General features: G+C 59.4%; 200 protein-coding genes and 14 pseudogenes (1 of these 214 cut by a window edge). 107 read left to right on the forward strand and 107 right to left on the reverse strand.

Annotation, left to right across the window (positions count from 1 at the left end):
• A protein-coding gene (locus CKW32_RS10120; RefSeq protein ID WP_095184797.1) for a VRR-NUC domain-containing protein crosses the window boundary here: on the reverse strand, positions 1–1125 show its 5' portion. It extends 525 nt beyond the left edge of the window; 1125 of the gene's 1650 nt are visible here — the first part of the coding sequence; its start codon is at positions 1123–1125; its stop codon lies off the left edge, out of view.
• A gap of 187 nt (positions 1126–1312) precedes the next feature.
• On the opposite strand from CKW32_RS10120, the gene CKW32_RS10125 reads away from it, so the two are divergent.
• On the forward strand, positions 1313–1537 hold the full coding sequence (locus CKW32_RS10125; protein ID WP_032888446.1) for a YgdI/YgdR family lipoprotein: 225 nt from the start codon (positions 1313–1315) through the stop codon (positions 1535–1537).
• 426 nt (positions 1538–1963) lie between these two features.
• Here CKW32_RS10125 and CKW32_RS10130 read toward each other — a convergent pair whose 3' ends face one another.
• From CKW32_RS10130 to CKW32_RS10165, 8 genes are all read right to left on the reverse strand, one after another.
• Complete coding sequence (locus CKW32_RS10130) at positions 1964–3388, reverse strand: lipase (protein WP_095184798.1); 1425 nt, start codon at positions 3386–3388, stop codon at positions 1964–1966.
• Positions 3389–3428: 40 nt separating this feature from the next.
• A complete protein-coding gene (locus CKW32_RS10135) occupies positions 3429–4766 on the reverse strand; it encodes a TolC family outer membrane protein (RefSeq protein WP_095184799.1) in 1338 nt (445 codons plus the stop codon).
• 2 nt (positions 4767–4768) lie between these two features.
• Positions 4769–6070 (reverse strand): HlyD family type I secretion periplasmic adaptor subunit, encoded by a 1302-nt coding sequence (locus CKW32_RS10140; protein ID WP_095184800.1) that lies wholly within the window; start codon positions 6068–6070, stop codon positions 4769–4771.
• Positions 6067–7818, reverse strand: coding sequence for a type I secretion system permease/ATPase (locus CKW32_RS10145; protein WP_095184801.1), 1752 nt, complete (start codon positions 7816–7818; stop codon positions 6067–6069). The genes CKW32_RS10140 and CKW32_RS10145 overlap by 4 nt, the downstream gene beginning before the upstream one ends.
• Before the next feature lie 101 nt (positions 7819–7919).
• The gene (locus CKW32_RS10150) at positions 7920–8288 is read right to left on the reverse strand and encodes an AprI/Inh family metalloprotease inhibitor (RefSeq protein WP_095184802.1); all 369 of its coding nucleotides are present in this window, start codon (positions 8286–8288) and stop codon (positions 7920–7922) included.
• A 49-nt stretch (positions 8289–8337) separates the two neighbouring features.
• Positions 8338–9771: a serralysin family metalloprotease gene (locus CKW32_RS10155; protein WP_032891484.1), complete on the reverse strand. Its 1434-nt coding sequence runs from the start codon at positions 9769–9771 to the stop codon at positions 8338–8340.
• Between the two features lie 367 nt (positions 9772–10138).
• A complete protein-coding gene (locus CKW32_RS10160; RefSeq protein ID WP_095184803.1) occupies positions 10139–11242 on the reverse strand; it encodes a P1 family peptidase in 1104 nt (367 codons plus the stop codon).
• A 9-nt stretch (positions 11243–11251) separates the two neighbouring features.
• The gene (locus CKW32_RS10165; protein ID WP_095184804.1) at positions 11252–12616 is read right to left on the reverse strand and encodes an APC family permease; all 1365 of its coding nucleotides are present in this window, start codon (positions 12614–12616) and stop codon (positions 11252–11254) included.
• 198 nt (positions 12617–12814) lie between these two features.
• On the opposite strand from CKW32_RS10165, the gene CKW32_RS10170 reads away from it, so the two are divergent.
• Positions 12815–13600 carry a LuxR C-terminal-related transcriptional regulator gene (locus CKW32_RS10170; RefSeq protein ID WP_032891481.1) on the forward strand — a complete coding sequence of 262 codons (786 nt, stop codon included), beginning with the start codon at positions 12815–12817 and terminating at the stop codon, positions 13598–13600.
• Between the two features lie 63 nt (positions 13601–13663).
• Here the strand turns inward: CKW32_RS10170 and CKW32_RS10175 are convergent, their stop codons facing one another.
• From CKW32_RS10175 to CKW32_RS10195, 5 genes are all read right to left on the reverse strand, one after another.
• The gene (locus CKW32_RS10175) at positions 13664–14128 is read right to left on the reverse strand and encodes a M10 family metallopeptidase C-terminal domain-containing protein (protein ID WP_095184805.1); all 465 of its coding nucleotides are present in this window, start codon (positions 14126–14128) and stop codon (positions 13664–13666) included.
• A 222-nt stretch (positions 14129–14350) separates the two neighbouring features.
• On the reverse strand, positions 14351–15430 hold the full coding sequence (locus tag CKW32_RS10180; RefSeq protein ID WP_095184806.1) for a polyamine ABC transporter substrate-binding protein: 1080 nt from the start codon (positions 15428–15430) through the stop codon (positions 14351–14353).
• A gap of 60 nt (positions 15431–15490) precedes the next feature.
• The gene (locus CKW32_RS10185; protein WP_032891477.1) at positions 15491–15832 is read right to left on the reverse strand and encodes a cupin domain-containing protein; all 342 of its coding nucleotides are present in this window, start codon (positions 15830–15832) and stop codon (positions 15491–15493) included.
• A gap of 27 nt (positions 15833–15859) precedes the next feature.
• Positions 15860–17266, reverse strand: a complete 1407-nt coding sequence (locus CKW32_RS10190; RefSeq protein ID WP_095184807.1) for an FAD-binding oxidoreductase — start codon at positions 17264–17266, stop codon at positions 15860–15862.
• Between the two features lie 49 nt (positions 17267–17315).
• Entirely contained in the window at positions 17316–18125 is an 810-nt protein-coding gene (locus CKW32_RS10195; protein ID WP_095184808.1) for an AraC family transcriptional regulator, read from the reverse strand.
• 256 nt (positions 18126–18381) lie between these two features.
• Here CKW32_RS10195 and CKW32_RS10200 point away from each other — a divergent pair, with 256 nt between their 5' ends.
• Positions 18382–18654 carry a DUF1652 domain-containing protein gene (locus CKW32_RS10200; protein ID WP_032891472.1) on the forward strand — a complete coding sequence of 91 codons (273 nt, stop codon included), beginning with the start codon at positions 18382–18384 and terminating at the stop codon, positions 18652–18654.
• Positions 18655–18672: 18 nt separating this feature from the next.
• On the opposite strand, the gene CKW32_RS10205 is transcribed toward CKW32_RS10200, so the two are convergent.
• Complete coding sequence (locus tag CKW32_RS10205) at positions 18673–21120, reverse strand: UvrD-helicase domain-containing protein (RefSeq protein WP_095184809.1); 2448 nt, start codon at positions 21118–21120, stop codon at positions 18673–18675.
• Between the two features lie 219 nt (positions 21121–21339).
• On the opposite strand from CKW32_RS10205, the gene CKW32_RS10210 reads away from it, so the two are divergent.
• Positions 21340–22035, forward strand: a complete 696-nt coding sequence (locus tag CKW32_RS10210) for a pirin family protein (RefSeq protein ID WP_095184810.1) — start codon at positions 21340–21342, stop codon at positions 22033–22035.
• A gap of 63 nt (positions 22036–22098) precedes the next feature.
• On the opposite strand, the gene pgm is transcribed toward CKW32_RS10210, so the two are convergent.
• From pgm to CKW32_RS10230, 4 genes are all read right to left on the reverse strand, one after another.
• Entirely contained in the window at positions 22099–23742 is a 1644-nt protein-coding gene (gene pgm / locus CKW32_RS10215; RefSeq protein ID WP_032891469.1) for a phosphoglucomutase (alpha-D-glucose-1,6-bisphosphate-dependent), read from the reverse strand.
• Between the two features lie 96 nt (positions 23743–23838).
• Entirely contained in the window at positions 23839–25245 is a 1407-nt protein-coding gene (locus CKW32_RS10220; protein ID WP_095184811.1) for a PLP-dependent aminotransferase family protein, read from the reverse strand.
• On the reverse strand, positions 25242–26660 hold the full coding sequence (locus CKW32_RS10225) for a hypothetical protein (RefSeq protein ID WP_095184812.1): 1419 nt from the start codon (positions 26658–26660) through the stop codon (positions 25242–25244). The genes CKW32_RS10220 and CKW32_RS10225 overlap by 4 nt, the downstream gene beginning before the upstream one ends.
• Positions 26661–27367: 707 nt before the next feature.
• Entirely contained in the window at positions 27368–28390 is a 1023-nt protein-coding gene (locus tag CKW32_RS10230; protein WP_032891466.1) for a zinc-dependent alcohol dehydrogenase family protein, read from the reverse strand.
• Positions 28391–28637: 247 nt separating this feature from the next.
• On the opposite strand from CKW32_RS10230, the gene CKW32_RS10235 reads away from it, so the two are divergent.
• Positions 28638–29552: a LysR substrate-binding domain-containing protein gene (locus CKW32_RS10235; RefSeq protein ID WP_028616088.1), complete on the forward strand. Its 915-nt coding sequence runs from the start codon at positions 28638–28640 to the stop codon at positions 29550–29552.
• 138 nt (positions 29553–29690) lie between these two features.
• Here CKW32_RS10235 and CKW32_RS10240 read toward each other — a convergent pair whose 3' ends face one another.
• The 7 genes from CKW32_RS10240 to CKW32_RS10270 all read right to left on the reverse strand — a co-directional run bounded on the left by CKW32_RS10240 (position 29691) and on the right by CKW32_RS10270 (position 37818).
• On the reverse strand, positions 29691–31025 hold the full coding sequence (locus CKW32_RS10240) for an aromatic acid/H+ symport family MFS transporter (RefSeq protein ID WP_095184813.1): 1335 nt from the start codon (positions 31023–31025) through the stop codon (positions 29691–29693).
• A 54-nt stretch (positions 31026–31079) separates the two neighbouring features.
• On the reverse strand, positions 31080–31841 hold the full coding sequence (locus tag CKW32_RS10245) for a 1,6-dihydroxycyclohexa-2,4-diene-1-carboxylate dehydrogenase (protein WP_095184814.1): 762 nt from the start codon (positions 31839–31841) through the stop codon (positions 31080–31082).
• A gap of 10 nt (positions 31842–31851) precedes the next feature.
• The gene (gene benC / locus CKW32_RS10250; RefSeq protein WP_032891463.1) at positions 31852–32874 is read right to left on the reverse strand and encodes a benzoate 1,2-dioxygenase electron transfer component BenC; all 1023 of its coding nucleotides are present in this window, start codon (positions 32872–32874) and stop codon (positions 31852–31854) included.
• Positions 32875–32884: 10 nt separating this feature from the next.
• On the reverse strand, positions 32885–33373 hold the full coding sequence (gene benB / locus CKW32_RS10255) for a benzoate 1,2-dioxygenase small subunit (protein WP_095184815.1): 489 nt from the start codon (positions 33371–33373) through the stop codon (positions 32885–32887).
• Positions 33370–34746, reverse strand: a complete 1377-nt coding sequence (locus CKW32_RS10260; RefSeq protein ID WP_095184816.1) for a Rieske 2Fe-2S domain-containing protein — start codon at positions 34744–34746, stop codon at positions 33370–33372. The genes benB and CKW32_RS10260 overlap by 4 nt, the downstream gene beginning before the upstream one ends.
• A 107-nt stretch (positions 34747–34853) precedes the next feature.
• Positions 34854–35801: an AraC family transcriptional regulator gene (locus CKW32_RS10265; protein ID WP_095184817.1), complete on the reverse strand. Its 948-nt coding sequence runs from the start codon at positions 35799–35801 to the stop codon at positions 34854–34856.
• A 208-nt stretch (positions 35802–36009) separates the two neighbouring features.
• The gene (locus tag CKW32_RS10270; RefSeq protein WP_032891526.1) at positions 36010–37818 is read right to left on the reverse strand and encodes an ABC transporter ATP-binding protein; all 1809 of its coding nucleotides are present in this window, start codon (positions 37816–37818) and stop codon (positions 36010–36012) included.
• An 84-nt stretch (positions 37819–37902) separates the two neighbouring features.
• On the opposite strand from CKW32_RS10270, the pseudogene CKW32_RS10275 reads away from it, so the two are divergent.
• Positions 37903–38277, forward strand: a pseudogene (locus CKW32_RS10275) (ATP-binding cassette domain-containing protein); the annotation flags it as partial.
• Positions 38278–38317: 40 nt separating this feature from the next.
• Here CKW32_RS10275 and CKW32_RS10280 read toward each other — a convergent pair.
• Positions 38318–39253 (reverse strand): helix-turn-helix domain-containing protein, encoded by a 936-nt coding sequence (locus CKW32_RS10280; protein WP_095184818.1) that lies wholly within the window; start codon positions 39251–39253, stop codon positions 38318–38320.
• A gap of 568 nt (positions 39254–39821) precedes the next feature.
• Here CKW32_RS10280 and CKW32_RS10285 point away from each other — a divergent pair.
• The 10 genes and pseudogenes from CKW32_RS10285 to CKW32_RS10325 all read left to right on the forward strand — a co-directional run bounded on the left by CKW32_RS10285 (position 39822) and on the right by CKW32_RS10325 (position 49784).
• Positions 39822–40880 carry a phenylacetaldoxime dehydratase family protein gene (locus CKW32_RS10285; protein WP_032891457.1) on the forward strand — a complete coding sequence of 353 codons (1059 nt, stop codon included), beginning with the start codon at positions 39822–39824 and terminating at the stop codon, positions 40878–40880.
• 83 nt (positions 40881–40963) lie between these two features.
• Positions 40964–41830, forward strand: coding sequence for a transporter (locus CKW32_RS10290; RefSeq protein WP_032891456.1), 867 nt, complete (start codon positions 40964–40966; stop codon positions 41828–41830).
• A 180-nt stretch (positions 41831–42010) separates the two neighbouring features.
• Positions 42011–43525 carry an amidase gene (locus CKW32_RS10295; protein ID WP_095184819.1) on the forward strand — a complete coding sequence of 505 codons (1515 nt, stop codon included), beginning with the start codon at positions 42011–42013 and terminating at the stop codon, positions 43523–43525.
• A 78-nt stretch (positions 43526–43603) separates the two neighbouring features.
• Positions 43604–44197 (forward strand): nitrile hydratase subunit alpha, encoded by a 594-nt coding sequence (gene nthA / locus CKW32_RS10300; RefSeq protein WP_032891454.1) that lies wholly within the window; start codon positions 43604–43606, stop codon positions 44195–44197.
• Positions 44198–44260: 63 nt separating this feature from the next.
• Positions 44261–44923: a nitrile hydratase subunit beta gene (nthB, locus tag CKW32_RS10305; protein ID WP_095184820.1), complete on the forward strand. Its 663-nt coding sequence runs from the start codon at positions 44261–44263 to the stop codon at positions 44921–44923.
• A complete protein-coding gene (locus CKW32_RS10310) occupies positions 44920–46176 on the forward strand; it encodes a GTP-binding protein (RefSeq protein WP_095184821.1) in 1257 nt (418 codons plus the stop codon). The genes nthB and CKW32_RS10310 overlap by 4 nt, the downstream gene beginning before the upstream one ends.
• A gap of 393 nt (positions 46177–46569) precedes the next feature.
• A pseudogene (locus tag CKW32_RS28825) lies at positions 46570–47193 on the forward strand (PAS domain-containing protein); the annotation flags it as partial.
• Between the two features lie 30 nt (positions 47194–47223).
• A pseudogene (locus tag CKW32_RS28830) lies at positions 47224–47478 on the forward strand (methyl-accepting chemotaxis protein); the annotation flags it as partial.
• Positions 47479–47556: 78 nt separating this feature from the next.
• Positions 47557–49197 (forward strand): AMP-binding protein, encoded by a 1641-nt coding sequence (locus CKW32_RS10320; RefSeq protein ID WP_032891447.1) that lies wholly within the window; start codon positions 47557–47559, stop codon positions 49195–49197.
• A gap of 11 nt (positions 49198–49208) precedes the next feature.
• Positions 49209–49784, forward strand: a complete 576-nt coding sequence (locus tag CKW32_RS10325) for a TetR/AcrR family transcriptional regulator (protein ID WP_095185026.1) — start codon at positions 49209–49211, stop codon at positions 49782–49784.
• 57 nt (positions 49785–49841) lie between these two features.
• Here CKW32_RS10325 and CKW32_RS10330 read toward each other — a convergent pair.
• A pseudogene (locus tag CKW32_RS10330) lies at positions 49842–49988 on the reverse strand (IS3 family transposase); the annotation flags it as partial.
• Between the two features lie 44 nt (positions 49989–50032).
• Here CKW32_RS10330 and CKW32_RS10335 point away from each other — a divergent pair.
• Positions 50033–50422 (forward strand): annotated as a pseudogene (locus CKW32_RS10335) (LLM class flavin-dependent oxidoreductase); the annotation flags it as partial.
• A 112-nt stretch (positions 50423–50534) separates the two neighbouring features.
• Here the strand turns inward: CKW32_RS10335 and CKW32_RS10340 are convergent.
• Both CKW32_RS10340 and CKW32_RS10345 read right to left on the reverse strand, forming a co-directional pair.
• On the reverse strand, positions 50535–52775 hold the full coding sequence (locus CKW32_RS10340; RefSeq protein ID WP_095184823.1) for a bifunctional diguanylate cyclase/phosphodiesterase: 2241 nt from the start codon (positions 52773–52775) through the stop codon (positions 50535–50537).
• A 292-nt stretch (positions 52776–53067) separates the two neighbouring features.
• Positions 53068–53961, reverse strand: a pseudogene (locus tag CKW32_RS10345) (LysR family transcriptional regulator).
• Between the two features lie 275 nt (positions 53962–54236).
• Here CKW32_RS10345 and CKW32_RS10350 point away from each other — a divergent pair.
• The 5 genes and pseudogenes from CKW32_RS10350 (at position 54237) to CKW32_RS10370 (ending at position 57908) form a co-directional block, all read left to right on the forward strand.
• Positions 54237–55672: pseudogene (locus CKW32_RS10350) on the forward strand (cytosine permease).
• Between the two features lie 39 nt (positions 55673–55711).
• Positions 55712–56689, forward strand: a complete 978-nt coding sequence (locus CKW32_RS10355; RefSeq protein WP_095184824.1) for a carbon-nitrogen hydrolase family protein — start codon at positions 55712–55714, stop codon at positions 56687–56689.
• Positions 56690–56757: 68 nt separating this feature from the next.
• A complete protein-coding gene (locus tag CKW32_RS28300; RefSeq protein ID WP_177326467.1) occupies positions 56758–56910 on the forward strand; it encodes a hypothetical protein in 153 nt (50 codons plus the stop codon).
• A gap of 6 nt (positions 56911–56916) precedes the next feature.
• Positions 56917–57219: a hypothetical protein gene (locus CKW32_RS28515; protein WP_256227044.1), complete on the forward strand. Its 303-nt coding sequence runs from the start codon at positions 56917–56919 to the stop codon at positions 57217–57219.
• A gap of 305 nt (positions 57220–57524) precedes the next feature.
• Entirely contained in the window at positions 57525–57908 is a 384-nt protein-coding gene (locus CKW32_RS10370; protein WP_095184825.1) for a VOC family protein, read from the forward strand.
• Between the two features lie 43 nt (positions 57909–57951).
• On the opposite strand, the gene CKW32_RS10375 is transcribed toward CKW32_RS10370, so the two are convergent.
• Positions 57952–59175: a LysR family transcriptional regulator gene (locus CKW32_RS10375; protein WP_095184826.1), complete on the reverse strand. Its 1224-nt coding sequence runs from the start codon at positions 59173–59175 to the stop codon at positions 57952–57954.
• Between the two features lie 155 nt (positions 59176–59330).
• Here CKW32_RS10375 and galB point away from each other — a divergent pair, with 155 nt between their 5' ends.
• The 8 genes from galB to CKW32_RS10415 all read left to right on the forward strand — a co-directional run bounded on the left by galB (position 59331) and on the right by CKW32_RS10415 (position 67372).
• Positions 59331–60065 carry a 4-oxalmesaconate hydratase gene (galB, locus tag CKW32_RS10380; protein WP_032891429.1) on the forward strand — a complete coding sequence of 245 codons (735 nt, stop codon included), beginning with the start codon at positions 59331–59333 and terminating at the stop codon, positions 60063–60065.
• Positions 60062–60778 carry a 4-carboxy-4-hydroxy-2-oxoadipate aldolase/oxaloacetate decarboxylase gene (locus tag CKW32_RS10385; protein ID WP_032891427.1) on the forward strand — a complete coding sequence of 239 codons (717 nt, stop codon included), beginning with the start codon at positions 60062–60064 and terminating at the stop codon, positions 60776–60778. The genes galB and CKW32_RS10385 overlap by 4 nt, the downstream gene beginning before the upstream one ends.
• A gap of 5 nt (positions 60779–60783) precedes the next feature.
• Positions 60784–61872, forward strand: coding sequence for a 4-oxalomesaconate tautomerase (locus tag CKW32_RS10390; RefSeq protein WP_095184827.1), 1089 nt, complete (start codon positions 60784–60786; stop codon positions 61870–61872).
• Positions 61872–62795 carry an NAD(P)-dependent oxidoreductase gene (locus CKW32_RS10395; protein WP_095184828.1) on the forward strand — a complete coding sequence of 308 codons (924 nt, stop codon included), beginning with the start codon at positions 61872–61874 and terminating at the stop codon, positions 62793–62795. The genes CKW32_RS10390 and CKW32_RS10395 overlap by 1 nt, the downstream gene beginning before the upstream one ends.
• A gap of 27 nt (positions 62796–62822) precedes the next feature.
• Positions 62823–63707 (forward strand): LysR family transcriptional regulator, encoded by an 885-nt coding sequence (locus CKW32_RS10400; RefSeq protein ID WP_032891421.1) that lies wholly within the window; start codon positions 62823–62825, stop codon positions 63705–63707.
• Positions 63708–63819: 112 nt separating this feature from the next.
• Complete coding sequence (locus CKW32_RS10405; protein WP_095184829.1) at positions 63820–64683, forward strand: amidohydrolase; 864 nt, start codon at positions 63820–63822, stop codon at positions 64681–64683.
• Between the two features lie 54 nt (positions 64684–64737).
• Positions 64738–66051 carry a dicarboxylate/amino acid:cation symporter gene (locus tag CKW32_RS10410; protein ID WP_095184830.1) on the forward strand — a complete coding sequence of 438 codons (1314 nt, stop codon included), beginning with the start codon at positions 64738–64740 and terminating at the stop codon, positions 66049–66051.
• Positions 66052–66142: 91 nt separating this feature from the next.
• Positions 66143–67372: an OprD family porin gene (locus CKW32_RS10415; protein ID WP_032891418.1), complete on the forward strand. Its 1230-nt coding sequence runs from the start codon at positions 66143–66145 to the stop codon at positions 67370–67372.
• A gap of 386 nt (positions 67373–67758) precedes the next feature.
• Here the strand turns inward: CKW32_RS10415 and CKW32_RS10420 are convergent, their stop codons facing one another.
• The 3 genes from CKW32_RS10420 to CKW32_RS10430 all read right to left on the reverse strand — a co-directional run bounded on the left by CKW32_RS10420 (position 67759) and on the right by CKW32_RS10430 (position 71010).
• Positions 67759–69303 (reverse strand): amino acid ABC transporter permease/ATP-binding protein, encoded by a 1545-nt coding sequence (locus CKW32_RS10420; protein WP_095184831.1) that lies wholly within the window; start codon positions 69301–69303, stop codon positions 67759–67761.
• A 50-nt stretch (positions 69304–69353) separates the two neighbouring features.
• On the reverse strand, positions 69354–70145 hold the full coding sequence (locus CKW32_RS10425) for a transporter substrate-binding domain-containing protein (protein WP_095184832.1): 792 nt from the start codon (positions 70143–70145) through the stop codon (positions 69354–69356).
• A gap of 109 nt (positions 70146–70254) precedes the next feature.
• A complete protein-coding gene (locus CKW32_RS10430) occupies positions 70255–71010 on the reverse strand; it encodes a class II aldolase/adducin family protein (protein WP_032891414.1) in 756 nt (251 codons plus the stop codon).
• A 176-nt stretch (positions 71011–71186) separates the two neighbouring features.
• Here CKW32_RS10430 and CKW32_RS10435 point away from each other — a divergent pair, with 176 nt between their 5' ends.
• Positions 71187–72083, forward strand: a complete 897-nt coding sequence (locus tag CKW32_RS10435) for a LysR family transcriptional regulator (protein WP_095185027.1) — start codon at positions 71187–71189, stop codon at positions 72081–72083.
• A 130-nt stretch (positions 72084–72213) separates the two neighbouring features.
• Here CKW32_RS10435 and CKW32_RS28395 read toward each other — a convergent pair.
• The 3 genes and pseudogenes from CKW32_RS28395 to CKW32_RS10450 all read right to left on the reverse strand — a co-directional run.
• Positions 72214–72381 (reverse strand): annotated as a pseudogene (locus tag CKW32_RS28395) (DDE-type integrase/transposase/recombinase); the annotation flags it as partial.
• A 72-nt stretch (positions 72382–72453) separates the two neighbouring features.
• Entirely contained in the window at positions 72454–73647 is a 1194-nt protein-coding gene (locus tag CKW32_RS10445; RefSeq protein WP_095184833.1) for a GGDEF domain-containing protein, read from the reverse strand.
• A 108-nt stretch (positions 73648–73755) separates the two neighbouring features.
• Positions 73756–74238, reverse strand: coding sequence for an Lrp/AsnC family transcriptional regulator (locus CKW32_RS10450; protein WP_032891412.1), 483 nt, complete (start codon positions 74236–74238; stop codon positions 73756–73758).
• A 164-nt stretch (positions 74239–74402) separates the two neighbouring features.
• Between CKW32_RS10450 and CKW32_RS10455 the strand changes: the two genes are divergently transcribed.
• On the forward strand, positions 74403–75443 hold the full coding sequence (locus tag CKW32_RS10455) for a zinc-dependent alcohol dehydrogenase family protein (RefSeq protein WP_032891411.1): 1041 nt from the start codon (positions 74403–74405) through the stop codon (positions 75441–75443).
• A 103-nt stretch (positions 75444–75546) separates the two neighbouring features.
• Here CKW32_RS10455 and glyA read toward each other — a convergent pair whose 3' ends face one another.
• Both glyA and CKW32_RS10470 read right to left on the reverse strand, forming a co-directional pair.
• Entirely contained in the window at positions 75547–76812 is a 1266-nt protein-coding gene (gene glyA, locus CKW32_RS10460) for a serine hydroxymethyltransferase (RefSeq protein ID WP_095184834.1), read from the reverse strand.
• Positions 76813–76895: 83 nt separating this feature from the next.
• Positions 76896–78191: a benzoate/H(+) symporter BenE family transporter gene (locus tag CKW32_RS10470; RefSeq protein ID WP_256585289.1), complete on the reverse strand. Its 1296-nt coding sequence runs from the start codon at positions 78189–78191 to the stop codon at positions 76896–76898.
• Positions 78192–78473: 282 nt separating this feature from the next.
• On the opposite strand from CKW32_RS10470, the gene CKW32_RS10475 reads away from it, so the two are divergent.
• On the forward strand, positions 78474–79970 hold the full coding sequence (locus tag CKW32_RS10475) for a PLP-dependent aminotransferase family protein (RefSeq protein ID WP_095184835.1): 1497 nt from the start codon (positions 78474–78476) through the stop codon (positions 79968–79970).
• Here CKW32_RS10475 and CKW32_RS28520 read toward each other — a convergent pair.
• Positions 79967–80158 (reverse strand): hypothetical protein, encoded by a 192-nt coding sequence (locus CKW32_RS28520; RefSeq protein WP_256585290.1) that lies wholly within the window; start codon positions 80156–80158, stop codon positions 79967–79969. The two genes, CKW32_RS10475 and CKW32_RS28520, sit on opposite strands and share 4 nt — an antisense overlap.
• A 215-nt stretch (positions 80159–80373) precedes the next feature.
• Here CKW32_RS28520 and CKW32_RS10485 point away from each other — a divergent pair, with 215 nt between their 5' ends.
• From CKW32_RS10485 to CKW32_RS10515, 7 genes are all read left to right on the forward strand, one after another.
• Complete coding sequence (locus tag CKW32_RS10485) at positions 80374–81630, forward strand: cystathionine gamma-synthase family protein (RefSeq protein ID WP_095184836.1); 1257 nt, start codon at positions 80374–80376, stop codon at positions 81628–81630.
• Positions 81631–81741: 111 nt separating this feature from the next.
• Positions 81742–83166: an amino acid permease gene (locus tag CKW32_RS10490; RefSeq protein ID WP_095184837.1), complete on the forward strand. Its 1425-nt coding sequence runs from the start codon at positions 81742–81744 to the stop codon at positions 83164–83166.
• Between the two features lie 47 nt (positions 83167–83213).
• Positions 83214–84104, forward strand: a complete 891-nt coding sequence (locus tag CKW32_RS10495) for a LysR substrate-binding domain-containing protein (protein ID WP_032891405.1) — start codon at positions 83214–83216, stop codon at positions 84102–84104.
• 17 nt (positions 84105–84121) lie between these two features.
• On the forward strand, positions 84122–85501 hold the full coding sequence (thrC, locus tag CKW32_RS10500; RefSeq protein ID WP_095184838.1) for a threonine synthase: 1380 nt from the start codon (positions 84122–84124) through the stop codon (positions 85499–85501).
• 22 nt (positions 85502–85523) lie between these two features.
• On the forward strand, positions 85524–85961 hold the full coding sequence (locus tag CKW32_RS10505; protein WP_032891403.1) for an Lrp/AsnC family transcriptional regulator: 438 nt from the start codon (positions 85524–85526) through the stop codon (positions 85959–85961).
• 176 nt (positions 85962–86137) lie between these two features.
• Positions 86138–87187, forward strand: coding sequence for a homoserine dehydrogenase (locus CKW32_RS10510; RefSeq protein ID WP_095184839.1), 1050 nt, complete (start codon positions 86138–86140; stop codon positions 87185–87187).
• 3 nt (positions 87188–87190) lie between these two features.
• Positions 87191–88603: an aldehyde dehydrogenase family protein gene (locus CKW32_RS10515; protein WP_095184840.1), complete on the forward strand. Its 1413-nt coding sequence runs from the start codon at positions 87191–87193 to the stop codon at positions 88601–88603.
• A 60-nt stretch (positions 88604–88663) separates the two neighbouring features.
• Here the strand turns inward: CKW32_RS10515 and CKW32_RS10520 are convergent, their stop codons facing one another.
• The 6 genes from CKW32_RS10520 to hpaA all read right to left on the reverse strand — a co-directional run bounded on the left by CKW32_RS10520 (position 88664) and on the right by hpaA (position 95029).
• Complete coding sequence (locus tag CKW32_RS10520; protein ID WP_095184841.1) at positions 88664–90112, reverse strand: amidase; 1449 nt, start codon at positions 90110–90112, stop codon at positions 88664–88666.
• A 16-nt stretch (positions 90113–90128) separates the two neighbouring features.
• Entirely contained in the window at positions 90129–91361 is a 1233-nt protein-coding gene (locus CKW32_RS10525) for an MFS transporter (protein WP_095184842.1), read from the reverse strand.
• Between the two features lie 10 nt (positions 91362–91371).
• Entirely contained in the window at positions 91372–92304 is a 933-nt protein-coding gene (locus CKW32_RS10530; protein WP_032891396.1) for a transporter, read from the reverse strand.
• A 68-nt stretch (positions 92305–92372) separates the two neighbouring features.
• On the reverse strand, positions 92373–93365 hold the full coding sequence (locus tag CKW32_RS10535; protein ID WP_095184843.1) for a helix-turn-helix domain-containing protein: 993 nt from the start codon (positions 93363–93365) through the stop codon (positions 92373–92375).
• A 153-nt stretch (positions 93366–93518) separates the two neighbouring features.
• Positions 93519–93941, reverse strand: coding sequence for a homoprotocatechuate degradation operon regulator HpaR (gene hpaR / locus CKW32_RS10540; RefSeq protein ID WP_032891392.1), 423 nt, complete (start codon positions 93939–93941; stop codon positions 93519–93521).
• Between the two features lie 182 nt (positions 93942–94123).
• Positions 94124–95029, reverse strand: a complete 906-nt coding sequence (gene hpaA, locus CKW32_RS10545; protein WP_032891391.1) for a 4-hydroxyphenylacetate catabolism regulatory protein HpaA — start codon at positions 95027–95029, stop codon at positions 94124–94126.
• 181 nt (positions 95030–95210) lie between these two features.
• Between hpaA and CKW32_RS10550 the strand changes: the two genes are divergently transcribed.
• Genes CKW32_RS10550 through hpaI form a run of 8 tightly spaced genes read left to right on the forward strand, consistent with a single transcriptional unit; the run spans position 95211 to position 102453 of the window.
• Positions 95211–95870 (forward strand): fumarylacetoacetate hydrolase family protein, encoded by a 660-nt coding sequence (locus tag CKW32_RS10550; protein ID WP_095184844.1) that lies wholly within the window; start codon positions 95211–95213, stop codon positions 95868–95870.
• Between the two features lie 11 nt (positions 95871–95881).
• On the forward strand, positions 95882–96652 hold the full coding sequence (locus tag CKW32_RS10555; protein WP_095184845.1) for a fumarylacetoacetate hydrolase family protein: 771 nt from the start codon (positions 95882–95884) through the stop codon (positions 96650–96652).
• Between the two features lie 5 nt (positions 96653–96657).
• Entirely contained in the window at positions 96658–98118 is a 1461-nt protein-coding gene (gene hpaE / locus CKW32_RS10560; RefSeq protein WP_032891388.1) for a 5-carboxymethyl-2-hydroxymuconate semialdehyde dehydrogenase, read from the forward strand.
• A gap of 48 nt (positions 98119–98166) precedes the next feature.
• Positions 98167–99024 (forward strand): 3,4-dihydroxyphenylacetate 2,3-dioxygenase, encoded by an 858-nt coding sequence (gene hpaD / locus CKW32_RS10565; protein ID WP_032891387.1) that lies wholly within the window; start codon positions 98167–98169, stop codon positions 99022–99024.
• Between the two features lie 45 nt (positions 99025–99069).
• A complete protein-coding gene (locus tag CKW32_RS10570) occupies positions 99070–99462 on the forward strand; it encodes a 5-carboxymethyl-2-hydroxymuconate Delta-isomerase (RefSeq protein ID WP_095184846.1) in 393 nt (130 codons plus the stop codon).
• A 52-nt stretch (positions 99463–99514) separates the two neighbouring features.
• A complete protein-coding gene (locus tag CKW32_RS10575; protein WP_095184847.1) occupies positions 99515–100819 on the forward strand; it encodes an MFS transporter in 1305 nt (434 codons plus the stop codon).
• 12 nt (positions 100820–100831) lie between these two features.
• Positions 100832–101635, forward strand: coding sequence for a 2-oxo-hept-4-ene-1,7-dioate hydratase (gene hpaH, locus CKW32_RS10580; RefSeq protein ID WP_032891384.1), 804 nt, complete (start codon positions 100832–100834; stop codon positions 101633–101635).
• 14 nt (positions 101636–101649) lie between these two features.
• Positions 101650–102453 carry a 4-hydroxy-2-oxoheptanedioate aldolase gene (gene hpaI, locus CKW32_RS10585; RefSeq protein WP_095184848.1) on the forward strand — a complete coding sequence of 268 codons (804 nt, stop codon included), beginning with the start codon at positions 101650–101652 and terminating at the stop codon, positions 102451–102453.
• Between the two features lie 101 nt (positions 102454–102554).
• Here hpaI and hpaR (CKW32_RS10590) read toward each other — a convergent pair whose 3' ends face one another.
• Entirely contained in the window at positions 102555–102977 is a 423-nt protein-coding gene (gene hpaR / locus CKW32_RS10590; RefSeq protein WP_032891381.1) for a homoprotocatechuate degradation operon regulator HpaR, read from the reverse strand.
• A gap of 238 nt (positions 102978–103215) precedes the next feature.
• Between hpaR (CKW32_RS10590) and CKW32_RS10595 the strand changes: the two genes are divergently transcribed.
• The 6 genes from CKW32_RS10595 to CKW32_RS10620 all read left to right on the forward strand — a co-directional run bounded on the left by CKW32_RS10595 (position 103216) and on the right by CKW32_RS10620 (position 108089).
• Positions 103216–104514 carry an FAD-binding oxidoreductase gene (locus CKW32_RS10595; protein WP_032891380.1) on the forward strand — a complete coding sequence of 433 codons (1299 nt, stop codon included), beginning with the start codon at positions 103216–103218 and terminating at the stop codon, positions 104512–104514.
• A 31-nt stretch (positions 104515–104545) separates the two neighbouring features.
• The gene (locus CKW32_RS10600) at positions 104546–104911 is read left to right on the forward strand and encodes a cupin domain-containing protein (RefSeq protein WP_032891378.1); all 366 of its coding nucleotides are present in this window, start codon (positions 104546–104548) and stop codon (positions 104909–104911) included.
• 56 nt (positions 104912–104967) lie between these two features.
• Positions 104968–105627 (forward strand): LuxR C-terminal-related transcriptional regulator, encoded by a 660-nt coding sequence (locus tag CKW32_RS10605; protein ID WP_032891377.1) that lies wholly within the window; start codon positions 104968–104970, stop codon positions 105625–105627.
• An 84-nt stretch (positions 105628–105711) separates the two neighbouring features.
• The gene (locus CKW32_RS10610) at positions 105712–106533 is read left to right on the forward strand and encodes a molybdenum cofactor biosynthesis F family protein (protein WP_032891374.1); all 822 of its coding nucleotides are present in this window, start codon (positions 105712–105714) and stop codon (positions 106531–106533) included.
• The gene (locus CKW32_RS10615) at positions 106526–107326 is read left to right on the forward strand and encodes an SDR family NAD(P)-dependent oxidoreductase (RefSeq protein WP_032891372.1); all 801 of its coding nucleotides are present in this window, start codon (positions 106526–106528) and stop codon (positions 107324–107326) included. The genes CKW32_RS10610 and CKW32_RS10615 overlap by 8 nt, the downstream gene beginning before the upstream one ends.
• On the forward strand, positions 107319–108089 hold the full coding sequence (locus CKW32_RS10620) for an SDR family oxidoreductase (protein WP_032891370.1): 771 nt from the start codon (positions 107319–107321) through the stop codon (positions 108087–108089). The genes CKW32_RS10615 and CKW32_RS10620 overlap by 8 nt, the downstream gene beginning before the upstream one ends.
• A 62-nt stretch (positions 108090–108151) precedes the next feature.
• On the opposite strand, the gene CKW32_RS10625 is transcribed toward CKW32_RS10620, so the two are convergent.
• From CKW32_RS10625 to CKW32_RS10650, 6 genes are all read right to left on the reverse strand, one after another.
• On the reverse strand, positions 108152–108751 hold the full coding sequence (locus CKW32_RS10625; RefSeq protein ID WP_032891369.1) for a TetR/AcrR family transcriptional regulator: 600 nt from the start codon (positions 108749–108751) through the stop codon (positions 108152–108154).
• A gap of 15 nt (positions 108752–108766) precedes the next feature.
• Entirely contained in the window at positions 108767–109729 is a 963-nt protein-coding gene (feaR, locus tag CKW32_RS10630) for a transcriptional regulator FeaR (RefSeq protein ID WP_095184849.1), read from the reverse strand.
• 118 nt (positions 109730–109847) lie between these two features.
• On the reverse strand, positions 109848–110432 hold the full coding sequence (locus CKW32_RS10635; protein WP_032891510.1) for a DUF3156 family protein: 585 nt from the start codon (positions 110430–110432) through the stop codon (positions 109848–109850).
• Complete coding sequence (locus CKW32_RS10640) at positions 110413–111912, reverse strand: APC family permease (protein ID WP_095184850.1); 1500 nt, start codon at positions 111910–111912, stop codon at positions 110413–110415. Before CKW32_RS10640 ends, CKW32_RS10635 begins: the two co-directional genes overlap by 20 nt.
• A 410-nt stretch (positions 111913–112322) precedes the next feature.
• Positions 112323–113255 carry a p-hydroxyphenylacetate 3-hydroxylase reductase component gene (locus CKW32_RS10645; protein ID WP_095184851.1) on the reverse strand — a complete coding sequence of 311 codons (933 nt, stop codon included), beginning with the start codon at positions 113253–113255 and terminating at the stop codon, positions 112323–112325.
• A gap of 56 nt (positions 113256–113311) precedes the next feature.
• Entirely contained in the window at positions 113312–114481 is a 1170-nt protein-coding gene (locus CKW32_RS10650) for a p-hydroxyphenylacetate 3-hydroxylase oxygenase component (protein ID WP_032891364.1), read from the reverse strand.
• A gap of 263 nt (positions 114482–114744) precedes the next feature.
• Here CKW32_RS10650 and CKW32_RS10655 point away from each other — a divergent pair, with 263 nt between their 5' ends.
• From CKW32_RS10655 to CKW32_RS10665, 3 genes are all read left to right on the forward strand, one after another.
• Positions 114745–116232 carry an aldehyde dehydrogenase family protein gene (locus tag CKW32_RS10655; RefSeq protein ID WP_095184852.1) on the forward strand — a complete coding sequence of 496 codons (1488 nt, stop codon included), beginning with the start codon at positions 114745–114747 and terminating at the stop codon, positions 116230–116232.
• Between the two features lie 137 nt (positions 116233–116369).
• Entirely contained in the window at positions 116370–117431 is a 1062-nt protein-coding gene (locus tag CKW32_RS10660; RefSeq protein ID WP_095184853.1) for an aromatic ring-hydroxylating dioxygenase subunit alpha, read from the forward strand.
• Between the two features lie 29 nt (positions 117432–117460).
• Entirely contained in the window at positions 117461–118411 is a 951-nt protein-coding gene (locus tag CKW32_RS10665; RefSeq protein ID WP_095184854.1) for a PDR/VanB family oxidoreductase, read from the forward strand.
• A gap of 5 nt (positions 118412–118416) precedes the next feature.
• Here CKW32_RS10665 and CKW32_RS10670 read toward each other — a convergent pair whose 3' ends face one another.
• From CKW32_RS10670 to CKW32_RS10695, 6 genes are all read right to left on the reverse strand, one after another.
• Complete coding sequence (locus CKW32_RS10670; RefSeq protein ID WP_095184855.1) at positions 118417–119130, reverse strand: GntR family transcriptional regulator; 714 nt, start codon at positions 119128–119130, stop codon at positions 118417–118419.
• A 55-nt stretch (positions 119131–119185) separates the two neighbouring features.
• Entirely contained in the window at positions 119186–120886 is a 1701-nt protein-coding gene (locus tag CKW32_RS10675; protein ID WP_095184856.1) for an acyl-CoA dehydrogenase family protein, read from the reverse strand.
• 34 nt (positions 120887–120920) lie between these two features.
• Positions 120921–122162 carry a thiolase family protein gene (locus CKW32_RS10680; RefSeq protein WP_095184857.1) on the reverse strand — a complete coding sequence of 414 codons (1242 nt, stop codon included), beginning with the start codon at positions 122160–122162 and terminating at the stop codon, positions 120921–120923.
• Positions 122159–124033: a feruloyl-CoA synthase gene (locus CKW32_RS10685; RefSeq protein WP_095184858.1), complete on the reverse strand. Its 1875-nt coding sequence runs from the start codon at positions 124031–124033 to the stop codon at positions 122159–122161. Before CKW32_RS10685 ends, CKW32_RS10680 begins: the two co-directional genes overlap by 4 nt.
• Positions 124034–124095: 62 nt before the next feature.
• Positions 124096–125544, reverse strand: coding sequence for an aldehyde dehydrogenase (locus CKW32_RS10690; protein WP_032891356.1), 1449 nt, complete (start codon positions 125542–125544; stop codon positions 124096–124098).
• Between the two features lie 76 nt (positions 125545–125620).
• Complete coding sequence (locus CKW32_RS10695; RefSeq protein WP_032891354.1) at positions 125621–126451, reverse strand: p-hydroxycinnamoyl CoA hydratase/lyase; 831 nt, start codon at positions 126449–126451, stop codon at positions 125621–125623.
• A gap of 188 nt (positions 126452–126639) precedes the next feature.
• On the opposite strand from CKW32_RS10695, the gene CKW32_RS10700 reads away from it, so the two are divergent.
• On the forward strand, positions 126640–127125 hold the full coding sequence (locus CKW32_RS10700; protein ID WP_032891352.1) for a MarR family winged helix-turn-helix transcriptional regulator: 486 nt from the start codon (positions 126640–126642) through the stop codon (positions 127123–127125).
• Positions 127126–127134: 9 nt separating this feature from the next.
• Here the strand turns inward: CKW32_RS10700 and CKW32_RS10705 are convergent, their stop codons facing one another.
• Entirely contained in the window at positions 127135–128451 is a 1317-nt protein-coding gene (locus CKW32_RS10705; RefSeq protein WP_095184859.1) for an OprD family porin, read from the reverse strand.
• Between the two features lie 309 nt (positions 128452–128760).
• Between CKW32_RS10705 and mhpT the strand changes: the two genes are divergently transcribed.
• The gene (gene mhpT, locus CKW32_RS10710) at positions 128761–129993 is read left to right on the forward strand and encodes a 3-(3-hydroxy-phenyl)propionate transporter MhpT (RefSeq protein ID WP_032891349.1); all 1233 of its coding nucleotides are present in this window, start codon (positions 128761–128763) and stop codon (positions 129991–129993) included.
• Here mhpT and CKW32_RS10715 read toward each other — a convergent pair.
• The 3 genes from CKW32_RS10715 to CKW32_RS10725 all read right to left on the reverse strand — a co-directional run bounded on the left by CKW32_RS10715 (position 129971) and on the right by CKW32_RS10725 (position 133287).
• Positions 129971–130918, reverse strand: a complete 948-nt coding sequence (locus CKW32_RS10715; protein ID WP_095184860.1) for a transporter — start codon at positions 130916–130918, stop codon at positions 129971–129973. The two genes, mhpT and CKW32_RS10715, sit on opposite strands and share 23 nt — an antisense overlap.
• Positions 130919–130999: 81 nt before the next feature.
• On the reverse strand, positions 131000–131767 hold the full coding sequence (locus CKW32_RS10720; protein WP_095184861.1) for a coniferyl-alcohol dehydrogenase: 768 nt from the start codon (positions 131765–131767) through the stop codon (positions 131000–131002).
• 44 nt (positions 131768–131811) lie between these two features.
• Entirely contained in the window at positions 131812–133287 is a 1476-nt protein-coding gene (locus CKW32_RS10725) for a benzaldehyde dehydrogenase (RefSeq protein WP_095184862.1), read from the reverse strand.
• A 269-nt stretch (positions 133288–133556) separates the two neighbouring features.
• Between CKW32_RS10725 and CKW32_RS10730 the strand changes: the two genes are divergently transcribed.
• Complete coding sequence (locus tag CKW32_RS10730; protein WP_032891343.1) at positions 133557–135299, forward strand: sigma-54-dependent Fis family transcriptional regulator; 1743 nt, start codon at positions 133557–133559, stop codon at positions 135297–135299.
• A gap of 95 nt (positions 135300–135394) precedes the next feature.
• Positions 135395–136006 (forward strand): TetR/AcrR family transcriptional regulator, encoded by a 612-nt coding sequence (locus tag CKW32_RS10735; RefSeq protein WP_032891341.1) that lies wholly within the window; start codon positions 135395–135397, stop codon positions 136004–136006.
• A gap of 726 nt (positions 136007–136732) precedes the next feature.
• Here CKW32_RS10735 and CKW32_RS10745 read toward each other — a convergent pair.
• The 7 genes from CKW32_RS10745 to feaR (CKW32_RS10775) form a co-directional block, all read right to left on the reverse strand.
• Complete coding sequence (locus CKW32_RS10745; protein WP_032891339.1) at positions 136733–137221, reverse strand: DUF3237 domain-containing protein; 489 nt, start codon at positions 137219–137221, stop codon at positions 136733–136735.
• A 44-nt stretch (positions 137222–137265) separates the two neighbouring features.
• A complete protein-coding gene (locus tag CKW32_RS10750) occupies positions 137266–138369 on the reverse strand; it encodes a polyamine ABC transporter substrate-binding protein (protein ID WP_095184863.1) in 1104 nt (367 codons plus the stop codon).
• A gap of 39 nt (positions 138370–138408) precedes the next feature.
• The gene (locus CKW32_RS10755) at positions 138409–139746 is read right to left on the reverse strand and encodes a hypothetical protein (protein ID WP_032891335.1); all 1338 of its coding nucleotides are present in this window, start codon (positions 139744–139746) and stop codon (positions 138409–138411) included.
• 117 nt (positions 139747–139863) lie between these two features.
• Positions 139864–141126 (reverse strand): serine hydrolase, encoded by a 1263-nt coding sequence (locus tag CKW32_RS10760; protein WP_095184864.1) that lies wholly within the window; start codon positions 141124–141126, stop codon positions 139864–139866.
• Between the two features lie 133 nt (positions 141127–141259).
• Positions 141260–142114: a transporter gene (locus tag CKW32_RS10765; RefSeq protein WP_095184865.1), complete on the reverse strand. Its 855-nt coding sequence runs from the start codon at positions 142112–142114 to the stop codon at positions 141260–141262.
• A gap of 87 nt (positions 142115–142201) precedes the next feature.
• On the reverse strand, positions 142202–144316 hold the full coding sequence (locus CKW32_RS10770) for a PQQ-dependent dehydrogenase, methanol/ethanol family (RefSeq protein WP_095184866.1): 2115 nt from the start codon (positions 144314–144316) through the stop codon (positions 142202–142204).
• Between the two features lie 130 nt (positions 144317–144446).
• Positions 144447–145388: a transcriptional regulator FeaR gene (feaR, locus tag CKW32_RS10775; RefSeq protein WP_095184867.1), complete on the reverse strand. Its 942-nt coding sequence runs from the start codon at positions 145386–145388 to the stop codon at positions 144447–144449.
• A gap of 196 nt (positions 145389–145584) precedes the next feature.
• On the opposite strand from feaR (CKW32_RS10775), the gene CKW32_RS10780 reads away from it, so the two are divergent.
• The 6 genes from CKW32_RS10780 to CKW32_RS10805 all read left to right on the forward strand — a co-directional run bounded on the left by CKW32_RS10780 (position 145585) and on the right by CKW32_RS10805 (position 153772).
• Positions 145585–146001: a VOC family protein gene (locus tag CKW32_RS10780; protein WP_032891323.1), complete on the forward strand. Its 417-nt coding sequence runs from the start codon at positions 145585–145587 to the stop codon at positions 145999–146001.
• A gap of 223 nt (positions 146002–146224) precedes the next feature.
• A complete protein-coding gene (locus tag CKW32_RS10785) occupies positions 146225–148657 on the forward strand; it encodes a TonB-dependent siderophore receptor (RefSeq protein WP_095184868.1) in 2433 nt (810 codons plus the stop codon).
• A 44-nt stretch (positions 148658–148701) separates the two neighbouring features.
• A complete protein-coding gene (locus CKW32_RS10790; RefSeq protein WP_095185028.1) occupies positions 148702–150315 on the forward strand; it encodes an ABC transporter substrate-binding protein in 1614 nt (537 codons plus the stop codon).
• Positions 150312–151262, forward strand: coding sequence for an ABC transporter permease (locus CKW32_RS10795; protein ID WP_032891316.1), 951 nt, complete (start codon positions 150312–150314; stop codon positions 151260–151262). Before CKW32_RS10790 ends, CKW32_RS10795 begins: the two co-directional genes overlap by 4 nt.
• Positions 151263–151265: 3 nt before the next feature.
• On the forward strand, positions 151266–152150 hold the full coding sequence (locus tag CKW32_RS10800) for an ABC transporter permease (RefSeq protein ID WP_032891314.1): 885 nt from the start codon (positions 151266–151268) through the stop codon (positions 152148–152150).
• A complete protein-coding gene (locus tag CKW32_RS10805; RefSeq protein WP_095184869.1) occupies positions 152147–153772 on the forward strand; it encodes an ABC transporter ATP-binding protein in 1626 nt (541 codons plus the stop codon). Before CKW32_RS10800 ends, CKW32_RS10805 begins: the two co-directional genes overlap by 4 nt.
• A 3-nt stretch (positions 153773–153775) precedes the next feature.
• Here the strand turns inward: CKW32_RS10805 and CKW32_RS10810 are convergent, their stop codons facing one another.
• On the reverse strand, positions 153776–155116 hold the full coding sequence (locus tag CKW32_RS10810) for an ABC transporter substrate-binding protein (protein ID WP_095184870.1): 1341 nt from the start codon (positions 155114–155116) through the stop codon (positions 153776–153778).
• 275 nt (positions 155117–155391) lie between these two features.
• Here CKW32_RS10810 and CKW32_RS10815 point away from each other — a divergent pair, with 275 nt between their 5' ends.
• Both CKW32_RS10815 and CKW32_RS10820 read left to right on the forward strand, forming a co-directional pair.
• The gene (locus CKW32_RS10815) at positions 155392–155781 is read left to right on the forward strand and encodes a DUF2946 family protein (protein WP_095184871.1); all 390 of its coding nucleotides are present in this window, start codon (positions 155392–155394) and stop codon (positions 155779–155781) included.
• Between the two features lie 84 nt (positions 155782–155865).
• The gene (locus CKW32_RS10820; RefSeq protein ID WP_095184872.1) at positions 155866–157929 is read left to right on the forward strand and encodes a TonB-dependent receptor; all 2064 of its coding nucleotides are present in this window, start codon (positions 155866–155868) and stop codon (positions 157927–157929) included.
• A gap of 223 nt (positions 157930–158152) precedes the next feature.
• On the opposite strand, the gene CKW32_RS10825 is transcribed toward CKW32_RS10820, so the two are convergent.
• Positions 158153–158671 carry an SgcJ/EcaC family oxidoreductase gene (locus CKW32_RS10825; RefSeq protein ID WP_095184873.1) on the reverse strand — a complete coding sequence of 173 codons (519 nt, stop codon included), beginning with the start codon at positions 158669–158671 and terminating at the stop codon, positions 158153–158155.
• Positions 158672–158835: 164 nt separating this feature from the next.
• On the opposite strand from CKW32_RS10825, the gene CKW32_RS10830 reads away from it, so the two are divergent.
• The 11 genes and pseudogenes from CKW32_RS10830 to CKW32_RS10880 all read left to right on the forward strand — a co-directional run bounded on the left by CKW32_RS10830 (position 158836) and on the right by CKW32_RS10880 (position 174396).
• The gene (locus CKW32_RS10830; RefSeq protein ID WP_095184874.1) at positions 158836–160002 is read left to right on the forward strand and encodes a sensor histidine kinase; all 1167 of its coding nucleotides are present in this window, start codon (positions 158836–158838) and stop codon (positions 160000–160002) included.
• Entirely contained in the window at positions 159999–160652 is a 654-nt protein-coding gene (locus CKW32_RS10835) for a response regulator transcription factor (protein ID WP_095184875.1), read from the forward strand. Before CKW32_RS10830 ends, CKW32_RS10835 begins: the two co-directional genes overlap by 4 nt.
• On the forward strand, positions 160649–162964 hold the full coding sequence (locus CKW32_RS10840) for an ATP-binding protein (RefSeq protein WP_095184876.1): 2316 nt from the start codon (positions 160649–160651) through the stop codon (positions 162962–162964). The genes CKW32_RS10835 and CKW32_RS10840 overlap by 4 nt, the downstream gene beginning before the upstream one ends.
• Positions 162961–163449, forward strand: a complete 489-nt coding sequence (locus tag CKW32_RS10845; protein ID WP_095184877.1) for a response regulator — start codon at positions 162961–162963, stop codon at positions 163447–163449. Before CKW32_RS10840 ends, CKW32_RS10845 begins: the two co-directional genes overlap by 4 nt.
• Positions 163450–163488: 39 nt before the next feature.
• Complete coding sequence (locus tag CKW32_RS10850) at positions 163489–164004, forward strand: sterol desaturase family protein (protein ID WP_095184878.1); 516 nt, start codon at positions 163489–163491, stop codon at positions 164002–164004.
• A 156-nt stretch (positions 164005–164160) separates the two neighbouring features.
• Complete coding sequence (locus CKW32_RS10855) at positions 164161–165528, forward strand: cytochrome C (protein WP_095184879.1); 1368 nt, start codon at positions 164161–164163, stop codon at positions 165526–165528.
• Positions 165525–166037 (forward strand): sorbitol dehydrogenase, encoded by a 513-nt coding sequence (locus CKW32_RS10860; RefSeq protein WP_032891299.1) that lies wholly within the window; start codon positions 165525–165527, stop codon positions 166035–166037. Before CKW32_RS10855 ends, CKW32_RS10860 begins: the two co-directional genes overlap by 4 nt.
• Positions 166034–168247: pseudogene (locus CKW32_RS10865) on the forward strand (GMC family oxidoreductase). Before CKW32_RS10860 ends, CKW32_RS10865 begins: the two are co-directional and overlap by 4 nt.
• 300 nt (positions 168248–168547) lie before the next feature.
• The gene (gene mexE / locus CKW32_RS10870; protein WP_032891296.1) at positions 168548–169789 is read left to right on the forward strand and encodes a multidrug efflux RND transporter periplasmic adaptor subunit MexE; all 1242 of its coding nucleotides are present in this window, start codon (positions 168548–168550) and stop codon (positions 169787–169789) included.
• Between the two features lie 15 nt (positions 169790–169804).
• The gene (locus CKW32_RS10875) at positions 169805–172984 is read left to right on the forward strand and encodes an efflux RND transporter permease subunit (protein ID WP_032891294.1); all 3180 of its coding nucleotides are present in this window, start codon (positions 169805–169807) and stop codon (positions 172982–172984) included.
• Complete coding sequence (locus CKW32_RS10880) at positions 172981–174396, forward strand: efflux transporter outer membrane subunit (RefSeq protein ID WP_095184880.1); 1416 nt, start codon at positions 172981–172983, stop codon at positions 174394–174396. The genes CKW32_RS10875 and CKW32_RS10880 overlap by 4 nt, the downstream gene beginning before the upstream one ends.
• 816 nt (positions 174397–175212) lie before the next feature.
• Here CKW32_RS10880 and CKW32_RS28525 read toward each other — a convergent pair.
• Positions 175213–175403, reverse strand: a pseudogene (locus CKW32_RS28525) (hypothetical protein); the annotation flags it as partial.
• 183 nt (positions 175404–175586) lie between these two features.
• On the opposite strand from CKW32_RS28525, the gene CKW32_RS10890 reads away from it, so the two are divergent.
• On the forward strand, positions 175587–176111 hold the full coding sequence (locus CKW32_RS10890; protein WP_095184881.1) for a hypothetical protein: 525 nt from the start codon (positions 175587–175589) through the stop codon (positions 176109–176111).
• Positions 176112–176260: 149 nt separating this feature from the next.
• Here CKW32_RS10890 and CKW32_RS10895 read toward each other — a convergent pair whose 3' ends face one another.
• On the reverse strand, positions 176261–177283 hold the full coding sequence (locus CKW32_RS10895; protein ID WP_095184882.1) for an AraC family transcriptional regulator: 1023 nt from the start codon (positions 177281–177283) through the stop codon (positions 176261–176263).
• Positions 177284–177412: 129 nt separating this feature from the next.
• Between CKW32_RS10895 and CKW32_RS10900 the strand changes: the two genes are divergently transcribed.
• The 6 genes from CKW32_RS10900 (at position 177413) to efeO (CKW32_RS10925) (ending at position 184344) form a co-directional block, all read left to right on the forward strand.
• Complete coding sequence (locus tag CKW32_RS10900) at positions 177413–179011, forward strand: J domain-containing protein (protein WP_095184883.1); 1599 nt, start codon at positions 177413–177415, stop codon at positions 179009–179011.
• Positions 179008–180000 carry a hypothetical protein gene (locus tag CKW32_RS10905; protein ID WP_095184884.1) on the forward strand — a complete coding sequence of 331 codons (993 nt, stop codon included), beginning with the start codon at positions 179008–179010 and terminating at the stop codon, positions 179998–180000. Before CKW32_RS10900 ends, CKW32_RS10905 begins: the two co-directional genes overlap by 4 nt.
• A 115-nt stretch (positions 180001–180115) precedes the next feature.
• Positions 180116–180961: an iron uptake transporter permease EfeU gene (efeU, locus tag CKW32_RS10910; RefSeq protein ID WP_095184885.1), complete on the forward strand. Its 846-nt coding sequence runs from the start codon at positions 180116–180118 to the stop codon at positions 180959–180961.
• Positions 180962–180971: 10 nt separating this feature from the next.
• Positions 180972–182174: an iron uptake system protein EfeO gene (efeO, locus tag CKW32_RS10915; RefSeq protein WP_095184886.1), complete on the forward strand. Its 1203-nt coding sequence runs from the start codon at positions 180972–180974 to the stop codon at positions 182172–182174.
• Between the two features lie 15 nt (positions 182175–182189).
• Positions 182190–183494 carry an iron uptake transporter deferrochelatase/peroxidase subunit gene (gene efeB, locus CKW32_RS10920; RefSeq protein WP_095184887.1) on the forward strand — a complete coding sequence of 435 codons (1305 nt, stop codon included), beginning with the start codon at positions 182190–182192 and terminating at the stop codon, positions 183492–183494.
• A 28-nt stretch (positions 183495–183522) separates the two neighbouring features.
• Positions 183523–184344: an iron uptake system protein EfeO gene (efeO, locus tag CKW32_RS10925; RefSeq protein WP_095184888.1), complete on the forward strand. Its 822-nt coding sequence runs from the start codon at positions 183523–183525 to the stop codon at positions 184342–184344.
• On the opposite strand, the gene CKW32_RS28075 is transcribed toward efeO (CKW32_RS10925), so the two are convergent.
• Both CKW32_RS28075 and pssA read right to left on the reverse strand, forming a co-directional pair.
• Positions 184242–187136 carry a hypothetical protein gene (locus tag CKW32_RS28075; protein ID WP_143499362.1) on the reverse strand — a complete coding sequence of 965 codons (2895 nt, stop codon included), beginning with the start codon at positions 187134–187136 and terminating at the stop codon, positions 184242–184244. The genes efeO (CKW32_RS10925) and CKW32_RS28075 overlap by 103 nt on opposite strands.
• A gap of 122 nt (positions 187137–187258) precedes the next feature.
• Positions 187259–188602 (reverse strand): CDP-diacylglycerol--serine O-phosphatidyltransferase, encoded by a 1344-nt coding sequence (gene pssA / locus CKW32_RS10940; protein ID WP_032891275.1) that lies wholly within the window; start codon positions 188600–188602, stop codon positions 187259–187261.
• A 123-nt stretch (positions 188603–188725) separates the two neighbouring features.
• On the opposite strand from pssA, the gene CKW32_RS10945 reads away from it, so the two are divergent.
• Together CKW32_RS10945 and CKW32_RS10950 are read left to right on the forward strand one after the other, a co-directional pair.
• Positions 188726–189289 (forward strand): TetR/AcrR family transcriptional regulator, encoded by a 564-nt coding sequence (locus tag CKW32_RS10945; RefSeq protein WP_095185029.1) that lies wholly within the window; start codon positions 188726–188728, stop codon positions 189287–189289.
• Positions 189290–189330: 41 nt separating this feature from the next.
• A complete protein-coding gene (locus CKW32_RS10950; protein ID WP_095184891.1) occupies positions 189331–189810 on the forward strand; it encodes a nuclear transport factor 2 family protein in 480 nt (159 codons plus the stop codon).
• 56 nt (positions 189811–189866) lie between these two features.
• Here CKW32_RS10950 and CKW32_RS10955 read toward each other — a convergent pair whose 3' ends face one another.
• Complete coding sequence (locus CKW32_RS10955) at positions 189867–191015, reverse strand: PQQ-dependent sugar dehydrogenase (protein WP_032891272.1); 1149 nt, start codon at positions 191013–191015, stop codon at positions 189867–189869.
• 11 nt (positions 191016–191026) lie between these two features.
• Entirely contained in the window at positions 191027–191341 is a 315-nt protein-coding gene (locus tag CKW32_RS10960) for a hypothetical protein (protein ID WP_032891269.1), read from the reverse strand.
• 184 nt (positions 191342–191525) lie between these two features.
• Here CKW32_RS10960 and CKW32_RS10965 point away from each other — a divergent pair, with 184 nt between their 5' ends.
• Together CKW32_RS10965 and ligD are read left to right on the forward strand one after the other, a co-directional pair.
• Positions 191526–192353: a Ku protein gene (locus CKW32_RS10965; RefSeq protein WP_032891268.1), complete on the forward strand. Its 828-nt coding sequence runs from the start codon at positions 191526–191528 to the stop codon at positions 192351–192353.
• Positions 192354–192377: 24 nt separating this feature from the next.
• A complete protein-coding gene (gene ligD, locus CKW32_RS10970) occupies positions 192378–194840 on the forward strand; it encodes a DNA ligase D (protein WP_095184892.1) in 2463 nt (820 codons plus the stop codon).
• 18 nt (positions 194841–194858) lie between these two features.
• Here ligD and lpxO read toward each other — a convergent pair whose 3' ends face one another.
• Positions 194859–195758 (reverse strand): lipid A hydroxylase LpxO, encoded by a 900-nt coding sequence (lpxO, locus tag CKW32_RS10975; RefSeq protein ID WP_032891264.1) that lies wholly within the window; start codon positions 195756–195758, stop codon positions 194859–194861.
• A 240-nt stretch (positions 195759–195998) separates the two neighbouring features.
• Here lpxO and CKW32_RS10980 point away from each other — a divergent pair, with 240 nt between their 5' ends.
• A complete protein-coding gene (locus CKW32_RS10980) occupies positions 195999–196385 on the forward strand; it encodes a TIGR03067 domain-containing protein (RefSeq protein WP_095184893.1) in 387 nt (128 codons plus the stop codon).
• 136 nt (positions 196386–196521) lie between these two features.
• Here CKW32_RS10980 and CKW32_RS10985 read toward each other — a convergent pair whose 3' ends face one another.
• Entirely contained in the window at positions 196522–197334 is an 813-nt protein-coding gene (locus CKW32_RS10985) for a bifunctional 2-polyprenyl-6-hydroxyphenol methylase/3-demethylubiquinol 3-O-methyltransferase UbiG (protein WP_032891262.1), read from the reverse strand.
• 157 nt (positions 197335–197491) lie between these two features.
• Between CKW32_RS10985 and CKW32_RS10990 the strand changes: the two genes are divergently transcribed.
• A complete protein-coding gene (locus tag CKW32_RS10990) occupies positions 197492–198730 on the forward strand; it encodes an MFS transporter (protein WP_095184894.1) in 1239 nt (412 codons plus the stop codon).
• A 54-nt stretch (positions 198731–198784) separates the two neighbouring features.
• Here CKW32_RS10990 and CKW32_RS10995 read toward each other — a convergent pair whose 3' ends face one another.
• From CKW32_RS10995 to CKW32_RS11010, 4 genes are all read right to left on the reverse strand, one after another.
• A complete protein-coding gene (locus CKW32_RS10995) occupies positions 198785–198982 on the reverse strand; it encodes a hypothetical protein (protein ID WP_095184895.1) in 198 nt (65 codons plus the stop codon).
• Positions 198983–199127: 145 nt separating this feature from the next.
• On the reverse strand, positions 199128–199481 hold the full coding sequence (locus CKW32_RS11000; RefSeq protein WP_032891258.1) for a hypothetical protein: 354 nt from the start codon (positions 199479–199481) through the stop codon (positions 199128–199130).
• Positions 199482–199541: 60 nt separating this feature from the next.
• Complete coding sequence (locus CKW32_RS11005; protein WP_177434267.1) at positions 199542–200174, reverse strand: hypothetical protein; 633 nt, start codon at positions 200172–200174, stop codon at positions 199542–199544.
• 92 nt (positions 200175–200266) lie between these two features.
• Entirely contained in the window at positions 200267–200869 is a 603-nt protein-coding gene (locus tag CKW32_RS11010) for a hypothetical protein (protein ID WP_143499365.1), read from the reverse strand.
• A gap of 214 nt (positions 200870–201083) precedes the next feature.
• Here CKW32_RS11010 and CKW32_RS11015 point away from each other — a divergent pair, with 214 nt between their 5' ends.
• Positions 201084–201650 carry an isochorismatase family protein gene (locus CKW32_RS11015; protein ID WP_095184898.1) on the forward strand — a complete coding sequence of 189 codons (567 nt, stop codon included), beginning with the start codon at positions 201084–201086 and terminating at the stop codon, positions 201648–201650.
• A gap of 430 nt (positions 201651–202080) precedes the next feature.
• Positions 202081–202641, forward strand: coding sequence for a fasciclin domain-containing protein (locus tag CKW32_RS11020; RefSeq protein ID WP_095184899.1), 561 nt, complete (start codon positions 202081–202083; stop codon positions 202639–202641).
• 90 nt (positions 202642–202731) lie between these two features.
• On the opposite strand, the pseudogene CKW32_RS28530 reads toward CKW32_RS11020, so the two are convergent.
• Positions 202732–202932 (reverse strand): annotated as a pseudogene (locus CKW32_RS28530) (phage tail protein); the annotation flags it as partial.
• A 68-nt stretch (positions 202933–203000) separates the two neighbouring features.
• Between CKW32_RS28530 and CKW32_RS28535 the strand changes: the two are divergent.
• A complete protein-coding gene (locus CKW32_RS28535) occupies positions 203001–203255 on the forward strand; it encodes a Pathogenicity locus (protein ID WP_032891253.1) in 255 nt (84 codons plus the stop codon).
• Between the two features lie 36 nt (positions 203256–203291).
• Here CKW32_RS28535 and CKW32_RS28540 read toward each other — a convergent pair whose 3' ends face one another.
• Both CKW32_RS28540 and CKW32_RS11035 read right to left on the reverse strand, forming a co-directional pair.
• Positions 203292–203423: a hypothetical protein gene (locus tag CKW32_RS28540; protein WP_256583473.1), complete on the reverse strand. Its 132-nt coding sequence runs from the start codon at positions 203421–203423 to the stop codon at positions 203292–203294.
• A gap of 118 nt (positions 203424–203541) precedes the next feature.
• Positions 203542–204189 (reverse strand): hypothetical protein, encoded by a 648-nt coding sequence (locus CKW32_RS11035; protein ID WP_095184900.1) that lies wholly within the window; start codon positions 204187–204189, stop codon positions 203542–203544.
• A 480-nt stretch (positions 204190–204669) separates the two neighbouring features.
• On the opposite strand from CKW32_RS11035, the gene CKW32_RS28835 reads away from it, so the two are divergent.
• Together CKW32_RS28835 and CKW32_RS28545 are read left to right on the forward strand one after the other, a co-directional pair.
• Entirely contained in the window at positions 204670–204873 is a 204-nt protein-coding gene (locus CKW32_RS28835) for a hypothetical protein (protein WP_371854000.1), read from the forward strand.
• A gap of 892 nt (positions 204874–205765) precedes the next feature.
• Positions 205766–205951 (forward strand): annotated as a pseudogene (locus tag CKW32_RS28545) (site-specific integrase); the annotation flags it as partial.
• Here CKW32_RS28545 and CKW32_RS28550 read toward each other — a convergent pair.
• The 4 genes and pseudogenes from CKW32_RS28550 to CKW32_RS11060 form a co-directional block, all read right to left on the reverse strand.
• A pseudogene (locus CKW32_RS28550) lies at positions 205935–206128 on the reverse strand (hypothetical protein). The pseudogenes CKW32_RS28545 and CKW32_RS28550 overlap by 17 nt on opposite strands.
• 53 nt (positions 206129–206181) lie before the next feature.
• The gene (locus CKW32_RS11050) at positions 206182–206427 is read right to left on the reverse strand and encodes a hypothetical protein (protein ID WP_095184902.1); all 246 of its coding nucleotides are present in this window, start codon (positions 206425–206427) and stop codon (positions 206182–206184) included.
• Positions 206424–206702, reverse strand: coding sequence for a hypothetical protein (locus tag CKW32_RS11055; protein ID WP_095184903.1), 279 nt, complete (start codon positions 206700–206702; stop codon positions 206424–206426). The genes CKW32_RS11050 and CKW32_RS11055 overlap by 4 nt, the downstream gene beginning before the upstream one ends.
• 873 nt (positions 206703–207575) lie before the next feature.
• Positions 207576–208538 carry an alpha/beta fold hydrolase gene (locus CKW32_RS11060; protein WP_017530053.1) on the reverse strand — a complete coding sequence of 321 codons (963 nt, stop codon included), beginning with the start codon at positions 208536–208538 and terminating at the stop codon, positions 207576–207578.
• A 169-nt stretch (positions 208539–208707) separates the two neighbouring features.
• Here CKW32_RS11060 and CKW32_RS11065 point away from each other — a divergent pair, with 169 nt between their 5' ends.
• Together CKW32_RS11065 and CKW32_RS11070 are read left to right on the forward strand one after the other, a co-directional pair.
• On the forward strand, positions 208708–209598 hold the full coding sequence (locus CKW32_RS11065) for a LysR family transcriptional regulator (RefSeq protein ID WP_095184904.1): 891 nt from the start codon (positions 208708–208710) through the stop codon (positions 209596–209598).
• A gap of 653 nt (positions 209599–210251) precedes the next feature.
• The gene (locus tag CKW32_RS11070) at positions 210252–210611 is read left to right on the forward strand and encodes a hypothetical protein (protein WP_017530051.1); all 360 of its coding nucleotides are present in this window, start codon (positions 210252–210254) and stop codon (positions 210609–210611) included.
• A 20-nt stretch (positions 210612–210631) separates the two neighbouring features.
• On the opposite strand, the gene CKW32_RS11075 is transcribed toward CKW32_RS11070, so the two are convergent.
• Both CKW32_RS11075 and CKW32_RS11080 read right to left on the reverse strand, forming a co-directional pair.
• Positions 210632–210904 carry a hypothetical protein gene (locus tag CKW32_RS11075; protein ID WP_017530050.1) on the reverse strand — a complete coding sequence of 91 codons (273 nt, stop codon included), beginning with the start codon at positions 210902–210904 and terminating at the stop codon, positions 210632–210634.
• Positions 210905–211014: 110 nt separating this feature from the next.
• Positions 211015–211620, reverse strand: a complete 606-nt coding sequence (locus tag CKW32_RS11080) for a VOC family protein (protein ID WP_236373601.1) — start codon at positions 211618–211620, stop codon at positions 211015–211017.
• A gap of 87 nt (positions 211621–211707) precedes the next feature.
• Here CKW32_RS11080 and CKW32_RS11085 point away from each other — a divergent pair, with 87 nt between their 5' ends.
• Entirely contained in the window at positions 211708–212487 is a 780-nt protein-coding gene (locus CKW32_RS11085) for a helix-turn-helix domain-containing protein (protein ID WP_026067431.1), read from the forward strand.
• Between the two features lie 467 nt (positions 212488–212954).
• Here the strand turns inward: CKW32_RS11085 and CKW32_RS11090 are convergent, their stop codons facing one another.
• A complete protein-coding gene (locus CKW32_RS11090; RefSeq protein ID WP_065910937.1) occupies positions 212955–213737 on the reverse strand; it encodes an ABC transporter substrate-binding protein in 783 nt (260 codons plus the stop codon).
• 703 nt (positions 213738–214440) lie between these two features.
• Here CKW32_RS11090 and CKW32_RS28085 point away from each other — a divergent pair.
• From CKW32_RS28085 to CKW32_RS11105, 3 genes and pseudogenes are all read left to right on the forward strand, one after another.
• Positions 214441–214569, forward strand: a pseudogene (locus CKW32_RS28085) (transposase); the annotation flags it as partial.
• 280 nt (positions 214570–214849) lie between these two features.
• Positions 214850–215452, forward strand: a complete 603-nt coding sequence (locus tag CKW32_RS11100) for a hypothetical protein (protein ID WP_015371108.1) — start codon at positions 214850–214852, stop codon at positions 215450–215452.
• Between the two features lie 180 nt (positions 215453–215632).
• Positions 215633–215842, forward strand: coding sequence for a hypothetical protein (locus tag CKW32_RS11105; RefSeq protein WP_095184905.1), 210 nt, complete (start codon positions 215633–215635; stop codon positions 215840–215842).
• A gap of 3 nt (positions 215843–215845) precedes the next feature.
• On the opposite strand, the gene umuC is transcribed toward CKW32_RS11105, so the two are convergent.
• Both umuC and CKW32_RS11115 read right to left on the reverse strand, forming a co-directional pair.
• A complete protein-coding gene (umuC, locus tag CKW32_RS11110) occupies positions 215846–217120 on the reverse strand; it encodes a translesion error-prone DNA polymerase V subunit UmuC (protein ID WP_095184906.1) in 1275 nt (424 codons plus the stop codon).
• On the reverse strand, positions 217113–217538 hold the full coding sequence (locus CKW32_RS11115) for a LexA family transcriptional regulator (protein ID WP_032891241.1): 426 nt from the start codon (positions 217536–217538) through the stop codon (positions 217113–217115). The genes umuC and CKW32_RS11115 overlap by 8 nt, the downstream gene beginning before the upstream one ends.
• A 101-nt stretch (positions 217539–217639) precedes the next feature.
• Between CKW32_RS11115 and CKW32_RS11120 the strand changes: the two genes are divergently transcribed.
• The 3 genes from CKW32_RS11120 to CKW32_RS11130 all read left to right on the forward strand — a co-directional run bounded on the left by CKW32_RS11120 (position 217640) and on the right by CKW32_RS11130 (position 220959).
• Positions 217640–218362 carry an SOS response-associated peptidase family protein gene (locus tag CKW32_RS11120; RefSeq protein ID WP_095184907.1) on the forward strand — a complete coding sequence of 241 codons (723 nt, stop codon included), beginning with the start codon at positions 217640–217642 and terminating at the stop codon, positions 218360–218362.
• A gap of 375 nt (positions 218363–218737) precedes the next feature.
• The gene (locus tag CKW32_RS11125) at positions 218738–220363 is read left to right on the forward strand and encodes a methyl-accepting chemotaxis protein (protein WP_095185030.1); all 1626 of its coding nucleotides are present in this window, start codon (positions 218738–218740) and stop codon (positions 220361–220363) included.
• A gap of 86 nt (positions 220364–220449) precedes the next feature.
• Complete coding sequence (locus CKW32_RS11130) at positions 220450–220959, forward strand: GAF domain-containing protein (protein ID WP_095184908.1); 510 nt, start codon at positions 220450–220452, stop codon at positions 220957–220959.
• A 30-nt stretch (positions 220960–220989) separates the two neighbouring features.
• Here the strand turns inward: CKW32_RS11130 and CKW32_RS11135 are convergent, their stop codons facing one another.
• The 11 genes from CKW32_RS11135 to CKW32_RS11190 all read right to left on the reverse strand — a co-directional run bounded on the left by CKW32_RS11135 (position 220990) and on the right by CKW32_RS11190 (position 230575).
• A complete protein-coding gene (locus CKW32_RS11135) occupies positions 220990–221508 on the reverse strand; it encodes a lysis system i-spanin subunit Rz (RefSeq protein ID WP_095184909.1) in 519 nt (172 codons plus the stop codon).
• Complete coding sequence (locus CKW32_RS11140) at positions 221508–221933, reverse strand: cell wall hydrolase (RefSeq protein WP_095184910.1); 426 nt, start codon at positions 221931–221933, stop codon at positions 221508–221510. Before CKW32_RS11140 ends, CKW32_RS11135 begins: the two co-directional genes overlap by 1 nt.
• A gap of 58 nt (positions 221934–221991) precedes the next feature.
• Positions 221992–222204, reverse strand: coding sequence for a hypothetical protein (locus CKW32_RS11145; protein ID WP_095184911.1), 213 nt, complete (start codon positions 222202–222204; stop codon positions 221992–221994).
• The gene (locus CKW32_RS11150) at positions 222182–222565 is read right to left on the reverse strand and encodes a hypothetical protein (protein ID WP_095184912.1); all 384 of its coding nucleotides are present in this window, start codon (positions 222563–222565) and stop codon (positions 222182–222184) included. The genes CKW32_RS11145 and CKW32_RS11150 overlap by 23 nt, the downstream gene beginning before the upstream one ends.
• Positions 222562–223713, reverse strand: coding sequence for a hypothetical protein (locus tag CKW32_RS28555; RefSeq protein WP_256585303.1), 1152 nt, complete (start codon positions 223711–223713; stop codon positions 222562–222564). The genes CKW32_RS11150 and CKW32_RS28555 overlap by 4 nt, the downstream gene beginning before the upstream one ends.
• 65 nt (positions 223714–223778) lie before the next feature.
• The gene (locus tag CKW32_RS11160; protein WP_095184913.1) at positions 223779–224435 is read right to left on the reverse strand and encodes a hypothetical protein; all 657 of its coding nucleotides are present in this window, start codon (positions 224433–224435) and stop codon (positions 223779–223781) included.
• A gap of 334 nt (positions 224436–224769) precedes the next feature.
• Positions 224770–228342 carry a host specificity protein J gene (locus tag CKW32_RS11170; RefSeq protein WP_095184915.1) on the reverse strand — a complete coding sequence of 1191 codons (3573 nt, stop codon included), beginning with the start codon at positions 228340–228342 and terminating at the stop codon, positions 224770–224772.
• 58 nt (positions 228343–228400) lie between these two features.
• Positions 228401–229012 (reverse strand): tail assembly protein, encoded by a 612-nt coding sequence (locus CKW32_RS11175; protein ID WP_095184916.1) that lies wholly within the window; start codon positions 229010–229012, stop codon positions 228401–228403.
• Between the two features lie 61 nt (positions 229013–229073).
• Complete coding sequence (locus tag CKW32_RS11180) at positions 229074–229364, reverse strand: hypothetical protein (protein ID WP_256585304.1); 291 nt, start codon at positions 229362–229364, stop codon at positions 229074–229076.
• A gap of 105 nt (positions 229365–229469) precedes the next feature.
• Positions 229470–229832 (reverse strand): hypothetical protein, encoded by a 363-nt coding sequence (locus CKW32_RS11185; protein ID WP_095184918.1) that lies wholly within the window; start codon positions 229830–229832, stop codon positions 229470–229472.
• Positions 229833–230011: 179 nt separating this feature from the next.
• Complete coding sequence (locus CKW32_RS11190) at positions 230012–230575, reverse strand: hypothetical protein (RefSeq protein WP_095184919.1); 564 nt, start codon at positions 230573–230575, stop codon at positions 230012–230014.
• Positions 230576–230686: the final 111 nt, after the last annotated feature.

The raw sequence follows: 230686 nt of genomic DNA on the forward strand, positions 1-230686 counted from the left end.
TTCCACGTAATGCACCGGTGCATCGGGCGCGCTCAAATGAGCCTGGACGCAGTACTCCACCGACATCAAGGGTTCCGGCAGTGCCAGTTCCAGGTCCAGGCGCATGACTTCCCGTGGTCTGAGCCTGGGCAGTTTGGGCTCACCCAGCTTGCGACGCAGGCGCGGCATGACGCGCAGCAGGTGTTGCTGTTCGGCGGCACTTTCCGGTGCCTGTTGCGCGGCACTCGCCAGAACCAAGGCCTGGGCGTAGTCCTCCTGGCGCTCCAGCACGCGGATCAATCGCGCACGGGCGCCGGGGTAGGCGCAGGTACGGTAGATTTGCTCGGCCAAGGCCAACTCGCCGCTGCGCTCACAATACTGCCCCATCTGGAACAGCAGCTTGGCCCGGCGTTTTTCCAGCCAGGGGTTGTCGGTCGTCAGCGTGGCCACCTGCGCCAGCACGTCGTGCAGCGCGGTGCCGGTTTCAAACGCGTGCTGGCATTGGTGCAGGAACAGCACGCCGTGCACGTCGTCACGGCTGCGCAAACCCCGGGATTCAGCGCAGAACGCCACTTTTTCGTAGGTGTAGATGCCGAGGTCCGCCAGCACGAATTCCGACCAGTCCTGGTGCAGATTGCCGAAGAACATCAAGCGCAGCCGATCACACAGGCCCATCACGGTGAGGCTGTACAGCGGTTCGGCAAGCTGCGGGCACCACTGGGCAAAGCTGCGGGTTTCGCTGAACTGCGCTGCCAGCCCCTCAAGCCAGTCGGCCTTCTTGCCTTTGGGTTGGTCGATCCACGGCTTGAACGTGCTGAGGATTTCGCCTTTTTGCAGCAAGGCGAACACCTCTTCAAAGGCCAACAGGCATTGATCGTCAACCCAACCCAATTGCCGCAAAGGCGTTGCAGCCGCGTGGGTACAACCGACCTCCTGATAGCTGAGTTTCCCCGCGCGAAAGTGCACGCCCTTGCGCATTACCATGCGCACCAACAACGCCTGGGACGGCTGCGGCAAGCTGTCGAATTGCTGAATGAAATGCTGTTCGTCAGGGTCCAGCAGATCGGCATAGCGCTGCCCCAGCCATTGCAGGACCTGGCGGAAGTTGTGCAGGTAATAGAGCGGGTCGTCGAGGGGGTTGGTCATGGCGCAAGCGAGTCAGATACTGGTTATGCATACAGAGTGCCGATCCCGATGCTCTGTTGCAATCGGTAATAGATAAATGGCTCACGCAACTTTTTGTATAAAAGTGATCAGATGGTGGAGTCGATGGCGTAACATTTGCGGCCCGCAGCCGCACGCTGCGGGACTTTTCAGGGTTAAGGTAAGGGTTATGAACATGAAGAATTTGGGTCTTCCACTGGTTGCACTCACATTTCTGGTATTGGCCGGTTGCGCGACGCAAACCGTAGTGACACTGCAAAATGGCACGCAGTATTTGACCAAAGACACCCCAAACGCCAAGACCGCCGATGGCTTTTATGAGTTCACCGACATCGCTGGCAAACGCGTTCGTGTGAAAGCCGCCGATGTGGCGACGGTGCGCAAGGAAAAGTGAAGTGGTTCTTCAGTCGATATCTTTATTGACTGAGCCACCGCCATCGGGGGCAAGCCCCCTCCCACAGGGTTGACCGCGTTCCAATTTGACCAATAGCGTCCGCTGCCCACTGATGCGCAAGGAAGACTGATTCTCCGCTGCCAACATTGATCAATTGTGGGAGGGGGCTTGCCCCCGATGGCGATCTTCCAGTCAACATCTCCATTGACTGAGCCAACGCCATCGGGGCAAGCCCCCTCCCACAGGGTTGACCGCGTTCCAATTTGGCCAATAGCGTCCGCTGCCCACTCATGCGCAAGGAAGACTGATTCTCCGCTGCCAACACTGCCCAAATGTGGGAGGGGGCTTGCTCCCGATGGCGATCTTCCAGTCAACATCTCCATTGACTGAACCACCGCTATCGGGAGCAAACCCCCTCCCACCGTTTTAACTGATGACAATCCCCTCCCCCGACAACCCAACCACTCCCACCAGCGTCACTGAATCCCCGCCAAAACTGATCACGGTATCTCCGCCCACCACCTTGGCGTGATCACGATAATCGCCACTGCTCTGCACGTCCGTAAACACCAATTTGTCCGTTGGCTGATAACCAATAATCCGGTCCTGGCCAAACTGCCCGCTGAATAAAAACGTGTTGTGCCCGCTGCTGTCACGGATCGTGTCGTTACCCTTGCCGGCCTCGATAAAGTCCGCGCCCTTGCCGCCCTGGATCAAGTCATTGCCAGCGCTGCCAATGATGAAGGTGTCGCCTTTGTGGGGCTCGGCGTTGCGATTGAGGTCCTGCACCCACGTGTTGGCCCGCGCAGGGTCCGACAGGTTGGCGACAATAATCGTCGAGTCGCGAGTCATCACCTCATAGAACCCGGACTCCAGAACACGCGTCATGCCGTCGCCATATCCGGTGGGCAAATGGGAGATCCAGGTCGGCAGGTTGGTGATGGAAAACGGCAGCACATTCCACAGCGTCGAGGCGTAATGGTCGTTGAAGCTGACGATATTGTCGGTGGTCGATTCATGGGGCTTGTCATGCACGCCCAACGACGACCAGTTGACGGATGAGCCGTCCAGCGCACGGAAAACCGGATCGTTTTCATAGCCGACATTGAGCACCTTGTCGCCGCTGCTCTGGGTCGGCGAGGCGTAGGCCACATAGTTGGCGTCCTTGAAGAAGCCCGCCCATTTGCCGTTGCTCAAGTCAGCCATGCTGTTCACCGCCAGGCCGCCCAGGCTGTGGCCGCTGACTACCACGTCGTGGCCGCTGAGGCCGTGGGCACTGGCGTAGTCGGCGATGTTCTTGAGCAAACCGCCGAAGGCTTCGCCGGCGTAGTTTTTCGCGTAATCCTTGGGCCCCAGGGCCGCGAGCAGATCGCTGACCAGATCGCCGATGGAGTCGCTGATCAGGCTTTCCCGTGGGCCTGAAGTACCACGAAAACCGATGCCGATTTCCAGCAGTTTGCCGGCGTCATCGTACTTGCCGAGCACTTCGACCTGGGCCGTGGTGTAGCCCGGTTTTTCGCCAAAGAAGGTGCCCCTGGCGTCGACCTTGCCGGTATAGCCCAGGGCGCTGGCGCTGATAGGTGTCCAGCCGGCTTGTTGCACGGCCTCCAGGGCGGCTTTTTCCGAGTCGGGGTTCCAGGGAATGCCGGGGATCACGCCCTGGGAATCACTGCTGCCCAACAGCGCGCCGACCAGGGTAGCCGGCAAGCCAAAGCCCAGACCGTTGTGCTGATAACCCACGGCAAAGCCGTTATCCAGGTTGTGGTAGGTGTACAGCGTGATCGCCATGGCATCGGCGAACAACGCTTTGGAGCCTTCGGCGCCCAGGTTTTTATAGTCGAATACACCCATGGTACTGCCTCTCTTTTGTTGGAGTTGTCGAGAAAGCTGGTTAACGCTGTGCGGGCCCGAACGCTTCGTCCACCTTGGCCAGATCGGTGTCGCGCAAGTTGCCGGCGTAGTAATGCAATTTGGTCCAGGCCATCAAATAGTCGTAGCGAGCCTGGGCGAGGTCGCGTCGGGTGCTGTACAGCTGCTGTTCGGCATTCAATGCATCGAGATTGACCCGTTCACCACCGAGGATGCTCTGCTTGGTCGACACCACCAGCGCCTCGGCCGACGCCAGCGCCTTATGGTACGCACGCAGCTTGCTCACGCCCGACAAACAGGCACTGAACTGCCGACGCAGTTCGATCAGGGTTTCCCGGGTCTTGCCCTCCAGCTCGTACTCTGCCTGCTCCATGGCGCGACTGGCCTGGCGAGTAGAGGCCGATATGCCGCCACCCGCGTACAGCGGCAGGCTGACTTCCACGCCTATGGTGTTGGTGTCATAGCGCTGGTTGTAGGTGTTGCCGCTGTCGGACTCCTGCTGGCGTGAACTCGCGTACGCCGTGACCTTGGGCAGATGCCCGGCGCGATTGCGCTCCACTTCGTAGCGCGCAACCTCCAGGGCCTGGCGTTGAGACGCGAGGGTAGGGTTATTACTGATTGCCAGTTCATGCCAAGTGTCGTAATTGGCCGGGCTCAGGGCGAATGCGGCGAAATCCTGGTTCAGCGGCGCCAAGTCGTGGATGTTGACGCTCTGCACGCCGATCAAGGCGCCCAATTCCCTTAACGACGCGTCTTGTTCGTCCAGCGCTTCGATCTCTTCGGCGGTGGCCAGCTCGTAGCGCGACTCGGCTTCGAGAATGTCGGTACGGGTGCCCTCACCCTGCTGGAATAGATGCTGGTTCTGCTGAAACTGCTGCTCGAAGGCCTTTTTCTTGGCTCGGGCGATGTCGATCTGGTCCTGGGCGAACAGCGCTTGGGTGTAGTAGGTCAACACCCGCACCAGCAGCGCCTGGCTCTTGTCACGAAAACTTTCGTCGGCAAACAACGCCTGGGCCACGCCTTTGCGGTAGTTGGCATAAGCCTCGTAGTCAAACAGCGGTTGTTGCAGGCTGAAGGTGGAACCGTAGCTGTTGTAGTTGCGGTCGTCGTGATAATTGCCGCCGCGCCCGTCGGGCAAGGTGGCCTGAGAGTTGTTGCGGCCCTTGTTGTAGTTGTACGACAGCTTGGGCAGCAAGCCAGCACGGCCGATGGTGCGGTTTTCCAGGCCGGCGTCGCGCTCCTTGATCGCGCCAAGAAACACTGGGTCGTTGCGCAAGGCTTGCTCGTAGACATCAAACGGACCCATGGCAGCCTGGGCACTGGCGCAGCAGACCAACAAGGCAATAAACACAGGTTTCATGTTCATTCCTCGGTCAACGCTGAGCCGGCGCGATCCAGCAGCGGTTTGAACAGGTAATTGAGCAGCGAGCGCTCGCCCGTACGCACGAACATCTCGGCGGGCATCCCCGGCTTGATCACCAGACCCTGGAGTTTTTCCAACGCTGCCTCGCTCACCGTGGTACGCAGCACGTAATAGGGCGCACCGGTTTTCTCATCAAGCATTTGGTCGGCAGAAATCAGGCTGACCTCCCCCGGCACGCGCGGCGTACGGCTCTGGTTGAACGCGGTGAAGAGAATATCCACCGGCAAGTGCGTGCCGACTTTGTCCACCAGATGCACCGGTAGATGCCCTTCCACCTCCAGACGTGTGCCTTGGGGCACGATCTCCAGCAGGGTTTCACCGGCACGCACCACAGCGCCTTCGGTGTGTACGCTGAGGTTGACCGCGATGCCGTCGGCCGGCGCGTTGATTTCGCTGTGTTGCAGGTCGAACCCGGCAGAGGTCAGTTGTTGCTCCAGGGTCAGGCTGCGCAGTTGCGCGTCGGCCAATTGGCTGCGCACTTCCTTCTGATACTCCTCGCTGTGCTGCTGCAACTTGAGACGCGACTCGACGATGCCCTGCTCTACCCGGCCGCTTTCCCCGGTGTTTTGCGCCAGGTCTTGTTGCACTTGGGACAATTGGCGCTGGTACTCCATCAGCCGATTGCGCGGGATGTAGCCGTTGTCGGCCAAGGGTTGCAGGTTGCTCAGTTGATCACGCAGGGATTGGGCCTGGGCGGTCAAGTCGCTGCGGGCACGACGCATGCCGCCGAGTTGCGCGGTGGCGCCGTCGATATTCGCGCGAATGCCGGCTTGCTCGCGGGCGAAGGCCTCGCGGCGGCTGCTGAACAGCTGACGCTGGCCTTCGAGCACCAAGGCCAAGGCCGGCTCGGGATTGCTGCTCAGCTCGGCGGGAAAGGTGATGGAGGATTGATTGTCGCGCTCGCTCTGCCAACGCGCCACACTGGCCCAGGCCATGCGGTACTGGGCTTGCAGCGATTGCACGTCGGCCTGGTTCTGGGTCTGGTCGAGACGGAACAACGGCTGGCCTTGTTTCACCAGCTCGCCTTCACGCACCAGAATACGGCTGACCACGCCGGGGCTGAGGGTTTGCACAGCCTTGCGCTTGCCGGACACCACCACCGTGCCTTGCACGGGAATCCCTTGATCCAGCGGCGCGAGGCTGGCCCACAGGAAGAAACCACCGGCACCGACCACTGTCAGCAGCCAGCCCATGCGGGCGAAAAAACCCGCGTCGCGTTGTTCGAAAGTGATGCTGCTCATGCGCCTGGATTCCTTCCGGCTTGATACTGACGACTGAAACTCACACCCGGTTTGTCCTTCGGCGCTTCCTGCTGGCCGGACAACGCCCTAAGCACGTCCTGGCTTGGCCCGAACGCCTGCAAACGGCCTTCGTTGAGCACCAGCAACTTGTCGGCCTGGGCCAACGCAGAAGACCTGTGAGTGACCAGCACCACGCTGCTGCCCTGGGCTTTCATCTGCACGATGGCACTGGCCAAGGCCGCTTCGCCCACGGTGTCGAGATTGGAGTTGGGTTCATCCAGCACAATCAACCGTGGCCCGCCATACAGCGCACGGGCCAGGGCCACGCGCTGCTTCTGGCCGCCGGACAGGCCGCCGCCGTTATCCCCCAGCACCGTGTCGTAGCCTTGGGGCAGGCGCAGGATCAGTTCATGCACGCCGGCTTGTTGTGCGGCCTTGACCACAAGCTCAGGGTCCGCCTCGCGAAAGCGCGCAATGTTGTCGGCGATGCTGCCGCTGAACAGTTCGATGTCCTGGGGCAGATAGCCAATGTGCGGGCCGAGGTCGTCGCGGTCCCAGCGGTGTATGTCCGCGCCATCCAGGCGCACGGTGCCGGCCAGGGTCGGCCACACGCCCACCAGCACACGGGCCAGGGTGGATTTTCCGGAGCCCGAGGCACCGAGCACGCCAAGCACTTCGCCCGCTCCCAAGGCGAAGCTGACTTGATGCAACGTCGCCACGCGCTTACCCGGCGGGCCGGCACTGACCTGCTCGAAGCTGACTTGGCCCTTGGGTGCGGGCAGTTTCATCTGCTCCACTTCCGGAGGGAACTCGCGCAGTAATTCGTCCAGCCGCTGGTAGGCCAGCTTGGCCGAACTCCATTGCTTCCACACCGCAATCAACTGGTCGATGGGGCTGAGCACACGGCCCATCAGGATCGAACCGGCGATCATCATGCCTGCCGTCATATCGCCCCGGATCACCAGCAATGCGCCCAGGCCGAGTACCAGTGACTGCAGGCATAGCCGCAAGGATTTGCTCAACGAGGTGATCACCGAACCCGTGTCACTGGCCTTGTTCTGCAGGCCGAGGAACTGCGCATGCACCGCAAACCAGCGCTTGCGCAGCGCGCCGAGCATGCCCATGGCCTGGATGGTTTCGGCGTTGTGCAAATGGCTGGTCGCCAGTTGCGTCGACTGTTGGGAGAAACCACTGGCCTCACCCAATGGCTTCTTCGTCAGGTATTCGTTGAGGCACGCGAGGCCGATCAACAGCACAGCACCGGCGGTGGCCAGCACCCCAAGCCAGACGTTGAACAGGAAAATCACAAACAGGTAGATCGGAAACCACGGCGCATCAAAAAACGCGAACAGCGCCGGCCCCGTGATGAATTGGCGGATATGGGTCAGGTCGCCCAGGGATTGCCCGGCGTGCCCCTGGCCGCGTTGCAGATTGCGTTCGAATGCGGCCTTGTACACGCGTAAGTTGAAACGCCGTTCCAACTGACTGCCGATACGGATCACGATGAAACTACGGATCACTTCCAGGGTGCCAATAAACGCAAAGAAGCCCACGACCATCAGCGTCAACATCACCAGGGTAGTTTCGTTCTGGGAGGACAGCACGCGGTCGTACACTTGCAACATGTAAATCGACGGCACCAGCATCAGCAGGTTAATTAATGCCGTGAAGCAGCCAACGCTGATCAAGATGCTCTTGTATTCACCCAGCGCCTTGAATAAGGGCGCTACCGCAAAGGGCTTGGCCATATGTTCTGATCTTCCTTGAGCCAAATTTCGCGCATAAGTTGCCCGAACCCTGATAAAGGCCGGCCAACTAATAAAATCGAGTTATAAAGTTATAGCGATAACTAAGGCATTCGTTTTAATTCAACCACGACGCCCGCCTGGGTCCGGGCTTGATACTCCCCTTCTTTCTGGCGATTCAAATGAGTGATGCCGCTGCCTTCGGCATTGAATAGCCAGATACCGTCCGGAGTGGGCGACCAGGTCAGAGGGGTGTCGCCCAGCCATTGGGCGGCACAGGCCACATCACCGCTCAACGCGTTGGCCTGTTCGAGCAGGTCGAGGGCGCACACCTGATCCTGCTGGTGCAGTTGCCAATGCCCGGCCAATTGAGCGCTGGAAGGTAAAACAAGACTGCTCGCCATTGCGTGGGCTCCTGCCGACACGAACATCACCTGCAATACGCAGGCGATAAAGTTGAAAAAACGCTGCATCTTCACGCTCCATCCTGGAGGCGCGACGCCGAAACGCCGCGCCTTTGTATCACGCCACGATGTCGCTGACGGCTGCCTGGCCTACGGTGGTGACGAGGAAATCCGCCACGCCGTGCCCGGAGAAGTCGACGGCCAACGTACCCAGATTGGTACCGGCTGCGTAGGTCAATACCGCGTCGCCGGCATGCCCGGTGAACGCGTTGACGAAGGTCAGGCCAGCACCTTTGGTGATGCCGCTGAGGTCGATCTTGTCCGAACCCGAGGTGAAGTCAAAGATCTTGTCCGCCGCCCCAGGCTTGGAGTCGGAACTGGCACCGAACACAAAGGTGTCATTGCCGGCGCCGCCCCACAGTTGGTCCGCACCGCCAGCACCGTAGATCAGGTCGTTGCCGGCCCCACCCTTGATAATGTTGGCGGCGTTGTTGCCGATGATCAGGTCATTACCCGCACCACCGAAGGCGTTTTCGACCGTCACGCCCTTGGCGATGGACACGTTGCCCACCAGGCCGCCTACGTCGGAGAACGAGGCTTCATTGAGGTTGATCTTCTGGTTCTGAGTGAAACCGGAGAAGTCCAGGGTGTCGTTTCCGCCACCGTCCCACACCGAGAACACCAGCTTGTCGGCGTTGGAGGTAGCGCTGAGGAAATCACGCCCGGTGTTGGAATTGAAGCCGTAGGTGGTGTCGCCGGCGCGTGTGTTGTAGTTGGCGCCGTATAGCTTCTGGATTGCTGCGATGTCGTCGATCAGCGGGCCGGAAGCGTAGGCCTCGACGCCGCCTTTGCTGAAGTTCTGGTTGGTGTTGCTCTCGCTCCAGTAACTCATGAGGCTGTAGCCGCGCGTGTCCTGTCCATAGGTCGCGTCTTTGTAAGTCGGCGCGCCTTCGCCTGCGTTGTAGTCGCCAGGGTGAGCCAGGCCGAGGGTGTGGCCGATTTCGTGGGTCAGGGTCTGCCGGCCGTAGTTGTTCAGGTCCGGAGTCTTGTTAGGCGTGTAGCTGTTGTTGGTCAGGTACCACGAGGTGCCGTCGTAGCCTGCACCGGTGCCGGGCAGGTAGGCGAAGGCCGCTGCGCCATCCTGGCCGCTGCTGTAGTTGCCGAATGTCATGTGGCCGTCACCGCCGGTGGCTTTCTCGGTGAAGGTGACGTTGGCCACGTCAGACCAGGATTGCATGGCCAGTGCGGCCTGTGCTTTCTGCTGGGCGTTGAACTGGCTGAAGCCCGAGATGCCATGTTTGTTCATGGTGCTCGACGACGCCGAGGTCAGGAAGGTGTAGGTCAGGTCGATCTTGCCGTTGCCGTCAAAGTCCCGGTACGCGGCGCCGTCGCGCAGCAGCTGGGTGGCGGCCTGGTCGACGGTGTAGGACGGTTTGCCGTTGATCGTGAGGTTGCCGCCACGGTCATACAGATGGCTGAAGCTATCGATTTGCGAGTAAGCGGTGCTGGCTTGCGCCGCCGACACGATAGCCTTGTCTTTTACTTTGGACATAAACGTACTTCCTTGTTTGCAAGTGCATCAGTCTTTGATCGATAGGAACCCCGCGGGCGAGATCGTCCTATCACTCGCCTCTTTTGAAGGCGTAAGAAAACTGACACAACTTGAAATCTTTCGTCTACATCTATTTCCGCCGCAAAAAAGTAGCAAACTGCCAACTAGTGAAACTTTTGTGCCGGGTTTATTGGGGCAACTTGGTTTTGTCCGACAAAAAGCAGCGGGCACGTATTTAAATATTAAATAGCACCAATGCCGCCCAAGTTGAGCGGCACAGTTAATAATTGGATTCACTATATTGCCACGGTGTCATTGGCAACATTAAACAGCCATTACTTCAACTAATAATAGGCGTTGTCCCCCATTACCGGGACACACTCCACCCCGTATCGTGTAACGCCTGTAACAGCGTCTCGCCCATCAAACCCGGAACTTGCACGCCATCGTCGGTGTTCATGGTTTCACCCGCCAGAATGGCGTTGATGATTGCCTCTTCCACCGCCTCTGCTGCGGCGCTGAACAGCGGCGAAATGTGGTCGTTATTGACCATCTGCAACGCACTGCTGAACGGCAGGCCCTTGCGGCCGTAATCCGCGGCAGGCAGGTCCTGGTTCCCGGTGGCGAAAGCCAGGAACAGATCGCCACTGGAATCTTCGGTGCCGCCGCCGGTACGGGCGATGCCGATGGAGGCGCGTTGCGCCAGACGCTGGCATTGATGCGGCAGCAACGGCGCGTCGGTGGCCAGGATCACCACAATGGAGCCCATGCCCGGCGTACCGCGCTCGGCGAAGGGCGATGGGATGTCCATCAACCGGCGTCCCACCGGATAGCCATCCACCCGCAGCTCCTGGCGCTTGCCATGGTTGGCCTGGACCAGCACGCCGACGGTCCAACCGCCCTGCTCCGCCGGCAAACGCCGCGACGCCGTGCCGATACCGCCCTTGAACTCATGGCAGATCATTCCGGTGCCGCCACCTACCGCGCCCTCTTGTACCGGACCGGCTTCGGCGTTGACGACGGCTTCGCGCACATGTTCGGGTTGCACATGTTGGCCCCAGATATCGTTGAGCAGGCCGTCATAGGTCTCCATCACCACCGGCATGCACCAGTACACCGCCGGGTCCGCGAGGCGCTCGCGCTCCAGGGCGATCAAGGTGTCGCGCACAATGCCGATGCTGTGGGTGTTGGTGATGGCCAGCGGTGTGGTCAGCAGCCCTGCTTCACTGATCCACTCCAGGCCCGTGGCATCGCCATTGCCATTGAGCACGTGGTAGCCGGCGAAGCAGGGTTGCTGGCGCGCTTCCCCGGCGCGCGGCTGGATCACCGTCACACCGGTGCGCACTTGCTTGCCGTCGATACGGGTGTTGAGGGTACTGTGGCCCACCCGCACGCCCGGTACATCGGTGATGGCATTCAACTCACCGGGTGTGCCCAGCCCCAAAGTGATGCCCAATTGACGTGCGCGCATAACCGCTCCTTACAATTTCTGGAAGACCGGACTCGACCGGCCGCTGATGCAATAGAAAATCACCGACAAGGCCAGCAAGCCGAGGATGATCATGATGTCGCGCACAGACGCCGCATAGATCAAGGTCCCCAGCAAGTAACCTGCACCGATGACAGCCAACAGAGCCGGCAACGGCCACAGCGGCATGCGATACGGGTGTTCGCGGTCGCGCAGCAACACGCGGCTCATCAACGCGCTCAACGCCACTACCAGGTACACCAGCATGATCAGCAACACGCTGAATGAGGTGAGGTCCGCCAGGTTGGAACTGAAGCTGAGCAGCGCCGACGGGATCGCCAGGAAAAGCGTCGCCAACCAGGGCGAATCCCAGCGCGGGTGAATGCGGGTGAATAGCGTGTTGATGGTCGGCGTCCACAGCGCATCGCGCCCGCTGCTGAATACCACGCGGCCGATCTGAATCACGATGGCGACAATCGCGTTGAATACAGAGAGGAAGATCCCGGCACTGACCAAGCGCGACAAGGTTTCATTGCCGTGGCTGGTGAGCAAGTAGCCGATGGGGTCTGGGCTGCTGATCATTGCGCTCAGGGACGGCGCGCCGATCAGCAGTGCGGTGATCGGTACCAGTTCGATCACCACCACCAAGCCCAGGGACCACAACACGGCCTTGTGCACGCCTTTGCCGCCGCACTTCATGTCTTCGGCCAGCAGCACTGCGGGGCCGTAGCCATTGTAGGAAAACAAACCTATGCCCACTGCACCGATCACCAAGGCCCACGGCGCGAGATGCAGCACGCCGTTTTCGACGATCTGGGGCTGGAACAACACACTCGCCGGCTGCACCGGGTTACCAAACCCGATAAATACGATCACCAGTAGCGCCGCCACTTCCAGCAGCAAACAGGTGCCGGTAATCCAGGCATTGAGCTTGATATTGAGAATGCCCAGGGCGTAGCTGCACACCACAATCACCAGGGCGACGGTTTGCGAGTCGAACGTCGTACCCAAAGCGTTGTTGAGATAGGTCGCGGCCCCGGTGGCCAATACCGGCGGGATGAATAGCAACATCACCAGCACTGTGAGAAAGGTCGCATAGCCAGCCATGCCACCGAACACACGCTTGGCGTACACATATTCACCACCAGCACTGTTGTGGGCGCGACCCAGTTCGGCATAACAAAACGCGAACATCAGCGCGAGCAGGCCGGCCATCACAAACGCCAGGAACACACCACTGCCCGCCTGCTGGATGGCAAAGGGCGCGATCACAAACACGGAACTGGCCGGCGTCACTGCGGAAACGGTGATGGCCACTACATCGAAAACGCTAAGGGTAGGTTTCAACACGCCGTCGGGCGTGGGGGAAGTGCTCATATCGTTATCCTCTGTCGTTGTTCTTGGTGTGAGGCAGAAACGAAAAATGATGTTTTTCGGGATATGTTTCCCGTTGGATGATGAAGACGTTATCGCCCAGGAGCTTGTCAGCCAATTCCCCTATTGGCGTACTCCCCTTGACGGTTCCCGGCAAAAGCCGAACCCTTGAGCGATCTTTTGCTGGCGGGAGCCTGTGATATGAGCCTGTTCCGTGAGGTCGGCATGCACGCTGGCTTGGGCCGTACCGTCGCGCACATCGGTACCCAGGGTTTCTGGAAACAGTTGGTGCTGTTGTTGCACCAATGCCTGCCCTTCGATAACGCGTTGGCGATTTTCTACCCGTTGGAGGGCGCGCCCCAAGCCCTTGAGGAATACGACGCTCAGCCCAGCAGCAAACCGGCGTCGATGCTGACGTACCTCAATGGCCTGTATTTGCTCGATCCGTTTTTCCAGGCGTGTCGCGAAGGGTACTCCAGCGGTGTATACCGCCTGGAAGAAGTGGCGCCGGACCATTTCCGACAGAGTGAATACTTCCTCAATTACTTCCATGACAACGTGCTGGAAGACGAGGTGCAATTGATCCTGCAACTGCCGGGGATGGGGACATTGTCACTGTCGTTGGGGATGCAGCGGCGGTTCAGTGCAGAAGACACTGGGCTGATGACGATGATGGCGGCCTGGGTACTGCCGCTGATGCAGCAGCATTGGCAGCAAAGCACCCAGCGCGCCCCGGCCATGGACAGCCAGATCAGGGATGCCTTAAGCCAGTTCGGCTGTGGCGTGCTGTCGGACCGAGAGCTGGAAATCGCCCGCCTGGTGCTGCGCGGGTTTTCCTCCAAGGCCATGGCTGAGCGCCTGAATATCTCGCCGGACACGGTGAAAGTGCACCGTCGGCATTTGTACGCAAAGCTGGATATCTCATCGCAGCCGGAGCTGTTTTCGTTATTTATCCAGTCGCTGGGGCATGATCTGGAAAATCCGTAGAGCGATATCGACGTAAAACGGCCGGGCAGCACACGCTGCCTGACCATTTTGCGGTGAGTGGATTTAACTAAAGAATTTAACGTGATCGGCCAACAACTTTACATTATCAATACGGATGGAGAAGTTAGGCCCCTGCGCATTGACTTTCATATCCAGCGTACTCCAACCAAAAGGGCTGTGCTTTAACTGTACATCGCCTACTTCAGTGGGTGCGCGAGGCCGAATATGAATTATCTTTATCTTGTTATTCTTTACCATGTCAGACAAATCAACTTTATCTTCCCTTGGATTGAAGTTGAAAATAGTATCCGGATCATTGCTCGTAGAGTCTGTGAAGTGTTCGTACTTGAAGGTATTCGCACCTCGCGCGCCCACCAACTGGTCACTGCCACCGCCACCGACAAGCACCGAAGCCTCGTCGGGCCTGGCGTTCAGGCGTTCACGGGCGTCTGTGCCACGCAATACAGGAAGGCTGTTTTCGGGACGAGTCCACGTTCCGCCATTTGGCAAACTTTGTACTGAAGACATATGAGGTACCTTTTCATGTAATGATCAATAAAGAAGCTTCGTGAATTGCGGACGATAACTTCTCACACTGATACCTCCCTTCCAACTCGAACTGTTTTTCCTGTCGTTTCCGGAAAACAGCAAAACATCCCTTAGTCTAAGAATTCAACTGAACGTTGCTGGCCACGCTTCGTAGACCAGCAACACTTTCAAATATATTTTGCAGTACTCGACAGCGTTTGATCAGCGGCCCATACGAATCGTATTCCACACCCGCGTGCGAATCCGGTCGATATTCAGCGGCATTGATTCCAGCGCGAATAACTTGCCCATCATGGCTTCGCTTGGGTAGATCTTGGTGTCTGCCTTGATCTCAGGATCGACCAGGTTGTCCGCCGCGCTGTTGCCATTGGCGTAATGCACGGAGTTAGTAATGTCCGCCATCACTTGGGGCTCAAGCAGGTAGTTCATGAACGCGTAGCCGGCCTTTTCATCGGGGGCATCCGCAGGCATGGCCACCATGTCGAACCAGATAGCGGCGCCTTCCTTGGGGATCTGGTAACCGATTTTCACGCCGTTCTTGGCTTCCTTGGCGCGACTCTCGGCTTGCAGCACATCGCCGGAGAAGCCGACGGCCACGCAGATGTCGCCGTTGGCCAGGTCGCCGGTGTATTTCGAGGAATGGAAATACGCCACGTAAGGCCGCACTTTCATCAGCAAGGCCTCAGCCTTTTTGTAGTCTTCGGGCTTCTTGCTGTGGTGCGGCAAACCCAGGTAATTGAGGGCGATAGGCAACAGCTCCGGGCCATTGTCGAGGATGGCTACGCCGCACTTGCTGAGTTTTTCCATGTATTCGGGCTTGAAGATCAAGTCCCAGGAGTCCACCGGGGCGTTATCCCCCAGCACGGCCTTGACCTTGTCGATGTTGTAGCCGATGCCGGTGCTGCCCCACAGGTACGGGAAGCCATGGGCATTACCCGGATCGTTGTTTTCCAGAGTTTTGAGCAGCACCGGGTTGAGGTTTTTCCAGTTGGGCAACTGGCTCTTGTCGAGCTTTTTGAGGGCGCCGCCCTGGATCTGCCGGGCCATGAAATGGTTGGACGGAAACACCACGTCGTAACCCGAGTTGCCGGTCATGAGCTTGCCGTCGAGGGTTTCGTTGCTGTCGTACACGTCGTAGCTGAAACCGATCCCGGTCTGCTTCTGGAAGTTCTTCGTGGTGTCTGGCGCGATGTAGCTGGACCAGTTGTATATTTTCACCGTCTCGGCGGCCTGGCTGATAGAGGCCACCAACATCAAGGGCAACAGGGCAATGGCTTTCATGGTTCGATTTCCTGGCGGTTTTAGGGCTGTTTTTATGGCAGGCGATCAAGGATCAAAGCGTTACAGAATCAGTACGTAGGTCTTGCGAACGGTTTCCTGGATATCCCAGATCCCGGTGCTGTTGGCCGGCAACATCAGTGCGTCGCCGGCTTGTATGTGGACGATTTCACCGTTGTCGGGGGTGAAGGTGCAGCGGCCCTGGATAAAGTGACAAAACTCCTGGGATTTGATCTGGCGACGCCAACGACCCGGCGTGCATGCCCAGATGCCGGTTTCGACGCCGTCGCTGCGCTCTACGCTCAAGGTCGAGGCCACCGCAATCGGCTCGCCCAGGGGCACGGCCACGGGTGACGAGTCCGGCAGGTGGGCATTCAGCGTGTCTTTGAAGTGCGTGATGCTCATGGGTTTTTCCCGTGTAAGTGAAACGACTCAGTGCATGAACCCTTCCATGAATCCGGCCAAGCCGGTCGCCAGCTTGCGGCGCCAAGGGGCGGTGTTGGGGTTCGCCAGGACTTGGTCTTCATGGACAAAACTGCGAATGATCGCGTTGTAACCCAGCCAACGGCAGGGTTCCGGTTCCCAGGCCTTGAGCGCATCAAGGCCGCGCTCGCGGATCACCCAAGGTTGATAGGTCAGTGGCGTGTCGCGACGGAGGATCAAATCCGCCAGAGTGCGGCCACCCAGGTTGGTGGCTCCAACGCCCTCCCCGCCATAACCGCCGGACAGCGCGATGCCGGTGGTGTGATCACAGAGCATGTGCGGTCGAAAATTGCGCGACATACCAAGGTTGCCGCCCCACGAATGGGTAATCCGCACGTTCTTGAGCTGTGGGAAGAGTTCGCCGAACAGATAGCGACGTAGCTCCACTTCGCTATCGGTCAAATCGAAGTTGTGGCGAAGTTTGCCGGCGAACTGGTAACCGCCGCGGGCCCCGAACACCAGGCGGTTGTCCGCCGTGCGCTGACCATAAGTGACCTGACGGCTACTTTCGCCAAATGCCTGGCCGTGGCGCAGGCCAATCTCGTCCCAGGTGCTGGCGGGCAGCGGCTCGGTGGCGACGATCAGGCTTTGCACCGGCAACTGGTAGCGGCCCAACGGCGGCAAAGTGTTCGCGTAACCCTCGACGGCGGGCACTACCCAAGCGGCGCGGACACTGGCCTTATCAGTGCACAGGCTGCCGGACTGCCACTGGGTGACCGGACTTTTTTCGTAAATCGTAACGCCCATGCGCTCCACTGCCCGCGCCAGGCCGCGCACTAGCTTGGCCGGGTGGATCGTGGCGACGTGAGGTGCATAGATACCGCCATAGGGTTTGGCAATGCGGATCTGTTCGGCCAACTGCTGTGGGCTCAGCCAGCGATAATCCGCTTCGGTGAGGCCTTGGGCGTAGAGCTTGTCCAGGTAGGCACGCAGGCTGCCCTCCTGCTCGGGGTAACGGGCCGCGCAGTACAGCGCGCCGCCCTTGCGGTAGTCGCAGTCGATGCCTTCGCGGGCCAATACCTGGGCGACTTCATCCGGAATGCTGTGCAGCAGGTCGAATGAGGCCCGGCGTTGTTCAGGTGCCAGGCCGGCCAGCAGGCGATCTTCGCCCAGCAGGTTGCCCATCAGCCAGCCGCCGTTGCGGCCCGATGCACCGAAGCCGGCAGTTTGAGCCTCGATAATCGCAATTTTCAGCTCGGGCGCCTGGCGTTTGAGGTAGTAGGCGGTCCAAAGCCCGGTGTAGCCAGCGCCGATAATCGCCACATCGACGTCCAAGTCGTGTTCCAGGGTCGGCCGCGCCACCAGCGGGTCGTCCAGTTGGTCCATCCATAAACTGATGTTGCGCCATGCCGGCATGCCAAGCTCCCCAACCACGTTTCGATGGGGCTGATCCTAGGGCCGGCGGTTATTCGTTGTCTTGCGCGCGTGCACGCAGGGAAATTTGTTTGACGTAGGCCTTGGGCGACTGGCCGGTGTGCTGGCGGAAGGCACTGTAGAACGCCGACAACGAATTGAAACCGGCGGCAAAGGCCAGGTCGTCTACCTTGATCGGCGGGCGCGCGTTATCCAGCGCGGCGAGCAAATGCTGCAGGCGCGCCTGGTTGACGTAGCGATAGAAGCTTTGACCCAACACTTGGTTGAGCAGGTAGGAAATCTGATTGCGGCTGTAACCGCACTCCTTGGCGACTCGCTGCAGGTCCAGTTCCGGGTCCAGATAAGGCTGCTTGTGCTCGAAATACTGCTGCAGGTCATTGGCCATATGCCCCAATTGCTGGGGCGACAGGCCCAGGCGGCTGACGCTGGGGCGTTGGGCCTGGGACGGTTGTTCGTGCACCAGTGACGCGTATTCATTGACGCGCCAGATCAACCCATCGCGCACGGTGATGGCCTCGCTGGTACGGAATGACACCAGCCCATGGCCACCACGCAGGGTGATGCGGTACTGGATAAAGGCGGTATCGCCGTCAGCGCGGATGCGGTCGGTGTGTTCAATCGCTTCGTCAGCTTCGCGTGGCATGCTGGCTTGCAGGTAATCGCGCAGTTCGGCGTAACCGACTACGCGGTTCTGGAAAAAGTCGTGGTACTGGATGTCCGGGTGGTAGTAGGACATCACCCCGTCCAGATCGCGATGGCGCCAGCACAGGTGATGGCGTAATACCAGGTCGCCCGTGGCTTGGGTATGCAGGCAATCATCGTCGGGAGCGATGTCAGGCATGGTGAGCTCTGCAGCGGGAAAACCGTGGAGATTGCCGAAATTCGGTGGTGCGTTCAATGGCCAGGTGCAACTTCGGACTAATGGCCACTTGCCCATTTCTGAGCAGGACATGACCCACATCAACCGTTAGGAAAACAACCGCCGAACGGGATGAAAAAAGTCACCTCCGGTTAAGAGCGAATGCTATTTTTAAGCTCTACAACGCCAAGACCAGTGACGGTCATGGCCCCCTGCCGCGAGCTAAAGGAAGCGCTCAATGAACAAGGTGGGCAACATGAATAAAGTGACGTTCCCCAACGCCTGCCAGCTGATGCGCTGGCATTTTCATCCAATGGGCTTCGAGGGCAGCATGGACGCGCCCGGCAGCATGATCGCCCGCCTGTTTGACCGCGTCAGCGGCGAAACCCTGATTGCCATCGCCGGCATCCCTTGTGCCACGGTCATGAATGCCGCTGACGTAGAGCGGATTATCGAGGCGGTGGAGGATGAACTGGCGTCGTTTGTGCCACCGCTGTCACTGCGGGCCTGAGCGATCAGCCATCAGCCATCAGCCGCGATGATCGTCAAAAAACGCTTTCTTTCCATCTACATGCTCCGAGGCCTTCGGCATATTCACGGCCTGGCCTTCGGGCTTCTCCACATACCAATAGCAATGGCTGACCGCCCGGGTAATGCCGACGTAAGCCAGGCGCAGCGCTTCGTCTTTTTGTGCCGTGTCATAGGGTTCGCTGTCGCCAGACTTGCCCAGACCGGCCATGCGATAGACCTGGTTTTTGTAGGGGGAACGGGTGAGGTGTTGGCAATCCCCAAGCAGGAACACGGCGTCCGCCTGTAAGCCTTTGGCACTGTGATAGGTCAACTGTTTCAGCCTGCGTGCTTGAATCGGTAAGCTAGAATCCACATTAACTACAGACTGAATATGCTCTTGAATCAGTAACTTATCGCTACTTTTTCGATACAGAATTAATACCGACTCGCCCTTCTGATAATGCTCCAGCAACTGACGGCCCAGCGCCGCGTCGTCACGCTCCAGCACCTTGACCGGCTGCAACGCCTTGGGCGCGCCGCTGGCTTTGGCCTTCTTGCCGGGAATCGCCGGCGCGGTGCGCACGATGTGCTCGGCCGCATCGATAATGTGTTGGTGGCTGCGGTAATTCTCGCCCAGCATCACCCGCGTGGTGCTCGGCGACGGGAATTCCTGATTGAACTCCATGAAATACTTGGGTGAACTGCCCCGCCAGCCATAGATCGATTGCCAGTCATCGCCCACACACAACAGCGAAGAATGCTGGGCGCCACGGCCCACGTGCATCGCGGGGCCACGGCTACGGATTTCTCGCAGGCTGGCGCGGATCCACGAGACAATCTGCGGCGACACGTCCTGGAACTCATCGATCATCAGATGCGACAGCGGCCGTAACAGCGGGTCGCTAAGCAGCTTGAGGTTTTCGGGAGTGTTTTCACCGAACAGCGAGAACATGCGGTTGTAGGTCATGATCGGCGGTGACTGGTCAAGCAGATGGTCTTCCAGGGCCTTCCAGAAAATGCTCAGCGCCTCGAAGAAGAAGCGGTCCGGATCGTCCTTGGCGAAAGTCATCTGACCCACGGCGGTCGGAACGTCCAACCCAAGGTTTTCGATAAAGCCGGCCGCCATGACAAAACTGTCGAGCAACGGGGCACCAGCCAGTTCACCTTTAACCTTGTAATCAAACCCGGGGCCGGAGGACGCATCCCCAGCCAAGCTGCTTAAAAGGCGCTTGGATGATTCATAATTATCCAACCAAATTAGAGGCTTACGACAGAAAGCTTGAAACAAGGTTCGCTTCACTGCCCACTCCGCACGCAGTGACAGCTTGGCGTTGGGCCGACTGAGCTGGGCGTTTTCCCGCGAATCGAAACCCAGTACTACCCACGCGTCCAGCTCAGGGATATAGCCATGGCAATGGAACTGCGCGCCATTGATCTCAATGGTCTGGCGACTAGGCTCAATGCCTTTGATCGGCCAGGCACCTGCGCGAAACCATAGATCTTCGATTGCATCGCACAGTTCTTCATCTCGTTTAGCTGCCAGTTCGGTCACCGCCACGCGCTTTTGCACATCCGGGTGGTCACGTTCCAGCTCCTTGAGCTGCAAGCCATGCCGAGCCAGGGGCGCGATCAACGCTTGAAAGCGCGGGTGCAGCCCGTAAAGTCGGTGATAGCAGGCATTCATTTGTTGGCGCTGGGCGTCGTTGATGCGCAGGTCGAACGGATTACTGTCGGCATCCTCGAAACCTGAGCTCAGGTTCTCAAATGCTTGCAGGCGCTCAAAACCCGGCAGGCTGCGGACCATCGGCAGGATGCGCGAGTGAAAGGTGCGCACCACCGCCTGGGCTTCTTTCATGCCAAGCGGTCGACCCCACAAGCTGAGAATGTCCATAAGCTTGTTGATGAAATCCTTGCGCGACTCGCGGGTGAAGGTCACCACGGTCATCGAACTCAATTCAAAGCCCAGGTAATGGGTAAGCAACAATATGCGCAGGACCAGCGAGGTGGACTTACCTGCACCGGCCCCGGCGATCACTGAGGTGGACGGCGTATCACTGAAGATCATCTTCCATTGCGCCGCACTGGGCTGGGCATGGGCCGGCAGCAAGCGAGCCACGTCGGCCTTGATGCGTTTCTTCACGTCCGCCGTCAAGGGCAATCGCCAATCATCGAACAAACTGTCATCGACACCGGGCGCACGATGCTCTTCGGGACGAAAGTCGCGTATCAACAGGACTTGTCGACCTTCCTCGATACCATCGGCCTTGCCCTCACGATAGCCATACTCCACACCCGCTTCGTGACCGCTGCGAAAACCATCGGCCTGACCGTGCAACCAGGAAAACCGGTGCTGTGCGCGCAAACGGGTCAAGCCATGGCCAAACAGGCGTGCAGCCAGGCGTTTCAACAGAGGCATTTGCGCCAATGGGAGCAGTTCGGGGGGCAGATCAGGCTTTTGTTGCGGCACGCGGACTCCTGCGGTGAGCTGGTTTGTGACAAGTGCGCCATGGTCGCCGGAATCGGCGCTCAGTTCCAGGCAATTGCTTTGCTGTCATGCAGTTAGCCAATGAAGTGAAAGTCAAAACACCGCTAATCAATCGCTTTACCTGATAGGAATCAGGCATTTTTTACGCTTTTTATCGATCATGGCCTACGGGATCATAAGCGCCATCAACAGGAGACGATCATGCTTGAACTTCGACCTTTCAACTCGCTGGGCGGCGCCCACCATGGCTGGCTTGATGCCCATCACCACTTCTCGTTCGCCGAGTACCACGACCCCAAGCGCATGCACTGGGGCAACCTTCGCGTGTGGAACGACGACATTATCGCGCCAGGTACGGGCTTTCCACAGCATCCGCACCGTGACATGGAAATCATCACCTATGTGCGCGAAGGCGCCATCAGTCACGCCGACAACCTGGGCAATAAGGGCCGGACTGAAGCCGGCGACGTGCAGGTTATGAGCGCAGGCACTGGGATCGCCCATAGCGAATACAACCTGGAAGCGACGCCGACAAAGATTTTTCAAATCTGGATCATCCCGAACGAGGCCGGTTTGCCGCCCTCCTGGGGCGCAAAGCCATTTCCGAAAGGTGACCGCGAAGGGTTTGTCACCCTGGCCAGTGGCAAAGCCGGTGACAGCGAAAGCCTGCGCATTCGGGCTGATGCACGCTTGGTGGCAGCCAACCTGAAAGCTGGGGAAACGGCAGAGTATCGCTTGGACAGTGGCCGCCGTGCCTATCTGGTGCCAGCCACGGGAGTGATTGAAGTCAATGGCTTGCGTGCGCAAGCGCGGGACGGTGTTGCGATTGAAGATGAGCGGGTGTTGCGGGTCACGGCGATTGAAGACAGCGAGATCGTACTGGTCGATCTGGCCTGAGCTGAGTCTTCATCCCGATAAATGTGGGAGGTGGAATGTCCCCTCCCACATGGTTTTTCGGTGTTACTGGGAAATGGCGCCGTCTACCAGTACCTGGGCCTCTTCTACCAGCTGTTTGAGGTGATCTTCGCCGATAAAGCTCTCTGCGTAGATCTTGTAGATGTCTTCGGTACCCGATGGCCGTGCGGCGAACCAGCCGTTTTCGGTCATTACTTTCAGACCGCCAATGGCTTGATCGTTGCCCGGCGCGTGGCTGAGGATCTGCTGGATGCTTTCCCCAGCCAGTTCGGTGGAGGTCACCTGCTGTGGGGACAGCTTGCCCAGCAAGGCCTTCTGCGCCGGGGTGGCCTTGGCGTCGACGCGAATGGCGAACGGCTCGCCAAGGGCGTCAGTCAAGCCACGGTAGATCTGGCTCGGGTCCTGGCCTTTGCGCGAGGTCATTTCCGCAGCCAGTAGCGCTGGGATCAGACCGTCTTTGTCGGTGCTCCACACCGTACCGTCTTTGCGCAGGAACGACGCACCGGCGCTTTCTTCGCCGCCAAAACCCAGCGACCCTTCGAACAAGCCATCGGCAAACCACTTGAAGCCTACCGGAACTTCATACAGCCGACGACCAATGCGCGCGGCCACACGATCAATCAGGCCGCTGCTGACCACGGTCTTGCCCACGGCTGCATCCGCGCGCCAGTCGGGACGGTTCTGGAACAGATAATCGATGGACACGGCCAGGTAGTTATTCGGCGCCAACAGGCCGCCGGACGGGGTAACAATACCGTGGCGGTCGTGGTCCGGGTCGCAGGCGAAAGCGACGTCGAAACGCTCCTTTAGCCCGATCAAGCCCTGCATGGCGTAGCTGGAGGACGGATCCATGCGGATCTGGCCGTCCCAGTCGACGCTCATGAAGCGGAAGGTGGAATCGACTTCAGTGTTCACCACGTCCAGGTTCAGGCGGTAGTGCTCGGCAATCGCCGACCAATAGCGCACTCCTGCTCCGCCCAATGGATCCACGCCCAGGCGCAGATCAGCGCTGCGGATAGCGTCCATGTCGATCACATTGACCAAGTCGGCCACGTAGCTGTTGAGGTAGTCGTGACGATGGGTGGTGTCAGCCTTGAGTGCCTGGGCGTGGGTGATGCGTTTGACCCCGGCCAGCTTATTGGCCAGCAACTCGTTGGCTTTGGCTTCGATCCACTTGGTGACGTGGGTATCAGCCGGGCCACCATTGGGCGGGTTGTACTTGTAACCACCACTTTGCGGCGGGTTGTGGGACGGCGTAATGACGATGCCGTCCGCCAGCCCGCTGGTACGGCCACGGTTGTAGCAGATGATGGCGTGGGAAATCGCCGGGGTCGGCGTGTATTCATCACCCTCCGCCAGCATTACATGGACGCCGTTGGCCGCCAGGACTTCCAAAGCGCTCGCGCCGGCAGGCGTCGACAGCGCATGGGTGTCTAGCCCGACAAACAGTGGACCGTTGATGCCTTGGGCTTCGCGGTACAGGCAGATGGCCTGGCTGATGGCGAGTACGTGCCATTCGTTAAAGCTCAGCTCGAAGGAGCTACCACGGTGCCCCGAAGTACCGAAGGCCACACGTTGGGTGGAGATCGCTGCATCAGGCTGGCCGGTGTAATAGGCCGTAACCAGTCGCGGGATATCCACCAGCAACTGGGCCGGCGCCGGTTTGCCCGCAAAAGGACTGATTGTCATGCATAAACCTCGGATAGAAGGATCTGGAAAAATGGCAGTTTACTGAGAGTTCGACTACGGCGCGACGGTATCGATCCTACAACCGTAAGAGAAATTTCACCCAGTCTGCGCCTGCCGCAGTGCGTCACTCAACGCTACCAGTGCAATATCCAGATTAGGCTGCCCGTGAAAGGTGTGACTCAAGCGCAGGTTTTGTTGATGCAGCCCGCTGACACTGAACAACTCGCCGGGCGAGATCACTACCTGCCGTCCCAGCAACCGCTGGAATGCCTGACGCATGTCCACCGCACGGCTGGAGGCCAGCCAAAAGGCGGCACCGGCGGCAGGCATTCGATAGGTCACCTGGTCGCCCAAGTGCTGCTCCAGGCGCTGACTCATTTGCACGGCCTGCTCGCTCAGCTGCTGGCGCAGTACGCGCAGGTGCTGGTCCAGTCGCCCGCTTTGGTACAGGCGGGCAATCGCTCGCTGACGGATCGACGATAAGCGGAATGAGCGCAACAAGAATTGACGCTGTAGCTCGTTGCTAATGCGTCGGGACAGCAGATACCCATAAGGAGCTTCAGAACCAAGCACCTTCTCGAACGAAGAAAATACAATCAGCCGCTCAGGGTTCACTAATTCGCGCAATGCCGTGTGCGGCGCTTCGAAACCCAGCTCACCGAAGGTGTCGTTTTCCAGCAACCAGCAACCGTGTTGTTCCAGCAGTTGTGCAACGTAAAGACGCTCGTCAATGGACATAGCCACCCCTGACGGCAGGCTTACCGAAGACGAGAGCAACACCAACTGCACCGACTCATCGCGTAGCAGTCTGGCCAACGTGTTCCGGTCAATACCGCCCTCCTTCGTCCAGGGCAACTCGATAATGCGCACCCCAGCACCCTGCAACAACCGCAGGATCACCCAATCACAGGGTGACTCCACGATGACGGTAGTGCCCCGCAGGCCCAGCACTTCGATCAGAATATCCAGCACACCGCGAAGGTCGGCACCGATATACACATCGTCGGCATGCCAGCAGCGCGTAGCTGAAGAGGTATAACGTGCCGCCAGCGCCGCACGTAACTCCCACACACCACATGGCTGGGACCATGGCTGCAACTGCGGCGGATACTGGCGCACCAACTCCCGCTCCAGTCGCAGCAGCGTTTCATCCAGCGCCCCCAGCAAGGCCGGCTCGTCACCACTGAAGACCGCCATACCAGGGCGCCGAGCGGCAGCGTACAAGCGGTCGAGCAAATCCCCTCCCGCCCACGGCATCGGGTTTGCGGACATTGGCCAGGCGTAATAACCGGACTTGGCCACCGAATAGACCCTGCCCTCCTTCTCCAGCAGCGCATAGGCATACTGAATCGTCGAAATCGACACATTCAGGCGCCCGGCCAACTGCCGCAGGGACGGCAGTTTTACCCGGGTGTCGGTGCTGACTTCGTTGATCAGACTGATCATGTAGCGATAGACCGCCTGATACGCGAAATCCGCCTGACGCTCGCCACGCAGCGTCATCGACCGAACAATGGCACGGCCTGAGCCGCAATTTGGACGGCACCGTCTTGGCGTACGTCTTTCGCACTGACCACCTGCCGTTTGCGGTACAGATGCTGCAACAAGGGCAAGGGCAAGCCGCTGGTGTCCATTACCCACTGCTGCAGCATCTCGGCGCAGGGCTTGCCTTGCAGGACTTTGTGCAATTCGGGCAGTGCCACCAGCATGCCCGGATGGCATTGGCGCAAGTAACCCTCCAAGCGCTGGCCGTGATCAAGAAAGGGAGAGAACAGCATGCAGATCAGCTGAGTTTCATCCAGGCCAAAAAATTGCTGGGCGTAGGTGCTCGACAGCATCCGCCCTTCAGGGGTCCCAGCCTGAGCCAGCACGTCTTCAGGCATACGCAGGCGACGCATGTAGGCATCGGCCTGCTGGATAAAACCGTCGACACCGTCTTCATAATCCAGTTCATGCAGAAACTCGGCCTGCAGCCCGCGCAGATGAGCCATCAGCAACGGATTGGAATAGGCCGGATGGCTGAAGTGAAAGCCCAGCGGGTCTGGAACGTAAGCCATGAACTCAGTCAACAAGGGGGCCGACGCCATATCGACATCTTCCAGCAGATCGGCGATGCCGATGTAGGCCAAGTGACGGTGCCCGGCCTTGCTGGGATTATCGTTGGCGGTGTATTCCTCACCGAATACATCACGGTAGTAACCGGTGCTGCACTCGTCCATGCGCGCAAACAGCGCGTTGAGCGACAGCGAGCTGCTCTTGGGAACAGCGATACCCGCACGTTGAGCAGTTTGCTTGAACCAGGCTAAAAACTGACTCTGCTTACGGGGTGAATCACCGCTGACCAGCGCATGGACGCCTCCGTTGTAAGTGGTGACGCGCTGGTAAAAATCACCGACCGCCAAGTAGGTGTCGTTGCACAACGTAGCGCGACAGTCCCCGGCACTCACGTGGCCCACCATCAACATATTGCGCTGGCTGACCTCCCGCCCGATCGCTGACGCGGGGCGCAGATGGTTGAAGGGCTGCACTTCCCGATTTTCCACCATCAATAACTCCACGCGCGGGTCGTCGTGGAGAAACAGCCGGCCGTAGCCGCGATTGAGGGTATCGAGTTGGCCCTCGGTCATGCCTGCGTGCCGTAACGTCGCGACCCTGAGGTGAAAGGTACGGGGTGCCCGACCGGCAATGGTCAACTGGGCGGCGCGCAGCAATGCCAGGGAGTAACTGCTGACTTCACCGCCACCATGGGCCACCAGCACTTTGAAATCCCCAACCTGCTCCATGCCCCCTGCTGCGACAACGATTCGCTGCACCAATAACTGCAGGGCGGTACGGCCTGCGCGAGTAAAGTGCCCAATCAAACGTTGCAGAACTTGCTGGTAGACATGATTCATAGCCTGTTCGTGAATAGTGCTCATAGTTCTACTACCTGAGTTGAAATATCAGTTTCAAGCAACTGCTGACAGTGTTTGCTCGACCTATTTTGCGTGTAGGAAAATCGCGCACCGCATTGTGCGCCGATGATTAAACACTAGCACCGCGCAACAAAACGACAGGGATCGCCAGGGGTTTATCCCTCACCCTTAAAAACCCATAACCAAATGAATTTAAAGGGAAATCCAGAAAAACTAACTAGACTTAGGACTCTTCCGACAAGTTCCTACACATTTTTAATCAGCCTTTTAAAGAGGCGTCCGACAAATAGACTCAAACAACTTTCCCTTTTGCAGGGCAGGTACGACTTATGAAGGCTCCTTCCGTCACGAGCCCGTGTGCGCGCCACACTCATAGTTCGAATAAGTATCTGCAGAGTTTTCATAGATTCAATCATTGCTCAATCCTTGAGATGAAAGTGAAGACGCAATTATCAAGGCTGGAATAATGATTAATAGATACAGAAGCCCGCCTAAAACCAGTTCAGATGAGCGCGGGATGTCGCGTAAGGGACGCACAAACAACAACGCCGCACTGGGATTCAGCGCGGCGTCAGGGAGGAAGAGCAGGATTTGGGGGCTAAAGTGCCGAATCGGCACCTTCTGGGGCGAGCGGGTTAAGCCCTGTCAAATGGCGTATTTGCCCCATTCACTCAGGCACCGGAACACTCATTTACGAATACTCCTACAGCTCAAACAGCCGCAACCTGCAAAGCAACTCGCTCGCGGCACGGGCATTCGTCCATATAACGGTGCGCTTCCACGAACTGGTTGAACGGAAACACCGTGGTTTTCAGTGGAAGCAGCACGCGGTCGGCGGTGAGTTGGTTGATATCACGCAACGCACGTTGCAATGCCACCTGGTCCTGAATGATGCCCAGCTCCGGTTTACCGGTGAAATTACCGATGCAGTGCACGAAGAACTGAATGTTCTTCTGGAACGCCGCACACGCGGGGAATGGCGTCTGGTTGCCGCCCTGCAAGCCATACAGCACCAAACTGCCACGGGGCGCCAGCACATCGCCGAGCAATGACATCTGCGGGCCACCCAAGCCATCGAACACCACGTCAACGCCACGGTTGTCGGTGAACTTGTTGATTTGCATCAGCAGGTCCTGCTCTTCGGTGACGATCACCTTCTCGGCCCCGAGGGACAGCAGGTACTCACGCTCAGCGCTGTCCTTGGTTGCGGCAATTACCCGCACACCCAGGGCCTTACCCAGCTGGACAAAGGAAGGGCCGGCGCAATGGCTCGCATCGGTGACCAGGGCAAATTGCCCCGGTTTGACCCGAGCCAGATCCATATAAGCAAAGTAAGCAATCAACAGCGGCGTGTAATGCACGCTCGCTTCAATAGGGCTCAGCACGTCCGGGTAGCGAGTCAGGGCTGAACGGGGCATGACGATTTGTTCGCCATACACCGGGTAATCATTGGGGCTCTCGGCCGGAAAACTGGCCACCTTATCGCCCACAACCAAGTCGTCCACGCCCTCGCCAAGGGCGACGACCACCCCAGCCATCTCGTGGCCAAGGCCAGATGGAAGACGGGCGTGGGAAGACGCCAGGTTCTGGCGCCACAAAATGTCATACCAACTGATGCCAATCGCCTCGACACGCACCTGCACTTCGCCCGGTGCAGGCTGCGCGGCTGCATGCTCTTCGCATTTGAGCACCTCGGCCGGACCAAACTTGTGAAAACGGATCGTGCGGGACATCGCAAACCTCGTCAAAGTAACCTCTAATGCCATGAACTTTATCTGGGCTTTGCGGGTAAGACCACAGGTCGCCATTAATAGTCGACATGCCTGTCATCGATTCCACGCCTGAGGAATAGACCCCAACTATCGTAGGAAAACTCAATTATCCTGTGCAGAGTACCAGCCTTTCCCCGTAAGATTAATGCTGGTCATCGTTTCCATGTGGCCGCTCACGTCAAGCTAGCTGACTCTTCCAGGACACAAGATGAACCGTAACGACCTGCGTCGTGTCGACCTTAACCTCTTGATCGTATTCGAAACCTTGATGCATGAGCGCAGTGTGACCCGTGCCGCCGAGAAACTCTTTCTCGGCCAGCCAGCCATCAGCGCGGCATTGTCGCGGCTGCGTGGTCTGTTTGACGACCCGCTGTTTGTACGCACCGGGCGCAGCATGGAGCCATCGGCCCGAGCGGTGGAAATCTTCGCCCTGCTCTCGCCGGCCCTCGACTCAATCTCAACCGCCGTCAGCCGCGCCGCCGAGTTCGACCCGGCAACCAGCACCGCCGTGTTCCGCATCGGCCTGTCCGACGATGTCGAATTCGCCCTACTGCCTCAACTGCTCAAACGCCTGCGAGCTGAAGCGCCAGGCATCGTGCTGGTGGTGCGTCGCGTCAACTACATCCTGATGCCGGGCCTGCTGGCCTCTGGCGAAATCTCCATCGGCGTCAGCTACACCGCCGACCTGCCGGCCAACGCCAAACGCAAAGTGTTGCGCCGCAGCCTGCCCAAACTACTGCGCGCCGACAGCGTGCCCGGCTCCCTGAGCCTGGACGACTTCTGCGCCCGCCCCCATGCCTTGGTATCGTTTGCCGGTGACTTGAGCGGGTTTATCGATGAAGAACTGGAAAAGCTCGACCGCAAGCGCCATGTGGTGCTTGCCGTGCCGCAGTTCAACGGTCTGGGCACCCTGCTGGCGGGCACCGATATCCTCGCGACCGTACCGGATTATGCGGCTGAAGCGCTGACATCCGCCGGCGGCTTGCGCGCCGAAGACCCACCGTTGCCGGTGCGCTCGTTTGAACTGCACATGGCGTGGCGTGGGTCGCAGGACAATGATCCGGGGGAGCGGTGGTTGCGGTCGCGGATTCAGATGTTTTTTGGCGACCCTGACAGTCTTTAGGGTTCGCCTGACAGGCTGTCCGGCCGATCAACCCCACCTCCATGCTCACGTCCTTTCAGTGCATGTGGCCAAAGTACGACACCACACTCCACCGAGTTCGCGCTGCGCACTGGACCATTGCCCATGAGCATTTGGCAGTCACAGCGCCACTGCGTCGGGCATGGCAATACGGGTGCGCCGCTCATTCAGGGCAAATACCGTCATTGCCAGCGCCGCAATCGCGCCGGGGATGGCGAAGGCCATGAAATTCAGTTGCAGAGGCAGTTCGATCGCCATCAGCGCGCCGCCTAACAGCGGGCCGACAATCGCGCCATTTCGACCGATGCCGGACGCCCAGCCCAGGCCTGTGGCGCGAATCGACAAGCCGTAGAGCTGCGCAGCCCCCGCGTACAGCAGGATCTGCGTACCAATGGTGGTAGCACCCGCTACGAAGATCAGCAGGTACAGGACCGGCATCGGGCTGTTGATGCCCAGCAGGCTGATCGAGACCATGGCGGCGGCGAAGAAGCAGATCACAACTTTCACCAGGTTCAAGCGGTCGCCCAAACGGCCGCCCAGCAGCGCCCCGGCCATGCCGCCCAGGTTCAGCGCGATCAGGAACGACAGGCTCGACCCCAGGCTGTAACCGGCGCCGGCCATCAGCTTGGGCAGCCACGAACTCAATGCATAGACCATCAGCAGGCAACAGAAAAACGCGACCCAGATCATCGCCGTACGCACCGCCAGGCCATGGCGGAACAGCTCCACCACCGTGGCGCCTTTACCTTTGCTGTCGGCGATCACCAGCGCATCTTCGACCTCGATCCTGGTGCCTGGCGACAACCGATTAAGCAGCGCGCGAGCCCTGTCTTGTTGGCCCTGGCGGATCAGGAAGCCGATGGATTCAGGCAGCCAGTAAACAATCAGTGGCAACAGCAGCAGCGGAATCACCGCCACAAAAAACATCGACTGCCAACCATAGGCCGGCAGCATGAAAATCCCAACGCTGGCGGAGAGCATGCCGCCCAGGGAATAGCCGCTGAACATGAAGGCCATCAGGGTGCTGCGGAATTTCTTCGGCGCGTATTCGTTGATCAGCGCCGCCGCGTTGGGCATCAACCCGCCGCAGCCGAGCCCGGCGATAAAACGGCAGATACCGAACTCGGTTGGGCTGCTGGCAAAGCCATTGGTCACGGTGGCGAGACTGAACAGGGTGAAACAGAACACGATGCCTTTCTTGCGCCCGAAACGGTCCGCCAGGGTGCCGAAAATCAGCGCACCGAACATCATGCCGAACAGCGCATAGCTGCCCAGGGCGCCAGCCTGCAACGGCGTCAGCCCCCACTCGCGCATGATTGACGGCAGGACCACGCCGTAGATAAACAAGTCATAGCCGTCAAAGATCAACAGCAAGGCACACAGGCTCACGATCAACCAGTGGAAGCGGTTGAATGGGGCATTATCGATAATCGAATGGACATCATGGCTACGCATGGCAGTGCTCTCTTTATTGTTGTTGTGAGTCAGTGTCAGCAGATGGAAAAAGCCTTAGCCGAGGTCGCCGCCGCCCACCGGCAAGGTCACGCCGGTGATGTAGGAAGCCTCGTCGCAGGCCAGGAACAGAATCGCGCCAGCTTGTTCGTCGATGCTGCCGTAGCGTTTCATCGGGCTGCTGTCGAGGGTCTGGTCGACGATCTGCTGGTACCACACGCGCTCCTGCTCGCTCTGCGGCTGGCTGTTGCGCGGGATGCGCCGTGGCGGTGCCTCGGTCCCGCCGGGCGCGGTGGCGTTGACCCGAATCCCGCTGCCGGCAGTCTCCAGGGCCAGGCAGGCCGTCAAGGCATTCACGCCGCCCTTGGCCGCGCCGTACGGCACGCGATTGACCCCACGCGTAGCCACGGAAGACACGTTGACGATGGCGCCTTCGCCCTGCTCCAGCATGTAGGGCAGCACGCAATGGCAGCACCACAACGTAGGGAACAGCGAGCGGCGCACTTCGGCCTCGATTTCGGCCTCGGCGTAATGCTCGAAAGGCTTGGCCCAGATGGTCCCGCCGACGTTATTGACCAGCACGTCGATGCGCCCGAAACGGGCCGTGGCGGCGGCCATCACCCGCGCGCACTCGCTGTATTGTTCCAGGTCGGCGGTCAGCAGCAGCGCTCGCTCATGCTGCAATTCATGCACAAGCTCGGAGCGATCCACCGCGACCAGCCAGGCGCCCTCCTCCAGCAAGCGCTCGGCGACACGCCGACCGATCCCTTGGGCAGCGCCGGTGACCAGCGCGACCTTGTTGTTAAACCGTTGAGTCATGGGGCAGTCCTCAGGCGGCATCGCACGTGGCGACGGCGTTAGGGGTGAATTTCTCGTAATGGAAGCTGGCCGGGGTCACGCCCTGCTGCTTGAAGTGCTCGCGCACCGCATCGACCATCGGCGGCGGGCCGCACAGGTACACGTCGACATCGCCGCCATTGAGGGCTTCGTCAGCCATGTGCTGAGTCACATAGCCCTGGCGCGGGTGAGTGGTGTGCGGATCAGCCACGCAGGTCACCAGGTTGAAGTCAGGCAAACGCGCGGTAAAAGCTTGCAACGCTTCGACCATCACCAGGTCCTGATCCCGCGTTACGCCGTAGATCAACCGGATCGGGCGGGTTTCCTGGCGCTGCGCGAGCACTTCAAGCATCGACAGGAACGGCGCCAGGCCGGTACCACCGGCCAGTAACAGCAGCGGCCGCACCACCTCACGCAGGTAGAAACTCCCCAGCGGGCCGGTGATCGCCACGCTGTCGCCCGGCTGGGCGCGCTCGAGCCAGCTGCTCATCAACCCGCCGGGCACGTGCTTGATCAGGAAGCTGGCGCGCGTGTCGCCCGGGCGACTGCTGAAGGAGTAAGCGCGTGTCTGCCCACTGTCGGGCACGCTGATATTCACGTACTGGCCGGGCAGGAATACCGGCGCCTGGTCCAGCTCGAAACTCGCCTCCAGCGCGGCATCGGCATGTCGGGTGATGCCGGCCAGCGTCGCGGTAAAGTGCGTAGTGCCGGTCTTGCACGCGCTGGACGGCACCGGCACAGCGATCACGCAGTCGGACTGCGGCACCATCTGGCAGGTCAGTACCTGGCGCGCCTGCGCTTCGTCGGCGCTCAGGGCGTCGTCGATATAGTCGTCGCCCAAGTCGTAGGCGCCGGTTTCACAGCGGCATTTGCAGGTGCCGCATACACCGTCCGAGCAGTCCATGGGCAGGTTGATGCGTTGGCGGAAGGCGGCATCGAGCACCTTTTCCCCCACCTTGCAGTCGATGAAGCGGGTCACCCCATCCTCGAAGTTCAGGGCAATGGCATACGTCATGGCGGTGTCCTCAGATGTGGTAGATGTCGATGACCTGGTGGATGTAGTCGTTTTTCAGCACTACCTTCTTGCGCGTGATCAGCGGCTGCTCGGCACGGATGTCGAGGCGATAGAAGGAGGTACCGAAATAACTGTCGGTGGTTTTGTAGCGGTGGCTGAGGGTGTGCCAGTTGAAACGCAGGTCCACCTGCACGCCGTCGTCGGCCAGCACTTCGAGGTTGCACAGCATGTGCACGGTGCGCGGCTCGGGCGTGCTGGCGCTGGAGCGCTCGGTCTTGATGCGGAAGATACGGTCTTCCAGGCCGTCACGGTTGGGGTAGTAGATCAGCGAGATTTCGCGCTGCGGGTCTTCGGTGAGGGTGTCGTGATCGTCCCAGGCGGGCATCCAGAACTCGGCCTTGGGCGAATAGCAGGCCAGCCAGTCATCCCATTGTCGGTCGTCGAGCAGGCGCGCTTCACGGTAGAGAAAATCCAGCAGGTGGTCACGGGCAAGGCTCATGGCTGCACCTCGCGGTCGCTGGCAATCAGCCCTTGCTGTTCGCGCTCGATCGCACGCTGCAGGCTTTGGGCCCAGTGCGCATGCTGGCGCACAAACAAGCCCTCGTCCTCGGTCTTGACCCCGCTGAGCTGCGGTTGCATGCCCATGGCCAAGGCATTTTCGTCCGCGCCTTCGACCCACTGCCTGGCGCCACGGCTCAAGTCATTCCACAGGGTGCTCGCGCCCTGGTAACCGGTCTGGCAGGCGCGGAATTCCTCGAGGTCATCCGGGGTGCCCATGCCGCTGACGTTGAAGAAGTCTTCGTACTGGCGAATCCGCGTGGCGCGCTCCTGGGCGTTTTCGCCGATGGGCGCCATGCAATAGATTGTCACTTCGGTTTTATCCACGGCGAGGGGGCGCACCACGCGGATCTGGGTCGAGAACTGGTCCATCAGGTACACATTGGGGTAGAGGCAGAGGTTGCGGGTCTGGTCGACGATAAAGTCGGCGCGCGCCTGGCCCAGGCGTTCGGCCAAGGCCTCGCGGTGAGCGTGCACCGGGCGAACTTCGGGGTTGAGCAGGCGCGTCCACAGCAGGATATGCCCGTGGTCGAAGGCGTAGACGCCGCCCAGGCTTTTCGACCAGCCATTGGCGTCGACGGTGCGCGTGCCTTCGGCTTCGTAATTGCGCCGGCCCATGGTCGCCGAGTAGTTCCAGTGCACGGAGCTGACGTGGTAACCGTCGGCGCCATTTTCGATTTGCAGCTTCCAGTTGCCGTCATAGACATAGGATGAGCTGCCGCGCAGCACCTCCAGGCCCAAAGGAGCCTGGTCGACCATCTGATCGATGATGACGCGGGTTTCGCCCAGGTAATCGCTGAGTTCCGGCACCGCATCGCTGAGGCTGCCGAACAGGAAACCGCGGTAGTTTGCAAAGCGCGCCAGGCGCTTGAGGTCATGGGAGCCGTCGCAGTCGAAACTGTCCGGGTAGGCGCCGGTCTTCGCGTCCTTTACCTTGAGCAGCTTGCCGGCGTTGCTGAACGTCCAGCCATGGAAGGGGCAAGTGAATGAGCCCTTATTGCCTTGTTTGCGCCGGCACAGCATGGCGCCGCGATGCGCGCAGGCGTTGACCAGACCATGCAGCGCGCCGTGTTTGTCACGGGTGATGACCACCGGCTGGCGGCCGATCCAGGTGGTGAAGTAATCGTTGATCTCCGGCACCTGGCTTTCATGGGCCAGGTAGATCCAGCCGCCTTCGAAGATGTGTTTCATCTCCAGGGCAAACAGGTCGGGATCGGTAAAGATGTCGCGGCGGCAGCGGAACACCCCAGTGGCGGGGTCTTCCTGTACGGACTCGCGCAATTGGCAGGCGAGTCGGTCGAGTGTACTGATCATGGGGCGGGCCCTCCGTTGTTCTTGTATCAGGCACCCTCACCGTACGTGTTCGCCCTGCGCGTCAATATCCGCTGCCTGCACATCGCTATCCGCCAGGCGCATGTCGCTTAACGATGGCGTTTCCAGGTCTGCGACGGCAGTTCGCCGAAGCGTTTGCGATAGGCCTCGGAAAACCGCCCCAGGTGCATGAAGCCATGGTCCAAAGCCACCTCGGTCACGCTGCGCGTGCTGCTCAGTTGCAAGCGTGCGTGCACCCGTTCGAGCTTGCAGCGGCGTACATAGTCGCGCGGTGACAGCCCCACCTGGCGCGCAAACAGGCTGTACAGCGAACGTTCGCTGACGTTGGCCACGGCCATCAACTGCTCGACGCTGATGTCATCGCCCAGGTGCTGCTGGATAAATTCGCGCACCGCTTCAAACCCACCGCCGTGGGCAGCCTGGGGGATCACCCGCAACACGTTGCTGCCCAGCAATGCCAGCAGCTTGTTGGCCAAGATGCGTTCGTACAGGCCCTGCATGTGGGGCTCGGCAGCGTTTTCCGCCTCATGACAGATCAGCCCGAGCAACGGCAGGAAGCCGCCCATTTCACTGAGCGCGTGGCGGGCCGTCGCGAAGCGGATACCCACCTGCGGCAGGCTCCAGTGCTGCTCCAGGCAGGCGTTTTCCAGCAGGCGCACCGGCAGTTTGATGATGAATTTCTCGCAGTCGGCGGAATAGGTCAGGTCTACCGGGTCGTCCGGGTTGATCAGCAGGATTTCCCCCGGCCCGAACACGTCATTCTCGCCACGGGAGCTGGAGCGGCAATGCCCGCTCAACAGGATCTGCAGGTGATAGATGGTCTCCAGCGCCACCGATGTGACCCGCACGGGTGCGCCGTAGCTGATGCGGCACAGGTCCAGGCTGGCGAAGGTGCGATGGCTGATACTCGCCCGGGGCCGGCCCTTGGGAGGCAGGCGAATGCAGTGGCTGCCCACGTGCTGGTTGACGTAGTCCGACACCGCGTAGGCATCGGCGCCCTGGAAAATCTGGCTGCGCTCACTCAATAGCACGGTCATGGTTGCGGCTCTTTTATAGTTATTGGGCTCAGGCTGACGCCTGGGTAGGGGGGCGTCCAATATGGATAAAGTCTGAAGGGATACCCTGGAGGTATTGTCGGGCGTTCTGCGCCAGGCTTTCAGCGCTGCGTCGGGGCGCACAGGGCTTGAGGTGAGAATGTTGGCCTAAAACTTTGAAACAATACGCTTGGCCGGATTGGACGGGGACCTAGCGATACCCCCGCGCCTGAACATCGAACAACTCGGCATAGCGCCCACCCGCTACCATCAGCTGTTGATGGCTGCCCTCCTCCAGGATTCGCCCGCCGTCCAGCACGATGATGTGATCGGCATTGCGCACGCTGGAGAATCGATGGGAAATCAACAACGTCATGCGGCCCTTGGCGTGCTCGCGAAAGTGCTCGAACACCGCTGCCTCTGCGCCGGCGTCCAGCGCAGCCGTCGGCTCGTCAAGAATCAGCAGATCTGCCTCCTGGCGCATATACGCGCGTGACAAGGCGACTTTCTGCCATTGCCCACCCGACAACTCCTGGCCACCAAGCCAGCGCCCTAACTGTGTGCCGTAGGCCCTGCTCAGGCGCTCGATGAATTCGGCGGCCACCCCCTGGGTGGCGGCCGTGCGCCAGCGCGCCTCATCATTCAGCGCATCGACGTCACCCACTCCAAGGTTCTCGCCGACGGTCATCTGGTAGCGGATGTAATCCTGGAAAATCACCCCAATGCGCTGGCGCAGTGTCTGTTCATCCCAGTCTTGCAAGTCGCTGCCATCCAGCAGAATGCGCCCCTCGTGCGGGGTATACAGGCGCGTGAGCAGTTTGATCAGGCTGGTTTTGCCCGAGCCATTCTCGCCCACCAGGGCCAGGCTTTGCCCAGGCGCCAAATGCAGGTTGATGTCAGTCAATGCCTGCCGCTCAGCGCCGGGGTAACTGAACCCCACGTGCTCGCAGCGCAGACCGTCGCCGGGACGCGCGCCCTGGGTAAGGCGGCCACTCGGCACGACCACAGGGGTTAGCAGGTACTCATAAAGGTCCGACAGAAACAGACTGTCGTCATACAGGCCGGCAATCGCGCTGAGGCTGGCGGTGATTGCGCTTTGCCCCTGCTTGAACAGCACGATGTACATGGTCATCTGTCCCAGGGTGGTCTGGCCGCGCACGGTGTCCAGCACCACCCAGGCGTAAGCCACATAAAACGCCGCGGTGCCCAGCAGTCCCAGGGCAAAGCCCCAGGCATCCCGACGCACCGTCAACTGGCGGTCCTCGGTGTACAAGCGCCGGGCGTTGTCGCGGTAGCGCTTGAGGAACAGCGGCGCCAGGCCGAACAGCTTGACCTCTTTGGCATGGGTCTCGTGGGACAGCAGCGATTCCAAGTAATTCTGCTGACGGGTCTCGGGCGCGCGCCGGTGGAACAGGCGAAATGCATTGCCCGAGAAATGCGTCTCGGCGAAGAACACCGGTAAGGCGCCGACCACCAGAATCACCAGCGCCCACGGCGAAAAGTGCACTAACAGCACGGCAAAGCTGATCAGCGCGATCAGGTTCTGCACGAGCCCCAGGCCCTTGGTGACCAGGCTCAGCGGCCGTGTCGAGGCGCCCTGACGCACGCGCACCAGCTTGTCGTGGAACTCGGCGTCTTCAAATTGCAGGAGTGAGAGGGTCTGGGCTTTCTCCAGAATCATCAGGTTGACCTTCACCCCCAACTGCACCCGCAGCAACGATTGCTGCATTGACAACGCGCGCTGGGCGGCGGCCAGCAGCGCCAACACGCCCGCCTCGGCCAGCACGTACTGCATCACTGGCCACACGGGCGCCTGGCTGCCGGCTGCATGAATCTGCATCGCGTGCACCACGCCATCGACAATACGCTGGCCGATCCAGGCAGCCAGCGCAGGTAATAGACCGGCAACGATGGTGGCCAGCAGCAGGCCTATGAATAAGGGACGCGACGTCTCCCACACCAGCTTCAGTGCCCTGCGCGCCTGGATGGAAAACGCGCTCAATCGATTGAACAGCACCATGAATGGCATGGACTCCGTGTGGGGGCTGGGGTGAGATGGGCGGATTATGACAGGCGATGACGTTGCGCACATCCAACGGCGAGGCGACAGGGGCAAGTGGTGGAGCAAGGGGCAACCACGGCAGATTCTCGGCGCGCCGCAGCATGACTCCACCCGCGCCTTGATCGCCGCCGCGCCGGCGTTCGCCAAGCGCCGCCAGCCACTGGCCCGGCCGGACCCGACGCAGCCGCCGATCCTGCAACTGCAAAACGTTGGCAAGACGTTCGCGCTGCCCAAGGTCAGGGCGAAGACGCGACCTTTGTGGCGCTGGAGGACCTGAGCCTGCAGGTCTACCCCGGGCAGACCCTGGCGATTGTCGGCGAGTCAGGCTCAGGCAAAAGCACTGCGCTGCGCATCGCCCTCGGCCTGGAAAACCCCAGCTGCGGGTGGGTGTGGTTCGAGCAACAGGACGTCACCGAGTAAGCACCCCTTTTCTCAACGATTTGCTACCCCGGCAATTTCAATTGCGGCGTAACAGCGTATTCGGCGCCACACCAAATGCCTTGCGAAACGCATGGCTGAAATGGGAAAAGTCAGAAAACCCGAAGTCCAGCGCCGCCTCGGACACGCTGCGTACCTGGCCGCGTTCAATCGCTTCTCGACTGGCAATCAGGCGCTCTTTCCAAATCTCTGCAACGGGGGTTTTCTGGTAGCGTGCGAAGGCCCGTGTAACGGTGCGGGTGGACACATTGTGGGCTTTGGCGATGGCTTCAATCGACAGGTCCGGCTCGGTCAAGTGTCGTTGGATGTACTTCATGATGCGGCCGTAGAGGTCCATTTCCTGGTGGCTTGTTTTCAGGTCCTGGAGTTCCAGGCTGATCACAAGCAGATCAAGCAACGTACTTGAGTAACGATTCGAGATGCGCTCATCCTGCAGCGACGCAGGCGTGCTCGCGGCCTGATGCAGCATTTCGCGTAAGGGAACTACGCCGGGACGCCGGTCGTCGAGGACCATCGCGGTGTACTCGGCAATACGCGGCAGGCGCTCGGTGAGCAACGCTCTGGGAATACGGATCAAGTGGTTTTCGGTACCACCCAGGCTGAAGCGAAACGCCTGAGTTGCGTCATAAAGAAACAAATTGCCAGTTGCCAGGCTGGCTTTTCTTGAGCCTTGTTCTATTTGCCCATGACCATTTCGAGCGAAACCCAACCATAAATCTTCGGCCGGACCGCTGCGCAGGTGCTGCTCGGAACGCTCCCAGTAGTGCAGCGGCGAAGACAGCGAGCAGATGTCCAATTCGCCGACTGTATTAACGGTGAGCGAGCCATCAAAGCTGCTCTGGGACAAGGGTTTGCTATCGGCGGCCAGGCAGTGGCGACAGACCACTTCTTTCCAATAATCAAACCGACGTGGTGCCGGAACAGCAAGGGTCGAATACTGAGAGTTTGGGTTCATGACACTGACCTCGACAACGATGCAAGAGGCGCTGGAGACGTTGTAACGTGCGACCAATTTTCAGCTATGAAAGGCAATTAACAGGCCAAGCGCAGTAGCAGGCCTGCTTGAGTACGCTGCCATGTGATGTCCCTCGCGACTTTCGGCAGCCTTCGGAGGCTGTCGCACGGTGCAGCCATCACCATTTAAGGGCATCGCACGTCACTCGGTCGGCTCACGCGCACCAGCGCGGATCACGGGTGAACGTCAGCCTCAGCCTTGTCTTTTCCAACCAAATGGTTGTCTCGCCGAACAAAGCGCCCCCTCCTCGCCCAGCCTAATTTCCACCTCACAGCAGCTCATTCATCCGCTGATGAGGCACGCCATGCATCGACACGACTCAAAACGATTGGCTGATTCCTCCTGGCTTCTGCAGAGGCGCGACCTTGCGCCTGAAGAGTCGGCTTATTGGTTGATTGAATGGAGTGCTATGCAGCTGCTGCAGCGACGGCAGATCGCCAAGCGCGACCCGCCACCGACGCGCTGACGCCCAACCGTAGGCCTGAACGAAAATAACGAGGAGCTCAAGATGGAATCTGCAATCGACACACATCTCAAATGCCCGCGCACCCTGTCCCGCCGTGTACCGGACGAGTATCAACCGCCGTTCCCTATGTGGGTCGCACGCGCTGACGAGCAACTGGAACAAGTGGTGATGGCCTATCTTGGCGTGCAATATCGCGGCGATGCCCAGCGCGAGCCTGCATTGCAGGCAATGCGTCACATCGTCAGCAGTTTCAGCCTGCCAGATGGCCCGCAGACTTACGATTTGACCCACCACACCGACAGCAGCGGCTTTGATAATTTGATTGTGGTCGGGTACTGGAAAGACCCGGGCGCCCACTGTCGCTGGTTGCGCTCACCCCCAGTGAATGACTGGTGGAGTTCGGCGGATCGGCTCGGTGAAAGCCTTGGTTATTTCCGCGAAATCACCGCGCCGCGCACCGAGCAGTTCGAGACGTTGTACGCGTTCCAGGAGAACCTGCCCGGTGTCGGCGCGGTAATGGATACGACCAGCGGAGAGATCGAAGAGCACGGTTACTGGGGTTCAATGCGCGACCGTTTCCCGATCTCCCAGACGGATTGGATGAATCCCACGAGCGAGCTACAGGTGATCGCGGGTGACCCGACCCAGGGCGGACGGGTCCTGGTCCTGGGGCATGACAACCTCACACTGATTCGCTCCGGCCAGGACTGGGCGGATGCCGAGGCAGAGGAGCGCTCACTCTACATCGACGAAATCTTGCCGACGTTGCAGGACGGCATGGACTTCCTGCGTGACAACGGCCAGGCGTTGGGCTGCTACAGCAACAGGTTCGTGCGCAATATCGACCTGGACGGCAACTTTCTCGACCTGAGCTACAACATCGGTCACTGGCGCTCGGTTGAGAAACTCGAACGCTGGGCTGAGTCTCACCCGACTCACCTGCGTATTTTCGTGACGTTTTTCCGCGTGGCCGCAGGTTTGAAGAAGTTAAGGCTGTACCACGAAGTGTCCGTGTCGGACGCCAAGAGCCAGGTATTCGAGTACATCAACTGTCACTCGCAGACCGGTATGTTGCGCGACGCGCTGCCACCAACGACCTGAGCGCCATCGGCGTTTACCTCCCCAACTTTTGCCGCCTTGCCACCCTCCTCGGGTGGCCGGTCTCCCTGTGCGAGGAATAAATGATGAATAAGATCCGCCTGTTGACGCTCTCTACTCTGTTGCCCGTGCTTCACGCCAACGCCGGTGAAGTAGCGCCCGGCGATTATGAGCAATATCCGGTCGGCGCTACGATCGGGGCGATTTACTACCAGCACGCCACCACGGACTCGGCTTATAGCAACGGACACAAGGTCAGCTCTGACTTCAACGTGAGCTCTGACGTCGGCATCCTGCGTCTACTGCATGTCTACGCACTCTCTGACACCGTCACCATCGACCCGCAATTTCTTTTGCCTTTCGGACACGTCTCCAGCGCAGGTGACGCCTCAGCGCTGGGCAGTACTCGCGGCGTTGGCGACTTGATCCTCACCGCACCGGTCAAATGGCGGTTCAACGAAGCCCGCGACACCCTCAGCATCGCCCCCTACCTGTATGTGCCTACTGGTACGTATGACAAGGAGGACGCGCTCAATCTCGGAGAGAACCGCTGGAAATTCGAACTGCAGAGTGCGTACGTCAAACACTTCACAGAAAAATGGGCGATGGACCTGGTTGGCGGTGCTACCTGGTATGGCGACAACACTGATTACGGCGCAAATGCAGACCGTATGAAGCAGGACGTTTCCTACGCAGCACAGATCATGGGGCGTTACATGCCAGACGCCAGCACCGCATTTGGTATCGGCTTCGGGCGTACCTGGGGGGGCGAGACGAACATTGAGCACGTCAATCAGGATAACGAGTTGGGCACCACCAACTTTCGTCTCACCGCGACCAAATTCGTCACCCCCCAAGACCAGATTCAACTGCAGTTGGGCAAGGACCTTTCGGTGGACAACGGCACCAAGGAAGACTTCCGCATGAACCTGCGTTATGCGCGCATTTTTTAACCCAAGGATCTGCGACCGCGTGCGCTTTGCGCCTTTGCACAGCGGTGTCCGGCTCAGCCAAGTCGATGTCTTTCTCAACCAAGCCTGCGACTTGAGGCGCGGACTATCGTGAGCGCCAGGCCCACTGAATTTGATGAGCCGCAGCGCTCTTCGGCCACTTACGATAAGGACAGCCCAACCATGCCAATTGTTCGCCCCACCCTTGAACAGCTATTGGATGTATCGACCAGCCTGCACATGCAGATAAGTGCGGAGCAAGCCCATGAATACCTGGCTCTTATGCAGTCAAGCTTCGACGCTTATGACCTGATTGACGAGCTGCCTGACTTCATTCCGCCGGTACGTTACGAACGCAGCTCGGGCTATCGACCCTCGACTGCACACAACCCACTCAACGCCTGGTACTACCGGACGGAAGTCAGCGGCGCCCGCGAAGGCAAGTTGGCGAATAAAACCGTCGCACTCAAGGACAATATTTCACTCGCTGGCGTACCGATGATGAATGGTGCAAAGCCCCTTGAAGGCTTCGTTCCCTCATTCGATGCCACCGTTGTCTCCCGCTTGCTGGATGCCGGCGCAACCATCCTCGGCAAGGCAACATGCGAGCATTACTGCCTATCCGGTGGTAGTCACACCTCCGATCCGGCGCCGGTGCACAACCCCTATCGCCACGGATTTGCCTCGGGTGGGTCGTCTTCCGGCAGCGCAGCACTGGTTGCCGCGGGCGAGGTCGACCTGGCAGTCGGCGGTGACCAGGGCGGGTCAATCCGGATTCCTTCCGCATTCTGCGGCACTTACGGAATGAAGCCGACCCACGGACTGGTGCCTTACACCGGGATCATGGCCATTGAGGCGACTATCGATCATGCCGGCCCCATCACGGCAAACGTACGGGACAACGCCTTGATGCTGGAGGTCATGGCGGGAGCGGATGGGCTCGACCCGCGACAAGCCGCGCCCCAGGTCGACGCTTACAGTGATTACCTGGAGCGCGGTGTAAGCGGGCTGAGGATCGGCGTCCTGCGCGAAGGCTTTGAACTGCCCAACCAGGATCCGCGTGTCGCCTCGTCTGTGCGCAATGCCATCGACGCATTTGCACGGATGGGCGCGCACGTCGAAGAGGTGTCAGTGCCTGAGCACAAGATTGCCGGTTCGCTGTGGCACCCCATCGGCTGTGAGGGCCTGATGATGCAGATGATGCACGGCAATGGGGCCGGCTTTAACTGGCAAGGGCTATATGACCTCGGGTTGCTGGACAAACAAGCCGGATGGCGCGATCAGGCGAATGACCTGTCCGCCTCTCTCAAGCTGTGCATGTTCGTCGGGCAATACGGTCTGGAGCGCTACAACGGTCGCTTCTACGCCAAGGCACAAAACCTCAGGCGCCTGGCACGCTCCGGGTATGACGCCGCATTGGCGCGCTATGACCTGCTGGTGATGCCCACCGTGCCGATCATTGCCCAACCCCACCCGGAGCCCGGTTGCTCGATCACCGAGTACGTGGCCCGAGCGCTGGAAATGATCGGCAATGCCTCCGCACAGGACATCACTGGCCATCCGGCCATGTCGATTCCCTGCGGCCTGGTAGACGGTTTACCTGTCGGGCTGATGCTAGTGGGCAAACACTATGCCGAAGGCACGATTTACCAGGCTGCGGCGGCTTTCGAGGCATCGGTTGACTGGAAAAACAGCTAGTAGCCGATGCGTCCCATGCAGCGCAAAAGAATAAGCCGCCGGGCGCTGCCTAGAAGCTCAACGATGAGGAACCAACTGATGACCACACCTGAAATAAAACCATCAACCCCGGGTGAGCGAGCACAGGCGTTACTGCAAGTGCTCAAACAAAAAGACCTGATCCCCGACGGTTACATCGAGCACATGACACAGCTCATGGCACACGAATGGAGCCCGCAGAACGGTGCTCGGGTAGTGGCCAAGGCATGGGTGGACCCACAGTTTCGCGAACTGCTGCTCAAGGACGGTACCGCTGCGTGCGCTCAATTTGGCTATACCGGCCCGCAGGGTGAATACATTGTTGCGCTGGAAGACACGCCCAGCGTGAAAAACGTGATTGTGTGCAGCCTGTGCTCCTGCACCAACTGGCCCGTCCTGGGCTTGCCGCCGGAGTGGTACAAGGGCTTCGAGTTCCGCGCCCGACTGGTTCGCGAAGGGCGCACCGTGCTGCGGGAGCTGGGCACGGAGCTGCCGGACGGGGTCTCCATCAAGGTGTGGGACACCAGCGCCGAAAGCCGCTATCTGGTGCTGCCTCTGCGGCCAAAGGGCAGCGAATCCATGGATGAAGAGGCGCTTCGAAAATTGATTACCAAGGATGTCCTTATTGGCGTGGCGCTACCGTACGTCGCGTAACCGGGGTGCTTTGTTTCTTTCAATTTTCATTCTCTATTCATTCTCTATTAAGAGGTATCCACGATGGATGGCTTTCACGATCTCGGCGGTTTCCAAGGCTTTGGCAAAGTCCCTCACACCATCAACAGTCTGAGCTACCAACCCGTGTTCAAGCAGGACTGGGAGCACCTGGCGTACAGCTTGATGTTTATCGGTGCCGATCACTTGAAGAAGTTCAGCGTGGACGAAGTGCGCCACGCCGTCGAGCAACTGGACGTGCGTCAGCATGTCGGCACCCAGTACTACGAACGCTATGTCATCGCCACCGCCACCCTGCTGGTCGAAACCGGCGTCATCACCCAGGCGGAGCTCGATCAGGCCCTGGGTTCTCACTTCAAGCTGGCGAATCCCGCGCATGCGCAGGGCCGCCCGGCGGTCACTGGCCGAGCGCCTTTTGAAGTCGGCGACCGGGTAGTAGTGCGCAACGAGTATGTAGCCGGGCATACCCGCATGCCGGCCTATGTTCGCGGCAAGGAAGGTGTGGTCCTCCACCGGACTTCAGAAAAATGGCCCTTTCCGGACGCCATTGGTCATGGCGACTTGAACGCTGCGCATCAGCCAACCTACCACGTCGAGTTTCTCGTGAAAGACCTGTGGGGGGATGCGGCCGATGAAGGTTTTGTGGTGGTCGACCTGTTCGAAAGCTACTTGGACAAGGCCGCCAGCTCACATGCGGTGAACGTATGATTGACGGCGCCCAGGCGAGCCGACTGCCGGTGACCGTGCTTTCTGGTTTCCTCGGCGCCGGCAAAACCACCCTGCTCAATCATATCTTGCGCAATCGCGACGGCCTGAGAGTGGCAGTCATCGTCAATGATATGAGCGACGTCAACATTGATGCCGAAGAGGTGCAGCGCGACGTGGCGCTGCACCGTGGTCGAGATGAGTTGATCGAGATGAGCAATGGCTGTATCTGCTGCACGCTGCGCGCCGATTTGCTCGAACAGATCAGTGCCCTGGCACGCCAGCAACGTTTTGACTACCTGCTCATTGAGTCCACGGGAATCTCCGAGCCGATGCCGGTTGCCGAGACGTTCGCATTTCTTGACGCAGAAGGCTTCAGCCTCAGCGAACTGGCGCGGCTCGATACCTTGGTGACGGTGGTCGATGGCAGTCGTTTTCAGACGTTGCTCGAATCGCCGGATATCGTGGCGCGCGACGACGCACAAGCGGACACACCCAAACGCCATCTGGCAGATCTGCTGATTGAGCAGGTGGAGTACGCCAACGTCATTCTCGTCAACAAACTGGACCTGATCGACGAGCCCGGTTATCACGCCGTGCACGCGGTCCTCACCGGCCTTAACCCGACCGCGCGGATCATACCGATGACACACGGCAACGTTGAGCTATCAGGCATTCTCGGTACCCATCTGTTTGATTTACCCAGCCTGGCTGCATCACCCGGCTGGATGAAAAAGATGCAGGCCGACGACACACCGGCCTCCGAGTCGGACACCTATGGCGTGACGTCATGGGTGTACCGCGAGCGTGCCCCCTTTCACCCACAGCGATTACTCGATTTTCTGCAACGCCCCTGGCGCAACGGGCGGCTGTTGCGTAGCAAGGGTTACTTCTGGCTCGCCAGCCGGCACCTGGAAACCGGCCTGCTGGTGCACAGCGGCAGGCAGTTCCAGTGGGACTATGTCGGGCACTGGTGGAACTTCATCGAGCAGTCGCAATGGCCGCGGGATGAATATCGGTTGCGAAGCATCATGACCAAGTGGGACAGCATTGTCGGTGATTGCCGGCAGGAATTGGTCTTTATCGGCCAGGATCTGGATACCCACGTGTTACAGCGCGCCCTCGACGACTGCCTGCTGAGTGCCCAGGAAATAGCCGCCGGCCCATCAGCCTGGCAAACGCTGCCGGGAGCGAAAGTCTTTGACGCCCAGGCCTTATCGGCCCCGATGCAGTCCTTGCAGGCGGTTCCCATTTGACCGAGGTAGAGGTGCCCCATGCTCTTTTTCAGCCGAACCACACGCCGGGTATTGGCGCAGCTCGCCGACCGACTGGAGCAGCCTGATCAGGCGAGCACGCCATTGTCGTCGAACAACCGGTTGGTGCGCCGCATCCTGGCAAGCGTCGAGCGACTGCTGCAAGAGCGGCAAGCCGTTAAGGAGCAGGCCTGCGCACTGGCGTTTCGCGTCAGCCAACTGGAACAGCACCTGGCCTGCCGTGACACGCTGTTGCGGCAATGGGAGGCGCGCTGGGTACTGATCACACAGGGCGCAGATGAACTGTTTTGGGAACTGGAGCTGGATGGAACCGCTGCACCTGGGCCGGAATGTTCAATGACGTGGACGGGGCCAGCGTCGAACCAGGCCCAGGCTATGAATCAGCTCGGCGCGTGGAGTGAACAGTTGCACCCGGATGACCGGCAAGTGCATCTGGCAGCGCTCGCCAGGCACCTTGCTGATCGCAGCGGGCGGACGGCATTTGCGCTCCAGGTGCGGATGAAACCTGCACCCGGCGACGACTATCGCTGGTGCAGCATAAGTGGTGCCTCGCGTCGCGATGCGCAAGGCGCAGCGCTCTGCATCGCTGGGACCGTTCGTGACATTCATGACCAGTACCTGCACAACGAGGCGCTCGAACTGGCGGCCACACGTTTCGACATTTCCCGGGAAATGCTGCATGACGGGCTTTGGGATATCGAGGTGGTAGCAGGCGACCCAGCGAACCCGAAAAATACCATTTGGTGGTCTTCGCAAATGCGCCGACTGCTGGGGTGCAACACCGTTGAGGAGTTCCCCAACACCCTGGAAAGCTGGACCTCGCGCTTGCATCCCGACGATAGCGCGCGGGCCATCGGCGCATTCGTCGCCCATGTGGACGACCGCAGCGGCAAGACGCCGTTCGATGTGGATTATCGACTCAAACATAAAAACGGTACTTACCGCTGGTTTCGCGGTCGTGGGCAAACGCGCCGCGCGCAGGACGGCTCCCCGCAACGGGTGGTGGGTGCCATCACCGACATACATGCCCACCATGAAGAAAGCACGATGCGCGAGGCGCAGGCGCAACAACATCGGGTGATGCAGGAAACCCTCACCAAGCTGACGCAGATTGTTGCCACCATTCAGGGCATTGCCAGCCAGACCAACCTGCTGGCGTTGAATGCCGCCATTGAGGCGGCGCGAGCAGGCGAAGCCGGTCGCGGGTTTGCAGTGGTCGCCGATGAAGTGCGCAAGCTAGCCACGCGGACCAGCCAGGCGACCCAGCAAGCGGCCGAGATGATGGACAACTAGCAACATCCTTGCGCCTGCGCGGCTTGCGTGGGCGTAGGGCAAATTCCAACAATAATAATCAGGTACGTTATGCGCGATTACGACTCAGCAGTGTCAACCTTCGACTATCTACAACTGGCTGCTCAAGACTTGCACGGCGAACCGGGAGCCTTGAACGCCTGCATCGAGTGCTGCGACCGGCACGCTCATGGCAATGCCGTGGCGCTGTACTGCGAAACGCGGGATGGTCGCGCCACGCACTACACGTTCAGCGAACTGCAGGTGCACGCTGCGCGCTTTGCCAACTTTCTGCGAGCGCAAGGGGTACAGCCGGGAGATCGTGTCGCCGGACTCATGCCACGCACGGTTGAACTGGTGATTACTATCCTCGGGACCTGGCGCATCGGTGCGGTCTACCAACCTCTCTTTACCGCATTCGGGCCCAAGGCGATCGAGCAGCGATTGGATTGCTCCGGGGCACGCTGGATCGTGACCGATGCCCACAATCGTCCCAAACTGGATGACATCCCCGACTGCCCTCGCGTCATCGTGACAGACGGCACCCCACAGCACCCGAGCGATTACGGTTTCTGGGACGCCCTCGGTCGCCAACAGGCCGACTGCACGCCTGAGCTGCTGGACGCGAGTGCGCCTTTCCTGCTGATGTGTACCTCGGGCACTACAGGACCTGCCAAGCCGCTTGAGGTGCCTTTGAGCGCCATTCTGGCCTTCAAAAGTTATATGCGCGATTCAATCGACTTGCGCGAAGACGACCATTTCTGGAACCTCGCCGACCCCGGCTGGGCCTATGGCTTGTATTACGCAGTGACCGGGCCACTGGCGTGCGGCCGAGCCACGCTGTTCCATGACGGCCCTTTCACCGTGGAAAGCACCTGCCGGATTATCGCCAAGTATGCGATCAGCAACCTGGCCGGCTCGCCCACGGCCTATCGCCTGCTGATTGCTGCCGGGGCCGAGTTCGCCGACGCCGTGCGTGGCCAGTTGCGTATCGTCAGCAGCGCCGGGGAACCGCTCAACCCGCAAGTCATCCGTTGGTTCGCCGAACAGCTCGGGGTGGTCATTCACGACCACTACGGCCAAACCGAAATTGGCATGGTGCTGTGCAATCACCATGGGCTACGCCATCCGGTACGTGAGGGTTCTGCCGGTTATGCGGTGCCCGGGTACCGGATTGTCGTGCTGGATGATGCGCATCGGGAACTACCGACGGCTCAGCCGGGCGTACTGGCGGTGGATCGCGCGCGCTCGCCCCTGTGCTGGTTCAATGGCTACTTTCACATGCCCACCAAGGCGTTTGTCGACCGTTACTACTTGAGCGGCGATATCGTTGAGCTCAATGAGGACGGCAGTATCAGCTTTGTAGGCCGTAACGACGATGTGATCACCACGTCCGGCTACCGCGTGGGGCCTTTCGATGTCGAGAGCGCGCTGATCGAGCATCCGGCAGTCGTCGAAGCCGCGGTGATCGGCAAGCCCGACCCGCAACGCACCGAGCTGATCAAGGCGTTTGTGGTGCTGAACCGTCAGTACCTGCCCAGTGCCGAGTTGGCGGAAGCCCTGCGTCTGCATGTCAAACAGCGCTTGGCCGCGCATGCGTACCCACGGGAAATCGAGTTCGTCGAACAACTGCCCAAGACCCCGAGTGGCAAGTTGCAGCGGTTCATTCTGCGCAACCAGGAAATTGCCAAACAGCAGGCACTCGACACATGACTCACGGGCGTATGGTTCCCACGCTGAGCCGCTCGGAGTTTCAGCGCAGAGCCCTGGAGCTGTTCAAGGAACGTAGTTTCAGCCAGGTCAGCATGCGGGAATTGGCGGCGCATGTTGGAATCAGCCCGGGAGCGATTTATCACCATGTAGAGAGCAAGGAAGCAATGCTGTTTGAATGGCTGACAGAGCTCTATCAGGCGCTGTTGTCGCACGTCGACCTGATCAAAATCCGAAGATTGACGCCCGCGCAGCGCCTGACAAAACTGATCGAAGGCCATCTTAAATTGCATGAACAGATGACCGGGCACTTCAAGTTAGCGGTCATGGATGCCAATTGCCTGGGCGCTCCGATGCAGGCACGCGTTGAGCGATTGAGGCTAGCCTATGAGTCAGAAATCATGAAGTTGGTCGGCCAGTTGGGCCATCAACCCGGCGGCCCGTTGCGCGAGGGGGCGCTTACTGCGATTTTGCCCATGCTCAACAGCCTACCCATATGGCTGAGCCCGAAGGTTGATAACAGCCAGCGTCGGCTTATTACAAAGACCATCGCCGATGCGGTAATTCACGCAATAAACGCCCTACCTTGAGTGCCCCTGCCCTGCTCTGGATTTCAAACCTGATGCCCATCATGGCGTGGAAAGCCGCTTCTGCATCGGCGCATTGTCCCAACAGTTTCCACGACGACTCATGCTTTGGCGCATGCGGTAACGCCAAAGCCGTTGACGAAACTGGCGATTGCCCTATTGCGAGCCTTGATCCGAGTGCAATAACAATCCTTGAGGCCTGCCCCGCTACTTGTAAGCTCGGCCGAGCACGATTCCTTATCAGCGGCATCGAGGGTTCAGCAAGCGTCGATCAGTTGAGCTCAGGTCGCATGATTCTGGGGGAGGCTTCCGGCGATCGTCCGATAGAGTTTTCGGCTTTTGGCGTCGATCCCGAAAGACGCGGAGAAATCTTTCGAGAGCACTACGAGGTGATTTGCCGACCCCACAGCACAAGTTTTGAGCCCATCCACTGGAGCGCTGTTGAAATGCGCGGCGCAGACCTGATTCCTAAACCCACCACCTAACGCCTTCCAATGCTCGTGACCGGCGATAGTCGCCAGTCACTGGATTGGATCGCGCGCGCGAGCACCGGATGGGTCAATTACCCACGCATACCGAACATACAGCGGCTGGTCGTGGAAGTTTGGCGGCTGGACGTCATGAAGCAATGTAGTTCCGTCTAGAGGCCCTTCACTCAGTCGCATTACACTGACCTCGATCAGAATCCGTTGAAGTGTAGTTCAGGACAACCGGCGTCGTCTAAATCTGAAAATTCGCTTTGGCGTTTGATTTTCATGCCTGGGACAAGACAGGATCGGGCGTCAGGGTCCGGCACGCGCGATGACTCAGGAAAGCTTCGAGGTCTGCAAAGGGCATCGGTTTGGCAAAGTAATACCCCTGAAAAATATCGCAGCGACTGCCTTTAAGGAAATCCACTTGAGACGTGGTTTCCACACCTTCGGCGACCACCGTCAGGCTAAGGTGATGGGCCATGGAAATAATGCCTTGGGTGATCGCCGCATCGTGACGATCGGTAGCAATTTCCTGGATGAACGAGCGGTCGATCTTGATCTTGTCGATCGGCAAACGCTTTAGGTAACTGAGGCTGGAAAAGCCAGTGCCGAAATCATCCAACGCAATGCGCACCCCCAACGCCTTGAGCCGATGCAACGTGTCGATCGCCTGTTCAACGTTATGCAGCAGAAGCGACTCGGTAATCTCCAGTTCCAACTGTCCGGTGCTGAGGCCGTATTTGCTCAGCACTGCCTGGATAGACTCGACGAACTGGCCACGCTGGAAATGCATCGGCGAAATATTCACGGCCATCGAAATGTCCTTTATGCCCTGCTCACCCAGCAGGCGTAATTGCGCGCAGGCCGTATCGAGCACCCAGAGGCTCAGCGGGATGATCTGCCCACTGTCCTCTGCCACCGGCACAAACACTGCAGGTGAAATAAATCCTTTTTCAGGGTGCTCCCAGCGCAGCAACGCTTCGATCCCGACCACCCGCCCAGTGCGCGCGTCTATCTGCGGTTGGTAATGAAGCTGGAATGACTGAGTTTCGATAGCCTTTTGCAGGTCATTGCGCAGGCTCGCGTGCTCGCAAACACGCTGATTGAGGTCGCTGGTGTACCACTGAAAGTTATTGCGCCCTTGCTGCTTGGCTTTGTACATAGCCATGTCAGCTTGCTGGATCAGTTGCATCGGCTGCTCGATGTGACCATCGCTCAGGGTGATTCCGACACTTGCAGTCACATGCAGGTCAATACCCTGGATGCAGTAGGGTCTGGCAATGCCGGCCATCAGCCGCTCGGCCACCGGTACAACGTCCTCATCACGAAGCAGGTCGGGCAGCAGCACGATGAATTCGTCACCGCCCATACGCAAGATGGTGTCACCGGGACGAACTTGCTGGGTCATACGTTGCGCCACTTCGATCAGTACCTGATCGCCGAAGTAATGCCCGATCGAATCGTTGATGGATTTGAATCCATCCAGATCAATGCACATCACCGCCAGACAACGCTTATGCCGACGACTGATGTGGCAATCCAGAGCAAGCCGTTCTTCAAGCGAAACACGGTTAAGCAAACCGGTTAGCCGGTCATGGCTGGCATTGAAGCGCAATTGGCGCTCGAAATGTTTCTGTTCGCTGATATCTCGGGCAATGCCGAATACTCCGACGATCTCTCCGTTGACCATGATGGGCAGGTTGGAGATATCCATGGTCAACAGTCGCTCACTTTCGTCGCGAAGCTGTGCCTCGAAGCGCTGAGGCACTCCGGCACGGGCAGCGCAAAAATGCTGACTGACCCGTTGCAGATCCTCATCGAGCACCAGCTGGGAAAAATGATGGCCAATGAAATTGATTGCAGTGTGCGGTTTCAGCTTCAGGCCTGCAGGATTCACGCTCTGGATGTTGCCGGCCAGATCGAGGGCGAACACTGGGTTGGGGTTATAGGTGAACAATGAACGAAAATGTTGTTCGCTTTCCTCCAGTCGCCGTCCGTCACGCTCGTGGCGGATTGCAATGACTGCAAGTTGGGCGGCAAAGACCAATTGTTGAATCTGCGCCTCGTCCGGCGCATGGGTACGCTTTTGGTACAGGGCAAATGTACCCAACACGGTACCTTGATGGGAAAGCAAAGGGACTGACCAGCAGGAACGCAGGTTATGTCCCAGAGCCAGGCTGCGGAAGCGCTCCCAGTTCGGGTCATGGGCGATGTCTTCGGTGACCACAAGCTCGCGCCGAAACGCTGCGGTGCCGCATGTCCCTTCTTGTGGACCAATGGCCATACCATCAATCGCCTCGGTGTACTCGGCCGGTAGGCCGGGTGCCGCGCCGTTGAGCAAGTGCTTACCCTCAGCATCTGTCAGCAGGATAGAGCAGAGGCTTTCGGGGGACTGTGTGTCGAGCATCTGGCAGATGGCACAAAGTACGTCGCCCAGATGCTGATCGGTCGCGATCATGCCAAGAATGTCACGTTGCGACTCGGGGAAGGTCTTGCAGTGAAAGCTCGGACGGATGTTCATGGTAATTCCTGAAGACTCTCGAGGTCGTCCGGTCTTCAGAGAGCCAGAAATAGTGGCGGCCGATCACTGTCCACTTGTGCGTCGGATATACACTCTATAGAGCGTAGCCAAGTTAAATAAAGACTCAGATCCAACATAAAAAACAGTATCAGATGGCCGCCATTTGGCTAACTTCGCTTTCTCGACTCGTAGCAATTTCAACCTCCTCCTATCCGGCATCGCGCTTGCCGTACGAACGGGTTTGTTTGTCTGATTTTCGAACTTGCGTGCTCGGCTTCAATGTCACCAATGACTATGCCGTCTGCAACGCCTGCAGCAGCTTGGCCAGTGACTCCGTCGGCACTTGCCCTTGCCGGGTGATGCAGTGAAATGATGCGCTATACCTTAACCGCTGCGGTGCAATTACACGCAGCATCCCACGCGCGACCCAGATATCGGCATAGTGGGTTGGCAGGAAGCCGATGCAGGTACCGGATGCAATCAGCGTGGCGATGGCTTCCATGGAAAAAGCGCTTACCGAGTTACCGAAACGCAATTTGTGTGGCCGGCGGCTTTCGAGCATATAGCCACGGTCGACGTAATCTGCAGCACCGATTTCCTCGTCCGTAAAGTGCTCGTCGGGACGCTCGAAGAAAGGGTGTCCGCGCCCGCAATACAGATTTTGTTCTTACTCGAATAGCTCTTGGTAGTGCAGGCCCGAAAGCTGGTGGTTAAAACAACCAATCGCGAGGTGCAGACGTCCTTCGAGCACGGCTTGCTCAAGCTCGTCGGCGCGCATTACCTGCAGGTCGATGCGTGTACGAGGCGAGACTAGTCGAAAGGAAGCGAGGGCCCGCGGTAGCGGTGCCTGGTCGAGCGAAAGCAGGTTATCGACGCTGCCTATCTGCAAGAACTCTGGATACTTCTGGTTAAGCATGACTACCCGCTGATGAAAGCGGTCGATATCAGCATACAGCTCCTGCGCCGCAGCATAAGTTTGGGCGCCTTGCTCAGTAAGTTGAAAACCGCTCTTGCCGCGACGGCAGAGGGTGAAGCCAAGGCGAACTTCCAGATCTCGCACCAATGTGCTCAAGCGGGGCAGGCTGGTATTTAGGCGTACCTGCGCGGAGGTGAAGCCTCCGGCCTCGACGATAGTGCAAAAGATGCGCAGTTTGCGCAGATCCACGTCTGAGAAATTGGTAAGCATCAAGACCTCCGGTGCAGATTCACAAATGCCATAGGCACAGCCCTTATACCAGTAAATTTGCCTTGCGAATCAATGCGCCTGAACGGTACCGAAAGAGGCCGTGCTTTAGTTGCGATTTCAAGCAAGTCAGGTTCTGTACTGGAGGATTTACCGGCCATTTCTTTCTTTCGATACTCGCAGTGCTGCTGGGCAGAAGTCCTGCAGGAAGGGGAGCAACTGCGGCCCACGCGAGCACGACTTCCCCCAGAAGAAAAATAATGTTTACGGAGTGCGGTATGACAACTCAACGACGTAGAGGGTCGGGCAGACCCACCATTGAAACTCGCTCAATCGATTATGTGCCTAGTACAGAGCGACACGGTAAGGTCTGGCACCAAGGCCCGTTCTGGTTTACCGGAAACTTTGTGTTTCTCACCATGATGGTCGGTTTCGTTGGGCCGAGCATGGGGCTCAGCATTCTGTGGAGTGTACTGGCGGTTATCATAGGTGCTGGCTTCGGCACCGTGTTCATGGCCTTGCACGCCAACCAGGGCCCGAAGATGGGCATGCCGCAGATGATCCAGTCACGCGCGCAATTCGGCAGCCGTGGGGCCATTGTGCCGTTTGCGGCGACCATCTTTGTTTACATCGGTTTTATAGTGTTCGGCGTCTTTTGGTAACCCAAGCCATACAGTTGGTTCTACCGGGCTCTACGTGGTTTTGGTACCCCACGTTGATTACGATCAGCATTGTGATTTCAGTGGTGGGCTATGACCTATTGCACTTTGTGCAGCGTTGGCTCACATACCTGCTAATTGCGGTGTTTGGCATCGTGACATTGATGGCTGTTACTGCACTGCCAGCGGCGGCCCCAACACCGGTTGGCTCGGGCTGGAACACCACTGCGTTTCTAGTGCAGTTGTCACTCGCAGCGGGCTATAACATCAGCTACTCGGTTTATGTCTCAGATTATTCGCGCTACCTGCCCCAAGACTCGTCCAGCTCCAGGCTGATCTTCTGGACGTACCTGGGCGCGGCTGCTTCGGCGGCCTGGCTGATGTCTCTGGGGGCGGTGTTGTCCAGCTATATACCGGGCGCCGATGGCATCGTTTCGCTGGTGCAAACCGGCAATTATTTATTCCCTGGCTTTGGCATATTCGCCGCGCTGGTAGGCGCCGTCGCACAGTTATCGGTCACCGGCATCAACTGCTATGGCGCCATGCTAACCGGCATCAGCGCAGTGGACGGTTTCCGACCAGTGCGCCCAGGTGTCCGCGTGAGAGTGATCGGCCTGAGCACAGTTGGCCTGTTGTCGCTGGTGATCGCGTTGACGTTACCGGATGCCTATATGGCCAGCTTCAACGGCTTTGTGCTGCTTATGCTGTACTTCTTGATCCCATGGACGGCGGTCAACCTTGTCGACTTTTATGCGATTCGCAAAGGTGAATACGCCATCGCCGAAATATTCAATCCGCACGGCGTATATGGCCGTTGGGCCTGGCGCGGCGTGCTTGCCTATCTGGTCGGGTTTGTCGCGATGGTGCCGTTCTTCTCTATCCCGTTTTTCGTTGGCCCGGTAGCTGAAGTAATGGGCGGTGCGGATATCGCATTCATCCCCGGCCTGCTGATTTCCGGTGGCCTGTATTTCGTGCTGACGCGCAACCTCGAACGCTCCTCGGAGATTGCCGCGCAACGCAAAAGTCAACTGGCGCTTGAAGGTATTGCCGGCTGAGCACTCACCGATAAACGACCAAAAGAAAAAGGTTTTTAAATGACCAGCAAACGCGAAAAAACAGTCGCCATTGTGCAAATGCCTGCGGCTCTCCTTGATCGAGCCGAGTCGATGCGTCGGGCAGCCGAACATATCAAAAAGGCAGCACTCCAGGAGGCTCAACTTGTGATATTTCCGGAAACCTGGCTGAGCTGCTACCCAGCATGGGTATTTGGAATGGCGGACTGGGACGATGCGCAAGCAAAGTCCTGGTACGCCAAGCTACTAGCAGACAGCCCGGTCATTGGCCAGCCTGAAGACATGCACGATGACCTGGCGGAGCTTCGCGAGGCTGCGCGCGTTAACGCAGTCACCGTGGTTATGGGGATGAACGAGCGCTCCCGACACCATGGCGGCTCGCTGTACAACTCACTGGTCACTATTGGCCCCGATGGCGCCATTTTGAATGTGCACCGCAAACTGACGCCCACCCACACCGAACGGACGGTATGGGCCAATGGTGATGCCGCAGGGCTAAGGGTGGTCGACACCGTGGTTGGTCGCGTAGGCGGATTGGTGTGCTGGGAACACTGGCACCCGCTGGCGCGCCAGGCTCTGCATGCACAGGACGAACAGATTCATGTGGCGGCCTGGCCGGACATGCCGGAAATGCACCATGTCGCTGCCCGTTCCTACGCGTTCGAAGGGCGCTGCTTTGTGCTCTGCGCCGGCCAGTACCTGGCCGCTGGGGATGTGCCGGCCGAGTTGTTGGCGGCTTACCGGCGTGGGGTTGGCGGCAAGGCACTGGAGGAAGACGTACTGTTCAATGGCGGATCTGGTGTGATCGCCCCTGATGGTTCCTGGGTGACGGCACCGCTCTTCGGAGAGCCTGGAATTATACTGGCAACCATCGACCTAGCGCAGATCGATGCCCAGCACCATGACCTCGATGTGGCCGGGCATTACTTGCGTCCGGATGTTTTCGAGCTCTCGATTGATCGACGCGTACGCACCGGGTTAACGCTGCGCGACGCCTGAACTCTCGCCTCAACCATATGTTCCGGGCGGCCGTGCATAGGTCGACCCGGAATCAGTAACGCTAATTGATGGTTCATGCGCTTCTGGCTACCGCTCTGTTATCCATCGCGCCGGGGGCGCTCTGCGGTTTCGCCGTTCTGGCTTCTGTCGACTACCCGGCCCAGCTTCGCGCCCTGGGCATGGCCAATCCGATACGCGTGCGGCAGGCGCATCTGGACTGAATCATCATGGGGACGGCGGTGGCGGTCACCGCGTTTTCCAATCCGCAGCTTCCCGACTGGGTCGCTGCACTGGTGATGTTCGGTGGAGTGGTAAATCCGCTGACGTTTGTGCCAATGGTGTTCTCCACCACCATGGAGACCACCAAGGCGTTTCAATGGGTGTCGTTTGTGTCGTTTGTTTCGCTGAGTTTGGGCCTGGACGCGCAACTTCACGACTTAGATTTGGCAGGCAACTATTCAAGACCTGACATCTTTGAACTTTCAATTGATCGGCGCGTGCGCACTGGTATCACCATTAGTGACAAGTAACGCTTTTGAGACTACGAAGGGACCAAAACTGCATGGACGCGTAATTTGCGGTCACGACGCTTTCAGCTTCCATGCATCTCGACTGGATTGCTGGCCTCTTGCTCTTTCACAGCGCTGGCGTCGATAACCCCGTTTACATTCGTGCCGATGCCAAGACAACTTCCTTCACCACATTTTTTGCAAAGGCTCGGATTGTGCGAAGAAATCTCGGACCCAACAGGCTTGTCGACGGAGGCCAGGGCTCATCTCGCAACGGGACAAACAGCAATATCCACCTGCCGCTTTTCACCAAAAAGGATACTTAAATGTCTATCTTCACGCACATCACCGTCGGCACCAATAATATGCAAAAAGCCCGCGATTTTTACGACCATGTATTGGGTGCGCTGGGACAAAAACGCATCATCGATTTAGAAGATGATGGCTCGGCCTGGGGGGAGAGCACCCCATCGTTCTACGTTCTGAAACCAGCCAACGGTGCTCCTGCAACCGTGGGTAACGGTGTCACTATTAGCTTCGCAGCACCCGACCGCGCAGCCATCGACTCCTTCCACGCCGCAGCGCTGGCCAGTGGGGGAACTGACGAAGGTACGCCGGGGCCACGAGACTGGGCACCCAACGCGTACGCTGCTTACGCGCGTGACCTCGACGGCAACAAGCTGGCTGCCTACTGTTTCACGCCAGCGTAGGGGTCAAGACACCTTGCTGACGAATAACTACGTTGAACCTGTGTCAGGATACCTCTGCCTTTTTCATCGCCGCCTCCCCTACCACCTCCCGAATCTTATCCATCAACGCCTGCGCCGCAGGCGATTGAAGCGCCCCCGCTCTGGAGATCAGGCCAATAGGTCGCGTGGTGTGGCTAAGGGAAAGCGGCAGTCGCACCAGCTCACCGCTGACCATTTCGTGTTCCAGTTGATGCGCCGAAACGGCAGCGAGCATGTCTGAGCGCAGCAACACACCGCGCAAAATCGCCAGATCGCCCGTTTCAATCACTGGGCTGGGTGCGGCGATGCCGATGTGGGCAAAAAACGCGTCTAGCAGTTGCCGTGCCGGAGAGCCGGCGCGAGGCAAGATCCAGCGGGCGGCACTCAAGTCCTCATAGGAAGGCGTCCGCTCCAGCCAAGGGTGGTCGCGGCGTACCAGGATCACCATTTCCTCCCGCAGCAAGGCTTCGCTATGCAGATCGCTGGCGTAGGCCGACGGGCGCAGAGCGCCGAGTACAAAATCCACATCGCCAGCGCGCATTTCACTGGCTAGCAGGTCAAACGGGCTTTCGTTTGTGACGACTCGTACGTGGGGGTGTTGCAGGGTCAGGCGCACGATGGCTTCTGGCAGTATTCCCGTGCGCCCGAGCGGCAAGGCCCCTACGTGCACGGCACCTTGAAGAGAACCACTCAACGCAGCGATATCCGCATCGATGTGACGCAGTTCATTCAGTGCTCGCCGAACTCGCAGCAACATTTCAAGGCACGCGCGGGTCGGCAGCAAACCGTGAGGCGTGCGTTCAAACAAGCCAGCACCACTGCCCTGCTCCAGCACTTTGATGGCGGCACTGATCGCGGGCTGCGAAACGCCAAGCGCACTCGCCGTGGTTTGCATATGGTGGGTTTCACAGAGTTTCGCGAACATTTCCAGGCGGCGGGTCTGGAACAGGTAAAGCGGCTCGGCCGAGTGGCCCAATACCTGCCCCAGCAAAGACGGAACGGCCAGCAATTCTTCCAAGGCCCGGCGAGCCCGAGGAATGACACGGTCTCCGTAATCGGTCAGACGCATACCATTGACGGTGCGTTCGAACAGCAAGGCGCCGAGGCGCTTCTCCAGCGCCAGGATGGCGCGTGTCACGACAGGCTGTGCACGAAATAGCACGGCAGATGCCTTGGATACGCTGCCGTATTCGACAACGCGAAGGAACGCGCGAACCTGCATCAAATTGGGCAACTCAGGACTGTGCATGCCTACCTGCCGAGTTTTTGAGAAAGCGGGTGCACAGCATGCATAACTCATCCCGATAAGTAAAACGCATACCTATTGCCGCCGAACGCATTATTCAACCTCCCCCTCAAATGCGACTGTGGGTGCTATCAAACAGCCGCAAGAAGAGCACTTCGATGATCAATAAAACAAAAACTGCATTAGTCGTCAGCGCCCACTCTGCCGATTTCGTTTGGCGCGCAGGTGGCGCCATCGCTCTGCACGCCCAACAAGGTTATGCCGTACACATCGTGTGCTTGTCCTATGGCGAAAGAGGTGAGTCGGCCAAGCTCTGGCGCAAAGGGGAGATGTCTGAAGACAAGGTCAAAACCGCGCGTCGCAGCGAGGCTGAAGCCGCAGCGGAGATACTTGGCGCGAGCGTGGAATTCTTCGACATCGGCGACTACCCGATGCGCGCCGATAAAGAGACGCTGTTTCGTTTGGCCGATGTGTTTCGTCGCGTGCAACCGGAGTTCGTCCTCAGTCACTCGATCAAAGACCCCTACAACTACGATCACCCGCTGGCGATGAACCTGACGCAGGAAGCGCGCATCATCGCTCAGGCCGAAGGCTACAAGCCTGGCGAAAAAATTGTGGGTGCCCCACCCGTTTACAGCTTCGAACCCCACCAGCCGGAGCAATGCGAATGGCGCCCGGATGTGCTGTTGGACATCACCGAAGTCTGGGACAAGAAATACGCCGCCATCCAGTGCATGGCTGGTCAGGAACATCTCTGGGAGTACTACACCCGTGTCGCCCTGCAACGCGGTGTGCAGGCCAAACGCAACGTGGGTATCGCCTCTACCCGTAACATCGTTTACGCCGAGGGCTATCAAAGCATCTTCCCAAGGGTGACGGAGAACCTGGCATGAGCACACTGATCGGAAAAACTGGAGTTGTCGTGCGCAACATTCCCCGTGGCGATTCGGCGCTGATCGACGAACTGGATCGCTTTGGTGTTGCTACCGTGCATGAAGCCCAAGGACGTAAAGGTTTGTTGGAATCGGCCATTCGTCCCATCCAGCAGAACCAGAGCATCAGCGGAACGGCGGTGACCGTGTTGGTTGCGCCGGGTGACAACTGGATGTTTCACGTGGCGGTCGAACAATGCCAACCCGACGATATCCTGGTGGTCGCGACATCGTCTCCCTGCACCGATGGATACTTCGGCGACTTGCTCGCCACCTCGTTGATGGCCCGAGGGGTACGTGCCCTGATTATTGACGCCGGGGTGCGCGATACCCGAACGCTTCGGGAAATGGGCTTCAAGGTATGGTCGCGGGCTGTGCATGCCCAAGGCACGGTCAAGGAAACCCTGGGTTCGGTCAACGTGCCCATCATCTGCGCCGGCCAATTGGTCGAGCCCGGGGACGTCGTAGTGGCAGACGATGACGGCGTGGTCATTGTGCGCCGCGAAGAATTGCCCGACGTGTTTGAAACCAGCCGAAAACGCGCCCAAATCGAAGAGCAGAAACGCGTGCGCCTGGCGGCTGGCGAGTTGGGCCTGGATATTTACGCGATGCGTCAGAAGCTCATCGATCGGGGCCTGACTTATTACGACAGCCTCACTGACGTACAAGGATGACCTTCATGCGCCAGACCCGAATTCCATGCCTCATGATGCGTGGAGGCACCTCCAAGGGCGCTTACTTCCTGGCTGACGATCTACCGCCGGAAGGTAAGCTGCGTGATCAAGTATTGCTGTCCGTCATGGGCTCACCCGATGCACGCCAGATAGATGGCATCGGCGGCGCAAATTCGCTGACCAGCAAGGTCGCCATCATCCGCCGCTCGGATCGCCCGGATGCTGATGTCGATTATCTGTTTGCTCAGGTTTCAGTCGAACAGGCTCAAGTTGATTACGGTCAGAACTGCGGAAACATCCTTGCCGGCGTCGGCCCCTTTTCAATCGAGCGTGAGCTGATCAGCGCAGACGAGTTGTTGACGACCGTGCGGATTTTCATGGTGAACACCGGGCAGATCGCGGTGGCTAAAGTCCCCACTCCAGGCCGCATCGTCGAGTACGCAGGTGATACCCGCATCGACGGTGTTCCTGGCACCAGTGCTTCTCTGATTGTCGAGTTCGAAGACATTGCCGGCTCCAGTTGCGGAGCGCTCTTGCCTACCGGAAATGCCATTGACCGCTTCGATGGCATTGAAGTGACGTGTATCGACAATGGAATGCCTGTTGTGCTGATCAGGGCGACTGATGTGGGGTGCACGGGCGATGAAAACCCCGAGCAACTGGACGCCAACATGGCGCTCAAAGCGTTGCTGGAATCGATCCGGCTGCAGGCGGGCCCGTTGATGAATCTGGGAGATGTGCGCGAGCGCACAGTACCGAAAATGTCCCTGATAGCAGCCCCCCGCAACGGAGGCGCTATTGGCAGCCGTACCTTCATTCCTCACCGCTGTCACACATCAATAGGGGTGTTCGGCGCTGTCAGTGTCGCCTCTGCCTGCCTGATTCAAGGGACAGTCGCGAGCAGTTTGGCCCAAGTAGAAACAGGTGATCGAGTCCAATTGTCTGTCGAGCATCCAACCGGCGAGTTCTCGGTGGAGCTGCGTGTAATTGACGGTCAGTTAGCCGGTTGCGGGTTGGTGCGCACGGCACGGCTGTTGTTCGAAGGCAACGTGCTCATTCCTGGCGACGTCTGGCAAAAACCGGTGAAATCGTAATGACCACGACCGTATCTATGATCGGCTTCGGCGAAGCCGGTGCCATTCTGGGCGAGGATCTTGCAGCACAGGGCGTGAAGATCTACGCCTATGATCGACTCCTTGAAAACCCGGCCAAACGAGCCGCGCTGCATGAAAAAGCCCAGCGGTGTGGCGTTCAACTGTGCGAGGGTGCGGCTCAAGCGATAGCGCTTGGCGAGTGGATCATTTCAGCCGTCACAGCGGATAACGCACTCGAAGTCGCACTGAACGCGGCGCCACTGATGAAGCCCGGACAACTGTTTATCGACATCAACTCGGTGGCGCCCTCTACGAAGCGGGCAGCAGCCAAAGCGATGGAGCTGCATGGCGTCGATTACATTGATGCCGCAGTCATGGCGCCGGTACCGCCACAACGCTTGAAAACACCCATCCTGTTAGGCGGCCAACACGCCACCCTGGTCGCTGAACGATTAAGCGGGCTAGGCATGAACGTGCGGGTAGTGGCTAATGTGATTGGCGTAGCGTCAGCGATAAAGATGTGTCGAAGCATCATGATCAAAGGCCTGGAAGCGCTCACCACCGAATGCCTGAGTACCGCTCGCCAGTACCATGCCGAGGGTGAGGTGCTGGCGTCATTGCACCAGAGTTTTCCGCAGATGGGTTGGGACAGCGCCCTACCCCACTACTTGATCAGTCGCGTGGCCGAGCACGGTCGGCGTCGCGCAGAGGAAATGAAAGAGGTCGCAAAAACCGCTCGCGACGTCGACGTGGTTCCGAACATGAGCCAAGCCATCGTCAGCGCTCAGCTCGGGCTCGTCGATGCCATGCTTGATGCCGATATTGATTACTCACACCTTGAGCCATTCGACTGGATAAACCTGATCGACACGGTGTATGGCAGCCCAATCGCTCATGAAAGCACTGTCCGGGAAAAGCGGTAACATAGCTTTTTTCCCAGAGTCGCACTCATGGATCTAAAACAGCTCGAATGTTTCGTACGGGTGGCCGAGTTCGGCAGCTTCACCAAGGCCGCCGCCGTACTGAACATTTCTCAGTCGGTCGTTAGCCGTCAGGTCAGGCAGCTTGAAGTCGAGCTGCAGGAGCATCTGCTCTTGCGAAATGGTCGAGGCGTCTTACTGACCGCTTCCGGGCAACGCTTGTTCGATCACGGCAAAGGCATCTTGCGGCAGGTGCAGGTGGCGCGTGAAGACCTGCGCGAACAACGCGATACGTTGTCTGGCAAGGTCGTCGTCGGGCTTCCTCCCAGTATTTCCCGACGCCACACTGTGGCAGTGGTCTCTGCCTTCCGAGAGCGCTTTCCTGACTGCATATTGGGGATCAAAGAAGGCCTGACTCATTCGATGCGCGAGTGGCTGCTCCTGGGTCGCCTCGATTTCGCACTGCTCTTCAATCCTGGCCACAGTGCACAACTGCAGTATGAGCACATACACTCAGAACCATTGATGCTCATAGGTAGCCAGCACTCGAACCTCCCTTCCCAGGTAGCGATGAAAGACTTGGGCCAATACCCTTTAATCACTCCCAGCGAACCTCACTCCATACGCCGCCTCATCGAGAATGAAGCGTCGAGGCATGAGGTGCATCTGAACGTTTGCCTGGAGGTCGATAGCATCCCGTCGCTATTGGAATTGATCAATCTCAACATGGGCTACGGCGTACTGTTTCGCTCGGCCTTGGCCAACGGCGACGGAAAACTCGAAGGACTCAAAGCTGCACAGATCGTTGATCCATCAATCCAGACGCACTTATTTATCGCAACGTTTGAGCAGCGCCCGCTGTCTCGCCTGGCACAACAGACCATGTCATTGGTTCGTGAGATCTGCATAGACTGAATAGACGCATGCAAAATCCGCATAACTGCTAGAGCCTGTGTCTTGTTGTTGTAAGGCGTCGAGGCGGCCACCATCGGCTATCGCTTCCGCTAACGATAATAAAGGACACGAGATGAAAAGCTGCCTCGCCCCTGACGCCAACCCAACAAAACCAAAGCAGCCGCTTCCTGTCGGTGCGTGGGATGCGCACTGCCATGTATTCGGTCCTGCGGCTGATTTCCCTTATGCCGATGATCGTAGCTATACCCCACCAGACGCCCCATTTGAAACATTGCAGGCATTGCACAACCACTTGGGATTCACGCGCGGTGTAATTGTCCAGGCCAGCTGTCACGGCAGTGACAATCGCGCAATGCTCGACGCTATTGCACGGAGTGAAGGACGGTATCGAGGCGTAGCAATCGTTGACGGCAGCGAAACCGATGAACAGCTTGCCGAGATGGACGCCGGCGGTGTTCGTGGCGTGCGGTTCAACTTCGTTGCACATCTGGGTGGCGCGCCAGACCTGGACGTCTTTGATAGCACTGTGGATCGCCTTGCGGATTTGGGGTGGCATGTCGTCCTGCACCTGGATGCACAAGACATCCTGACTTATGCCGAAAGATTGGCGCGGATACCCGTACCTTTCATCATCGACCACATGGGTCGCGTCAAAGCGCAGGATGGTATTGAGCAGCAGTCCTTCCTGGCATTGCAGCAACTGATGGAAAATCCGCTTGCGTGGGTCAAGGTATGTGGCGCAGAGCGTGTATCGGTCGGGCGGCGACCATTCGAAGATGCCGTTCCGTTCGCGCAGAAGCTGATTGAGCTAGCGCCGGAACGCGTCCTGTGGGGCACTGATTGGCCGCATCCAAACATCAGTAAAGACATGCCCAACGACGGCGGGTTGGTGGATCTGATGTTCAATTTCTGTGCCGATCCTCTGCTGCGTCAAAAACTGCTGATCGATAACCCGATGAAGCTCTACGGCCGTTAAGTGCACCCAGCTTTGCTGCACCTCCAAAAATAAGACTTACAGTGAGTGAAAGCCATGAACCCCAGCCCTGCATCTGCTCAGGCAGAAGTAACCCTTCCCGCCAAGGTGAAAACCAAGCCGCCGTTCTATCGCGCGATGTACTTTCAAGTCCTGCTGGGTATTCTCGCGGGAGTCGCCGTCGGCCATTTCTGGCCAACCTTTGCGGCCGATCTCAAGCCGCTGGGCGATGCATTCATCAAGCTGATCAAGATGATCATCGGCCCTGTAGTTTTCTGCACAGTCGTCACCGGCATCGCCGGTATGCGCGACCTGAAAAAGGTCGGTCGGGTCGGCGGGAAAGCACTGCTCTACTTCGAAGTCATTTCGACGGTATCGCTGCTGATAGGCCTTATCGGTGGGCACCTTTTCAATCCAGGGGCAGGCTTCAATGTCGATGTGAATACCCTGGACGCGTCGGCAGTCACCGGGTTCGCCGAGAAAGCTCAGCACATGCACATGGTCGAATTTCTGATGGGGATCATTCCCTCGACGTTTGTGCAGGCCTTTGCCGAAGGTAACGTGCTTTGCATATTGCTGGTCTCCGTGCTCTTCGGGTGCGCGCTGTCAGCCATGGGTGAGAAAGGCAAACCGGTCTACGACATGATCGAAGGGCTGTCCGGCGTGTTCTTTCGCATTGTTCACATCATCGCCAAGCTTTCCGCCATCGGCGCGTTCGGCGCCATCGCTTTCACCGTCGGTACTTACGGTGTCGGTGCGCTCCTGCCGCTGATGAAACTGGTCGGCAGCTTTTATATCCTGTGTGCATTGTTTGTCATCGTGGTGTTGGGTGGCGTGGCGAAAGTTTGCGGGTTCAGCATCCTGCGCTTTATCGCTTACATCAAAGAGGAGTTGCTGGTCGTGCTTGGCACCAGTTCATCGGAAGTGGTGCTGCCGCAGATCATGGAAAAGATGGAGCGACTCGGGTGCTCTAAGCCCGTCGTCGGGCTGGTCATTCCCACCGGCTACTCCTTCAACCTCGACGGTACCAACATCTATTTGACGATGTCGGTGCTCTTCATCGCTCAAGCGCTGAACATCGACCTGTCACTTTCTCAACAACTGACGTTAGTCATCGTGGCCATGCTCACTTCCAAGGGTGCCAGCGGTGTGTCAGGCGCCGCCTTTGTCATGCTGACCAGCACCTTGATGGTGGTGCCGCTTGTACCGGTGGCAGGCATGGTGTTGATTCTGGGTATCCACCGCTTCATGGGCACCGGACTCGCCATGACTAACCTGGTGGGAAACGGTGTCGCCGCGCTGGTTGTCTCAGCGTGGGAAAAAGAACTGGATCGCGACAAGCTCGCCCAGGAACTTGGCACCAAGCCGTAAACCTTCTGCTCTATCGATCACACCATTTCTAAACAGTCACTGTTCGGTCCAGCACCGAGCAGCGACTCCCTGCGTCAGGAAAATAATAAAAATGAACCGCGCCTTATATGTTGCTTTGCTCACACCTGCACTTATCTCCATCGACACCTCAATGGCCGATGATTTTATCGCGGACAGCAAGATTCGCCTGGAAGCACGAAACTTCTACTACAACGGGGATTTTCGTCAGGGAACGGGCGTATCCAAAAGAGAAGAATGGGCCCAAGGTTTTTTGCTCAACTATGAGTCGGGATACACACCGGGAATAATCGGCTTTGGCGCCGACGCACTGGTGTTTGCAGGTTACAAACTGGATTCGAGCCCAGACCGTTCCGGTAGCGGCCTGCTCCCCAAACGGGCTTCCGGTGAGGCCGTTGATGAATACTCAAAAGCAGGCTATGGCGTCAAACTCAAAGTATCTCAAACATCACTGCGCTACGGCATGTCATTGCCAAAGGTTCCAGTGCTTCAGTACAACAACAGCCGACTGCTTCCTCAGACGTTCCAGGGCTGGCAGATCAACTCTACCGACGTAGATCGCCTGACCCTGAACCTGGCGCAATTCGATAAGACAATCACACCCGACTCTACCGACCTTCAGGACATAACCCTCGCAGTGAAAGATGGTCGCTATCGTGCAACCGGTATCGGCGACAACTATCGATATGGCGGCGGGACCTACAAGCTGACGCCAGAACTGAGTGCAACGTACTTTTATGGCGAACTTGATGACGTTTACCGTCAGCAGTTCGCTGGATTGATACACAACACGCGCCTCGGCAAAGGCATGTTGACCACTGACCTGCGTGCCTTCTCAAGTCGTGATGTTGGCGCAGCCAAAGCGGGAGAGGTTGATAACCGCGCATATGCTGCCGCGCTCGGCTACGCCTTAGACAATGGGCATAGCGTCATGGCGTCCTACCAAGTCATGGGCGGTGCTACGGGCTTTCCTTACATCAATAACCCCTACCTGCCCAACTACGTTCAATACCACGACTTCGGAAGCGCAGGCGAACGTAGCTGGCAGCTGCGCTATGGCTACGACTTCGCAGCCATGGGTATCCCAGGGTTGAGCTTTTTCACGGCCTATATCCGGGGAGACGGCCTGAAGACGGTCGGTGCCGAGAAAGAGTGGGAACGTGATGTGGACGTAAACTACGCCTTCCAGGGATCGTTAAAGGGGTTCTCTGTGCGATTACGGAATGCAACCTATCGAAGTGACGCTGCCAGAGATATTGACGAGACACGCTTGATCGCAAGCTACTTGTTCACATCCTTTTAAACTTGGATCGAGTATCGATGCAAAGAAGTCAGTTCGAACGGGGCAAGTGATCTTGTAAGCCGGCTAAGGTTTCACGCCGCAAGCTTTTCCCTGACGTCGGGTGACCGAGAGTCGTTGAAGCTTTGAGGCCTGGCGATTTGTAGCGCGATACGCAGCGCCACACATCCGCTCGGGCCTCATACTCCGATCTGTAGCCAGTTTGGGTACCCACTCTGAATTCAAACGACCACAGTAGTGCCTCATCGGAGCGTTGCACCCAACACTCCCCTTTATCGCTCATGCTCTGCCTGAGCCGATCTTGCCCAAGGTACGACGCACACAGACTTCGAAGCCCTGTGATGCTTGAACGCCAAAAACTCTGTCCCGCTGAACTTACCTGTGAGCGATTAGGCAATTGCATTCTTGGTTAAGACGGTCGGTTCGGGTATCCCCATGAACCTTCTGACTCTCTCAGCAGAGTCCGCTTCTCGAATCTCTTGGGGAGAAGCATCAAGCTGGACTTTTCCATTTTCCATGAAAATGACTCGGTGAGAAATTGACATCGCGAACTCCATTTCGTGGGTGACGATCAGCAATGTCATGCCGTCATCAGCCAATCCCTTGATCACCTCCAGCACTTCTCCAACCAGCTCTGGATCCAGTGCTGAAGTGGGCTCATCGAACAGCATGATGTCTGGCGACATCGCCAGCGCACGTGCAATTGCCACTCTTTGCTGCTGACCTCCTGAAAGCTGATGCGGGTACTTGTGGGCATGCTCAAGCAGTCCAATGCGATCAAGGAGGGAATAGGCGTTAAGCTGACATTCATTCTTCGAGCCGCCGTGATGCAACGGTGCGAGCGTTACGTTATCGACCAGCGTTCGATGGGGGAACAAGTTGAAGCTTTGGAAAACCATTCCTATGTGTTTTACGCGTCGCCGAAAGGCACGCAGGTTACCGCCATCCAGTGTGTCCTTTTCGATGAAGTCGGCGCCAAAGAGCTTGATGCTTCCCTTATCAATTTTTTCCAGCCCGTTAATGGTTCTGATGAGAGAGGTTTTGCCTGAACCAGATGGGCCAATGATGGAAAGAACCTCGCCCTTCCTGATCGACAAGTCGATTCCTTTCAGAACCTCATGACTCCCATAGCTCTTATGCAAATCCTGAAGATGCAGCACTGTATCGCCCTCGTATGAACGGCGCAGGCTTTCCTGTTTAAAGTTCTCCGTGGATTTTCTTAAAGCGTTGGCCTGGTCACTACCCAGGGTATGCGGCTTACGCAGGCTAAGATCCAGTGAGCGCTCGAAACGCTCAAGCATGTATCCGAACACCGTAACGATTAACACGTAATACACCGCAACAGCTGCCAACGTCTCCATCACCAAAAAATTCTGGGAGTACAAGCGCTGACCGACCGTGAGAATCTCTGTGAGGGAGATGACGGATGCCAGCGATGTCAGTTTTACGATGGTGACGTATTCGTTGATCATCGTCGGCAGCGATATACGAATGGCCTGAGGGATGACAATAAGCCATTGCGCGCCGACCGTACCGATGGCCAGCGCCTTTCCGGCCTCCTTTTGCCCCTTGGCAACAGAAATCAGTCCCCCTCGATGAATCTCAGCCATGTACGCCGCTTCGGTGATCACCAGGGCAATGAGGCCCGAATAAAACGGATTCGAAAGCAGTCCACCGGAAGAAGGAATCAGTTGCGGTAGGTTGTAGGTAAAAACGATCAAGACCAACAGGGGAACGCTGCGGAAAAACCATATGTACACCGAAGCTGAGCCGCGAAGTAATGGGGAACTCGACATCTTGGCCAATGCCAGAAGAAACCCCAGAAGACCGCCCAGCAGCCATGCCGCAGTACTGAGCTTGATGACCTGAAGACAGGCTACCCAAAACGAATCCACCGCGAAGAGGGAGACGAAGTAACTCCAATCAAATGACATAGTTGCCCCTTGATAACGCCACCGCTATAAACAGCGGTGGGCTATGCTTGTTATTCTGAGATGGGTTCAAGGCTGTACTTTTTGAGGATGATCTCGTATTCGCCGCTTGCTCTGCTTAGCGACAATGCTTTCATCAGAGCTGCGTGCGTGGCGCTGTTGCCTTTCTTGACGAAGATCCCCAGAGTTTCAGGGTAAATGAGTTCTTTAGAGCTGATGACTACTCGACCTTTGGTTCGCTCGGAAATGATGTGAGCCGCACCTGCGATCTCTACTTGAGCCTGCACGTTGCCGGAAAGCAACGCTTGGGTCGCCTCTGGCGCAGATGGATACTCGCTCACCATCACTGCGGCTTTATTATTGGGTATGCAGTATGCCTCAGACAGTATTTGCAGTTTCGGAAGCCACGAGTTCCCTTGCTCCAATCCAATCTTTTTGCCACATAGATCTTCCGGAGATTGAGGCTGAAATACGCTGTCCCGTGCCACTAAAATGGCTGATCCTGTTTTGGCGTAGGGAATGACCAGCGCCTGGGTCTGACGCTCGGCTGTGATGTACATACCTGAGATAATCGCGTCGTATTTTCCCGCGTTGAGTCCGTTGATCAGGCTCAGAAACTTTGTGTCGATGAACTCCACTTTCCTGTCCAAAGACTTTCCTATCGAAGCGGCAAGCTCAGGGTCCGCCCCCACAATATTGTTCTCGGCGTCGTAGTATTCAAACGGTGGGTAGGTGATCTCCATGCCAAACTTCAAAGGAGATTGTTCTTCAGCGTGGACTAGCGGCACTCCAAATCCAATGACTGCAACTAAAGAAAAGCTTTTCACGAGGGCGTGCTTGTTCATGGCGTTTCCATTATTGAGAGGGCAGGAACGAAAAGGGCTCTTATATTTTTCTTGTTATGCGCAATAACGGATATAGCAGAAGCCTATTTTTAAACCTATCACTACGCAATCAACGACAGTAGTAATCTTTTTGAGAGGAAATTATGTGCAACCCACCCTGCCAGGCCAGTTCCACGATCCCGTGATCATAATCGCCTGCAAACGTATCATAAGTTTTTTTACACATATGCGGATCCGGAGTAACAATATTTTTATTCATACTGCGGATTTGCACATGTATCTGGCAGGCGCGCTCTAACATATAAATACTGTGAAAAGCTTCGCCAATAGTCCGCCCGCCGACGATGATTCCGTGATTTCGCAAGAGCATGGCGTTGGAATCACCAAGGCTATTAATCATATTTTGCTGTTCCAATTTGGTATCTATGAAAGAGCCGTAGGTGTGGTATTTGAGTTGCTCGTAAAACTTCATTGCATGCTGAGACAATGGCGGCAACCCTTCTTCAAGTGCCGAAACTGTAATTCCTGCCGCAGTGTGGGTATGTATTACGCAGGCCATATCGGGCCGGGCATTATGAATCGAAGAGTGGATCAAGGCACCTGCGATGTTCATCGCTTCGGACGTACCATTGGTACCAACACACAGTCCATCGAATCCAACTTTCACAAGATCACTCGCCTGCATCTTTTCAAACGGCACACCGTAGCGATTGATGAGAAAGACTCCCGGTTCTCCAGGAATGCATGCCGAGGCATGGGAGTCGACGAGGTCTGTCATGCGGTAGTAGGCCAGTAGACGGAAAAGAGCCGCAAGGTCACAACGAGTTGACCACTCCTGCGCGCTGATACCTTCGAGTGTGTTCATTTATTGGGCGCTCTCACAGTGTTGTTATTGGCTGACACCATATGAAATTAACTTTTCAGTGCCTATTCGCATTTTGTTATATTGGGTATTGGGCAAACCAATACGAGTACTATTTCATGGGTTTCCGACCGACCACCGCGATAAATTCCGGCGAATTGCGTTCTGTGAGCGAACGAATGGACTGGAATCTGCTGAAAACATTTTGTGTCGTGGCGATCGAGAAAAGCATAAGCAAGGGAGCAGCACGGCTAAATTTGTCTCAGCCCGCCGTGAGTCAGGCGATCAAACGCCTGGAGGAACAGCTTGGAGCTACGTTGATCGAGAGGGATAGTCACAGATTTGAAATTACCGAAGTAGGAATTTCGCTTTTAAAGATCGCTCTAGCGGCCAGAAAAAATATTCAGGAAGTTGATGCAGTCCTGAATGAAAAACGAGGCAACATTAAAGGCGCCATACGCATACTCACGGTCAGCGGTGTAAATTCCCCACTGTACGACAAAGTTTTACGAGAAATGCATTCGGACTTTCCAGAGGTCACATTCAACATTGAAGTTGCAACCACTCAGGAAATAATCAGCGCAATACAACGCAACGTAGTTCCGTTTGGCATTGGAATCAGTCAGCCCGGGGAGGTTGACATAAAACAATCCATACTTACCCGCGAGGAGACATTCTTCTACTGCAGTAACTATCACCCACTTTTCAACGAAGAGTCGGTGACACTTAATCAAATCAAAGCCACAAAACTGGTCAGTTTTTCAGGGGAGTCCTTGGGAGGCACCCTATCTAAGTTGTCTGAGCACTATGGCAGTCATTATATACACCAGCAGATATCTGCCTCATCAGCGAATACGGCAGAGATGTTGCGGCTTGTACTGGCGGGGATAGGGATAGGTTCTCTCCCCGAGCACCTAGGTAGGGAGTATGAGGAGCGAGGGCTTCTGCGAAAGCTCCTACCAGAAACGAGCGTTTGTGAGGTCTTGATTGTAATGATGTGGAGCCCCCATCAAGTACACACTGAAGCCGAGGCTATTTTTCTCGACAGAATGCGGGCTGCATTAAACTTGGAGTGATATCGGCAATATCAGAAATAAGCCATGGATCATCAAGCTTTGCATATTGGCTCAACTTGCATAAGCCGCAGAAGTCGACGACGCTAAAGTAGTCGCAGCCGTGTTTTCATTAAGGGCGGCGCCTCAAAGCTACCTCCTGCTTCGCTTTACGTCTCCAAACCGCCATCAGTAACCCATCAATGACCAAATCGCTGGTCATCTGCGACGTCATTGACCAGCCAACGACTTAACGAGAAAACAGATCCAGCACCACAGCCAAATATAGGCAGCGCTCATACGTGCGAATGCAGGTGATGTCCGGCGATCCGGACAGTCTCCAGGCTCCCTCAGGCACGCTGTTCATCTGATCATTTCCGCCTTGGCCTGCCGTTCAATACTCAATGATATCCATGGCGGCAGTTTCACCGCGATGCACCTGCGGCGCTGCCAAACACAAGGTATTGCGCCCCAGGCCCTTGGCTTCATACAGAGCGGCATCTGCCCGCGCAAGCAGGCTGGCCGTGGTGTCATCCGGGTTTGGCACCACGCAGCAGACTCCGATACTGATGCGCGCCGAGATGGCTGCCTCGCCAAACCGAGCCGGTGAATCAGCGACCGATGCGCGCAATTCGTCCAGAACCTTCACCGCGTCTTCGGGGCTGGTGCGGGGAAGTAACACCAGGAATTCCTCACCCCCATAGCGACCAATACTGTCGGACTCACGAATTCGCTGGGTGAGATGATTGACGCAATGGCAAATCACCTCATCGCCCGCCAGGTGTCCATACACATCATTGATCTGCTTGAAATGGTCGATGTCGACCATCGCCACGGCCAGGTAGGCAGCGTCTCGGCGCGCGCGCTCCAACTCTTTGGAAAACTGTTCCAGCACGGCTCTGCGATTGAGAATACCGGTCAGCACGTCGCGTAACGCCAGGCGCTGGAATAACGACTCGCTGCGTTCTTTGGCCAGCAGCACCAGTCCGAGAGAGATCATCATCGCGGTGAACGTGCCGATACTGACGGAGATGGTTTGCTTGAGGTTGCTGACGTCATAGCGCATCTCGGCGGCTCCCCCGCCGATGATGGCGACCACCCGCATGCCAAGGCCGATCAGGCTGATACTTGATCCGATGATCAACAACATGCGCGCGCGCCCCTGAGCGGGTATGTAGCGGCGCGTCCAATAGATGATCAAGGCGCATTGCACCATCAACACCAGCGTGGCGGCGAGCATGCGCGGTTCCAAGGTGTCGATCAGGCTTGCCATCAAGGCAAGCATCAAGGCAGCAGGCGCAAATATCCGCCACCAGGAGACGCGCAACTCAACGATCCGAAAGATGCTGGCCCCATAAAAAGCCAGCGCCACCGCCAGCAATGTGTTGGCAGCCCCATAGGTCAACCACAACGGGGCGTGGCCGAACAAGGTGTATCCAATGTAAGCCAGGGCATGTGCCGCCAAACCAAAGCCAATGGTCAGCAAGCCGTCGCGCTGGTTGAACTGGCCGACCAATATCAGACAAAACGCCATGATCGTCGCCACTAAGGCGACGCAGGCAAAAAGCGTGGGGGTATGGGCAATCATGACGTCTCACCAGGCGCTGTCAGGAGCAGCTCTGGTGCAGTTTAGTTGAGTAGGCTGTCAGTCTGTCGGCCATCTGCAGCATTGTCTTCGCGCCTGTCAGGGCAGCGCTTAGATACTCAAGAGCTCGGCTACGGGCAGTCGATTGGTAGTCTTCATTTCTCGCAGGGACAGGTTCGAGCGAATACTCGAAACGCCAGGAAGCTTCCTGAGTACTTTTTCGACAAAGCGGCTGTAGCTGTCCAAGTCCCGTGCAACCACCTCAAGTAGAAAGTCCGCCTCGCCTGTTGTGTTATGGCAACTCAAAACCTGAGGTGCCGCCTGAATAATCTTTTCAAACGTTGCCGTGGCTTCTTCGCTGTGATCGGTGCAAGAGATCTGGACAAACGCCTTCAGGCCCAGCCCTAGTTTCTTTCGATTGAGAATGGCTTGGTATCCCTCGATAACCCCGCACTCTTCAAGCCGGCGTTGCTTGCGCCAGCAGGACGCTTCGCTGAGGGACAGCTGCTCAGCCAGCTTGACGTTCGACAGCTTGCCGTCGCGCTGCAAACGTTCCGATATTGCAATGTCCGCCTTATCAAGCTGCTCAAGCATGAAATAACTCCTCAAATTAAGACTTAAAAATGAAGGTTAATTTCAATTTCCGGGTGACGTCAATTGCAACTTGAAGGGTAATTTCAAGGGGTTCATCCATAATGGAAATGCCTGGATCGTGACACTTCAACGTCACATCGCCCATCCAAACATAGGTCATTTGAATGAAAGCAGTCGTCTACGAAGCCTTTTCCAAGCCGCCGCGCCTGATGAACGTGGCAGACCCGTCCCCGGAACGTCATGGTGTGGTTATCCAGGTGCTTGGCACAGGGGTATGTCGCAGCGACTGGCATGGTTGGAAAGGTCATGACCCCGACATTGAGCTGCCCCATGTACCGGGTCATGAGCTGGCGGGCATCGTGGCCGAGGTGGGCAACGACGTCACGCAATGGAAGGTCGGCGACCGTGTGACCGTGCCGTTCGTGGGCGGGTGTGGTGCCTGCGCCGAGTGCAATAGCGGCAATCAGCAGGTATGCCACACGCAGTTCCAGCCAGGCTTTACTCATTGGGGTTCTTTTGCCGAATACGTCGGTATCCATCAGGCCGATCTGAACCTGGTCGCGCTGCCTGAGAGCATGGATTTCGCTACCGCTGCAAGCCTGGGTTGTCGGTTCGCCACCTCGTTCCGCGCAGTCGTTGACCAAGGAAAAGTCAGTGCCGGTCAATGGGTCGCGGTTCACGGTTGCGGAGGCGTAGGCCTGTCTGCCGTGATGATCGCCCAAGCCATTGGCGCGAACGTGATCGCCATCGATATTTCCCAGGACAAACTCGACCTGGCACGCGCGCTCGGCGCTGTCGCCACGATCAATGCCCAGTGCGTGGCGGACGTCGCCGAAGCCGTGCTGGAAATCACTCAGGGCGGTGCCCACGTATCGCTGGACGCATTGGGCCACCCAACCACCTGCTTCAACTCCATCAACAACCTGCGCCGTCGCGGCAAGCACGTTCAGGTGGGGCTGATGCTCGCTGATCACGCCACGCCGGCAATCCCCATGAGCAAGGTCATCGCCCACGAACTTGAGATCTACGGGAGCCACGGCATGCAAGCGCACCGCTATGACGCCATGATCGAAATGATCACCTCCGGCAAGCTGGCGCCTGAAAAACTCGTGGGCAAGACCATCAGCCTGGAGCAGTCGATCGACGCATTGATCCATATGGACCGGTTTGAGACGGCGGGCGTCACCGTCATCACCGAGTTTTAATGCATGGCGCCACATTGAGCGGCGCTGAATTCACTAAAAATCCAGCGTTCACATGGGTGATCGCGCCCGCTGAAAACACGCGGACACCCTCCCCCTTACTGACTCAGCGATAGACCGGAAAACGACGGCACAGCGCGACCACGTGTTCGCGCACACGCCGCCCGACCTTGTCGCTGTCGCCGTTTTCCAGTGCGTCCAGCACGTCGCACAACCAGCCAGCCACTTGCTTGCAAGTCTCCACGTCAAACCCGCGGGTGGTCACCGCCGGGGTGCCGATGCGAAGGCCGGAGGTCACAAACGGTGAGCGCGGGTCATTGGGCACCGAGTTTTTGTTGGTGGTGATGTAGGCACGGCTCAGCGCCGCGTCGGCGTCCTTGCCGGTGTAGGGTTTGTCGGACAGGTCGATCAGCATCATGTGGTTGTCGGTGCCGCCCGACACGATTTTGTACCCGCGCTGTTGCAACACTCCGGCCATGGCCCTGGCGTTGATCACCACGCGGGTCTGGTAGACGCTGAACTCCGGCGTAAGCGCCTCCTTGAATGCCACGGCCTTGGCCGCGATCTGGTGCATCAGCGGGCCGCCCTGCACGCCGGGAAACACCGCGGAGTCGAGCTTTTTGTAGAAGGCTTCATCCTGACCTTTGGACAAAATCAAACCGCCCCGTGGCCCGCGCAGGGTTTTGTGCGTGGTGCTGGTGACCACATGCGCATGGGGAAGTGGGTCCGGGTATTCGCCCGCAGCGACCAGCCCGGCGACATGGGCCATATCGACCCAGAAAATCGCCCCGACCTTGTCGGCAATGCTGCGCATGCGTGCCCAGTCCTTGTAGCGCGAATACGCGGAAAAACCACCGATCAACATTTTGGGGCGCGCTTGCAGCGCGATTCGCTCCATCTCGTCATAGTCGAGAAAGCCGGTTTCCGGGTTCAGTCCGTAAGGCACGATGGTGTAGTGACGCCCCGAGAAATTGGCGGGGTTGCCGTGGGTCAAATGACCGCCCTGGGCCAGGTTCATGCCCATCACCGTATCGCCGGGGTTGATCAGTGCGAGGAAGACCGCCGCGTTGGCCTGGGCGCCCGCATGGGGTTGCACGTTGGCGTAGTCGCAGTTGAACAGCGCCTTGACCCGCTTGATGGCCAGCCGCTCGGCGACGTCGACGCACTCGCAGCCGCTGTAATAGCGCTTGCCGGGGTAGCCTTCGGCGTACTTGTTGGTGAGCACCGAGCTCTGGGTTTTCATCACCAGCGGGCTGGCATAGTTTTCCGAGGCTATCAGCTCGATATGGTCTTCCTGACGATGTTCTTCGTTCTGAATGGATTCATACAGCTCAGGGTCGAAAGCGTTCAGGGTCAGCGTCGAGTCGTACATGTGCAAAGTGTCCTTGGTCAAGAATTCAAACGGTCGGTGACAGCAGGCGCGTGATGCGTACGGCGATGTCGTCGATCTGTGCGTCATTGCAGGTCAGCGGCGGCATCAGGCGCACGGTGGTGGCCCGTCTGACGGTGATCAGCAGACGTTGTCGCAACCGTTTCGGCCTGTGGGGTCGCCGTCCTTTCACGGCGCGGCAACTGCCTATTGAGCACGGCGTAGGCTGCCAGGCCGATGACCAGGCCCCAGAACGCGCCGCCGATGCCCAGCACGGTGATATTGGCCGCGCAGGCCAGAAAGGTGATCAGCGACGCTTCCCGGGATTTCACGTCCGCCATGGCATTGGCCAGGCTCGCGCCGAGTGTGCCCAACAGCGCCAGCCCGGCCAGGGTGGTGATGAAGGTCGCCGGGAAGGCCATGAACACCGCGGCCAGGGTCACGCCGAAGATCCCCACCAGGATGTAGAAGATGCCCGCGGCAACGCCTGCGACCCAGCGCTTGGACGGGTCTTCGGAGGCTTCCTTGCCCGTGCAGATGGCGGCCGTGATGGCGGCGATGTTGAAGGCATGGGAACCGAACGGCGCCATCAGCAGAGAACCTAGCCCGGTCACGCTGAGGATCGGGTTGGCACTGGTGTTGAAGCCGTCACTGCGCAGCACCAGCATGCCCGGCATGTACTGCCCCGTGAGGGTGATCAGAAACAGCGGCAGCGCGACGCTCAACAACGCATTGACCGAGAACTCGGGGCGTGTGAACACCGGAGTCGCGAACTCCAGCGCCAATCCCGTGAAGTCCACGCGCTCCTGCATCAGCAAAAAGCCAAGCCCCAGCACCAGAATGCCGACCACTGCGTAGCGCGCACTCAAGCGCTTGAACAGGATGTAGGCGCCGATCAACACGCCGACCAATAGCGGGTCGACGCTCATGCTGGCGAACGCACCGATGCCGAACTGCAGCAGAATGCCGCCCAACAAGCCCGCTGCCACACCTGGCGGGATCAGCCGCACGGCTTTCTCAAAGTAACCGGACACGCCCAACAGCACGAACGCTGCCGCCGAAATCATGTAGGCGCCGATGGCCTCGGCGTAGGGCGTGGTCCCCAGGGCGACGATCAAAAACGCCGCCGCAGGCGTCGACCAGGCGGTGATGATCGGCTCGCGGCTCACCCCACTGAGAAACATCCCGGTCACCCCTACCCCGATCGACACAGACCAAACCCACGACGCCGTCAACTCAGGGCTGAGCCCGGCAACCTTGGCGGCCTGAAACACCAGGATGAACGTGCCGCCGTAATTGACGATCACTGAAATCAACCCGGCAACCACCGGGTGCAGCAGGTCCCGCAGATGCACGGACGAGGGGGATTGAGTAGATGACATAGGTCTTGGCTCCTTGCTGGACGATGTATCCATCCGGTCGCTGTTAAGCGGTCATTTATAGCGTTTGAATGGCAGGTTTAACCCCTACGCTTTAGCGCAGCCGACCAGACCACTTGGCGTGGTCCGTCAAGCATGCTCTCGCGCAAACGCGCTCATGAACCCCCATAACGCCTCGAACGCCGGCACTGAAACGGCGTTGAAACCGTGGGATGGCGAGGGCCAGAGTCTACGGATAAACTGGCCTGCCACTACCTGCCATTTCATGGAATGAGAGCAGACCACATGGCAAAGACCTTCGAGCTTGAAACCCTGAAGATGCGCCTCAACGACGCCGAGTTTCAGCTGCTGGATCTGCACCAGCGGATCCAACGTGCATTACGTGCGCTGATCCTCGACGGCGCCCTCGGCCCCGGCTTGAAACTGCCCGCCACGCGGGTGCTGTCCAAGTCATTGGGGTGCGCACGCGACACCGTTGAGAACGCCTATGTGCAGCTGCATCGGGACGGGTTTATCGTGCGCCGCGAAGGCGCCGGCAGTTACGTCTGCGACACGGTGGGCGTCGAATTGCGCGGTGCCGGCCGCCGACGCCTCAAGGCTCAGGAAACCAGGAGCAGCGTCGCCGCACCGGGCGCCGAACTCAGCCAGCGCGGGCGGATGATCTTCGACACCGGCGGCGTGCGCGATCAGCAAGTCATCAAGGCATTCGCCACCGGCCTGCCGGAAACCCGCAGCTTCCCGACGGATGTGTGGGAGCGTTTGCAGCGCCAGGTCATGAAGGACTATCGCGCCAGCGTGCTGCTGCATGGCGACCCACAAGGCGCCGAGCCCCTGCGCAAAGCGATTGCCACCTACCTGAACCTCGAACGCGGCGCCAAATGCTCACCCGACCAGGTGCTGGTGTTGAGCAGCACACGTCAGGCGTTGTACCTGTGCGCGCAATTGCTGGTGGACGCCGGCAAGCCGATCCTGCTGGAAAACCCCGGCTATTACGGCGCCCGCAAGGCCTTCCAAATTGCCGAAACCAAGGTGATGCCCATTGATGTCGATGAACACGGCATCCGCACCGACATGCTTTATGCCGACCGCAGCGGCGCCAACTGTGTGTATGTCACGCCCTCTCACCAGTACCCCACCGGCGCGACCTTGCCCCTGGAGCGGCGACTTGAGTTGATCAATTGGGCGGCGCAAAAAGGCAAGTGGATCATCGAGGATGACTACGACAGCGAGTTCCATTACGACGGGCAACCCACGGCCTGCGTGCAGGGCCTGGACAAGTATCAGCGCACGCTCTACATCGGCACCTTCAGCAAGACCCTCTACCCCGGCCTGCGCATGGGGTACATGGTGCTGCCCTCTGAGCTGGTGAAGCCCTTTGCCTATGCCCGCAGCATGATGGACGGCCACACACCGCAAACACTGCAACTGACCCTGGCGCGTTTTATGGAAGACGGTCATTACAACGCCCATGTGCGGGCCATGCGCAAGCTGTATGCCGGACGCCGCTCGATCATGCACGACGCGATCGGCAAGTACCTGAGCACCGTGGTCACCGCCGAATTGCCGCCGGGCGGGTTGCAGATCCCCTGCCTGCTGAAAGCCGGATGGTCCGAGGAGAAAACCATCCGCCAGGCGGCTACTGCCGGCGTGCAACTGTCCGGCCTCAGCGGCTTGTACGCGGGCGAACCGAAGCAACAAGGCTGGCTGCTGGGCTACTCCTCCCTGACCGCGCATGAAATAGAAGCCGCCATGTTGCGCCTGGCCAGCGCCCTGAAAATCTAATGGCCCAGCGCGCAGTTCAGCAGCAGTTGCCGGGCTTGTGCGGCCATCCGCGCGCCGTGGCAAGCGCCTGGGATGATCAGGCGTGGACGTTCCTGTCGGGCGATCTGCTCGACCTGATCCAGTCGACCCTGTGCGTCACCGGATGCACGCCATAGTTGAGGGCCTGGACAAGTTGAACGCAGCGCCATGGGACAAATGCCCACCTGACTTGAGGTCCAGGCCCAGGATCTTGTCCCCCCGGTTTCAGCAAAAACAAAACCAGCATATCCCCCCGCCAACCATTAAAAAAAGCAGCCCTTTGGCACCGATAACATCGTTTCTCGGGGGCACCGCTTATCCCTATATTGATCCGCACTATCTGTGTGAACGACTCAACGTTCACCCCTCAGTGCGAGTAGTCTCAATGAACAAAAAACCTGACAGCGCAGGGCTTGATAATGCGGGCGCCGGGACACGGGCGGTCTGGGGTGGAGAGCAAGTCAGGCATCCCTATAACGCCACGCAGGCGCCTATTGTGCTCAGTGCGGCGTATGGTTACGACGATATCGACGTCTGGTACGACGTCGCCATGGGTAAAGCCCCGGGCTTTATCTATAGCCGCATGAGCAACCCGACGGTCGAGACCCTCGAAGCCAAGATTGGTGAGTTGGAGAAAGCCGAATCCGCAGTCGCATTCAGCAGTGGCATGGCGGCCATCAGCAGTGTGCTTTATACCTTCCTGGCCCAGGGTGACCGCGTGGTGTCGACCAAGGACAGTTACGGCGGCACCAACAAGATTTTCGAGGAGTTCCTGCCGCGCACGGGGGTGGAGGTGACCTTGTGCGAGACGTTCGATCACGAGGCGATCGAACGGGAAATCGCCAGGGGCTGTCAGGTGGTGTACCTGGAAACGCCGACCAATCCGACCCTGAAGATCCTTGATATCCAACGCCTGGTTGCGGCGGCCAAACGCGTGGGCGCGCTAGTGGTAGCCGACAACACGTTTGCCACACCACTCAATCAGAACCCCTTGGCCCTGGGGGTCGATGTGGTCATTCACAGCGCGACCAAATTCCTCAGTGGTCATGGTGACGTATTGGGCGGCCTGGTCTGCGGCAGTGAAGCCCTGATGGCCAAGGTTCGGCATTACCGTGAAATCAACGGTGCCACCCTTGATCCACTCTCGGCTTACATGATCATTCGCGGCATGAAAACCCTGGTGCTGCGCATGCGTCAGCAGCAACACAGCGCCCGTGCCCTGGCAGAATTTCTCTGCACAGAGCCGCTGGTGGCTTCGGTCAATTATCCCGGCCTGGCCGACCACCCGAACCACGCGGTGGCGTGTGCGCAGATGGGCGGTTTTGGCGCCATTGTCAGCTTCGTACTTGTTGGCGGCATGGACTCGGTCAAGCTGCTGCTGCCACGCCTGCGATTTGCCCACTGTGCGGGCAATCTCGGTGCGGTGGAAACCATTTACGGCCCTGCGCGCACTACCAGTCATGTGGAAAACACGCTGGAGGAGCGCCAGGCGCTGGGCATTTCGGAAGGATTAGTGCGGGTTTCGGTGGGTATCGAAGACACCGACGATCTGCTCGACGATTTAAAGCAGGCATTCGCATTTGTCAGGGGTTTGCGCGATGAAAAAAGTCAGCAGCCCGCCTTCAGCGAGGGCGTGAACTGACCTTTCAAACCTCACGACAGGGCCGTCTGTGAGGCGTTTCATGAAGAGGAATAATAATAAAACTGTGTGGCGACGCTTCTATCTGCCCTCACTACTTTCATGAGAACAACCATGTCCATAACAGAAGAAAAAACCAACACGCGTGCCGGCTTCAAACAGGAAATGCAGACGCGCCACATTGTCATGCTGGCCTTGGGTGGCGTGATTGGCACCGGACTCTTTCTAACCTCCGGCTATACCGTTAACCAGGCAGGCCCGCTGGGTGCGGTGATCGCCTACATCATCGGCGCACTCATGGTGTACATGGTGATGATGTGCCTCGGCGAGCTCGCAGTGCAGATGCCGGAAACCGGCTCGTTCAGCACGTACGCGACCCGTTTTCTCGGCCCAGGCACCGGCTACACCGTGGCCTGGCTGTATTGGCTGACGTGGACGGTGGCGATTGGTTCGGAGTTCACCGCCGCCGGCATCCTGATGACGCGCTGGTTTCCTGACACGCCCGTGTGGATCTGGAGTGCATTGTTTGCCGGGGCGGTATTTTTTACCAACGTGGTCTCGGTCCGTTTGTTCGCCGAGACTGAGTTCTGGCTGTCCCTGATCAAAGTGGTGACGGTCGTGGTGTTCCTGATCATCGGCGGCGGCGCCATTCTCGGCCTGCTCAATATCGATCAGGCCCACAGTATCGGCCTCGGTAACTTCACACGCGAAGGCTTGTTCCCCACCGGTTTCATGTCGATTGCCATGACCTTGCTGGCGGTGTCGTTCGCGTTTTCAGGCACCGAACTGATCGGTATCGCCGCCGGTGAAACCAAGGACCCGCAACGCAATGTGCCACGGGCCATCCGCACCACCGTGCTGCGCCTGGCTATCTTTTTCGTCGGGACCATTTTCGTGCTGGCGACGTTGCTGCCGCGTGAGCAGGCCGGTCTGGTCGAAAGCCCCTTCGTCACCGTGTTCACCTACATCGGTATCCCCTACTCCGCCGACATCATGAACTTCGTGATCATCACCGCGCTGTTGTCGGCGGCCAACTCCGGGCTGTACGCCGCCTCACGGATGCTCTGGACCCTGAGCGACCAAGGGCACCTGCCCAAGCAGTTCTCCCACTTGACCCGCATGGGCACCCCATTGAACGCCATCGTACTGAGCATGGTCGGTGGCGGCGCATCCCTGCTCAGCAGCGTGTTTGCCGCCGACACGGTGTACCTGGCGCTGGTGTCGATTTCCGGGTTGGCGGTGGTGGTGGTGTGGATGAGCATCGCCGCGAGTCAAATTGCATTCCGCCGTCACTTCGTGGCCAATGGCGGCGACGTGCGCGACCTCAAATTCAGGGTCCGGGGTTACCCGTGGGTGCCTTTGGGCGCACTGGTGTGCTGCAGCCTTGCTTGTGTGGGGATCGCGTTCGACCCGGAACAGCGCGTCGCGTTGTACTTCGGTTTGCCCTTCATCGCCTGGTGCTACTTCGTGTATTACATTACCCGTAACAGCCGCGAACGACGCTTGTCGCTCGCCACCACGGTTCAGCCGTCCCCCTAGACGGTATGGGCAAGCGTGCTGAGTACCGCGTCAATAAGGTCCAGACCATGAAGCAAAAGCCGCTCCCTCCGTTGAACTGGCTGCGCGCGTTCGAGGTGTCCGCCCGGAGCCTGAACTTTACTCACGCCGCCGACGAACTGTGCCTGACCCAGGGCGCGGTCAGCCAGCAGATCCGCCAACTGGAAAGTCATCTGGGCGTGGCGCTGTTCAAGCGCCTGCCCCGTGGACTGGGGCTGACCGAAGAAGGCCAGGCTTATCTGCCGGTGGTGCAGGATGCAATTACACGGCTGGCGGTGGGCACCAACGAGATTTTTGGCCAGCACAAACGGCGGCCGATCAAGGTGCGCGGCAGCCTGGCGTTTTTCGTCCACTGGCTGGCGCCCAAGCTGGTGGACTTTCGTCAGGCTCACCCCCACGTCGATATCCGCTACATCAGCAATATCTGGATCAAGGAACTGGACGGCGAAGACGATATGGAAATTCGCTGGGGCCATGGTCAATGGCCTGGCCTCGTGTCCCAGCGGCTGACCTGGGACACCTTGTTCCCGGTCTGCTCACCCGCCCTGATGGCGCGATCACCGCTGACGGTGGCGAGCGACGTTGCGCGGCATACGTTGTTGCATGTGCTGGGTTACGAAGAGGGTTGGGGATACTGGCTGAAGATGGTCGGCGCGGACGACGTCGATTCGTCCCGTGGCATGCAGTTCGACACATTGATCTCGACGTTGCGCATGGCCGAACTTGGGCAAGGGATTGCGCTGGCACGCTCCTCAATGGTTGACGAGATGCTCCAGGACGGGCGTTTGATCGAGCCCTTCGACCAGCGCATCGAAGCCAGCGAGTCGTTCTACCTGGTACGCGGCTCCGGGGCAGACCAGCACCCCGACGCCATGATGTTTTCTACCTGGCTGGTCGAGCAGGCCCATCGCTACAAATAAATGGCCGGAGCCAAACCATGCACTACATAAGCACTCGAAGTTCGACCGTGCAGGCCGACTTTGAAAAGGTCGTGTTGTCCGGCCTGGCCGACGACGGCGGACTGTTCGTACCCACCGACCTGCCGCTGTTCGAGCCCCAGGATATCGCCAACTGGTCAACCTTGCCCTACGACGAACTGGCGTATCGGATCATACGTCCGTTTGTTGGCGGGACCATCCCCGAAGCGGACCTCAAGCGCCTGCTCAAAGAAGCCAGCAGTCAGTTCAAGCACCGTGCGGTGGCGCCGCTGCATCAGGTCGATCGCAACGAATGGGTGCTTGAGCTGTTCCACGGTCCGACCCGCTCCTCGAAGGATTTCGCCGCGCAGTTGCAGGCGCAACTGGTGCAGTACTTTCTGCATAAGCACCCGCGACGCGCAGTGGTGCTCGGCGCCACCAACGGAGACACTGGGCTCGCGGCGATCGATGCGTTCAAACACAGTAACGACACCCACGTGGTGCTGCTATACCCGGAGTCCGCGGTCGCACAGCATCAACTGCACGAGTTGCAAGGGGTTGCGCATCCCAATGTGCATACGTTCGCAGTCGCCGGTAGCTTTGACGACTGCCAGCAGCTCGCGAACCGCTTGTTCAGGCATTGGCCCAACCCGCGCCATGAGGCGATCAGCTTCAATTCCAGCAACTGGGTCAACGTGCTGGCGCAGCTCGTGTTTTATTTCTACGCCGTGCTGCAATTGGGCGCAGGTCAACGATCTGTCGGCTTCAGCGTGCCGGCGGCGAGCTTCGCCGAAGTCTACGCAGGCTACATCGCGCAAAAAATGGGCCTGCCGATTACCCAAATCATCGTCGCGACCAACAAAAATGACGCGCTGCATCAGTTGTTCCTCAAAAACCATTACAGCCGCCAGCGCGCTGACAAGACCCTGTCACCGGCCATGGACTTGTCGATTTTCTCCAACCTGGAACGTTTTCTCTGGGAGTTGTATGGACACGACGCTGCGGCAGTCAGTGCGCTGATGGCTGAATTCGAAGCCAGCGGCGAGATGACCATCGCCAACGACTGCTGGTTGCAGGCCCGGATGATCATCGACTCCTATGCGGTCAGCGATGAAGAAACCCTGGCCGAAATCGCCTCGCTCTACCGTGACACGGGCTACCTGATTGACCCCCACACGGCCACCGGAGTACTCGCCGCAAGGCTTTATCGGCGCAGCCTGGTCGCGCCAATGGTCACCCTCGGGGAAACTTCACCGGCCAAATCCGCTGCGCTGCTCAACGCACTGGGCATCAATGTGCCGGGGCAACACTGCCAGGCGACAGCGCACTTACACGCGCAGCGTTACCGGATAACGCCCGACGACGCCGGCCTCCTTTATCAACTGCTCGATACGCTGTGAACGACGGGAGACAGGGGGCCACATGAAGCGCATTCTGGATCCGCTCGATGAGCGCATCATCGCCGAGTTGCGGCTCAATGCCCGGGCCGCCCACGCTGAGCTGGCGGCCAAGGTCAACCTGTCCCGCAACGCCGTGCGCCAACGGATCGAACGGCTGGAGCGTGACGGTGCAATCCTGGGCTATACGGTACTGACCGGCGACGGGCGCCAAGCCTCATCCCAGATCAACGCGGTGATTTTCGTCTATCGCTATGACCGCATGCGCGGCGAGGATGTCTTGCAGGCCTTGCGGGCAATTCCTGAAGTGATCCAGTGCGACGTCATGAGCGGCGAATTCGACCTGATGCTGCGCGTCGGCGCATCAAGCCCGCAGCGGGTGCATCAGGTCTGGACTCAAATCTCGGCCCTGGCGGGGGTGGAAAATACCGTGACGTCATTCGTTCTATCGTCCGTTGTCTAAACCGGTTTCGCGGTAAAAAAAAGCCAACGATCGTTGGCTTTTTTTGTTCCCCACGCAGCACCTACCCCTTGGTCAAAACGCCCATGAAATAGAGCAAATTGGCATATTTCACTGCCATGGCCGCGCCCCTAATCTTATGCCAGACCACTCATCACACAGATCAAGGGCATAAAAAAATGACTGAATATAAAATTGCGCTGGTGGGCTTCGGTGGCGTCAACCGAGCGTTGGCCCAGTTGATTGCCGAACGCAACGAAGACTGGAAAAACGCACTGGGTTTTACCCTGAAAATCGTCGGTGTCACCGACCTCTTCCTCGGCTCACTGATCGACCGCCAAGGGCTGGATGCCGCCTCACTGGCCGCGCTGCCGGTGACCAAGGGCGCCCTGGCAAACCTACCGGGCGGCGACGCGGTCGCGCGCACTGAAGCCGTGATCAAAGACTCCGGCGCAGACATCATTGCCGAAGCGACCTTCACCAACCCGGTGGACGGCGAACCTGCGACCACGTTCTGTCGCTGGGCCCTGGAAAACGGCCAGCACGTGGTGACCACCAACAAAGGACCGATTGCCCTGCACGGCGCGGCGTTGAAGGCCCTGGCTCAGCGCAACCACGTGGCGTTTGAATACGAAGGGTCGGTGATGAGTGGCACGCCTGTGATCCGCCTGGCCAGGCAATTGCTGGCCGGCAGCAGCATCAACAGCTTCGAAGGCATTCTCAACGGCACCTCCAATTTCGTCCTGACCCGCATGGAAAATGGCCTGGGCTTTACCGAAGCCGTCGAGCAGGCGCAGGCCCTGGGGTACGCCGAAGCCGACCCGACGGCGGATGTCGAAGGCCATGATGTACGTCTCAAGGTGGTGATCCTGGCCAACGAGCTGCTGGATGCATCACTCACCGTCAGCGATGTGCGCTGCAACGGTATCAGCGCCCTCATCCTTGAGGACATCGATCAGGCCCGCCAGAACAATGCACGCTGGAAACTCATTGGCGCCGCCACACGGCATGCCGATGGCTCGGTCAGTGCCAGCGTCGAACCGCGCCTGTTGGGCAACGATCATCCGCTCTCCAGCATCGGCGGCGCCACGAATGCAGTGTCGTTCAGCAGCGACCTGATTGGCACGGTGACGGTTTCGGGACCGGGTGCCGGTCGTACAGAAACAGCCTTTGCGCTGCTGTCGGACATCATCAGCCTTCATCAATCCGCTGCACAGGGTCGGGAGTAAGCCATGAACGTATCGAATTTGGCCCGTACGGTTGGGACAGCACAAATACAGGTGTTCAATCCCTTTGACGGTGCGCTTGTCGGCACCGTAGCCGACGTGTGTGCGTCCCAGGTTCCGCACTTGCTGGAACAGGGGCGCCAGGGCGTTCGGGCCAGTGCGGGCTTGCCGCGTTATCGCAGGGCACAGATTCTCGAACAGACGGCCTTGAACATCGAACGCGATGCATCGGCATTTGCCCGACTGATCGTCGACGAAGCCGGCAAGACCCTCAAGCAGGCGCAAAAAGAGGTCAAGCGCTGCGTCAACACCCTCAAGCTGTCGGCCGAAGAAGCCCGGCGCAATGCCGGCGAGGTGATCCCTTTTGATGCCTATGAAGGTTCAGAGTCTCGCCAGGGTTGGTTCTCCCGCGAGCCCCTTGGCTTGATCGTCGCCATCACGCCATACAACGATCCCTTGAACCTGGTGGCGCACAAGCTCGGCCCAGCCATCGCCGGCGGCAACGCGGTGATTCTCAAACCGTCGCAATTGGCGCCGTTGTCAGCCATGAAACTGGTGGCGTACCTGATCGACGCTGGCTTGCCCGAATCGGTGGTCACGGTTGCCACCGGTGGTGCCGAACTGGGCAAAGCCCTGGTCGCGGCGCGTGACGTGCGCATGATTTCCTTCACCGGAGGCTTTGTCACCGGTGAGCAGATCTCCCGCACCGCAGGCTTGAAGAAACTGGCAATGGACTTGGGCGGCAATGCGCCCGTAATCGTCATGGACGACTGCGACCTTGAGGCCGCAGTGGCGTGTTGCGTGTCCGGCGCCTTCTGGGCGGCAGGACAAAATTGCATCGGCACTCAGCGACTGCTGGTTCATGGGTCCGTTTATGCAGCGTTCCGCGAACGTTTTGTCAGCCAGGCCCAGGCCCTGTTGGTCGGCGACCCGTTGCTTGCCAGCACCGATATCGGCCCGATGATTACCCGGCAAGCGGCGCAGAATGCCGAGCGCGTGGTAGCCGACGCGTTGGCCCAAGGCGCAACCTTGCTGTGCGGGCACACACGACAGGATTCGTGTTACGCCGCCACCGTATTGGAAAACGTCGATCACGCCAGCGCACTCTGGCGCAACGAGGTCTTTGCGCCCGTGGTGGTATTGCAACGGGTTGAATCCTTCGATGAGGCCATCGCGCTGGCCAACGAGCCTGACTACAGCCTGCACGCCGGTATCTTTACGAGCGACCTGGCGACGGCCTTGAGCGCTGCCCGCAGGATTGAGGCGGGAGGTGTGATGATCAACGACTCGTCCGACTATCGCTTTGATGCAATGCCCTTTGGCGGTTCCAAATACGGCAGCCTCGGCCGTGAGGGCGTGCGTTTCGCCTACGAGGAGATGACCCAACCCAAGGTGGTGTGCCTGAATATCCGGGCTTGATCGATCCAAGGTAGTCAGCAGTGGGAGCGGCTGCCTCCCATTGCCAACCGTCCCAGGCACTCACCGCTGACAGGCATTGATCGGCGGCACTCGCCGACGCCAGGGTTGCGCACGCTCCAACTGCGCAGCAAGGGCGAACAGCGTACTTTCCTCGCCAAAACGGCCCGCGAAGTGGGCGCCCATCGGCAGGCCGGCGGCGCTCCAGTACAGCGGCACCGACATCGCCGGTTGCCCGCTGGCGTTGAACAACGCGGTAAACGGTGAGTAGCTGTGAAACTGCTCAATCAGTTCATCCAGGCTCAAGCGGTCGTCCTGCACATCCAGCTCGCCAATCGGTGCCGGCTCACGGGCCAGGGTCGGCGTGAGGATCAGGTCGTATTCCTGCATGAACATCGCCAACTGCCGGCCCAAGCCATGAATCCACTCCACCGCGCCCGCGTAATGGGCCCCGCTGACATCGCCCTTGCTGCGCAAAATGATCCGGGTGCGCGCCTCAAGCTCCTCGGGCTGCACCGCAAAGCCGCGCATCTGTCCCAGCACGTCGAGATAGTGACGGGTACTGGCGCCAATGATGGTGAAGACCTGATCGAGAAATTCCGGCAGTGACACCGGCAACTTCACCGGCTCAACCCGATGGCCCAGGGATTGGCACAATCTGGCGGCCTCCTGCACCGATGCCAGCGCTTCGCTGGACGTGGGCCAAGGCCCGAGTTGCTCCACCAGTGCGATGCGCAGCGGCCTTGGGTCGCGCTGTAACGCCGAAACATAGGGCTGCACCTGCACCGGTGCGGCATAGGGTGCGCCGAGGTCGATCCCGGCCGTTGCATCCAGCAAGGCGGCGCTGTCACGTACCGACAAGGTGATCCCATGGGGCGTGCCCATGCCGGCCCAGCCTTCGCCGACCATCGGCCCTGATGGCAACAACCCGCGACTGGGCTTGAGGCCAAACACCCCGCAGCAGGACGCCGGCACGCGCAAGGAGCCGCCGCCGTCGTTGCCATGGGCAAACGGGACGACACGCGCCGCCACCAAGGCGGCCGCGCCACCGCTGGAGCCGCCCGCACTGTGGCCGGTGTTCCAGGGGTTGCGTGTGGCGCCAAAGCGCGTGGACTCGGTGGAGTACGACGTGCCGAATTCGGGCGAGGTGCTGGTGCCGGCAATCACGCAACCGGCACGGCGCAAACGGGTCACCAGTTCGGCTTCAAAATCTGCGCGAAACCCTCCCAGTGCCTGGGAACCGTTGGTCATCGCCGCGCCGTTGACCGGCGAAAACAAGTCTTTGATCAAGGTCGGTACGCCCGCGAATACACCGTGGCCGGGCTGCACGGTGCGTGCAGCTTCACGGGCCGACGTGTACAGCCGTTCGGCCACGGCATTGAGCTGCGGCTCGACCCACTCAATCCGGTCAATCACCGCTTCAAGCAACTCGCCGGGGTGCACTTCGCCACGGCGGACCCACTCGGCCAGGCCGGTGGCATCCTCGCTGTCCAACAGATTCTGGATGTTCATGTTTATCTCCTTTTAGTTACGAATGACTTGACCGGAAGGCACCCGGAGCCCCTTTACGTCGGGCGTGCAGGCCTGCCAGCGCCCAGATCGCCGCCGAGGCAAAGCTGGCCAGCGCCAGCCACTGGATGGAGGTGCGCAGGTCACCGGCGTAGACACTGAGCAGCGCCACCACCAGTGGGCTGACAAATTGGCCGAAATACAGGCAAGCCGTGAACCCGCCCAGGCCGCGCCCGCGCGTCCGGGCACTCAGGGCATTCATCACCGGCGCCATCACGTTGGGCACCAGCAGCCCGGCGCCCAGGCCGTGAATCAGCACCGCCACCAGCACCGCGATGTAGCTTTGCCCGCGCATCAGCAGCCACAGCCCCAACCCCAGCAGAGCCAGCAACAGCGCGTTGCAACCGACGATGCCGAAGCGTCGACGCAGCAATGGCCAGGCCAGCGAACCGCCCAGGGTCGCGAGCAAACCCAGGCCCGCCGACAGCCCGATCAGCGTGCTAGAGGTCACTCCCAGGCCGACCAGCAGAATCGGGGCCTGGATCGGCACGATAAAACTCAGGACCATCCCGCTGAGAGTCAGCAGATAACCCAGTACCAACGGCACCACGGCTACCCTGCCCGGCTCGGGTTCGTCGAGGGACTGCGGGCGGCTAGCCGGTTCCCACAGCACCTTCATCATCAGCGGCACCAACAGCAATGGCAGCAGGTACAGCAGGAACGGCAGGCGCCAGGAATGCTCGCCCAGCGCGCCGCCCACCACAAAGAACAGCGAGCCCACCAGGCCGATGGTTACTACCTGCCGATTGATGTAGCGCAGCCGTTCCTCACCGTGCCAATAGTCGGCAATCAAGGTGGCGCAACAGGTCATCACGGCGGCTTCGGCGCAGCCGAACAACAGGCGCACGCCCACGATGGCCTGCAAGTTATCCAGCAGTGCCGGCAAGGCGCCGAGCACGGCGTATAACAAGGTCGCGATAACCAGCAACGCCTTGCGCCCGACCCGGTCGGCCAACCAGCCGGCCAACGGCGCGCACAGTGCAATCGCCAGCGCCGGCCCGGTGACCGCCAAGGGCACCAGCAAGTCGGCGCGCGGCTCCAGCGGACCAAACGTGGCGCCAAGCTTGGGCAGGATCGGCGCAACCATGACCGCGCCCATGATCGTCAGGCTGCTGCCGAGCATCAGCACCAACCCTTCACGACGACCGCTGGCTTGCCGGGGTGGTGCGTATTCAGAACGTGATGGATTCATGGCCAGCCCCTTAAAAGCTTTGAGAAATACGCAGCGCCACGGTGTAACCCTCGGCACGGTTGCGCGCGTCGGTTTCCTTGTAGGCATGCAGCCAGACCGGTGGCAGGCCCGGCTTGAAGTAACTCACCGCCGGCCCCACTGCCAGCACCCGTGCCCGGTTGCCAGTCTGCAACCCTGGCGCATCGTCATCGCTGAACTGACGGTAGTAATAACCGCCCAGGCCCAACGTCCACGGGCCGATGTGCTGGCCCACGGCAAACTCGTGGCGGTACTCGACACCGTTTTTGTAATCGGTTGCGGGGTTGCGGGTGTTGACGTCGACTTCAAAGCTTGAGGAAACCTCGAAGCCACTGTCGGTGAGGTAGGTGGCGTTGACGATCGGTGAGAACGTCCAGTGATTGAGACCGGGGGAAACCAGACGGTTCTTGTCGTAGTCACCGGTAGGCGCCTGGATCTGCAATTGGGTGTTGATGAACAGATTCGGCGATGGGTTCCATTGCAGGATCACCGGCAGGAATTGCACATCGGCCAGTCGAAACGGATCAGCCTCCAGGCTCAGCGGCCCAATGGGGGTCGGCACCTTGACGGAAGCGTCCATCTTGAAAAACGGCACCACCACGCCAAACCCATAGTGGGCGCCCAGTACAGTGTGATCAGTCATGCGCATATAGGCGACGCCAATCGACAAGACGTCCAACGAGAAGTGGTTGTCGATCGAACGGCCGTTGCGGTCCTTCTGCACATTGGCCGAGTAGAACGCCGTACGCAGCCCGATGGTGCCGAACGGCGTGGCCGGTGGCATCATCCCCGCGCCGAAGTCATACACGCCGACCGCTGTGGTCGGCGCGCCGTTCTCGGTCGCCTGGACGCCGGCGCAGCAACCGAGCAGCCCCAGGGTGAACAACGTCTTGCGTGCAGCGCTTGCGTTATTGTTATTGCTCATCGAATGCCCCTCCCAGCAAGTGGTGTGGGTCATCCTAGGCAGCAGCGCCGTGGGCGGGTTATCCGTTTTCAGCAGAGTTGCGTACGGCGCAGGGTCTGTGAAGGGCTTTCACCAAACAGGGTGCGATAGTCACCGGAGAACCGGCTCAAATGCCAGAACCCCCAACGTGCCGCGACGTCCTGTACGTTCAGGGATTGGGTGCTCATTCGCAGTTCACGACGCACTGCATTGAGGCGCAACGCACGCAAATACGCCACCGGATTGATCCCCAGGGTTTCCTGGAAACAATATTGGAGTTTGCGCCGGCTGGCGCCGATGTGGTTACACAGGTCGAGGATCGACAACGGCTCGTCGAGGTGACTCAGCGCGTATTCCCGTGCGCGGTCGACCATCCTTTTGCGCGCGGTGGGGTTGAGCGGTGGCGCGTGATCCGGCGCAATCAGCTCCAGCACGTGCAGCATCACCGAATCCCGCAGGCCACGGCGGATCGAATCGTGGCCAAGCAACGCATCCCGCGCTTGCTCGGAGCCGGACAGTGCCTCGAACAGCGCCGCGAGTTCAGCCTGCACAGACGAGTCACCCAAGCGGTAACACTTGGGAAGATCGGTAATTCGAAAGTGGCTGCCCTGACGCTCCAGCACATGCTCAAGGACGTGCTCGTCAATGGCCACACTGAGCAAATCCAGGTGTTGGGGAGTGTGCAACTCAGGAAGATGCTCACCGTGGGCGACCAACAGGCTTGGCTCATGGATCGGATGCCCCGAGCAATACACCGGGCCATCGGCACTCAAGGGGATGCTGAACGTGATCGCGCCTTTCCACGCCATGCCACTTTTGATCATGGCCTGATTAGAGCGGTCGCGGGCCAATTGCATCCAGTCCGACCGGAACGCCACCAACTCCCCTTCAAAGGCCCCCGCAGACACTTGATCGTAGCGAACCTGCCAGCCGTGCATATTGCGAGCGTGCTCGTCGATATCGCGGGTCAGAAAACGTTGGAGCGCTGGCGCCCCTCGGGCAACCACCGCGGCCTCAGGCGTCAGCACATTATTGTTGTTCATTGACCCAACCTTTTTCAGTTGCAAGGCTTACCGGTCAGGTACAAGGCAAGTTCCATTCCGAACTCAGGTGATGCGGCACATTTGTGCCGAAAACGGATAGCGATCGGTGCTGCGCGGGGCAAACACATTCACTTATTAACTAAATTTAGCCCATCAAGGCTTTATGTTTTTCAGCTCGTTGAGCAAACCCAGCAGTTGCTCCATTTTTTCCGCGCCAAACTGTTCCTCGATTTTCTGGTAGTTGCTTTCCATGCCTTCACTCATGGAAACGAAGCACTGCTGGCCGCGTTCGGTGAGGGCGACGAACACGCGGCGCTGATCCTGGCTGGACTTCTGCCGACGCACCAGGCCGTCACGCTCCAGGCGACTCAGCACGCCAGTCATGCTCGGTTTGAGAATGCATGCCTGCTGGGCGAGTTGATGGCTTTCAAGTTCCCCCTGCTGGCGCAGTATGCGAATGACGCGCCACTGTTGTTCAGTCAGTTCGTGCTGGTTCAGGGCGGGTCGGAAAAAAGCCATTGCGGCTTCACGGGCTTGCAGCAAGGTCAGGGTCAGCGAAGGTCGGGGGTTGGCCATATCGGCACCACTTGAGGGGGCGAGTCGGCAGCTTAGTGTCGCCGGCCTGTCCGTGCAAGCCGCGCGCAAGCCTGTGAAAAGTGCAATCGGTTCCGTGTAAAAGCCATTCTGTCGCACCGCTGCGCTGGTCATGCTGATCCGTACAAGATCAACAAGATCCAGGCGCAGTCTCCATGCCTGTCTCAACGCAGCCCCAATTGTCGCTGGCGGTACTCCCCCGGAGTGAGCTGTGCGTAGCGCTGGAAAAACCGACTGAAGTAGGCCGGGTCCTTGAAGCCGAGCTGGTAGCAGATCTCGTTGGCGGAGCTGCCCGTGAACATCAGCAGCCGCTTGGCCTCCTGCATGAGTCGCTCCAGGATCAGGCGCTTGGACGGCAGGTCGGCGATGCGCCGGCACACATCGTTGAGTCGCGCCTCGGTCACCCCGATGCCTTGCGCATAACGGGACAAGGGCCAGTGTTGCTGGTAGTGCGCTTCGATCAGCTCGTTGAAACGGTGGAAAATCCTCAAGTCTTCGTGCCGCGCAGGCGTGGCTTTCAGCGAGTGGGAGCACAGCCGCAGCAGGCTGATCATGATCAAGCGCGTCAGGCTGTCCAGGGCCGCACTGTGCCCTGGGCGCTGGGCCTCGACCTCTGCACTGAGTTCCTCGAACAGAAAATCCAATCGACGGACCTCACTCGCGTCATGCAGGCCCAACTGCGCCAGCGCCACGCACGCGGCCGGGAGTTGCGCGCCCGCCGGCGCCAGGCTGGGATCAGCATCGATCAGTTGCCAGACCAGTTGCTGGCGCACCGTCAACACATGCCCGTCACTGTCGGCCTCGGTCACAAAGGAGTGCGGCACCGTGGGCGGCGTGAGAAAGAACATCGGCCCCGACTCGACGTATTGCTGGTCGTCCAGATACACCCGCACCGTACCGCTTTTCACGTAGTGAACCTGGAAGAACCGGTCGTGCCGGTGGATCGGCATATTGCGCCCGAAGAAACCCGCAAGATTGGCCAGCCGGTCGTAGTGGACCTGCGCGTCGCTGTAGCGCTGGTCGTACACCTGGCCAATGTTGATGTTGGGAATGGGTTGTCGGTCGGTCATCGCACGCTACTCATTTTTATTCTGATTGCCGGGGTGCTGCAACGCTCATCCTGCACCGATTTGGGCAGCGCAACCACCGCGAGAACAGTCTGCCACGCTTGACGATAGTTAACATCTTAATTATAACTGTTAACACATTAACAATATTCAGAGCCTTCCCATGGCTCTGCCAGGAGAAAGCATGAGCCATGCCTTGCATGACGTCGCGACCGGCACTCTTTTTGGTGTGGCGCTCAACTACCAAGGGCTGCTGAAACAGCGCCTCGCCGAATTCGAACAGCCGCCATATCAGAAGCCGCCGGTCAAACCGGTGCTGTTTATCAAGACGCCCAATACGCGCAATCAGCACGGTGCAGCGGTGGTGCATCCAGGCCAGGGCGAGCGTCTGCAACCCGGCCCCGCCCTGGGCGTGGTGATGGGCAAGAGCGCCAGCCGCGTCAGCCAGGGCGACGCACTCGATTACGTTGCCGGATTCACCGTCATCAATGAATTCAGCCTGCCGGAAGACAGCTACTACCGCCCCGCCGTCAAAGCCAAATGCCGGGATGGCTTCTGTTCCGTCGGGCCCGAATTGATCCCTACGGCCCAAGTCACTGACCCGCACAGCCTGGCGATCACGCTGTACGTCAACGGCGAGATTCGCCAGCAAAACACCACGGCCAACTTCGTGCGCAACATTCCTTTGCTCATCGCCGAAATCAGCGAGTTCATGACCCTGCACGCTGGCGATGTGCTGATCACTGGCACTCCGGAAGGTCGCGTGGATGTGCTGCCGGGTGACACCGTCGAAGTCGAAATCAGCGGTTTGGGCCGCCTCGTCAACCACGTCGTGGCCGAGTAACAGGAGCTTCCATGAAACACGCCCGTATCCAGTTTGAAGGCGAAGTGCACCTCGCCCATGTCGAAGACCACAACGCCGTGCGCCTGGCCGATGGCCGCCTGCTGGCCGAACATCAAGTGCAATGGCTGCCACCGGCCACAGGCAGCATGTTTGCCCTGGGCCTGAACTATGCCGATCACGCCGCCGAGCTGGCGTTCACGCCGCCGACCGAGCCGCTGGCCTTCATTAAATCTCCAGGCACTTACACCGGTCACAACCAAGTGACATGGCGCCCGGACAACGTCGCCTACATGCACTACGAGTGCGAGCTGGTGGCCGTCATCGGCAAGCCCGCGCGCAACGTCAAGCGCGAAGACGCCCTGGACTACGTGGCGGGCTACACGGTGTGCAACGACTACGCGATTCGCGACTACCTGGAAAACTACTACCGCCCCAACCTGCGGGTAAAAAACCGCGACGCCACCACGCCTGTCGGCCCGTGGATCGTCGATGTGGCCGATGTGCCGGACCCAAGCAACCTGACCCTTCGCACGTGGATCAACGGTGAACTGCGCCAGGAAGGCAGTACCAGAGACATGATTTTCGACATCCCCTACCTGATCGAATACCTGTCCAGCTTCATGACCTTGCAGCCCGGCGACATGATCGCCACCGGCACGCCGGAAGGCCTGGCCGACGTGGTGCCCGGTGATGAAGTGATCGTGGAAGTCGAAGGCGTCGGCCGCCTGGTCAATCGAATTGTCAGCGAAGCGGCGTTCTTCAACGCCCGTAAAGAGGCTTGAGCAGCATGATCAAACATTGGATAAACGGCCGTGAGGTCGAAAGTAAAGACGTGTTCGTCAACTACAACCCAGCCACCGGTGAAGCCATCGGCGAAGTCGCCAGCGGCGGTGCCGAGGAAGTCGCGCAAGCTGTGGCCGCCGCCAAGGAAGCCTTTCCCAAATGGGCTGGCACACCGGCCAAAGAGCGTGCGCGCTTGATGCGCAAGCTGGGCGAACTGATCGAACAGAACGTGCCGCACCTGGCCGAACTGGAAACCCTCGACACCGGCCTGCCGATTCACCAGACCAAAAACGTGCTGATCCCCCGCGCCTCGCACAACTTCGATTTCTTCGCCGAAGTCTGCACCCGCATGGACGGGCACAGCTACCCGGTCGATGACCAGATGCTCAATTACACCCTGTACCAGCCAGTGGGTGTATGCGCGCTGGTCTCGCCGTGGAACGTGCCGTTCATGACGGCTACCTGGAAGACCGCGCCGTGCCTGGCGCTGGGTAATACTGCCGTGCTGAAAATGTCTGAATTGTCGCCATTGACCGCTAACGAACTGGGGCGCCTGGCCGTCGAAGCCGGCATCCCCAACGGCGTCTTGAACGTGATCCAAGGCTATGGCGCAACGGCGGGTGATGCGTTGGTGCGTCACCCGGACGTGCGCGCGATTTCCTTCACCGGCGGCACCGCCACCGGCAAGAAAATCATGCAGACCGCCGGCCTGAAAAAGTACTCCATGGAACTGGGCGGCAAGTCGCCGGTGCTGATCTTTGAAGATGCCGACCTGGAACGCGCCCTCGATGCCGCCCTGTTCACGATCTTCTCCCTCAATGGCGAGCGCTGCACCGCCGGCAGCCGCATCTTTATCCAGGAAAGCGTCTATCCGCAGTTCGTCGCCGAGTTTGCTGCGCGCGCCAAACGCTTGATCGTCGGCGACCCGCAAGACCCGAAAACCCAGGTCGGCTCGATGATCACCCAGGCCCACTACGACAAGGTCACCGGCTACATCAAGATCGGCCTCGAAGAAGGCGCCACCCTCCTCGCCGGCGGCCTCGAACGTCCGGCCAACTTGCCGGCGCACTTGAGCAAAGGCCAGTTCATCCAACCGACGGTGTTCGCTGACGTGAACAACAACATGCGTATTGCCCAGGAAGAAATCTTCGGCCCGGTGGTGTGCCTCATTCCCTTCAAGGACGAAGCCGAAGCCCTCAAACTGGCCAACGAAACCGACTATGGCCTGGCGTCGTACATCTGGACCCAGGACATCGGCAAGGCGCATCGTCTGGCCTATGGCATCGAAGCCGGGATGGTGTTCATCAACAGCCAGAACGTGCGCGACCTGCGTCAGCCGTTCGGCGGCGTGAAAGGCTCCGGCACCGGCCGTGAAGGCGGCCAGTACAGCTTCGAAGTGTTCGCCGAGATCAAGAATGTGTGCATCTCGATGGGCAGCCATCACATTCCACGCTGGGGCGTTTGAGTCACATCAGCCCCCTAAGACAACAACAATAATTTCAGGAGAATCATCATGGGCGAAGTCGTCCTGGCGGCGAAAATCTGCCACGTTCCCTCGATGTATTTATCGGAGCTGCCCGGCAAGCACCATGGCTGCCGTGAAGCAGCGATTGCCGGTCACAAAGAGATCGGCCGCCGCGCCCGCGAACTGGGCGCCGATACCGCCGTAGTGTTTGACGTGCACTGGCTGGTCAACAGCGCCTATCACGTCAACAGCGGTGAGCACTTCAAGGGCACCTACACCAGTAACGAGCTGCCGCACTTCATCAAGAACATGGACTACGAATACCCAGGCTGCCCGGAACTTGGCGAGTTGATCGCCGCCGAGGCCAATGCGGCCGACGTGCGTACCCTGGCCCACAACATCCCCAGCCTGGAGCTGGAATACGGCACCCTGGTACCGATGCGCTACATGCACATGGGCGTACCGGACGCGCAGAAATTCAATGTGGTATCGATTGCCGCCTGGTGTGCCTGGCATCGCCTGCAAGACAGCTTCACGTTCGGCGCCGCCGTGCGCCGGGCCATCGAGAAGAGCGACCGCAAAGTCGTGGTGCTGGCTTCCGGCTCACTGTCGCACCGGTTCTCCGACGACCGTAATGCCGAAGCCAATATCCATAACTGGACGCGCGAGTTCGACAAACAGGTCGACCTGCATGTGGTGGAGCTCTGGCGCCAAGGCCGCTGGAAAGAGTTCTGCGCGATGCTTCCGGACTACGCCGAACACTGCTTCGGCGAAGGCAAGATGCACGACACCGCGATGCTTCTCGGGTTACTCGGCGGGCCGGATTACGACAAGCCTGCCGAAATCATCACCGCCCCGTTCGGCAGCTCCGGCACCGGGCAGATCAACGCCATTTTCCCCGTTTGACCGTATGGCCGCACGGTGTCCCCGCGCGGTCTGAAGGAGCCGTCCATGCCCCACTTCATCGCTGAATACACCGACAACATCGAGCAGCAGGCGGATTTGCCTGCCCTGTTTGAAAAAGTCCATGCCACCCTGGGCGACAGCGGTGTGTTCCCGCTGGGCGGCATCCGCAGCAGAGGCGTGCGCCTGGATACCTGGCGCATGGCCGACGGCAAGCACGACTACGCCTTCGTGCACATGACGCTCAAGGTCGGCCATGGCCGCGACCTGGCGACCCGTCAGCAAGTCGCCGAACACCTCTTTGAGGTGATCACCGCGCACTTTGCCGAGCTTCAGGCCCAACGCCTGCTGGCCCTGTCGTTTGAAATGATCGAGCTGCACGAGCAGCTCAACTTCAAGCAGAACAACGTGCACGCCTTCCTCAAGGCCCAGCTGGGCTAGCACGCCCTGCCCGTTCACTCCATCGGCCTTCTCAGACAAAAAGTATAAAACCATGAGCACAGCCAATCTCGCCGACAGCCTCGGCAGCGTCGCCCGCGACCGCACCCACAGCACCATCACCTGGCGGCTGATGCCGCTGTTGTTGATCTGCTACCTCTTTGCCCACCTCGACCGCATCAACATCGGCTTCGCCAAGATGCAGATGAGCGCCGACCTGAATTTCAGCGACACGGTCTACGGCTTCGGCGCCGGTCTGTTCTTTGTCGCTTACGCGCTGTTCGGCGTACCGAGCAACATGGCCCTGGACCGTGTGGGTCCCAGGCGCTGGATCGCCACGTTGATGGTGGTGTGGGGCGCGCTGTCGACCTGCATGTTCATGGTCGACAGCGCCACGGGCTTCTATGTGCTGCGCTTTTTGCTCGGAGTGGCCGAGGCGGGTTTCTTCCCAGGCATCCTGGTCTTCCTCAACCGTTGGTACCCGGCTGGTCGGCGTGCGCAAGTCACCGCCTTGTTTGCGATTGCGGTGCCCATGGCCGGGGTGATTGGAGGGCCACTGTCGGGCGGCATTCTTGAGCACTTCCATGACCTGGGCAGCCTGCGCGGCTGGCAGTGGATGTTTGTCATCGAGGGCGCGCCGGTCATCCTGCTCGGGCTGGTGGTGCTCAAGTGCCTGCCGGACAGTTTCGAGACCGTTACCTGGCTGACGCCCGCGCAGAAGCAACAACTGCGCGAACAACTGACGAAGGAAGAACAGCGCAAATCGATCACCTCGTTCTCCGCGATTCTGCGTAACCCGCAAGTCTGGCTGTTGGTGGCGGTGTATTTCGCGGTGATGCTGGCGGTCAACACCCTGGCGTTCTGGATGCCAACACTGATCCACGGCGCCGGGGTCGGCAGCGACGGCAAGGTCGGACTACTCAGTGCAGTGCCGTATCTGGCGGGTTGCTTTTTCATGATCGGCTGCGGGCGTTCGTCGGATCGCCAGCGTGAACGCCGCTGGCACCTGTGCGTGCCGTTGCTGATGGCGGCCGCCGGTATTGCCATCGCCGGGCTCGCTCCGGCCAACCCGACCCTGGTGCTGAGCGGCCTGATCCTCGCCGGCATGGGCGCCAGCGCGGCATTGCCGATGTTCTGGCAGTTACCTCCGGCGTTTCTCTCCAACACCACTCAGGCCGCCGGCATCGCCTTGATCAGTTCCTTCGGCAGCATCGCGTCTTTCTTTGCGCCCTATCTGATTGGCTGGATGCGCGACACCACCCACAGCGCCAGCCTGGCCCTTTACGCCCTGGCGCTGCTTATTGCACTCGGTGGCCTGCTGGTGCTGCGCACACAGGCCGCCATCGTCAACCCTCACTGAGAGACCTTTGTCATGCTTGATCAACAGCTCATCCAGCAAGCCGCCGCCCGTCTTGACCAGGCCGAAAGGTCACGGGAACAGGTGCGCCAGTTTTCCCTGGAGCACCCGACGATCACGATCGAAGACGCCTACGCCATCCAGCGCGCCTGGGTCGCCCAAAAGATCAAGGACGGGCGCAAGCTGGTCGGCCACAAGATCGGCCTGACCTCCCGCGCCATGCAAGTGTCGTCCAACATCACCGAGCCGGATTACGGCGCGCTGCTCGATGACATGTTCTTCGATGAAGGCACCGACATCCCCTTCGAGCGCTTTATCGTGCCGAGGGTCGAGGTGGAGTTGGCGTTCATCCTGGGCAAACCGCTTAAAGGCCCGAATGTGACGGTGTTCGATGTGCTGGACGCCACCGAGTGGGTGATCCCGGCGCTGGAGATCATCGATGCGCGTATCCAACAGGTCGACCCGCACACCAACGCCACCCGCAAGGTGTTTGACACCATCTCCGACAATGCCGCCAACGCGGGCGTGGTCATGGGCGGACGCGCCGTGCGCCCCACTGAAATCGACCTGCGCAAAGTGCCGGCAGTGCTCTACCGCAATGGTGTGATCGAAGAATCCGGCGTATCGGCCGCCGTGCTCAATCACCCGGCCAAGGGCGTGGCCTGGCTCGCCAATAAACTCGCCGCGTATGACGTGACCCTGCAACCTGGGCAAATCATCCTCGGCGGTTCCTTCACCCGGCCGGTGGCGGCCAACCCTGGCGATACCTTTCATGTCGACTACGACATGCTTGGCTCGATTGCCTGCCGCTTCGTTTAACAGGAGATCGCTCGATGGACATGCCTATCAACACCTTCAAGCAACGCCTGCACAGCGGTGAGGCCCAGATCGGCCTGTGGTTGGGTTTATCCGATGCCTATTGCGCAGAACTGGCCGCCAACGCCGGGTTTGACTGGCTGCTGATCGACGGCGAACACGCGCCCAACGACCTGCGCGGCATGCTCGGCCAGCTCCAGGCCGTGGCGCCCTACCCCAGCCACCCGGTGATCCGCCCGGTCATCGGTGACACCGCGCTGATCAAACAAGTGCTCGATATCGGCGTACAAACCTTGCTGGTGCCCATGGTGGAAAGCGCAGCGCAGGCACGGGAACTGGTCAAGGCGATCCACTACCCGCCCAACGGCGTGCGCGGCGTCGGCAGCGCTCTGGCACGGGCATCGCGCTGGAACAGCATCCCCGATTACCTCGACAAAGCCGACGAGCAGATGTGCTTGCTGGTGCAGATCGAAAGCCGTGAAGGCCTGGACAACCTGGATGCGATTGCGGCGGTAGAGGGCGTGGATGGTGTGTTTATCGGCCCGGCGGACCTGAGCGCCTCGATGGGTTTTCGCGGCAACCCCGGCCATCCTGACGTGCAGGCGGCGATTGAACACGCCATCGCCCGTATCCGCAGCGCCGGCAAGGCCGCCGGCATCCTCAGCGCCGACCAGACTTTGGCGCGGCGTTACATCGAACTGGGCGCGGCGTTCGTCGCAGCGGGCGTCGACACCACCGTGCTGATGCGCGGATTGCAAAGCCTCGCGGCGGCCTTCAAAGATGCACCGGCGCCCACAAGCACTGCCGGTGCTATCTACTGACGCTGCGGTATTCGCGTTTGCTTTGGCTACGCCGTCAAACACGCTGGCCGAACACAGGCTTGAATCCGTGGGCAACCCGGCAGGACGCCGGGTTAGCCCTATCAACGCTTGAGCGTCTTCAGCTCATTGAGCAACGCCAGCAACGTCTGCAACTTCTCCTCACCAAAGCCCGCCTGCAAGCGCTGATAATTCGCCTCCATGCACTGACTCATCGAGGCAAAACACGCCTGACCTTTGTCGGCCAACCGCACCAGCACACGCCGCTGGTCCTGCTGCGCCTTGCGCCGTTCAACCATGCCAGCGGCCTCCATACGAACCAGCACACCGGTCATGCTCGGTTTGAGGATGCACGCAAGCTCCGCCAGACGATTAATCTCCAGCTCATCGTGCTGGCTCAGGATGCGAATGACCCGCCATTGCTGCTCGGTCAAACCGTGTTGGTTAAGCGAAGGACGAAAAAACCCCATGGCGGCTTCACGCGCTTGGAGCAAAGTAAGGGTCAGGGATTGGCGCGGTTTGGGCATGGGTGCAGGCGTCGCAATTAGTTAACAGATTAACAACATTCTAGCACCCGCGACTGATCACCGTGTGCCGCTTTACCGCCTGGCCGGCTCCAGGGTGGACAGTGGCAGCCAGGGTCAAGACCGACGGCACACAGAATCAAGACACCTACCGCTCGGAAGGCAGTTAATAGACCCCAACAGGCACAGAGCATCTTGTCGGCTCTGCAGTGAGTTCCCCTTCACTTTTCCAGGCTGCGCCATGATCAATATCGAAACGCCGACCTACTACTCGGCAACCAAAAAATACAACCTCAGTTTCCCAACCCTCGAACAGGACGTGGAAGCGGATGTGGTAGTGATTGGCGGCGGTTTCTCCGGCATCAACACCGCGCTGGAACTCGCTGAAAAAGGCATCACCAACATTGTGGTGCTCGAAGCGCGCTACCTGGGCTTTGGTGGCACGGGTCGCAACGGCGGGCAGATCATGGCGGGGATCGGCCATGACTTGGAGAAGATCAAGCAACAAGTCGGCGACGAAGGCCTGCGCCAGATTTTTGAAATCAGCGAGCTGGGCGCCGGGATCATCAAGGACCGCATCGCCAAATACTCGATTGACGCCGACTTCTGCCACGGCTACGGCTACATGGGCTTCAACGCCCGCCAGGAAAAAACCCTGCGCGCCTGGGAGAAAGACTTCAAGTCGATCAATACCAAAGACGAAATCCGCTTTATGGCAGGGTCCGAGGTCAAGCAGATCATCGGTTCCGACGCCTATACCAGCGCGCTGCTGCACATGGGCGGCGGCCACGTGCACTCGCTCAATCTGCTGCTGGGCGAAGCCAAGGCACTGGCCGGCCATGGCGTGCGCATCTTTGAGCACAGCCCGGCCCTGGACGTCAGTCATGGCGAGCGCATCACGGTGCGCACCGGCCGCGGCTCGGTCAAGGCGTCCAAGTTGCTGTGGGCCTGCGACAGTTTCCTCAACAAGCTGGAACCGGAACTGCACAAGACGACCGTTAACACCTACGCCTTTCAGTTGATGACCGAACCGTTGTCGGACGAGATGATCCATCGCATCAGCCCGATACGCGGCGCCTACAGCGATATTCGGCCGGTGATCGACTACTACCGCGTCACCAATGAAAACCGCCTGCTGTTCGGTGCCGCCACGCCGTTTGTCGAGCACATCCCGCTGGACCTCAAAGCCTGGAACCGCAACCTGATGCTGAAGATTTTCCCGTACCTCAAGGACGTGAAGATCGACCTGGCGTGGGGCGGGCCGATGGCGACCGGGGCCAACCTGTTTCCGCAGATCGGCACCCTCAGTGGTCGCCCCAACGCCTTCTATGTGCAGGGTTACGCCGGCTTTGGCGTCACGCCCAGCCACATCATCTGCAAGGTCCTGGCCGAAGGCATGAGCGAGGGTTCATCGCGCTATGACCTGATCAGCTCGGTCAAGCATGCGCAGATCCTGGGCAAGGACCATATCCGCCCACTGCTGCTGACCGCCGGTAAAAGCCTTCATCAACTGTCGGGTTACTTCAACGGTCGCCGTTGATGCCCACCGTTTCATTCTCAGGAGAACTGCCATGCCCGTTACGACGCTCAAGAAAGACATCCAATTATCGGACCTCGATGCCTGGGGCACCGTCGCCGACCTTGGTTCCGAGATCCTCGAAGGTGAAGTCAACGCCTTCGGCAAAATGACCTTTGGCGCACCGACCGACCCGGTCAGCAGTGCCTATTTCGGCACCACCCAAGGCAAGTTCCGCATGGTCTATCCGTTCGCCGAACAGGCCACCGTGGTCACCGGCGAAGTGGTATTGACCGATGAAAGCACCGGCCAGAGCAGCCGTTACAAAGCCGGCGACAGCTGGTTCGTGACCAAGGGCACGCCGGTGCTGTGGGAGATTGTGAGCGAGAGCTTTGTGAAGCACTATTTCGCGGTTGTTTGATGGCTCTGCCTGCCGGCTTCGGTCGGCAGCATTTTCTCCGGCGCAGGTGACCGACCATGCACGCCATCCCCGCTCAGGAAGTCGCCGGCCATTGCCTGCAGGCTTTCACCCAGCTCGTCCCCGCCAGCCAGGCCGCGTTTTATTGTGTCGATCGCCAACTCCAAGCCCGCGATTTCCAACTGCAAGGCATGAGTGGCGAGATGCACCGCGACTACCTGGACAACTACCGGCAATTCGACCCGTTGCAGCCGCGCAATTGCCTGTCCACCGGGCTGGCCGTGGTGCCGCTGGGTTTGGCCATGGCCCGCCAACCCCAGCGTGACAGCCGCCGCTATCGCGACTTCCTGCAGCGCTACGGTGTAATCGATGTGGTGGAGATCGTTGCCCATCGCGCCGACCAACCCCAGGCGGCCATCTCGTTACTGCGCACTGCCGAACAAGGCGCCTTCACCCCCGACCAATTGGCGCAGCTCACTGCCTTGCAGGCCCTGCTGCAAATGGCAGTGGCCAATATGCAGCCCTGTGAGGATGCATTCGCCGCCTTCACGCCCAAGGAGCGCCAGATCGCGTGGTTATTGCGTCAAGGCGCGAGCAACAAGCAACTGGCCCTGGAACTGGACGTGGGCCTGCCCACCATCAAGACCCACCTGATCCACCTGTTCCGCAAGGCGGGCGTGAGCAGCCGCACCGAACTGGTGGCGGCGCTGTTTCTGTAGCGGGCTCAACCCTTCGGTTGATAGGCGCGCGCCCTGCTCCACCTCATGCTCCGGGTTGTCCATTCAACCCACCGGAGCCATGCAATGACCACCCCATCCGACTGGATCACCGTAGGCGCCCTCGCCGACGGTTTCGCCCCCGCAGCGTTCATCCTGCCCAACCTCGCCGACCTCAACGGCAAAACCTTCACCCTGCACTTTGCCAACGGCTGGCAGATCGAGCATCGCTTTGAAGCCGACGCGCTGCACTGGCACGCCGCCGACGGCCACTCCAGCGGTTCGGCCGCGTACCGTGCTACATCGGTGCGACCGGGGCTGTACCTGGTCGATTTCATCAAACACGAAGCCAGCCAGGCGTGGTCGATCAGCCTGGTGCTGGACACCGCCACCTCGTCGTTCACCGCCGTGATCGGCCGCATGCCGCGCCGCGAGCACACCGAAGAAGGCCTCTACAGCCGCGCCCTGGCCGGCAAAGCGTTGACCTCGGTTGAGGTGGATTTCCTCCACGGCAGCCTGGACCAACCCTGGCAACCCGGCCATTGCCCCCACGCGCCGACCCAGGAGCTGACCGGCTTGCGCAACCTGTACCGCTACAGCCCGAGCGAAGTCTACGAGCACATCTACCTGAACGATCAGTTCTACGCCTGGCAATGCATCAAGGGCGTGGAGCAAGGCCTGTGCGATACCGACCGCTGCCACTACTACAAGATCGCCGACCAGTTGTACCTGTTTGTCTGGCGCGAAAAGATCATCCCGACCTTGGGCCTGGTATTGATCGACCTGCAACAGCACCGAAGCGACGGCAAGATCTTCGGCTATGCCGACGCGTCCTTTGCTGAGCTGTCGAACTTTCCGGTCAGTTCCTACTGCCAGGTACTCAACCGCACGGAGTATCCCGATGCCTGATCCACGCACCGTCGTCATCACGGGCGCCGGCACCGGCATCGGCGCTGCCTGCGCCAGGCTGTACGCCGCCGAAGGGGCCAATCTGGTCCTGATCGGCCGGCGTCGTGAGCCGTTGGAGCAGGTAGCGGCCCAAACCGGTGGCCTGATCCTGGTCGGCGATGCGGCCTGCCCGGACACCTGGGAAGGCTTTATCGCGCAGATTCGCGCGCGCCATGGCCGCCTTGATGTATTGCTGGCGTGTGCCGGTGGGCATGGCGTGGGCAGTGCCAGCCAAACCAGCCCGGCCAGTTGGGAAGCCGCGTTGCGCAGTAACCTGGACAGCGCGTTTTACAGCGCCCGGGCTTGCCTGCCGCTGCTGATCGAAAGCGCCGGCAATATCGTGCTGCTCGGCTCCATCGCCTCCCTGGCCGCCGGGCCTGAAGTCTGCGGCTACACCACCGCCAAGCATGCGCTGCTCGGGCTTAACCGCTCGCTGGCACGGGACTATGGGCCGCGTGGGGTACGGGTAAACGCGGTGTGCCCCGGCTGGGTTACCACGCCGATGGCCGATCAGGAAATGCAGCCGTTGATGGAGGCTTACGGCGACACGTTGCAGCAAGCCTATGTCCGCGTATGCGCCGACGTACCGTTGCGCCGCCCCGCCAGCGCCGACGAAATCGCCAAGGTGTGCCGCTTCCTCGCCAGCCCTGACGCCTCAATCATCACCGGCGCAAGCGTGGTCGCCGACGGCGGTTCGAGCATCGTGGATGTGCCGACGCTGGCCTATGCCCATATGGAGAACGCCCATGCCTGAAGATTTAAATTTCAGCGGCAAAACCGTGCTGGTCACCGGCGGCGCCCAAGGCATCGGCCAGGCCATTGTCGAGGCGTTTGCCTGGCGCGGCGCGCGCGTGATGATCGCCGACCTGCGCCTGGCGCAAGCCCAAGCGCTGGCCGAAGCGCTGCGCGTGCGAGGCTGTCAGGTCGAAGCCATGGAACTTGATCTGGCTGACGCCGCCGCCGTGTTCGACGGTATCAAGGCCATAGACCTGGACTGGGGCCGCCTGGATGTCCTGGTGCACAACGCCGGCTATTTCCCGCTGACACCCTTCGCGCAGATCACCCCCGCCGTCCTGGAACGCACCCTGGCGGTCAACCTCTGCGCATTGTTCTGGCTGACCCAGGCCGCCTTGCCCATGTTTCAGCGCCAGGGCGGTGGCTGTGTGTTGGTCACGTCATCGGTCACCGGGCCACGGGTTGCCTATCCGGGCCTCAGTCACTACGCGGCGTCCAAAGCCGGGGTCAACGGTTTTATCCGCAACACAGCGCTGGAGTTGGCCTGCGACGGAGTGCGGGTCAATGGCGTCGAGCCAGGGATGATCGCCACGCCGGCCATGGGCAATCTGGGCGACGAACAAGTCAACGCAGACATCGCCAGCCGCGTTCCTCTGGGTCGACTCGGCGCCCCGGAAGATATTGCCGCAGCCATGTTGTTTCTGGCGTCTGACCTGGCCGCCTACATCACTGGCCAAACCCTCGTGGTGGATGGCGGATCGACGTTACCTGAGGTGAAATAACCTCTGTGTCTCTGTAAACCGAATCAACTGCGGGAGGGGCTTACCCCCTCCCACAGGTTGATCTAGCGCTCGGCCCTTTCGAGCATCGACAGTGAGTCACCGAACACCCGCGACAACGCCGCTAGGCGTTTGACGTACCCCTGAGCCGTCGAATAAATCAACTCCACATGCAAGCTGTCGACAATCCCCAGATAGGCATCACAAAACACCTCAAGCGCCTCGGGCTCTACCCGGCTGTATCGCCTCCGCGCTGCATGCTGAAAACCCTCGCGTATGCAGGCCAGATACCCCTCGAATCCCGCCGTAATCACGCTGCGAATCCGCGCCGGTGGAAAGTACGCCGTACGCAACAGAAAGCGCAGATGCGCAGAGCCTTCATAGCGGCCGATCAAGCGCTCAAGGTGCAAATAACCCGGCATCCCCGTGTACCCGGCCTCGTCCTGAAAGCACCCAGCGATAGAGTGGTGTTCATGGTCCAGGGCAATCTGGAAGACCGTCTGAAACAGCGCATCCTTGCTCACAAAGTGCGCATACAACGACGCCTTGCGCATACCCGCCCCCACCGCGATATCGTTCAGCGACGAGGCGTCATACCCATGATCGGCAAAGTGTTCGACCGCCACCGCACAAATGTTACTGGCCGACAGGCTGAGCGCTTTCATTGATCGATGGACAACCTACGCCGCACCGACCGCTTGCTGCAGATGGGTCGAACGAAAGTCCTTGGGCGACAGCTCGAATTGCTTCTTGAACGAGCGACTGAAGTGAGCCGAATCGGTGAAGCCCCACTTATAGGCAATCGAGGTGATCGACTCACTCTTGAGGAACGGGTTGGTCAGGTCATCCGCGCTACGCTTGAGCCGCGCCCGCTGGATGTAGCGGCAGACGCTGTCGTCCTGTTCTTCAAACAGGCGGTACAAGTGTCGCACCGAGATGTTCAGCCGATTGGCCAGGCCCAAGGGGCTCAGGCCCGGCTGGGTCAGGGACTCATCAATAACTTTCTGCACATAGCTGCGCAGGTTGCTGCCGTGCAACGAGGCGGTGCTGTCACCTTGGGTGTCATGCGCGTCAAACGCCGAGCCCAGCAAGGAGACAAAAGCCGCCTGCAGTGCCTGCGCCTCTTCCTCTGAATCCTGGCCTTCCAGCCCTTCCCTGCACAGTTGGTCCATCAACACATGGAGCATCCGCCCACAGGCTTTACTCGACGAGATCTTGCCGAAGGTTTTCGAGGCGTTGCCCAGCTGTTTGCACACTGCGTTGCGCGAAAGAGACAGGGATGCATGTTCAATCAGGCCGAAGGGGCTGATCTCGATTGAACCGGTGGAATCCATCAGCAGCATGTCACCGGGGGCCAACTGGATGACCTCGTCGTTCTGGGTGATCTGGCAATAGCCGCTGCGCTGGCTGACGAGGAAGCAATGCTGGTCCATGTCGTGATCGGCGTTGGGCCGTGGGCGCTTGATCAGGCCGGCATTGGTCCGCAGGGAGGCCAGTGAGAGGCAGCCACGGGAGAGCGTGGAGACTTCACCGATGAACAGCGAACGGTTGAAGGCCAGTTCAGTGTCGAAATGGCCACAGGCCGCTCGCAAATCCTGAGTCCAGGTGTCCAATCCAGTGTGCGCAGATTGATAGGTGCTCATGGCAACTCCACAGTGGCTTCTTGTTTTTGTTGGCCAATAGTTAACATGTTATCTATATAGGCGCAACAAGTACGTAGTGCTGACTGTGGAAGCAGTAATGATGCCAAGTCGCCAAAAATCAGAGCGCGCCCAGCACCCGGTGTAACCCCGCCAGAACATCGAACAAAGCCCCTCGCTGCGCGCCGCTCAAGGCGATGTAGCGACGAAACGCTGGCATGCGGTTGACCACTTCGCTGCCGCCCATATGTTCAAGCCGAACGTGCCACTGCTGGCCGTCCAGTGCGATGCACAGGCGCTTGAAGTCCAGCGCCATCAACGCTTGATGCAGGGCTTGATCCTGCGTCAACGCAGCCTCAAGCCTGGACAGCAAGCTCGGCGTACCAGCGCGTTGCCGACATGCCAGCCCCGTGCGCCGAATTGACCCGCGGTGGTGCAGCTCGAAGCGTGCATTGCCCTGCTCTGAGGCGGGCACGTTGACCATGAATTCGGTCATGACCAAGTGCATCAGCAACTGCGATTCGGTGCGCTCGCCAACCGCCACCTGCACGTCGCTATCGCCCAGACCGAACACTGCGCTTGTCGGCCCCGTCGAGGTAAAACTCGCCAGGCCAAGGTTGCGTCGCAGGTACTCAAGCGTGACGCCGGGACGATAACCGGCCGGGGCACGTTTGGCACTGAACAGCTCAGACAGCTTTTGCAGCATGCTCGATATACCCAGGGTGAGGGTTGCCAGGCTCATGGGAAAACTCCTTGGCCAGCACGTCTTCTACCGACGCGGGCTTGAATGGATTGACCTTCTGCACCACCAGTGTCCAGAACAGCGCATAGCTCGCGGTGATCCCAAGCATCACGCCAAACGGCACATAAATGTCGGCGGGGTTCATGCCCGGTGGGGTGATGAACCACATGCCCAGCAAGATGCCGACGCTGGACAGGATCTGCGGCAACGGGAAAAACGGCGAGCGATAGGCCCGTGGCAGATCAGGGCGACGAATCCGCAGGATCACCACCGACAGCGTCACCAGCAGGTAGGAGAAACTCCACGCACACACCGCCGCCAGCACCAGGTGCATGATGTTATCGGTGTTGCCACCCAGCCACAGGGCATACAGGCACGGGATCAGCATCGCCACGAGGATGCACAGCAGCGGCGTCTTGAAGCGCGGGTGCAAGTAGGTGAACACCTTGGGCAACGCACCGTCCACCGCCATGCCATAGAGAATCCGCGGTACACCGGCCATTAACGTGTTGATGGTGGCGGCGCCCGCGAACAGAAAACCGATCCCCAGCCACAGCGGGCCTACCTGGCCCATGACCTGCTCGGCAAACTTGGGAATCGCCATCGGCGTGTCGAGCAGGTGCACGCCCGACGCGGCGTCCAGCAGCACGTTTTCGACCTGGCGCTTCATCGCCGCGCCATAGATAAACATGCAGGTTGCCACGCTCAGCAATCCAAGAATCATCGCCTTGGGCATGACCTTGGCCGAATTGCGAAGGTCCGGGGCCAACGGTGTAACGAACTCGCAACCGACGAACATGAACATGGCCATGCCCACCAGCGACAGAATGGTGATCAGGTCGGTACCCACCAGCGACACACCAAACCAGCCCTCCAGCTGCACCGCCGGTGCGGCGATCAGGCCCATCGCGCCAAACACCATCAACGTGGTCCACATGCCGAAGGTCAGGATGATCTCGGCCCGGCCAAAGGCACTGACGCCGAAAGCATTGAGAATGCCGAACACCACCACGAACCCGACCCCCAGCAACCAGGAACCGCCGGCCGACTCCGCCAGGGTATTGAGGTGCTCGAAGTTCACCAGGGCCATGACCCCGGACAGAATGGTCTCGGCCGTGCCCGCGAACACGTGCACGATCAGGTACGCCGACAAAGTGCCGGTGATAGCGAAGAATCGACCCATGCCGCAATTGATGTAGTCGTAGACCGAACCGGTGGTCGGCAGGATCGAAGCCGCCTCGGCAAAGGTAGTCGCCTGGGCCAGCATCATTACCACTGCGATCAGCATGGCCACCGCAAAGGCGCTGCCGCCGATCCCGAAACCCATGGTCGCGGTAAGAATCACCGGGCTGGCCATGATCAGGCCAATGGTGCTGGCCAGCGCGGTTGGAAAGCCGACGCTGCCTCGTTTCAAATGCTGCGTGAGCCGGTCATTGATCGACATGGTGCGGATCCTCGAAAGCGGATTTCTTAGTGGATGCATCGAGCCCTACAGGGAGCCGGCGATAACGCCCTCCCCAACCAGTCCCTGATCAAAACGGCATCGAGCGAAATCACTGTGCGCCCATGACCTATCGAGCGTCTTGCCCATGTCTGCCGTCACTTTTGTTGCTGCCTGCCACGGGCAAAGTAAACAGATAACTCAAATTGATCAGGTGTAACACCCATAAAATGTGGGAGGGAGCTTGCCCCCGATAGCGGTGGATCAGCCATCACATCAGTGACTGACACACTGCCATCGGGGGCAAGCCCCCTCCCACATTTGACCGACTGCGTCTGCGCGCTCGGTGAACGGCTCACCACCTATAGCGCCAGCCGTGCAACATTTCAGATCGGCTTACACTCACCCGCCCATCAGCATTGGCTGATCAACTGCTTAAGCACGGCCTTGAACGTTTCGACCTGAGCTTGGCTGAACTCGGCAAACACCTTTTCCTGCTGCTCCCGTGCAATCGCCCACAGATCTTCGGTTTGCTCGACACCGGCAGCGGTCAGATGCACGCCCTGCTCATCATCATCCACCAACCCCTTGCGCTTGAGGTTGGCCACCGCGTCATCGATCTCCCGCACCGGCATCGCGACTTCCCGCAGCAGGTCGCCGGGGCTCAGGCGGGCGTCGTTCTCCAGCACCATCAACATCCGCGCCTCGTTGGTGCGCAGGCCGGTTGACAGCTGTCGGGGTTGGTAGCTGGATTGATAGGCGCGCACCGCCTGGGTCATCAAGTAGTAGAGGTTGTGGCGCAGGCGCCCTTGGAAATGGCTGCTCGGCGGCTGGTTTTCGTCACGCTTGGTCATGCGGGTATGGGGCAAGACCATGGAATAGGCGCCCTGATGGTAGAGCAGCGGCGCACGGCCAAAATCGTCGAAGGCCACCACCTTGCCGATCATGATCCAGTGATCGCCGCCGTCCACTTGTTGGTAGTTCTCGCAGTGAAAGCGCGCCGCACAATCGGCAAATACTGGCGCGCCACCCTCTCCCGGTTCGTATTCGATCTCAGCGAAGCGATCGTCCTTGGGCCGCGCAAAATTGTTCGACAGGTCGATCTGGTCCGCCGCCAGCACGTTGACGGCGAAATGGCTGGCCTGCTCGAACACCTCATGGCTGTTGGAGCGTTTGTCGATGCTCCACAGCACCAGCGGTGGGTCAAGGGACACCGAATTAAAGCTGTTGGCGGTAACGCCCACCTTGCGCCCGGAGGCGTCAGCGGCGGTGACCACGGTGACGCCCGTGGCGAAGTTGCCCAGGGCGCGGCGAAAGGCCCGTGGATCGAAGGTCGATTCAGACATGCAAAACTCCCGGACTGCGTCATGCGCAGCCCCTATTGTTGTTTTCAAAAGCGGGTTCAGATCATGCTCGGATCGGGCTCCAGGCCCATCAGCTCACGCCCGAGGATCTGTGCACAGACGTCGTAGTCGGTGTAGGCATGGGCGCCGGTCATGTGCGAATCGCGGAACAGGCGCTGCATCTCGTTATGTTCAAACCAGGCATTGCCGCCAGCGGCTTCGAACAGGCGGTCCACCGCCTGGATGCACATCTTGGTGGCGTAGGCTTGGTTGGTGCGCCAGAACGCCAGGGTTTCGCGGCTTGGGTAGCGTTGCTGCTCACTGTGCTCGGCGTGTTCGGCCCAGGTCTTTTCCAGGAACGCTCGCGCGGCACCCACCTGGTGCGTCGACTCGGCCAGCCGCATCAGCGCCGGGGTGGCGGCACCGACTGCGGCACCGGTGTAGGCGCGTACTCGCGTTTTGGTCTTCTCGCGGAACACTTCCAGCATCCGCTCGGCGACGCCCAGGCTCACGGTTGAAAAACCGCTGGCGAAATAGGGTCGATACGGCGAGTAGAACACCTTGCTGTCGGGGTACAAGCCGAAGCCTGCGGACTTGCCTTCCATCATGTCCTTGGCCTTCTGGATGCGGTGCTCCGGCACCCTGGCCTTGTCGATGATCAAGGTCTTGGTGCCGCTGCCTTTCATGCCCGCCGCAAACCAGTCATCGCGGATCTGATAGTCACTGCGCGGCAGCACCGCAAAGCAGTAATCCTGAGTGCCCTCGGCATTGGGCCGACGGAATCCGACAATCGCCCATTCGGCGTGATCGCAGCCGCTGCTCCAACCCATCTCACCGCTGAACAGCACGCCACCCTCGACCTCTTCGGTGCGACCGAACGGCGCGATACTGCTGCTGGCCGTGGCATTCGGGTCCAGTCCCCAGACTTCCTGCTGCAACTGGGCAGAAAACAGTGCCAGTTGATGGCTGTGCGTACACAGCAGGCTCATGGCCCAGGCCGTGCTGGCGCAGGCTCCGGCGAGCAACGCGATGCAGTCGGCAAACTGTGGCAGCGACAACTCCATGCCACCGAACGCTTTGGGCTGGAACGCACGGTGCAGGCCGATGCCTTTGAGCAGCGCAATATTCTCGGCGGGCACCTTGCGATCCTGCTCGGCTTGGAAGGCATTGGCGGCAATGGTCGGCAAGACAGACTTGAGGTCTTCGAGGAGCGGGTTTGGCTTTTTCATGGATGGCCCTGCTTATTATTGGATGTCCGGGCAACCCCAAAAAGCGAGGCGTGGCGCCGGATGCAGGGCCAGTATGGAGCGCAGTTTGCCGGCCGAACATGCACCTTCCAGAGTCAAGATTGTACTTTTCAAAGGCTCAGAGTGATCCGTCGCGCACAGGTGTTGGCAGCCACAGACATGCCACTCGGCAGCCAGAGTCAAGCCCGTTCCGGCCACTGCAATTAACCTCGGGCTTTTCAATGTCTGCCACCAGGAAAAACCCCATGAGCGATATTCCACTGCTGCCCCAGGTTGAAGCCTTCCTCGGTCGAAACCATACGTTGTTCATCGACGGTGGCTACGTCGAGAGCCATTCGAGCCAGCGGTTGGAGGTAATCAACCCGGCGACCGGCCAGGTCATCGCCGATGTCGTCGACGCCGACCAGGCCGACATCGACGCAGCCGTGGCGTCGGCGAGCCGAGGCTTCAAGCAGTGGTCGCAGGTCGCACCGGCGGTGCGCGGCAATGTACTGCTCAAGCTGGCCGACCTGCTGGAGCAACACCGCGAAGAACTGGCACAGATCGAAACCTGCCAGTCGGGGAAGATCATCCAGATTTCCCGTGCTTTCGAAGTCGACCAGGCCGCGCATTTTTTGCGTTATTACGCTGGATGGGCTACCAAGATCAGCGGCCAGACCATCACCCCGTCGCTGCCCTCCTTCGCCGGCGAGCGCTACACCGCGTTCACCCTGCGCGAGCCGGTCGGGGTGGTGGTCGGCATCGTGCCGTGGAATTTCTCGACCATGATCGCCATCTGGAAACTCGCCTCGGCGCTGGTGACCGGTTGCAGCATCATCATCAAGCCCAGCGAGTTCACGCCGCTGACCATCCTGCGCATCGCCGAGCTGGCGATTGACGCCGGCCTTCCCGCCGGTGCGCTGAACGTATTGACCGGCGGCGGCAGCGTAGGCAAAGGCCTGATCGAACACCCCGGCACCGACAAGGTGTCGTTCACCGGCTCCGTGCCGACCGGGATTGCGGTGGGCCAGAGTGCCATGGGCGCCGGACTGACCCGGGCCACCCTTGAGCTGGGCGGGAAAAACTCGGCCGGGTTCCTGTGCGATGTGGACCTGGACAAGGCCGTCAACGGCATCATCGAAGCGGGCTTTTTGCACTCCGGGCAAATCTGCGCCGCCGCCGAACGCTTCTTTGTGCACCGTTCGCAGATCGAAGCGGTCATGGACAAACTGGCCCAGCGCCTGAGCGCGCTGAACATCGGCTCGCCCCTGGATGAGCGCACCGAATTCGGCCCGGTCACCAACCGCCAGCACCAACTCAAACTCGGCGAGTTCTTCGCCAAAGCCCGCGCCGAAAACAACAGCATCATTCACGGGGGAAACCTGATCGACCGTCCTGGCTGTTACGTCGAACCGACGATCATCCTCGCCAACAACGTCAACGACACCCTGCTCAACGAAGAGACCTTCGGCCCCATTGCCACGTTCTTGCCGTACGACAGCGAAGAAGAACTGCTGGCCTTGATGAACAACACGCCCTACGGCTTGAGCGCCAGCCTCTGGACAAACGACTTGGGCAAGGCCCTGCGCATGGTGCCCGCCATCGAGGCTGGCACGGTGTGGGTGAACATGCACACGATGCTCGACCCGGCGGTGCCGTTTGGCGGCAACAAATCCTCGGGGATAGGTCGGGAGTTCGGCAGTGCGTTCATCGATGACTACACCGAGCTGAAGTCGGTGATGATTCGCTACTGAAAACACTTTATTGGATCCACTAGAGCATATCGACCGATAATCGCCCAACAAAATATCAATACAAGATTGACTCTCCATCCTACGGCCCATTTAATGGATCCATTAAATAAAAATAATCCGTTGCCTGGAGAGTCATCATGTACCCCAAGAACACGTGGTATGTCGCCTGCACCCCCGATGAAATCGCGCACAAACCCCTGGGTCGTCAGATCTGCGGCGAAAAAATGGTGTTTTATCGTGGCCAGGAAGGCGCCGTGGTGGCGGTCGAGGACTTCTGCCCCCATCGCGGTGCGCCGCTGTCGCTGGGTTATGTCGAGAACGGCAACCTGGTCTGCGGCTACCACGGCCTTGTCATGGGCGGCGACGGCAAGACCGTGGAAATGCCCGGTCAGCGGGTACGCGGCTTTCCGTGCAACAAAATCTTTGCCGCGGTTGAACGCTACGGCTTCATTTGGGTGTGGCCCGGCGATCAGGCCCAGGCCGACCCGGCGCTGATCCACCACTTGGAATGGGCCGTGAGTGACCAATGGGCCTATGGCGGCGGGCTGTTTGACATCCAGTGCGACTACCGTCTGATGATCGACAACCTGATGGACCTGACCCACGAAACCTACGTGCACGCCTCCAGCATCGGCCAGAAGGAAATCGACGAAGCGCCGCCCGTGACCACGGTGGACGGCGATGAGGTCGTCACTGCCCGGCACATGGAAAACATCATGGCCCCGCCGTTCTGGCGCATGGCCTTGCGTGGCAACAACCTGGCCGACGATGTGCCGGTAGACCGCTGGCAGATCTGCCGCTTCACCCCGCCCAGCCATGTGCTGATCGAGGTCGGCGTGGCCCACGCCGGCAAGGGTGGCTATAACGCCGCCCCCGAGCATAAGGCTGCGAGCATTGTGGTCGACTTCATCACCCCGCAAACCGAGACCTCGATCTGGTACTTCTGGGGCATGGCGCGCAACTTCAACCCCCACGATGAGGCACTGACCGCAAGCATTCGCGAGGGCCAGGGCAAGATTTTCAGCGAAGACCTGGAAATGCTCGAACGCCAGCAACAGAACCTGCTGGCCCATCCGCAGCGCAACCTGCTCAAGTTGAATATCGACGCGGGTGGCGTGCAGTCACGCAAGATCCTGGAGCGACTGATTGCCAAGGAACGCGCCCTCGAACCGCAACTGATCGCCACCACCACCGCCTGAACAGCACGACAACTTTGCGAGGACTGAACATGATCGATGTGGTGGTGGTATCCCGTAACAACGAAGCCCAGGACATTTGCAGCTATGAACTGGCCAGTGTCGATGGCCAGCCGCTGCCGGCCTTCAGTGCCGGCGCGCATATTGACGTGCACCTGCCCGATGGGGTGATCCGGCAATATTCCCTGTGCAATCACCCCGAAGAACGTCATCGCTACCTGATCGGCGTGCTCAAGGACCCGGCCTCCCGGGGTGGCTCGCGCAGCTTGCACGAGCAGGTTCATGAGGGCGCACACCTGACCATCAGCGAACCCCGCAACCTATTTCCCTTAGTCCACTACGCGCGTCGCAGCCTGCTGTTTGCCGGTGGCATCGGCATCACTCCGATCCTGTGCATGGCCGAACGCCTGGCCCATGCGGGGGCCGACTTCGAACTGCATTACTGCGCCCGCGCCAGCGAGCGTGCGGCGTTTGTGCAGCGACTCAAGGCGTCGCCGTTTGCCGAGCGAGTGTTCCTGCATTTCGATGAGCAGCCGCACACGGCCTTGAATGCTGCCGAGGTGCTGGCGGCGCCCGCCGACGACGTACACCTGTATGTCTGCGGCCCTGGCGGGTTCATGCAGCATGTACTTGACAGCGCACGCGCACAGGGTTGGCAGGAAGACCGCCTGCACCGCGAATACTTTAGTGCGGCACCGGTGGACAGCAGCCTCGACGGCGGCTTTTCGGTGAAGCTCGGCAGCAGCGGCCAGGTCTTCGAAATTCCCGCCGACAAGACCGTGGTCCAGGTCCTGGAAAGCCACGGTATCGAGATTGCGGTGTCCTGCGAACAGGGGATTTGCGGCACCTGCCTGACCCGCGTACTGGAAGGCATACCGGAGCATCGCGATCTGTTTCTCACCGAGCAGGAGCAGGCGCTGAATGATCAGTTCACGCCCTGCTGTTCGCGGGCGAAAACGCCCTTGCTGGTACTCGATATCTAACCGGGTTACGACGCGGGCAGGATCACCTTCATGCGCGCGTCGGCGGTGGCTGAACTGAAAATCTCGGCATAGCGCAGGGTCGCGTTGGCATGCTCGCGCATGATGGCTTCGGCCCGTGCGCCCTGGCGATTGACCAGGGCGTCGAAGACCGAGTGATGCTGCATATGGGCATAGTTGAAGCGTCGGTACTCGCGGGCCATGTCCTCGCGATCCACCGCCAGCGCGGTCACCGAGGCGAACGGCAAGTGATCATTGCGCGCAAGCGCGTCGGCGATCGCCGGGTTGTGGCTGCCTTCGACGATGACCTGGTGAAAGCGCATGTTCAGGTCGTGATAGACCTCAAGGTCGTCTTCGGTCACGTAACCCTTTTCGAACAGTTGATCGCCCTCGACCAGGCAGCGCTCCAGCGCGGCGCGGGCCTCGTTGGATAACCCAAGCTCCGCGGTTTGACGCGCGGCCAGGCCTTCGAGCACGCCGCGCACTTCAACCGCGCCGGCAATGTCGCTGGGGCTGACCGAACGCACCTGATAACCGCGCCCGCCAAACGGCACCAGCAGTCCTTCTTGTTCAAGGGTACGAAAAGCCATGCGCACGGGCATGCGCGACACGCCGAACAACTGCGCCGTGGGAATTTCCATCAGCCGCTCGCCCGCCGCCAACTCCCCGCTGGCAATCATCTTGCGCAGTGCAACCAGCACCAATTGACCGGGCTTACTCATCCAGGCAACTTCCAGAAAACGTGGGTCGCCATAGTACCGCAAGCCTCTGCCGCCGTCAGACGAATGCCAGTGCCGCCCGCGCCCCGTCTATCGCGCCCAAGTGCTGGGCCAGTCTTGATGGCAGGTAATCAAAAAAGAAACCGGCGCTTTGCAGCTTGGCGGCGCGCAACGGATCCCCTTCGGGCAATGCCCTGGACACCCGTGCCGCCCGCGCCCAGGCAAAGGCCAGCAGCGCAACGCCACACAGCTGGAGGAAATCCGGCGCAGCGCGATACGGGTATTCGCTGTCTTCCAGGGAGCGTTCGCGGATGGCACTCACCACCGTGTCCAAGGTATCGCATAGGCTGCCAAGTGCCCGGGAGAAGGCCGCGCATTCGACGAACTCGCTGCCCTGCCCGGCCTCTGCACGCAACTCGCCCAGCAGCAGGCCGAACACCCGACCGTCATCCCCAAGCACCTTGCGCAGCAATAGGTCATTGGCCTGGATCTCATTGCTGCCCTCGTAGATCATCGCGATGCGACTGTCGCGCAGGGTTTGCTCGATGGCGAACTCGGCGACGTAACCGTAACCGCCGAAGACCTGCAAGGCATTGCTGGCCTGGCGGAAGCCCTGTTCAGTGAAAAACGCCTTGATGATAGGGGTCAGCAACGGCGCCAATGGGTCGTCCCGATCCAGCAGGTGCGCCGCCCAGTAACCGATAGCGCGCATGCCCTCGCTGGTGGTGCGCAGCTCCAGCAATACACGCCGCATGGCCGGGTGATTGCGGATCGGATCGGCCGCCTGGGCCGCCACTTCTTCAGGCCTGATCGGTGCGCGCATCTGCACACGTTCGGCGGCGTATTGGCGGGCGTTCTGCCACGCCGCCTCGGCATGCCCCAGGCCTTGCAGGCCCACGTGCAGGCGCGCCGAATTCATCATCACAAACATCGCCGCCAGGCCGCGATTGGCCTCGCCGATCAGCCAGCCCTGGGCAGCTTCGAACGTCAGCGAACAGGTGGCGCTGCCCTTGATGCCCATCTTGTGCTCAAGACCGTCACAGCGCACGCCATTGACGTGGCCGTCGTCCAATCGCTTGGGCACCAGAAACAGGGAAATACCGCGACTGCCGGGCGGCGCATCGGGCAGGCGCGCCAGCACCAGGTGCAGGATGTTGGCCGTGAGGTCGTGCTCGCCACCGGAGATAAACAGCTTGCTGCCGCTCAGGCGATAACTGCCATCCGACTGGGGTTCGGCGCGACAGCGCAGCAAGCCGACGTCGCTGCCGGCCTGGGGCTCGGTCAGGCACATGGTGGGCAAGGCCTGGCCGCTGACGATTTCAGGCAAGTAGCGCGCCTGCAACCACTGCTCGGCGTGGGTCTTGAGGCACAGGTAGGCGCCATGGGCGATGCCGGTGTACATGGCCCAGGCGTGGTTGCTGGCGTAGAGCATTTCTTGCAACGCCGCGTCGAGCAATTGCGGCAAGCCCTGCCCGCCCACTGCCTCGGCGCACGCCAGCCCTGGCCAGCCACCGTCCACATAGGCCTGGTAAGCCTCGACAAAACCATCCGGGGTGCTGACCTGCCCCGCCTGCCAACGGCAGCCCTGACGATCACCTTGACTGTTCAGCGGCGCCAGCACGCCCTGACTGAAGCGTGCAGCCTCCTCCAGCACCTGCATCGCCAGGGACAGGTCCAAGGCCTGCCATGCAGAGGGCGCCTGCAGCCAATGCTCCAGGACAAATTGCATATCGCGCAGGGGCGCCTCATAGCTCCACATCGGGACACCTCATCATCGAATAAAACGTGTGTGTTCAAGCGCGCCAGTCAGGGTTCTCGATCAGCAGCACCATGCCCTGCCCGCCGCCCACGCACGCAGCAGCAATGCCGTAGCGCAGATTGTGCTGACGCAGTTGCCGGGCCAGGCTCATGACCAGGCGCAGACCGCTGGCAGCCAAAGGGTGCCCCAGCGCAAGGGAGCCGCCCTGGACGTTGAGCCGGGTGCTGTCCAGCTCCAGCTCCTGGGCCACAGCGAGTACCTGGGCCGACTGCGCTTCGTTGATCTCGAAACGGCCGATATCGCTCAGGTTCAACCCGCTGCGGTGCAGCAACAGACGGATCGCCGGTGCCGGGCCGATGCCCATGAATTCGGGGGCCACGCCGACCACCGCGCTGGCCACCAACCGGGCCAGGGCCGGGCGCGTGCAGTCTGAAGCGCGTCCCACCAACGCGGCCGCCGCACCATCGACCACCGCACAACTATTACCGGCGGTCTGCACCCCATCCGCATGCACGGCGCGCAAACGCGCGAGTGCCTCAAGGTCAGTGGGCCGTGGGTGACTGTCCTCGGTCACCGCAGCGGCGCGACGTGCCAGGGTGAGGCGTCGGGGTTGATAACCGTCAAGTTCGAACACCTGGTTATCGACGCTGACGATCTCTTGCGCCCAGGCCCCCTCACGCTGCGCCTGCAACGCACGCTGATGGCTGTCACAGGCATACCGGTCCACCGCCTCGCGGCTCAGGCCATAACGGCGCGCCAGGTTATCGGCGGTGGCGATCATGTCCAGGCCGGGAGCCGGGTCGTACAGTGCCTCCCACAGAAAATCCTTGAATTGCACCTCGCCTCCCAGGCGAAACCCGCCCCGGTGGGTGTAAGCAGCAATCGGATTGCGCGACATGGATTCAGCCGCCACGCACAGGGCCAGTTGCACCTCGTCGCGCAGTTGTTCAGCGGCCTGGCGCAACAGCTCGAAACCGGTGGCGCAGATGCGCTGCACCCCCAGCGCCGGGACTGATTGCGCCACACCGCTGTACAACCCGATATGCCGTGGCAGCAAGTAGGCATCGAAGCTGGCCTGGGCCATGGAACCCGCCAACACGCTGTCCACCGCCTGCGGATCGATACCGGCCCGCGCCAGCACTTCACGGCCGACCTTGATCCCCAGGTCGATGGGCGAGACCTGGGACAGCGCACCACCGAGGTCGACCCACGGCGTGCGCACCGCCTCGAAAATCGCCGCGTCGGCAAACGCTGAATACTGCCCTGCGCCGCTCAAGGCTTGGGCCCGGCGCGCAGGATGGTCGGGTCTTCACCGCGATACAACGCCTCGACCTTGGCCGCGCGCCACTGCAGTACCGCCCGCTGGTTGATCGAACCTTTATCGGTGATTTCCCCACGGTCGATGGACGCGGGTTCGTCGAGCACGGCAATCCATTCCAGGCGACTGGCATTACCGGTGGCGTCGCGATTAAGGCGTTGCAACCAATCGCCGAACCATTGGCGCACCGGCTCGCTGGCCAATACCTGGGCGTCGCTGGCGTCGCCGCTCAAACCCGCCAAACGGCGGCATTCGTAGGTTCTGGGGAACACCAGCGCCCCCAGGCATTCGCGGTCCGGCGCGGCAATGACCAGGTCTTGCACGTAGGGCGAGCCTTCCAGTACCGCGCGATTGCGCAACGGGCCAACGCTGACAAACACCCCGGAAGACAGCTTGAAGTCTTCGGCAATGCGCCCGTCGAACATCAGCCCCAATTGCGGCTGGTGGGGATCGGCGAGTTTGATCGCGTCTCCGGAACAGTAGAAACCCTGGTCATCGAACACCTCGGCGGTTTGCTCGGGAGCGCGCCAGTAACCCGGCATGATGTGCGGCCCGCGAAAGCGCCCTTCGAACTTGCCATCCACCGGCACCAGTCGCACTTCGCATCCCGGCGCGGGCAAGCCGATATAACCGGCCATGGACAACGGCCCAGTGGTGAACGTGCAGGACGGCGCGGCTTCGGTCATGCCCAGCCCGGCCATCATGCGGATGCGCTCACCGCAGTGCAGCTCGGCCACGCGGTCGAGGCGATCCCAGATGCTCTGTGACAGGCCCGCAGCGGCAAAGAAGAACAGTGTCATCCGCGCAAAAAAGCGCTCGCGCAACTCGGCATCCTGCTCCAGGGCGCTGACCAGCTCTTCCCAGCCTTTGGGAACGGTCAGGTAGGCCGTTGGCGAAATTTCCTTGAGGTTGCGCAGGGTCTCGGCAAAGCCCTGGACCGTGGGTTTGCCGTCGTCGAGGTAAAAAGTGCCGCCGTTATAGAGCACGATGCCGACGTTGTGGCTGCCGCCAAAGGTGTGATTCCAAGGTAGCCAGTCCACCAGCACCGGCGGTTCCTCGCCGAACACCGGAAAGGTCTGCAACAGCATTTGCTGGTTGGCGCAGAGCATGCGTTGAGTGGTGATCACCGCCTTGGGCAGTTTGGTCGAGCCCGAAGTGAAGAGGAACTTGGCAATGCTGTCCGGGCCGGTGGCGTCAAACGCCGCTTCAGCCTCGGCGCCACTCGGCGTTTGAAGCAGGCTGTCGAAGCTCACCCGAGTGCGCCCAGGCACTTCACCGCGCACACTGATCAACGGCGTTTCGGCGGGCAACACCGCCTCGATTGCGCGCTGGTAGGCGGCCGCATCGCTGACGAACACCAGCCCCGGTTGCAGCAGGCCACACACATGCCGCAGCTTGGCGAAATCCTGGGACAGCAGCGAATACGCGGGCGATACCGGGCAATACGGAATACCGGCATACATGGCGCCCAGCGCCACCTGCAAATGCTCGATATCGTTGCCCGACAACAATGCCAGCGGCTTGTCCGCCGACAGTCCGTAACTCAACAGGCCTTGGGCAATAGAGCGCACGCTGTCGAGCATCTCCCTGTAGCTCACGCGGCGCCAGTCACCACCGCCCTGGCGTGCGGCGATAAACGTCTGCTCGGGGCGCACCCGGGCCCAATGCACAAGGCGATCGAGCAAGCGCGCAGGCAACTCGGCCAACGGCTCCAGGGAACGCATATGCAGCACGCCCTGCTCTTCGGTGACCTGCACCGGTGCGTGGCCGATGGACACTTCGCGGTATCGCGACGCGGACTGGGGTTGCGGTCTGAATTCGGAACTCACAAGGACGTCCTCCATCAAGGCGAATCAACGCCGCCTTGTTATTGTTATGTCGCAGCGCCTGCTCAGATCGGGTAGTGCCGTGGCCCGTTCTGCAAGGTCACCCAGCGCAGTTGCGTGAAGTGTTCAATGGAGGCCTTGCCGCCAAAACTGCCGTAGCCGCTGGACTTGACCCCACCGAAGGGCATCTGCGCTTCGTCGTGCACGGTCGGGCCGTTGATATGGCAAATGCCCGATTCGACCCGCTGTGCCAGGGCCAGGGCACGGCCGGTGTCCCGGCTGAAAATCGCCGCCGACAGGCCGAACTCCGAATCGTTGGCCAGGCGCAGCAAGGCTTCATCGCCGTCACCGCGCAACAGCACCGCCACCGGACCGAAGGACTCTTCGCGGTACAAACGCATGTCTTCGGTAACGCCATCGATCAGCGTCGGTTGCAGGATGCTGCCGTCCAGTTGCCCTCCGGCCACCAGCCGCGCGCCTTTGCCCAGCGCATCGTCGATCAGGGCCTTAATGCGCGTACCGGCGCTGGCGTCCACCAGGGAACCCAGTACCGAGTCCGCCGCCGTGGGATCACCGGCGCGCAGGGTCGCGACCTTGGCCGCCAGCTTGGCGACAAAGGCATCGGCGACCTTGGCGTCGACAATCAGGCGCTCGGTGGACATGCAGATCTGCCCTTGGTTGAAGTAAGCGCCAAAGGCTGCTGCCGATACGGCGGCGTCCAGGTCGGCGTCGTCCAGCACCAGCAACGGCGCCTTGCCGCCCAGTTCCAGCAAGGCCGGCTTGAGGTGACGGGCCGAGAGTTCACCGACAATCCGCCCGACATGGGTCGAGCCGGTGAAGTTGACCCGACGCACCGCCGGGTTGGCGATCAGCCGTTCGACAATTGCCGCCGCATCCGCCGGGGCGTTGCTGATGACGTTGACCACGCCATCGCCCAGGCCGGCGTCCTGCAGCACCTGGCCAATCAGGCGGTGCACTGCCGGGCTCAGTTCCGAGGCTTTGAGCACCACGGTATTGCCGCAGGCGAGCGGCATGGCAATGGCGCGGGTAGCGAGGATCACCGGAGCATTCCACGGCGCGATGCCCAGCACCACGCCGCAGGGCTGACGCAGGGCCATGGCGAAGCTGCCAGGCACATCGGAAGGGATCACGTCGCCGGTGATCTGGGTAGTCATCGAAGCCGCTTCGCGCAGGATATTGGCCGCCAGGCGCACGTTAAAGCCATACCAGTTGGCCATGGCGCCGGTCTCGCCGGCGGCCGCGATAAATTCGTCGCTGCGCGCCTGCAACTGCTCGGCAGCCTTGAGCAGCCGGGTACGGCGTTCGTTGGGCGCCAGCGCCGCCCACGCGGGGAACGCAGTTTGGGCAGCGGCCACGGCGGCGTCAGCATCTTCCAGAGTGGCAGCGGCGACCCGCGAGACCACTTCACCGGTCACCGGGTTGCGACGCTCAAAGGTTCGACCGTCGCGCGCGGGGCACGACTGGCCGCCGATCAACAGGGGCACGTCCAGCATGGTGATTCCTCTTTATTGTCTTTATCGGGAATACGTTCAAGCAGGGTAAAACGGTGCGGCCCGCAGGCCGCATCCTTCAGCGTTTATACGCCTGCAGACCAGGCTTGATGCTCTTGTCGTCGAGGAATTGCTTCATGCCCTGCTCGCGACCGCCTTCGGTGTCGAGCAGGCGCGATTGGTCGAGCTTGGCGTAAAGGTAATCTTCGTTCTGCTCCCAGGTCAGCTCGCGGCAACGCTTGAAGCCATGCTTGGCGGCACGCAGCACCACCGGGTTTTTCTCCAGCAGGTTGCGCGCCAGGTCAATGGTGACTTCACGCAGTTGCGCCAGCGGCACGCTTTCGTTAACCAGGCCCATTTCAGCGGCTTTCTGCCCGCCGAAGGTCTTGCCGGTCATGATGTAGTACAGCGATTGGCGATGGCCCACGGTGTCGGCCATGGCCTTGCTGACCAGGTTTCCAGGCGGGATGCCCCAGTTGATTTCCGAGAGGCCGAAGGTGGCTTCGTCGGCGCAGATCGCCAAGTCGCACGCTACCAGAGGGCTGAAGCCGCCGCCGAAGCACCAGCCGTTGACCATGGCGATGGTCGGCTTGGCGTACATGCGCAGCAGTTTCCATTGCCATTGGGAGGCTTCGCGGCGGATTTTTTCCTGGAGGATTTCCGGGCCGGCATCCACTTCGCGGAAGTATTCCTTGAGGTCCATGCCGGCGGTCCAGGCCTCACCGGCTCCGGTCAGTACCAGCACACCGGCGGCGGGATCCTGTTCCAGGGTTTCCAGCACGTCGATCATTTCCCGGTTCAGGGTCGGGCTCATGGCGTTGCGCTTTTCGGGGCGATTGAGAATGACCCACGCGATACCTTCCTCAATCTCAACCTTGACGGTGGTCCAGCGGCCTTCGTAATTGCTCATGGCGGTGTGCTCTTGTTCTGGGTTTGAAGATGATTCGAAATTAAACCGCAAATATAGTTATGTCAATTAACTATTAATCTGAATAACCAATATTTAACGACTGTGAAAAACCGTCGTAGCCACAGCGCGCCAACCCCGGCAAACTAGATAGCCTTGTTAACCGCTACCTTCTGAGGATTGCACTGCTAATGGCCAAGCCTTCCAACATCGCCACCAGCCAGGCCCTGCCCGACCATGACGAGGTACAGCCGCCGCTGGATTCAGCCCTGGACGATCTGATCGGTTATGCCATGCGCCGCGCCCAGCTCAAGCTGTTCCAGAACCTGATCGGCCGACTGTCCGACCACGACCTGCGCCCCGCACAGTTCTCGGCCCTGGCGATCATCGAGCAAAACCCCGGCCTGATGCAGGCCGACCTCGCCCGCGCCCTGGCAATCGAACCGCCCCAGGTCGTGCCGTTGCTGAACAAGCTGGAAAGCCGCGCCCTCGCCGTGCGCGTGCGCTGCAAACCCGACAAGCGCTCTTATGGGATTTTCCTGAGCAAACCGGGCGAAATCCTGCTCAAGTCCCTCAAGGACATTGCCGCGCAGAGCGACCTGGACGCCACCGCAGCCCTGGACGTCGAGGAACGTGCAGAGCTGCTGCGCTTGCTCAAGAAGGTGTATCAGGACTGATCCCGCGATCTACCACAGCGCCACGGTGTAGAGCACCAGGAAGCGGGTCTGGTTTTCATCGCGAAAGGCCGCGCCGCCTGGGAAGTCGTTGCGGTAGATCGACTTGCGTGCCATCAGCCCGACGTTTTTCAGCGGGCCGCTTTGGATCACGTAACCCAACTCCATCTGGAACTCACGTTCCTTGCGGTCCTCGGCATTGAACGCCGCCAACTCGATGTTATCGCCGCGCACATAACGCAGCCGGCCCTTCAGGCCCGGCATGCCGGATGCGGCAAAGTCATAGTCGTAAATGGCCTGCCAGGTGCGCTCCTTGGCGTTGAGAAAATCCGAACTCATGGTCAGTTCGCTCATGCCCATCAGCTCCGTACCGGAGATATAGGGCGTGGCAGTGTCGCCGCTGGAATGCATGTAACCCAGGCTGACGCGGTGCCCACCCAAGCGGTAGGCAAACAGCGCCGAGAGGTTACGGTTATCCACGTCCCCAGCCTTGGCACTGCCGTCCTCGCGGCTGAAGAAACTGCGCAGGTCGCTGGTGAATACCCCATCGCCCAACGGCAGGTTGTGCAGCAACGCCAGGGTGTCCTGCTGGTAAAGGTCCGCCACTTGGGAGTGATAGACGCGCAGGCTGAGGTCTTTATTGACTTGGTAATCCCCGCCGACATACGCCAGGTGTGAGGTGGTAGCCGTCGCATTGAACCGCCGGTTGGGCGATGCGATGGTCATGGCCTGGTAGTCAGTGGAATCACGCTTGTTGATACGGTCGATATAGCCCGTGTTCAGGGTCAGCCCGTCGATGTCCTTGGAGCTCAAGGTGGTGCCCCGAAAGGTCTGGGGCAGCAGGCGGGACGGGCTGGCGAAGGCGAATGGCAGGAAGATTGACACGTCACCGGCCTTCACCGTGGTTTGTGCAAGCCGCAATTTGGCGGTGGGCGCCAGGCGTGAGTATTCATCGGCGGCACGCTTGTCGCTGGCCGACACCGGCAATAGCTCGGTGCCGCTGCGGTCCGGCGACGAGTCGAGTTTGCCCCCCATCAGCCCACGCACATCCAGGCCAAAGCCTACGACGCCAGGGGTGTACCCAGACTCCAGGTTGAGCATGAACGCCTGGGCCCATTCTCGCGCGGCGGTCTTGGCGCCGTCGTCCTTGTAGTCACGGTCCAGGTAGTAATTGCGCAGCGTCAGGGTGCCGTGGCTGTCGTCGATGAACCCCGCCGCCCACAGCGGAGTGGGCAGGATGCTGAACATCAGCAGTGCACTGATCAGGCGTGGAGTGCTGTTCGACACACAGCAGGCCGCCGCGACGGCGTCCGTGGGGAGTTTTGGCATGTTCGATGTCCATTTTTTGTTGTTGTTTTTGGGGGTGGCACAGGCGTGGCCCAGTGGGCTTCGCGGACAGAGAATGGAAACAGCTGGAGCCCTTCGTCAACCGCCACTGACCGATAATCGAACATTAATAAACCTATCTATTTTCATATTTTCGACTGACGTTAATCTCAAACACCTGCGTTAGACGGCTTGCGTCATGATTTTAGGCTGGGGCCCGGCACCCTTCTTTTTATAGTTATATTTGTTATCTTAATTTCCAGCAGCCGGTCAGGCTCGCCACCACAACAAAAACAACAACGAGGTTTGCCCATGAACAGTTCATCGCGTCGTTCGACGCTGACGATCGCTTTGTGTTTTATCGTTGCGCTGATCGAGGGTTTCGATCTACAGGCGGCCGGCACCACCGCTGCCGGGCTGCGCAACAGTTTTGCCCTTGACCCGAAAATGCTCGGCTGGGTATTCAGTGTCGGGATCATCGGCCTGCTGCCGGGAGCGTTTTTTGGCGGATGGATCGCCGACCGTATCGGCCGCAAGAAAATCCTGGTGATCGCAGTGCTGCTGTTTGGGCTGTTCTCCTTGAGCACGGCATTTGTACAGAGCTATTCAAGCCTGTTGCTGGTGCGTTTTCTCACCGGCCTGGGCCTGGGCGCCGCGTTGCCCAACCTGATTGCGCTGTGTGCCGAAGCGGTGAGCGAGCGCAATCGCGGCACCGCCATCAGTGTCATGTACTGCGGTGTACCGCTGGGGGGTGCATTGGCCGCCGTGGTGGCGATGTTTTCCAGTGAACACTGGCAGACCACCTTTATCATCGGCGGCCTGGCGCCGCTGCTGGCCGTGCCATTGATGATCCTGCTGCTGCCCGAATCCAACGTCTTTCGCCAACAGGTCGACCACACGCCAGGCGCCCGCCCATCCACGGGCCAGGCGCTGTTCGGCGAGGGTCGCGCCCGCACCACCCTGGCGCTGTGGCTTAGTTACTTCTTCACCCTGACCGTGATGTACATGTTGCTTAACTGGCTGCCTTCACTGTTGCTGGAACAGGGTTTCAGCAAACCCCAGGCGGGCATGGTGCAGATGCTCTTCAATATCGGCGGCGCCCTCGGTTCACTGCTCGGTGGCGTGCTGCTGGACCGTTGCAACGCGCTCAAAGTGGTGCTGTTTGTGTACGCCGGGTTGCTGGCGGCGTTGGCCGGTGTCGGCCTGTCGGTGGGCATCGTGCCCATGGCCGTCGCGGGTTTCGCTGCCGGGTTGTTCGTGATGGCTGCGCAATTGGTGCTGTATGCCAGCGCCCCGCCCTCCTACCCCACGGCAGTGCGCGCCACCGGCGTGGGTGCGGCCGTGGCCATCGGCCGTCTGGGCTCGGTGGCCGGGCCACTGGCGGCCGGGCAACTCCTTGCGGCAGGCGCCGGTACCGCCGGCGTGCTGCTGGCTACCTCCCCCGGCGTGGTGATCGCCGCACTGACCATCATCAGCGTGATGGTGCGTGCGGCGCCACTGAACCTGCCCGGCACCTCCACGTCTAGAACTGGTGCAGCCAGTTAAGCACCAGCTTATTGCCCTGGGTGCGGTTCTGCGCCTCCTGCTCAAAGTACGCGTTCACCGACAGGACATTCTCCTTGTTGAACGCGTACACCAGGCCCGGGCCAATGGCCCAGACCTTTTCCCGCCGACCACTCACCGCATGCCCCTCTACCTCGGTGTCGGTGATCTGCTTCAACCAATAGCCATTCAAGCCCACGCTCAACTGCTGGTCGATTGCGTACTGCAACGTCAGGTTGGCATGCAACGCCTGCCCCGCCTGGGTGTCGGAGACATCGCCAAAACTGGCCGATGGTTGGTCATTCTTGCCATTCCACAGGTACATGAAGCGCCCGCTCGCCGACCACTTCGGGTTGAACCAGTAGGTCGCCGCGTAATACGGGTTGAATGACCAGAAGTTGCTGCCAGGGTTGATCGAGCGCTTGCGATCGTAGGCACCTACCGGGATCGCCACATCGAACTCGACCCGCTGGGTCAACAGCGGGCTGCCATCGGCGCGGTTCAGGGTCGGCAGTTGCAGGAAGGGGCCGACGACCACGTCGCCAAAGCCAGCCCGCGAACTCAGTGCCGCGTTATTCAAACCATCGTCCACATCCACATGGGCCAGGGACGTGTTGATCACGGTGAATCCGGGCATCGCACCATTGGCCAGGGGTTGGCCGACGTAGATGATTTGCGTGGTCGGCGCCACCACTTCCACGTCCTGCTTGGGCAGCGCCAGCTTGTTGCCGTTGGCGTCATTGAAGCGGCTGGCGCGCGAGTACGTCAGGTATTCCTCCAGGTACCAACCGGGTCCGGCAGGCGCTGGCGAGCCATCGTAGAAACTGGTGCTGCCCAGGTTGAGTCCGGGCAGGTCGTAAGCGTGTGCAGTCGATGACAGTGCGACAAATGTTGAGGCCGCAACGGTCCGCAAGATTGGCTTGAGCATCTTGTATGTCCTGTATTTTTGTTGTTGTTCAAGACCCCCGGCGCGGTGGATCCGCCCCGGGGTTTAACGCGGCTGCAGCGCCTACACGTAGGTGGCCGCCAACCCGCCGTCCACCGGCAGATTGACTCCATTGACCCATCGCGCAGCGTCCGAACAGAGGAAGGCGATCACCGACGCCACCTCATCGGCCAGGGCGGGACGCGTCATGCGCTGGCTGTCCTGGGCCACCCGCTCCGGGCCGAGCATGCTGACGAAATCCCCCAGAATCGGGGTGAACACCGGCCCCGGCGCGACGCAGTTGATGCGTACCGAATGATCGCGAAACCATCCTTGGGATTGCTGCAGGCTCCAGACGATCAGCGCCTCTTTGAAATACTGATAACAGGTGCCCTGCTCCACCGGATTGGCGGCCAGCCACTGCTGCCCGGCCCTGAAACTTTCGGTCGCCGCCAGCGCCTTGTGCAGCGCCAACCGCTGCGGCCACTGCGCACCGAGTACCGAAGCGACATTGACGATGCTGCCGCCCGCCGGCATGCGCGGCAGCAGCGCTTGAGTCAGATGGCGCAGGCCCAGGTAATTGACCTCGGCCACCGTTTGCATCGGCGCCGTACCGGGCACGCCGGCAATGTTGCACAGGGCATCGACCTGCTGCGGCAGGCGCGCCACCAGCGCATCGATGCTGGTGGGATCGCTCAAGTCGGCATGGAAAAAGCCATCAAGCGTCAACTGCGGTTCATGGCGATCGACGCCGATCACCGTGGCGCCCTGGAAGCGCGCCAATCGCGCGACTTCCGCACCAATGCCCGACGCCACGCCGGTCACGATCAAGGTTTTGCGGTACAGGTTCATGGTCAAGCCCTCTTATTGTTGTATAGGCATGCGCGAGCCGGGGCTCAGAAGGGATAGGTCGGCGGCGTGTTTTTTACGGTGACCCATTGCCACTGGGTGTACTCGTCCCAGTCGGCCGGCCCACCCACACTGCCGCCATTGCCCGAGGCGCCGCGCCCGCCGAAGGGGTTGATGCATTCGTCCGCCACGGTCTGGTCGTTGATGTGCAGCAGGCCGCAATCAAGTCGTTCGCCAATGGCCATGGCGCGCCCCACCGAGGGTGAAATGATCGCCGCCGAAAGCCCGTACTCGGTGCGGTTGGCCAATTCGATGGCCTCCTCGTCCGTGGCAAAACTGACCACCGTGGCCACTGGGCCGAACACTTCGTCCTCAAAGGCGCGCATGCCCGGACGTACGCCACTGAGCACGGTGGGCTGGTAGAACAACCGGTCGTATTCGCCGCCCGCTTCCAACCGCGCGCCGGCTTGCAGGCTGTCGCTGACTATCTCGTGCACGCGCTGCAATTGGCGTTGATTGATCAATGGGCCGAGCGCGGCCTCACCCCGGGCGGCATTGCCCACGGTGAGCGCCCGGGCCTTGTCCACCAACTTGCGCGTCAGGCTGGCGGCGATGGATTCATGGACCAGAATCAACCCGGTCGCCATGCAGATTTGCCCTTGATGCAGCCAGGCACCCCAGGCGGCATTGCTTGCGGCCAGGTCGAGGTTGGCGTCTTCGAGAATAATCAATGGGTTCTTGCCGCCCAGTTCCAGCGCGACTTTTTTCAGGTGCCGACCGGCCACCTCGGCGACTTTGCGCCCCGCCGCCGTGGAGCCCGTAAACGCGATCATCCGCACATTGGGGTCGCGGCACAGCGCCTCACCGGCCGCCGCGTCGCCGGGCAACACGTGCAGCAGGCCCTTGGGCAAGCCTGCTTCTTCGAAGAGTCGGGCAATGAGAAAACCACCGCTGACCGGCGTCTGCGGGTCAGGCTTGAGCACCACCGCATTGCCCGCCGCCAAGGCCGGCGCCACCGAGCGCAGTGACAGTATCAGCGGGAAATTGAACGGTGAAATTACCCCAACCACGCCATGGGGCTGGCGCCGAGCATAGGACAATCGCCCCGCCGCACTGGGCAGCACGACTCCGTGGGGTTGAGACAACAAGCCCGCCGCCTGATGCAGCAGCACAATCGCCTCGCGCACTTCGTGTTCGCCCTTGAACAACGCGCCCCCGGTTTCCCGCGCGACGTACAGCGCCAGTTCGGCGAAAGACTGCTCGGCGACGTCGGCCGCCTTGCGAAACACCTCGGCGCGCTCCCGTGGACCGAGTGCGGCCCACGCCGGTTGGGCCAGGGCCGCGCTGCGACTGGCCAGGGCGACATCGGCCGGGCTGGCCATGGCGCAGCGCAGCAGCGGCTCGCCGGTGGCGGGTTCGATCACGGGGCTCACGGATCCCGAAGCGGGTATCCAATCGCCGTTAAACAGGCATTCGGACTCAAGGGCCCGCTGTAGCAGGTGGGTGGTTTCAGACACTGACATGGCAACTCCCGGTTCTTGTAATTGTCATCGCCTGCACAAGTGCAAACGCCGCATTTGGCCTTGAGCAAAGGCTGTGCCGCTTGCACGTGCTGACGCAGACATAAACCGCCGAGGGCTCTGGAACGGGGCCTGACACGTGCCGCCCGTTTACCACTCGCCCATCGGCCGCAAAAACCAGGGGCCTGGCACTTGTTCAATTGATAAGGTTATGTTTAGTAACTATCTGAGCAGTTACTCATATCGTTCATTCGCTTTGCAGGGGCATAACAATGACTAACCCCCACAGCGCGCCAGCCACCGCGCCCTATCATCCGCGCGGCGACAGTCGCCACCTCAGCGACAGCAGCTCGCCGACGCCTGCGGAACTGACCGACTGCCTGTTTTTTTCTCCCGAAGACGGGAGGATCTGGCTCAACGACCAACGCATGCTGCTGCTGCACAGTTCCTCGTTCGGCGCCCTGCGCAGGGAAGTCATCGAGCGTCTGGGGCTGGAGCAGGCGCGCGGTCTGTTCACCCGTACCGGCTATGCCTCCGGAGCGCGGGATGCCCGGCTGATCCGCGAGCGCTGGCCAAACGCTGATGCCGCTGCGGTGTTTCGTGCCGGGACGCACCTGCACACACTGGAAGGCATGACCAAGGTCGAGCCGCTGCATTTCAAGTTCGACGCCGACTCGGGCTTTTATGAAGGCGAGTTTCTCTGGCACCACTCCTGCGAGGCCGATGAGCATGTGGGCGCCTACGGCATCGGCCAGGACCCTGTGTGCTGGACGGAGACCGGCTACGCCATCGGTTTTGTCAGTGGCCTGTTCGGGCAACTGGTGATCTTTCGCGAAGTAGAGTGCCGAGGCATGGGCCACAGCAGTTGCCGGGTGATCGGCAAGACCGCTGAACAATGGGGTGATGTTGAGCAGGACTTGCGCTACCTGAACGTGTCCTCGACCGTCACCCACACCGCCGACGCCTGTGCGCGCCACAGCCCGGTAGACCGCCTTGCCAGCACCAGCGCGCCCCGACCTTTGGTGGGCGCCAGTGCCGCGTTCAACGCAGCAATGCAGGCCCTGCAACGCGTCGCGCAGACGCCCGCCACCGTGCTGATCAGCGGGGAGTCCGGCGTGGGCAAGGAAATGTTTGCGCGCCAGTTACATCAACTCAGCCGTCGCCACGACAGCCCGTTCGTGGCGCTCAATTGCGCGGCCATCCCGGACAACCTGATCGAGGCTGAACTCTTCGGGGTTGAACGCGGCGCGTACACCGGCGCCACCCACTCACGGCCCGGGCGTTTTGAACGGGCCCAGGGCGGCACGTTGTTTCTGGATGAAATCACCAGCCTCAGCCTGGCCGGGCAAAGCAAACTGCTGCGGGCGTTGCAGGAGCGCGAGATCGAACGCGTCGGAGGCATACGCGGCATCACGGTGGATGTGCGGGTAGTGGCCGCCACCAATATCGATCTGCGCAAAGCGGTGGCTGACGGCACCTTTCGCGAAGACCTGTTCTACCGGCTGAATGTCTACCCCATCGCCCTGCCGCCGTTGCGTGAACGCCGCGATGATATCCCGCTGTTGATCAACGCGTTCCTCACCCGCTTCTGCCAGGAGTACGCCCGTACACCCGTAGGCCTGACCATGCGCGCCCTGAAAGTCCTGCTGCGCTACGACTTCGCAGGGAACGTGCGCGAACTGCAAAACCTGATCGAACGCGGCCTGATCGCCAGCGACGAAGGCCAGGCCATCGACTTGGTGCACCTGTTTCGCAACGAGCCACTGCCGGCGGATCCGTACGGCCTGGACGACCATGGCAGCCTGTCAAACACCGCACCTTTGCAGCGACCAGCACTGCTGGACACCCTTGGGCAGTTGGACCAGGGGTTTTCCATCGAGGGCCTTGAATCACGCCTGATCACCGAAGCGCTGCAACAGAACGCCGGCAACCTCGCCGCCGCCGCCAGGCTCGTGGGGCTTAGCCGTGCTCAGTTTGCCTATCGGTTGAAGAAGCACCAGCGGCAACAGCCTTGAAGGGATTGCCTGAAAATGAGTGCTTTAAATGTTTTATCCAATTAAGTATTTTGCACGGGTACCGAGCCCCCTTTGAATCGTGACCAGGAGCACCCGTGACCGGACTGCGTGAACGTCAGAAAGCCGAACGCCGACAAGCCATCAGCAAGGCGGCCATCGAACTGTTTGAGCGCCAGGGTTTCCAGAACACCACCATCGAACAGATCGCCAGCCAGGCTGGCGTATCGGCGCCCACGGTGTTCAAGTATTTCGGCAACAAACAGGAAATCATCCTGGAAATCCTGCACCACGCCGATCAACGCGCGATCACCGACACTCGCCGCCTGATCCAGGAAATCGAAGATCCGGTTGACGCGCTGTGCCACCTTGAACGGCTGCTGACCGGCTACGCCCTGGAAGTCATGCACCCCAGCCTGTGGCGTGAATTGCTGCCACTGATCCTGTTCGGCGGCACCAACGAACTCCCCGCCGGCTATCGCGCGATGAACGACGCACTCAGGGCTGAGATCAGCCAACTGCTGCGCGAACTGCAACTGGCCGGCAAGCTACGCCCGCAACTGGACGTGGAAATGGCTGCGTTTTTACTGAACGATTACTCACACCTGCAACTGTTCAGACTGGTGAATCAGGAACACCCGGATATAGAAGCGCACTCCACGCAGGTCAGACGTATTACGGAGCTGGTGTTTTATGGCATGCAGGCCTGACTGAGGGGTTGCCCCCATGAGCATGGTTATCTGCACGATTCTTACAGGCTGACGCCTCACTCTGTGGTGAGCGGGCTTGTCCCGCGCTGGGGTGCGCGACGGCCTTAGAGCCGGCCGGATTTTTGTCTCGTGTCCTCAGGTAACCGTGTGGGAGGGGGCTTGCTCCCGATGGCGGTGGGTCAGTTACAGCTCTGTTGGCTGACACACCGCCATCGGGAGCAAGCCCCCTCCCACAGTTTGATCTCCATAGATCAGACAGATAGGTCTCAGTCTGCTTTTGCCCTGCTTTTGCCCTGCTTTCGCCCTGCTTTCGCCCTGCTTTTGATCCGGCCCTTACATCCTCTTCGCTGACGAAGTCAGCGGTCTTTTGATCTGCGCTTTTGATCTTGATCTCAGGCGCCCCATCAAACACGCTGGCCGAACGCAGGCTTGAATCCGTGGGTAACCCGGCAGGACGCCGGGTTAGCCGCGCTGGGCCATGGATGGCCCATCGCGGCGGCCCACGGATTCAAGCCGGAGTGAGGGCACACCGAGCCTAGGCGAGGTGCCGAGTGTTGGGGCGAAGCGTTTTTGGTTACTTTTTGCGCTCTTCAAAAAGTGACCCGCTGTAAGAGCGGAACCCATAGCCGCCGTTACCCAAATAACGGATATGTACACCGACAAACCGCCATCGCGCTCGAACTCGGTACCCCGGACAGAGCCCGCACATCACTGCACCAAACGCCCTCAGTAAAACCGATAACACCGAACCACCACCTGATCAGCACTGGGGTAATGCACCAACCCAATAAAACTCGCACGCCCAAGCCAATCCAACCGCCCCTTCGGCACCTGAAACACCGGCGTGCAGGTACACCGATACTCCGTCTCGGGAATCGGCCACTGCCCCTCACGCTCCAACTGACGCCCATACTCCGTCATGTTCAGAACCCCCCGATTACGCAGATTAATCAGCTCTCCCTGATCAGTCCTGAGGCTATAGCGAGCGTCCAGTTGACCCAGCCCATCCGGGCGCAGAACAAACAAATCCTCGCCGCCCGCCAGCACCTGACCGCGAATACCTACCCCCTCGAAATCCCCCCCCACAATCGGGTAGTTGCAGCGCAAACCGTCAACACTGTCGCCCAGCATCACCCCACGCCCTATGGCCACGCGCAACGTCAGCACGCGCTGCAAATTAGGCGCAACGTCCATCAAGTCCAAATGCTCACTCATGGCACAACTCCAAACCCGGCGCGCACGCACCGGGTCGCAGGGGATCAGCGGTTGGTCTTGATGTTGGTCCAGGTGCGCGTACGGATTCGCTCGATCGCAGGCGGAATCGGCTCCAGGGCAAACAACGTCTTACGCACTTGCTCCGGCACATACATGTTGGGGTTGTCGCGGATACTGGCGTCTACCAGTGCTGTGGCGTCCTTGTTCGGGTTGGGGTAGCCGATCTTGTTGCTGATGCGGGCAATCACTTCCGGACGCAGGATGTAATTGATGAACGCATGGGCCTCGGCCACGTCGGGGGCATTGGCCGGGATCATCATCACGTCCGACCACATCGGCGCGCCTTCCTTGGGCAAGGCCATCTCGACCTTGACGCCCTTGCCGGCGGCATCCGCCAATTGCTTGGCCAGCGCGACGCCACCGGACCAGCCCACGCCGACGCAGATATCACCGTTGGCCAGGTCCATGCCGTAGCGCGATGAGTTGAAATAGGTGATGTAGGGACGGATTTTCATCATCGCCGCCTGGGCCTGCGCATAGTCCTCGCGCTTCTGGCTGTTGGGGTCCAGGCCCTTGTAGTGCAAGGCGATGGGCACGATTTCGTTGCCTGCGTCGAGGAAACCCACGCCGCAAGTGGCGAGTTTGGCGAGGTTTTCTTCCTTGAAGATGATGTCCCAGGTGTCAATCTTTACGTCGGGCCCCAGGGCCTTGCGCACCTTATCGACGTTGTAGCCGATCAGCGTGGTGCCCCACAGGTAAGGTGCGGCGTAGCGATTGCCAGTGTCACCCACTGCTTCCAGGGACTGCATGAATTGCGGGTCCAGGTGCTCCCAGTTCGGCAACTGCTTGCGGTCCAGGGGCTGGACGGCACCGGCGGTGATCAGGTGCCCCAGGTTGGCAGTGCCGGGGAAGACCACGTCGTACCCGGAGTTGCCCGTCAGCAGCTTGGACTCCATGGTTTCGGCGCTGTCGAACACGTCATAAATCGGGCGAATACCGGTTTCTTCCTGGAAGCTCTTGAGCACTTCCGGCGGCAGGTATTCGATCCAGTTGTAGATCCGTACGGTCCGTTCTTCCGCCAGGCAAAAGCCACTGATCAGAAGGGAGGCGACAGTGCCCAGCAAGGTGTGACGCAAAAACCTGTTCATGATTAAACACTCCAGCGCGGCCACGATGGCTCGCGGCACTTAGTAGCGATAGGTGAAATACAATTCCAGCGCGCTGAACCTCTGGTCATCGCCAAAGACTTGCTTGGCAGCGGCCAGTGGCTTGACCCAGTTGTAGGACAGCGATGTATAGAACGACGGCGTGGGCGTCCAGTCGAGGAAAACCACGCTCTCATCGGCAAAACGCCGGTCACTGACCGCCGCGCCCATGTAGTTCTTCTCGTCCAGCCAGAACTGATAGTGAATCGTGCCGAGGGTCACGGTGTCGCTGAGGTGGGTCTTGAGCGAGAACTGCTGGACCTTTTCGTTGCTGTTGAACAGCAGGTAGTTACCGACCACGTCGCCGATAAGCCACGTGCTCCAGTCGACAAAGCCTTTGCTCAGCGGGTCCCAGGCTTTCTGGCGGTTGTCGGTGAGGTTGTCGTCACCGGAAAAACTCGCGTAGCGGTAGCCGATGATCGGTGTCAGCGGCAGCGTGCTGAAGGCATAGTCGGCCTGGCCATACCAAGCGTTGGCATCGTAGTCGGCACCCTCGCCGCTGCCGCGCTCAATGGCGTATTCGGCGTTCAGCGTCAGTGCCTGCACACCGGGCACCTTGGCGTTGAGCGCCCTGATGTTGTAGACCTGCATCCCGTCACGAAGACGCGGGAATGTGCTGCCTCTGGGCCCCAGGGCATGGACCTTCATGGCCATCGCCCCCAGGGTCACCTGGTCATCGACGTTGTAATCGAGGTTGACGCCAGTCATGCGGAAGTCGCCCAAATCGTCATCGGTGCGCAAGGTGAATGCCTGGGATTTGAGTGCGCCATGGTTCCAGGCCAGGACCGCCGAATCCTTGAACGCGGTTCGAGGGCCCAGCCAGTAGGCGGCGTCTTTGTACTGGTCGAGGTTGCCGTCCATGACGATGAACCCGGTGCCGATCATGTAGTTCTGGCGGCCCGCGGTGAAGGTCCACTCGCCGGCCCGAAAACCAGCGTAGAGCTCTTCAAACGCGGCTTTACCGTCGGAGCTGCGGGTGAAGCCGCCCGCATCGCCATCGCCGAACGTGCTGGCAGCCACCAGGGAGCCGCCCGCCAGCAGGCTGAAATCGGGCTGCAGCGCGTAGTCGAGTTTGACGCCGGGCTTGATGTAGAGCTCTTGCCAGTTGATGTTCGCGCCGCCGTTTTTACCGCTGCGTGCATCAACCTGGCCACTGCCAAAGTTAACGCCACGGGTAAACAGCGTCCCACCACCCGCCGTGAAGTTGACTTCGCCCTTGAGATTGCCGTCCTCAAAGGTGTAGCCCGCCAACGCGACGTGGGTGGTCAGGGGTAAGCCGACCGCTAAGAGCGCTCGTGAGAAACGCTTGGTGAAAACCATAAGAAGCTCCTGTGGAATTATTGTTGTTACAGGGCAGTCAATGGCGACGCAGCGCGCCGCCAACACCTGGCCGGGGCCAGGTGAATAGAACGCAAGACTCTTATTGTTGGGCGTGTGTCAGGGATTCAGGTGGGCCGCAATGGCACGCAGCATCCGCACGCTGTCGGCATCGAACGGGCCGACCGCTTCCGTCAGGGACGATTGCTTGACGATCACTACGCCGGACGGCTTGTCGATGAACAGGTACTGGCCGTGAATTCCGCCGGCCATCAGTGCCTGGCTGTGATCGTTGAACACGTACCACTGGCTGCGATAGGACGCACCCGGCGTCCAGCTGGAAAACTCGTCATTTTGCGCGTAGATCGCCGGATCGGAACCGGCAGCTATCCGGGCGACGGTCGCAGGGGACAGCAGTTCAAGCCCTTCGTGGCGTCCATTGTTGGCCAGCAGCCGACCGAAGCGCGCCATGTCCCTCAAGGTGGCGCTGAAGCCTGCGCCCGCCACATTGCGTCCCCAGGCGTCGGCCATGAAGTAGCCGTCACGGTCGCAACCCAGACGCTCCCAAATCGTCTCCAGCATCTGACTGCAAGCCTTGCCCGACGCACGTTCCATAACCCATGCCAAGGCTTCGGTGGTCGCGGTCACATAATGGAAAAATCCGCCATGGCTGCCGCGTTTCTTGAGGGATGGCAAGTACTGGTACAGGGATGCGAATTGCGCGTAAGCCGCCGGAGCCGGTTGAAAGCCGCAGGCATAACCGTACTGCGAACTCTCTGAGTTGGGATCGTCGTAGACCTCGCTGTAGTCGATGCCCACCGCCATGTCGAACAACTGGCGCACCGTGGCATCGCCAAACGCACTACCGGCCAGCTCGGGGACGTAATACGCAGCGAGCAACTCAGGTCTGAGCACGCCCTCGGTGACCAGTTGCTCACCCAACGTGCCAATCAACGACTTGGTCACCGAGAACATGATGTGTCGATCATCGGCGCGCTGTCCGTTGAAGTAACGCTCGAACAACACCGTATCGCCCTGCATCACCAGGAAGCCGTCGGTCTGGCTGGCCACAAGGTGATCGATAACGCTGATGCTCAGCCCGCATTCGCTGTTGAAATACAGCGAATCCAAGGCTGTCGGGGCAACCTTGAGCGGGCTGGCAGGTGCTGCGCCCGCCTGCACGTCGATGGTGGGACGCAGTCGTGCGAGGTTGCGAAACCCCCATTGACTGAAGGGCGAACGCATCCAGTTGTCCCACGTAACGCGGCGTTCGGGCTCTGACGGGAAGCCCTGCATGAGTAAAGGTGCGAGGCGAGGCTTGGACAACGCCTCGTCAGTCTGGACATACAGGCTGGCCAATGACGGCGTGATTTTCTGACCCATGGTGTAACCCTGGAAATGACTCTGCATGCGAGCAGATGCGAAGCAATAATTAACCGGCAAATATTCTTTAGTCAATAAAAGATTTAACCTATCAAAATCTTTTCCAGGCCAGGGGCCGCCGATCACCTTGCCGTCAGTAGAAGTACGCCACGCGAAACTGCAGCGAATTATCGATCTTCACGCCCTCGCGCACCGAGGTGTCATGCATGAGCTGCCCCATCACCTGCACTTGCTTGCCCAGCATCGTGGCGACAGTGAAACCGAGCGTGCCGTTACTGCGGCTGGTGGCGAGGGTTTCATGGTCAAGCGTCTGGCGCGCGCCCCAGTTATGTCGATACGAAATCGCGGCGTAAGTGTCCGGGGTGAAGTTGTAGCGTAAATGGTTGTGCAACTGGAATAGAGGCGCTTTTTCGGCGTCGGTGGCGCGCTGCTTGTCGTAGAACTCCGTTTCGGCGATCACGTCCCAGGTGATTTTATCGGTGAGTCCCTTGATGTAGCCGACTTGAAAGTCCAAGGCCCAGCGGTTATCGCTCAACGCAAACCCCTGGTTTTTATCGCTGCCGGTGGGTGCCGTGACGAACACCGACCAGCCCAGGTGTTCATTTCTGGCAAGGTCTGCGATGGTCCATACCGTTCCACCGAAGGTGATATCCCCCAGCCCAGAGTTTTTGCTGTCGGTGGCGCCGATCTTCTGATAACCGAAGGGGATCACAATCTGTGGATCCCAGGTCAAGCCTGTGTTGAAGAACTCGGTGAAGTGGATCAATCGCAACACGCCGACAGTCAGGTCGAGGTCGAGGTTGTCGGCGACTTTCTTGCCGCCGGAATACACCTTGTCCCCTCGCGGATTCTGCTGGTACAGCACCACCACATCGGTGCCTTGGGGCAGCGCGGTGTAGTCGCCGGGGTCGGGTTTGACATCGGCCTGGGCCAAGGGCGCCAGACTGGCAAACAATGCGCTGAACGTCAGAGTGCTAAGTATTTTCATGGCGGGTCCCGTTATTTTTATTGGAGGCAGAGCTTCGCCATGACGACTCCGTGGGGAGTCGCCAGGCTTAGGTGAAACGGATTGGAATCAGTGCGCGGTGGTGTGTCCGCCAGCCTTGAGATCGGCTTGCAGATCCTGGGTCCGCTTGACGAGGTATTGACGGATCAATTCCATGTCTTCGCGCTGAAGGATGTCGGAAAAATTCGGCATCCCTCCATTGATCAGCGCCCCGCTGAGAAAGGCGGGAAACGCCGCGTGCTTGTTGTCATCCAGGTAACGCAGGTCTGGCACCACACCGCCGCTGATAGCATTGAGGCCATGGCAACCGGCACACAATCCATTGAACAGACCGCGCGCCTGGGTCAGTTGCTCGGGGGTTGCAGTGAGTGCCTGATGGGTCGTCGGCATGACGGGTGCAGCTTTCGGCGCAGGCAACTCCCCGTGCGCACCCAGCTTGAAGGCGATCACCCGCGACTCTGCTCGCACCTTGCCTTTGTTGGTCAATGGGCCGGTCAGCAAAGGAATGATGCCGCCCCACCCCACAGAGAACGCCACATATTGCTCGCCATTGACGGTGTAGGTGACGGGCCCGGCCATTACTCCTGAATTGGCTCGATGCTCCCATAGCGGCTTGCCGGTGTCGGCGCGGTAGGCGACGACGCGCCCATCGGCGGTGCCCTGGAACACCAGGTTACCCGCCGTGGCCAACGTGCCGCCGTTGCCGGCGCTGATGTACGGTTGCTTCCAGGCGGCTTTCTGTTTTACCGGGTCCCAGGCGATCAGTTCGCCGCTCCAGGCGTCGCGGATTTTATTCAGGATTTTCGGGTCCTCAGGCAGGTCCGGCACATCCAGGCCGAAGTTCACCACGGACTTGTTCGATAAGAACATCGGCGCCTTGGCCGCTTTCAGTTCGGCCAGGGTGTATTGGGCCGGGATGTAGACGTAACCGGTCTTGGGGCTGAACGACATCGGGTGCCAGTTGTGCCCGCCGAGGAAACTCGGCTGCACCACTTTCGGCTCCTTGGAATAGTCGGCCGCGCCGGTGAGGATCGGACGCCCGGTTTTCAGGTCGATACCGCTGGCCCAGTTGACCGGGACGAAATTCTTCGCCGAGAGCAATTGCCCGTTGGTGCGATCGAGGACATAGAAAAACCCGTTCTTCGGCGCCTGCATGATCACTTTGCGCAGGCTGCCGTCGATCTTGATATCGGCCAGGATCATGTGTTGGGTCGCCGTGAAATCCCACTGGTCCTGCGGCGTGATCTGGTAGTGCCACACGTATTCGCCGGTGTCTGGGCGCAGTGCCAGAATCGACGACACGTACAGGTTGTCACCTTTGCCATTGGTGCGGAACTGGTAGTTCCAGGGTGAACCATTGCCGGTGCCCACATAGAGAAGATCAAGCTGCGGATCGTAGGCCATGGAGTCCCAGACCGTGCCGCCACCGCCCCACTTCACCCAGCCGTCGCCGTCCCAGGTTTTCATGGCCTTGGCCATGGCGGGGTTTTCCGCTGGCAGCTTGGGGTCACCCGGCACCGTATAGAAGCGCCACACCTGTTTACCGGTGTCGGCATCGTAGGCCGTAACGTAACCGCGCACGCCGAACTCGGCGCCGCCATTGCCGATCAGCACCTTGCCCTTGACGATGCGGGGCGCGCCGGTAATCGAATAGCTTTTTGTGCGATCGATAATGGTATCGACGCTCCACACCGGCTGACCATTAGCCGCATCCAGGGCGATCAAGCGTCCATCGAAACTGCCCACATAGACTTTGCCCTGCCACACCGCAACGCCCCGGTTGACCGGCCCACAACACCCCTGGCTAAGGTTTTCGGCGGGCACTTTCGGGTCGTATTTCCACAGCAACTCACCGGTGGCGGCATTGATGGCATACACGATGCTGAAGGCGCCGGTGGTGTACATCACACCATCGACCACCAGCGGCGTGGCCTCGGTGCCGCTGTCGATATCCAGCTTGGTCGTCCACGCCAAGCCCAGCTGTGCGACGTTGCCGGCATTGACGCTGTCCAGTGGGCTGTAACGCTGCTCGTCATAGGTGCGACCGTGGCTCATCCAATTGCCGGGCTCCTGGTCGGCCGCGATGATTCGCTGGCCATCGACCTGCGCCGGGCCCGCCCACACAACAGAGCAGAACGTAGCCATCAGTAAGGGAATGCCTGGCAACAGGCTGCGTGATCTCATTATTATTTTTCTCCAGCGATAAGCGGCTCGGTGTCACCCCCAGCCCAGGCAAGCTTATTAGAGGACTTGGCGCGCTGCTCGACTTGACTGACGCTGCCAAAGCGCTTGGCATTCTCTGCCAGGCGCGCACTTACGTAGCGTGCTGGCGAAAATCCCGAGGGGCGTGCTGAAAATGACGCTTGAACGCGCGGCTGAAATGCGCGGCGTCGACAAAACCCCATTTAAAGGCGATCTGAGTGATGGATTCATGGCGCAGATCCTGGCAGCGCAGATCCTGGGCCACCCGCTCCAGGCGGCGCTGCTGAATGTAGCGAGAGATGCTTTCGTGGCGCTGCTCGAACAACCGATAGAGCTGGCGGACAGAGACGTTCAACTGCCGCGCCAGATAGTCAGGGCCCAACTCAGCCTCTTGCAGGGAAGACTCAACCAGGCGGGTGGCCAAGCCGTACAGATCATCATGACCCACGCAGGCAAAGGCGGGCTGCCCGTCGGTGCGTTCATCCAGGCCAGCGACAGCCAACCGGATTAATGCATGTTCCAGCGCGGGCCCATCGCTCCTGCCGCCGGAGTCACCGCTCAACGCAACGTCACCCAACGAACGCACCAGAGCGCGAATCATGTGAGTGGCGACACTGTTGCGCGCGAGCTTGCCAAACAGCGGTTGCTGGCCAAGCTGATGGCTGACTTCCTGGCGTGACAGGTGAATCGAGATATTCTGCACCAGCCCTCGCGGCTCTATGTCGAAGGCCTGGGCCGAGTCCACCAGGGCGATGTCTTCAGGCCCTAACTCAATCACCTGATTTTGCCCGCGGATGCGCTGGTGGCCGCTGCTCTGAAGAATGAGAAAACAGTGACGATCGTCATCGCCGTCACCCGAGGTGCGATGGCGGCTGATCAATCCTGCATTGGTGCGGATATGGGCCAACTCCAGGCCGCACACATCCTGAGCGTGGACGCTGCCGATAAACAGCGTGTGCTGTTCGGACAGGGCTGTGCTGAAATTACCGCACACCGCACGCAAGTCGCGGTTCCAGTTGGCGAACGCCTCACGAGTGCTCAACAAGGCAGGCATATCCTCGCTCCCACAGGTTATTTATAGTTATACCGTTAACATATTATCTATTTTTTCCGGGTGCAAGCGGGCTGGGCTTGATGTGGGTGAGCAACCGGCCGCTCCAAGACCGTCGCGCTATTGCTTTTGACCTCAAATCACCCGTCACACACACTGCCCGGGTACTAAAATCAAGGCTCAAACAGGAGTGGTGGTTATGCGCAATTTTTCAATTCAACGCCTCGACCATGTGGTTCTGCGGGTGCAGGACATCGAGCGCAGCCTGGCTTTCTATACCTCGGTGCTGGGATGTGAGGTCAAAAAGCGCCGGGAAGACCTGGGCCTGATTCACCTGAGCGCTGGGGCATCCATGATCGACTTGGTGGACGTGAATGGCTCCATCGGACGCCAAGGCGGGAAGCCGGCGGGCAAGCAAGGGCACAACGTCGATCACGTTTGCCTGCGGGTCGAGCCGTTCGATGAGCAGGCCATTCTCGGCCACTTGGCTGACGCGGGAATATCCGCTGAAAAAGCCGAGATGCGCTATGGCGCAGAGGGCACAGGCTGGTCTCTCTATTTCAATGACCCGGACGGTAATCAAATCGAGTTGAAGGGCCCGGCTGTGCAGCCTTGATGCAGGCTCGGCCCCGCCGCCCCCGTGACACAACATCATAAAAATAGATGATCTTAAAAAACCACATAATGACAATATCTAATAATTAGCTTATTCCAAAAAAGACTTTCCCTCGGGTTTTTTATAGGAATATCTTCACTTCACAGACCGACCCCATACCTGGCGGAGGACGTACCCCCGACCACCAGGAGCCTGCTATCAGGCTAAATGGACCGATCTCGACATGCCAGACCTCACCTCCCCGCTGCCCCTCAAGAACTTTCACCTGTCACTGCTGACCAGCTCCCTGCTGCTCGCCACTGCGCCCTCCTTCGCCGAAGCCGCGACGGAAGACGCCCAACTCGGCACCGTCACCGTGATCTCCACCGGCCTGCGTGGCCAGGAGCGCACCGTGGCCGACAGCCCGGCGCCGATCGATGTGATCAACAGCGAGCAACTGCTCAAGACCGGTCGCGCCGAGTTGTCCGAAGCGATTGCCAAATTGCTGCCGTCGTTCAACTTCGGCACCAATATCGCCGGCTACAACTCGGTGACTCGCCCACTGAGTAACCGCAGCCTCGGCCCGGCCTACACGCTGGTGCTGGTCAACGGCAAACGTCGCCACAACGGCGCCACCGGTCAGCGCGGGTCCATCGACAACAGCGGCGCGAATGCGGTGGATATCGACCTGATCCCGGTCAGCTCGGTGGACCATATTGAAGTGCTCAAAGACAGCGCTGCCGCCCAGTACGGTTCCGATGCGGTGGCCGGGGTGATCAACATCATCCTCAAGACCGGCAACAGCGGCGGGCACCTGGAAACCAGTTACGGCCAGTTATTCTCCGGCCAGGGCGAAACCATCAAGGTGGCCGGCGACCAGGGTTTCAAGCTGGGCGACGGCGGCTTTTTCCACCTCTCCGCCGATGCACGCAAACGCGGCGAAGCCTCTTGGAACGACAAGGCCGACGGCAGCGTGAGGGCCTTCAACGATCCGGCCAAGGAAGCCGCCTGGGACCGTGTGGCAATCAAGAACGGCGACCCGGACCTCAAGGCCTTCAACCTCGCCTACAACGCCGAACTGCCCCTTGAAGACCTGACCCTCTACTCGTTCTCCACCTACGGCGAGCGTGATGCCGAGGCGGCCAACTACTTCCGCCTGCCCACCGGCCGCGCCGCCGTGCCCGAGGTGTTCCCGGACGGTTACTACCCCTTGAACAACATCAAGGACCGCGACTATCAATTGCTATTCGGCGGCAAGGGCCAGGCGGCCGAATGGAACTGGGACCTGAGCACCACCTACGGGCGCAACAATGTCCACCACTCCAGCGACCTCAACATCAACCCGTCCCTGGGCACCGCCTCACCGACCAAATTCGACAACCTGGCCACCTTCCGCTTTGAGCAGTGGGTCAACAACCTGGACTTCACTCGCCGCTACGACAGTTTGTTTAATCTGACTTCGCCGGTGCAGGTGTCGGCCGGCCTGGAACATCGCTGGGAACACTTCAGCACGTTCGCCGGCGACCCTGAGGCCTATATCACCGGGACCTACCCGGCGGCATCGGGCGCTCAGGCGGCGGTGACGATTCGCCCGGAAGATGAAGTCAGCCTGATCCGCAACAACTACGCCGGCTACCTGGATTTAGGCTTTGACCTGACCGAGCGCTGGTTTCTCGACGTCGCCGGGCGTGTCGAACATTACGACGACGACTCAGGCAACACCTTCGGCCTGAAAGTGAACTCGCGCTACGAACTCACCGACAGCGTGGCCGTGCGCGGCACCGTCGGCACCGGTTTCCGTGCGCCATCCCTGACCCAGATCGGCTACACCGTGGCCGACAACCGAGTCGCCGTAGACGTGAACGGCAACGTGGTGCCTGCCGTCACCCGCCTGACCCCGTCGGGCAGCAACCTGGCCAAAGCCTTGGGTGGCGATGACCTCAAGCCGGAGAAGTCACGCAACCTCGGGCTGGGCTTGACCTGGCAACCGGCACCGCGCACCAGCATCACCGCTGACGCGTACTTGATCGACATCGACGACCGTATCGCCTTGACCAGCAACATCTACGACCAAGGCAATGGCGTGATCAACGGCATCCTCACCGCCCAAGGCGTGCCATCCGGCACTTGGGTCAACTACTACACCAACGCTTTCGATACCCGCACCCGTGGCCTGGACGTGGTCGCCGACCACACCACGCCACTGGATGCCTGGGGTGATGTGCGCTGGAGCCTGGGTTTCAACTGGAACAAAACCACTATCGAAGGCAACCGCGATACCCCGAGTGCGCTGGCCAACTCCGGCGTCACCCTGGTAGGCCGCGACCGCGAAGGCGACCTGACCGAAGCATCGCCCAAGACCAAATGGATCCTGGGCGCCAACTGGAAGGTCGAGGACCTGGCAGTGAACCTGCAAACCAGCCGCTACGGCGCGGTCAAGACCTTGGCGGTCAACCCCACGGGCGACCGCAGCTTCGGCGCCAAATGGATCACCGACCTCGACGTCAGCTACACCTTCGTCGACCAGATCACCGTGAGCATCGGCGGCACCAACATCTTCGACGTGCGCCCAGACCGGCACGCCGTCTACAGCAACCTGGGCCTGGCGCCCTACGGCAACCCGCCGTTCTACCCCGGCGGCGGCTACTGGTACACCAAGCTGGCCTACGACTTCTAAGCCAATCGCCATACGAGGGCATCCCATTGAACACCTCCAACTTGATGAGCCGTCTATTGGCCCCGTGCGCCCTGGCGCTTAGCCTGGCCGCCTGCTCGCCTTCGGGCAGTGACGCCCAGGCCGGCAAGACCCTGAACATCGCCTTTTTTGGCGACAACACCACCCTGGTCAGCGTCGACCCGTTCCAGGTCTATTGGCTGGAACACCGCGTGCTGCTGCGCAATGTCGCCGAGTCCCTTACCGACCAAGACCCGGAGACCGGCAAGATCATTCCCTGGCTGGCCAAAAGCTGGGAAGTCAGTGACGACGCGCTCACCTATACCTTCCACTTGCGCGACAACGTCACCTTCAGCAACGGCGAGCGCTTCAATGCGGTGGCGGTCAAAACCTCCTTCGACAGCAACAAGGCGTTAGCCACCGAGTTGCCGGCCACCTTTGGCGCCACCTACCTAGCGGGGTTCGACCACGCCGAAGTGGTGGATGACCTGACCGTCAAACTGGTACTGGCCAAGCCCAACGCCGGCTTCCTGCAAGCCACGTCCACCACCAACCTGTCGATCCTCGCGCCGGCCTCTTACACACTCAGCGCCAAAGAGCGCTCGTTGGGCAAGATCATCGGCACCGGGCCGTTCGTGCTGGCCAGCTACACCCCGGAAGTCGGCGCGCACCTGACCAAGCGCAAGGGTTACGCCTGGGCTTCGGCGAATATGAAGAACCAGGGCGAAGCGCACCTGGATGCGGTGGACATCAGCTACATCCCCGAGGAAAGCGTGCGCAACGGCCTGTTCCTGCAAGGCAAGGCCGACATCCTGTGGCCGCGCAACCCGTTCTCCGAGGTGGACCTGAAGCTGTTCCAGTCCAAGCGCGCCACCATCCAGAGCCGTTCGCTGCCGGGGCCGGCCCTGAACCTGTATCCCAACACCCGTGATGGGCGTGCACTGAGCGACAAGCAAGTCCGCCTGGCCCTGCAAAAGGCCATCGACCGTAAGAGCTACGCCAGCACCGTCTACAACGCCGAATTTCCGGTGGTGGACGGCATCTACGACGTCACCACGCCTTATTTCAAGAGCCAGGGTGCAAAGTTGGCCTACGACCCGGCAGGCGCGGAGCAGCTGCTGGACCAGGCCGGCTGGGCCAAGGGCGCGGACGGCTACCGCCAGAAAAACGGCAAGCGCCTGAGCCTGAGCTACAACATCACCCCATCCGAAACCGCCGGTGACGTGCTGCTCCAGGACCAACTGCGCAAGGTCGGTATCGAGGTCAAACTCAACGTGGTCACCCGTGCCGAATGGGTCGCCAACAACTCGGCCGGCAACTATGACCTGACCAGCACCTACATGACCCGCGCCGACCCGATCATCCTGCAAACCATCCTCGACCCACGCACCGCCAACAGCTCGACCCTGGCCACCAACCTCTACGAACCGACGGTGCTGAACGCTGCCAAAGGCCTGTTCGATGCAGGCATCACCGCCACCCAAAGCCAACAACGCGCAGCGGCCTACGGCAACCTGCAAGACCTGCTGGTGGATGAAGGCTCGGCGTTCCCGGTGTATGAGCGCGTGTGGCAGGCCGCAACGTCGGCCAAGGTGAAAAACTTCCGCTGGACCGCCGAAGGTTTTGCGCTGCTGGGTGATATCGAGGTCGCCGCGCCATGAGTCGTTACCTGATTGGCCGGGTCGGCCAGGCGCTGCTGGTGCTTTGGGGGGCCTACAGCATCACCTACTTCATCCTCTATCTGCTGCCCGGCGACACCTTGTCGATCATGCTCAGTGCGTCCGGCATGGAAGCCGACGCGCTGTCGGTGGAAGACCTGGCCAAGGCGCGGGCCTATTACGGATTGGATAAAGGTCTGTTTGAGCAATACATCGACCTGCTGCTGGGCGCGCTGCGCGGTGACTTTGGGCAGTCATTGTCACTCAACCGCCCGGTGGCCGAGTTGCTCGCCGAGCGCCTGCCACAGACGCTGTCCCTGGCGGGGCTGGCGATTGTGCTGTCGCTGCTCGGCGGCATTGGCTTGGCGTACCTCACCGCGTATATCCGTTGGCAACCCCTGAAAAAAGCACTGGCGCGCCTGCCGTCCCTGGGCTTTTCGGTGCCGGTGTTCTGGATGGGTTTGTTGCTGATCCAGGTGTTTGCGTTTGGCCTGGGTTGGTTTCCCGCGACCGGCACCCGAGGCTTCGAAAGCTTGGTATTGCCGGCGATCACCCTGGCGATCCCAAGTGCCGCGGTGTACGCCCAAGTGCTGCAACGCAGCTTCCAGGGCGTGTGGAAAGAGGCCTATATCGTCACCGCCTACGCCAAGGGCCTGAGCCGGGGCCAGGTGCAGGCACGCCATGGGTTCAGGAATGCCGCGCTGCCCATCCTCACCCTGATCGGCCTACAGGTGGGCAATACCGTGTCCGGCGCGGTGCTGGTGGAAACCATCTTCGCCCGTTCCGGCATCGGCCGCCTGGCTCAGGAAGCCGTACTGCGCCAGGACATTCCGGTGGTGTTGGCCATCGTTGCAGTGTCGGCGGCAGCCTTCGTCCTCGTGAACCTGCTGGTGGACTTGCTGTACCCCTGGCTCGACCCGCGCATTTCCCACACGCCAAAGGTGTCCTAGACCATGACGACGCTCACCCAGAAACGCGTGCGCAGCGAAACCCTCTGGCACCGCCGCAGCCACTTGCAACGCGCCACGTCCACCCTGCTGCCCTTGCTGCGCCGGCCGGGGTTCAGCCTGGCCGTGGCAGTGGTGGTGTTCTCGCTGGTCGCCGCCCTGGCGCCGCACCTACTGAGCAGCTTCGACCCCTACGCCACCGCGCCGCTCGCCAAACTCACGGCGCCCAACTTGACCCATTGGTTCGGCACCGATGAACTGGGCCGTGACCTGTTTACCCGCGTGGTCTACGGCGCGCGCCTGTCGGTGCTGGCGGCCTCGCTGGCGGTGGGGATCGCGCTGGTAGGCGGACTCGGGCTGGGCATTTTGTCCGGGTTTGCCGGTGGCCGTATCGATGCGGTGATCATGCGCGTGGTCGATGTACTGCTGGCTCTGCCTGGACTGCTGCTGGCCCTGGCGATCGTCACGGCCATCGGTTTCGGCACCGTACCGGTGGCCATCGCGGTGGGCATCGGCATTATTCCTGGCTTTGCCCGTACCACCCGCGCCGAAGTACTGCGGGTGAAAACCCTGCCCTATGTCGAAGCCGCACGGCTGGGCGGTGCCAGTTGGGGCCGCACGTTGTTGCGGCACATTCTGCCCAACGCCTGGGGCCCGGTAGCGGTACTGGCAACGTTGGACTTCGGCGCAGCCATCCTCGCCACCGCAGGCTTGAGTTTTCTCGGTTTCGGCGCCGCACCACCGGCGGCGGAATGGGGCACCTTGATCGCCAACGGCCGGCACTTTCTGATCACCGCACCTTGGGTGTCGTTGCTGCCCGGCCTGTTCCTGGTGGCCGTGGTGTTCAGCCTCAACCATATCGCCCGCACCTTCGAGGAGATCCAGCGATGAGCCCGTTTTTGGTCGATGTACGCCAACTCAGTGTCGATTACCGCTCCAGCGGCCAGGTCAATCCAGCGGTGCGTTCGCTGTCGTTTTCCCTCGCCCAAGGCGAAACCGTGGCGATTGTCGGCGAGTCCGGCTCGGGCAAATCCACCCTGGCCAACGCCATCCTTGGCCTGCTGCCAGACAACGCGCAAATCAGCGCCGGTCAACTGTGGGTGGATGGCCATAACTTGACCCACGCCAGCGAACGCCAGAAACGCAACCTGCGCGGCCGCACCATTGGCCTGGTGCCCCAGGACCCGATGGTCAGCCTCAACCCTACCCTGCGCATCGGCCAACAGATCGCCGAGGCGTTGATCCTGGCCAAGGGCAAGCGCTACCCCGGCGTCGATGCGGACATTGTCGAGTTGCTGCAACAGGTGGGGATCGACAAACCGGTGCTGCGCGCCCGCCAATATCCCCATGAACTCTCCGGTGGCATGCGCCAGCGCGTGCTGATCGCCATCGCCCTGGCCGGTAATCCGCGCCTGATCATTGCCGACGAACCCACCAGCGCGCTCGACGTCACCGTGCAGCGCAAGATCCTCGATCACCTGCAACGGCTGGTCAGGGAGCGCGGCATTTCGCTGTTAATCATCACCCATGACCTCGGCGTGGCCACCGACCGCGCCGACCGCATTCTGGTGATGCAGCACGGCGAGGTGGTCGAACAAGGCCCGCCACAGCAGATCCTTTCCCGCCCCAGCCACGACTACACCCGCGCACTGATTGCCGCCGCGCCTGCCTTCGCCAAGCGTCGCGAACCGTTGATCAATCTCGACCTGGGGCGCCAGCCGATCCTCAGCCTGCACAACGTCGGCAAGACGTTTGCCCTACCCAAGGTCAAGGGCGAAGCCTCGACCTTCCTGGCCCTGGAAGGTCTTAACCTTGAGGTGTACCCCGGCCAGACCCTGGCCATCGTCGGCGAGTCCGGTTCGGGCAAGAGCACCGCGCTGCGCATCGCCCTCGGCCTGGAGAAGCCGAGCCAAGGCCGGGTCTGCTTCGAACAACAGGACGTTACAGACCTCAACTGGCGCGACTTCCGCCCGTTGCGCCAACGCCTGCAACTGGTGCAGCAAAATCCTTTCGCTGCGCTGGACCCACGCTTCACCGTGTTCGACAGCATCGTGGAGCCGCTGGTGTCGTTTGGCTTGCTCAAGGGTGCCGCCCTGGAACAGGCGGCGCGGGAGCTGATCAGCCGCGTGCACCTGCCGGTGAGCTTTCTGGACCGTCTGCCCCGTGAACTGTCCGGCGGCCAGTGCCAACGCGTCGCCATCGCCCGCGCCCTGGCGTTGAAACCCGACCTGCTGTTGCTGGATGAACCGGTCAGCGCCCTGGACGTGTCGGTGCAGGCACGCATTCTTGACTTGCTGCAAGAGCTGCAACGGGAGATGGGCATTGCGTATGTGCTGGTGTCCCACGACTTGTCAGTGGTAGCCAACTTCGCCCATGAGGTGCTGGTGCTGCGCAATGGTCGCGTGGTTGAACAAGGCTCGGTGGCGCAAATCTTCAACCAGCCGGCCACCGAGTACACCCGCGAACTGATTGCGGCCATCCCTGGCCGGCAAGTCGCGGCAAGCGCCGCCTGAGGTTTACTGCGCCGAGCAATCACGCGCCACGATGCCCTTTTCCTGGGCATACGCGGCGGACTTGGCTTCGATCAACGGACGCAAAGTGGCGCGGTCGGCTTGCAGCCAGTCCGTTACCAGCACCCACTTTTGCCCATCCCATTGCTGCACGCGGGCCGAACCGCCGCCTTCGTGGTCCGCGCAGGACAATGTCAACGGCGCCAACAGCCCGTCGAAGCCCATGGCCTTGAGGCGTGCCGCATCGATATTCAGGTGCTCGAACGCCCAGCGAGTTTCCTCACCGTTCAGCGCGCGGTTGCCGAACTTGGCCTGACCGGTGCGCAGCGCTTCGACAGCAATCGCGGCGTTGATCAGGCCGATGTTGTAGTAGACCTTGCCGAAGTAGCTGGTGTCCTTGAGGTTGCTCTTGCCGGGATCGAGGATGAACTGCTTGAGCTTTTTATGGATCTCGAAACCGTCGCCACCGGGGAACGGCGCCAGCGCCTGGTAGCCTTTGGCGGCGGTGCCGGCGGGAATCACATCGGCTTCAGAGCCTGCCCACACATCACCGATCAGACGGTCCACGGGAACGCCAAAACGCACGGCGGTCTTGATCGCCACCGGTGTCGAGACGCCCCAAGTGCGCAGGAATACCCAGTCCGGGTTGATCTGGCGCACTTGCCGCCATTGAGTGGACTGCTCGTTACCTGGGTCTGCTACGGGAATCTGGATGTTCTCGAAACCGTACTTTTGCGCCAGCAACTGCATGGCCGCCTGGGTTTCGCGACCGTAGGCAGAGTCGTGATAGACAGTGACGATCTTCTTGCCCTTGAGCTTGTCCAGCCCACCTTCGCGCTGGGCAATGTAATTGATGCCCACCGAGGCCTGGCCGTAGTAGTTGAGCAACAGCGGAAACGCGTAAGGGAACACGCGGCCATCAGTGGATTCGGTACGCCCGCCGGCGCCATCGATCAAGGGGATGTGATCGACGGCAGCACGGTCCATCAGCGCATAGGAGGCCGGGGTGCTGTGGGTAAAGAAGAACCCGGTGGGCGCACCGTCCAGGCCGCCTTTGTAGCGTTCGTAGCATTCGATGATGCGGTCGGTCTTCCACTCGGTCTCGCATTCCTGCCAGACCAGCTTCACGCCGTTCACCCCGCCTTCGACTTCGTTGATATAGCGAAAGTAATCAATTTCCCCGGCCCACCACGGAATACCGCTGGAGGCATAGGCGCCAACTCGGTAGGTGGCCAGCGGGATGAACTGTTGATCGTTGGCGGCCTGGGCGATGGTCGACAATGGCCCGCCCAAGGCGCCGAGTGCCAGCAGGCTGGCGATGACTGTGCGTTGCAAGACGTTGTGCATGGGTGTGGTTTCTTATGAAAGGTGAGGTTTCCCCTCCCGTTGTCGGGTCAGCGCCAATCGGGTCACAACACAATTCATGCCAAGCGCATAAGCCTTCTTATTCAAGGGGTTGCGCTGTACCGGTCACCCCGCACGGCTCGGATAATCGAACACTTTATTGAACCGCTGTTGCGCCACCAACACCGCGTTCGGTCGCCAGGCCTGCGGCAAAATAGCGCGTTTTACTTCATGCCTGAACTGCGGCTAAATACGCGCCCCTTTGCGTCGATGGCTTTATGGCTATGTTCAAACGCATCAGCCCCTGGATCGCCTGCCTGGCCCTGTTGCTCAACATGCTGGCCATGCCGTTGAGCCGCGCCCTGCAAACGCCGGACATCGGCCTGATGCTGTGGGGTGGATTCTGCTCGGGCGGCGCCTCCCAAGCCCTGCCACCAGGCTTTGACAAGCTGATCGACCCGCTCAAATCCGCGCCTTCGGCTGCCGCCATGAAGCATGGCGACTGCTGCTGCGGGCATGCCGGCCTAGCCGCGCTGCCGTCCAACTATTACCGGCATTGGCTGCCGCGCTATGCGCCGGATGTCGCCCTCGCTGATCCGCTGTTACCCACGTTGCATCCCAGGGTTCGCTGGCCGAGCCTGAGCCCGCGCGCCTCCCCTGTTGCCTGACTGCCCCGAAACCCTGTGTTTTCTGCCGCCCCTTGAGGGTGGCTGAACGTCCTTGAAGTCTTTTGGTCATCAGGAAGCGTGCTCATGCCTGCTCCATTTACTCTGTCCCGCGCACAGCGTATCGCTGTGCCCTCCTCACTCTGGCCGCTGCTCTCAGTGTTTGCACTCACGCCACTGGCCCATGCAACCGAAAGTTCGGCCCTCACCCTTGGCACCGTCAGCGTCCAGGGCAGCACCAACGCCAGCGGCCCGCTGAACACCGCCAGCGTGCTCAGTTCGGTCGACATCCTCGGTGCCGACATCCTGGAGAAAATGCCGGTCAACTACAGCTGGGAGCTGTTCAGCCGTGCGCCAGGGGTCATGCTCACCGAATTCAACCAAGGCACCACCTCCGGCAAGATCTCCTTTCGCGGTTTCAACGGCGAAGGTGAAGTGAACGCGGTGAAGCTGCTGATCGATGGGATCCCCAGCAACAGCAACGACGGCAACATGCCGTTCATGGACATGATTTTCCCCATGGAGCTGGACAGTATCGAAGTGGTACGTGGTACCAGCGACGCGCGCTACGGCCTCAACAACATTGCCGGCAACGTCAACATGCTGACCCGCACAGGAGGCGACTACACCAAGGCGCGAATCCGCTACGGCAGCTACAACACCCGCGAGACGCAACTCGCCAAAGGCATCGAAGGCAGCAACTGGACCCAGAATTATTTCTTCGCCTACCAGAAAGCCGATGGCTACCGGGATCATGCCCAAGCGGATAAATTCTCGATGTCCGGCAAATGGTTCTACACCCCGGACGACAGCAGCTACCGTGTCGGCCTGATCGCTCGCCATTACGAAACCGAGGCGCAAGAGCCGGGTTATTTGAGTGAAGACGACGCCCGCCACCACCCCACCATGACCAACCGCTACAACGCCACCGACAAAGGCACGCGGCGGATGAACCAACTCAGTGTGCACGTCGATACCGAACTGGCCGAAACACTGGCCTGGTCGGCAAAAACCTACCTCAACACCTTCGACGACCGACGCTGGACGCAATACTGGCGCACCAGCTCCCAGCAGGAGCGCGACGCCTACGAAACCCAGTACGGCGCCCTCACCTCCCTGACCTGGCGGCCCGAGGTAAGCTGGCTCTACGCCTTCGCCCTGGAAGGCGGCGCGGACGTCCAGCAGCAACAGAACACCAGTGAACGCTACCGGACCCAGAACCGCACACGCCTGGCGCAAACCCGCGACCAGCAGTTCGACTTTGACACCTACGGGGCTTACATCCAGGCTGAGATCAAACCGTTTGAATCGCTGAAAATCATCCCGGCCTACCGCGTCGACAAAATCCACGGCGACTTCACCAACCAAATGACCGGCATGGATTACGCCATCAACGACTATGGGCTGATCAAACAACCCAAGCTCAGCGTGGTGTACTCGCCGTGGGACGTGGCCAGCGTGTACGCCAACTGGGGCCGTACCTTCCAGGTCGGCACCGGCGCCGCTGCCTACAAGATCCCGCCACGGGATACGGACCTCGCGCCGTCGATCAACGAAGGCTGGGAAACCGGTATCAAGTTCACCCCCGCCGACTGGATCGACGGCCGCGTCGCCTATTGGCAGCAGGAAGCCAGCGGCGAAGTCAGCCGCCGGCTCAATGACCCGAGTGGCGAATCGGATAACGTCGGCGAAACCCGCCGCTGGGGTTACGACGCGCAGTTGAACCTGCACCCGAACGACCGCACCGACATCTGGATGGCCTACGCCTGGCAGTACTCGAAAATCCTCCAGCCCAGCGCCACCCTGCCCAACAGCAAAGGCCAGGAAATCGACCACATCCCCCATCACCTCTACAACGCAGGCATAAACTACAAAGCCACCCCCGCGCTGCAACTGACCGCGTGGATGAACGGCCAGACCCACTATTACCTGGAGCGCGAAAACACCAAGGGGACTTACGGCGGTTACGTGTTGATGAACCTGGGTGCGACGTACCAAGTGACTGAATCCGTCAGTGTCGACCTGCAACTGAAAAACCTCACCAACCGCTACTACGAATACGTCTGGTACGACCCGGACGGCGCGAAGGCGTCACTGCACTCACCCGGCGACGGGCGTGCGCTCTATACCGGCGTCACCTTGGACTTCTGAAAGACAACCCCTTGTTATCAAAAATAAAATAAGTAACTGATTTTAAAGGGTTAACTATTCCCCTAAACGGGCCTGTTTTTGTGACGAGCGTGGCCTCTCACATTTGGATAGGGAGAGGTCGTCAAATCCCCGTGGGTTCCGGGTCCGTCACAGGAGCACTCTCCCAGCCACCACAAAAAAATGCCTACCCCCGCCAAGGGATAGGCATTTTTTCCTCCCATCGTTACTGCTTAGCGTGCTTAACCTGCACCTCAGGCATCGCCGAAGAGTGGTGATTAAGAATTTTCCACTGGCCCCCCACCTGCTCATAAACGAAGGTGTAGCGCGCCTGCACATGGCTGACCTGCCCCTTCGCGTCGGTCAGGGTGAAGGTGTAGACCCCGCTGTCCATGGCTACGTTAGTGCCCAGTTGGCGAATTTCACGGTAGTTGATCTGGCCTACCGGCTTGAGTGCCAGGAAGTGATCGAAGTAGTCCTTGATCTGATCCGGCGTAGTGCGCACTTGGTTGGACACGGTGGGCTGCAGCACCGCGCCCGGCGCATACAGGTCGACCACCGAGGTGACGTTGCCGGTCTGCAAAGCGCTGTTCCAACGGTCAAACAAACCGGCAATCTCCCGGTCCTTCACATTGGCCGGCGCCTGGGCCACCTCACGGTAGACATACGGCGACGTTTCGGCGGCCTGAACAAACGGAACGCTCAAGGCAAACATCAGGGCGATTGCTGCGGGCTTGAATTGCATTGGGATACTCCAGTGGTGTTCGTTGAGCCCACTTTGCCAAGCCGACTGTGGCGCGCCATCGGCCAACCGGAGTCATTTACCTATGCCATTTGGCAGATAGCGCCCAAGGTGTTTAACCATGTTTAATAGAAGCCCCGCACGCCCGCAGCACTGGAGCATCACCCATGCATAACCCGCCCCATGACCCCGGCAGCGCCTTGGCCATGCGCGCGCATTTCCGGCAATCGGAAAGCCGCACGGCGCGGCTGCGGCTGTTAGTGGATACCGGGCAGGAGCTGAGCCAACTGGCCCCCGACGCCATGCGCGAACGCGTGCTCGCGCGGGCTTGCGCGTTTCTTGCGATGGACCATGGCCTGCTGCAGGAATGGGCCGCCGACGGAGCTGTTCACACCACGGCGAGCCATGGCAGCCCGGCACGCTTGACCAGCCTGGCCGCCCTCGCTGACCGCGATCTGCGCGCACCTCGCTGGAAGGAGCAACCTCACAGCGTGCTGCAAGTGCCGTTGCGAGGCAGTGACGGCAAAGCGTTTGGCCTGCTGGTGCTGGGCAATAGTGTCAGCCTGCGGGCACCGGAGCACGAAGACAGCGAATCCCTGCAACTACTCGCCACCCTGCTGGCCACTCACCTGGAAAACGATCGCCTGCTGACCACCCTCAAAAACCGCGACAAGACGCTGTCCGACCTGGTCAACCGGCTGTTTCGCGCCCAGGAAGACGAACGCAAGCGCGTGGCCTACGACCTGCACGACGGCCTGGCACAGACCCTCGCGGGTTTGCACCAACGGCTGCAAGGGTTTGCCGGCCGCTGCCCCGTACTGCCGGACGCACTCGCCGCCGACTTGCAGGCGATTCTCACCCTGGCCCAGCACTCCGTCGGTGAAGGCCGTCAACTCATCGCAGGTCTGCGCCCCACCGTGCTGGATGATTTCGGCCTGTTCAAAGCCATCGACAAAGAAGCCGACCGCCTGCGCGACGCTGGCATCAACGTGGTGTGGCTCGCCCACTGTGAAACGCGATTGCCCAGCCAGGTGGAAATCGCCCTGTTCCGGATCGGCCAGGAAGCCATCAACAATATCCTCAAGCATGCGCATGCCAGCCGGGTGAACCTGACCCTGGCCTTGCACGACGGCCAGGCTTCCCTGCGCATGGACGACAACGGCAAAGGCTTCACTTCGGCCCCCTCACGCGATGACGCCCAGCATCTTGGCCTCGCGACCATGCAGGAGCGTGCCAGCCTGCTGGGCGGCAGCTTCACCTGCGTCAGCGCAGTCGACTGCGGTACCCAACTGCACGCCCGCGTGCCAGCCCACTTGCCTGGAACTCCTCAATGACCGACGTCCTGCGTCTCGTGCTGGCAGACGATCATGAAGTCACGCGCACCGGTTTTGTCTCTCTGCTGGCAGGCCTTGCGCAGTTCGAGGTGGTCGGTCAAGCCAGCGATGGCCTGCAAGCAGTGGAGCTGTGTGAGCAACTGCTGCCGGATATCGTCATCCTCGACATCCGCATGCCTGGGCTCAACGGCTTGGGCGCCGCTCGGTTGCTGCAAGAGCGCCTGCCGGCGGTGAAAGTGGTGATGTTCACCATGGACGACAGCCCCGAATACCTGGAGGCGGCGATGAATGCCGGTGCGGTCGGCTACTTGCTCAAGGACGCCAGCCGTGCCGAGGTGATCCAGGCCCTGCAAAAAGTCGGGGCCGGCGGCGAAGCGCTCAACACAGCGGTCAGCACGCGGCTATTGCGCCGCATGACCGAACGCCAGGCCGGCGGCGCGGCCCCCACCGAAAACCTCACCCCGCGCGAGCGCCAGGTCCTTGGCCTGGTGGCCAACGGCATGAGCAACCGCGCCATCGGCGAACAGCTCGGGATCACCACTGGCACCGCCAAGGCCCATGTGGAACGCGTGATCGGCAAGCTTGGCGCAGCCGATCGCACCCAAGCCGCCGTACGCGGCATCGCCTTGGGCCTGGTGACGTCACCATGAAGCGGCGTTGGGCCGACCTGCCACTGCGGGGCAAGGCGCTGGTGGTGATCTCGCTGCCGCTGGTGGTGCTGTTGCTGTCGCTGGTGCTGATCTACACCACCGAACGCCAGACCGCCCGCGCCGAAGAGGACGTGCGCCGGGTGCTGCGCGTGCAAGGCGATATCCAGGCCGTGCACACCCTGCTCGCCGAGGCCGCCGCCAGTGTGCGCGGCTACCTGCTCACTCACCGCGAAGACTTCCTGCCCAGCTACCTCAACGCCAGGCCGCAGATCGAGTCCGCCCTACGCCGGCTTGACCACAACGTGCGTGATCAACGGGTACGCGAGCAACTCAGCGCCATCAAGCCGCTGATCGATGGCAAGGTCGACGGGCTTGAAGAGATGCTCAAGGACCGCGACGCCACGCCGCAATCGATCAGTGCCATCCTGATCAGCAACAAACACATCCTCGATGCGTTGCGCCAACACATCAGCACCATGCTCACCCTTGAGGCGTCGTTGCTGGCCGAGCGCAGCGCGGCGGCGGCCGAAACCCGTCAGCGTTTGTTGCTGTCCACCTGGCTGGCGGCGATTTGCGGCTTGTTTGGCGCCATTGTCGCCGTGCTGTTCCTGTCCAAAGGCATTGTGGCGCGGGTCCAGAATGTGCAGCGCAACGCCCAGCGCCTGGCCCTCGGTTCGCCGCTGCTGCCGCAACCGCCGGAGCACGATGAAATCGGCCAATTGGGCACCAGCCTGGTAGAAGCCGGGTTGCTGCTGGCCGAGCGCGAGCGCGCATTGCGTGACAACGAAGAACGCTTGCGGCTGATCATCGATGGGGTCAAGGACTACGGGATCTTCGCCCTCGACACCGCGGGCTATGTCACCAGTTGGAACAACGGCGCCGAGCGGATCAAGGGCTACACCGAACAGGAAATCATCGGCCAGCATTTCTCGGTGTTCTACTTGCCCGAGGAATGCCCTCAGCACCCGGACATGGCGCTGCGCGAAGCCACCCGCAACGGCGATTACACCGAAGAAGGCTGGCGTTGCCGCCAGGACGGCACGCGGTTCTGGGCCAGCGTGGTGATCACCGCGCAGTACGACGGCACCGGCGCCTTGCGCGGTTTTTCGAAGATCACCCGCGACATCACCGACCGCCGCGCGGCCGAGATCGCTCTGCGCAAGGCCCGTGAGGAAGCCGAACGTGCCAGCCGTGCCAAAAGCGAGTTTCTGTCGCGCATGAGCCACGAACTGCGCACCCCGCTCAACTCGATCCTGGGCTTTGCACAACTGCTGGACATGGACGCGCCCAAGGCGCAAAAGGCCGACGTCGGGCATATCCTGCGCGCCGGCCAGCACCTGCTGACCTTGATCAACGAAGTGCTGGACATCGCCAAGATCGAGGCGGGAAGCCTGGCGTTGAATATCGCGCCGATCCCTTTGGCGGAGGCGTTGCAAGAGGCGCTGTCGCTGGTGTCGCCGATGGCCGCCGAGGCGGGCATTCGGTTACAGCCATTGCCCGCCTTGGCGGCGGATGTGGGCATCGTGGCCGACCGGCAACGCCTGACCCAGGTGCTGCTGAACCTGCTGTCCAATGCGATCAAATACAACCAGCGCGATGGCGACGTCAGCATCGAAGTCAGCGTTGATGGGCCGCGTATCGCCGTGTCGGTGTGTGATACCGGCAACGGCATCGCGGCGGATCACCTGGGGCAACTGTTCAAACCGTTCGAACGCCTGGGCGCCGACCCCAATGTGGAAGGCAGCGGCCTGGGCCTGGCCCTGAGTAAAAGCCTGCTGGAAAACATGGACGGCCACCTCAACGTGCAAAGCCAGGCCGGCATTGGCTCACGCTTCACGCTGGAGCTACCGTTCGCGCGGGTAGCGGCATTCCAGCGCAGTACCACGCCCGTCATCGACACCCAGTTGCCGCGCCCTGTCACCGCCGCCTGCACGTTCCTGGGCAAGGTTTTATGCATCGAAGACAATCTCTCCAGCCTGGCGCTGATCGAAACCCTGCTGCAACGCCGACCGGGGATAAAACTGCTGTCGAGCATGCAAGGCCAACTGGGCCTGGACCTGGCCGCGCAGCACGCGCCACAGTTGATTCTGCTGGATGTCTGCCTGCCGGACCTCGACGGATTGAAGGTGCTGCAACGGTTGCGCCAGTCACCGATCACCCGCGACACACCGGTACTGATGATCACCGCCGACGCCAGCGACCTTACTCGCCAGGCCCTGCAGGACGCCGGCGCAACCGCCGTGTTGAATAAACCGATCAACGTGCCCGCGTTTCTCGCCCACCTCGACCAGTCTTTCCCGGAGCCCGCGTGAACCTCGACCTGCGCATTCTAATCATCGACGACCAACGCCCGAACCTCGACCTGGTGGAGCAACTGCTGGCGCGCGAAGGGCTCACCAACGTGCTGAGCAGCACCCAGCCGCTGCGCACCCTGGAGCTGTTCAACAGTTTCGAACCGGACTTGGTGATTCTTGACCTGCACATGCCGGAGTTCGACGGCTTTGCGGTGCTGGAACAACTCAACCGGCGTATCCCCCAGGGCGAATATCTGCCGATCCTGGTACTCACCGCCGACGCGACCCGCGACACCCGCCTGCGCGCCCTGGCCCTGGGCGCCCGGGACTTCATCAGCAAACCACTGGATGCGCTGGAAACCATGCTGCGGGTGTGGAACCTGCTGGAAACCCGAGTCCTCTACAAGACCTTGCGCACCCTGGTACCCGCGCAGCACATCGAGTTGTTGCAACGGCGTGAATCAACGGGCAATCTGCCCGCCGCCGGGGAGGACTCGGCTTAACTTCCCCCTCGGTTCATGCACCTCAAGGACGATCCGCACATGGCGGCTTCAAACAAATGGCTGATGTCGTCAGTCGCGTATTACCTGGATTTCTTCACCGTTCCCCTGTTTATCGGCCTGGCGCTCTGCCTGGCGCCACTTGATCCGCTGCAACTGCTCGCGGGCTTCATGGCCTGGACGCTGGTGGAGTATTCGGCACACCGCTTTCTGTTCCACTCGCTGTATCGCCACGAGCACTGGACCCACCATGTGGATGTGCTGGCCTATATCGGTGTGTCGAGCTGGAAAACCAGCTCCACCTTTGCGGCATTGCTGCTATTGGCCTGGTACGCCGGTTTGACCTCGGCGTTTGTCGGCGCGGTGACGGGCTACTTCTATTACATCTCGGTGCACTACGTGATGCACCGCCCGGCGCATTGGGGCTATCGGTTTATTCCGGGGCTGGTGGCCAACCACGACCTGCATCATCGCAAAGGCATCGAGAAGAACTTCGGCGTGTCTTCACCGCTGTGGGACCATGTGTTTCGCACCTATATCCGCGCAGAGCGTGCCTGAAGCGCCTCTGAGCGATTGTTTTTATTACGAATAAATCTAGCGTCCCGTACACCGGCATTTCCAACCTTATCTACGCTCAAGCCCGTGCCAGGAGGCGCATTGAAGAGTCCATGACGGACCCACTGTCTCCTGGCGTCTGATGCCTAGGAGATACCGATGAGAATGGAAACCCATCGCCCCCGGCCCGGGTTCGGCTGTGCGCTGTTTGGCGCGTTGCTGAGCCCCCTGGTCGTCGCGGCCCCCACGTTGTCTACGCAAATACCCTTCGATGTCACGGCGACCCCGCCCTTCTCTCTCGACAGCCTGCAAGCCAACTTCGATGAAATGTCGTGGCAGACGTTCATTGCGCTGAACTGGCCGGTCCTGGCCGATGGCAAGCCCAATACCGGCGTGCAGATCGGCCAGCAGGACGCGGCCACGGTGTGGGAAAGCTACAAGGAGAGCTACCAAATCTTCCTGCCCCAAGGGCAGAAACCAGCGGCCTGGCAGGCGCCGGCCAGTGTACCGGCGGCCTGTGAAGGCAAGGGGTCGGGGCGCTTGTTGCAGCAAATGGGCAAGGTCCCGGATGTGCTGGACGAGTTTATTCAGCCGTTTCAAAGCGGCCCGTTGGTGGACCAGAGCGGCGTGTACACGCGCAATGAAATCGTGGTTAACCAATCGATGTTCGACGGCATCGTCAACAATGGCCTGTACAGCATCCAGGGTCAGCAGGCATTTTTTGCCGCCAGTGCGACCAATGCGGTGGCATTCAGTTGCGGCAACCCGGCCACCAGTGAAGTGGGTTCGTTGATGGTCAAGGCCTCGTGGAAGGTGCTGGACGGCAACGACAACCCCAGCAGTTTCCACACCGTCGATGCCCTGGTGTATACGCCAGGCAACAGCGACCCGAGCAAAGGGCCGGTGGTGGCCGAGTCCTGCGTTGCCGAGCCGGTGGGGCTGGTGGGGCTGCATATCGTGCATAAGACCACCAGTGCGCCGCAGTGGGTGTGGTCGACCTTCGAGCACGTTGACAATGTCCCGGAAAAAACCACGCCGTCTGCCGAGCGCAAAGGCCCGTACCTGTTCTACAACGCCAGCAGCCATGCCGAGGTCAACCAACCGCCGCCACGGCCCTGGAACCCGGCGGTAAAGGCCACGCCATCGCAGATCGTGCGCGAGATCCCTTTGACCGATGAAACCAAGGCGCTCAACAGCACTTACCAGAACCTGCTGCGTACGGTTAACCCCAACAGCGTCTGGGCCAATTACCAGTTGATCAGCACCCAGTGGCCTACCCTCAGCGGCCAGCCACCGTGCCAGATCTCGGCCACCAAACCGTTGGGCAATCCAGCGCCTTCGTTCCTCGCCAATGCAACGCTGGAGACCTATATCCAGGGCACGGTACCCCAGGCGTCCTCCAGTTGTATCGCCTGTCACGGCAATGCCGCCACCCACGTGACGCAATCACCGCGCACCAGTTTCGCCGACTTCACTTACCTGCTCGAACGCGCTCAATCCACCGGTGTGACAAGGAGTCAGCCATGAGTACCGACTTGGACAATTTTACCGGCCTGAGCGTGGTGCTCACCGGCATCAATCAGGAACTGCTGGCGCCGTCGGTAGACCCCATCGGTCTGCCCACCCTGTTTCTGAATTTCGTTGGCCCTCGCGTGGGCCAAGACGTGCTCAGCGCCCTGCTCGCCCAATACGCCGCGCTGGCGAGCGAGCAGCAGACGCCGCAGCAAATCGGCAACGCAATCCTGATGCAGAACGGCCAACCCGCCGCCACGCAAACCGCCCAAGCGGCGCGCGCGATCATGAAACTGTGGATGCTCGGCGTGTGGTATCAGCCGTACACCCAAGGCGCGTTCCCGGTGAACGAGCAAACCGTGGTCAGTGCCGAGGCCTACACCCAGAGCTGGGCGTGGAACATCGCCCAGGCCCATCCGATGGGCTACAGCGAGTTCTTCTTCGGTTACTGGAACAGCCCACCACCGAGCCTGGAAGACTTCACCGGGGTTACCGCCAGCCCACAGCCTGGAGCATCGTCATGAGTACCGAACAAGCAGACGTAGTGATCGTCGGTGCTGGCCTGGCGGGCAGCATCATTGCCTATCAATTGGGCCTGGCGGGGGTGAAGGTGCTGGTGCTGGAGTCCGGCCCGGAAGTCCCGGCCAACCGAAACCAGTACCTGGAGCGTTTCTACACCGCCACGCTGAAGACCCCCGAGTCCCCCTATCCGCCGGTGAGCACCCTCAGTCCGACGCGCAACCCAGCCGAACAGAACGCACCGCGTGCGACCATCGCTGACCTGCTCGATGACAACTGGAAAAATCCCGAGGTCAGTTACCTGGTGCAAAAAGGCCCGTTGCCGTTCACCAGCACCTATGAGCGCGTCGGCGGCGGCACTACCTGGCATTGGGTCGCCACGTGCCTGCGCATGCTGCCGAATGATTTTAAGATGAAGACGCTGTACGGCGTGGGCGTGGACTGGCCGATCAGCTACAACGACCTGCAAAGCGCTTATTGCCGCGCCGAAGCAGAAATAGGCGTGGCGGCCAACGTCACCGACCAGGCCTATCTGGGCATCACGTTCCCGACCAACTATGAATACCCGATGACCAGCATTCCACTGTCGTTGGTGGATGGCAGCTTCGTCAGCGCGGTGCAGGGCCAATCGTTCCAAGGACTGCCGCTGGTGGTGAGCCCCACTCCAGCCGGGCGCAACTCGCAGCCGTATGCCGGGCGACGGGTGTGCGCAGGCAATACCAACTGCACGCCGATCTGCCCGATCCAGGCCAAGTACGACGCCACGGTGACCCTGAACAATGCGCTCAACACCGGCAATGTGCGGGTGCTGTACAAGACCGTGGCGAGCAAGGTCACGGTGGCAGCGGACAAGACTGTCAGCGGCATTGAGTTCATTCAGTATCAGTTGGGCGATGGGCCGGCCACCGGCACTGGCGTCGCGATCGGGCAGCGCTACGTGATCGCCGCCCATGCCATCGAAACGCCAAAACTGCTGCTCAACTCCACTAGCAGCGCCTGGCCCCAGGGCGTGGCCAACAGCAGTGGCCAGGTCGGTCGTAGCCTGGCGGACCACCCGATCTACCTGGCGTGGGGCTTGATGCCCGAAGGCAAGACGGTGTTCCCGTACCGTGGCCCGGTGTCCACCGCCGGCATCGAAAGCCTGCGCGACGGCGCCTTTCGCAGCCAGCGCGCGGCCTGGCGGATCGAGATAGGCAACGAGGGTTTCAACTGGCCTATCGGCGACCCGTACACCACCGTGGCCGACCTGATCGATGGCACCAACGTCAGCCGCACCAACCCACTGCCAAAGTCCACGGACGCGTCCCAGGTGCTGTTCGGCACGGCACTGGTGCAACAGCTGAACAACCTGCTCACCCGGCAGTTTCGGGTGGGGTTTCTGGTGGAACAAGTCGAGGACGATCCGAACAAGGCCAACTGCTACATCGTGCCGTCCAGTCAGTACAAAGACCGTCTGGGCATCCCGCGACCGGAAATCCATTACAACCTGTCGGACTACACCAAGGAAGGCTTCAAACAGGCGCGGATTCTTGCCAGCCACGTCATCACTGAGCTGCTGGGCGCCACCGAACTGACCACCGATATCAAGCCCGGGTTGTTTGAATACCAGGGCGAGTCGTACTCCTTCCAGGGCGCCGGGCACTTGATGGGCACCTACCGCATGGGCGCAGACCCGGCCACCTCGGTGGTAGACAAATACCAGCGCAGTTGGGACCACAACAACCTGTTCCTGGTGGGCGACGGCGTATTCCCCACCACCGGCACCTCCAACCCGAGCCTGACCATTGCCGCGCTGTCGATCCAGGCCGGCGACACCCTGTGCAACGACCTCAAAGCCGTCACCGTGCAGGTGCAAGCCAACCAGCCATGGTAAGGCACTGGCGTGCAGATCAGCGGCCCAAGCCCGCGTGTGGTGCGGTATGTCAGCGGCCATTGGCTGGCCAGCCCGGTCGGCGGCATGGTTGATGGCAATGGCAGTCCGGGGTTGATCGCCAAAGCGGGCTACACCCTGCCGGGCGCAAATGAAGGCGCGCTGGTTGGGCGTGTGGGCAGCAGCGGGACACCGTTTCTGGTGGGGGATCTGGCCGAGATTCCGCCGGGGCAGACGGGGGAATTGCAGCTGTGTATCAACGATGATCTGGAGGGGCGCTATGGCATTGGTTTGGGGGATAACCAGGGAGCGCTGACGGTGCAGATCGGGTTCGGTACAGCGTAGGGCCCACGGCCAAACACCGTCCGGTCGTTTTGACTGGACGGTTTCACCCGTCCATACGCCCACCTCAATGCAATGCCTGACACCCCAACCGCCACACCCTCTCAGTGCTTGTTGCGAACCACGCAACAGTCCTTTGTCATCACGCCCATTGATAGCACCCTAACGAAACCCCCATCCTAGAGGGCTAATCTCGCGCTTATATCATTCGCAATGATAGTTACCTTTGCTTCATTCGATTCGTGACATACCACCCCGCCGCGCATGATCCGCCCATCTCAAATACATTGGCGGATGCACCTCATGGAACAGTCACTCAAACATTTGCGCTTCCCCCTGGCGATTTTGGCCGTGGTGGTGATGAGCGCGTGCGGCAAGACCCCGGAACAAGCGGCCGCCATGCCAGCCGCCAAAGTCAGTGTGGCCAAGGTGCTGGAACAACCGGTGAACGAGTGGGATGAATTCACCGGCCGTTTGGAAGCACCGGAAACTGTGCAGATCCGTCCACGGGTTTCTGGCCAGATTGACCAAGTCGCTTTCACTGAAGGCGCTTTGGTCAAGAAAGGCGACCTGCTGTTCCAGATCGACCCGCGTCCGTTCCAGGCTGAAGTGCGCCGCCTTGAAGCCCAGTTGCAACAGACCCGCGCCGCCGCCACCCGCAGTGACAACGAAGCCCAACGCGGCGAGCGCCTGCGCCAGAGCAATGCGATCTCCGCCGAACTGGCCGACTCGCGCACCACCGCCGCCCAGGAAGCCCGCGCTGCCGTCGCCGGGATCCAGGCGCAGTTGGACCTGGCCAAGCTGAACCTGAGTTTTACCCGCGTAACCTCGCCAATCAGCGGCCGCGTCAGCCGTGCCGACATCACCGCCGGCAACCTGGTGACCGCTGACGTCACTGCGCTGACCAGCGTGGTTTCCACCGACAAGGTCTACGCCTATTTCGACGCCGATGAGCGCGTTTACCTCAAGTACACCGAGCTGGCTCGCCAAGGCCGCCGTGGCGCTACGACCCCGGTTTACCTGGGCCTGTCGAATGAAACCGGCAACCCGCACCTGGGCCAGATGAACTTCGTCGACAACCAGGTCAACCCGGCCACCGGCACCATTCGTGGGCGCGCCGTGTTCGACAACAGCAAGGGCGAATACACCCCTGGCCTGTACGCACGCCTGAAGCTGGTGGGCAGCGGCACCTACTCCGCCGTGCTGATCAACGATGAAGCCGTGGGCACCGATCTGGGCAAGAAATTCGTACTGGTGATGGACGGCGACAAACCGGCTTATCGCGCCGTGGAACTGGGGCCGAAGATCGAAGGTTTGCGCATCGTACGCAGCGGCCTGAACAAGGACGACACCATCATCGTCAAGGGCCTGCAGCGTGCACGCCCCGGCTCGCCGGTCGCCCCGGAAACCATTCCGATGGCCAGCAAAGAAACCCTCGCCGCCTTGGCCCAACAACGACAAGCGCTTGAAGCCAGCAACCTGGAACAAGTGGCGCCGGATAAAGCCGCGCCCAAACTTGCCAGCGTCGCGACTCCACGCGGTTAAGGGATACGACTCAAGATGAATTTTTCCAAGTTCTTCATTTCGCGGCCGATCTTCGCAGCAGTGCTGTCGCTGCTGATCCTGATCGCCGGCGCGATTTCGCTGTTCCAACTGCCGATCAGCGAATACCCGGAAGTGGTACCGCCGACCGTGGTGGTGCGCGCCAACTTCCCCGGCGCCAACCCCAAGGTCATCGGCGAAACCGTGGCCGCGCCGCTGGAGCAGGCCATCACCGGCGTCGAGAACATGCTGTACATGTCCTCGCAATCGACTGCTGACGGCAAGCTGACCCTGACCATCACCTTCGCCCTGGGCACCGACCTGGACAACGCGCAGGTGCAGGTGCAAAACCGCGTGACGCGGACTCAGCCAAAACTGCCTGAGGAAGTGACGCGCATCGGTATCACCGTGGACAAGGCCTCCCCCGACCTGACCATGGTGGTGCACATCACCTCGCCGGATCAGCGCTACAACATGCTCTACCTGTCCAATTACGCGATCCTGAATATCAAGGATGAGCTCGCGCGGCTCGGCGGCGTGGGCGATGTGCAGTTGTTCGGCATGGGCGACTACTCGTTGCGTGTATGGCTGGACCCGAACAAGACCGCCTCGCGCAACCTGACCGCCACCGATGTGGTGACGGCGATTCGCGAGCAGAACCGCCAAGTCGCCGCCGGTGCCTTGGGCGCGCAGCCTTCACCTAACGACACCAGCTTCCAGCTGTCGGTCAACACCCAGGGGCGCCTGGTCACCGAAGAAGAGTTCGAGAACATCGTGATTCGCGCTGGCGATAACGGTGAAATCACGCGCCTCAAGGACATTGCACGCGTCGAGCTGGGCTCCAGCCAATATGCCCTGCGCTCGTTGATCGATAATCAGCCAGCGGTGGCGATCCCAATCTTCCAGCGTCCTGGCTCTAACGCCATCGACATCTCCAACGATGTGCGCGCCAAGATGGCGGAGCTGAAAAAAAGCTTCCCCGAAGGCATGGACTACCGCATCGCCTATGACCCGACGGTGTTCGTGCGCGGCTCCATCGAGGCGGTGGTTCACACGCTGTTCGAAGCACTGATCCTGGTCGTGCTGGTGGTGATCCTGTTCCTGCAGACCTGGCGCGCCTCGATCATCCCGTTGGTGGCGGTGCCGGTCTCGCTGATCGGTACGTTTGCGGTGATGCACCTGTTTGGGTTCTCGCTTAACGCACTGTCGTTGTTCGGATTGGTGTTGGCGATTGGTATCGTGGTGGACGACGCCATCGTGGTGGTGGAAAACGTCGAACGTAATATCGAGTTGGGGCTTGAGCCCTTCCCCGCCACTGAAAAAGCCATGAGCGAAGTGACCGGTCCGATCATCGCGACGGCGCTGGTGCTGTGCGCGGTATTCGTGCCAGCAGCCTTTATCAGCGGCTTGACCGGGCAGTTCTACAAGCAGTTCGCGTTGACCATTGCGATCTCGACAGTGATCTCCGCGTTCAACTCGCTGACCCTGTCCCCTGCACTGGCAGCGGTGTTGCTCAAGGGCCACAACGCGCCGAAAGATGGCTTCTCCAGGTTCCTCGACAAGCTGTTGGGTGGCTGGTTGTTCCGTCCATTCAACCGCTTCTTCGAAAAAGCCAGCCACGGCTATGTCGGCACCGTTCGCCGGGTGATTCGCGGCAGCGGCATCGCACTGTTCCTGTACGCAGGCCTGATGGTCCTGACCTGGCTGGGCTTTGCCCACACACCGACCGGTTTCGTACCGGCCCAGGACAAGCAATACCTGGTGGCTTTCGCCCAGTTGCCCGACGCCGCCAGCCTGGACCGCACTGAAAACGTGATCAAGCGCATGTCTGACATCGCCTTGAAACAGCCCGGCGTGGAAAGCGCTATCGCCTTCCCGGGCCTGTCGATCAACGGGTTCACCAACAGCCCGAACAGCGGCATCGTGTTCGTGACCTTGAAGCCATTCGATGAGCGCAAAGACCCGAGCATGTCCGCCGGTGCGATTGCCGGCGCGTTGAACGGCAAGTACAGCGACATCCAGGAAGCCTACATGGCGATCTTCCCGCCACCACCGGTACAGGGCCTCGGCACTATCGGCGGGTTCCGTCTGCAGATCGAAGACCGTGGCAACCTGGGCTATGACGAACTGTACAAAGAAGTGCAGAACGTCATCACCAAGAGCCATGGCGTGCCGGAACTGTTCGGCCTGTTCACCAGCTACACGGTCAACGTGCCCCAGGTCGATGCCGCCATCGACCGCGAAAAGGCCAAGACCCACGGCGTGGCGATCAGCGACATCTTCGACACCCTGCAGATCTACTTGGGCTCGTTGTATGCCAACGACTTCAACCGCTTCGGCCGTACCTATCAGGTCAACGTGCAGGCGGAGCAGCAGTTCCGCAATGATTCGGACCAGATTGGCCAACTGAAAGTGCGTAACAACAAGGGCGAGATGATCCCGCTGGCAACCTTCATCAAGGTCAGCGACACCTCAGGCCCGGACCGCGTGATGCACTACAACGGCTTTATCACCGCTGAAATCAACGGCAACGCCGCTCCGGGCTACAGCTCCGGCCAGGCAGAAGCGGCGATTGAAAAACTGTTGAAGGATGAACTGCCCAACGGCATGACCTATGAGTGGACTGACCTGACTTATCAGCAAATCCTCTCGGGCAACACCGCGCTGTTCGTGTTCCCGCTCTGCGTACTGCTGGCGTTCCTGGTACTGGCTGCTCAATACGAGAGCTGGAGCCTGCCACTGGCGGTGATCCTGATCGTACCGATGACGCTGCTGTCGGCCATTACCGGGGTGATCATCTCGGGTGGCGACAACAACATCTTCACTCAGATTGGCTTGATTGTACTTGTGGGCCTGGCGTGTAAGAACGCGATTCTGATCGTCGAGTTCGCCAAGGACAAACAAGCCGAGGGCCTCGACCCGCTGGCCGCGGTGCTGGAAGCCTGCCGCCTGCGTCTGCGGCCGATTCTGATGACCTCGTTCGCCTTCATCATGGGTGTGGTGCCACTGGTGTTGTCCAGCGGTGCCGGTGCCGAGATGCGTCATGCCATGGGCGTGGCGGTGTTCTCCGGGATGATCGGTGTGACCTTCTTCGGTCTGTTGCTGACGCCAGTGTTCTACGTACTGATCCGTCGTTATGTGGAGCGCAGCGAAGCGCGCAAAGCGGCCAAGGCCTTGAAGCTGGAGACACAGCAATGAGTGTGAAAGTATTCCTGCCGAGCTTGCTGGTACTGGCGCTGAGCGCCTGTGCCGTGGGCCCGGACTACAAGACCCAGACCCCGGAGGCGGCGAACATCACCGCCGCCGCGGACGCCAAGCAGTATGACCACGCCAAGTTCGAAGGCATCTGGTGGCAGCAGTTCGAAGACCCGACGCTTAACCAGTTGGTGACTCAATCGCTGCAAGGTAACCGCGATTTGCGCGTAGCGTTTGCCCGCCTGCGCGCTGCTCGTGCAATCCGCGATGACGCCAGCAATGATGCCATGCCGACGATTACCAGCCGCGTCAGCAGCGACCAGGGCAAGGGCCAGATCCCGGGCCAGACCACCCGCCGGGTCAAGACCGAGCGTTACGACCTGGGCCTGGACATGGCCTGGGAACTGGACCTGTTCGGCCGCATCCAGCGCAACCTGGAAGCCACCGACGCCGACCAGCAGGCCGCCGAAGCCGATCTATACCAGTTGCAAGTCACCCTGATTGCCGAACTGGTGGACGCCTACGGTCAACTGCGCGGCGCACAACTGCGTGAAAAGATCGCCCTGGACAATCTGAAGAACCAGCAGGACTCGCGCACCATCACCGTCAGCCTGCGCGACGCCGGTGTGGGTGACCAACTCGACGTGGAACGCGCCGACGCACGCCTCGCAGCCGTTGAAGCCAGCGTGCCGCAACTGCAAGCCGAACAAGTGCGCGAACGTAACCGCATCGCCACACTCCTCGGCCAGCGTCCGGACAAGTTGAGCGTGGACCTGGGCCCGAAAGACCTGCCGGCGATTGCCAAGGCGTTGCCGATCGGTGATCCAGGCCAACTGCTGCAACGTCGCCCGGACATTCTCAGCGCCGAACGCAAACTGGCCGCCGCCACCGCACGTATCGGCGTGGCCAAGGCCGACCTGTTCCCACGGGTCAGCCTCAGCGGCTTCCTCGGCTTTACCGCCGGGCGCGGTTCACAGATCGGTTCGTCCGCCGCGAATGCCTGGGCCCTCGGCCCGAGCATCACCTGGGCCGCGTTCGACCTGGGCAGCGTGCGCGCCCGTTTGCGTGGCGCAGACGCCGAAGCCGATGGCGCCCTGGCGACCTATGAGCAGCAAGTGTTGCTGGCACTGGAAGAATCCGAAAACGCCTTCAGTGACTACAGCAAGCGTCAGCAACGCCTGATCTCACTGATCCGCCAAAGCGAATCCAGCCGCGCCGCCGCCGACCTCGCCGCCATCCGCTACCGCGAAGGCACCGTGGACTTCCTCGTCCTCCTCGACGCCCAACGCGAACGCCTCGCCGCGGAAGACTCCCAGGCCCAGGCCGAAGTGGACCTGTATCGCGGGATCGTGGCGATCTACAAGGCACTCGGAGGTGGATGGAAGCCAGATACCGTTGTAGCAACGGCGAAGTGATGTAAAGAGCTCCTTTGGTTGGTCGCATCCAACCAATTTTTAGCCCCGTGGCCTGTTTGGTCATGGGGCTTTTTTTTGGTCGGATACTTTTCAGGCGTGTGCATTGGGACGTGCCCCCCACACTCCCCAGCGATATCGGTCAGAACATTCTCCATTCACATCGCAAACTAACGTTGACCGATTCATGGTCGACAAGGAATGGAATGCTTAATACAAACAGCAGATTGATATGGGTATGGTCGTTACGAATGCATTCAGTGTTGATGACGAAACTTGGAGAAAGGAAAAATGCAAACCAAGCAATGAACGCTCTTGCCTACTTTGTCGCCTCTGCGAACTATAGTTCCTCCGTAGGTGAGCGTGCGTATGCGATGACAAAAGGGAGCGGCGCCAACAAAACTCTCTCCATGCCGCTCCCGATTCTCGCTCAACGCCCAACGACATCCAAGATACCGCTATAACTCTCAGAAACACTCAAACATAAAGCGGACACATGTAACGACAGCGCAACATACCTTTTCATACATTCACCCTCTTAAACTCAACTTCATAAATTAATGATCAACATTTCCGCATGCAATACATGCATTAAAACGACCTCACTCTTTCAGCTACCCATACGTTCTCCTCATAGCAGGCGCAGTTTTTTTGCATTGAGTGCATATGCCGCGACAGCTGAGTAGGAGTCCGCGAATACATCGGTGAGAACCGCGCCACCACTGTGCATGAATTATAAATCCATGTAAGCCGGACACTTCCCCAAAAGCCGTAGGATCGCACTGTCAGACGTCGACGAAGGATATAGCTAGCTACTTCTTAGTCCTTTATACCCCGGGCACAAATTCGAATAACCTCATTCAAAATCAAATTCCGGTAATGCCCAGGATTCGACCCCGCCCACTTACGAAACGCCTCATAAAATGAGCTCGCAATCGCAACCTTGCAGTAATCTCGACAAATATGATCTGCGGTTCCGCCACCCACACAATCGCCCGTTCTTTGCGCATACGGCCTTGGGGCCTTCGGTTTCCAGCCAGGTGCCAGCAGGCAGTCAGAGATACGCTTTAGGAAGTTGCCCTCACGCTACCTTGCAGTATCTGTCAGGCCATTCTGAAATTACAGCGCTGACTAAGGTTGGCCGGTCCTAGGTCGATAAGGGATGGAATGCTTAATACAAACAGCAGATTGATATGGGAATGCTCGTTACGAATGCCGCAGCCACGCTATCGAAGCAAACTGATGCTCGCGTAGTCAGAAATCCGACGATGGTGACAAATGCGTTCACTGTGAATGAAGAGGCCAAGGCGGCGGAGACACTGAAGCTGAAGGATCAAGAAAAAACCAATGACTTAAAGGCATTCTTAAAAAATTATGACATGACATCTATTAGCACGTACGAGCTGAAAGATGTAGGAGGAAGGCTATACGAGGCAGGTCTGATAGATGGAAACACATTTAGTATGTTCATTTCCGGCGATGGCGCATTCGATGAAAATGGGCACCAGACAAAACAGGACGTTAAGTTCAATGCTATAGCGCTATTCAATGAGAAATATGAAGATCAACTGGCATATTTCAGTACCGACCGCTACTCGAAACCCGAAGATGTCACCTATATTCTTGGTGGAATGAAAAGTGCAAATCAAGTGATCAATGCCCTGGCCTATTTTGTAAACTCTGAAAATAACAACCTGTCGGTAGATGAGCGTGCCTGAGCCACGACTCGTAGAATTGCAGTGCAATCAACCGCGCATGAATTATCAATCCAAGTAAGCCGGGCACTTCCTAAAAGCTCGAAGGATCACGCTGTCAGACGCAAACGCAAGACACAGCCAGTTATTTCTTAGTCCCTTGCCCCCCGAATTTAAACCCGAGTGACTTCATTCAAAATCAAACTCCGATAATGCCCAGGATTGGACCCCGCCCACTTCCGAAACGCCTTATAAAACGAGCTCGTGTCCGCAAACCCTAACCGCGCGGCAATCTCGGCGAAGCTGATCTGCGGTTCCGCCAGCCACACTATCGCCAGTTCTTTGCGCACGCTGTCCTTGAGGCCTTGGTAGGTTTGCCCTTCTTCCGCCAGACGGCGGCGCAGGGTTGAGGCGGAGATGCATAAGGTGGCCGCAAGGCCTTCGGTTTCCGGCCAGGTGTCGGGGGGCATTTGGCGCAGGTCGTGTTTGATCCGTGTGGCGAGGCTGTCGGGGTCGCGGTATTTGACCAGGATGTTGGCCGGCGCGTGGGCGAGGAAGCGCTTGAGTTCTTCAGGGCTGCGCTTGATGGGCAAGTCGAGGCAGTCGGCGGAAAAGATCATACGGGTGCGTGGTCGGTCGAAGCGCAGGTTGTCGGAAAACATCACTTGGTAGTCGTCGTAAAAGTCTGGCTGTGGGCAGCGCAACTCAATAGCCAGGATGGGAATGCGCCGTCCCGCCAGCCAGCAGGCGACGCCGTGCACGATCATCCAATAGGTGAAATAGGTGAACGCGCGCTGCGGCTTAGGCTCGGGCTCGTGCAGGACAATCTCTGCAAGGCTCTGTTGGCGCACCAACTGGGCGGGCATGCGTTCCAGCATCAGCGAGAGGAACCCCAAACCGGTTTCCAGGCTGGTAGCAAGCGTTGGTTGCGCCACGCAGGCATGGCACAAAAACGCCAGGCTGCCGGACTTGAGCTTGCGCGGGTCCATGCCGAAGAATTCATCGTCCATGCGCCGTGCCAGCAAACGCCACAGCCGCGCATAAGCGGTAGCCGAAATGCGCGCGGTCGGCAGTTCGAGCAACCCAGGGTCAATCCCGACTTTGCGCAAGACTTCAATCGTGGCCGCACCGGTTGCACAGCTCTGCAACAAGGCCTCGCGCACGAGGTGGATGGAGATGGTGTCTTTTTCCAACATTGGCGCCGCCGTGCCCTGTGTGGCGTGAAGTGCGGCCATCTTAGGCAGTCGCGCGGCAAAAGAGTAGGCACCGAGGTATTGGTCTCGGGTATTCTGCGCCGGGATTTTTACCGACAGGGAGTGGAATCGATGAGTTGCTGGGAAGTACTTGGGCTGCCGTCCGACGCCGATGCTCGCAGTATCAAGCGCCAATACGCGGTGTTGCTCAAACAGCATCGCCCGGATGAAGACCCTGTCGGCTTCCAGCGCCTGCGCGAGGCCTATGAGCACGCGCTGCAATGGAGCCGTTATGAAGCGCCCGTCGAAGTGCCGCAAGCGCTCCCGGTCGACACAGTGCAGCCCGCTACGACCGAGCCCGACACGCGCTTGGACCAGGCGCAAGCCTTGGTGGACGACGCCACACCGGCCAATCTTGCGCGTCTCTATGAGCAAGCCCAGCACATTGGATGCGCCGAGGCTTTTGAGGCCCTGCTGCTGCAACGCTGCCTGAATGGCACGGAACCCGCGATTGCGGCCTGGGCCGTCACTCATCTGCACTGGCTCACGCCCTGGCAACGGGAAACACCCCTGCGACTGCCCGACTATCGTCTGGCTGCCTTGTTGGAGCAGATGTTTACCGACGTCGAGCACACGCTCACCGAATTACTCAATCAACAACAGGTCGAGGCCTTCACGGCGGCCTTGATCGAGTTGCATAACACCGAATGGCTCAAGCCCCTGGCGCGCCATGCGCGGCTCAATGACGTACTCGCGCGCACGCTGCTGGCCAGCACCTTCTGGTCCGAGCCGCTGTTCGAAACCCTGTGCACCGAGCAGGCCTGGTCCGATCAGTACCTGGAAAACCACTGCCCCGAGCCTGAGTGGTCGGCGTTAAAGGAACGCAATGTACTGGAGCGTTTCAGTGCACAGGTCTACCACCAGGCCAGCCTGGACAGCCGTGACCCCAAGGCGCGCGCGGCCAGGTTGCTGTTCGGCGACATGACGCTGGAACAACGCCAACGCTTTGCCCGGCGCTTCGGCGAATCCGACTGGAACGCCTGCCGCACCCTCAGCGAAACCCTGCTCAACCAGTACCCGGCCCTGTGTGCGCACATGCCCGGTGAGGATCCCTACTTCTGGCGCGACTGGGAACGCATCAGCCGCCCCTGGCCGATGTTTGTGGCGTTGCTGGGCATGGCCGTCGGCTGGGCGATCCACGACCAGCAAATGACCGACCACACCTTGATGGAATCCCTCGGCATGGCCCCTACCTGGGCCTTCCTGATCGCCATACCGGCGCTGCTCATCCTCGCGATCTGGCGTCCGGTCACCGACGGTTTTGGTGAAATCGATGAGCGGCTTGCCGTGCACCTGTCACCCTGGCTGAGCTTTCGCCGGCCGCCACCGTTGGTGATCCGCGAGATTCTGCCGTGCTGGGTGCTTGGCCTGTTGATCTGGATGATCCTCGGCAACTACGCGTTGGCGGGCTATGTGTTGACGTTGCAGGGCCTGAGCCTGGCGCAGCGCGTGCTTGGTCGGCCGGGATTACGTGCAGCACTGAGGTGGCGCTGGCCGGCGCGACCGTCGACGCGCCAATGGGCCATCGGCCTGGGCCTCGGCGCCCTGCTGCTGAGCGCCGCGCAGATGTACGAAAACAATCAACGTATCCACCGTGATGAGGGCTTGCAGCCGTTCTTGATGAGCCGTTGCAGCGGACTCAAAGCTGGCGCGCCGGGGTGTACACCATGAACCGCATCACCTTTGCTGCCCTCTGCACCTTCGTGCCCCTGGCGCTGAGCACCGTGGGCCTGCTGACGAACACCGATATGCTCGCCCCGCTTAAAACATGGGCCAACCGCCCGGCAGCGCTTGAGCACCAGCAAGCCCAGGCGCTGCGTCCGGTGATCGACTGCCTCAACCGAGTCGACAGCAATTGGCGAGTGGCGTACTTCAACTACCGCAGCCGCAGCCCCCGCGCCAACGACCCGAATCTGGCGTTCATCGAGCGTTTCCCCGAGCTGTATCAGCGCACACAAGGCCCGCAATTGAGCATGCTGGACTACGACGCCAAACGCCCGGACCTGTGCCTGCTGACGTCCTCGCAAAGAAGCGCACTGCAAAAATACTTGCCGCAGATCGCCGCGCTTCGCAACGACTATGTGGACCACCTGCTGCAGGTCTATTCATCGGTGAAAACGTTCGACTTCTACCCCAGCGCAACCGTCCCTGGCCTCGCCCCTGCGCAGCGGGCGATCAGCGATGCGCAGTTCTTCCCTGTGGCGGAAAAATTCCTCACGGTCTCATCCGAACTGCGCGCCGCCGTGGACGTAGCCGACCGCCGGATACGCCTGCAACAACTGCAGCAGTTGCAGGTACGTGACGAACACCAGATGGCGCTTATCGCCGGCCTGATCCTGCAGACCCGCGACACGATGCACAGCCTTGACCCACGATCCCCCAAGCAATTGGCGGACGCATTGAGCGACATACAGCAGACCTGGGATTACGCCCAGCGGTACCTGCGCCCCAACCTACCGACCTCCGAAGCCAAGGCCCAACAGTTGTGGCAGCGGATTAAACAACCCGGTTACGACTACCTTGGCGCGCTCCAAGCACTTGCCCAGCATTCCAGCGCCCCCCCCGACCCAGACCGGCTAAACGCTGATTACTTTGAAACACAGCGCCGCTTTGACTTGCTGGTGGACGCCTATAACCAGGCCGTCGGACAGGACTACTGAGCGGCCTTCTCCTGGTCGTTCAGCCACTGTTCAGCAAACGTCAATATTTCCTGTTTGGCAATGAGTATCATTATGTTACAACTTAGGCTCCTATCTAGTTACGCTCTGGTGCCGAATGCTTGTCCCCTTTCTCATCATGCTGCGCGAAGGCATTGAAGCAGCATTGATCGTTGGCATCATCGCCAGTTACCTGCAACAGACTGGCCGCGGCCAATGGATGCCCGCGGTCTGGATCGGGGTGTTCCTCGCCGCCGCGTTGGCTTTGTTGGTGGGCGGTGGCCTGGAGCTGGTCAGCGCCGAATTCCCGCAAAAACAACAGGAACTGTTCGAAGGCATCGTCGGCTTGGTCGCCGTGGGTATTCTCAGCTCCATGGTGTTCTGGATGCGCAAGGTCGCGCGCTCCATCAAACATTCCCTGCATGCCTCCCTTGATCAGGCTCTGACCGGTTCCAAACACCAGGTCACGGCCCTGATCCTCATGGTGTTCTTTGCCGTGGCCCGGGAAGGCCTGGAAACCGTGTTTTTCCTGCTGGCGGTGTTCCAGCAAAGCGAAGGCCCGGGCGCGCCGATTGGCGCCTTGCTCGGCCTGGTCCTGGCGATCATCGTGGGTTTCCTGATCTACACCGGCAGCATGCGCCTCAACCTCGGCGCGTTTTTCCGCTGGACCGGCCTGTTCATCCTGGTGGTCGCCGCCGGCATTCTGGCTAATTCGGTGCAGGCCCTGCACGAAGCAGGCGTGTGGAACCACCTGCAAACGGTGCTGTTCGACTTCAGCGCCGCATTGCCGATGGACAGCCCTCTGGGTTCGGTGCTCGCCGGCATGTTCGGCTACCAGGAAGCGCCGACCGTCAGCACCCTGGGTGCCTACCTGATCTACCTGGTGGTCGCGCTGGTGATGTTCTTCCTGCCTGCCGCACCGGCCAAACCCACCAACATGCCCTCTTCCGTTTCCAGCCAGTAAGGACCGTCTCTTGTCCAACCCAACGCCTCAACCCGCCTCGCCACCCCGCGCCCTGCGCTGGGCGGTGGCCGGCTCGGTGGTCGTGATGATCGCCGCCGGTGGCCTGTTCTATTACGCATCGCAATTGGCCGCCGCCAAGCGCCAGACCAACAGCAATGAGATCGCGGTAACGATTCATGGCCACGCCTGCGAGCCCAACGCGTTGACGGTTCCGGCCGGGCGCGCGAGCTTTCGTATCATCAACCGCTCCGACCGCGCGGTGGAATGGGAAATCCTCGACGGCGTGCTGGTGGTCGAAGAGCGGGAAAACATCGCCCCTGGCCTGAGCCAGGTGATCAACGCCAACCTGCTGCCGGGCGACTATGCGATCACCTGCGGCCTATTGAGCAATCCCCGTGGCACCCTGCATGTGACGCCGACGGCAGCCTCCGATGCCCAGGCCAAGGCCAAGCCGTCGATGGTGGCGTTTATCGGCCCGCTGTCGGAATTCCGCGTGTACTTGAGCGGCCAGGGCAGCGCGCTGGTCAAGGCTGCGACCGCCTTGCAACAAGCAATCGACGCCGGTGACCTGGCGCAGGCCCAGGCCCTGTATGCGCCGGCCCGTGAGGCTTACCAACGACTGGCGCCGGCGTCCCAACGCCTGGCAGAGCTGGACAACACGATCAACGCCCGCGCCGATTACTTCGAGAAACGCGAACAGGACCCGGCCTTTAGCGGCTTCCATCGCATCGAATACAGCTTGTTCCAGCAACGCAGTCTCGACGGCCTGGCCCCGGTGGCGCAGCGCTTGGTGACCGATGTCACCACGCTTAAGCAGCAACTGCTGGCTCAATCGCTGCCACCGGAGCAACTGGTGAGTATCGTGGTGCGCAACCTCAACAGTCTGGCCGATGTGCGCGCCATCAGCGGTGAGGAAGAGCGCTACAGCCACCTAGACCTGAACGGTTTCGCCGCCAACCTGCAAGTGGCGCACAAAGTGGTCGAGTTGATGCGTCCACTGTTGACCAAGTCCGCTGCCGACCTGTTGCCCGACATCGACAACGCCTTCGCTGCGTTCGATGCCGAGCTCGCGGGGTTCAAGGTCAATGACAGTTACAGCACGTACGACAGCGTGACCGCCGATCAGCGCAAGCAGATCGCCGACAAGGCCAAGGCTCTGGCCGATGCACTCGATGGAATCGACCCCGCCCTTGGCCTTTCCGGCCTGCAGTGAAGACGACCGAATTTTATGAGTGACTCAGAACAGTTTTCAGCCCAACGTCGCCGTGTCCTCTTGGGCATGGCCGCCACCGGCGCGGCCATAGCCGGCAGCACCCTGACCTGCCCGGCCATGGCGGCCGCCGCCGAGCAAGTCACTACCGCACCGCGCAGTGACAAGACCCAAGACCACCACGATTTTTTCGGCAAGCACCAAACCGGCATCGTCACCCCGCGCCCGGCCTGCGGCATGCTGGTGGCGTTCGACGTATTGGCCAGCGACCGTGAAGACCTGGAGCGCCTGTTCCGCACCTTGAACGAACGCATCAGCTTTCTGATGACCGGCGGCACCGTGCCCCAGGTCGACCCGAAGCTGCCGCCCACCGATTCCGGGATCCTTGGGCCGGTGGTCACACCGGACAACCTGACCATCACCGTGTCTGTCGGCGAATCGCTGTTTGATGAACGCTTCGGCCTGGGCGCCGCCAAACCGAAGCGTCTGAGCCGCATGGTCGGTTTTCCCAACGATGCGCTGGAGCCCGCGCAGTGCCACGGCGACCTTAGCCTGCAATTCAGCTCTAACACACCGGACACCAATATCCACGCCCTGCGCGACATCGTGAAGAACCTGCCCGACCTGTTGCTGGTGCGCTGGAAACAGGAAGGCAGCGTGCCGCCGCAGGCGCCGGCCAAACCCGGCGAGCCGGCGCAGAGCGCGCGTAACTTCCTGGGTTTCCGTGATGGTTCGGCCAACCCGAATTCCAACGACAACAAGGCGATGGACCAGATTGTGTGGGTCCAACCCGGCAGCGACGAACCGGCCTGGGCCGCCAATGGCAGTTACCAGGCGGTGCGCATCATCCGCAACTTCGTCGAGCGCTGGGATCGCACGCCCCTGCAAGAGCAAGAAAGCATCATTGGCCGCATCAAAACCACCGGTGCGCCCATGGATGGCCAGAAAGAATCCCAGGTGCCCGACTACAGCAAGGACCCGGAAGGCAAGCTGACCAAGCTCGATGCCCATATCCGCCTGGCCAACCCGCGTACCCCGCAGACGCAGGCCAACCTGATCCTGCGTCGGCCGTTCAACTACTCCAACGGCGTCAATAAAAACGGTCAGCTGGACATGGGGCTGTTGTTCATCTGCTACCAGGCTGACCTGGAGAAAGGCTTTATCAGCGTGCAGACCCGACTCAATGGCGAGCCCCTGGAGGAATACCTCAAGCCCGTCGGCGGCGGGTATTTCTTCACCTTGCCGGGAGTCACCGGGCCCAAGGATTTCATCGGTCGCACGCTGCTTGCCGCCACGCACCCTCAAACCACTGCCAACACCTGAAACCAACCCCCACAGCGGAAACCGCCCTATGAAGAAGTCGACCCTCGCGTTGTCGTTGTTAGTGACCCTCTCACCCCTGGCCGCCTTCGCCGCCACCACGGCGCCGCTGGATCTGGTAGGGCCGGTGTCGGACTACAAGATCTACGTCACCGAAGAAATCGGTGAGTTGGTCACCCAAACCAAGGCGTTTACCGACGCCATCAACCAGGGCGACCTGGCTACCGCCAAGAAGCTCTATGCGCCGACCCGCGTGCATTATGAGTCCATCGAGCCGATCGCCGAGCTGTTCAGCGATCTGGATGCGTCCATCGACTCCCGTGTCGACGACCACGAAAAAGGCGTGACAGCCGAAGACTTCACCGGCTTCCACCGCATCGAATACGCGCTGTTCTCGCAGAACTCAACCAAGGGCCTGGAAGCGTTGACGGCCAAGCTCAACACCGACGTCAACGACCTCAAGACCCGGGTCGACGGCCTGACCTTCCCGCCGGAAAAAGTCGTGGGCGGCGCCGCAGCCCTTCTGGAAGAGGTCGCCGCAACCAAGATCTCCGGCGAAGAGGACCGCTACAGCCACACCGACCTGTATGACTTCCAGGGCAACATCGACGGTGCGAAGAAAATCGTCGACCTGTTCCGTGGCCAGATCGACAAACAGGACAAGGCCTTCCTGGCCAAGGTCGACAAGAACTTCGCCACCGTGGACAAGGTCCTGGCCAAGTACAAGACCAAGGACGGCGGTTTCGAGACCTACGATAAGGTCAAGGACAACGACCGCAAGGCGTTGGTAGGCCCGGTGAACACGCTGGCTGAAGATCTGTCGACGCTACGCGGCAAGCTGGGCTTGAACTGATCAAGACCTGACGCGACGTCCCGCGCTCCGGCGCGGGGCATCACCGGTTCGGCGCTGCTCGCCTGCCCCCCCGCAACCATCATGTACGTACGCAATTTTTCTTCAGCCGTGAGCAGATGCGGCGCCGTCTTGCCCCATTTCGTCGCTCCCCCCGCCAGCAGCACCGGCAGTTTTACCAGGCCCTTCGTCGCGGCATGGATCATCTGCGGATAACCATCCAGCGGGTTTAACGCGGCATTGGCAAACAGGCCGGAGTGTTTGATGAAGTCAAACGCGCGCTCGCTGAAACTGGCCGCGACTTTAGCCGTATTCGCCGTAGCGGCCGCGGGTCTGAACCGCGTGGCAAGTCGCTGCACCGGGTTGGGCAGCAAGGCCTTGGCCGAACGCAGCAGGCCACTCGCCTGACCGCCGGCGCCGATGGCCACGCCGATCATATCCACGGTCAAATTGCCCAGGCCCTGGGCGATATCGCCACGCTTGAACGCCTGGTACGCACCGAGGAACGGCACAAACCCCAATAGAAACTCGTGCTCGCGGGCCCGGGCTTCCCGGCGTTTTTCAAGTGGTAACGGCTCGCGCGCGCGTTGCAAGAGAGCCTCGGCGGGCTCATAGAAATTGTCCTGAGCGATTCTGCCGGCAATGGCCGCGATCTTGCGCGAGCCGTAAGTGTTGGGCACGAAGCTTTGCAGCGTGTGGTTGGCAGGCAACTCGCCTGGCGCAATCGCTCCTCCCAGCGGTTCAACGATAACCGACGACGCCATCGCCTCCGGCCGTGGCGCAGAGCCGGTCGTGTAGGCAGCAAGATCGAAGGGCATCTGTGTGCCACGGACTATCGGCACATACACCGAACCATGGGGCGCGCTGATGCGCTGCTTGCGAATCACGCCGTGTAGCTCGATGGCGTCGGGCAGGTCTGTACGCTTGATCAGCTCGCCGCTGGCGAAGACCTCGTAATAGGCCACCGTCTGGTCATGCTCCACACGCATCAGGGTTGCGTGGCGACCGCGCTGCGCATCTTTGCGGGCCTGGGTCTCCTCGACCTGAACGACGCCAGTTTCGCCACGCAGGGTGAACAATTCGACCTTGCCCAGCTCGATCAACGTGCGCTCGGCAAGGGGTAACTGGGCAAACATCAACTTGAGCTTCGTGGCATAGGCGCCCTGGAGCTGTTTGAGGTGACGGTTGACGGTGCTTTTGAGTAACGGTTCAAGCTCGGGCAGATGACGAATGCGTCGATCCAGTAACTCCAGGGCGCCCTCCGCCACCTGCGGCGCGCGGTCTGGCTGATAGGGCGTTTGCGCAGACGTCGGCGGTGCTAGCAAATGCTTGCTGAGCACCCACTTTCCCGGTGTGAGGTCGCCGGTCATGTAGGTTTCCAACAGCGAACGGCTGCGCGGTTCGGTGACCGGCGCGTTGCGGCGATCTTTGCCGTTGGCCAGTTCCAGGCTCATGCGCTCAAGCTCAGACGCCGTGCTGTCGGGGAATACTCGCAGCAACTCCCGGATGGCCAGCGCCTTGCGCGTCGGCAGTTCCACGCTGGCGCTGGCGAAGGCCTCGGCCGTCTCTTCTTGCTGTTTGAACAGTGCCCGCGACGCCTCCTGGAGGTCGTGTTGCGAATACTCGCCGTCACTGCGCAGCCTGACGGCGCCGTTCAACACGCCCCAGTCAGCGAGGATTTTCAGCGCATTGAGTTGCATCAATTCTGCTTGCGCCTCACTGGTGGGCACCAGGGTCGTCAGTGCACGGACCTGGTGTTCACTCATCATCCGTGACGTGCCCGGCGCAGCATGATCGGCCAGCGTGCAGCCCAGGCGTAGCTCCATCCAGGCCAGAGTGCCGATACGCAACGTGTCCGGCACTTCCTTGACCAGCATTTCCGGCGCCGCTTGCGCCAGGTATACCGGGGTGACCAGCGCCGCCAGGTCGGGCGTCAGCTTTTTATGTTGCTGCAAGTACTGCTCGATATCGCGCCGCACCTCGCTCAACGAACGGCCCATATTCGCCGGCTGATAGATCGAATAACCACCGATGTGGCCAGGTTTGACGTCGTCCAGGTTGATCCGCGCGACTTTAGTCAGTGTGGCCTTATCAGCCTCGCTCAACGTGTCGGGGGAATATGGCCCGGTGTAGTCACCCACTGCGGGCGCCGGCGGCAGCGACAGCCGTAACCAGCGGATGACATTGCGTGTCTCGGCCACGGTGCGTGGCGACCCCAGCCCCTTCAATTCGAGGAGCTGGCGAGCGTCAACCCGTGGCGTCGAGTACACGGCATTCCCCAGTGGTTCGGTCAGTGGGGTCAACGCCGCAAGCTCATCACGCAACGTGTCTACGTCGTTGACGTAATGGGTCAGATTCACCCAGCCCCCCACCGGGCTCAAGCGTTCAAGGCGGCCTTCAGATACTCGAAAGGGCTTACCGTCCCAATCGAACCGCTCGCGCTGCAGCAGGGCGAGCATTTGCGGACGAGACACAAATGCCTGCAAACGCTCCATCGCCGCTTGGCTGCGCGCGAGCAGTGAAGATGTGAGTGGAACGTCCCAGGCCTCGGCGGACCAGTCGGTGCGTGCGCCGTCCGGCAGGTCTTCAAGCCCGGCTTCAAGGCGCTCGGCCAGCGCGTCCCGTTCCACCAGTTCAGGACTCAGGCGCGGCGCCTGGGCAAGGTTGGCGACGTTTGCCGGGGCGGCCCATAGGCGCGGCTGCTGGACCGTGGGCTTGGCACTGTCCTCGCCGACTACGGGAGCCTGCACAGCATATTGAAAGGGCGAGCCGGTGCTCGACAGTGGCGTCAACATATTCAATCCTCTCTGCGCTAGGCCGTGGAATACGGCTTCGTCTGGAGAGGCAATCTAAGGAAAGCTGAAACGCGCTGAATGTAAGCCGAGTCTTGCCGCCTTACGCGTTGCATTGCGGCGGATTACAGGATCCGGTAAAGCAGTCGCTCGATCCGCACGCGGCTCACCCGACGCAGAAACTTGCCGACCGCCGGGGGGTAATCCACCAGTGTCTGCAACTGCGCGTACCCGTCGATGCGGGTGGTGTGCTGGAAAATCTGCTCAAGCTCGGTCCGCCGCGGTTCCAACCATTGCCCCTGGGGATCGTCGATCAACAAGGCGTTTTCCAAGTCGAGACGGAACGCCCGAGGGTTTAGGTTGTTGCCGGTGAGCAAGGTGTAACGCTGGTCGATCCACATGCCTTTGAGGTGGTAGGTGTTGTCGCCATCGCGCCATAGGTGCAGGTTCAACTGGCCGCTGTCGATCATCGGCTGGTGGCGTTTGGCAAAGCGACGCAGGCTGATTTCGTACAGGTATGGCAGTGCCGCGATGACCTTGAAAGGCTCGCTGGGTGGGATGTAGAAGTCGTTGGCGGTCTTGTCACCGACGATGATGTCGATCTTCACGCCACGCGCCAGGGCACGGTTGATCTCGCGCGTGACCGCCAATGGCAGGTTGAAGTACGGCGTGCAAATGGTCAGTTGCTGCTGGGCGCTGGCGATCAGCTCCAGGATCACCCGGCTCAGCGGGTTGTTCTTGCCGACGCCGAGCAACGGGCTGACTGACAGGTGGCCATTGGGCAACTGCCCGGCTGTGGTGTCGTAGGTCGCGTGCTTGAGGCGGCTGCGCAGGTCGCCGATGTCGTTGCGCAGGCTGCGGGTGGTGGGCGGGTTGGGCAGGTCGAGGCGGTGCACCGCTTTGGACGCTACCAGGCCGTGTTCCACCAGGTGCTGCATCGAATCGGCCAGGGGCTTGCTGTGGATCAGGTGATAACGGTCAAACCGGTATTTGTCGAACTTGTGCAGGTACACGTTGTTCAGACTGGCGCCGCTGTACAGCACGCTGTCATCGATCACAAAGCCCTTGAGGTGCAACACGCCAAACAGCTCGCGGGTTTGTACCGGAACGCCGTACACCGGCACTTCGCTGGCATGGCTCTGTGTCATGGCCTGGTACCAGGCGCTGTTGCCGGGCTGTTTGCCCGCACCAATCAACCCGCGTTGGGCGCGCAACCAGTCGACCACCACCACGATGTCCAGCTCCGGCCGTGCAGCCTTGGCGGCGTGCAAGGCGTCGTAGATCTCCTGCCCTGCCTCGTCCTGCTGCAAGTACAGCGCCACGATGTAGATACGCCGGGTGGCCTGGGAGATTTTTTCCAGCAGGCAGCGGCGGTACGCATCCGCACCGGACAGCACATCGAGCGCGTCGGGAGTGAGGGGGAAACCACGCAGTTTGGGCAACAGGGAGCGTTTGAAGAACGACGGCATAGGGCTCGCAATGGGTCGAATCCGAAGAGGCCCCGAGCTTACACCATGGGGTTGCTCAGGTCTCGTTGCCTCGTAGGAAAAAGCCCATTGACCATGAAGAACGATCGTTCTACTGTGTACGATATGAACGACATTACTGGCAATGAAACCCGCGACATTATCCTCGACGTCACCGAGAAGTTGATCTATCGCCACGGCATCGCCGCCACCGGCATGGACTTTCTGGTGAAAACCGCTGGCGTCTCGCGCAAGAGTATTTACCGCTACTTCGCCAATAAAGACGAGTTGGTGATCGCGGCCCTGCAACGCCGCGATGAACGCTGGATGCACTGGCTGCGCGGCGAAGTGGAACGCGTCGACGGCAGCGGCGAACGCCTGCTCGCGCTGTTTGACGCGCTCAGGACGTGGTTCGGCTCGGCGGATTTTCGCGGCTGTGCCTTCATCAACACCAGCGGTGAAACCGGCGATCCGCACAGCCCGGTGCGCCTGCTGGCCAAAGCGCATAAACAGAAACTGTTCGAGTACGCACTTGAACTGTGCCAAGCCCATGGCACCTGCGACCCCGAACGGCAGGCAGCACACCTGCTGATCCTGATCGATGGCGCCATTACCGTTGCCCTGGTCATGGGCGATACAACCGCTGCTGATAACGCGCAATGCATGGCGCGAACGTTATTAGGGCTTTGAATGCACTGGCCGAGCCACTTTGTCTAAACAGGAGCGTTGAAATGTCATCCACCCCAGAAACACGCCCGCCGCTGCCGCCATTCACCCGCGAATCAGCGATTGAAAAAGTCCGCCTGGCCGAAGACGGTTGGAACTCCCGCGACCCACAACGTGTGTCCCTGGCTTACACCCTGGACACCCAGTGGCGTAACCGCGCTGAATTCGTCCATGGCCGCGAAGAAGCCAAAGGCTTTCTCACGCGCAAATGGGCCAAGGAGCTGGATTATCGGCTGATCAAGGAATTGTGGGCCTTCACCGACAACCGCATTGCCGTGCGGTATGCCTATGAATGGCATGACGACTCCGGCAACTGGTTCCGCTCTTACGGCAACGAGAATTGGGAGTTCGACGAAAACGGCCTGATGGCCAACCGTTTTGCCTGTATCAACGACAGGCCGATCATGGAAAGCGAGCGGCTGTTCCATTGGCCGCTGGGCCGACGCCCGGATGAGCATCCGGGGTTGTCCGATCTCGGCCTGTAAAACCTGGTGCGGTTCAAATGTGAGAGGGGGCAAGCCCCCTCCCTACGCTGAGCGCCTCAGTCCTGATTAAGGCCGACCCGATACAACGCACCATCATCCTCATCCGTCAGCACATACAAAAAGCCATCCGGGCCCTGCCGCACATCGCGAATACGCGCCTTCAAACCTCCCAGCAAACGCTCCTCGTGGATGACCTTGTCGCCCTCGAACTGCAACCGAATCAGCTCCTGGCTGGCCAGCGCGCCGATGAACACGTTGTGCTGCCACGCCTTGAACCGGTCACTGTCGTAGAACGCCATGCCGCTGATGCCCGGTGACTTTTCCCACACATGATGGGGCGCCACGGTACCTTCCGCCGTCTTGCCTTTGGCCTCCGGAATCGGCGTCAGGGAGTAGTTGATGCCGTGCGTCGCCAGGGGCCAGCCATAGTTTTTGCCACGTTCGACGATGTTGATCTCGTCACCACCACGGGGGCCGTGCTCGTTTTCCCAGATCGTGCCGCTCCAGGGGTTCAGTGCCAGTCCCTGTGGGTTGCGTTGGCCGTAGGACCAGATTTCGGGGCGTACGCCCGGCTGACCAACAAAGGGGTTGTCATCCGGCACGCGGCCGTCGGGGTAGATCCGTACGACCTTGCCTTGCAGCTTGTCCAGGTCCTGGGCAGTGGGTCGGTCGTTGTTTTCGCCCAGGGTCACGAACAGGTACCCATCCTGGTCGAAGGCCAGGCGCGAGCCAAAGTGATTGCCGGTGGAGAGCTTCGGCTCCTGGCGCAGGATGACTTTGAAATCGATCAGGCCGCTGAGGTCCGCCGCCAAACGTCCACGTCCCACCACAGTGCCGGCCGTGCCGCCTTTGCCGCCGCCTTCGGCGTATGACAAATAGACCGTGCGGTCCTCTTTGAAATCGGGCGACAGAACCACATCGAGTAAACCGCCCTGCCCCTTGGCCCACACCTCAGGCACGCCGCTCAGCGGAGCCGAGAGCTTGCCATCCGGGCTGACAACGCGCAGGTGGCCAGGGCGTTCGGTAACCAGGAAACCTTGCTGGTCCGGCAGAAACGCCACGGCCCATGGGTGGTCCAGGCCTTTGACGATCGAGGTGACAGTGAGGCTGCCTTGTTCACTGGGGAACTGCTGCGAATCGGCGGCGTAGACCGTCGTCAGGGTCGTCGCGCACATAACGGCTAACAGGGTTTTGCGTATAAACATAAGACGAGTCCTTACCGGCGATTGCCGTTGGCATCAAACGTGGGGGCTTTAGTGTCGGTGGCCGGGCGGCTGGGCGCGGCCTCACGCTGGGGGTAACGGTTGCCGATGCCGCCGTTTTCCAGGGTCGGCGGGCGCGTGGCCGGCACGGTCTGGATACCGCGAATCGCCGGCGCATTGGGCTGCGTGCCCTGCATGCTGTTGGGGTTGGCCCGGTGAATGGGGCCATTGTTGGTGTTGTTGCCGCCAGGCAGGTTCTGCGCTTGAGCGGTGGCTGCAAGTGCCAGGCTCAGCGCCAGCACTGCAAGATGACGCACGCGGGTGATCATGACAAAGCCTCTCTGGGACGAGGAGTACCTGCTTTCGATACCACGCTACGCCTGGGGTTCGGCTTTGGTAACTAAATACTTCCTCATCAGGTGTAACACGATCTGTCCGCGCATCCATCCAGGGAAACTTTTTTAACCGCCCGCGAGTCACCCGAACACAGTCTCTTCTCAAGGAATCGCACTTATGCCACGGGCCATCTGGAAAGGCGCCATCAGCTTCGGTTTGGTTCATATCCCTGTATCACTGGTCTCCGCCACGTCCGCACAGGGCGTGGATTTCGACTGGTTGGACAAGCGCAGCATGGACCCGGTGGGCTACAAGCGCATCAACAAAACCACTGGCAAGGAAGTGACCAAGGAGCACATCGTCAAAGGCGTAGCGTTTGAGAAGGGACGCTATGTGGTGCTCAGCGAAGAGGAGATTCGCTCGGCCCACCCCAAGTCTACTCAGACCATCGAAATCATCGCCTTTGTCGCCAGCGACCAGATCCCCTTGCAGAACATCGACACGCCCTACTTCCTGGCGCCGGACAAACGCGGCGGCAAGGTCTACGCGCTGCTGCGGGAAACCCTCAAGAAAACCCGCAAGGTCGCCCTGGCCAATGTGGTGCTGCACACCAAGCAGCACCTGGCGGCATTGATGCCCCTGGAGTCCGCACTGGTGCTGGTGATGCTGCGCTGGCCCGCCGAGGTGCGCAGCCTGGATGAATTGGAACTGGGCAGCGACGTAACCAAACCCTCCCTGGCCAAAGGTGAACTGGACATGGCCAAGCGCTTGGTGGAGGACATGAGCGCCGACTGGCAACCGGATGCCTACCGCGACAGCTTTCAGGAAAAAATCATGGCGCTGGTGGCGAAGAAGGCCAAGGCCGGCAAGATTGAAGATGTGGAATCCAAGGAAGGCAGCGAAGAGCGCAAGTCGGCCGATGTGCTCGACCTGACCGAACTGCTCAAGCGCAGCCTGGCGGGTAAGCCTGCGGCGAAAAAAACCGCCAAGAAAAAGGCCTCTTGAGCCTGGTATTACAGGGAGAACGCCATGGCAAAGCCGCTGAGTGAATACAATCGCAAGCGCGATTTCGAGATCACCGCAGAACCTTCCGGCAAGGCGACCACGGGCAAACGAAAGACGTCAGCACTGTCGTTCGTGATCCAGAAGCACGACGCACGCAACCTGCACTATGACTTTCGCCTGGAACTCGATGGCGTGCTCAAAAGCTGGGCCGTGCCCAAGGGCCCAAGCCTCGACCCCAGCCAGAAGCGCTTGGCGGTTCACGTGGAAGACCACCCGCTGGGCTACGGCAGTTTCGAAGGCAGCATCCCGGCCGGTCAATACGGCGCCGGTGATGTGATTGTCTGGGACCGTGGGGTCTGGCAACCCCATGACGACCCACACAAGGCTTACGCTGCCGGCAAACTCAAATTCACGCTGGTAGGTGAAAAACTCTCGGGCGATTGGGCGCTGGTGCGCACTCGCTTGAAAGGCAGCGGTGACAAGGAACAGTGGCTGCTGATCAAAGAGCACGACCAACAGGCGCGCCCTGCCGCCGACTACGACATCGTGCAGGCTGAGCCTAAAAGCGTGCTCAGTGATGCCTCCATCGCCCCCACCAAGAACCAGCCGAAAGCCAAGAAAGCAGCCGCTGCACTGCCCGAGCAATTCACACCGCAACTGGCAACCCTGGTAGACCGCGCGCCCGACGGGGACTGGCAGTATGAAATCAAGTTTGATGGCTACCGCATGCTGGCGCGGATTCGCGAGGGCGAAGTCCGCCTGTTTACCCGTAACGGCCATGACTGGACCGAGCGCCTGCCGCGGCAGGTCAAGGCCCTGCACGCCCTCAAGCTCAAGGACAGTTGGCTGGATGGCGAAGTGGTCAGCCTCAACCCTGAAGGTTTACCGGACTTCCAGGCCCTGCAAAATGCCTTTGACAGCGGCCGTAGCCTGGACCTCGTCTATTACCTGTTCGATGCGCCGTTTCTGGATGGCGCAGATCAGCGCCAGGCCCCCGTAGAGGATCGCCGGGCCATGCTCAAGGCGGCGCTGTCTGGAAGCAAAAGTAAGTTACTGCGGTTTTCTGAAGCCTTCACCGCCCATCATCAGGACATTTTACAGAGCGCCTGCAACCTGGCCCTGGAAGGCGTGATCGGCAAACGCATGGGCAGCCCCTACACGTCCGCTCGCAGTACTGACTGGATCAAGCTCAAATGCCGTTTGCGCCAGGAGTTTGTGATTGTCGGACATACCCGTCCCCAGGGTTCGCGCAGCGGTTTTGGCGCATTGCTGCTGGCGGTGAATGACGACAGCGGGCTGAGGTACGCCGGTCGCGTCGGCACCGGTTTTGATCAAGCGTCGTTGGAGGCTATCTACACGCAGCTCAAAGCGCGGGCGCGCAAAAGCTCGCCTTTGCACAAACCTCTGACCAGTGCCCAGGCGCGAGGCGTGCAGTGGGTGGAGCCGACGCTGGTGGGGGAAGTACAGTTTGCCCAGTGGACCCGTGACGGTGTGGTGCGCCACGCCACTTTTATGGGCCTGCGCAGCGATAAACCGGCCGCGCAGATCGTGCACGAACAGCCGCAGGTGGCTGAATCCAAGAAAGCCCCGCAAGCCAGGACCGTGTTGAAGATCACCCACCCTGAGCGAGTGATCGATCCACTAAGCGGCACGCAAAAGCAGCAATTGGCGCAGTTCTACGAAAGTATCAGCGAGTGGGTCCTGCCCTTTCTGCGCCATCGCCCGGTGTCCTTGCTCAGGGCTCCGGAAGGCATCGAGGGCGAGCAGTTCTTTCAGAAGCACTCGGAACGCCTGGCGATTCCCCATATCAAGCAATTGGACGCCGCGCTGGACCCAGGCCACGCGCGGCTGATGGAGATCGACAGCGTCCAGGCACTAGTCGGCGCTGTGCAAATGGGCACCGTCGAATTTCATACCTGGGGCGCCACCTCAGACAAGATCGAAACCCCTGACCTGTTTGTGCTCGACCTCGACCCGGATCCCGCGTTGCCCTGGAAAAGCATGCTGGAAGCGGCACAACTCACCTTGTCGGTACTGGACGAACTGGGCCTCGCTGCGTTCGTCAAAACCAGCGGCGGCAAAGGCCTGCACCTGGTAGTGCCGCTGGCGCGACGGGACGGTTGGGAGCCGGTAAAAGCCTTCGCCAAAGCCATTGCCCAGTTTATGACCGCGCAACTGCCGGAACGCTTTACCGCCACCTCCGGGCCGAAAAACCGTGTGGGCAAGATCTTTATCGATTACCTGCGCAATGCACGGGGCGCGAGCACCGTGGCCGCCTACTCGGTACGGGCTCGGCCAGGGCTGCCGGTGTCGGTGCCGGTCAGTCGTAAGGAATTGCAGGGGTTGCGTGGCGCGCAGCAGTGGACGGTGGCCAATCTGCACCAACGCTTACAGGGACTGAAGGAGGATCCGTGGGCGGGTTATGCCCATCGGCAGAAGATCAGCAAGAAAATGTGGGACAAACTGGGCGCCCAGCCACCGCAGTGAGGACGCCCCGGCCGAGCGTTAGATGAGCACGAAGATCAGCGCCAAGGCCGCGAAAATCGCCCATTTTTCCAGGTAGTAACGGGTGCGGTTGCGTTTCTTCAGCTCTTTGCCGCGCAGGCGGATCTTGTACAGCCGCGTAAACGCGCGGTTCAGTCCGCCGGTCTTGTCGCCAGCGTCGTTGGGCGAACCCGCCGCCGCCATCACTGTGCGGCTGAACCAGCGGTTGAACGCCGCAGCCCAGCGGTATTTCATCGGTCGCTCGACATCGCAGAACAGGATGATGCGGTTCTGCTGCGTGGTGTTTTCGGCGTAGTGAATATAGGTCTCGTCGAACATCACCGGTTCACCGTCACGCCAGTAGTAGCTCTCACCGTCCACATTGATGTAGCAGCCAGGATCATTCGGGGTATCCAGGCCCAAGTGATAACGGTAAGAGCCGGCGTAGGGATCGCGATGGCGTACCAGTTTGGAACCCGGCGGCAGCTCGGCGAACATCGCGGCCTTGATCGAGCCGATGCTCTGCACCAGCTCGGTGGTGCGCGGGCAGAGCTTCATTGCGGAAGGATGGCTGTCGCCGTACCACTTGAGGTAGAAACGCTTCCAGCCCGACTTGAAAAACGAGTTGAAGCCCACGTCGTTGTACTGGTCAGAGCGCTTGATTGCCCCTGCCCTCATGAGGTTTTGGCCTTCCTGGCGAATCTCTTCCCAATGCTCCTGCAACGGGCTTAGATCAGGGAAGTCGCTGGGCGAGAGAAACGGTCGACCGGGGAGTTTGGAGAACAGGTATAGAAAACAGTTGATGGGTGCCAGGAAGGTTGAATGGTCACTGAGCTGGCGACCCAGTTTGTGTCGCACCCGGCCACGCAGGTGTACATACGCAATGGAGGCGACATAGAGAACAACAATGATGAGCTTCAAGGGATTTCGTCACACGTCAGTAGAGAACAGGCTGCTCCTGCGTGCCCACGACGGCCGAGGATGAATAGCAGCACCTGAAATCACAATTCACAGACAGGCAACATGAGCGGCTTGATGACAAGCGGTTACATGGCCATTGGCAGTTATTTAGCCATATTCTGTAACGAAAAGTTAACTAAGAATTGTGAAAAGCTGTCTACTTAGGCAGGGTTCGCACCTGCACAACTACAAGGAATGGTTATGTCGCCCACTTTAGATCCGGATCATCAGGCCCTTCAGGGCGCCTGGGAGCAAACGTCACTTGAGGACAGCGGTGTCCTGAACCCGGTAGACGCTCACACTGCGCCCGGTGCCATAACCACCATTTCAGGCGACCGCTTCGAAGTGAAAACCGTGCAGGGCGACCTGTTGCTGGCCGGCCGATTCTCCCTGGACAGCAGCACTACACCAAAAAGCATTACGTGGGTCGATTCCATGGGCGATGACGCCGGCAAGCCGTTGCCTGCCAGCTACCGCCTTGATGGCGACGAATTTGTATTTATCGCGGCCGATGAAGGGATGCCCAGGCCCACCGTCTTCAGCACCGGCCCCGGTCAGACCATGCGCAGTTTCGTGCGGCGCGCTTGATCAATGCGCCGTCCGAACCTGCGACATGCTTTTCACACAGCCTTCACTTTCGGCGCGATAGGGTAAAGCCTACCTACTCCAGTGAATCCCTTGGCCCGCCTCTTTAGCGGGCTTTTTTTTGCGTGGACAAACCGTATCAGGCAGGCCTTTTAGTGGCGGTCAAGGTAAAGCACAGCGGCAATTGCGCCGCTTGGTGCTCGTACTGATCGTAGAGTTCTTCACGATTGGAATGCGCGTATTCCTGCAAGTGACTGATCTGCAGGTCTGCGCAAATCGCGGCGCTCACCACATCGCCCAACGTGTGCACGTACCAATAGGAAGTCGGTCCGACTACCTCACCCTGACCTTCATAGACAATCGACTCCTGCAGCACAAAGGGTTCGCGCTGAAAGTACGAGCTGGCAGGTAGCAGCGGGTTCTGCGCCCTGGGGTCGAACACTTCCAGGAACGGATGGGTTTCGTACATCACCAGCGAACCGCCGGGCTTCAGCGTGCTGGCGACATGGCGCATGAACAACGCCACATCCGGCATCCAGCCGAGCACGCCGATGGTGACCAGGGCGATATCAAAGCGCTCGTGTAACCGCTGCGGCAACTGGTGGATATCGCTTTCGATAAATTCAGGAGCATGAGGCGACACATCGGCAAGCTCACGCGCTTGCCGGAGAAACGCGGCGGACTGGTCCACCCCCACCACCGAGCGTGCGCCGAGGGCGAACAGCGACAGGCTTTCTCGACCGTTGTTGCAGCCCAGTTGCACCACGTCCTTGCCGGCGACACCCAGGTCCTGCAGAACCCCTGTAATGGTTGGGTCCAGGCAGGAAAAATCGGCGTTACCAACACCGGTCAGCAATGCGCTCCAGGTGTCGGTGGTTTTATGCAGGCCGGCAGATTGGTCCCAGGCGTCCTTGTTGCTGGCAATTGCCTGTTGGGCTGAGGGCATGTCCATTGCGTCTCCAGATAAGTCTTACGGCGGGGCACCGAAGATAAGCCACATGCCGGCGTATTGAAACTCCAGGCAACTGCGGAAACTTAACGCTCACCGCGCAGGTCATTAACGCAATGAGTGTTCAGCCGTTGAACGCCCCCTCTGCGAAGCCGTCATCGTGGCCAATCACTCCGACCTGCGAAATGCCTTGTCCCTGGACAGCCTGAACTTCTTTCTGGCGGATGTGCGCGACGGCCTCGGCCCGTACCTGGCCATCTACCTGCTGGCCGTGCACAAGTGGGACCCGGCCAGCATCGGCGTGGTCATGACCCTGGCGGGCATCGCCGCGCTGCTCACCCAGGGCCCGGCGGGCGCACTGATCGACCGCACGCGCAGCAAACGCGCCGTGGTTGCGCTTGCCGCCATCCTGGTGACCGCCAGCTGCCTGGTGCTGCCCTTCGTCAGCTCCTTCAGCCTAGTGGCGTTGACCCAAGCTGCCAGCGCCGTCGCCGCGTCCGTGTTCGCCCCGGCGATTTCCGCTATTTCCCTGGGGATCACCGGCCCGCGGGCATTTACCCGCCGCACCGGGCGCAATGAAACCTTCAATCACGCCGGCAACGCCGTGGCCGCGCTGCTCGCCGGTGGATTGGCCTACCTGTTCGGACCGGTGGTGGTGTTCTACCTAATGGCGTTTATGGCGGTGGCCAGTGTGGTCGCGGTCAGTTGCGTGTCAGCCAAGGCCATCGACCATGAAGTGGCCCGCGGCTTCGACCCTGCCCACGCCACCGATCATGAACAGCCGTCGGGCCTGAAGGTATTACTGGCCAACCGTCCGCTGCTGCTGTTTGCCATTTGCTGCGCCTTGTTCCACCTGGCCAACGCCGCCATGCTGCCGTTGGTCAGCCAGAAGCTGTCCCAGATCAACCTGCAGATGGCCACCCCGCTGACCTCGGCCTGTATCGTCGCCGCGCAATTGGTGATGGTACCGATGGCCTGGCTGGTAGGGGTCAAGGCTGACGTGTGGGGACGCAAGCCGCTGCTGATATTCGGTTTCATGATTCTGCCGCTGCGTGGCGTGCTCTACACGGTGTCCAGCGATCCCTATTGGCTGGTGGCTGTGCAAATGCTCGACGGCATCGGCGCAGGGATCTTCGGCGCGCTGTTCCCGGTGATCGTCAAAGACCTGACCCAGGGTACCGGGCGTTTCAATGTCAGCCTGGGTGCGCTGTCCACCGTGTTTGGCTTGGGCGCGGCACTGAGCAACAGCCTGGCGGGGTTCGTGGTGCAACAGGCGGGCTACAACGCGGCCTTCTTAACCCTGGCGGGCGTGGCGGGCGCTGCGTTGGTGCTGTTGTGGGTGGCGATGCCGGAGACGTTGGAGAAACCGCTCTATGCGCCCCATGTGCCTGCAGCATGATAGAAGCGACATAGAAAACCCGGCACATGGCCGGGTTCCTTTCTCTACACATATTCAGTTGTCGGGATGTTCGCTGGCGACCGAATCGGCAGCATCGACATCGGACATGTCCTCTTCTAGAGGTGCATCATCGTCCGGCGGCAGAGGGATATTGTCCTCATCATTTCTCGGGTCGTGACCTGTCTCGTTGTCTGTGCCACGTGTTACGGCCTGCTGTGAAAGATTGCCGGGGGCGTTCTCATTGATGTCCATGCTGGCTCTCCGTTCTTACGCTCGGGATATCCGCGCTTAAAGATGTGAGGCGGCAGATCCTGGCAAGTGCCAAGCATTAGACGAATGGCGAAAAAATACAGGCATCGTGTGCGGACCTTTTAGCTACCAACTGCGTACGCACTGATTACCGATAGCCGTCCGGACTCGTCTTCCTCAGGTTTTCACAAATATCACGCAGGACATCCGCAAGTGGAGGTTGGAGCAGAAAGGACTTCATTTCCGAGACTGCCGCTTTGTATGAAGGATCAGCGTTGACCCTCCGGAACTCGGACTTTCTCTCTTCGCTGAAGGTGGGATCACTGACCAGTCCTTCTAGGGTCAAGCCACGCTCGGGATTTCGCTCGTCGCATATCTCAAGTGCAGCGATGAAGCTGACGGCGACCTTTTCTTCGCGTATCGGGTGAGTTGCTGTAGCTGCCTCGACTGCAGTGGCAGCGGATAGAAGCCCCCACAACGCTGCGCTTTTTCCTGAGAACACTTATTTACTCCTGATTTGGGCAACTGAAACTGCCTCTCACTTATGGACCGTATGAGTCGTTCATTTGTCCAGATTCAGTAGTTCGTGCATCCGCTCGCCAATTATTCCTCGCAGCCAGGCAGCATGAAACTCCATCTCTTTCAGGGAAGTACCCTCAGCAAATTGGTATTCGAACACCTTGTCCTTCGGCCCCCGATACACAACGCTGAAATGACCATCGCGGTCATACGAAGCGACTACGTAGGGGCAGATGTAAATAATGTCGCTAAACAGCACGCGCACTTGGGTGGGTTTACGTGCGCGACGGATGAGAGTGAGGGTAAGCAGTTGCTGGTTTTCGTCGAACGTAAAGGCCTGCACCCTAGGCTCAGAGAAAATCCACGCGAAGACCAATCCCATAACCACGACAGAGCCGAGCAGGAACAGGATGAGCGACGACGTTGTAAAACTCGACTCATCGCTGGACGGCACATCCTGCATCGCACCGAGCCAGATAACGAGCAAGATCGCCAGCCCGAAGGCAGGCAATAACATAATCACCGCAGCGCAAAAGCCCAAAATGGCCGAACCCGTGCTGCCAATGATCGGTAAGTCCGGACCACCCTGCCAAATAGATGGGTGGGCGGCGGGATTTTCAGTGCGTGGTGCGGCGGGTGGTGCGGCGACGTGGTGAGGTGGACTTGGACGATTCATTAGGCAGGCTCAAGGGTGCTGTATAGACGGTACCACTACTGCCACTTCTCTAACCCGCAGAGCGTATTGATTCAACGGGTATGAAGGCAGGGCTACAGAAGCTGTTTCATGAACTCCTGAGTCGGAACATCAAGCCCCATGCTCTCACCGAACACCACCTTGATCCCATCATTGGCAATTAACAGCATCTCGCAGTGCATACCAATGGCAGTCGTCAAATGGTTGAAATCACGCAGTTCTTCCACATACTTGTCTTTATAGGATTGCAGCCGATGAGAGGCCAGGTCTCTGAGACTCGGGTCAGTTTCTTGAGCTAAAGCGCCCTCTTCTGCTAACAGACGTCGCTTAGTCAACCCCACTTGTAAGTTGGACATCCGAAAGCGCGTGTATGTGCGTATGACGCTTATGGCGCGAGATGTGAACTCGATTGCCGCGTCTTTTTTCGTCTCGGCACCCGACCAATCGGCAGATTGCATCTCCAGCAAATCCGCTGTTAGCGCCTTCTCGGCATCTTCACCGCGCGCCAAGAAGCTAGACAGGTCTAATGCCGGCTCAGCGTCAAAAGCAAGTAGGTGCGAGGCGACTAATGATGACGCTTTAGCCACATTGTCACGGCCCTGATATGCGCTCCATCCAGAACCGGCTATTCCACATCCAAAAACAATCAGCAAAAGCGCGACGGTAATTTTTCTCATGGATCCCTCCAAATCATCCAGAAAGGCTATCACGGCGAGTTTCAAAAGCGGAATTGAGCCAATTGGCATCATGACAATGACTAGAGCGCGGGGCTTCTTGAGCGCGCGCAGTAAAGCCTAGTGCGCTCAGAACATCTTTCCTGTAATGCGTTGCTGGTGGAGGCCAGGTCCAGCACACTAAGTCCGCGCTTTTCACTTGAAGGAGTAGGTTCAAATGACAGCTCTACCAGGCTCGATCCCGCTTGTTATCCTGGACGTTCAAGATGCGATTGATAGACCAAACTGGGATGGAAAAAGTAATCCTGAATACTTGGCAGTGATCCAGCGCCTTCTAGGCCACTGGCGATCAAACGGCTGGCCAGTTATTCATGTGAAGCACGATGAGCGCACTCCTACATCCAGCTATTTCGTCGACGGCCCGTGGAATGGCATCAAGAAAGAGGTCGCCCCGATACAGGGAGAAGCCGTCATCATCAAACAGGAAAACTGCGCCTTTATTGGCACCGAATTGGATGCCACTCTCACACAGATGCAAGTAAAACGGTTGGTGCTGACGGGCGTTGTTATTCACAACAGCATGGACGCCACCGTCCGTGCGGGGAAAGCGCTCGGATACAGCATCATCTTACCGTCAGATGCAACGACCGCCGTGCCCGTTGTTGGGGCGAATGGAAAGTCTTGGGACGCGACAACCGTTCATGAACTGACCCTAGCAATACTCAATGATGAATACGCCGACGTAATGTCATCGGACGAAGTGATCGCACAATTCACGCTATGAACTATGAAGGTACCCAGTGCCGCAGAAGCATTTGACACGCATCAATCGCCAGCTATTTCGACAGGCGTAAGCATGTCCTTTGGGTACCGAAAATACCTAGCGCATATCGCAATTGGAGTGACCTTTATCTTTTCCCCCACGCTGCTCCAAGCCAAACACCGGAGCAGACGATCATTCCAGCGTCTGCCAGTAATAGGGATGGCAACTTGCGCTTCATTGCGTGATCCCTCACAACAGAGTCGAACCCCTAACATACCGTCCTGTCCAGGCATCCAGCGTGGGTGGCATTCCAGTGAAAGTAACCGACAGGTTTGAACAGGCAGGCACTGCGCTTAAAAAGTTATTTTATGAGGAGGTGCATCCACTTTGATCGTTGGCTCGTAGATTCAATACCCTCACCCGGAGGGCATAAGAGCCAAGGAGATACATCATGCACGCTTTTTTCAAAAAACTTGCTGCAACAGCCTGCTTCGCGATTCTCTCCGTAACTGCAACGTTCAGCTTTGGTGCCGACCCCGTAATGGTCGGAGGTGCAGCTATGTACCCGACCAAAACCATCGTTGAGAACGCGGTCAACTCGAAGGACCACACGACACTGGTAGCCGCTGTCAAAGCTGCCGGCCTGGTTGATACGCTCAATAGCAAAGGTCCGTTCACCGTGTTCGCCCCCACAAACGAAGCCTTTGCAAAGCTGCCAGCGGGCACCGTCGATACTCTGGTCAAGCCTGAGCACAAAGCCGACCTAACTAAAATTCTGACCTACCACGTCGTGCCGGGCACTCACACATCGGCACAACTGATGGCCGAAGCCAAAAAGAACGGCGGCACCGTTGTGTTGAAAACAGTTCAAGGTGAGTCGCTCAATATCAAGCTGCATGACGGCAAGCTTTGGGTGGTGGATGCCAAAGGCGGTAAGGCTGGTATCAGCATCGCAGACGTAATGCAGTCCAACGGCGTAATCCATGTTGTGGACTCAGTGTTGATGCCTTAAGCGCTCTTTAAGCCCGGCAGACGCAAAGCTTGCCGGGTATTGGCAACCTGCATAGACACTTCAGTTAATCCGAATTCAAGGTATGGAAATTTCGCCGGGTGGCGCTGGGTGAGAGCCTAGGTAAATCCCGGCATGATGAGGGTGAACCGTGTGCCCGACCTGCATCACGATCATGTCGCCACGCTGCGGCCGTCTAAGTGAACGAACCTGCCAGCAGTCCCAGGCACCGTGAACAAACGAACGCTTGAGCAGCGGCGCCTGTCCGTTCGGCATGATCGTCCAAAGGTCACCGGCCTGTTGAGGCACCCTGTAGCGTCAGGCACACTTGCGCGGACTCATCGCCCAAAAAGGAATTTACGATGCCGTTTTCACCGGAGGAAAGAGCCGCTTTGCTCGCGCTCAAAGGCGTAGGACCAACCGTCATTACTCGGCTTGAGCAAATGGGTATCGAATCGCTCGCCGAACTCCGCAAATCAAATGTTAGTGACATCCTGGCTCAAGCATCCGCGGCATTAGGCTCGACTTGCTGGAAGAATAGCCCTCAAGCCAGAGCGGCCATCACCGCTGCAGTGGAGCTTGCGAAGCGCTCTACAGAGCAAATCCCGGCCCGGTAGGCACGTTCGATTGACTCCCAGTCGGGTTGCTTTTGGTCATGGAGAATCCCCTACCATCTGATGGGTCTGTGCATGGGCATGGAGCAAGCGTTGGGGCAGACCGGAAGCCTTTGCAGCGTCCACAGCATCGGCAATTGCCTTGTCGAGCAGGCGCAGCAGACAGTCCATGCGCTGGTCTCCGCGGGGCATGATTGAACAAAATGTCTTCTTAGCCAACAACGAAAAAGCCCAGCAGTCGCGCTGGGCTCAGATATGAAAACTCAGTAAAAAATATGAGCCGTGCTACTTAATCCTTGCAACGCGTTTGCGGCGACTCCGTACCTGCGAGCCTTTTTGGCAATGCAAACGGCAGGTTAGGGATAGAGGTAAGCTCGACTACGCCAAACATGCACATAAGCACCGCATTCCCATCCGCGTTTGGTGCGCTGCTGAGTCCAACCAGGGCCTCATAGTCTTTCCCGGGCTCCAGAGTGAATACTTTCGCCTGGCCTGGGCAAACAGCGTAAGTGCTGCCGTAGCTGCCGGCGGACGCACCCAATGTTGCGATCTGAAAGGGTGCATCCGTTTTAACGCGGTACTCAGCCACAATCTCGGTGTATAAGCCTTCGGCCATCCGAACAGATCCGATGTACTGCTGAAGCTTGGGTGAAACCCTTCCCGGCATTCCAAGACTGGCGGGCTTAAGTGGGTACTGGGGGTAGTTAATGCTCGGCTGCCCTTCCTCTGAGAAGCGGCCAGCTTCAGCCATTTTGTGGCGAGTATCCGGGGCGCAGCTGCCCGTCACACTATCGCCAAACACATTAGAATTGGTGATCACACGAACGCGAGCCGTATTGTCGGCCTGAGGTGGATCGACATAGGGAACAGAGGGGAACCCGCCACAACCAGCAAGGGCGATAGACGAAGAAAACAGGAGCAACCAGGTATTACGCATGTACTACATCCTTGAACTTACCTAAGCGCCATCGTGTGCGAATCAGACTAAAAACTCTAGACATTAATCCTCAGTAAAAACCTGACAACGCGCTTTATATTTTCTTGCTTGCCCGGTTTGTCCAGCCTCTTGGGCATCTAAAGTATCTCCGCTGCGACGGCAATAACAGTTTGCGTTTTTGAATCAGCTCAGGCATCACTCCTTGCTCAGAGCGGAAGATGTGGCGGGGTCGAAAAAGAAAGGACCTTAGTGACGGCTAAAGCCTCAAAAGTCTGCATGAAATTGATAGACCGAACGATCGGAAGGCTAACTAGTCCAACGCTTACCGGATCAGATAACGCAGCGTCCGCAGTTCGGCCATCACCCTATCTCTCGGTATCACCACCCGACAGACCTCTCTGAATTCCAGTTTCCAGGATTGACCCTTTTGGGTATGGCTTCGGCCAAGAGGCTCTAAAGGAAAATTTAATACCCTATAAAATTCATTATCTACACGATGGGAAGCCGGAGCACTTCTATACGAATGCAACGGCGTTCAGCGAAAGCGATGCGATTCGCATGGCCACAAGACACGCTGGTGAGGGCCCTGAATATTGGATACCGATAGGTCTGTCTCGGGACTCAATATTAAAAATTGCCGACAAGCTGGGTATTACGAAGGTCCGTTGGAATAAAGCCGGGTAAAACCACCGGCGCCGCCGCAGTTCTAACTCGCAAAGTTCGCGAATAAAAAACCCGGCGCGGTGGCCGGGCTTAGTTGGATGATCTCCAGCGCAAGCTCGGCCGTTGAATAAGCCCGAACCGCCCTTGGATGAGATTGAAAAAGAGACGAAGACGGCCCACGTCTGTCGCGGCGTCGCCTGGGGGGGGGGGAAGTGGTGGAGCGCACTAAAACGGGTGCAGACCGCTTGGTTTTGTGGAATGCCCCTGCCATGCCCCCCCCTTAAAGTCGTCGGTGAATACGCAGAGCGTCAGAAAAAGGGAAAGCCACAGGGCCTTGAGACGCCTTTTATTTTCCTGCCGTCATGGACTCCAGAGCCCCCTAACTCGAACGTTACCTGCAAAGGCATTAATAGGGCCCCGGCGCCGAAAGTTCTTAATACCCGTCGTCCTCTGCCATACAACTGTCGTCACACATATGCGACAATGCGCGCCAAATTCCAACACACATCCCCATTTTTTTGCTCAGCGACCGGGTTTCGCGCCTTGATGTCGCTGTTGATGCATGCCTGACGGCGCCTGCTGCCATGCTCGCAACCCATTGATAGGTAAAGTAATTGATCTCCACAGCTAACATCACCATGCGGTATGAAACGCATTCTGATGATTACTGCTGATCAGTGTTTACTGGGCCAAGTCGTCATGAGTAATCAACGATAAAGTACATAAATGCACCCGTTGGTCCCAAGATTGGTCCCAACGGGCAAATTTCAGCCCATGCCGAAACTGCATAACCCTTCCCCGGCGGCCTGCCGACTGAACACAAACCACCAAATAGCCCCACTACTCCTGAGACATCTCACATCGCAGCATTCGGTCAAAAGCGGACCTTCGCGATGACTTCTCCAATCCTGAAACCCACGCAAGTGCGTTGCTGGCCACAGGTATTGCCTCAATCGATTGGATCGCTGAACAAATGGGGTATAGCAACGGGAACATGATTCGCCAGCACTATGGAACGTTGATCAACGAGGATGGGCCTGACGTGGTGGGGATGCTGCAGTTGGCCCTAAAGCTTTCGCCGGTCACAGCTCTACACTGAACCCAGTGATACCCACCGTTCGGCAAAGCGGCCCACCGCCGTCAGGCTTGCCCAGGTGCGCAATGGCTCACGCCGCGAGCGCACCGGTACCAAGCTCGCAGTTGGGCCGCCCAGTCGGATAGACAATGTCCACTTGCTGATTTGGCCGGCAACACGGCCGACGACGGCTTGCCGGATAGCCTACTGGCTTGCTAGAGCCTTTAGCGTGTCCGATTGGATCGCCTCGCCGATCACGGTGCCAGCTCCTTACGGCGCAAGTCGGCGGCGACATCTACCGCAATAAATAGCGCCTCGACGGTGGACGGGGTCAGCGTGCGCGACGCTTGTACCCCCTCCACAAAGCCTTCGGCGCGTTCCTGGGCCAGTTCTAAAGCGCGCAAATCTGCAACACGCCCGAGGCGTGCCAGGTGACTGGCCAAATTGACACGGATCAAGTCCGGTAGGCTGACCCCGTTAAGGGAGAACACGTCGCTCATATGTTTTTCGCCGCTGTATTGACGCCCAAGCGATCCGCGCCAGTCTTCCAGACCTCGGCCAGAGTGGCTGTCATGGCCAGTTCTGTTTCGTTTGCAATCAGTTCAGCATCCCGCAAGGCCTGCGTATAACCGACGGCGTTATCGTAAGCCCGTATAGCAACAGCCTCGTCTCTAGCTGCATGTAGAGCGCTCAAACGCAAATACCAGGCTCTTTGGACCCTCTCGTTTGGTAAACCGGGCTGATCGGTGTTGACGAATACGTTGGTGACTGGCATGCCCGATTCCTAAATGTTAAGCGCAGCTTGTGCGCTAACCAGTACAAGGGGCACCGGTACGCCAGTATAGGGGGGCGTGGTTACCGCAGCCAACGAAAAAGGCCCCCGCACCGGGCGAAGGTGTGGGGGCCTTTTCAACATAAGCGGTGTTATGTCGAGCTAGGCAATACCGAAATTTCTTACTCGCTCAAAATTTGGCAGAGTCGCTTTTCAAGCGCGGATTTGAACAAGATTCGTAGATTGCATGCATCGAGATCTGAAATAGTCCCATCTAGTCGAAGCCTAAAAATCAGGTCATGCGTCCGAATCTCACGGCTCCGTGCTTCAAGTGCGCTGGGTGCGTACGCAATCCCGGCGAGCAAATGAGCCGTCACGCCCTTCGCGGGATGAACATTACTCCTGGCAACAGACATAGCTTCTTTCCCTCGGTCGCAAACGGTTGAATAAACGCTTACGAATCTGCGCTTACCTGTACTGAGTAGTGGGTCCAACACTAAGTTCATGAAGAAACGATGTGCACCCCATCTTGCCAGTAAATACGCACCAAAAAGAAGCGCCAGTCCCATGGTGGTCCCATGGAGCTATTTTTTGAACGCCAAAAACCACAAACCCCCGACTTTCTCTAGTAAAATCAGTGGTTTGCGTTTTCAGAATGTGGCGATGAAGGAGAGATTCGAACCTGCAACAAGTCAATCAGCTAAACAATTCACTCGGTATCCGCGCAATGACGGCTTCCGGCCAAAAGCAGTCAGTCGGATGTTTCTACGAAGCTAGGCGCTATTGAGCCACGTAACACACAACACGCTAACGAGTGAGTAGAGAGGACCAGCAACAGCGAGCGCACGGCCCGCCGTTGCAGAAGTGCGACAGGACTTATTTTTGCTGCACCACATTCCGGTCTAGGAAACGGTGGATTTCGCCACTGATCTCGTTCAAGTGTGTTTCCAGTGCGAAGTGCCCGGTGTCGTAGAGATGTACCTCAGCTTTGGGAATATCACGCTTGAACGCGTTCGCTCCTGCCGGGAGAAAAAACGGATCGTTCTTTCCCCAGACGGCCAACATCGGCGGCTGATATTTGCGGAAATACGCCTGGAACTCGGGGTAGCGCTTCACATTGGTAGCATAGTCTGCGAACAGGTCTAGCTGGATTTCATCGTTACCTGGTCGCGAAACGAACGCGTAATCCAAGGTGTATGTTTCAGGTGCGATACTGTCAGGGTCCGCTACGCCATGCGTGTATTGCCACTTGATTGATTCTGGTTTGAGCAGCTCGCGCAATGCGTTGCGGTTCTCGGCAGTGGGAGCGTTCCAGTAACGTTGAATCGGGTTCCAGCCCTCGCTGAGGCCTTCAACGTAAGCATTCCCGTTTTGGCTGATGATTGCGCTGATTCTATCGGGGTGTGCGACGGCCATCCGCCAGCCTACAGGCGCACCGTAGTCGAACACTTGAAGAGCGTAGCGATTCAGCGCAAGCGCTTCAGTAAATCCGTCCATGGTTTTGGCGATGTTGTCGAACGTGTATGAGTACTTCGCCCGATCAGGGCTGTCCGAGAATCCAAAACCTGGGAAGTCAGGGGCAATCACGTGGTAACGGTCCGCTAGCTTCGACATCAAGTCGCGATACATGAATGATGAGGTAGGGAATCCATGAAGCAACACGATGGTTGGCGCCGATGGGTCGCCCGCTTCCCGATAGAAGATGCGGACCCCTTTTACCTCTACAAAATGGTGTTGTACGTCGCTTGCCCTTTGGTGGCTAATGTCGGCTGCTTCCACTCCTGCGCTGGCGAGCGCTGCACTAAGGGCAGTGGCGGCTAACAAAGTCTTAATGCTCATGCAAACTCCTTGGACACTGAATGAAAAAGATAAGTGGGCTATCAAGCGGTGAGTTCATGGCTTGTCGAGCTTCAGGCGCACCAACTTGATATGGCTATATTGCCCGTTTCAATAACCCAACATAATCTGAGAACATTGGTAATCTCCCTACCAAATATTGGAATATTCCATGGACAGATTTGAGGCAATGAAGCTGCTCGTGGCGGCGATTGATGCTGGCAGCCTGACGGCAGCCGGGCGGCTAGCCGATATCCCTCTTCCCACCATCAGCAGGAAAATTTCTGACCTGGAGACGCTGATAGGTAGCCGTTTATTGATTCGGACCACGCGTAGGCTCTCGTTGACCGATGCAGGGGTGGTTTATGTGGCTGCTGCACGCCGAATATTGGAGCAGTTGGAGGTTGCCGAACGCGAAGCTGCCGGAGAATTCATTGCCCCCAAGGGCGAACTGGTCCTGACTGCGCCAATCATGTTCGGCCGGCTGCATGTGCTGCCGATCGTCAACGCGTTTTTAGGGGAGTTTTCCGAAATCAACATCCGGCTCTTGCTTTCTGATCGCAACGCTCACCTCGTTGACGACCACGTGGACATGGCAGTGCGCATTGGAACACTCGCTGATAGCGGCATGATCGCCACTCAGGTGGGGGCCATGAGAACTGTAATTTGCGCGAGTCCTAGGCTGCTGGAAGCGTATGGAAGACCTGAATGTCCCGCAGACCTGCAGAACTTGCCAACCGTGCGACTTGACGCCCCTATGCCTTTTCAATACTCAAAACATGGCGTGGCAGAATCAACGAGGCGGATGACCCCGCGCTTATCGGTGACGACCGCTGACGCAGCAGCGCAGGCCGCTATTGATGGCGTTGGAGTCGTTCAGTTATTGCACTACCAAGTCGCGGAGGCGATCAGCGAGGGACTGCTGGAGATTGTGCTGGATAACTATGAGCCTTCGTCGGCGCCTATCAACCTGATCCACATGTCACCGGGGCATATGCCCCTGAAAATGAGGCGATTTCTGGATTTTGCGATTCCTCGGTTTCGTCAACGCCTGGATCAGTAAGCTCAGCGATGGCGTGCGTAATCATTCCGATGTCATAAGACTCATATCGGGTATTTTGGCGCAGACACGCCGACGACATGGGCTAAAAGCTGGACGCTCCTAAGCTGGCTATTGTTATTTTGCCTTTGGTCGCCGGACAAGCCGTAGAACCAAAAGCCATTGCTGGAAGTTGGGCGCCCCTCTTCATGTTGATGGCTGCAATCGCGGGGATTTGTCATTTTTTTCACGAGGTGGTTAAGGACAAAATCAAGAGACTGGCCCCTCCATCACAATTACGATAACGACCAACGCCGACTGGCTCGGAAGGTCTAGGAATTATTCATGCCATTTATTTTTACCTGCGTTGTGTCCCTATTTTTTTGGACTGTTGTTTCAGCAATCACAGGAGCTGAGGAGCCTTGGGACCTGGCCAGTTACTGGACCATCATCTACCCCGCCGCGCTAGTGTTGTCCGTGATCCTTGGAGCCGTTCTAAAAAGCTCACAGTGGTCCGCAGGCGCCATCGTAATACTCTCTCAGGTCCCCGTGGTTTTGGCGACTTCTGGTACATCCCCGTTGCTAGCTGCCGGTATCATCGTTGCGGCCGTTCTCTCAATTCCGGCCATAACGCTGTCATGGCTCGCCGGCAAATTGCGCTCAGGTAAGAAAGGACGATGGACATCTACGAAGAAATGAAGGCACCGTTCCAGGAGCACCCGCGACGAGTACTGAATACACAATACAGATTGAGCCAGATAAAAAAACGGCGGCAAGCTGGACAGTACGACGTAACCACCGACTCGCTCAAATACGACTTTGAGGTCATAACGACTAATGAGACCGCACATGGCCGAGAACTGTTGAGCGGCACCACCATGCCGCCCCATAAATGGGGCTCCAGAATGGTGTACACCTTCGTCCGGTCGTCCGGTGAACCTGTGAGGTTGCATTGCGCGATTGCACTGATCCTGGCGCCTTGGCGAAAGGCGTCTGGCAAAGTCACCTTCTCGACCCCTGCCGTTCACGTTAAATAGAAAGCATCGCCCTTAAGTCATCAGTTTTGTTGAACTCGCTGCGCTACGTCGCAAAGCCACCGGCGCAAAAGTTGGGCTGCTTCACCCAGCACCACATCTTTGGCCTGCACCAAATAATAGCCCTTGCCAGTCTTTAGTACAGATTCAAAGACAAGTACGAGAAAGCCTAGTTGTACGTCTTCTTCAACCAACCAAGGGCTGGTAAGCACTAAACTTTGATCGCGGCGGGCCGCGTCGATTGCCAGCTCAGACTGGTCAAATTTGAGGCTGCTGGAGAAGCTATCGGGGGACATGCCAACCGATGATAACCATTGAGACCAGTTAGCATGAGACGTCATGCGCGACGGAGAGCGCTTTAAGTAATTGCTTTAGGGAAATAAGCTTAACAGCCTTCGGCAGGAAGCTACTCATTAGCCTGCATCAGTTCCAGAGTGATTTGATCTGGCCCGGTCACATATACAACTAGAGTTCCCTTGCGTGGGCCTGCGGGAATCGCTTGAGGCTTGCCTCTTGCTTTCCAGCCTGCTTGCTCAATGCGTTCGAGTACGGCGTATATGTCCTGCACTCTCAATGCCAAATGCGCTGAACCAATCGCTGATGCCGTAGGTGGAGTGATACCGTGGCGTTCACCCTGCGAATATTCCAGCAACTCTACTCGGCTGCCATCCGGGCCTTTGACTATCGCCGTTCGCACGCTCGGATCGGCGGTGCCGGTTACTTGCAAAATGAATGATCCGCCCATTTCCGACTGACGCTCAAGAGTGAACCCAAGTCCAATTGTCCAGAAGCGAATGGCTTCTTCCAATGAACTGACTGCGAAGCCAATATGATCGACGGCATGCACCATGTGGTTAGAATTCATCAAATGATCCTTTAAAGGTTCACGGGCCAAATAGGGAGGTGAGCTTGCGCATCCAGCTGTTACGGCCAAAACACAGAAAATAAATGTGTGAGGGGTACGCATAATCAGGCCAATCCAAGAGAAGCAACATTTGCGATTTTTAGACATTGAGTATTCCTCTGACCGGTCTTATTCTCCATTAGGCATTCAGGATATGGCTACCTCGGATATGACATTGGATAACGTAAACCAGCCATGAACCGCGCGCTTATGCCACTGTTGGCGATAGAGCAACGCGACCGGGCGATCCGCGAAACGGCGCCCCACACTCATACGAAAGGCCAACTAATCGCAAGCCTTGCCGGCCTGCTTTCCGTCAGCACTGACGGCGGCTCATGGGTAGTGCCGGCTACCCATGCCATTTGGATACCTCCCCGTGTCGCACACGCGATGATGTCACATGGCGCTTTTGCAGGAGCGATGGTCTATATCGCGGAGCAAGAGTGCGGGATCCTGCATCAAATGCCATGCACATTTAGGGTCAGCAGTTTGCTGCGCGAAGCGATAAGCCGCGCTGCGTCGTGGGGACAACCACCCCGCAACGAAATGGAGTCGCGGGTTGCAGCAGTCATCTTAGATGAAATTGCTACCTCACCCGCTGAACCCATCGGTCTGACGCACCCCAATGACCCGCGCTTGAGGCGTATCACCGATGCGATACTTGCTCAGCTTGATGACAATAGATCACTTGAGGATTGGGCTGCTTGGTCAGGTATGGCACCTAGAACACTTGCCCGGCGTCTGGTCGCTGAAACCGGTTTTAGTTTTTCTGAATGGCGACAGCGTGCGCGCACGTTGCGCGCTATTCAACTATTGGTCGAGGGGATGTCAGTGACGACAACGGCGATTGAGCTTGGCTACGAAAATATTAGTGCTTTCATTGCCATGTTCCGTCGGATAATGGGTGTTACGCCAGGACAATATGTGCGTGCGCAGACACTGATTAGCAAAGAGGCAATTTCTAGATCAAGTTGATGGGTGTAAGAACCGCTGTACCATCCAACCCGATTCTGCACGCTACAGGCTAGACCTTCAACCATGTGCTGGAACAGATGAAGAAAGAAATGCCAGCCACTTCAGGAGTCGCCAGAGCATCAGTTTTCTTTTAACTGGTGGGGCACTCACGCTGCACTCAGCTGGCGCTTGTAACTTCAACCGTGCTAGTTGCGTATTCCCCCCAATACCACCACAAGCACTCTACGAGCTGTTCGTTAGTGCATTGGCTCAGGCATAACGTTAGTGTACGCGAAGTCCATGCTTCGCCTAATTGTGCGGCGCTAAGTGCTAAGGTGCTTTTGTAGAGAGCGCTGCGCGCACCACGCGATAGCCTTGCGTACGCCGCAGTGATGTCCATTGGGAAAAGAGAACAGATTTATTTCTCTGTTCTAAACGTCCGCTTCTGGCCGATGTGGGATCTTCGTGAGAGGCAGCAGTCGATGCGTTCAATGTGAAGGACCTTGGAGCCATTTTTTGACGATAGCGTGATATGTGCCATCTTGCTTGATCCGATCCAATTCTGCCCTAAACCGTTCTACGGTTGCGTCTGGCGTAGCTGGACTGAAGGCCATGTACAGTCCTTCTTCACTTGATAGCTCGGGTAACGGCAGTGAACGCACCATCGTCATTTCAGGATCATCCCCATTCTTGCGCATAAGGTGAATGGCGTTGAGCTCATTGGAGATCCACAGCTCAACGTGATCGACCTTAAGCTTGCGGTAAGTGTTCTCGTACATGCTGCTAGACAGTAACTCTTTGCCCACCTGGAACCCGTGGGCCATCATGTACTGCTCACCAACGTCCTGTTTGACAGTCGCGATGTGATACTGACGTGCATCGTCGAGTGAATTCAGCCAAATAGGTCTTTCGGACAGACTGAACAGAAACCACCTCGTCGGTGCGATGGCTCCGACCCATTTGAAGAGATGTTCCCGCTCTTGGGTTCTTGCCATCGAATAGATCAGGACGTTGTCGGAATGTTGCGCTAAATCATAGGCGCGAGCCCAAGGCAGAATCTCAATCTTGGAGTTGAGCCCGAGACCGGCCATAACTGCTTGCACGATTTCCGTACTCAGGCCTGTGACCACTCCGTTTTCTGCCATGTTGTATGGCGGCAATTCCTCAGTGACAACCCGAATCGGCGCTGTAGCCGGATCTGAGGCGACGGAGATGCCTGAGGCAGCGAGTAAGAGGAAAGCGCACAACTGCCTTAAAAGCGGGGAGAACATTTTGCACCTGTGTACGCGCCGAATCCTGTGGGTAAGTCGGACTTCATGAACCTTAGGTATTGTCTGTCTTATAGGCATTAAGGCTCGTTCTCACCTTAGGAGTTCATCCACATGAAACCTGAGTGTTGGCTTGCACGTACCTTTGAAGGCTGTCGCTGTATGTACGCAAGGGGAGTAACAAAAACGTAGATGCTTGTTTTCATGTGTGCTGCTACCCCATCGCGAGAGAGCGTTGTTACGAGCACCCCATCCCTTGTTGCAAATATCACAAGTCGCGCGGGTTGAGCACCTACGCGCAAGATTATGCACCGTTACTCGCGGGATGAGCTAGAGGAGTGAGCTAAGTAAGCACGCCAATAACCGCACTAACCAGCGCTGCCGCCATGTTGTCTTTGTTGACTATGGCGTCGGGATGGTCTCGCTGAATGATACTGATAGGCACGCTGGCTACAACTGCATCCTGTGGTTCCTGAACCAAGCACTTACCACCAGCTGCTGCCACTGTGTTGGTGTCCCTGGACGCCGCCGCAGTCTCCGCCTGAAAGAACAACGCAAATAACGCGTGGCCCAAATACCTCCGCCGCCGTAGTGGTCGCGGTAGGGACGGCAGTTACCTGCCGCCCCCCGCTCAGATCCGTACGTGCGGAACTACCGCATACGGCTCCTGCCTTGAGTACGTGACGCGAAGCGATCCTCAGGGTAAGGATGTGCATTCCTAGCGATCCCGCGCTCAACACTGGCCCAATGGGTCGGACAGACCGGTGTACAGCTTCAGGCACTGGTTGATGCTTTGCGAGAAGCGGTTCTAGCGCAACGAGTGCATCACACGGATAGAAAAAAGGAAGATGCCATGGACGCAGTAATCCGGCTTGCCAAACTTGCCGATATCGATGCGATTTTAAGATTCGAACCAGTGTTCGGGAAAATCACTTATTGAATCGCCCCTGATTTTCTAGACGCCTTTGACTGGCTCCTTTTGGCCGATTTCTGCCTGTCGCGACCGGTTGAAACCGATATCGTCGCGACGATTCAGCCACAAAATTTTCAGCTTTTACGCAATGCGCCTCCTCTTTTGCTGTCTGTAACCCTGACTCCGCAAAAGGAAAGGCTTCATGTCGATACGCCCTCTGCTCTGCCTGCTTGCATTGCCGTTGTTCGCAGGCTGCCAGTTTTTGCCCCATACCAACTACTTTACCGCGCCCGAAAACGAGCCCAACCCTGCCTGGGTACGTATCGTCGACTACACGCAGCACGCCGAAATTTACCAGTACGAAAACGGCAAACGTTCGGGCGGCGCCGTTCGCACCGGCCCCCTGCCGTTCACCCACACACAGGACGTGGGCATGCCAAAGGCAGGGCAAGACCTTACATGGGACTATTACGAAACGCAGATCCGACCCGGTATCGAAACGCAAGTGGATCTATTCTGGGAGGGGACACGCACTCGTTCCTGCTATGTCTCGACTAAGTTCACGCCCCAAGCCGGACGCTATTACCAGTTCAGGCTGACATCCGGCTCATCAGGCAACTGTAGGTTATACGCATCACTGATCGAGCGCGACAAGGAAGGAAGCGGTTGGCATCTCACGCCAAACCCGCAGGTGACCTATAACGGCGATGGACCGACGGCCAAAACCCATTACGAGAACAGCCGCTTTGAGAACCCCAATTATCGTCCACCCGCTGATCTCTATCCGGGGATAGACGTTTACTAAACAGGTAAACGACTACAAGGAATTGAATCGCCCCGATTTTCATAGACGCTTTCAAGTTTCTAGGAAGGGCTGCTAACCCTGCGTAACTGTCCGCTTTTGGCCGAGAGTGAACACTCATAACTTTGCAGCTGGTTACAAAACACCTGCTGCTACGCTGTTGACTCCAACAGAGGAACGCCGATGCCAAACTCAGATCTACTCCCCTCCCTGCTCTCGAAGCTATACGAAAATCAATTAGCCCTTGAAGCCTCCATCATGGAGCTATCGAACTGGGTTGAGCAGCGTGGCTCTGCCGAGGTCGCAGAAAATATCCGGGGAGCGCTGCACACCATCGACGACAACGAAGAGTTCATCAAATTGACGCTCGCAGTTCTCATGGCACCGGAGTAATCGCTACTTGCAGGCCACTGACCAGAGCTGGTCCAGCTTGGTGGTGTAGCTCTGGCTCATCATCTCGCGCCGCATGCCCCAATCGGGGTTCGTAGGCACGCTGGCCGACCTTAGCGTTCCCCTTCCCCACCTGTCATTGATCTGGTCCAGTACGGTCATCACTCTGGTCGCCTCGGTCGGCTGAGACACCGCGAATAGATCATCCGTGTATTCACCTGGCTGGCACAGGTTGAGCAACATCACCTCGGCCTTGCTGTAGTTGAAGCCTGGACGGTAGATATGGTCGAGCGCATCAACCGCCGCCTTGGTGAGTAATCGCACATCGTCGGTTGGATACGGCATGTCCACCACAACCCCGTTCGCGTATTTCGCCTCGTCCGGATTGAACATGCCGGTGCGGATGCAGACCCGGACTTTCTTGCAGAGCGAGTTCTGTGCCCGGAGCTTTTCCGAGGCTCGCATCATGTAGGTGGCCACCGCCTCCTTGATCGGCGCAAGCTCGGTAAGGCGCTTTCCAAACATGCGGCTGCAGCAGATTTCCTGCTTGGGTGGGTCGGGCTCATCCAAATCGAGGCAGGAGGTGCCTGCCAGTTCCCGCGCGGTCTTTTCGATCACCACGCTGAATTTCTCGCGGAGCGTCCAGGGGTCGGACCTGGCCAAGTCCATCGCGGACTTGATGCCTAGAGCGTCCAGATGGAGCTTCATTTTTCGGCCAACACCCCAGACCTCGGCCACATCAGTATTGCGCAGCACCCAGTCCCGCTTAATCGGATCGGTGATGTTCACCACACCGCCCGTCTGCGCTTGCAGCCGCTTCGCGGTGTGGTTTGCAAGCTTGGCGAGCGTCTTAGTGTTCGCGATTCCCACGCCGACGGGGATACCGGTGCACCGCAGCACCTGGGCGCGGATCTGCCGGCCGAGAGCGTCGAGCCCGCCAATTCCGGTGAGGTCGGCGAATGCTTCGTCGATGCTGTAGATCTCGACGGCGGGCACCATCGATTCAATAAGCGTCATCACGCGCTCGCTCATGTCGCCGTAGAGCGCATAGTTCGAGGAAAACGGGATGATTCCGTGTTGCTTGAGCTTGTGCTTGATCTGGAAATACGGCTCGCCCATCTTGATAAAGGGCTTGGCGTCGTAGCTTCGAGCAATAACGCAGCCGTCGTTGTTGCTCAGCACTACAATCGGCGTTTTGGCGAGATCTGGACGGAACACACGCTCGCAACTGGCATAGAAACTGTTGCAGTCGATCAGGGCGAAGACTGGGGAGTTAGACATGGCTGCGGACTGTGCTCGTGATCACACCCCAGATCGATAGCTCGTCGCCTTCCAGTACATAGCGCGCCGGGTACTTCGGGTTTTCGGACAGTAAGATCACTTCCTTTCCGCGCTTGCAGAGGCGCTTGCACATGGGGTCGTTGTTTAGGAGGGCCACCACAATGTGGCCGTGTGCAGGCTCAATTGAGCGATCCACCACCGCCAGATCACCCTCGAATATCCCAGCGCCCTGCATGCTCTCACCTGTGATCATCACCAGGTAAACATGGGGCGCCCTGATGTTAAGCACTTCATCCAGAGAAATATGCTGCTCAATGTGATCGGCCGCAGGCGATGGAAAACCAGCCGGTACATGAAACGAGCAAAGAGGCAGTTTTGCGCCTCCTTCAGCTATTGGACCCAGGATGTTGAAGCTCATGGCGGTGCCTTATGCGGATACTGTACGAATATACAGTTAACTTTGTAAGCGGCTTGCGGTCAATTTCTCTATGGGGGATTTCGACAGGCGGAGGCGTATCTATGTGCGGTCGATTCGTGCAGTACGAGGGAATGGCGATCTACATAGAGGAATTGAGCCCTCAGATCGAATTGTTCAGTGGCTACGATGCACAGCCGATCAATCGGTTTAACGTGGCGCCCACGACGCGTGTGCATCTGCTGCACAGCAAAGAGGATGAGTTGCACATTGACGCTGTGCAATGGGGGTGGGCGCCGTTCTGGGCGAAAGGAAAGCGCCCTGATCCGATAAATGCTCGGGTCGAAACCGTGACCACTGGCAAGTTCTTCAAACAGCTTTGGCCAACTGGCCGCGCGATTGTACCCAGCGAAGGCTGGTATGAATGGGTTAAAGACCCGGACGACCCGAAAAAGAAACAGCCCTACTTCATCCGACTGAAAAGCAGAAAGCCGATGTTCTTTGGAGCCTTGGCTCAAGTAAACCCAGGTCTTGAACCGCATGAGGGCGACGGCTTCGTCATCATCACTGCTGCCAGTGACCAAGGCATGGTGGACATACATGACCGTCGGCCACTGGTACTTGCCCCGAAACACGCCAATGAATGGCTTGATCCAGATCTTTCACCGGCACGCGCAGAGGAAATCGCGAAAGAGCTGTGTCAGCCGACCGAAGAGTTTGAGTGGTTTCAGGTTGGGAGGGCTGTTGGCAATGTCAGGAACCAGGGATCGGAGCTTATCGAGCCGTATCCATCAACTGAAAAACCACATGACGAACACAACGGCTGAGACCCAGCCGAGAGTGAGCAGGAATGAAATGCCTGCAAGCCGCTTATCCATTGTTCCCTGCCCATATCCAATGATATCGGAGTGTTCTGCTGTGCGCTGTGCCTGTAATCGCTGGCACATAGCATGGCACGTCCCGGACGTCGCGCTACCAAAACGGGCCAAATTCAGCAGACAGACTGCATACGCATTTACTTAGCGCGCAATTATTTAGCGCCTCTATCATTCCAATGCATTCTTTTGCGTTCCTCGTTTCAGCCTTAAGCCTGCAAGCTGTAAATGGAATTCACTGTGCCGCATGAAAAGGCTGCCTTTGTTCGTGATCAGCAAAATGACGTGGAAATGCCACGCCACCAAATCCGGCCTTCGGAGGCCTATATGAAATTGAGATCCTTAAGTATCGCGCGAAGAGCCTTCGTCTGTTTTGGCCTAATCACATTCCTGCTAATCAGCTTGGCAGGCTTCTCTTATCTTCAAATTGATCGGCTGCGTGCTACAGAGCAGAACATTGAGCAAAACTCCCTCCCAAGTATCCAAGTCATTGACGACATCCAGATCGCCCTCCTTCACGCCCGCCTTGAAAGTATCCGCATGCTCTCAAGCACCACGAGAGATGTGCACGATTTCTCACTGTCAAAGGTCGAAGAATCTATGCAGACACTTCAGGTAAAAACTGATTTTTATCGTGCACATTTAATGTCTGGTGAGCAGGACGAAATCCAGTTCGCGAAGGCTAACCAGGCTATGCATGCGTACATCGAAGGTCTCAAAAAAGTAATCGCTTTAGATTCATCCGATCATGATCAGGCTGTCATTTTTGCCAACACAGAGCAGGCAAATAGAGCCAACACCTATCAAGAGCAGCTGACGCTTCTGCGAGACCAAAATACACGCCAAGCCGAGGTATCTGGGGTCGACGCGACCGACGTATATAACCATAGCGTCAAAGTTTTGATAGCGGTGCTAATCGTGGCATTTATCTTAACTATAGCGCTGGCGATTTTGTTCACTAACAGCATCACTATTCCAATCAGCTCATCACTAAAATTGGCGGAGAATATCGCTGCTGGCGACCTTACTCATGATCTTGAAGTAACAGGTTCAGATGAAGCTTCGCGCTTGATGCATGCATTGAATCTGATGCAGAAAAATTTGCGACACACAATTCTAGAAATCTCGGGAGCTTCATCCCAACTGAGCACTGCTGCCGTCGAAATGACGTCGATCACTGAAAGCGCTGATCGCACACTTCAGCAGCAGAACAGTGAGATAGAGCAAGCTGCTACCGCAGTAACTGAAATGAGTGCGGCGGTTGAAGAGGTTGCAAGAAACGCCAACTCCACGTCTGAAGCAGCGATGCAGTCGAGCATGGCTGCAGATCTCGGCAATCAAAAAGTCACTGAAACTTTGACGGCGATGCGTGGCTTGACGGGTTTGGTTGAAGTGTCATCAGATCAGGTGAGAGAACTTGCAGGCCAAGCGCAAGACATTAGCAAAGTTCTGAGTGTGATTAGGGCGATTGCTGAGCAAACCAACTTGCTAGCTTTGAACGCCGCAATTGAAGCGGCTCGTGCAGGAGAACAGGGTCGCGGTTTCGCCGTAGTCGCAGATGAAGTTCGAGCGCTGGCGCACCGAACGCAAACATCGACGCAAGAAATTGAACAGATGATATCCACGATTCAAGCAGGCTCATCTGCCGCGGTCGAATCAATGAAAAAAAGCACATCCGAGGTTTATAGCACGCGAGACACTGCGGAACAGGCGGGCCAGTCGCTGCGTCAAATCATTGATTCCGCGCTCGAAATTAACGATAGGAATATCCAGATTGCAACCGCTTCTGAGGAACAGGCTCACGTGGCGCGGGATGTCGATCGCAGCCTGATAAGCATCCGCGACCTTGCAGTGCAGAGCAGTGAAGGCACTCGGCAAACGCTTACAGCCAGCAACGAACTTTCTCGTCTGGCCGTCAACCTAAACGATTTAGTTCTTCGATTCAGAACATAGGAAATGGGTCAGCCAACTCTAGCTTTGTTGCCCAATCTCTCATAAGCCAATACGGCACGCCCAGCTAAACACAGCATAGGTGGAATATGGTTAGCCCTGAAATCACCTTGCACTCTATGCTCAGTTTAGATGAACGATCAGCTTTGGCTGAAATTGAGGCGATCTCCAGCATTTTAAAACTCGTAACACGTCTTACGGGAATGCGATTTGCTGGGGTCGCGAAGTTCACCGAAACAGACTGGGTGGTCTGCTCAGCTCACGACCCGTTGCATATGGGGATAGAGGCAGGTGACACGCTAGAGCTGGAAATCACGCTCTGCAGCGAGCTCAGGAGAGACCCTAAGGCACTATTTATTCCTAAAATCAGCGAAGACGGTAGATACTCCAGTCGTGCAGTGGTTAAACGGTATGCGATAGAAACTTATGCTGGTGTTCCTATCTTCCTTCCCGATGGTAGGTTATATGGTGCTCTATGCGCCCTAGATTCGCGTTCGATACTATTTGAAGACCCGGAGCTGGAAGAAACTTTAGCTTTATTTGCAACGTTGATAGGGTGCGTTTTTTTCACTAACCCGCTGCTGAATGAGTCCGAATAACACGGCTTATCTCATGCGAACTATTCAATTTCAATGAGATTGGTTTATAGCTCGGACGTAATATTGGCATGCTCGTAATGCTATCAACCCATTATCACCTTCATCGGTTATGGCGATAATTCTTTGAGCATGCGCTTGGTCAAGTTGGGCTCGACGGGTTGCATGAACCACGCTGAAGGCGCCGGGGGCGGAAGGCACGTCGCAGCCACTGGCTGGATCCTCGAGGAGGACTGACAGCCGGACATCAGCAGTGGCAAGGCGATCGCGCATGCGAGCCTGATCACGTTGGGCATCGGATAATTCCTTTATGTGTTTTTGGTCCTGCGCGGCCAGTTGCCGCTCAGTGGCCAGGCGTTTGTCCTGCTGGGTTCTGGCCTGGGCAGCGGCGGCATTGCTGATCGCCGCCATGTCATCCTTATGCAAGCCGGCCTGCTCAGCGAGTTTCTTGCCCATTCGCCAGTCCTGCACCTGCCAGGTGACGCCGGCGGCGCTGGCCATTAGCACCAGGATCAGCAGCACCAGCCCGGCCAGCTTCTGCACGGGCGTCATCACGGCACATCCTTGAAGAAGACGTGGTGCCCAAGGCGAAGCGCCTGCTTGGCCCTCGCCGCCCAGGCCGGCGCCTTGGGCATCGTGGTTGCGTAGTAGTGCGTGGCGCCGCCAGTTGGGTCCGGTACAGAGCCAGACATAACTTGGTCAGCAGCGCGCTGGGCCTGGGCGAACTGAGCAGCCGGGATCGGTTTAGCGCCGCTGAGGTAGGCATAGTTCGGGTCGTTCTGGTTCCAGCAGCTGAACTGCCATGGCTTCATGCACACGCCCGCGTAGCCCTCCCCCCACCAAGACTTGTCCTTGCCGTCGAACACACGGTTGCGGATGGTCCAGGCCACAGCGACTTGGCCTTCCAGCCCTTCGCCGCGCGCCTCGCCCCATAACGTGCGAGCCAGGATGTCCCGGTCTTTTTCGGAATTGGTCATACTTTTCTCCAGGCAATAAAAAACCCGCTTATGGCGGGTGGGGGTGTTGCGCCATCACTCAGTTGAGCGGAGCGGGTGCAAGACGTGAGATCGTCGCCCGTGCAACGGTGCGCGCCGTGGCAATTTCGCTAGGAATGGGCGTGCCATCCTCAAGCAGCGCAAAGGCGTGCCAGTTGGTTTCGCGCAGGTAAGCACGCGCCTGCTCAAGATCCAATTGGTCCGCAACGTCCTGAGCTGTTTTCACCGGCTCAAGCTTGGATAGATCCACCATCTTCAGGCACCTCCAATAATTCGCTCGGTTCGACAGCCGCAAGGGCCGCAGGTGGCGCGGTATCGGGAAAATTTACTGGGCCGCTGCGCGCGTCCAAGATTATTGGTTCCGCCGGGTTTCGGAACTCTTCAGGACTTTCCCAGGTAACAGGGAGACGGAGAGTGAAGTGCAGTGTCTTGCCTATACGCTCCACGTAATCCGACTCGACAAAAAACTTATTGCCGACGGCGCTGCCTGGCAGGCGGTAACCACTTGGAATGCCGGAGAGGTCGATAGCCTCGCCATTGATAGTGATAACGTCGCCCTGCACGCTGGCCTCCAGCGTTTCGTCCATGAGCGCTGCCCAAAGTTTGATCTTCATTTCCAAGTACCCCGCACCGATACGTTTATTTCAAATGCCTGGGCGGTTGCACCGTTCCTGACCGCGTACAGTACTGAACTAGTCGACGCTGCCCTCTGGAAAACTACGCCATACGAGTCACCCGTAGATTGGGCGTTACAGGTCAGTCCCGGCATCATGTTTGCGGTGTTGAGAAACGTGACAGGCAAGGTCAGAGTTTGGTATCCAAAACTGTTGGCTGCCTGACTTGCTAAGGCCATCTTTCCGGTTACACACATCGTGCCGTTAGCAAACTTTTCAACACGGAAGCCGCTAACCACCGCGCTGGAGATGACTCCACCCGCATCTGACTGCGGGTCATTGGTCATATTGAAGCCAGTAACGTAAGGAACCCATCCGTTCCAGTCAGCCGCAGCAGCAGTAGGGTTAGCTACTTTGGCACTCCGTTGCCAAAGAGCATTACCGTAAATTGGACGAACTTCCTGGTATGGGTAGAGACCTCTCCCCTTAACGGAAATCAAGTGCGCGGGGACAATTGGGGCATTCGTCGGGGCAGCGCCGGAACCGTAGAAGTACTCACCGGGCTGGGTAAGAGTGTTGTAATCCTGCCCCGGCGTGATTGGTAGAGCATCCCCAAGACCCAGCCACCCGGGAATCAGTAGCCGTCCTGCAGTGCGATCTGTAAGTGAGGTTGCGGGAACCAGGGCTAATTCTGCCTGCATAGCTGCGGTATCGCTCCGGGCAAGAAGTGCGCGGGCTTTGCTTGTGATTACTGCAAGGGATAGAGCCCCCGCCCCAGTAAAGTACGGGAGGCGATCAGCGGCACCAACAAGGGTCGACAAGGCAGTAAGGTTGTTGTTCTTGTCCTGCTTAGTTTCAGGAATTGTTGCAATAACTTTTGTTGCTGCGCGCAACTGGTCTGCGGAATCTTTGTTATAGCCCTGCACGGGCATTACGGCGTAGATACCGCTACCGAGGGTGGGCCCCAGATAATTGGTGGCAATAGATAGCGCCGTGTCGCTTGCGATGTTGTTGATCTCGTACCACGCACCATCTGGCCCACGAAATCCATCGCCTACACGAGCATTGGCGATAAAGGCCGTACCCGTACCGATAACAGCGGTCGAGCCATTCGTGACGGCAACAGTGCCTGCCCTATACCAACCCATAATTTTCTCCAGGCAATAAAAAACCGCACATGGCGGCTATAGAGTTCTACTAATTATTCCAGCAGCTAAGAGATTGGCTTAGCGAAAACAACAGGAATATAAAGTGATGTTGTCAAATCAACTCCCACAGATTGAATTACAAGTCTGTCGTTCTGGTAATCCCAAACAGCATACATATTGCCTTGCCGGGAAGTGCCGCCAGCAATATCCATTGCAATATTATTGAGTAGCATATAATCCCCGGACGCTAGACTCGATGCGGCAGTCCAGCTCAGGCGATTAGTCCCTTGCCCAGTGGAGGATGAGCCGAGATAGGTCCATCCGGTTATCGTTCTCGTAAACTGTGCGCAGGGAGTACCGCTGTCAAATAGAAGCTCTGTTGACCCATCCCAAATTCGGAATCCAAACTTTGCAGTTGGTTCTGACTTGAAGGCAGCGGCAAACCAATTTCCAGAAGTCCCCTGACCCACAATCCCCGAAAAAGAAAATCCCGTCCAAGCTCCAGCCGATCCCTGCACTACACAAAAACATAGAGTTACCGATAGGTTCGGTCTGACAAAAACTAAGGGTGGCTCACTTGTTGTAATTGGTTTAGAGAATGGTACGTAGACACCAGATCCGTTACCGCTCCACGCCCCCTTCTCCAGAACAACAAGCCTCGCAAACTCAGAATCAAGGGTAACGACGTCGCTGTTGTTTGTGAACGTTACACCAAACGTCATTAGCGATACCTCATGACCAAAAGACGTTGAGGAGAAAGCCCAAGAGGACCGCTCGATCTTGCTGGATTGCCGAAGTAGATGACCACTCCGTCCACCCCTACGACTGGGGTGTATTGAATCGCGTAGTAGCTCTGTCCGGACGTGTCGTAAGCAGCGACCGGAACGCAGACAGCGGTGTGTGTGGCCGGGTTTACACCCGGAATAGATATGTAGCGAGTTCTCCCTGGGGCTGGAACGCCCACCTGCACAATTTCCGAGTAAACAATCCGGACAGTGAATGAGTTTTCATCCAGTTCAAGCAGGCCGGTCGGCCCCCAGACTCTTGCCCCGTAGTTCATGCGGAAAGGTCTCCCCACTGGTAGCGCTTGATATCGTTCTCGTCATAAACCTTGCCGCCACGATTGTTGATCGTCTGGCGACCGCCAACGCCCAACGTGCTGTTAAGCTCAAACTCGCCAGTGACGAAGTTGATCATCAGCCCGGTTTTTCCTGGCTCGTAGTTCGCCGATTGGATGCTCTGCGTAAGCTTTGCTACGCCAATCGAAGCATCCTGGATGAAAGCCGAGTTAATGAACACCTGACCGCCCTGCACAGCAAACGGAACCGAGATCGCGCCGCCGGCGATAGTGTTGACGATGGCGAACCGGTCCGCGCTGACCAGAAACTGGCTTTGCAAGCCCGCTGGGCCGTTCTCAATGCCTAGCGCCACCCCGGCGGTGATGTACTGCCCGGTCGCGGAGTTGTATTGCATCTTCACCGACCAGGACAGGTTCACCTTGTCGGCGATATTGCTGACGATCTGGGACTGCGTCTGAATGTCGGAGGTGTTCCCCTCGACATCCGTGTGCAGCTGCTGGATAGCCTGGGCTGTAGCCTCGCGATCCGTGGCCACGACACTTTCCAGGTCGGTCACGGTACCAGCGACGTCGCCCACCGACGCGGTGAGTTCGGCCTGACGCTGCACCATGGCTTCGTTCTGCGAGGCGCGAGTCTTAACCTCCTCCAGGAAGCTGGCCGTAGCGTTGTAGCCTTGGAGCGCGTCGATCTGGTCGCCCTCCCCGTTATCGTCCCGGAAAGACGCCTGCAACGCCTGAAGGCTCGACGCTGAAGCCGTCACCACGCCGCCGAGCTTGGTGATATCGGTGGTGTTGGTGGAGACCTGCAGTGCCAGACCGTTCGCCGTCTCTACCGACTGGCCAACATCCAGCCAGTAGGTGGCATTCGGTGGCGGCTTGTTGGTCGGCACAGCCTGAGCGGCTTGGTAGATCCGCCCCCCTACCACCACCATCTGGCCTTTGAGGTAGGTGACGTCCTTGTTGTACCCCTTCAGCCCTCCCAAAGCGGTGATCTGATCTTGCAGGCCAGGGATCTTGTCGATCTCGCCAATGATGTCTTGGCCAAGCTCCGTGCGGCCGACCTGGCCCTTGATCAACTCCAGCACCGGAGCAGCATTCGAGCTGGCTTGCCCCATCACACCTTTGCCAACCGGGTAGAACGGCCCCACGTTGCCGGTGCGGTCCACCAGGCGCGCCCAGAAGAACAGGGTTGCGCCAGCCAACAGTGACTGCATGCGGTAGTCGGCCTGCGGATGCGCCAGGTCGGCAAGCTTGGTGGCCAACGACAAGTCATTGGCCGGCCCATACCAGAGCTCGGTGCGCTGGGTGTCCTCTGCACCTGGTGGGAAGCCCCACTTGATGCTGATGCCGAACAGTTCGCTGGTGGTGCGCAGGAACGCAACCGCCGGCGGTAAGCCAACCTTCCCTTCCAGGTTGGTCAGGTTGGAGCTCTTCCAGATCGAGGAGATCTCGAAGGCGCTCACCGACCGAACCCGGGCCAGATAGGCGCCCGAGTAAATGCCGGTGACGTCAACGCTCGTCGCGCCAGTGCGCTGCAGCTTGATCCAGTTGCCGCTGTCCTTCCGCCACTCCACTTCATACGCGACCGCGCCGTTCACGGCGGGCCACGAGATGTTCATGGTGCTAATCGCCAGACCCTGGTCCACCGAGTAGTTCGACGTGATGGTGACGCTCGCCGGCGCCGGAACGACAGTGATAGGCACAACACTGATAGGCCGCTCTTCCAGCCGGGCACCGGTATCGATGTGATCGAACTTGCTCGGGTCGTACTGAACGGCCGATATTTCAAACACGCCAGGCTCTGGCCGCGCCACGCTCACCACCCGATAAAGCGGTATGGCCAGGTCGTCAGCATCGAGCGCCCACACCAGTTCGCGCTCTGGCGTAACGGAGTAAGCCACCGTGACGGTGACCTGCCGGCCGCTGACCAGTTGCACGGTACGGCCCTCACACTTGCCGTCTGGCAGGTTGAGGATCAGCCGGTCACCGGGTTTGGCCTGTGTGTCGCGGTCCAGGGTGATGACCTTGCCATTAACCGCCGAGATGCGCCCGCCCACCGGCCGGCCCGCAAGTAATTCGTCAGCGATCGGGATCACGTAGCCAGGCAGCGGAATGCGTCCATCGAGGCCGACCTTGAAGGTAACGGCCCGATCCTTCGAGTTGGTAAGCAGCGCCCACTTGCCGCGGCGCTGCGCCTCGGATTCACGGGTGCAACCAATGGCGCTGATCTCCAGCGGGTTGTCGCCGTAGCGCCGCTGCAGCTTGGCATCGGTCACAGCTGTGACATCGGTGTCGTAGTTATTCAGCGGGTTGTCGTAGCTAATCAGCGCCCGAGTGTAGCGGGTGCGCTCCGACGCACTGGAGTAAGTGAACTTGCCGTCGATGACGTTCGCCCGGGTGTAGGCGAAGTCGAAGTCAGTGGCGCGCGGCATATCCGCGAGTGTGAACACCTGGCCTTGGGCCCAGTAGGTCATGCCCCGGTAGATCGCGGAGATATCGCGCAGCAGCGACCAGGCGTCGGCCTTGCTCTGCAGGTTCAAGTTGCAGATGAAGCGCGGCTCCTGGCCACCCTTCCCGTCTGGCACCAACTGGTCGCAGTACTGCGAGATGCGGTAAAGCTCCCACTTGTCGACCATCCAGGGTTTGATGCGGCGTCCAAGGCCGAAACGGTCGCTCAGGGTAATACCATACGTAGCCCAAACCGGGTTGTTGGTGTAGGCCTCTTTTAGTGTTCCGTCCCAAATTCCGCTGTACGTGCGCGACACTGGATCGTAATTGCTGGGCACCTGCCACTTACGACCTTTGCAATGCACGGTAACGGCGGGAATGCTGCGAAACTGCTCGGCAGAAAACTCGATGTACAGCAGCGCGGTGTTCGGGTAACGAATCTTGGCGTCGATCACCTCGGTGAATCCGGCGATCTGCATAGTGTCGGAGATTTTGTTGTTGTTCTGGTTGACGGTCAGGCGCGTAATTTTCATCAACCAGCCAGTAGTCGCCTTTGGAAGATCAATGCGGCGTGTGCGCTCATAAAGACTGGCCTTCTTCCCTTCGACAGCTTCGCTAAGCACCTGCTGATAGGCGCCGCCATCAGTGGCCAACTCAACCTTGTATTCGATCCGGTAGCCATCAATATTGCCGCTGGCATCTACGGACTGGAGTGCTGGCCAGGCAAAGCGCACACGTACAGCGGAAAGCTGAGTGTTGCTGATAGCTCGAACCCACGGCATTCCGCTGCGCAACTCGGTACTGATAGTGGTTTCGTTCTCAACTGACGGAATGCCCTGAATATAGGTCTGGTCCACCGCCCCGGTGCGCCATTCCCACTTCACGTTTGGGAAGTTCATGTTGCCCTGGGGGTCTTGCAGCGGGGTGTTGTCCAGGTAGATGTCACGCGCAGTCGGCGTGCCTTCGAACTCACCCTCACCAATAGCGATGAGCATCTTGGCAATGGCGACAGAGCGAAGACTGTCCGGAGCTTCCGTCGGCGTTTTAGGCTTGTTTTCGCCGCCCTTGGCGCCGTGGATGTCAATCTTGCGTACTGCGCCCATGCTTTTCTCCAGGCAATAAAAAACCGCCTCATGGGCGGCTGCGGTCTGCGGAAATAAACTACATCTGGTCTTCGGCGTAGATGGAGGCGCTAATAATAGCTCCACCCCAACGGCGCTCGCCGATGCAGAGCGGCACCGGGTTACCCGATGCCGTGGTGTTCTTGGCGCTGCCGAAGGCGTAGCCGGGTGTGTTCTCGGGCGCAGCGTTGGTCTTGAGGCCGCCGGCCTGCGGGCTGAGCATCTGGATAACGCCGCCCAGCACCATCGATCCGCCCATCATGATCAGCGCGGAACCGAAGGGTGCTCCCGCGCCAAACGTGCCGCCAGTAATGACAAGACCGACAACGATCAGCACGGCTCCAATGATGGTTTGCAGCGCCCCGCCGCGTTTATTGCCGGTGATGATCGGGGCAATTCGAATATCGCCGCCGCCCGCGAACACAAGCTCATTTTCTGCCAGGTTCGTCTTTCCTCGGAAGACGGCAAATTCAATGCCTCGTGATTTGGCGTTCGACAGGAAGCGTTCAAATCCGGGGATCTGGACGCACAGCGCCTTTATCGCCTCTGCAGGCGACTTCACAGCCATGCGGAAGGACCGGCCAAACTGTCGAAGTTGACCGTAAAGTAGGATCGTGGTCATGGGCTGATAATTGATGGCGAGTGCTGCCATTGACTTTTCTCCGGACAATAAAAAAGCCCGCCGAAGCGAGCCTTTGATGAGGTGGTGCGGACTATAGGCAGCCTTGCAGCGCTGCCAATCGCTTATTCGCAATCCAGTTTCCGACCACCACGTAATACTTTGCTTCGGCCCCTGAGCCTTTAGGCTGGATGTCTACGAAGTACTGGGATCCCTCGGTGAACACGGTGTAACCCGTATCGCGGCCAGGCTGAAGAGTTGCGCCAGGCGTGCCGCCGAAGATCGACTGGTTCTGCCATTCGTACTGGACGCATTTGGCGAGCGCGGCGTCCGGTTTTTTGGAAGTGAGAACCTTGTATGGGCCAGATTGGCGAGCCTCGTTCATGGTTGGCGCCATACACCCCGCCAACATCACCACCGCTACCGCAGCTATCAAAATCCGCATGTCGTTCCCTCTATAATTTCAAATGAAGCCATGACTGACGCGCCTTTAGCTCAAAGGGAACTCATCTTCGTGGGAAGCGATGTAAATGAGCACAGGATTGATTCGCCGCATATCTGCCTGAAACGCTGCGTGTTCTTCAGCTGTTGCAGAAGCCTGGGCGATCGCGCCATTTTGATTGAACGATTTTTGCCATGTCTGCTGTTTGAGCCTGAAATCATTCCATGCTTTTTCAAACGCTACGCAATTGGCTTTGCTCTTGGTCGCCTTATGCTCGGCAACGCATTTCTCTCCGAAATCAGCCGCGATGTCTGCAGCTTCGGCCATTGCTTTGAAGTTATCGCTGACCACATCCGCCATCGCAAACGAAGAAAAAAACCCTAACAACACAGCCACGATCACTTTAGACATTCGCTCACTTCCCTGAGAAAGCTCAACTGTACACTAGGGGTGCGTGAAACAAAAAAGCCTGGTGCTTGGCTGGGCCTTCTCTATTAGGTTTGGCGGGACTGTAGCACTGAGGGGGAGATGCAAAAAGCCCAGCGCGGGGCTGGGCTGCCAGATCTGCCATCGACTTTCTCGGAAACCTGCTACTTCAAAATCTCATACCAGATCTGGGCATTAACCAGCATTCTGACGGCGTTAACTTTATCGATCGCATACTGCGGGGCTGTCTCCCAAGGTAGCGAACTGACTGTAAAAACAAGCAGCGGCTCCCCCGTGCCGCGCTCAAGAACAAGTCGAGCTTTAATCGACGTGAACTCAGGCTTGGCATTCAACGTATCGCGCATATTCAGGCGCTGCATTGGCGGAAGCTGACTCCAGGCAACAAACTCTTTAATCGGCTCCAGCCCAGCTGGAAATGTGTCGCGATGTAAGGTATTACCAAACGTCTTTAAAATTTGCCCCATGTCATCGGTGAAGTCGAGCCATTGATTGTTATCGGCTATCCGTGCGGGCAGCATTCTATTCCGAAAATTGGGATTAGAACTCAGCATGCCTGACTCACCATCAAAGCGACTGTACTGAATGTCCGTTCGATTGAACTCATAAAAGCGCAGAGTTGCGTACTTGTCGAAAGTCGACACAGCTGAACAGCCAGGCAGCAGGAGCGTGGGAATAGTTAGCCACAGAGCTATCAAGATTTTACGCATTGGGCATCCTTGCGATTCGGGTGGAAATAGAAGCTTGGACTCCAAGCACTGTACCCCGGACCTGGCCAGGCATCCAGCGTGGATGGAATGCCAGTGGCGGGGCAATGGCTT

Origin of the sequence: Pseudomonas sp. Irchel 3H9 (assembly GCF_900187495.1) — a bacterium.
In the GTDB taxonomy this organism is placed as follows: domain Bacteria; phylum Pseudomonadota; class Gammaproteobacteria; order Pseudomonadales; family Pseudomonadaceae; genus Aquipseudomonas; species Aquipseudomonas sivasensis.

Excerpts from the sequence above, each read along its gene's own strand:
- CKW32_RS10430 (WP_032891414.1), bottom strand. The coding sequence starts at position 71,010 with ATGAACACACTCGAAGGTATCAGCGCGCAGGAGTGGTCAACTCGTTGT.
- CKW32_RS10410 (WP_095184830.1), top strand. The coding sequence starts at position 64,738 with ATGAACCCCAGCCCTGCATCTGCTCAGGCAGAAGTAACCCTTCCCGCC.
- CKW32_RS10445 (WP_095184833.1), bottom strand. The coding sequence starts at position 73,647 with ATGATTGCCCATACCCCCACGCTTTTTGCCTGCGTCGCCTTAGTGGCG.
- CKW32_RS10840 (WP_095184876.1), top strand. The coding sequence starts at position 160,649 with ATGAAGCGGCGTTGGGCCGACCTGCCACTGCGGGGCAAGGCGCTGGTG.
- CKW32_RS10325 (WP_095185026.1), top strand. The coding sequence starts at position 49,209 with ATGGTTCCCACGCTGAGCCGCTCGGAGTTTCAGCGCAGAGCCCTGGAG.
- CKW32_RS10400 (WP_032891421.1), top strand. The coding sequence starts at position 62,823 with ATGGATCTAAAACAGCTCGAATGTTTCGTACGGGTGGCCGAGTTCGGC.
- CKW32_RS10705 (WP_095184859.1), bottom strand. The coding sequence starts at position 128,451 with ATGCCAAAACTCCCCACGGACGCCGTCGCGGCGGCCTGCTGTGTGTCG.
- CKW32_RS10210 (WP_095184810.1), top strand. The coding sequence starts at position 21,340 with ATGCTTGAACTTCGACCTTTCAACTCGCTGGGCGGCGCCCACCATGGC.
- CKW32_RS10895 (WP_095184882.1), bottom strand. The coding sequence starts at position 177,283 with ATGTTGGAAAAAGACACCATCTCCATCCACCTCGTGCGCGAGGCCTTG.
- CKW32_RS10615 (WP_032891372.1), top strand. The coding sequence starts at position 106,526 with ATGCCTGATCCACGCACCGTCGTCATCACGGGCGCCGGCACCGGCATC.
- CKW32_RS11065 (WP_095184904.1), top strand. The coding sequence starts at position 208,708 with ATGGACAGATTTGAGGCAATGAAGCTGCTCGTGGCGGCGATTGATGCT.
- CKW32_RS10355 (WP_095184824.1), top strand. The coding sequence starts at position 55,712 with ATGACCAGCAAACGCGAAAAAACAGTCGCCATTGTGCAAATGCCTGCG.
- CKW32_RS10890 (WP_095184881.1), top strand. The coding sequence starts at position 175,587 with ATGGGAATGCTCGTTACGAATGCCGCAGCCACGCTATCGAAGCAAACT.
- CKW32_RS10770 (WP_095184866.1), bottom strand. The coding sequence starts at position 144,316 with ATGAGATCACGCAGCCTGTTGCCAGGCATTCCCTTACTGATGGCTACG.
- efeO (WP_095184888.1), top strand. The coding sequence starts at position 183,523 with ATGAAGAAGTCGACCCTCGCGTTGTCGTTGTTAGTGACCCTCTCACCC.
- CKW32_RS10745 (WP_032891339.1), bottom strand. The coding sequence starts at position 137,221 with ATGAGTGAGCATTTGGACTTGATGGACGTTGCGCCTAATTTGCAGCGC.
- CKW32_RS10805 (WP_095184869.1), top strand. The coding sequence starts at position 152,147 with ATGAGCCCGTTTTTGGTCGATGTACGCCAACTCAGTGTCGATTACCGC.
- CKW32_RS28075 (WP_143499362.1), bottom strand. The coding sequence starts at position 187,136 with ATGTTGACGCCACTGTCGAGCACCGGCTCGCCCTTTCAATATGCTGTG.
- CKW32_RS10675 (WP_095184856.1), bottom strand. The coding sequence starts at position 120,886 with ATGTGGAGCTATGAGGCGCCCCTGCGCGATATGCAATTTGTCCTGGAG.
- CKW32_RS10245 (WP_095184814.1), bottom strand. The coding sequence starts at position 31,841 with ATGACTCAACGGTTTAACAACAAGGTCGCGCTGGTCACCGGCGCTGCC.
- benB (WP_095184815.1), bottom strand. The coding sequence starts at position 33,373 with ATGAGCCTTGCCCGTGACCACCTGCTGGATTTTCTCTACCGTGAAGCG.
- CKW32_RS10650 (WP_032891364.1), bottom strand. The coding sequence starts at position 114,481 with ATGAAAAAGCCAAACCCGCTCCTCGAAGACCTCAAGTCTGTCTTGCCG.
- CKW32_RS10695 (WP_032891354.1), bottom strand. The coding sequence starts at position 126,451 with ATGAGCAATTACGAAGGCCGCTGGACCACCGTCAAGGTTGAGATTGAG.
- CKW32_RS28540 (WP_256583473.1), bottom strand. The coding sequence starts at position 203,423 with ATGGACTGTCTGCTGCGCCTGCTCGACAAGGCAATTGCCGATGCTGTG.
- CKW32_RS10725 (WP_095184862.1), bottom strand. The coding sequence starts at position 133,287 with ATGTCAGTGTCTGAAACCACCCACCTGCTACAGCGGGCCCTTGAGTCC.
- CKW32_RS11015 (WP_095184898.1), top strand. The coding sequence starts at position 201,084 with ATGACAGCTCTACCAGGCTCGATCCCGCTTGTTATCCTGGACGTTCAA.
- CKW32_RS10240 (WP_095184813.1), bottom strand. The coding sequence starts at position 31,025 with ATGCGTAGCCATGATGTCCATTCGATTATCGATAATGCCCCATTCAAC.
- CKW32_RS11185 (WP_095184918.1), bottom strand. The coding sequence starts at position 229,832 with ATGTCTAAAGTGATCGTGGCTGTGTTGTTAGGGTTTTTTTCTTCGTTT.
- CKW32_RS28300 (WP_177326467.1), top strand. The coding sequence starts at position 56,758 with ATGGTTCATGCGCTTCTGGCTACCGCTCTGTTATCCATCGCGCCGGGG.
- CKW32_RS10800 (WP_032891314.1), top strand. The coding sequence starts at position 151,266 with ATGACGACGCTCACCCAGAAACGCGTGCGCAGCGAAACCCTCTGGCAC.
- CKW32_RS10420 (WP_095184831.1), bottom strand. The coding sequence starts at position 69,303 with ATGTCATTTGATTGGAGTTACTTCGTCTCCCTCTTCGCGGTGGATTCG.
- CKW32_RS10385 (WP_032891427.1), top strand. The coding sequence starts at position 60,062 with ATGAGCACACTGATCGGAAAAACTGGAGTTGTCGTGCGCAACATTCCC.
- CKW32_RS10690 (WP_032891356.1), bottom strand. The coding sequence starts at position 125,544 with ATGCTGGACGTGCCCCTGTTGATCGGCGGCCAGTCGTGCCCCGCGCGC.
- CKW32_RS10170 (WP_032891481.1), top strand. The coding sequence starts at position 12,815 with ATGAGCCTGTTCCGTGAGGTCGGCATGCACGCTGGCTTGGGCCGTACC.
- CKW32_RS10700 (WP_032891352.1), top strand. The coding sequence starts at position 126,640 with ATGGCCAAGCCTTCCAACATCGCCACCAGCCAGGCCCTGCCCGACCAT.
- CKW32_RS28520 (WP_256585290.1), bottom strand. The coding sequence starts at position 80,158 with ATGGCGCTGCGTTCAACTTGTCCAGGCCCTCAACTATGGCGTGCATCC.
- CKW32_RS10570 (WP_095184846.1), top strand. The coding sequence starts at position 99,070 with ATGCCCCACTTCATCGCTGAATACACCGACAACATCGAGCAGCAGGCG.
- hpaA (WP_032891391.1), bottom strand. The coding sequence starts at position 95,029 with ATGACCGACCGACAACCCATTCCCAACATCAACATTGGCCAGGTGTAC.
- CKW32_RS11120 (WP_095184907.1), top strand. The coding sequence starts at position 217,640 with ATGTGCGGTCGATTCGTGCAGTACGAGGGAATGGCGATCTACATAGAG.
- CKW32_RS10145 (WP_095184801.1), bottom strand. The coding sequence starts at position 7,818 with ATGGCCAAGCCCTTTGCGGTAGCGCCCTTATTCAAGGCGCTGGGTGAA.
- CKW32_RS10955 (WP_032891272.1), bottom strand. The coding sequence starts at position 191,015 with ATGTTTATACGCAAAACCCTGTTAGCCGTTATGTGCGCGACGACCCTG.
- CKW32_RS10780 (WP_032891323.1), top strand. The coding sequence starts at position 145,585 with ATGCGCAATTTTTCAATTCAACGCCTCGACCATGTGGTTCTGCGGGTG.
- glyA (WP_095184834.1), bottom strand. The coding sequence starts at position 76,812 with ATGTACGACTCGACGCTGACCCTGAACGCTTTCGACCCTGAGCTGTAT.
- CKW32_RS10550 (WP_095184844.1), top strand. The coding sequence starts at position 95,211 with ATGAGCCATGCCTTGCATGACGTCGCGACCGGCACTCTTTTTGGTGTG.
- CKW32_RS11070 (WP_017530051.1), top strand. The coding sequence starts at position 210,252 with ATGGACATCTACGAAGAAATGAAGGCACCGTTCCAGGAGCACCCGCGA.
- hpaD (WP_032891387.1), top strand. The coding sequence starts at position 98,167 with ATGGGCGAAGTCGTCCTGGCGGCGAAAATCTGCCACGTTCCCTCGATG.
- CKW32_RS10875 (WP_032891294.1), top strand. The coding sequence starts at position 169,805 with ATGAATTTTTCCAAGTTCTTCATTTCGCGGCCGATCTTCGCAGCAGTG.
- CKW32_RS11130 (WP_095184908.1), top strand. The coding sequence starts at position 220,450 with ATGGTTAGCCCTGAAATCACCTTGCACTCTATGCTCAGTTTAGATGAA.
- CKW32_RS10665 (WP_095184854.1), top strand. The coding sequence starts at position 117,461 with ATGATCGATGTGGTGGTGGTATCCCGTAACAACGAAGCCCAGGACATT.
- CKW32_RS11010 (WP_143499365.1), bottom strand. The coding sequence starts at position 200,869 with ATGAGAAAAATTACCGTCGCGCTTTTGCTGATTGTTTTTGGATGTGGA.
- CKW32_RS11190 (WP_095184919.1), bottom strand. The coding sequence starts at position 230,575 with ATGCGTAAAATCTTGATAGCTCTGTGGCTAACTATTCCCACGCTCCTG.
- CKW32_RS10180 (WP_095184806.1), bottom strand. The coding sequence starts at position 15,430 with ATGAAAGCCATTGCCCTGTTGCCCTTGATGTTGGTGGCCTCTATCAGC.
- CKW32_RS10285 (WP_032891457.1), top strand. The coding sequence starts at position 39,822 with ATGGAATCTGCAATCGACACACATCTCAAATGCCCGCGCACCCTGTCC.
- CKW32_RS10785 (WP_095184868.1), top strand. The coding sequence starts at position 146,225 with ATGCCAGACCTCACCTCCCCGCTGCCCCTCAAGAACTTTCACCTGTCA.
- CKW32_RS10600 (WP_032891378.1), top strand. The coding sequence starts at position 104,546 with ATGCCCGTTACGACGCTCAAGAAAGACATCCAATTATCGGACCTCGAT.
- CKW32_RS10150 (WP_095184802.1), bottom strand. The coding sequence starts at position 8,288 with ATGCAGCGTTTTTTCAACTTTATCGCCTGCGTATTGCAGGTGATGTTC.
- CKW32_RS28515 (WP_256227044.1), top strand. The coding sequence starts at position 56,917 with ATGGGGACGGCGGTGGCGGTCACCGCGTTTTCCAATCCGCAGCTTCCC.
- CKW32_RS11180 (WP_256585304.1), bottom strand. The coding sequence starts at position 229,364 with ATGAACGAGGCTCGCCAATCTGGCCCATACAAGGTTCTCACTTCCAAA.
- CKW32_RS11105 (WP_095184905.1), top strand. The coding sequence starts at position 215,633 with ATGCCAAACTCAGATCTACTCCCCTCCCTGCTCTCGAAGCTATACGAA.
- hpaI (WP_095184848.1), top strand. The coding sequence starts at position 101,650 with ATGGACATGCCTATCAACACCTTCAAGCAACGCCTGCACAGCGGTGAG.
- CKW32_RS10900 (WP_095184883.1), top strand. The coding sequence starts at position 177,413 with ATGAGTTGCTGGGAAGTACTTGGGCTGCCGTCCGACGCCGATGCTCGC.
- CKW32_RS10530 (WP_032891396.1), bottom strand. The coding sequence starts at position 92,304 with ATGAGCAATAACAATAACGCAAGCGCTGCACGCAAGACGTTGTTCACC.
- CKW32_RS10270 (WP_032891526.1), bottom strand. The coding sequence starts at position 37,818 with ATGGTGCTGTTCAATCGATTGAGCGCGTTTTCCATCCAGGCGCGCAGG.
- CKW32_RS10415 (WP_032891418.1), top strand. The coding sequence starts at position 66,143 with ATGAACCGCGCCTTATATGTTGCTTTGCTCACACCTGCACTTATCTCC.
- CKW32_RS10830 (WP_095184874.1), top strand. The coding sequence starts at position 158,836 with ATGCATAACCCGCCCCATGACCCCGGCAGCGCCTTGGCCATGCGCGCG.
- CKW32_RS10945 (WP_095185029.1), top strand. The coding sequence starts at position 188,726 with ATGAACGACATTACTGGCAATGAAACCCGCGACATTATCCTCGACGTC.
- CKW32_RS11060 (WP_017530053.1), bottom strand. The coding sequence starts at position 208,538 with ATGAGCATTAAGACTTTGTTAGCCGCCACTGCCCTTAGTGCAGCGCTC.
- CKW32_RS10495 (WP_032891405.1), top strand. The coding sequence starts at position 83,214 with ATGAAGCAAAAGCCGCTCCCTCCGTTGAACTGGCTGCGCGCGTTCGAG.
- CKW32_RS10660 (WP_095184853.1), top strand. The coding sequence starts at position 116,370 with ATGTACCCCAAGAACACGTGGTATGTCGCCTGCACCCCCGATGAAATC.
- CKW32_RS10340 (WP_095184823.1), bottom strand. The coding sequence starts at position 52,775 with ATGAACATCCGTCCGAGCTTTCACTGCAAGACCTTCCCCGAGTCGCAA.
- CKW32_RS10960 (WP_032891269.1), bottom strand. The coding sequence starts at position 191,341 with ATGATCACCCGCGTGCGTCATCTTGCAGTGCTGGCGCTGAGCCTGGCA.
- mexE (WP_032891296.1), top strand. The coding sequence starts at position 168,548 with ATGGAACAGTCACTCAAACATTTGCGCTTCCCCCTGGCGATTTTGGCC.
- hpaE (WP_032891388.1), top strand. The coding sequence starts at position 96,658 with ATGATCAAACATTGGATAAACGGCCGTGAGGTCGAAAGTAAAGACGTG.
- umuC (WP_095184906.1), bottom strand. The coding sequence starts at position 217,120 with ATGTCTAACTCCCCAGTCTTCGCCCTGATCGACTGCAACAGTTTCTAT.
- CKW32_RS10625 (WP_032891369.1), bottom strand. The coding sequence starts at position 108,751 with ATGAAAGCGCTCAGCCTGTCGGCCAGTAACATTTGTGCGGTGGCGGTC.
- CKW32_RS10130 (WP_095184798.1), bottom strand. The coding sequence starts at position 3,388 with ATGGGTGTATTCGACTATAAAAACCTGGGCGCCGAAGGCTCCAAAGCG.
- CKW32_RS10265 (WP_095184817.1), bottom strand. The coding sequence starts at position 35,801 with ATGACCGTGCTATTGAGTGAGCGCAGCCAGATTTTCCAGGGCGCCGAT.
- CKW32_RS11135 (WP_095184909.1), bottom strand. The coding sequence starts at position 221,508 with ATGACGCCCGTGCAGAAGCTGGCCGGGCTGGTGCTGCTGATCCTGGTG.
- nthA (WP_032891454.1), top strand. The coding sequence starts at position 43,604 with ATGACCACACCTGAAATAAAACCATCAACCCCGGGTGAGCGAGCACAG.
- thrC (WP_095184838.1), top strand. The coding sequence starts at position 84,122 with ATGCACTACATAAGCACTCGAAGTTCGACCGTGCAGGCCGACTTTGAA.
- benC (WP_032891463.1), bottom strand. The coding sequence starts at position 32,874 with ATGACGTATGCCATTGCCCTGAACTTCGAGGATGGGGTGACCCGCTTC.
- CKW32_RS10185 (WP_032891477.1), bottom strand. The coding sequence starts at position 15,832 with ATGAGCATCACGCACTTCAAAGACACGCTGAATGCCCACCTGCCGGAC.
- CKW32_RS10670 (WP_095184855.1), bottom strand. The coding sequence starts at position 119,130 with ATGAGTAAGCCCGGTCAATTGGTGCTGGTTGCACTGCGCAAGATGATT.
- CKW32_RS10965 (WP_032891268.1), top strand. The coding sequence starts at position 191,526 with ATGCCACGGGCCATCTGGAAAGGCGCCATCAGCTTCGGTTTGGTTCAT.
- CKW32_RS10435 (WP_095185027.1), top strand. The coding sequence starts at position 71,187 with ATGGACTGGAATCTGCTGAAAACATTTTGTGTCGTGGCGATCGAGAAA.
- CKW32_RS10655 (WP_095184852.1), top strand. The coding sequence starts at position 114,745 with ATGAGCGATATTCCACTGCTGCCCCAGGTTGAAGCCTTCCTCGGTCGA.
- CKW32_RS10760 (WP_095184864.1), bottom strand. The coding sequence starts at position 141,126 with ATGGGTCAGAAAATCACGCCGTCATTGGCCAGCCTGTATGTCCAGACT.
- CKW32_RS10860 (WP_032891299.1), top strand. The coding sequence starts at position 165,525 with ATGAGTACCGACTTGGACAATTTTACCGGCCTGAGCGTGGTGCTCACC.
- CKW32_RS10165 (WP_095184804.1), bottom strand. The coding sequence starts at position 12,616 with ATGAGCACTTCCCCCACGCCCGACGGCGTGTTGAAACCTACCCTTAGC.
- CKW32_RS28535 (WP_032891253.1), top strand. The coding sequence starts at position 203,001 with ATGCCGTTTTCACCGGAGGAAAGAGCCGCTTTGCTCGCGCTCAAAGGC.
- CKW32_RS10390 (WP_095184827.1), top strand. The coding sequence starts at position 60,784 with ATGCGCCAGACCCGAATTCCATGCCTCATGATGCGTGGAGGCACCTCC.
- CKW32_RS10825 (WP_095184873.1), bottom strand. The coding sequence starts at position 158,671 with ATGCAATTCAAGCCCGCAGCAATCGCCCTGATGTTTGCCTTGAGCGTT.
- ligD (WP_095184892.1), top strand. The coding sequence starts at position 192,378 with ATGGCAAAGCCGCTGAGTGAATACAATCGCAAGCGCGATTTCGAGATC.
- CKW32_RS10850 (WP_095184878.1), top strand. The coding sequence starts at position 163,489 with ATGGCGGCTTCAAACAAATGGCTGATGTCGTCAGTCGCGTATTACCTG.
- CKW32_RS10810 (WP_095184870.1), bottom strand. The coding sequence starts at position 155,116 with ATGCACAACGTCTTGCAACGCACAGTCATCGCCAGCCTGCTGGCACTC.
- CKW32_RS10635 (WP_032891510.1), bottom strand. The coding sequence starts at position 110,432 with ATGCTGCAAAAGCTGTCTGAGCTGTTCAGTGCCAAACGTGCCCCGGCC.
- CKW32_RS11090 (WP_065910937.1), bottom strand. The coding sequence starts at position 213,737 with ATGTTCTCCCCGCTTTTAAGGCAGTTGTGCGCTTTCCTCTTACTCGCT.
- nthB (WP_095184820.1), top strand. The coding sequence starts at position 44,261 with ATGGATGGCTTTCACGATCTCGGCGGTTTCCAAGGCTTTGGCAAAGTC.
- CKW32_RS10520 (WP_095184841.1), bottom strand. The coding sequence starts at position 90,112 with ATGAACATCCAGAATCTGTTGGACAGCGAGGATGCCACCGGCCTGGCC.
- CKW32_RS10515 (WP_095184840.1), top strand. The coding sequence starts at position 87,191 with ATGAACGTATCGAATTTGGCCCGTACGGTTGGGACAGCACAAATACAG.
- CKW32_RS10730 (WP_032891343.1), top strand. The coding sequence starts at position 133,557 with ATGACTAACCCCCACAGCGCGCCAGCCACCGCGCCCTATCATCCGCGC.
- CKW32_RS10375 (WP_095184826.1), bottom strand. The coding sequence starts at position 59,175 with ATGCACAGTCCTGAGTTGCCCAATTTGATGCAGGTTCGCGCGTTCCTT.
- CKW32_RS10200 (WP_032891472.1), top strand. The coding sequence starts at position 18,382 with ATGAACAAGGTGGGCAACATGAATAAAGTGACGTTCCCCAACGCCTGC.
- CKW32_RS10575 (WP_095184847.1), top strand. The coding sequence starts at position 99,515 with ATGAGCACAGCCAATCTCGCCGACAGCCTCGGCAGCGTCGCCCGCGAC.
- CKW32_RS10290 (WP_032891456.1), top strand. The coding sequence starts at position 40,964 with ATGAATAAGATCCGCCTGTTGACGCTCTCTACTCTGTTGCCCGTGCTT.
- CKW32_RS10320 (WP_032891447.1), top strand. The coding sequence starts at position 47,557 with ATGCGCGATTACGACTCAGCAGTGTCAACCTTCGACTATCTACAACTG.
- CKW32_RS10450 (WP_032891412.1), bottom strand. The coding sequence starts at position 74,238 with ATGCTTGAGCAGCTTGATAAGGCGGACATTGCAATATCGGAACGTTTG.
- CKW32_RS11035 (WP_095184900.1), bottom strand. The coding sequence starts at position 204,189 with ATGCGTAATACCTGGTTGCTCCTGTTTTCTTCGTCTATCGCCCTTGCT.
- CKW32_RS10280 (WP_095184818.1), bottom strand. The coding sequence starts at position 39,253 with ATGAACCCAAACTCTCAGTATTCGACCCTTGCTGTTCCGGCACCACGT.
- CKW32_RS10175 (WP_095184805.1), bottom strand. The coding sequence starts at position 14,128 with ATGTCTTCAGTACAAAGTTTGCCAAATGGCGGAACGTGGACTCGTCCC.
- CKW32_RS10985 (WP_032891262.1), bottom strand. The coding sequence starts at position 197,334 with ATGGACATGCCCTCAGCCCAACAGGCAATTGCCAGCAACAAGGACGCC.
- CKW32_RS10310 (WP_095184821.1), top strand. The coding sequence starts at position 44,920 with ATGATTGACGGCGCCCAGGCGAGCCGACTGCCGGTGACCGTGCTTTCT.
- CKW32_RS10790 (WP_095185028.1), top strand. The coding sequence starts at position 148,702 with ATGAGCCGTCTATTGGCCCCGTGCGCCCTGGCGCTTAGCCTGGCCGCC.
- CKW32_RS10125 (WP_032888446.1), top strand. The coding sequence starts at position 1,313 with ATGAACATGAAGAATTTGGGTCTTCCACTGGTTGCACTCACATTTCTG.
- CKW32_RS10230 (WP_032891466.1), bottom strand. The coding sequence starts at position 28,390 with ATGTCCCGCACGATCCGTTTTCACAAGTTTGGTCCGGCCGAGGTGCTC.
- CKW32_RS10155 (WP_032891484.1), bottom strand. The coding sequence starts at position 9,771 with ATGTCCAAAGTAAAAGACAAGGCTATCGTGTCGGCGGCGCAAGCCAGC.
- CKW32_RS10715 (WP_095184860.1), bottom strand. The coding sequence starts at position 130,918 with ATGCTCAAGCCAATCTTGCGGACCGTTGCGGCCTCAACATTTGTCGCA.
- CKW32_RS10295 (WP_095184819.1), top strand. The coding sequence starts at position 42,011 with ATGCCAATTGTTCGCCCCACCCTTGAACAGCTATTGGATGTATCGACC.
- CKW32_RS10620 (WP_032891370.1), top strand. The coding sequence starts at position 107,319 with ATGCCTGAAGATTTAAATTTCAGCGGCAAAACCGTGCTGGTCACCGGC.
- CKW32_RS11075 (WP_017530050.1), bottom strand. The coding sequence starts at position 210,904 with ATGTCCCCCGATAGCTTCTCCAGCAGCCTCAAATTTGACCAGTCTGAG.
- CKW32_RS10795 (WP_032891316.1), top strand. The coding sequence starts at position 150,312 with ATGAGTCGTTACCTGATTGGCCGGGTCGGCCAGGCGCTGCTGGTGCTT.
- feaR (WP_095184849.1), bottom strand. The coding sequence starts at position 109,729 with ATGAGCACCTATCAATCTGCGCACACTGGATTGGACACCTGGACTCAG.
- CKW32_RS10535 (WP_095184843.1), bottom strand. The coding sequence starts at position 93,365 with ATGAACAACAATAATGTGCTGACGCCTGAGGCCGCGGTGGTTGCCCGA.
- CKW32_RS10750 (WP_095184863.1), bottom strand. The coding sequence starts at position 138,369 with ATGAACAGGTTTTTGCGTCACACCTTGCTGGGCACTGTCGCCTCCCTT.
- CKW32_RS10140 (WP_095184800.1), bottom strand. The coding sequence starts at position 6,070 with ATGAGCAGCATCACTTTCGAACAACGCGACGCGGGTTTTTTCGCCCGC.
- CKW32_RS10135 (WP_095184799.1), bottom strand. The coding sequence starts at position 4,766 with ATGAAACCTGTGTTTATTGCCTTGTTGGTCTGCTGCGCCAGTGCCCAG.
- CKW32_RS10995 (WP_095184895.1), bottom strand. The coding sequence starts at position 198,982 with ATGGACATCAATGAGAACGCCCCCGGCAATCTTTCACAGCAGGCCGTA.
- CKW32_RS11125 (WP_095185030.1), top strand. The coding sequence starts at position 218,738 with ATGAAATTGAGATCCTTAAGTATCGCGCGAAGAGCCTTCGTCTGTTTT.
- CKW32_RS10470 (WP_256585289.1), bottom strand. The coding sequence starts at position 78,191 with ATGTCATCTACTCAATCCCCCTCGTCCGTGCATCTGCGGGACCTGCTG.
- CKW32_RS11005 (WP_177434267.1), bottom strand. The coding sequence starts at position 200,174 with ATGAATCGTCCAAGTCCACCTCACCACGTCGCCGCACCACCCGCCGCA.
- galB (WP_032891429.1), top strand. The coding sequence starts at position 59,331 with ATGATCAATAAAACAAAAACTGCATTAGTCGTCAGCGCCCACTCTGCC.
- CKW32_RS11170 (WP_095184915.1), bottom strand. The coding sequence starts at position 228,342 with ATGGGCGCAGTACGCAAGATTGACATCCACGGCGCCAAGGGCGGCGAA.
- CKW32_RS10235 (WP_028616088.1), top strand. The coding sequence starts at position 28,638 with ATGAACCGTAACGACCTGCGTCGTGTCGACCTTAACCTCTTGATCGTA.
- CKW32_RS10225 (WP_095184812.1), bottom strand. The coding sequence starts at position 26,660 with ATGAGCACTATTCACGAACAGGCTATGAATCATGTCTACCAGCAAGTT.
- CKW32_RS10640 (WP_095184850.1), bottom strand. The coding sequence starts at position 111,912 with ATGTCGATCAATGACCGGCTCACGCAGCATTTGAAACGAGGCAGCGTC.
- CKW32_RS10220 (WP_095184811.1), bottom strand. The coding sequence starts at position 25,245 with ATGACGCTGCGTGGCGAGCGTCAGGCGGATTTCGCGTATCAGGCGGTC.
- hpaR (WP_032891381.1), bottom strand. The coding sequence starts at position 102,977 with ATGCCCAAACCGCGCCAATCCCTGACCCTTACTTTGCTCCAAGCGCGT.
- CKW32_RS10820 (WP_095184872.1), top strand. The coding sequence starts at position 155,866 with ATGCCTGCTCCATTTACTCTGTCCCGCGCACAGCGTATCGCTGTGCCC.
- CKW32_RS10815 (WP_095184871.1), top strand. The coding sequence starts at position 155,392 with ATGGCTATGTTCAAACGCATCAGCCCCTGGATCGCCTGCCTGGCCCTG.
- CKW32_RS10720 (WP_095184861.1), bottom strand. The coding sequence starts at position 131,767 with ATGAACCTGTACCGCAAAACCTTGATCGTGACCGGCGTGGCGTCGGGC.
- CKW32_RS10370 (WP_095184825.1), top strand. The coding sequence starts at position 57,525 with ATGTCTATCTTCACGCACATCACCGTCGGCACCAATAATATGCAAAAA.
- CKW32_RS10980 (WP_095184893.1), top strand. The coding sequence starts at position 195,999 with ATGTCGCCCACTTTAGATCCGGATCATCAGGCCCTTCAGGGCGCCTGG.
- CKW32_RS10405 (WP_095184829.1), top strand. The coding sequence starts at position 63,820 with ATGAAAAGCTGCCTCGCCCCTGACGCCAACCCAACAAAACCAAAGCAG.
- CKW32_RS28555 (WP_256585303.1), bottom strand. The coding sequence starts at position 223,713 with ATGGGTTGGTATAGGGCAGGCACTGTTGCCGTCACGAATGGCTCGACC.
- hpaH (WP_032891384.1), top strand. The coding sequence starts at position 100,832 with ATGCTTGATCAACAGCTCATCCAGCAAGCCGCCGCCCGTCTTGACCAG.
- CKW32_RS11085 (WP_026067431.1), top strand. The coding sequence starts at position 211,708 with ATGAACCGCGCGCTTATGCCACTGTTGGCGATAGAGCAACGCGACCGG.
- CKW32_RS10880 (WP_095184880.1), top strand. The coding sequence starts at position 172,981 with ATGAGTGTGAAAGTATTCCTGCCGAGCTTGCTGGTACTGGCGCTGAGC.
- CKW32_RS10490 (WP_095184837.1), top strand. The coding sequence starts at position 81,742 with ATGTCCATAACAGAAGAAAAAACCAACACGCGTGCCGGCTTCAAACAG.
- CKW32_RS10835 (WP_095184875.1), top strand. The coding sequence starts at position 159,999 with ATGACCGACGTCCTGCGTCTCGTGCTGGCAGACGATCATGAAGTCACG.
- CKW32_RS10765 (WP_095184865.1), bottom strand. The coding sequence starts at position 142,114 with ATGAAAATACTTAGCACTCTGACGTTCAGCGCATTGTTTGCCAGTCTG.
- CKW32_RS11160 (WP_095184913.1), bottom strand. The coding sequence starts at position 224,435 with ATGACGTTTGGTGTAACGTTCACAAACAACAGCGACGTCGTTACCCTT.
- efeU (WP_095184885.1), top strand. The coding sequence starts at position 180,116 with ATGCTTGTCCCCTTTCTCATCATGCTGCGCGAAGGCATTGAAGCAGCA.
- CKW32_RS10950 (WP_095184891.1), top strand. The coding sequence starts at position 189,331 with ATGTCATCCACCCCAGAAACACGCCCGCCGCTGCCGCCATTCACCCGC.
- CKW32_RS10595 (WP_032891380.1), top strand. The coding sequence starts at position 103,216 with ATGATCAATATCGAAACGCCGACCTACTACTCGGCAACCAAAAAATAC.
- CKW32_RS10260 (WP_095184816.1), bottom strand. The coding sequence starts at position 34,746 with ATGATCAGTACACTCGACCGACTCGCCTGCCAATTGCGCGAGTCCGTA.
- CKW32_RS10555 (WP_095184845.1), top strand. The coding sequence starts at position 95,882 with ATGAAACACGCCCGTATCCAGTTTGAAGGCGAAGTGCACCTCGCCCAT.
- CKW32_RS10510 (WP_095184839.1), top strand. The coding sequence starts at position 86,138 with ATGACTGAATATAAAATTGCGCTGGTGGGCTTCGGTGGCGTCAACCGA.
- efeB (WP_095184887.1), top strand. The coding sequence starts at position 182,190 with ATGAGTGACTCAGAACAGTTTTCAGCCCAACGTCGCCGTGTCCTCTTG.
- CKW32_RS10855 (WP_095184879.1), top strand. The coding sequence starts at position 164,161 with ATGAGAATGGAAACCCATCGCCCCCGGCCCGGGTTCGGCTGTGCGCTG.
- CKW32_RS10755 (WP_032891335.1), bottom strand. The coding sequence starts at position 139,746 with ATGGTTTTCACCAAGCGTTTCTCACGAGCGCTCTTAGCGGTCGGCTTA.
- CKW32_RS10610 (WP_032891374.1), top strand. The coding sequence starts at position 105,712 with ATGACCACCCCATCCGACTGGATCACCGTAGGCGCCCTCGCCGACGGT.
- CKW32_RS11050 (WP_095184902.1), bottom strand. The coding sequence starts at position 206,427 with ATGAGCGACGTGTTCTCCCTTAACGGGGTCAGCCTACCGGACTTGATC.
- CKW32_RS11055 (WP_095184903.1), bottom strand. The coding sequence starts at position 206,702 with ATGCCAGTCACCAACGTATTCGTCAACACCGATCAGCCCGGTTTACCA.
- CKW32_RS10455 (WP_032891411.1), top strand. The coding sequence starts at position 74,403 with ATGAAAGCAGTCGTCTACGAAGCCTTTTCCAAGCCGCCGCGCCTGATG.
- CKW32_RS10475 (WP_095184835.1), top strand. The coding sequence starts at position 78,474 with ATGGCAAAGACCTTCGAGCTTGAAACCCTGAAGATGCGCCTCAACGAC.
- mhpT (WP_032891349.1), top strand. The coding sequence starts at position 128,761 with ATGAACAGTTCATCGCGTCGTTCGACGCTGACGATCGCTTTGTGTTTT.
- CKW32_RS10485 (WP_095184836.1), top strand. The coding sequence starts at position 80,374 with ATGAACAAAAAACCTGACAGCGCAGGGCTTGATAATGCGGGCGCCGGG.
- pssA (WP_032891275.1), bottom strand. The coding sequence starts at position 188,602 with ATGCCGTCGTTCTTCAAACGCTCCCTGTTGCCCAAACTGCGTGGTTTC.
- CKW32_RS10505 (WP_032891403.1), top strand. The coding sequence starts at position 85,524 with ATGAAGCGCATTCTGGATCCGCTCGATGAGCGCATCATCGCCGAGTTG.
- CKW32_RS11100 (WP_015371108.1), top strand. The coding sequence starts at position 214,850 with ATGTCGATACGCCCTCTGCTCTGCCTGCTTGCATTGCCGTTGTTCGCA.
- CKW32_RS10195 (WP_095184808.1), bottom strand. The coding sequence starts at position 18,125 with ATGCCTGACATCGCTCCCGACGATGATTGCCTGCATACCCAAGCCACG.
- CKW32_RS10905 (WP_095184884.1), top strand. The coding sequence starts at position 179,008 with ATGAACCGCATCACCTTTGCTGCCCTCTGCACCTTCGTGCCCCTGGCG.
- CKW32_RS11145 (WP_095184911.1), bottom strand. The coding sequence starts at position 222,204 with ATGGTGGATCTATCCAAGCTTGAGCCGGTGAAAACAGCTCAGGACGTT.
- CKW32_RS10160 (WP_095184803.1), bottom strand. The coding sequence starts at position 11,242 with ATGCGCGCACGTCAATTGGGCATCACTTTGGGGCTGGGCACACCCGGT.
- CKW32_RS10645 (WP_095184851.1), bottom strand. The coding sequence starts at position 113,255 with ATGTCTGAATCGACCTTCGATCCACGGGCCTTTCGCCGCGCCCTGGGC.
- CKW32_RS11140 (WP_095184910.1), bottom strand. The coding sequence starts at position 221,933 with ATGACCAATTCCGAAAAAGACCGGGACATCCTGGCTCGCACGTTATGG.
- CKW32_RS10525 (WP_095184842.1), bottom strand. The coding sequence starts at position 91,361 with ATGAATCCATCACGTTCTGAATACGCACCACCCCGGCAAGCCAGCGGT.
- pgm (WP_032891469.1), bottom strand. The coding sequence starts at position 23,742 with ATGACAATCAGTCCTTTTGCGGGCAAACCGGCGCCGGCCCAGTTGCTG.
- CKW32_RS11115 (WP_032891241.1), bottom strand. The coding sequence starts at position 217,538 with ATGAGCTTCAACATCCTGGGTCCAATAGCTGAAGGAGGCGCAAAACTG.
- CKW32_RS10605 (WP_032891377.1), top strand. The coding sequence starts at position 104,968 with ATGCACGCCATCCCCGCTCAGGAAGTCGCCGGCCATTGCCTGCAGGCT.
- CKW32_RS11080 (WP_236373601.1), bottom strand. The coding sequence starts at position 211,620 with ATGTCTAAAAATCGCAAATGTTGCTTCTCTTGGATTGGCCTGATTATG.
- CKW32_RS10190 (WP_095184807.1), bottom strand. The coding sequence starts at position 17,266 with ATGCCGGCATGGCGCAACATCAGTTTATGGATGGACCAACTGGACGAC.
- CKW32_RS10395 (WP_095184828.1), top strand. The coding sequence starts at position 61,872 with ATGACCACGACCGTATCTATGATCGGCTTCGGCGAAGCCGGTGCCATT.
- CKW32_RS11175 (WP_095184916.1), bottom strand. The coding sequence starts at position 229,012 with ATGGCAGCACTCGCCATCAATTATCAGCCCATGACCACGATCCTACTT.
- CKW32_RS11020 (WP_095184899.1), top strand. The coding sequence starts at position 202,081 with ATGCACGCTTTTTTCAAAAAACTTGCTGCAACAGCCTGCTTCGCGATT.
- CKW32_RS11150 (WP_095184912.1), bottom strand. The coding sequence starts at position 222,565 with ATGAAGATCAAACTTTGGGCAGCGCTCATGGACGAAACGCTGGAGGCC.
- feaR (WP_095184867.1), bottom strand. The coding sequence starts at position 145,388 with ATGCCTGCCTTGTTGAGCACTCGTGAGGCGTTCGCCAACTGGAACCGC.
- CKW32_RS10425 (WP_095184832.1), bottom strand. The coding sequence starts at position 70,145 with ATGAACAAGCACGCCCTCGTGAAAAGCTTTTCTTTAGTTGCAGTCATT.
- hpaR (WP_032891392.1), bottom strand. The coding sequence starts at position 93,941 with ATGGCCAACCCCCGACCTTCGCTGACCCTGACCTTGCTGCAAGCCCGT.